Genomic DNA, 230,686 nt, shown 5'->3' on the forward strand with positions numbered 1-230,686 from the left:
TCAGCCACCCAGACCTCATCGTCCGGGCACATCGGGCAACCCTGAGTATTGATGATGCGCTCCGGGCTGTCGTCCAGACGGGTGTAATTCACCAGTCCTTCCGCCATGCCGAATACCTGCTGCAACTGACAGCCGATTTCCGCCGGAATACGCGCGGCAAGCGTCGCTGAAAGCCGCGCGCCGCCTACCTGCAACAGTTTCAACGAGGCCAGTTGCGCGTTGCTGCCCCACTCCTGAATCGCCTGTAACCACAGGCTCACCGCAGGCGGCACCAGCGCCGTTGAATTAATCTGATGCTTTTCAATTAACGGGAAACAGAGCGTAGCGCTTGGGTCAGCCGCCAGCACCACCGTTCCCTGGGCCAGAAAGACGCCCAGCGATCCCGGCGAACTCATGGCGTAGTTATGCGCAGCCGGAATCGCGCATAAGAAACGCGTGGCTTCGGTAAAGTGGCAAATTTCATTGCTGCGGCGCACGCTGTAGTAATAATCATTATGGGTGCGCGGGATCAGCTTCGGCGTTCCGGTTGTCCCGCCGGAAAGCTGGAAATAAGCCACCTCATCGGCAGGTGATGGCGTGGCGGTAAAATCAACCGCAGGCTGGTCAATCGCCGTTTGCAGGTTGTGTTCACCCGCATCGTTGAGCAACAGCACCACACGCACAGAATTGTGTTCGGCAATAAACGTATTGAGGAAGTCGTCCCCGGTGAACAGCGCGTGCTGGCGGTCAGCAATCACCAGCGCCGGTTCAATTTGCTTCGCGTAAGCGTTAAGTTCCGTCCGTTGATGGCTGAACAGCGCCAGAACCGGTGCGACGCCGAGCTTCAGCAGGGCGAAGAAAGTGATATACAGCTCCGCCACGTTGCCCAGTTGCACCAGCGCGGTTTCGCCGGGTTTGATCCCCTGACGACGCAGGCTACAGGCCAGATTATCCGCCGCCTGGTTCAGTTCGCGATAGCTCAGGTGTCGATCGCCATCAATCACCGCCGTTTTATCGCTGTCTGCGTGGCGGGTTAAAATATCGGTCAGCGGCAGATCCTGCCAGTACCCTTTTTCACGGTAGCGGCGGGCAAACTCCTCCGGCCAACGGGTGAAAGGAATGGTCATCATCGCTCCTTAATGCAGTCCAAAAACGTTCAACATGGTAGAAAGCTTCACGCCGGTCTCGCGCCACTCCGCGACCGGAGAGGAAGCAGGCACAATCCCGGCGCCCGCGAACAGGCGAACCTGGTTTTGTCGCAGCTTCGCGCAACGGATCGTCACGACCCACTCGCCGTTTCCTTCGGCGTCACACCAGCCGACGATGCCGCCGAACAGTTCACGATCGAACGGCTCCAGTTCGGCAATTAATTTTTTCGCCACCTGATGCGGGAAACCGCTCAACGCAGGCGTCGGATGCAGCAGACACGCCAGCGTCAGGGCATTTTCTTCCGCATTCGCCTTACCTTCGAACGGCGTACCGAGATGCCATAACGTCGGGGTGGTGATCAATTGTGGAGATGCAGGCAGCTGTAATTCACTGCTGCGGTCGCGCAGCACCGTCTTCATGGCCTGAGTGACCAGCTCATGTTCGTGTCTGTCTTTTTCAGAAGCCAGCAGTCGGTTGCCCGCTTCACGATCCAGCACATCATCAGGCTGGCGACGCGCCGACCCGGCCAACGGCAGCGAACTAAAGCGCTCGCCCTCTTTACGCAGCAGCAATTCCGGGCTGGCGCCAAGCAGCACGCCGCCATCCTCCAGAGGCACATGGAAGTTGTAACTCACCGGGTTCTGCGCCACCAGCCGCTCCAGCAGCGCGCCGCTGTCAATGGTGGCATCGGTCGTAATATCAATCAGGCGTGACAGAACCACTTTGTCGACTTCAGGCGTCGCCGTCAGCGCTGCCGCGCGCGCCACCATCGCTTCAAACGTTTCCTGTTCAGGGATACTTTTACGATCAACAACATTCAGTGCCTGATGCCCGGTAAAGTAACGCGAGGATTGTTGCTTTGCCGGTCGGGAGAAGGTCTGCCAGGACTCAGGAATGAACAGCGAGGATGGCTGGCGGGTATCGAAGGGGATAGCGCCGACCATAACAGGATTTGCGATACCCTGTGCTCTGGCGTCGGCAAAGGCTTGCTGTAATTTTTGTTGGAAGGGGCTGTCTAACGAATCCCCGTCAACCGCTGGTTCAGCGAAACGGGCGAAGCATCCTGACGTCGTAAAGCTGCGATACGGCGACATAAAGAAAAAGCGATCGGGGGTGAGCGTTGCCATTTTCTGCTGAACTTCCTCGGCCAGTGACGTATCCATATCATCCTCCAAAAATGATAAAGGCTTTAATAATGATTATCATTTATATTTTCGGGCGCTAACCTAAAAGTAAACAGACAGCATGTCAACTCTTGGGGTAGCACAATGTGCGACTTAGACTTGCATCCCTTCCCGCTAACAATGAAAATGAGAAGCATTAACTCCATTAATAACAGGACGCTGATTCGTGAGACTTCCCCTGCTTTGCAGAACATCCCTGATACTGGTTGGGCTTTTCATTTCAGGAATTTCTTTAGGTCATGCCGCTGACTGGCCGCGCCAGATCACCGACAGCCGCGGCACACATACGCTGGACCATAAACCTGAACGTATCGTCTCTACCAGCGTGACCCTGACGGGCTCGCTGCTGGCGATTGATGCTCCCGTTGTCGCCAGCGGAGCGACCACCCCTAACAACCGCTTTGCCGACGATCAGGGATTTCTGCGTCAATGGAGCGACGTTGCGAAAGCGCGCAAGCTGGCGCGCCTGTACATCGGCGAACCAAGCGCTGAAGCCGTTGCCGCACAAATGCCGGACCTTATTCTGATTAGCGCAACCGGTGGCGACTCTGCGCTGGCGCTGTACGATCAGCTTTCTACTATTGCCCCTACGCTTATCATCAATTACGACGATAAAAGCTGGCAGTCTCTGCTGACGCAACTGGGCGAGATCACCGGTCAGGAAAAACAGGCCGCTGCGCGCATCGCGGAATTTGATAAACAACTGGCGACTGTTAAACAACAGCTCACATTACCGCCGCAACCGGTCAGCGCGCTGGTCTACACCGCTGCCGCACACAGCGCCAACCTGTGGACGCAGGATTCAGCCCAGGGCAAGCTGATGGAGCAGTTAGGCTTTACGCTGGCGCCCCTCCCTGCCGGACTGCAAACCAGTAAAAGCCAGGGCAAACGTCATGACATCATCCAGCTTGGCGGGGAAAACCTGGCGGCAGGTCTGAACGGCGAAGCGCTGTTCCTGTTTGCCGGTGACAGCAAAGATGCCGACGCTATTTACGCCAACCCACTGCTTGCTCACCTGCCTGCCGTGCAAAATAAGCGCGTTTATGCGCTGGGCACCGAAACGTTCCGTCTGGACTACTACAGCGCAACGTTACTGCTTAACCGTCTCGCCGCGCTGTTTTAATTTATTTGCCGGATAGCGGCCAATGCCCTGTCCGGCCTGCATTTTAAAGCGGTGCGCCATCTGGCACCGGCGGCGGCTGGCGAAAACGACGCAACTCGCCCAGTAGCAGCATTAACAACAACCCAACGATCACCAACCCAAACCCGCTCACGCTCGCTGACGCAACCGGCGTCATCATGGCGCCCAGCCCGCCCAACAGCGCTGCGCCGATGGCGTCGCCGGTCACGTTTTGCGCCGTCCACAGGCCGTTGATTCGCCCGAGCATGGCTTCCGGCGTTTGCGTCTGCAACAGGGTGTATTGCAGTAACGAGCTAATCGCGCTGAGCCAGCCGAACAGCGCCAGACAGATCACCCCGAGCAGCCAGACAGGCATCAGCCCAAACAACCCAATCGCCAGGAACGACCCTACGGTGGAAACCAGCATCAACAGTCCAGGACGAACGCTGTGCGCCAGTTGCCCGCTGGTTAACGCGCCAACAGCCGCCCCCAGCGGAATAGCGGCATAAAGTAAACCGATTTGCGCGGCAGACATGTGCCAGTTAATCGCCAGCGCCGGATAAAGCACGCGCACCGCACTTGCCATCGTCAAAAGTCCGCCAAGCAACGCAATGCCGCCAATGAGCGGGCTGGAGAGCAAGAAACGGAACGCCGCCAACAGCGATTTCAACGGATGCTCACGCGGTTGCGGCGGCGGCGGGAGCGCCGGAAGGCTCAGCAACGGCAGCAGCGTGATAAATGTTCCTGCCGCCGCCAGACCGTAGTTCCAGGCCACGCCGCCGGTAGCCAGCAATACGCCGCCCAGCATCGGTGAAATCACCGATCCCAGACGCACCGTCAGCATCGTAATCGCCCCGGCCTGCATAAGGTTTTCTCGCCCTACCAGCGCAGGCGTCGCCGCCAGTAGCGCCGTGACCCCCAGCGAGGCAAAAAAGCCATCCCACAGACCGAGCAGATAGATTGCCAGCAGCGAAGGTTCCGGCAACAGCGCATTCAGACACAGGCCAATAAAGCCAATACCGCAGGTGCCGCGCGCCAGCAGGATCACCTTTTTACGTTCATAACGATCCGCCAGCACGCCGCCGACCATCAGGCCAACAAACATCGCGCTGCCGGTCAGCGTCACCGACAGACCAACCTGCCACGTCGAGTGGGTCATCATCTGGATCTGTACCGGCACCGCTACGCCCAGCAGACCCAGCGAGACAATAGAGATAAAACGGGCGAGGAAGACAGCGCGAAATGCAGGGTGCGTCTTCAACAGGCTGAGATTCAGCAGCCAGGATTGTCGATTCATTACAACGCCTTAATGCGAACTTTTTTTAAATATCCATTCAATGGCTGCACATGCTAACATAACCGAATAAGATCGATAACGATAATTACTATCATTATCAGGGAAGTTGATATGTCATGCTCTGTTTCCGTGGCACGCGCCATCGCCGTGCCCGGCTTGTTGTTATTACTTATTCTCGCCACGGCATTAAGTCTGGCTATCGGCGCAAAATCACTGCCTGCGTCCGTCGTACTTGAAGCAATTACCGGCACCTGCCAAAGCGCTGACTGCACCATCGTGCTGGACGCGCGATTGCCGCGCACGCTGGCTGGCCTGCTGGCTGGCGGCGCACTGGGGCTCGCCGGGGCGTTAATGCAAACGCTCACCCGCAACCCGCTTGCCGACCCGGGCATTCTCGGCGTCAATTCCGGCGCCAGTTTCGCGATCGTACTCGGCGCGGCGCTGTTTGGTTTTTCCTCTCCGCAGGAACAGTTGCTGATGGCGTTTGCCGGGGCGCTGGTCGCCTCGCTGATTGTCGCCTTTACCGGCAGTCAGGGCGCCGGGCAGTTAAGCCCGGTTCGCCTCACGCTGGCGGGTGTCGCGCTCGGCGCAGTGCTGGAGGGGCTTTCCAACGGTATCGCGTTGCTGAACCCGGATGTGTACGATCAGCTCCGTTTCTGGCAGGCCGGCTCGCTGGACATTCGCAGTCTGCAAACGCTCAAGGTTATTGTCGTGCCGGTGCTGATTGCCGGTGCTACCGCGCTGTTTCTCAGCCGCGCGCTGAACAGCCTGAGTCTCGGTAGCGATACTGCCACCGCGCTGGGCAGCAAAGTGGCGCGTACCCAGCTCATCGGCCTGTTGGTGATTACCGTGTTATGCGGCAGCGCGACGGCGGTTGTTGGCCCCATCGCGTTTATCGGTCTGATGATGCCGCACATGGCCCGCTGGCTGGTGGGGGCGGATCACCGCTGGTCGCTGCCGGTCACGTTGCTGGCGACCCCGACCCTGCTGCTGTTTGCCGATATTATCGGGCGACTCATCGTTCCCGGTGAATTGCGCGTTTCGGTTGTCAGCGCCTTTCTCGGCGCGCCAGTGCTTATTTTCCTCGTGCGGCGCAAGCAGCGCGGAGGTGCCGTATGATGCACCTTTCCCGCCGCCTGATCATAAGCTGTCTGTTGCTGGTGCTCGGCTGTATCGCTGTCGGCTTGTGGAGCCTGCGCAGCGGCGCCGTTACGCTGGAAGTCTCGCAAATTATCAATGCGTTGCTGGGAGACGCCCCGCGCAGCATTACCCTGGTGGTGACCGAATGGCGTCTGCCTCGCGTGCTGATGGCGCTGCTGATTGGCGCCGCGTTGGGCGTCAGCGGCGCGATTTTTCAGTCGTTGATGCGCAACCCGCTGGGTAGCCCGGACGTAATGGGTTTTAACACCGGGGCCTGGAGCGGCGTGCTGGTGGCAATGGTGCTGTTTGGCCAGAACCTGACGGCGATCGCGATGGCGGCGATGGCTGGCGGGATTCTCACCTCGCTGATCGTCTGGCTGCTTGCCTGGCGCAACGGCATTGAGACCTTCCGGCTGATTATTATCGGCATCGGCGTGCGCGCCATGCTGGTGGCGTTCAACACCTGGCTGCTGTTGCAGGCGTCGTTAGAAACGGCCCTCTCCGCCGGATTGTGGAACGCCGGGTCGCTCAACGGACTGACCTGGGCCAAAACGTGGCCCTCGGCACCGCTGATCGTTCTGATGCTGGCGTGTGCCGCATTGCTGGTACGTCGTCTGCGCTTGCTGGAAATGGGTGATGACAGCGCCTGCGCGCTTGGCGTCAGCGTTGAACGTTCCCGGTTAATGATGATGCTGGTCGCCGTGGTGCTGACCGCCGCCGCGACGGCGCTCGCAGGCCCGATCTCTTTCATTGCGCTGGTTGCGCCGCACATCGCGCGGCGCCTTAGCGGCACGGCACGCTGGGGGTTAACCCAGTCCGCATTGTGCGGCGCGCTATTGCTGCTGGCCGCCGACCTGTGCGCCCAACAACTGTTTATGCCTTACCAGCTTCCGGTAGGCGTTGTCACCGTAAGCCTCGGCGGTATTTACCTTATCGTCTTGTTAATTCAGGAGTCCCGCAAAAAATGACCGAATCAGTAGCCCGTTTGCGTGGCGACCAGTTAACGCTGGGTTATGGCAAGTATACCGTCGCGGAGAATCTGAATGTTTCTATCCCGGATGGTCACTTCACTGCCATTATTGGGCCGAATGGCTGCGGCAAATCAACATTATTGCGTACGCTAAGCCGTCTGATGTCGCCCGTACATGGCCACGTCTGGCTCGACGGCGAGCATATTCAGCACTACGCCAGTAAAGAGGTGGCGCGACGAATCGGCCTGCTGGCGCAAAACGCCACCACGCCGGGCGATATCACCGTACAGGAGCTGGTTGCCCGGGGCCGCTATCCGCATCAGCCTTTGTTTACCCGCTGGCGCAAAGAAGACGAAGACGCCGTCGCCGGTGCGATGCGCGCCACGGGGATTACCCACCTGGCGACGCAAAGCGTGGACACGCTTTCCGGCGGGCAGCGGCAGCGAGCATGGATAGCCATGGTGCTGGCGCAGGAAACGTCCATCATGTTGCTGGATGAACCGACGACCTGGCTGGACATCAGTCACCAGATCGATCTGCTGGAGCTGTTGAGCGAGCTGAATCGCGAGAAAGGTTACACCCTCGCTGCGGTTCTGCACGACCTTAACCAGGCCTGCCGGTACGCCACGCATTTAATCGCGTTACGTGAAGGCAAGATCGTCGCAGAGGGAGCGCCAAAGGAGATTGTGACAGCGGATCTTATTGAGAAAATTTATGGATTACGTTGCACGATCATCGACGATCCGATCGCCGGAACGCCGCTGGTTGTGCCGCTGGGTCGCCCGAAGTAATCTCAATGGCGGAGGGGTAACAATACAGGCCCGGTCAGCGACAGCGCCACCGGGCGATTTGCCGGATGGCGCTTAGACTAACCGTTCTTCCAGTTGAATCGCATCATCCAGTTTACGGGACAGCATGGCATGACGCAGCAGAACACCGCCGCACGCGATCATACCGCCCAACAACGCAGCCAGAATCACGATCAACGCTTTGCCCGGGCCGTCTTTTTTCACTGGCAGCGAAGGCGATAGCTGATATTTAAACGGCATAAATTTCACATCATTGATATTCATCGCGGTCAGTTGCTCTACGTAATACTGGCGATTGCGTATTTCAGCGTTAATTTCCGCAACGTCCGTGACGGACTTTTCAATTTGCAATTTTTGCGCAATACCGTCGGCGCCCAGAGAAATAGAGAAATCCGGGTCGTCTTTTACCGCCTGACCATTACTGTAGACCGGCTTCTTAATCCCGGCGGCGTTGGCAATCTCCAGGGAATAATTGAGTCGCTGAATGTTCGCATCAAGCTGGTTGCGCAATCTCACCCGGTCCATCGCCAGTTTTTCTTTCTCAAAATGCGTTCTGGTGTCCAGCTGGTTACGAATATTCTCCAGCGTCTCTTTCACGACGATGTCCGACACATACTGGATATAGCCGGCCAGCACCTTCTGCGCCTCTTCTTTCGTTGGCGCAGTAAAACTCAATGTCCACGAGGTAAATAACGACGTCTCGTTTTTCTTACCGGCGTTGGTATCCACCGCGTTCATCTTTTCACTGAGCGCAACAATCGCCCGATGCAGTTCCATTTCATCAATATCCGCCCCTTTCAATTGATCCATCACATACGGGGAGGCGCGAAGATATTCATCCAGCAGCGATGTTGAGCTGAACTTCTTAATGAAAAGCGTAAAGACGGCGTCTCGCTGCAAATTAATGTCGAGGTTCAGCACACGCAATGTGGTCAGCGTTTTTTCCAGCGCCTGCCACTGTACGGCCTCTGCCGGGGTGACAATCGCCCGACTGGTCCATTTCTGCGGCAGAATAAAGGACAGCAGAATACCTGCCAGCGCAAACGCAAAAACAGTCGCAATAATGCGATTTTTCGCCCGCCATAAAACATCAACAAGGCTTAACAAATCAATTTCATTACTGTTTGACGGCGCTAACGGATAGCCAGTAAATTCCGAATCTTTTTCCTGCTTAACATTGAGTGATGACATGTTGTGTAACCTGACATTGAGTCCAATGAATAAAAACATCCTTTCTAATATTCTAACAGCATCTCAGAATTATCCGAAACGTTCTTTGCCTGTTCCCACAGGTAGCATGCAACTTTCGGAATTTCACTAACCGTCTGATTATGTTTCACTTATGTTAAATCAATGCTGAATACAAATAAAAAGCCCATAATAATTGGTAGCTATTATGGGCATCAGTAGAATTAAATTTTTAAAGGCGTCAGAACGCTTCGCTTACTGGTCGAGCAATGCGCGAATAATCGGCCCGATATTCTCAAACGCGGCAGGTGAAATAATATCGACGTGGGCGCAATCCTGGCGATAGATATCCAGTTCTGCCATCCACGGCGCCCAGCTGCGTTCAGGACTTATTCCTTCCGGCAGGGTGCGCTCCGCGACAAACAGCGTTGCGCGTCCATCGAACGGTACGCTATGCGCGGTTGTCAGAAGCCGCACGGCATCGGCGTAGTTTCCTTCGATGGTGCTGAATAACTCCCCGGAGGCATTTCCCTGTTGCGCAGCAAGGAACGCTTCACGTTCACGCGCGATCTCCGCTAACACTTCAGGGTCCAGACCATTGGCCTCTTTTTCCTGCCAGTTTTGCGTTTCCGGCGGCCAGGTATCCAGCAGCCCGAGGAAGGCAACCGTTTCGCCACGCGCACGCAAGCGCGCCGCAATGCCCTGGGCCAGCGTTCCGCCCAGCGAATACCCCAGCAGGTAGTAAGGCCCGTGCGGCTGCTGCGCCAGCAGCGTTTCCAGATGACGCTCGCACACCTCATCCAGATTCGTGGCCGTTTGCATTGGTCCATCAGGCCTTGGCGACTGAATCCCCGTAATCGACCAGTGTGGGCTGAGATAACGAGCCAGCACGCTAAACTGCCAGGCAAAACCGGACGCCGGATGGAAGCAGAATAACGTTGGTCCACTGCTTTCACGCAGCGGCAGGAGTGTTTCAAAGCCCAGACGCTGAGACTGCTCGTCATCGGCGGAATCCAGCAACGCGCTAAGCTGACCAACGGTTGACGCCACCATCACCTGCCCCGGCGTCACCTGACGCCCGGACGCGCGACTCAACTGCGCGGCGAGTTTCATCGCCAGTAACGAATGCCCGCCCAGCGCAAAGAAGTCGGCCTCCACATCATTGACCTCGCAACCCAGCAGGCCGGCAAAGGCGTCAGCCACCGTTTTTTCCGTCCCTGGCAATGGCGCGCGCCCCGGCGTACGTTGTGTCAGTTGCGGCATCGGCAGCGCTTTACGATCCAGTTTCCCGTTTGCGCTGAGCGGCAGTTCCGCAAGCTGTAGCAGAACCACAGGCACCATATGCGGCGGTAATGTCTCGCGTAACCGTTCCTGAAGCGCCGGAATATCCAGCGGTAAGCCGGATTGTGACACCAGATAGCCTACCAGTTGGCGGGCATCGCCTCCTGTCGCGGCCGCCTGGTTAAACACGCAGGCGTGAGCCACGGCGTGCTCGACGTCCGGCAGCGTTTGCATAACCCGATCAATCTCGCCCAGTTCAATGCGCTGACCACGAATTTTTAGCTGATCGTCGCTGCGGCCAAGGTACTCTACCGCGCCATTTTCCAGCCAGCGCGCCACGTCTCCGGTGCGATACATGCGTTCGCCCGGCATAAACGGATCGGCAATAAAGCGACTCGCCGTCAGATCCGGGCGCCCCAGATACCCCTGCGCCAACTGGATGCCGGTCAGGTATAAATCACCCGCGGTGCCCGGCGGCACCGGGCGCATCATCGCATCAAGAATGCGCAGCCCGGTATTCCAGACCGGATAGCCAATCGGCACGCTGTTTCCGGTGACATCCGCCAGTTCTTTGCCGCAGGCGGGATACCAGCTGACATCCACCGCCGCTTCCGTCGGCCCGTACAGATTGTGCAGCGGCGCGCCGGTCAACTGTTCCCACTCGCGGCACAGCCCGGTGGGCAGCGCCTCGCCGCTACAAAATACGCGCTGTAGCGTAGCGCAGCTTTCATGAGCGGATTCAGGAGTGAGCGAGGCGACGAACGCCGCCAGCATTGACGGGACAAAGTGGGTGGTGGTCACACCATACTTCGCAAAGAAATGCTGCATGGCAATCGGATCGCGGTGCGCGTCCGGCTCCGCCATCACCAGCTTCGCTCCGGCAATAAACGGCCAGAAGAACTCCCACACCGAAACATCGAAACTGCACGGCGTTTTTTGTGCGACCACATCCTCTGCCGTTAACGGATAGTGATCCTGCATCCACAGCAGGCGATTCACGATCGCGGTTTGCCCGACCATTACCCCTTTCGGCCTGCCGGTCGAACCGGATGTAAAGATGATGTATGCCGTGTGGTGCGGCAATGACAACGCCAGCGATTCAGCGCCGCTCGTCGGCAACAGCGCGCTGTAGCACAGGCTTTCTACGCCGGGGATATCGTTAAATCGCGGCAGTTGTTCTGCGGTTGTGATCAGTAATTTCGGCTGCGCGTCTTCGAGCATCATTCGCAGACGATCGTCTGGATACCCCGTATCTAACGGCAGCCAGGCGGCTCCGGCCTCCACAATGCCGTGCAGCGCCAGCGTCAGGAAAACCGAGCGCGTCAACGCCACCGCGACGCTGTCGCCCGGTTTAACGCCACGTTCACGCAGCAGGTGCGCCAGGGCGATCACCTGCTCGCGCATCTCCTGATAACTGAGCTGATGGCGCGCATCAGCCAGCGCGGGCGCGTCCGGCGTTTTGCGTGTCTGTTCGTCAACCAGCGCGCTGAGCGTCGTGAGCGGTATGCTTACCGCCGTATCATTAATCTGCGCCAGTTGCGCATATTCGGCAGGCAGGAGCATTTCGGCATCGCCGCAGCGCAGCGCCGGATTGTCCGCAAACTGGCGTATCAGCGCCGTCAGCCGCGACGCATGGCGGGATAACGTCGCCTCATCATAGCGCTGTTTGTTGGCTAAGATTTCAATGCTCAGGCCGCCCTCTTCATCCGGGAACAGCGCCAGTTCAAGATCGTTAACCGGGCCGGTCGCCAGCGTATGGGTTTGCGCCTGTACACCGGGAATATCCAGTTGATAATCAAAGACCTTCACGTTCAGTACCGGGCCAAACAGCGGCTCTTCACCCGCCGCGCGGCCGCTGTCGCGAACGATCTGTTCGGCGTCATAACGCTGATGGCGACGCATTTTTTTCATCTGCCCGGCAAGACGCGTCGCCAGTTCCGGCAGCGTTTCCGCCGCATTAATGCTTACCCCTAACGGCAGGACGTTCAGTACCGGGCCGGTCGCCGTTAACGCCGCCGAGCCCATACGCCGCATGAATATAAATCCGGCAGCATAGTCCATCCGGCCGCACAGGCGGCCCAGCCATAGCGCCACCAGCGCCAGCGCTAAATCCGCACGTTGAATATCAGACATGCGTGCCGCCAGCTGACGGAAAACACCGTCGGGCACATCCAGTTTCATACGCAAAATATCGGCGCTGGCCGCCCGCCCTGGAAGCGGCGCAGCCGACAGCGAAGCGGGAGGCGGCAACTGGCGACGCTGCTCCGCCCAGAAGGCGCCATCGCGTTGATAAGCCTCGCTCTCACGGTAACGCTGATACTCCTCCACCACGTCAGCAAATGGCGTAAACGGCGAGTCGGGCGTCTGGGCGTTACACTGCCAGGCGCGGTAAATCGCCGCGATCTGACGGGTTATCGCCGGGAAACTGAAGCCATCCACCAGTAGATGGTGATAACGCTGATACCAGTACCAACGGGTATCATCGACCTGAATCAACTGGTGGAACGCCAGCGGTTTGCCGCCATCAACGCGTAGATTTTGTCGCAGATCGGCCTGCATCCGCGCCAGCGCCGCCGCATGCGGATCGGGCTCGTCACGCAGATCGATAAGCTCGGGTTGCGCAAACGTGAATGCCGGGTCCACCCACTGCCAGACCTCGCCGTTATCTTCAGTAAATCGCATACGGAGGGTATCCGCTTGCGCCATACCGGTTACAACCGCCTGCGCCAGCAGAGGGGCATTCAGCGTGCCGTGTAATTCCACATAGTGCGCCACGCTCCAGGCGGAAGGCAGCGTAGAGAGTTTTTCCGCCATCCAGATCCCTGGCTGGGCGGCCACTAACGGTAAACGCGTGGTCATTGAGCCTCCTGCGCAGCGGCGTAATGGGCGGGAGTTAGCGTGGTCCAGTGCGCATCCAGCCACTGCTGGCAAAGCGCCTGCGATTGCGGTTCGCACACCACCTGCCAGCCCGCAGGGAGAGAACACTGCTGTGGCCAGAGGCTAAATTGACGCTGCGGGTTTTGCAGAATGTAAAATTGTCCCTGCGGGTTATCGAAGGGATTACTGAATTCCATACTCAACTCCTGTCGTGGAAAATCGCCAGCTACAGCGTGTCGGTTAACGGTTGCCAGAGGGTCATCAACCCCTGCATTAATCCGCCACGCCAGCAAAGCGCATCATGTCCGCCGTCAACCTGACGCCAGAAAACCGACTGCTGCATAGTGTGTAGTTGGCTGTAAAGCGCCTGATTCGCCCGGAAAATAAGCGGCTCTCTGATACCGGCCTCCAGCACGATGCGCAATCCTCTGGCGGTCAATGTGCCCGCCTTCAGTTGTTCAATAATCTCGCCTTCCCGATCTGCGCCGCGCTGCGGCCACCAGAACGATCCCGACTGGCTCAGTACGCAGCCAAAGCGCTCAGGCCAGTTCAGACCGGCATACAGCGAGGAGAGCCCGCCAAAACTCTGCCCGGCGACGATCGTCCTTTTTGCACAATCGCTGAATGGCGCAACGGTTTTCACCAGCGGCAGGAGTTCTTGTTGTACCGCCAGCCAGAAATCGGCATTGCAGGGCAGTTCACGGCTACGGTGGGGAGTATCAATGGCATCAATCAGCAGGTAGACCGCAGGAGGGAGCTGACGCCGCCGGGTCAGTGAGGTGAGCGCGGGCCAGACGGGCATGCTTTCCGCCCAAAACTGCCCGTCGAGCAGAATCGCTAGCGGACGTTCAGGCCGGGCGTCGCCGGTCGTGAACACCCACACGCGACGCGTATTGCCCAACCGCTCGCTGCGCCATTGCAAACAAACCGGGGGAGCTGACGGATTTTCAGGCTTATCCCAGCCGGGTTGTGCTGGCGCGTCAGGCATTTCCAGCGCGGAAACCGCATGGCCCCGCCCCCCCTTCCAGCTCACCGGGTTAAGAGGATCGGCAATCGCCTGCGGCAATAACTGACGCCAGCCTTCACGCAGCGTGGTTCTGTCAGGCGTTTCATCTACTGCCAGAGAAGCAAAAATATCATCGCGTTCAGAAGGGATGAAACAGTAACTACCACGCCAGTCGGCGCTTAATGTCGTGCTCCATCGCCAGACATCCGTGCCCGCAATACGCTGCATGGATTGCGGAACCGCATTCTGGTGATGGTCGGTGACGCCTGTAATGTAGACCCATACGCGGCGAATTGAAGAGCGGTTTTCCGTTCCCTGCGGATCGCGCCACCAGAAAGTCACCCGATATTTTTCGTCTGTTTCACGCTCCCATTCGGGACCGTGTTTTGACTGCCACCAGGTCTCACTTCCTGTCGTTAACGCCGTCACCGTCATAACCCCATGTTTATTGTGTAATTTTTTATTTAATGATGAAATATATTGATAATATTATTGATAACTATTTTCATTTGCAATAGCGTATTGTCGCGCCGTGGGAAGCGCGAACATTATTTCACCACCCAGGCTGGGTCTCTCATTCGTGCATTGACGCCACGTTCAAATGAGAAACACAACCTGAAACCTGCACTGCGTGCTTTTTCTGGAATGTATGGCTTTCGCAGATGCGGGCGACATCAGGCTAAACACCTCACCACGAGAGTTTGGCGCATGTGGCTAAATAAAGATAAGCAGGAAACACAATGAACAATAAGATTCATTCCCTGGCCTTACTGGTCAATCTGGGAATTTATGGGGTCGCTCTGCCTGTTATGGCGGAGGAGACCACTGATAGCGCAGCGCTTCATGAAGACACCATCGTGGTCACCGCCGCCCAGCAGAACCTCCAGGCACCGGGCGTATCGACCATTACCGCCGACGAAATCCGTAAAAATCCTCCCGCTCGCGACGTTGCCGAAATCATCCGCACCATGCCGGGCGTGAACCTGACCGGTAACTCAACCAGCGGCCAGCGCGGCAACAACCGCCAGATCGACATTCGCGGCATGGGCCCGGAAAACACCCTGATTCTGATCGACGGCAAACCGGTGACCAGCCGCAACTCCATCCGTCTGGGCTGGCGCGGCGAGCGTGACACCCGTGGCGATACCGGTTGGGTGCCGCCAGAGATGATCGAACGCATTGATGTGATTCGTGGCCCTGCGGCGGCACGTTACGGCAACGGCGCAGCGGGCGGCGTGGTAAACATCATCACCAAGAAATTCGACGATCAGTGGCACGGTTCGTGGAACACCTATCTGAATGCGCCGGAACACAAAGACGAAGGTTCCACCAAGCGCACCAACTTTAGCCTGAGCGGCCCGCTGGGCGGCGAATTCAGCTTCCGCATGTACGGCAACCTGGATAAAACTCAGGCCGACGCCTGGGACATCAACCAGGGCCATCAGTCTGAGCGTACCGGCGCCTACGCCAACACCCTGCCAGCAGGTCGCGAAGGGGTTGAAAACAAAGATATTAATGGTGTCGTACGTTGGGATTTCGCGCCAATGCAGGCGCTGGAGTTTGAAGCAGGCTACAGCCGCCAGAACAACCTTTACGCGGGTGACACCCAAAACACCAATAACGACAATGCCCTGGTGAAGAAAAACTACGGTAAAGAGACTAACCGTATTTATCGCCAGAACTTCGCAGTGACCTGGAACGGCGGCTGGGATAACGGTATCACCACCAGCAACTGGGCACAGTACGAACACACCCGCAACTCGCGTCTGGGCGAAGGGCTGGCGGGCGGTCTCGAAGGGTTGTTCAACAGCGACGAATTCACCGACACCGACCTGGCCGACGTGATGTTGCACAGTGAAATTAACCTGCCGCTTGATTTCATCGTTAATCAAAACCTGACGCTGGGTACTGAGTGGAACCAGCAGCGTATGAAGGATTCCGCCTCGAATACTCAGGCTCAACAGGGCGGAGCCATCCCAGGCATGAGCGACGACCGCAGTCCGTACTCATCCGCAGAAATCTTCTCCCTGTTTGCCGAGAACAACATGGAGATAACTGACAGCACCATGCTGACCCCGGCGCTACGCTTTGATCACCACACTATCGTCGGCAACAACTGGAGCCCGTCCCTGAACCTGTCGCAGGCGCTGGGCGATGATTTCACCCTGAAGATGGGTATCGCCCGTGCCTATAAAGCACCGAGCCTCTATCAGACCAACCCGAACTACCTGCTGTACAGCAAAGGCCAGGGTTGCTATGCAAGCTCCGATGGCGTCGGTTGCTACATGATGGGTAACGATGACCTGAAAGCGGAAACCAGCGTCAACAAAGAGATTGGTCTTGAGTGGAAACACGACGGCTGGCAGGCCGGTGTGACCTGGTTCCGTAACGACTACCGCGATAAGATTGAAGCGGGCTATGCGCCAGTCGGCCATACCTCTTCAGGTAAAGTGCAAACCGATATCTACCAGTGGGAAAACGTGCCGAAGGCCGTGGTAGAAGGTCTGGAAGGATCGTTGAATATTCCGGTCAGCGATGCAATAAACTGGACCAACAACATTACCTACATGCTACAGAGCAAGAACAAAACAACCGGCGATCGTCTGTCGATCATCCCGGAGTACACGCTGAACTCAACCCTGAGCTGGCAGGTACATCAGGATGTGTCAGTGCAGTCAACCTTCACCTGGTACGGCAAGCAGCAGCCGAAGAAATACAACTATAAGGGCCAGCCTGCTACCGGCTCTGAGAAAGATGAAGTCAGCCCGTACAGCATTGTCGGCCTGAGCGCGACCTGGGACGTAACCAAAAACGTCAGCCTGACCGGCGGCGTGGATAACGTCTTCGACAAGCGTCAATGGCGTGCGGGGAATGCCCAGACCACGGGTAACGACGCGACCGGCGCTTATATGTACGGTGCAGGTGCTTACACCTACAACGAACCGGGTCGTACATGGTACATGGGCGTTAACACGCGCTTCTGATAACGACCGCCCTCTCCCTGAACGGGGAGAGGGTTTTTATGAGAAACCATGCGAACCACTTACACCGCCCTCTCTTTTTCCCGCCACAAACTTCATCTTATCGGGTTCGATATCGATAGCTTCCACGAACACGATCTGCTCTGGTTGCCGCATCATGCGCAGCTGCTTCCCGCCGGGCGAAAACGTCAGGCTGAACACTTAGCGGGACGTCTCGCCGCGTTTCATGCCCTGACTGAATATGGGCACAAAACCGTACCCGCTATCGGCGATAAACGGCAGCCCTTGTGGCCGGAAGGCCTGTTCGGCAGTATCAGCCACAGCGCCGCCACGGCGCTGGCAGTCGTCTCCCTCACTCCGGTAGGGGTTGATATCGAAGCAATCTTCACGCCTCAAACGGCAGCAGAACTCACCAGCAGTATCGTCGATAACGATGAACAACGCGTTTTACAGCGCAGTTCTCTCCCTTTTCCGCTCGCGTTAACCCTGGCGTTTTCCGCCAAAGAGAGCGTCTATAAAGCGTTCTCCGATCGCGCGGCAACGTTACCGGGTTTTGCCAGCGCCAGGATCGTTTCAGTGACGAAAACACATCTAACCATGCAAATGACGTCGGCGTTTTCGCCGCAGCTTGCTGATTGCACAGTGGATATTTCGTGGCGTGAGTACGACGGTCAGGTCATTACGCTCTGCGCGTCCGCCCTGTAGAATTTGCCCGCAGCCATTGCTGACTGCGGAGCACAAGCATTGCCATAAAAGCGTACTTCGTCAGCATATATCGCCTCCATGCGAAGAAGAGACTAACAAGCCGAATTGTCGTGTTCGGGTTGTTAGCCTCAAGGTTGACGGAACTATTTTCAGAAAACGTGAGATCCGCTTACATTCCCGGGAACAACACCCCGTTGCCAGGCGCTTCACGATCCAGATGAATAAAGTTCAGATGACGTTCATACTGATCGAGAATGTCCGTAATCACCTGCTCTTTGCTGTAGTCCATCAGGTCATTTCCCTGGCTTCCTTCCAGCAGGAACGTTTCCAGCCGGTAATAGCTCGATTTGCCGCTACGCGCCCGGTAGGTAAAGCCGGGGATTGCGTACTGCTGCGGCCAGATCTGATAGATAAAGTTGCGCTCATCGCCCATATGAACCCGCAGATCCAGATGACCAAGGTTTTCCCCTTCCTGCGGCGGCATACTTTTCAGCTCCACCGATGCGCCGCGCAGTTGCAGCTCATGGGCGACCTCTTCCATTGCCGGGAAACATACCTTCTCCATCATTTCGCGGGTATAGCGCGTTCCCGGGTAGTTCATCAGGCGCGACAGTCGTTTTTTCCAGCTCAGCCGGTCCTGCACGCCCATCGGACGCGGCGCGGTATGACGACTGGCGCTTTCCCGACGATAATCTTCAACTTTCAATGATTTATACAATCCCGCCATAATGAAGAAGATCACAAAACTAAACGGCAGCCCCATGATCACCGTCGTGTTTTGCAGCGCTGAAATCCCATTGGTCATCAGCATCCCCAGCGTCAGCAGGCCAATCGCTACCGACCAGAAAACACGCAGCCAGGCTGGCGCATCGCTGTTGATGTCTTTCAGTTTTGAGGTGAAATTGCCCAGCACCAGCGCACCGGAGTCCGCCGATGTCACGTAGAACAACAGACCGGTGATTGTGGCGACAGACGCGCTGAAGGTGAAGGCCGGATACTGTGCCAGCAGGCTATAAAAGCCGCGCTCAGGGTGCGCCATCGCTTCTTCGGCAAAACCGGCATCGCCATGAATGATTTCATACAGCGCGCTATTGCCAAACACCGACAGCCACAGCAGAGTGAAAGTGAACGGGATAATCAACGTACCGAAGACAAACTGGCGAATGGTGCGGCCACGCGAAATACGCGCCAGGAACAGCCCGACAAACGGCGACCAGGCAACCCACCACGCCCAGAAAAAGAGCGTCCAGTTGTTCATCCACTCAACCGGCCTGTCGAACGCAAAGCTGTTCAACGTCATCCCCATAAAGCGGTTAACGTAGTCGCCCACATTCAGCACCAGCGCATTGAGCAGGAATGAGGTGTCCCCCATAAACAGCACAAAGAGGATCAACCCCAGCGCCAGCAGCACATTCAGCTCCGACAGAACCCGAATGCCTTTGTCCACGCCAGAAGTCACCGAGATCGTGGCGATCACCACCGACAGCACAATCAGCGCCGCTTTGGCCGCCATTGAATCCGGGATATCAAACAGTACGCTCAGACCGTAGTTGAGCTGCACCACACCAATCCCCAGCGTCGTGGCGATACCAAAGATGGTGCCGATAACTGCGGCAATATCTACGCTATGCCCAATCGGCCCGTTGATGCGCTTACCGAAGATCGGATAGAGCGCTGAGCGAATGGTCAGCGGCAGGTTATAGCGATAGCTAAAGTAGCCAAGCGCCATCCCCATTAACGCATACATCGACCAACCGGTCAGGCCGTAGTGAAACAGCGTCCAGACCATCGACTGGCGGGCGGCTTCAATGGTCTGCCCTGCGCCTTCCGGCGGCTGCATATATTGGGTGACGGGCTCAGCCACCGAGAAGAACATCAGGTCGATGCCAATCCCGGCGGCGAAAAGCATTGCCGCCCAGCTTAGCAGACTAAATTCCGGCTTTGACTGCTCAGGCCCGAGCTTGACGGAACCGAAACGCGAGCAGGCAATGAATATGACAAAAACGATATAGAGCGTGGCGGCCAGCAGATAGTACCAGCCAAACGTTCTGGAGACCCAGTTCAGCGTGCGGCCGATCCAGACTGCGGAGAAATCACTAAAAAAAATGGTCGTCAGGGAAAACAACAAAATCAGTCCGGCAGACGTATAAAACACGACGGGATTGATTTTGTCCTTTTCTCTGTTCTGAGCAAGGTTCGTCATCGATTACCTCTGATTAAGTAACGGTGACTACTCTGTCGAGCAGCTAACTTTTTGAGATTCTGTAAGGCGATGGCATTTTTAACAGATTTGCAAAAATAGCCTTATTAACAGAAATGATGATATTTTCAATCTATTGTTTTTATTAATTTTATCTAATATCCCATTACATTCCCCTTACCTGTTAACCGCTAAATTGATAACAATTAAGACACATTTTATATTGAACGTCCAATCAAAAAACGGTTTAATACATAACCATAACTGATGACTGGAGCGATAAAAATGCCCAAAGTGGGGATGCAAACCCTTCGTCGCAGGCAACTGATTGACGCCACCCTGGAGGCCATTAATGAAGTCGGGATGCATGACGCGACCATTGCGCAAATAGCCCGACGAGCAGGCGTGTCGACCGGCATCATCAGTCACTATTTCAAGGATAAAAATGGATTGCTGGAAGCGACGATGCGCGACATCACCAGCCAGCTTCGCTATGCCGTCCTGCGTCGGTTGCATGCCCTTCCAGAGGCCAGCGCAGAATTGCGTTTGCGCGCCATCGTAGCGGGCAACTTTGACGACAGTCAGATAAGCCAGGCCGCGATGAAAGCCTGGCTCGCATTCTGGGCAAGCAGCATGCATCAGCCGATGCTCTACCGCCTGCAACAGGTCGCCAGCAAGCGGCTGCTGTCGAACATTGTGTATGAATTCAGGCGCGAACTTCCGCGCCAGCAGGCTCAACAGGCCGGTTATGGCCTGGCGGCGCTTATCGATGGGCTGTGGCTACGCGCCGCGCTGAGCGGAAAACCGTTTAATCTCAGTCTCGCTCAGGCGCTGACCACCCATTTCATCAGTCAGCATTTGCCGAACGCCACTGACTAACCGAGGAGAACCCATGCCCCGAATGGCAGAACAACAGCTTTATATTGACGGCGCATATACTGCCGCCGCCAGCGGTCGCACCTTTGAGACGATCAATCCCGCTAACGGCGAGGTACTGGCTACCGTACAGGCCGCAGGCCACGACGATGTCGATCGCGCCGTGAAAAGCGCGCAGCGCGGGCAAAAAATATGGGCCGCGATGAGCGCAATGGCGCGCTCGCGAATCCTGCGTCGGGCAGTTGATATTCTGCGTGAACGCAATGACGAGCTGGCGCAACTGGAAACGCTCGATACCGGTAAACCACTGAGCGAAACCGCCAGCGTGGACATCGTCACTGGCGCTGACGTGCTTGAGTATTACGCCGGGCTGATCCCTGCCCTGGAAGGCAGCCAGATCCCGCTACGCGAGACGTCATTCGTCTACACCCGTCGCGAGCCGCTGGGCGTGGTGGCCGGGATCGGCGCATGGAACTACCCCATTCAAATCGCCCTGTGGAAATCCGCTCCGGCGCTGGCGGCAGGCAATGCCATGATCTTCAAACCCAGTGAAGTCACGCCGCTAACCGCGTTAAAACTGGCGGAAATCTACAGCGAAGCCGGTCTCCCGGACGGCGTGTTCAACGTGCTGCCAGGCACCGGCGCGGAAACAGGGCAGTTCCTGACGGAACATCCTGATATCGCCAAAATCTCCTTCACCGGCGGCGTCGCCAGCGGCAAGAAAGTGATGGCCAATTCAGCTGCTTCATCGCTGAAAGAGGTGACGATGGAGCTGGGCGGCAAATCACCGCTGATTATCTTTGACGACGCGGACCCCGACCTCGCGGCGGATATCGCCATGATGGCGAACTTCTTCAGCTCCGGCCAGGTCTGCACCAACGGCACGCGCGTATTCATTCCGGCGCACATGAAAAGCGCCTTCGAGCAAAAAATTCTGGCGCGCGTAAGCCGCATTCGCGCAGGCGATCTGTCTGACCCGGCAACCAATTTTGGCCCACTGGTGAGCTTCCCCCATCGCGACAACGTTCTGCGCTATATCGCCAGCGGAAAAGCGGAAGGCGCAACGCTGCTTTGCGGCGGCGACGTATTAAAAGGCGAGGCGTTTGATAACGGCGCCTGGGTCGCCCCCACCGTATTCACCGACTGCCGGGATGAGATGACCATCGTACGCGAAGAAATTTTCGGCCCGGTAATGTCCATTCTGACCTACGAAAACGAAGAAGAGGCGATCCGCCGCGCCAATAACACCGATTACGGACTGGCCGCCGGGGTAGTGACAGCCGATCTCAACCGCGCTCATCGCGCAATCCACCAGCTTGAAGCGGGGATCTGCTGGATCAATACCTGGGGGGAATCTCCTGCTGAAATGCCGGTCGGCGGCTACAAACATTCCGGTATTGGTCGCGAGAACGGCATCATGACGCTGCAAAGCTACACCCAGGTGAAGTCCATCCAGGTTGAGATGGGTCAGTTTCAATCCATATTTTAACCAGGAGGTTTGTTTGCATTTTGACTACATCATTATTGGCGCCGGTTCGGCGGGCAACGTACTGGCAACACGGCTGACCGAAGACAGCGACACCACCGTGTTGCTGCTGGAAGCGGGCGGCCCGGACTACCGTGCGGATTTCCGCACCCAGATGCCTGCTGCGTTGGCGTTTCCGCTACAGGGTAAACGTTATAACTGGGCGTATGAGACCGAACCGGAGCCGCATATGAACTACCGCCGTATGGAGTGCGGCCGTGGTAAAGGGCTGGGCGGCTCATCGCTGATTAACGGCATGTGCTACATTCGCGGCAACGCGATGGATCTCGACAACTGGGCGCAGGAGCCAGGCCTCGAACACTGGAGTTACCTCAACTGCCTGCCCTATTACCGCAAGGCGGAAACCCGTGATATAGGCCCCAACGACTACCACGGCGGCGACGGCCCGGTAAGCGTCGCCACGCCAAAGCACAATAACAACCCACTGTTCCATGCGATGATAGAAGCAGGCGTCCAGGCGGGATATCCACGTACCGACGACCTCAACGGCTATCAGCAGGAGGGGTTTGGGCCGATGGACAGAACCGTGACGCCGCAAGGACGACGCGCCAGTACGGCACGCGGGTATCTCGATCAGGCCAAAGGTCGGCCGAATCTGACCATCATCACCCATGCGTTGACCGACCATATTCTATTCGAAGGTAAAAAAGCGTCAGGCGTTGAGTGGCTGGAAGGCGACAGCACCATCCCGACCCGGGCGATGGCGCGTAAAGAGGTGTTGCTGTGCGCGGGCGCCATTGCGTCGCCGCAAATCCTGCAACGCTCCGGCGTGGGTGACGCATCGCTGCTGAAAGCGTTTGATATTCCGCTGGTGCACCACCTGCCGGGCGTGGGTGAAAACTTGCAGGACCATCTGGAGATGTATCTACAGTATGAGTGCAAAGAACCCGTCTCTCTCTACCCGGCATTGCAATGGTGGAACCAGCCGAAAATTGGTGCTGAGTGGTTATTTGGCGGCACCGGCGTGGGCGCCAGCAACCATTTTGAGGCAGGTGGATTTATCCGCAGCAGCGAAGCGTTTAGCTGGCCGAATATTCAGTATCACTTCCTGCCGGTGGCGATTAATTACAACGGCTCGAATGCGGTGAAAGAACACGGTTTTCAGTGTCATGTCGGTTCGATGCGCTCACCCAGCCGTGGGCATGTGCACATTAAATCGCGCGATCCGCGCGAGCATCCGGCCATTCTGTTTAACTATATGTCTACCGGGCAGGACTGGCAGGAGTTCCGCGATGCCATACGCATCACGCGTGAAATCATCAACCAGCCTGCGCTGGACAAATACCGTGGACGCGAAATCAGCCCCGGCATTACGTGCCAGACCGACGAACAGCTGGATGCGTTTGTGCGCGACCACGCGGAGACCGCGTTTCATCCTTGCGGCACCTGCAAGATGGGTTACGACGAAATGGCGGTAGTCGACGGCGAAGGCCGGGTTCACGGCGTGGAAAATCTGCGCGTGGTGGACGCCTCCATTATGCCGCAAATTATCACCGGCAACCTGAACGCCACCACCATTATGATCGGCGAGAAGATGGCCGATGCGATTCGTGGCCGCGAACCGCTGGCAAAGAGCACCGCGAGCTATTACGTCGCAGGTGATGCGCCCGTGCGTCAGCCGCCGCTGCGTTAATCCCGCCTCTTTTTCCCGCTCTGCTGCTGAGCGGGAAAAGACCACGCCCCCCTCCTCCTCCCTGACATCTATACTCAACGCAACGCCCTGACAAAAGAGAACGTTATGCCGCTACCCGATTTTCACGTTTCCGAACCGTTTACGCTGGGAATTGAACTGGCGGGGGCACGCACCCTTTTCAAAAGTGGCAGCGCCAGGAGGTGTGCGACAATGCGCGCTACCTGCGTACGCTGGAAAACTTCGGTTATCTGATTCAGTAGGCGACGATTTGCGTTACCCGGCGATATCCCGGACAATGGCTTTTTAACTCAAGTTTAACAATGCCATGAAACACCCGCTTGAATCGTTGATGACCGCTGCCGGCATCCTGCTGATGGCTTTTCTCTCCTGCCTGCTGCTGCCTGTGCCCTCGCCTGGCATGGTGCTGGCGCAAAAGCTGGTTGCGACCTTCCATTTAATGGATCTCAACCAGCTTTACACCCTGCTGTTTTGCCTGTGGTTTTTAACGCTTGGCGCTCTCGAATATTTCGTGATCCGTTTTATCTGGCGTCGCTGGTTTTCGCTGGCTGACTAAGCCGGTGAAATCCCGCATACCGTGAACCAGCGCTTCACACCACGCGGCGTAATCATGTCCGCTTGACCACGGATGGAAACTCACCGGATAGCCTTTTTCACGTAGTACCTGCGCAAATTCCAGCGTGTTGCGATAAATACCGCCGTCCGGGCCTTTGGTTTCAAAGCGGCCAGCCTGCAACCAGAAGCGGACAGGATAACGCGGCGAATTCTGGTACTGACGCGTCAGCCAGCTGGCCTCCTCGTCTTTTGGCGCCCACCAGTACGAACCGGATAAACTCAGCACGTTGCCGAACAGACGCGGATAGCGCAACGCGACCCAGGATGACGCCAGCCCGCCATAGCTGGAGCCCGCCAGCACCGTTTTTTGTCGTTGCGTAGTCACCCCCTGCTGACGCAGCCAGGGCAATAATTCATGCGCCATAAAGTCGGCAAAATCAGGGTTCGGCGGCAGCTCTTTCGCCCGTCTGGCGTGATCGAGCGTATCAATAAACACCACGTTTATCGGCGGCAGTTGATGGCGCGCGATCAGCCCATCCAGCACGCGATCGATATGATAATCATCAAGATACGTTTTGCCGTCAAACAGCATCAGCGTCCAGCGTGCCGGTTGCGCGCTGTGTGGGCGATAAATCGCAATTTCACGACTGTTGCCCAGACGTTCGCTGAACAATGTTTTGCGCGTAAGCGAACCGTAACGAACAGGCTGCGCGGTAGCTTGCGCAGAGCAAAAGCGCGCGGGACTCAGATCGAGAAGGGAAAACTGATTCCAGCGATCGGCATACTTCTCGCCAAGCGTCAGCGGGTTAAGCGGATCTCTCTGCGCGCTGACCAGAATCGCCCGCCGCTGATCGCGCGGCGAACCGTTCACCAGCGGAACATCCGGCGCCAGTTTATACTGCATTACCGTATCCGCAGGCACCACATAGCTGCGAAACCAGACGTCGGAATCGCCCAGGCGGAACAGAGGATCGTGATCGCCTGCCGGAGAACCGAGAATAAAAACGTTCTGCTTCGCACCGCGCCACAGAAACGTAACCCGCTTATGGCTGTCGTCAACCGGCTCCACCAGCGGCGTGCCGTTGCGCTGTAGATCCTGCCAGAAATGAGCGGTTCCGGCGCCTGCCGCCAGCGCTTTTTCCAGTTGCTGCAAGGTTGGGCTGACGGGAGCGACGCGCTGTATTTTCGGCAGCGGCGTGGTCTCTTTCATCTGCCATGTAAATCGCCAGCGAGCGCCCTCATTACCGTGCAACACCAGAGAAGTGGCTTGTTGTACCGGCAACGAAAACAACAGTTGATGCTCACCATCGGCCGGGCCGCCTTCCAGTAAAGTACGGATGCGACGGTTCTGACCGTCCAGCAAACGAGCATCGGTAATCCCCGACAGGGTGGCCGAAACATAATTTTCACTCAGCGCGGGAAGCACAAAGCAGATCTCGCCGCTGGCATCAAATTTCCCCTGCTGCTCTCCCTGAACGGAGGGCGTCGAACACGGCATCGCCTGAGCCGACATCGTCCCCAGCCCAATCACCAAACCACTCCATGCCATCTTCATTAACGGTGCTTTCCTGATGAAATTTGTTAACAACGCTAATGCAAATGGTAATGATTTGCAATAACATCTGTCGCGTTTAATGAGGATGGCAGTCCGGCATTTGTCTGACAGGACGACCGGACAATTTCAGGTATGGCATAGAAAAGGATGCTAAATGATATTTAAAAATAACAAGATAATGCAGCTCTGGGTTCTCAGCCTGGCGACCGTCAGTACGACGACGTTTGCCAAAACGCAGGAGGAGACCATTCTGGTGACGCAAGGCGTCAGCCAGGAACCCACTGCGCCGGTGAAGGGAATGGTGGCGACCAAAACCCTGTCGGCAACCAAAACCTCCGCGGAGCTGGTGAAAACGCCGCAGTCCGTCTCCGTCGTTACCCGCGACCAGATGGACGCGCTGGACGCCACCTCCGTCTCCCAGGCGTTGCGCTACACCGCCGGGGCATTTACGGAGTATCGCGGCTCATCCAACCGTAACGATGAAGTGTTTGTACGCGGCTTCAGCTACGTTCCTAAATTCCTTGATGGTCTGAGCTTTGGCGCAACGGCGTCATCGCAAACCGGCACCGTTGATCCGTGGCTGCTGGAGCGGGTAGAGCTGGTGCGCGGCCCGGCTTCGGTTCTGTTTGGCCAGGTGAACCCCGGCGGGCTTATCAGCATGACCAGCAAACGCCCCACCAGCGAACCGATTCATAAGGTTCAGTTCAGCACCGGTAATCGCGATCTGGCGGAAGGCGCATTTGATTTCGGCGGCCCGCTGAGCGATGACGGCCGGGTACTGTATCGCCTGAACGGGATCGCCCGCACTCAGCATAACCAGGTTGAAGACTATAAAGATTCGCGCGTCGCGATTGCTCCGGCTATCACCTGGTATCCAAACGATCAGACCCGTTTCACGCTGCTGACCAGCTATCAGAAAGATCCCGATGCGGGCTACCGTAACTTCCTGCCTGCTTACGGCACCGTCACCAGCGCTAACGGAAAATATATTCCGCTCGATTTTAACGTCAGCGATCCTGATTACGATCAGTCATGGCGTGAGCAGACGATGGTGGGTTATGAGTTTGAACATCAGTTCAATGACATGATGACCTTCCGCCAGAATGCCCGCTATGCCAGCATCAAGCAAAAATACCGCTATCTGGTTTACTTCAACAGCAAACCGGAAAGCACGCTGCTCAGCCGTCGCGCCCAGCATGAGGAGCGCACGACCAATGAGTTTGGCATTGATAACCAACTGGAAGCACAGTTTGCGACCGCGCAGATGAACCATACGCTGCTCGGCGGGCTGGATTACAAGTCCAGCAACGACAAGCAACTGTTAATGCGCGGTTCCGGCTCGCAGTACGATATGGACTGGACGCACCCGGTTTATGGCGTAAACGTCGATGAAAGCACCTTCAGCACCGCCAGCCACGAACAGCAAAACCTCGATCAGATGGGCCTCTATTTGCAGGATCAGATGAGCTGGAACAACTGGGAGCTGCTGCTCTCCGGGCGCTATGACTGGACGGAAGTTCGCACCACCGATTACATCGACAGTGAGAAAACGCAGCAGAACGACAACAAGTTCACCTGGCGTACCGGCTTGCTGTATGCCTTTGATTTCGGCCTCTCGCCATACATCAGCTACAGCACCTCGTATGAGCCTAATCTGCAAACCAACCGCGCGCCGGGCAGCGCGCCGTTTAAACCCACCACCGGTAAACAAACCGAAGTGGGCGTGAAGTATCAGCCGGTGGATAACACGCTGATGTCGCTGGCGTTATACGATCTCAAACAGAGCAATGTGTCCACTTACAACAGCACGCTGGGCTGGTTCGAAAACGCGGGGGAAGTGCGTTCCAAAGGCGTGGAAGCGGAAATTCACTCTTCACTGTGGGATAGCGTCAACCTGATTGGCTCGTATACCTACACGGATGCGGAAACCGTCAACACCACGGTAGCGGGTACGGAAGGGAAAACGCCTGCCCGTATTCCTGCCCACATGGCTTCCGCCTTCGCCAGTTATACCTTCCCTGGCGGCCCGCTGAAAAGCCTGACGACCGGCGTGGGCGTACGCTACATCGGCACCAGCTACGGCGATGCGAAAAACACCTTTAAAGTGCCGGCGGTGGATCTGTATGACGCGATGGTGAGCTACGAACTGGGAGAACTGAACAGCAGCCTGAAAGGCGCAGCCGTACAGTTTAATGTCAATAATATCGCCGATGCGAAATACGTGGCCTCTTGCGCCAGCGACACCGCCTGCTTCTATGGCGTAGGTCGTACGGTTACGGCAACAGTGAGCTATTCCTGGTAAGAAAGATTCCCGGCAGCCAGGCGCTGCCGGGGAAACTCAGTGCGTACGGCTGTGATTCTCTTTACGGTAGGCACCCGGCGGCTGATTAAAGGTTCGGGTGAAGATCCGCGTAAAGGTCTGCTGCGAATCAAAACCGTACTTCAGGCAGATGTCATACACCCTTTGGTCGGTATCGCGTAAATCACGCGCCGCCAGCCGCAGCTTACGCTCCCGGATATAGCGCCCCAGACTCTCCCCTTTGTACTGCATAAACAGGCGTTGCAGATGCCATTTGGAGTACCCGGCGTGGCGGGCAATATCATCAATGCGCAACGGTTGATTTAAATTATCATCAATCCACTCGACAATAGTGTCGATTACCTGAGCGGAAATGGTCATCGTGCTCTCCCCCTCCGAAAAATGGTCGCTTATTCCCACCAGGCCGTAAACTGCTGGGTCGGATCGGCCAACATCACCGGTTCTCCCAGCGTCGGCGTCAGCAGGCGGTAGCGTTTATGACGACTCGCCAGCGCCAGACGTTTATACGGATCGTCCCAGCTGTGTTTCGCCAGGACAAAACGCCCGGCATGACCGGGTAAAATCGCTTTTGCGCGCAGGTCCTGCGCCGCCTGCGCGGTCTCTTCCGGCATCATGTGAATGTATCGCCAGTCCCGGTCGTACTGACCGTTTTCCATGATGGCCAGATCGACTGAGCCGAACTGTTCTCCAATCGCCTTAAAATGCGGCCCGTAACCGGAATCCCCGCTGTAATAAACCTTCTGTTCAGGCGTCTCAAACATAAAACTCGCCCACAGCGTCTGGTTACGTTTGAGCCCCCGGCCAGAAAAATGGCGCGCGGGCAGGACGTGGATCAGCAGCGCGTCATCGATCCTGACGGACTGGTTCCAGTCGCGCTCGTCGATAATCCCGCCATTCATGCCCCAGTAGCGCAAATGCGATCCCACACCCAGCGGCGTAATGACTCGCTTAATCTTCGGCATCAGCGCTTTGATGGTGGCGTAGTCCAGATGGTCATAGTGATCGTGCGAGATGATCAGCAGGTCGATCTCCGGCATATTTTGCGCCGTCCAGGGGTAGTCTCCGGCAAAGGCTTTATTCAGAAACGAAAACGGCGCGGCATAGCTGCTGAATACCGGGTCGATCAGAATGCGTTTTCCCGCCAGTTGCAGATACCAGGAGGAATGGCCCAGCCAGATGAGCGTGTCCCGATCGCGCGGTACGCTGGCGAGATCGGTGTTTACCAGCGGCAACGGTTGGGCAGGCCGCGCGTTTTCACGTTTAGCGACCAGAAACTCCCACCATGCGGCGAGCATCCCCTTATCCCCGGTGTAACCGGGAGTGGGTAATTGATTATGAAACTGTCCATCACGATAGTGTGGAGACTGTTCCACCAGGCTCAGTTGAGCGCCCTGCGGCACCTGACCAAACCCGGCGTTAAGGACAAACGGCAGACTCGCTGTAGAAGCAATAAGCATAATAACAACCACACAAATTGTGAGACGCTTCATATCCTGATCCGAAAACGCGCCCCTTTCCGCTGGTTTGCGCGACTGTCACTTGATTATGAGTGAGTAAGCACTCATTATAGAAAGCGAAGGAATCTCGTCAAGATGATTTTCAATCTTTGACATTCACCGTTGCGGCGCTGCAAAGAGCGTGTTTCAATCGTGTTTTTTACATCATTAAGGGTAAAGTGTAGTGGCTCGTCCGAAGAGTGAAGACAAAAAACTGGCGTTACTGGAAGCCGCAACAAAAGCGATCGCGCAATCCGGCATTGCCGCCTCCACCGCCGTCATTGCTCGCAACGCAGGTGTTGCTGAGGGAACATTATTTCGCTATTTCGCGACAAAAGATGACTTAATCAACGAGCTTTATCTGCATTTGAAGCAGGATCTCTGCCAGTCGATGATGGCGAATCTGGACCGCTCAATCACCGACACCAGAACCATGACGCACTTCATCTGGAACAGCTACATCAACTGGGGCCTGAACAACACTAACGGACACCGCACCATCCGCCAGCTTGCGGTTAGTGAGAAAATCACGAAAGAAACCGAGCAACTGGCGGACGATATGTTCCCGGAACTGCGCGATCTCTGCCATCGTTCGGTTCTGCCCATTTTCATGTCTGACGAATACCGCGCCTTTGGCGATGCCCTGTTCCTCACCCTGGCGGAAACCACGATGGAATTTGCCGCCCGCGATCCGGCCCACGCAAATGAGTACATCTCGCTGGGTTTTGAAGCGATGTGGCGCGCCCTCACCCGCGAGGAAAAATAATGGACGGCCAGACGCTGCATCATTGTGCGAAACGCATCGCGCTCGAACTGCCTTTCACCGAACACTGCTGGCCGTTCGGCCCGGAGTTCGATGTCTTTAAAGTCGGCGGCAAGATATTCATGATCGTTTCTGAACAACGCGGCCGTCGGTTTGTGAACCTGAAGTCCGATCCACAGAATTCCCTGTTAAATCAGCAGATTTACCGCAGTATTGAACCCGGTTACCACATGAACAAAAAACACTGGATTTCCGTTTACGCAGGAGACGATATCACGCCGTCGCTGCTCGCCGACCTGATCGGCGACTCCTGGAATCTGGTGGTGGATGGTCTGGCTAAAAAAGATCAAAAACGTCTGCGCCCCGCCTGATTTATCGTTGATATCGATAAGTGTTTTCGCATTTTTCTCTCTTATCTTTTATGCGCTAACCCTGTACCCTGCTGGCACGAAAACGCACCCGCAGGGTATTAAAAAACATCAGGAGTATTTATGGATATCGTTTCTGTCGCCTTAAAACGCTACTCCACTAAGGCGTTCGATCCCAGCAAACAACTGACCGCAGACGAAGCGGAAAAACTCAAAACATTGCTGCAATATAGCCCTTCCAGCACCAACTCTCAGCCGTGGCATTTCATCGTCGCCAGTACCGAAGAAGGGAAAGCGCGCGTTGCGAAATCCGCCGCCGGTAATTTCGTGTTTAACGAGCGCAAAATGCTGGATGCTTCCCATGTCGTCGTGTTTTGCGCAAAAACCGCAATGGACGACGCCTGGCTGGATCGCGTTGTCGATCAGGAAGATGCCGATGGCCGTTTTGCCACGCCGGAAGCCAAAGCGGCAAATAACAAAGGCCGTCGCTTTTTCGCGGATCTGCACCGCCGCGACCTGAAAGATGACGATCAGTGGATGGCGAAACAGGTATACCTGAACGTTGGCAACTTCCTGCTGGGCGTCGCCGCGATGGGTCTGGACGCCGTACCGATTGAAGGCTTCGACGCCGCGGTTCTTGACGCTGAATTTGGCCTGAAAGAGAAAGGTTATACCAGCCTGGTCGTGGTGCCTGTCGGCCATCACAGCGTAGAAGATTTTAACGCTGCGCTGCCGAAATCCCGCCTGCCGCAGGAAACCACCCTGACGGAAGTCTGATTTCTTGTTATGCCGGATGGCGGCTGCGCCTTATCCGGCCTACGGAGCACGCGTTATTGTAGGCCCGGTAAGCGTAGCGCCACCGGGCATTTTACTGCTTATCCAGCCACGCCAGCGCCTGTTCTCCGGCCTCATCCATCGGTAAATACACCAACAACCGGGAGCCGTTACGCGGGGCGGAATACCAGTACATCTGCTGCAAACTAAAACGCCCTAACCGGGGATGGAGAAAATTCTTCACCTGGTTTTCCACGCCACGCACCTCATAACGCTGATGCCATAACGCTTCAAACTCGGAAGATGCGGCGAAAAAGCGCGCCAGTTTATTTTCCCACCCCGGATCGCCACGGTGTTCCGCCATTGCCGCACGAAAATAAGAGACAAACGTCGGCAGCACGTCGCGGTTTTCTATGCGGCTGCGCCAGGTTTCATTGGTGAGGTAGAGGTAAATACAGTTGCGATCGTCATCCGGGATCGTGGCAAAATCCACGCCCATCAGCCGACAAAAACTCTCATTCCACGCCACAATATCAAAATTAGGTTTCTGAATGCTGGCTGGCTGCAGCATCAGGCTATCAAGCATACGGCGGGTTCCCGCACTGATCCCCTCGCACACGGTGATCTGCGTCGATTCCGGTGGCGTCAGCCCGGCCAGAACAAACAGGTGTCGGGTTTCCAGCGGGCTGCATTGCAGCGCATTCGCAACGCCAACCAGTACCGACTCAGAGGGATTCACCTCCCGCCCCTGTTCCAGCCAGGTGTACCAGGTCACGCCAACTTCCGCCAGCATCGCCACCTCTTCGCGGCGCAGACCGGGCGTTCGCCGCCGACCGACGCGCGGCAGCCCCATACGTTGCGGATCGAGGCTTTCCCGCCGGGCGCGTAAAAATGCGCCGAGCTGCTTCCGGTTGTCTGCGGGTTGCATCACCGTGGGCTCACGTCGCGTCATCACCGTCATATTATCTCCAGCATGGTAGTACCAATACCAGTATAACCAGGAACTGGTACCCGTTTAATTCTTCAGTAATGCTACGTCCATCTGTTGAATGACGCAATGGAGTTACCATGAATACGTCAGTCGTTTCACTCAGTCGCACCGGGCTATCGCTCTTGCTGACAGGCCAAATGCTGCCGCTTATTGATACATCGATTACCAACGTCGCCCTGGAGTCCATTACCCGGTCTTTACAGGCGACAACGACGCAACTGGAGTTAATTGTCGCCCTCTATGGGATTACGTTCGCGGTCTGTCTGGCGCTGGGGAGCAAGCTCGGCGATAACTACGGTCGCCGCCGCCTGTTTATGTGGGGAGTCGCATTCTTTGGCGTCGCCTCCCTGTTTTGCGGTCTGGCGAACTCTATTCACATGCTGCTGGGCGCCCGTATTTTGCAGGGGGCTGGCGCGGCGTTGATCGTACCGCAAATTCTCGCCACGCTTCACGTCACGCTAAAAGGAAGCGCGCACGCAAAGGCCATCAGTTTGTATGGCGGTATTGGCGGCATTGCCTTTATCGTCGGTCAAATGGGCGGCGGCTGGCTGGTCTCGGCGGATATCGCCGGGCTTGGCTGGCGCAACGCATTTTTTATTAATGTCCCGGTCTGCCTTCTGGTACTGGCATTCAGCCGCCGCCACGTTCCCGAAACGGCCAGCGAAACCCGCGCCGACATCGACTGGTTGGGCACCGTCTGTCTGGCCGCCATCCTCTGCTGCCTGCTTTTTCCTATGGCGCTGGGGCCAGAAACCGGCTGGCCCTGGCAGGCTCAGGCGGCGCTATTTGCCATTCTCCCGCTGGGATGGTGGATGCGTAAAAATGCGCTCCGGCAGGAGCTGCGCCACCAGCACCCGCTTCTGCCGCCGCGCCTGTTACGGCTGACCAGCATCCGTTTCGGCATTCTGATCGCATTGCTGTTTTTTAGCGCATGGTCGGGTTTTATGTTCTGTATGGCGCTGACTCTGCAAATGGGTCTGGGGATGGCGCCGTGGGAATCCGGCAACAGCTTTATCGCCCTCGGCGCGGCCTATTTCATCTCGGCCTGCTACGCACCGCGATTGATTGCGCGCTACAGCATGGGGCGTATTCTGTTGATGGGTCTGGCGATTCAGATAGTCGGCTTAGCCGGGTTAATGATGACCTTCTGGCATTCGGGCATGCAAACATCCACCTTCGCGCTGGCGCCGGCAACGGCCCTGATAGGTTATGGACAGGCGCTGATCGTGAACAGCTTTTATCGTATCGGCATGCGCGATATCAGTACGCAGGATGCCGGAGCCGGAAGCGCCATTTTAAGCACGTTGCAGCAAGCCACATTGGGGCTTGGCCCGGCGGTACTGGGGTCGTTATTTTTGCATCTGCAACACAATAGTCACGGCGATTATACGCAGTCGGTGATCGGTTTTCTGGCCGTCGAAGCCGCCATGATGCTCAGTCTGGTTCTGGCGACATTATGGTTTCGCCGCGCATTGAATATCAATGCAACCCGCCCCTGTATGGCGTCAAAATAGCAAACCTGCGCCGCGCAATTTGCATAATATCCGCACAGCGGTCATCATAGACCGCTGTTTATAAAGGAGACGTTATGCAGGAATTAATATCTCAGGTAGAAGAACTCGGGATCGAAATGAATCACACCACTTCGCTGGTGATGATTTTTGGCATTATTTTTCTCACTGCCATCATTGTGCATATTATTTTGCATTGGGTGGTGCTGCGAGCCTTTGAAAAGCGCGCCAGCGCCAGTTCACGCCTGTGGCTGCAAATCATTACCCAGAATAAATTATTTCACCGCCTGGCGTTTACGCTCCAGGGGATTATCGTCAATATTCAGGCTGTGCTCTGGCTACAAAAGGGGACTGAGGCGGCTGAGATATTAACCACCTGCGCACAACTGTGGATCATGATGTATGCCCTGTTGTCCGTCTTTTCGTTACTGGATGTTATTCTCAACCTGTCGCAAAAATTCCCGGCGGCGTCTCAGCTTCCGCTGAAAGGGATATTCCAGGGCATCAAACTCATCGGCGCCATTATCATCGGTATTCTGATGATCTCCCTGCTGATAGGTCAGTCTCCGGCCATTCTCATTAGCGGTCTCGGCGCGATGGCCGCCGTCTTAATGCTGGTGTTTAAAGACCCCATTCTCGGTCTGGTCGCGGGTATACAGCTTTCAGCGAACGATATGTTGAAGCTGGGCGACTGGCTGGAAATGCCGAAATACGGCGCGGACGGCGCGGTGATCGATATCGGCTTAACCACCGTGAAAGTGCGCAACTGGGATAATACCATTACCACCATCCCCACCTGGTCCCTGGTTTCGGACTCTTTCAAAAACTGGAGCGGCATGTCCGCCTCTGGCGGTCGCCGAATTAAACGCAGCATCAGTATCGACGCCACCAGCATTCATTTTCTTGATGAGGATGAGCAGCAGCGTTTATATAAAGCGCATTTGTTAAAGCCCTATTTAACCACCCGCCATCAGGAAATCCAGGAATGGAACCAACAGCAGACTGCGCCGGAATCCGTACTCAATCATCGTCGAATGACCAATATTGGCACTTTCCGCGCCTACCTGAATGAATATTTACGCCACCATCCGCGTATCCGCAAAGATATGACCATGATGGTACGCCAGCTTGCGCCGGACGATCAGGGCTTACCCATTGAGATTTACGCGTTTACCAATACCGTGGTGTGGCTGGAATATGAAAGTATTCAGGCCGATATTTTCGACCACATTTTTGCCGTGGTCGAAGAGTTTGGCTTACGGATTCACCAGTCCCCTACAGGAAACGATATTCGCGCGCTGTCCGGGGCGTTTCAGCGCTAATATCAGGTACTGGCGCGGGAAATATAGCGCCAGTCCATCATCACCCTTTCGGTTGGCGCATCCGGGTGTTCAATCCGGTTCAGCAGCAGCCCGACCGCTTTACGACCAATATCGCGGGAAGGCTGCTCGATAGTGGTCAGTTGCGGGGAGACCATCTCCGCCAGCTCCGTACCGTCAAAACCCACGACGGCGATATCCTGCGGGATGCGCAATCCGGCGTTGGCAATGGCGCGCATGGCGCCTGCCGCCAGGGTATCCGATACCGCAAAAACTGCATCCGGGCGCGTTTCGGCCGCCAGCAAAACGTCCATCGCCGCCATTCCGGCGCTGGAACTCAGTTCGCTGGCATACTCTACCGCCTGATAATCCAGAGACCAGGCATGAAGCGCCGCCTTATACCCCCGCTCCCTCAGACGCGCATATTTATAGCTTAAGTCATGGTTAATCAGCGCAATCCGCTGATACCCCTTTTCGACCAGATGGGAGATGACCGACTGTGCGGCATCAACGTCATTGATCCCCACACAGGAGACCGCGCCTTTATCGGCGTATTCCGCGCACTGCACCCACGGCGCATCGCCGATCATGGTGGTCAGCTCCGGTAATTTTGAAAACGCGTCCATAGTGATAATGCCATCGACAATTTTCCCCGAGAGCAGTTTCAGCGCCGATTTTGAACGCGCCATATCCGAGCCTGAATTACACAGCAGAATGCGATACCCGTTTTTCTCCGCCTCTTCTTCAATGCCCTTCACCACTTCTGCGCAAAAAGGGTTCGCAATATTTGAAACCATCACCAGAATCATTGAGCTGCGCGCGGTGCGAAGCTGGCGCGCCAGCAGGTTGGGCTGATAGTTACTTTCCTTGATGGCTTGCAGCACGCGCTCGCGGTTTTTGGCTTTGACGGTATCACTGTTATTGAGCACGCGTGATACCGTCGCCACCGACACACCGGCGAGCTGGGCGATTTTTTGAATAGACATAACGGCGACACATCCTGCGGTTTGCGCTTTGTGTTGAGGCTACCATAAAATCGCCCTCCGGCGAACCGGGCGAAGGTTTACCGCATCACGCTCACCCACCGCTGGTGTTGATGGCTTTTCACAATGGCGTCAATGATATACATCACGTCAGCACCGTCCGCGAACGAGGCAAAACGACGCACCTCCGGCGCGGGCATTTTTCCTGCCTGCACCGCAAGATAAAACTGCTGCATCATGTTTTTAAAGGCATCCGGCCAGCCCTCAATATGCCCACCGGGAAAGTGCGCGCTGCCAGCCACATCCGCGTTCATTAATCCGGGATCGTCCGTCAGGATCTGATTCGCCTGCTGCCGGTGGCCGATCCACAGCTGCTGCGGCACTTCCTGATCCCAGGCCAGCGAACAGTGACTGCCGTTAATCTCAAATGTCAGCTGGTTTTTCCGCCCGGCGCTCACCTGTGAAACGCTGAAACAGCCTTTGCTGCCGTCATCAAAACGTACCAGCACCGCGCCTCTGTCTTCCGTGCTGACCGGTTTATCTACCCACTGGCGTTCCGTGAGCGGCTGAGTAAACGTCGAGCCCCCTTCCACGCTGGCCTTACGCGTTGGCCAGACCGTGGCAAGATCCGCCATCACCTCCACAATCCGCTTTCCAGTAACAAACTGCACCGTGTCGCACCAGTGTGAACCGATATCCGCCACCGCGCGTGAGCTCCCGCCAAGCGCGGGGTCTACGCGCCAGTTATAGTCGGTTTCCAGCAGCATCCAGTCCTGCAAATAACTGCCCTGCACGGAAAACTGCCGCCCGACGCTCCCGGCGCGTACCATGCTGGCGGCCTGCTGCACCATCGCAAACTGCCGATAGACAAAACTCACGCCATGCACCACCCCCGCCTGCTCCGCCAGTGCGGCCAGTTCACGCGCTTCATCCGGCGTCATGCAGAGCGGTTTTTCGGAGAACACAGACAACCCCGCCCGCAACACCTGGCGATTGATGTCGGCATGAAGGTGGTTTGGCGTGCAGTTGTGTACCACCTGCAATCCCGGATGCGCCAGTAATGCCTCCACGCTGCCGTAAGCGTGCGGAACGTTTAGCGACCGGGCTTTCTCCTGCGCCTTCTCCAGCGAACTGTCGCAAAGCGCAACCACCGATACGTTTCCCGGTCGGCGCAAGGCTTCAATATGCGCAGGGCCAATAAACCCGGTTCCGATAATGCCAACCTGAATCATTTACGTACCTCATCACCCGCAGCGAAATCATCAAACGCATACTCAGAAACCGGAATAATATGACGGCGAATAAATTCACTGCCCTCACGCGCGCCAGTAGCGGCTTCTTTCAGGCAGCACTCCCACTCCAGTACCGCCCAGCCGGGGTAATCATATTGGGCGAACTTGCTGAACAGCGTTTTGAAATCCACCTGTCCGTCGCCCGGCGAACGAAACCGCCCGGCCCGCTCAATCCAGGGTTGATACCCGCCGTATACGCCGCTACGGCTGCTGGCGCGATACTCTGCATCTTTCACATGAAACGCTTTAATGCGCGAGTGGTACACATCCACAAAACCCAGATAATCCATCTGTTGCAGCAGCAGGTGGCTGGGATCGTACAGAATATGGCAACGCGGATGATCGTCGACCAGCGCTAAAAAACGCTCGAACGTGACGCCATCGTGCAAATCTTCGCTGGGGTGAATCTCATAACACACGTCCACGCCATGCTCATCAAAGCAGTCGAGAATCGGTCGCCAGCGGCGCGCCAGTTCGCTGAACGCCTCGTCAAAACGGTGACGATTATGCGGCGGCCAGGGGTAAAAATAGGGCCAGGCGAGCGAACCGGAGAAGGTGGCATGTGCGGTCAGCCCCAGTTTTTGCGAAGCGGCGGCAGCCTGTTGCAACGTCTGCGTCGCCCATGCCTGTCGCGCCTGCGGGTTTCCGCGCACCGACGGCGGCGCAAAACCGGCAAACGCCTCATCATAGGCCGGGTGTACCGCAATCAGTTGACCTTCAAGATGGGTCGATAATTCACTGATGACCAGGCCGTGATCCGCCAGCATCCCGCGAATATCATCACAGTAGGTCTGGCTCACGGCGGCCTGTTCAACATCAAACAACGCTTTATGATTGCAGGGGATCTGCAAGGCCTTATAACCCAGCCCTGCCGCCCAACCGGCCAGCCCTTCCAGCGTATTAAACGGGGGTTGCCTGCCGATAAACTGCGCCAGAAAAATACCCGGTCCCTTAATGGTTCTCATAACCCCTCCTGAAAATTACGCCTGCTCTTTCTCGTCATACTTGAAAGCGAAAAGGAAAATCGCGGCAATCACCGCAGCGGCCACTGCCGGGAGCCACCAGAACGTCACCCAGGCCTGGGGAACCGCCTGCCCCGCCACCAGGCGGTTGTACAGCGCGCCGGAGATCTGCGAGCCGAGCAGCATACCGATGCCATAGGTAAACATGACGATCATACTTTGCGCCTGCCCTTTCACCTTTTCTCCGGCAATGCGGTCGGTATAGATAAAACCCACGACAAAGAAAAAGTCATAGCACACGCCATGAAGCAAAATACCGAGATAGAGCAGGAAGCGCCCCTCTTCGCTGATGCCGAGCGCAAAGAAGGCATAACGGACAAACCAGGCGCACATCCCGATCAGCAGCATGTATTTCACCCCCAGGCGGCGGAACAGGAAGGGGATCACCAGCATAAAGACAATTTCGGACATCTGGCCGAATGACATCGCGGTGCTGACATCGCCCACGCCAGCATCCGCCAGGAACGAGGCGGTATAGGCGTAGTAAGTTCCCAGCGGCACGGAGATTAACGTCGCGCAAAGCGAGAACACAAAGAAGTGGCGGGTCTTGAGTAATGCAAACGCATCAGCGCAAAAAAGATCGCGTGTCTTCACCGGCAACCCCTTCGCTGGCGCAGGGGTGTGCGGCAGCGTCAGGCTGTAGAGCGCCAGAATCACAGAGCAGAGCGCGGCAAGCGTGAAGATCCCGGTGGTGTCGGAAATCCCCGTCACGCCGATAAAAATACCGGCCACAATCCAGCCAATCGTGCCGAACACGCGTACAACCGGGAAGGTTTTATCTTTATCTGACAGGCTATGAAAGGCGATGTTGTTGGTCAGCGCCAGCGTTGGCATGTAGCACAGCGTATAGCCAAACAGCAGCCCGATGAGCAATGCCCCGTTTTGCGCCACCAGCGCCTGCGGTACAAACCACAGAATCGCCGCCCCCGCCACATGCATCACCGCCATCACTTTTTGCGACGCAAAGAAGCGATCCACCAGCATCCCCAGTACAAACGGCGACAGGATGGAGGCGATCGGCCCGGCGGAAAACGCATCGCCAATCAGCAGCGACATGTTGTACTGGGTCATCACCAGCCCCAGCGTCACCGACCAGCTCCCCCAGATGAAGAACTGTAAGAACATCATTAACGACAGTCTCGGCACCAGCAGCCGGTACTGTACGGTCTGTTTTCCACTACTTTCGGTTGTCGACACCATTTTTTTGCCTCACCTTTAAAAAGTAATCGATTACAAATAAACTCAAAATGAAAAGTAATCGATTACAAAACAAAGATCCTGCGGATCAAATAAGAATTGCGAGGAGAGTCACGATAAAGGTGAAGTGTGGCGCGGCGCGCGATATTGCGGGTGGCGGCTGTGCAGGCCCGGTAAGCGCAACGCCACCGGGCAGCAGGATTAACGGGTTTTACGGCGCAGTAATTTAAAGGCAACGAACAGGAACAGTATCCATACCGGCAGCAATATCGCCGACATGCGCATATCGTCAATGGTACACATCAGAACCAGAATCATCGCCAGAAAAGCAATGCACAGGTAGTTCCCGGCAGGGTACAGCAACGCCCTGAACTGCGTGTCGCGACCTTTGCGCCGCATCGCCGCGCGAAAACGCAGGTGCGCCAGGCAGATCATAATCCAGTTCAGCAGCAGCGTGGCGACCACCAGCGCCATCAGTAAGCCAAAGGCTTTCTGCGGCAGCAGATAGTTGATGAGTACCACCAGCGAGGTGATAGCGCCAGAGAGCACCAACGAGTTCACCGGTACGCCACGGCGACTGACGCGGGTTAAAAACTTCGGCGCATTTCCCTGAACGGAAAGACCGAACAGCATACGGCTGTTGGAATAGACGCCGCTGTTATAAACCGACAGCGAGGCCACCAGAATGACAAAGTTCAGCGCAGAAGCCACCACGTTACTGTCGAGATTATGGAAAATCATCACGAACGGGCTGCTGTTGGATTGCACTTCCACCCACGGATAAAGCGCTAACAGCACCACCAGCGAACCGATATAAAACAGCAGAATACGGTAAACCACCTGATTCACCGCTTTTGGAATGCTTTTATGCGGATCGCGCGCTTCAGCGGCGGTGATCCCAATAAGCTCAAGCCCACCAAAAGAGAACATGATCACCGCCAGAGAGAGGATCAGCCCGTTCCAGCCGGTAGCGAAAAAGCCGTTGTAGCGCCAGAGATTCTCGATACTGGCATGTTCTCCCCCGTTACCAGAAAAGAGCATCCACAGGCCAAAGCCGATCATGCCGATAATCGCCAGCACTTTGATTAGCGCAAACCAGAACTCCGTTTCACCGTACAGGCGCACGTTCACGAGGTTAACGGCGTTGATGATAATGAAGAACGCGGCGGCCCAGATCCAGGTTGGAACATCGGGAAGCCAGTATTGCATATAGATACCGGCGGCGGTCAGTTCCGCCATCCCGACCAGTACGAACATGACCCAGTAGTTCCAGCCGGAAAGAAAACCGGCGAAGGGGCCCCAGTATTTGTATGCAAAGTGCGCGAAAGAGCCGGAAACGGGTTCTTCAACCACCATTTCACCCAGTTGGCGCATGATGAGGAAAGCGATAATTCCGGCGACGCCGTAACCCAGCAGAACCGCCGGGCCAGCCATTTGAATGGCGGGGCCAATCCCCAGAAACAGACCTGTACCAATTGCGCCGCCCAGCGCAATCAATTGAATATGGCGGTTTTGCAACCCCCGTTGAAGCGTCGGCTCTCCGTTCGACGCAGCATCAGGCAAACTGTTGCCAGATGCAGTTGACGCGTTTTTCACGCCCTACCCCTGTATCGTTTTTATTGAAGGGGCACCTTTTAACATTTCGCTATAGTTGCCGCAAGGCACAATCCTCAGGGATGCGCCAGGCATCCCTGCCTGACGCCCCGAGGCAACGCTATTTATTATTTGTTCAGATCAATACGCACCACGCTGTCTGGCGCATCAGTCGAGTGATCTTTATTGAATTTCTGTTTCACCGTGACATACAGCGTCTGACCATCGGCGGACAGCAGCAGGCTGTTTGGATTCGGCGGCAGATCCCAGGATTTCTTCACGCTGTAATCCGTCGCGTTGAGGCTGAGCAACTTCCCGGACTCACGCTGAGAAATATAAAGTTCATTGCGTTTCGGGTTGAATTTCACCGATAAGGAATCGCCCACATCCAACTGTTTGATGAGTTTGCCCGTATGGATATCCAGCACCAGCGTGGTTTTCGCTTTGGAGTTGTCGGTAACAAACAGGCGACCGGTTTGCGTATCTTCCGCCATATTCAGCAGCAGCGCCGGTTTATCACCCAGCGGTTTCCAGCGTTTTTCTACGCGCTGCGTGCGAGGATTGATAACCAGAATTTCACCGCCGCCATTCGCGGCATAGATACGCTGCGTGCTGTCAGAGTAGTGCAGACCGGTCATCCATTTACCGGTATTTTTGATGCGGGTTTTCAGCTTCAGGGTGTCGGCATCGACGACCCAGATCACCGCCGGATCGGCAACGGCGCCGATATACAGCAGGCCGTTATGCAGCAGAACCTGACGCGCGCCGTACGGGAATCCTTCCGGGTTACGTTCCGGGAAGAGCACACGGTTTTTCACTTTGCCGTCGGCGGTATTCAGCGCGCTCACGCCGCCATCCAGCGAATTGGTGACATAGACGGTTTTACCGTCTGGCGAAATCGCCATACCGAAGTTTTTCAGGTCAGTGTGGCTGGCGCCAATGGTTTTCAGCGTCTTCGGGTCCAGTTTGTAGACCACCCCGCCCTGCACATCTTTAAAACCTTCGGCGCTGGCAACGTAAAGCGCATCGCCTGACGGGCTTAACGCCATTTCATACAGTCCATCGGCTAAATCACGTTTCTGAACATCGGTCGCAACGGCTGGCGCAGTCGGCGTTGCCTGCGGCGCAACGGGGGTTGAAGAACCGGAAGTGGCCGCACAACCACTTAATGCAACGGCAATCAGCAGAGCCAACGCGGATGTTGTCTTTTTCATTTTGGAAATCCTTACCTGGGTAATGTGAACCATGTGAAAAAAGCCTGATAACGTCCTTTGCACGCGGCAGTGACGTGATGAACCATCCGTGTAGAGAGGGAAAGTCTTACGAACCGTAAGCGCATTCGCCGCCAGGCCATTAAATAATAAAGAGAATGAGAACTATACTTATTCTCTTTAGCGAAGCAAGAATAATTCACCCGAAAGACGAAATTTCAAAACGGTGGTTTGAAGTACAAGCCAGATGGGCATACCAGGGCACGTCGTATAATTTTCATGAATTGTTCTGGACGAAAAGGCTTCACACACCACAGAATATGTTTTAATTTTTTTTCTATATTTTCAAACGCGTGAGTCGGATCTACTATCTGTCACTCGTTTTTGAGTCACGTCGGGCATCGGCTGTCATGAATAAAATCATTAAACGGTTAGAGATCGTCAAAAGCGCCATCGAACTTGAGGATGAGGAGATCATCCATCAGCAACTTGCGCACCTGAAAGACGCCTCTCTGGATGCGGCCATCGGCACCATTGCCCTGGCGATCGAGGAGCGACGTTTCGGCGACGCGATGCGTGAAATTGCCGCCTGGTTACAGTCCCAGCGCGCCGTCTCGACGTGGCAGGACCCCGGCATCGCCGCCAGCAAGCTGGAACTGAAAGCGCTCGAAACGCAGCTACGCGAGCTGATCGACAAACGCAATGCCCGCATCCAGATCCTCGACGACTTCAACGATTTGTATCACTTGCGCCTCGGCCCGCTCATGGGCCGTATTCTGGAGCTGCGCAAACAGCTGGCCGCCAGCGCGCAGCGTAGGCAAGAGGCCGAACTCAGACGACGTGAAAAGGACTATCAGTCCTGCCAGCAGTATATTTCTCAGGCTATCGATCAGTTAGTGAAGCTTAAACAGCACTGGGTAAGCCTTAGCTCAACCTCCCGGGAAGCGGTGGAAACCAGAGAGCGTATTCAGCAGCAGACGGAACTTATCACCTCCCTGCTGGCGGAAATTCGCGAGCTGGAGAATGATTTCTCGCGTCAGGATGACAGCGCAACCCGACAGGCGCGTGAAGAGGCCGATCACGAATATGAGGAATATCAGGAGCAGCATCAGGATGCGCAGTACCGCTATGCGCGCGATCAGCGCCTCTCTGCTGATGAACGTAATGAGCTTAAACGCCTGTGGCGCCAGGCCAGCCGACTCTGCCACCCGGACGTGGTCGCCGATGAGCTGAAAGAAAAAGCGCACCAGATGATGGTTCAACTTAACCAGGCCCGGCAGAATGCCGACCTGGCCACGATCCGTTCGCTACTTACCCAGTTGCAAAGCGGTCTGGAGCCGATGCTGGCGAGCGACAGGCTGAACAATCTTGCCCATCTGCGCAGTAAGATAGAGCAACTCAGAACGCAAATTAACGCCCTGCTCAAAGAGATAAGCGAGCTGGAAACGGAGAACGCCTGGCGTCTTGCCACATCCGTAACCGACAAAGAAGCGTACTTTGCCGAGCAGGAGCGCGCATTAGCGGAAATTCGCGATACGCTGGAAGTTCAGGTAAAACATGCGGAACAAGAGATCCTCGCCGGGTAAGGCGGAGCGTCAGGGAGGCTGCTCACAACATCATCATGACCACCCTTTACCCTTTATAGCCGTCGAACTTTATTGCCCATTAAAAAACTAATGATGATTCTTTCGATCTCTGCTTCTTCACGCGAATTTTTAAAATCAAAACGACAGGAGACCTGATAACAGGAATACAGCTGATTCTCTGCATCAAATTCATTGACCATCACCACATCCACCACTTTTAAGTCGAGTTGCAAATAGCCGAATTGCTCAAAATCCAGAGACGCGCCTTTTATGACGGCATCTTTATAGAGAAAACGCGTATTCGCATCCTGCGCAATTAATGCACATCCCCCCCTGGACATATTTTTAATTTTGAAAGAATAATTCTCTCCATTTTTATATCGTCCAAAGCAGTTGAAACTGTGTCCCTTCAGGAAGGAGAAGCGCTGATGCTGGCGTCGTTGTATAAGAAAGACCATCTCGGGAATGAAATACGCCAGCGCATTCTCCATGCCGTCTGACATTTCCTGATCAATTCTGGCGTTAAATTTTATAATTCCATTTTCACTATGGAGAATAAACGTTTGGATCTTTTTGGTGACAATATCCTTATGGTGAGGGATAACAAAATGTTCAAAATCAACTTTTTCCAGCTGCGTGACCACACTAGTGTTGGCATATTTAAGCTCTAGTTTAGTCTTCTTTAGTAGCTCTTCACGGAAAACAGCGATAATTTCAAACTTGTTATCCTTCATCAATCCAAAACTCATCAGCAAGTCCTTATTTTTTATTCGAGATACATCTCATTCTCGTTTATGTGAAAAACGCAAAATCGTCCCCCATCCCTGGCTTTTGATTACCATAATGGATTCCAGATCAAATAATTCGTGAGAAATTAAGTTTTTAACTATTTTTGCCGTTTTATTGATACATAAAAACATTCATAAATGATTAAAGTTAGCGTAACTTATGTGCTACACAATACAAATTTAACTCAAAATTATAACAATTTGGAATAACATCGCTGCTCGCGCCGCGATTCTGAAATAAAAAAAGAGGGATTGCAATATAAACTAAAGGAGTAGACTGTCGGATTTTTTCATTATGCGTGGAATTTACACGCGGCATCGTCTTTAATATTGAAGAAGATCTGGAGAACAAAAATGTAACGTCAGGGGGAAAAAATAATAATGAACCTGAGCAGAAACACTTAAAATAAATTAACCTGTTAAGGCTTACTTTCTTTGCGGCGATAAAGACAAAATATTCACCACGCAACAGTAATAACTTGATTTTAAAAGATAAACATAATTCACCGTTCAATACGCTATGGCATCTCATCCGGCCCATGAAGCGTACTCCACGGGCCGGACGACGGGCGCAGCAGGTATAACGTTATGAGCGCTTATGTTGATGCGTGCGCAACCACATCAGTTTATACGCCGCCGGAATGATAAATAGCGACAGCAGCGGCGCGGTGATCATACCGCCAATCATCGGCGCGGCAATACGGCTCATCACTTCTGAACCCGCCCCGGTTCCCCATAAAATAGGTAACAGACCGGCGATAATCACCGCCACGGTCATGGCCTTTGGCCGCACGCGGAGAACCGCACCGTGGTACAGCGCCTCATCAAGTTTCTCTGCCGTAAAGGTTTGTGGATTATCCAGAGACGGCTCCGCTTCAATCGCATGACGCAGGTACATCAGCATGACCACGCCAAACTCTGCGGCGACGCCTGCCAGCGCGATGAATCCTGTTCCGGTGGCAACGGACAAATGAAAGCCCATCCAGTACAGGAACCAGATCCCGCCGACCAGGGCGAAAGGAACGCTGGTAATGATCAGCAGCGCTTCCCCCACCCGACGAAACGCCAGATACAGCAGAACGAAAATAATCATCAGCGTCATCGGCACCATCAGCTTCAGCTTATGGCTGGCGCGTTCAAGAAGCTCAAACTGCCCGGAAAACGCCACGCTGGTTCCCGGTTTCAACTGCACCTTTTCCGCGATCGCTTTTTTCAGATCGTTAACTACCGACACCATGTCACGATCGCGCGCATCAATATAGATCCAGCTTGCAGGTCGGGCATTTTCGGTTTTCAACATCGACGGCCCTGCCGCAATCTTCACGTCCGCCACATCCGCCAGGATAATTTGCTGCTGCATTGGCGTCAGAATCGGCAGTTGACGTAAGGTTTCCGGGCTGTCGCGATAGCGTTGCGGGTAGCGCAGGTTAATGGGATAACGCGCAATCCCCTCCACGGTTTCGCTTACCATCGCCCCACCGACTGCGGAGGTAATAAACAGTTGTACATCACCGACGGTCATCCCGTAACGGGCGGCTTTTTCACGATGAATGTCGATATTGAGGTAACGGCCTCCTTCCAGCCGTTCCGCCAGCGCCGACGCAACGCCCGGTACGGTTCTGGCAACCTCTTCGATCTGCTCCGCCGTGGCATCAATATCAGCCAGCACGGTGCCGGACACTTTAATACCGATCGGGCTTTTTATCCCGGTAGACAACATGTCGATTCGGTTACGGATTGGCGGCACCCACAGATTCGCCAGCCCCGGTAAGCGCACCGTTTTATCCAGTTCTTCGATGATTTTGTCCATCGTCATTCCCGGCCGCCACTGATCCTGCGGTTTCAGTTGGATCGTCGTTTCCACCATCTCCAGCGGCGCAGAGTCGGTGGCAGTTTCCGCCTTGCCGGTTTTGCCGAACACGCGCGCCACTTCCGGCACCGTCATGATCAGCTTATCGGTTTTTTGCAGCATATCCGCCGCCTGCGCCGCCGAAATCCCCGGTAGCGTGGAAGGCATATACAGCAGATCGCCCTCGTTAATTTGCGGTAAGAATTCCCCGCCCACTTTATTAAGCGGCCAGATGACCGTCAGGATCGAAAGTACCGCCACCAGCAGCGTGGTCTTCGGCCAGTGCAGCACTTTCAACAGCAGCGGGTGATAAATGCGGATCAAAAAGCGGTTAAGCGGATTACTGCTCTCTGCCGGGATCTTGCCGCGAATCCAGTAGCCCATCAGGATCGGGATCACCACGATCGCCAGGAAGGCCGCCCCTGCCATCGCATAGGTTTTGGTGAATGCCAGCGGGCCGAACAGGCGTCCTTCCTGCCCTTCGAGGGTAAAAATCGGGATGAACGACAGGGTAATAATCAGCAGGCTGATAAACAGCGCCGGGCCCACTTCCACCGAGGCGTTCGTGATAACTCTCCAGCGCGTTTCGTTATCCAGCGGGTCGCCGGGATGCTGGTGCGCCCACTCCTCCAGCCGCTTATGCGCGTTTTCGATCATCACAATCGCGGCATCCACCATTGCCCCTACCGCAATGGCGATCCCGCCGAGCGACATAATATTGGCGTTCAGCCCCTGAAAATGCATCACGATAAAGGCAATACAGAGGCCCAGCGGCAACGAAATGATCGCCACCAGCGCAGAGCGGACATGCCACAGGAACAGCGCGCAGACCAGCGCAACCACAATAAACTCTTCGAGCAATTTGTAGCTGAGGTTATCAATAGCGCGGTCAATCAGCTGGCTGCGATCGTAGGTTGTCACGACGTCAACGCCTTCCGGCAGACTGCTTTTCAGCGTTTCCAGCTTCGTCTTCACGGCGGAAATAACGTCCCGGGCGTTTTTACCGGAACGCAGGATCACCACCCCGCCCGCCACTTCGCCTTCGCCGTTCAGTTCAGCAATGCCCCGGCGCATTTCCGGGCCAATCTGTACGCGGGCGACATCGCGAAGGTACACCGGAACGCCGTTCTCACCAGACTTCAGCACAATGTTGTTGAAGTCATCGAGGGTCTGCAAATAGCCGCTGGCGCGCACCATGTATTCCGCTTCTGACAGTTCGACGGAGGAGCCCCCCGCCTCCTGGTTGGACATGTCCAGAGCCGACTTCACCTGCGCAAGGCTAATGCCATACTGCGTGAGTTTCATCGGGTCGATAACGACCTGGTACTCTTTCACCACGCCGCCGACCGAGGCCACTTCCGCCACATTCGGAATGGTTTTCAGCTCATACTTTAAAAACCAGTCCTGTAAAGAGCGCAGTTCCGCCAGATCGTGTTTACCGCTGCGATCCACCAGCGCATATTCAAATATCCAGCCGACGCCGGTGGCGTCTGGCCCCATTTCCGCGCTGACGCCCGCAGGCAGTTTCCCCTGCACCTGATTGAGGTACTCCAGCACGCGAGAACGCGCCCAGTAGGGATCGGTGCCATCTTCAAAAATGACGTACACGTAAGAATCGCCAAACTGCGAGAAACCGCGCACCGTCTTCGCACCTGGCACCGACAGCATGGTGGTCGTCAATGGATAGGTCACCTGATTTTCAACAATCTGCGGCGCCTGTCCCGGATAGCTGGTTTTCACAATTACCTGCACGTCAGACAGGTCAGGCAGCGCATCAACCGGCGTGTTAATGATGGTCCAGGTTCCCCAGATGCTGAGGAACAGCGCCCCCATCACAACCAGAAAACGGTTCGCTACGGAGCGGCGGATAATCCATTCAATCATTTGTTATTCCCTCAATGTGAATGGGCCGCATGATCGGGCGCAGCAGAGGAAGATTGCGCCCGCATACGATCCAGCGCGCCGGAGATATTGGCTTCGGAGTCAATCAGGAACAGTCCGCTGGAGACCACTTTTTCACCTTCGGCAAGCCCGGCGCGAATCGCCGTCACGCCTTGTGATTCATGGAACACCGAGACCTGTTTCGGCACAAAGCGACCGTCGTTGTCGACGGCGATCACCCGCTGTTCCGTTCCATTATCAATCAATGCCTTAGATGGGATTAGCAGCATCGGTTCGCTTTGCGTTTTCAGCTTCAGGTACGCATTCATTCCAGGCTTGAGCGCTTCATCCGGGTTATCAACCTGTAAGCGCAACTGGAGGGTACGGGTGGTGGCGTCCACGCTTGGCAGAATCGCCCATTTACTGATGGTGAAGCGTTTATCCGGCCACGCGGGCACGGTAATATCGAACTGCGAGGCATCTTTAATCAGCCATGCGATGGATTCAGGAACGGCCGCGCTGATCCACACCGGGTCCATCCCCTGGATTTTCGCCACCACGTTATCTTTGGCGATATTCATCCCGGCGCGCAGATCGAACGCGGTGATCACCCCATCAATAGGCGCTTTCAGGGTAAAACGGGTCTGAATTTTACGGGTTGAGACTAAGCGGCGGATATCCTCTTCCGGCATCCCGGCCAGACGCAGTCGTTCAAGAATGCCTTCCACCTGCGTTGCCGTACCGCCCGTTTCCCGCAGCAGTAAATATTCACTCTGGGCTTCAACCCAGTCAGGAATGGTCAGGTCGATCAGCGGCGTTCCTTTCTTAATTTTATCCCCCACCGTCAGCGGCCAGACTTTATCGATAAAGCCAGCGGAACGCGCCTGCACAATCACAAACTGGTATTCATTGAAACTGACGTTAGCCGGAAAAGTTTGCGCGTAGCGCAGCGGCCCACGGCGGACAGCCTCCGTCTTTAACCCTAAATTCTGCGTCTGTACCGGATCGATACGCACGCCTGGCGCAGAGGTCGTGTCTGACTCTTCGTCAGCGTATTTCGCCACCAGGTCCATATCCATAAACGGCGATTTACCGGGCTTATCAAAGCGCGTATTCGGATACATGGGGTCATACCAGAACAGAACCTTACGGGCCTCTTTTTCGGAGGCAGGCGCAGTATCGACAGGCTGATGCGCAGACGAAAAATAAGCGTAAACGCCGACCGAGATAATCCCTCCGACGATCATACTGCCGAGAATAAGCGCGGTAGTTTTTATTTTTAAAGACGCCATAGTGACTTCCATTCGATCCATTTTCTGGATCAGTTACGCGGGAGAAATGCCCGCGCTTCTGTAAACCCGGGCAAGAACAAAGAGACAGCGAATACGCTTTACTGGCTGACCTGAATATCGCGTAATAAAGAGAGATTGCCCTGCTGAACGAAAGTAAACGCCACTTTGTCGCCGGGTTTAATGTCACCGGAACGGGTTTCCGGGGTCAGGGTAAAGCGCATCGTCATCGCAGGCCAGTTGACCGCCGGAATAGGTTCATGATCGATAGTCACTTTTTTCGTGTCTTTGTCGATGGCTTTAACCACGCCGGTTGAATGAATCACCTGCTCTGGCTGCGCCGCTGATGCGTTATTCATCATCTCGCCGTGGTGGTGTTCATTCGCCTGAACGTTAAATACCACGGCGGAGAACAGACCCAAAATCGCCGCTTTTACTGTATTGTTCATCATGCTTTCTCCTGAAAATAACGATAAATTTTTATTCCACCCAACCGCCGCCCAGCGCGGTGAACAGCGTAATTTCATTAGCCTGTCGGGCGTAATTCAGATCGAGTAACGTTTGCTGGGTTGAAAACAGAGAGCGCTCCGCATCCAGCACTTCGATATAGCTGACCGCGCCATGCTGATAGAGCGCTCTGGCGCGTTGCAGCGTAATACGCAGCGAGCTCAGATAACGCTGTTGCGCGGTTATCTGGTCGGCCAGGCTCTGGCGCAAAGCCAGCGCATCCGCCACCTCTTTAAACGCGGTCTGGATCTTCTGTTCATAATTCACAACCGATTGCTGCTGGCGAATTTCCGCCAGATCGAGGTTGGCCTGATTACGTCCGGCGTTAAAAATCGGCAGTTCCACTTTCGGGATAAAATTCCACATCCCGCTCGCGGCATTAAATAAACGGGAGAGATCGCTGCTGCTGCCGGACACCCCGCTGGTCAGGGTAATGGAGGGAAAAAAGGCTGCGCGCGCCGCGCCAATATTGGCATTCGCCGCCATCAACGTATGTTCAGCTTCCATAATATCCGGGCGCTGCAACAAGATTTGCGAGGAAAGCGACGGCGGGAGCGTCACGTTTTTAATATCTCCGCTATCGCGCGCCCTGTCATCCGGTAGCACAGAATAAGTGCCCAACAGCAATTGCAGCGCATTATTGGCCTGCGCCAGCTCGCCCTGTCGTTTCGCAATATCGCTGCGGGTGCTTTCAATCACGCCCCGCGCCTGTTCCAGCGCCAGCACGGTCGTGCTGCCGGTCAGCAACTGCTTTTCTACAAATGCGTAAGAGCGTGTATAGTTTTCCAGCGTTTCTTGTGCGATTTGCAACTGCGCGTACGCCAGCCGTTGATTAAAATAACTTTGCGCCACGTTTGAGATTAATAAGATATGCACTGCCCGGCGCGCTTCTTCGCTGGCAAAATAGTTCTGTCGGTCAGCCTCACTCATGTTTTTCAGCCGGCCAAAAAAGTCCAGATCAAAACTCAGATTCAGCCCGGCTTCATATTCGCGGGTACTGCTGCTGTCACCCTTTAATTTTCCTTCCCAGCTTCCGCTGGCATCGGAATTAAGCTGCGGATAACGATCGGCATCCGTCACCCGGTATTGCGCTCTGGCTTCCTGCACTTTCAGCGTCGCCATGCGCAAGTCACGGTTATTGCGTAACGCCTCGCCGATCAGCGACTTTACTTGCTCATCAACAAAAAAGGTTCGCCAGCCGGTCTCCTGATACCCCGCAGGCGCAGAAACCAGCGCATTCTGGCTCAGGGAGAATTGTTGCGGCACCGGCAACGCGGGCCGCTGATAGTCCGGCGCCAGCGAACAGCCCGTCAGAACAAGCATCACGCTGAGGGTAAGAAGCTTAAATTTGCGCATAGCGTTTCTCGTCCCAACGGGACTGATAACCATATAGTGAATGTGAATTTATGCCCTGTACCTTAACGAAGTGACTCTGTTCGGCCCGTGACAGGAAAATGACAAAGTTGTCATTTTCCCAATAACCGATTGCTATCCGATCCTGCTCCTCTAGAATTGAAAACCCGCCCAACCTTTGCGTGAAGGAAGACGTGATGAAGATTCTGATAGTCGAAGACGAGAAAAAAACCGGTGAATACCTGACCAAAGGTCTGACGGAAGCGGGCTTCGTGGTGGACCTGGCGGATAACGGGCTTAACGGGTATCACCTGGCGATGACGGGAGATTACGATCTGCTGATCCTCGACATCATGCTGCCGGATGTGAATGGCTGGGATATTGTCCGTATGCTGCGCACCGCCAACAAAGGCATGCCAATCCTTCTTCTTACCGCGCTGGGCACCATTGAACACCGGGTAAAAGGTCTGGAGCTGGGGGCTGACGACTATCTGGTTAAACCGTTCGCTTTCGCTGAATTACTGGCTCGCGTCAGAACGCTGCTGCGTCGCGGCGCGGCGGTGATGGTCGAAAGTCAGTTTCAGGTCGCGGATTTGACGCTCGATCTGGTCAGCAGAAAAGTGACCCGCAACGGCATGCGCATCACGCTCACCAGTAAAGAGTTTACGCTACTGGAGTTTTTCGTCCGCCACCAGGGAGAAGTCTTGCCCCGCTCGCTGATCGCTTCCCAGGTCTGGGATATGAACTTTGACAGCGATACCAACGCGATTGACGTTGCCGTTAAACGGCTGCGCGCGAAAATCGATAACGAGTTCGAACCGAAACTCATCCAGACCGTGCGTGGCGTGGGCTATGTGCTTGAGGTACCGGATGGTGACTAAACGCTTTCAGCGCCCTTTCTCGCTGGCGACGCGCCTGACATTTTTCATCAGCCTCGCCACCATTGCCTCTTTTTTCGCGTTTGCCTGGATCATGATTCACTCCGTAAAAGTGCATTTTGCCGAGCAGGATATCAATGACCTGAAAGAGATCAGCGCGACGCTGGAGCGAATCCTCACGCATCCCGACGAACCGGAAGCGCGTCGGCTGGAAATCCTAAAAAACGTTGCCGCCGGTTACTCGAACGTCATCATTTCGCTGGAAGATGCCAACCAGCGGGCGATTTTTCACTCTCCCGGTTCGCCTGACCTTCGCCAGTTCATCGCCAAAGCCACGCCGGATAGCAGCGCGCGTAACGGCGATGTCTTTTTGTTGTCCAGCCCGGACTTACAAAGCAAGAGGCACGCTAACGGGCACGGTACTCATTCCGCATGGCGCATGATTCGCCTGCCGGTCGGGCAACTCGCAGACGGGCAACCGGCCTACACGCTCTATATGGCGTTATCGATCGACTTCCATCTGCACTATATTAACGATCTGAAAAATAAGCTGATTATGACGGCTTCGCTGATTAGCATGATGATCATTTTTATTGTGCTGTTCGCCGTCTACAAAGGCCATGAACCGATTCGCAGCGTCAGCCGCCGGATTCAAAATATTACGTCGAAAGACCTCGATGTGCGTCTTGACCCGCAGGCCGTTCCGATTGAGCTGGAGCGGCTGGTGCTCTCGTTTAACCATATGCTTGAACGCATTGAGGATGTTTTTACCCGCCAGTCGAATTTCTCTGCGGATATCGCCCATGAAATTCGCACCCCGATTACGAACCTGGTGACGCAAACAGAGATTGCGCTAAGCCAGACCCGCAGCCAAAAAGAGCTGGAAGACGTACTCTACTCCAACCTCGAAGAGTTTGGCCGTATGTCGAAGATGGTAAGCGACATGCTGTTTCTGGCTCAGGCCGACAATAACCAGCTCATCCCGGAGAAAAAGGCGCTCGACCTGGCGGATGAAGTCCACAAGGTGTTCGACTTTTTTGAAGCCTGGGCAGAAGAACGCGAAGTGCGTTTGCATTTTGAAGGACGCGCGTGTTGGGTATCCGGCGATCCCATCATGTTACGCAGAGCGCTCAGCAACTTGCTGTCTAACGCCATGCGCTACACCCCGAAAGGCGAAGCCGTCACCGTGCGGCTCAAAGAAATGGACAGACAGGCGCAGATTACCGTTGAAAACCCCGGCGCCCCCATTGCGCCAGAACATTTACCGCGCCTGTTTGACCGCTTCTACCGGGTTGACCCTTCCCGACAGCGTAAGGGCGAAGGCAGCGGAATTGGGCTGGCGATTGTGAAATCAATCGTCATCGCCCATCAGGGAACCGTGTCCGTAACGTCCGATCTGCGCGCAACGCGCTTTATTCTGACATTGCCGAAACATGACGATTGAAATGCAGTGATAACGACGCAGCGAAATGGAGTCTGACAGAAAGGCGAGAATAAAGACTGGCGCGCCCTGCAGGATTCGAACCTGCGACCCACGGCTTAGAAGGCCGTTGCTCTATCCAACTGAGCTAAGGGCGCACTGTGTGAAGCGATGGCTTCATGCGGATGAAACGCGTGAATTATACGGTGAGCGCCTGCTGAGTCAATGGCTTTTGTTCTGGTTGCTGAGGAAGTGTACGAATATCTTTTTTTCTGGCGCTACGCAACTATCCAGGAAATCACCTGGTAAGAACTCGGCCTGCATAAAGTGGCATTTTAAGGATAAATGTATTTAGAAAATTAATGCGTTTACTTACTATTTCCTCCCCACTTCCCAGCTGTTCAGGATATTTTTTATGCTGAGTGTCGCCATAAAAGAACAAAATAGCCATTTCGAACACGGTCTTAAAATCATCATGACTCGTCTGACTCATCAGTGGCATCAGAAAATTCAATTTCTACCTGCTGATGATATAGACAAAGCGGATATCGCATTTTTATCGCTGGATGAAGACTGGTTTAGTGCCGGATGTTATCAGATACCGGTACATACCCGGCACCAGCAGAGAGTCATTATTTGTAATGAATACGATAAAGACAAACTTATGTTCAGGCCGTGTCTCTATATGCTGCCGCATATTTATCGGGAGGACGATGTTGATGAGATAACCAAAAAGATGGTGCTTATCCTGCATAAACGGGCACTTCGCCGCAGCGTTCCCCCTTCTGTTTGCCATTACTGTACGACTCGCCATTTCTCCATTCTGGAACGCCAGTTTTTAAAGATGGTCGCCCGCGGGCACCGGTTAAGCGAAATTGCCGTACTCCTTTCGCTGAGCGAAGAACAAACCAAATCAATTCGCCGCAGCATCATGAAGAAACTGCACGTAAAAAATGAACAGCAGTTCTTAAATTACATCAGAGTTAACCTGGGTTTTCTGCAAGAATAGACATATTCTCAATTTTCCATCCATCATGTTGAGAAATATCTCACAGATGATTAAGTAACGTCATCTACAGCGATTTTTCACATACTGCCACAATGACACTTATCATATTTCCTGATTGCACAACCGTCAGGAACCGAAAATATTCGGCGGCATTCTTTATGCCTACAGGAGTGTTTTTGTGGCAACTCGCCCGGTATTACAGGGAAATATTCTTGACCCTGCAACATTGCGCACTCAAAAGGAACGTTCTTTTTGTTGGGAATATCCTTTAAAGCTTGAACCGATAGTTCATTTATCTTCTGCCCGTACCTTTGGCTATGAAGTTCTGACTCAGGTTCCTTTTCATGTCAATACTGAGCATTTTTTTCACCACCTTCCGCCAGAAAAAATAGTGGCGTATTTTTATCAACAAGTCGCCACTATTACGCATTATCCCAAAGGCGTACATTATTTTCTTAATTTACCGCTGAAGGTATTTTTACACCTGGATTTTTTTAATTCAGGAGTAACCCCCTGCCCATCCAATCTGATCCTTGAAATCCAGGACCCAGAAACGCTTTTTTCACTTAATAGCCGCCAGCGTTCCCAACTCTATGAAAAAATAAAACAGGTTGAGTCTATCGGAATTCCCGTCTGGCTGGATGATGTCGATGAAAATTTGATCAAAGAAGTGGCTGCCGCCCGCTGGCATTTTAGTGGTCTGAAACTGGATAAAAATGCGTTCTGGGATCTAATTCTGCATCCTCAGAAACTGCGCCAGGTGATTTTTATGGGGTATAACATTGCAGATGTCATACTCATTGAAGGTATTGAAAATCATGCGCAAAAAGAAATTGCTTTTCATTCTGGCGCCCAATTAGGCCAGGGATACTTATGGCCCGCGCTTTTGCAAAACAAAGAGTAGAAAAACGGAAAGGGAAAGGATGCGCAGCGCACTTCGCAAAGAAAGACATCGCCGTTTAAGAAATACTGATTGCACTCACCACTACCATCACCTTGAACCACAGGTATTTGATCGTCTGGAATATCTGACCCAACGTCTCAATTATGCCCTACCGGACAATACAATCTCTCAGGTTATTATCACGACGGATAACTATCTCGGATATACACTGAATCGCTATTTATTTTCTGGAAAACGCACGGCGGTGTTCAGCTCTCTGGAATCACCCTCACGCAGGCTGGAAGAGACGGGCATCAGACAATTGATTGTTGATATGGCTGGACTGGCAGTCTCCTGCTACGAAACGCTTGAGCGATTACGCCTGCTTATCCGAGAGCGAAGCGATATCCAGGTTTACTTACTGGTGCCGGATAAGGATGTTAGTCTGACGCGTTTTATGCAAAAAGCCGGTAAGTTTTATATTCTGCAACGTCGCCAGAATCTCTCATCATTACGTAACGCCTTATTATCTCCCCCCTCCGTTCAAAATACTGATGGCACCTTTAGCCATACTGACTGGAAGATCATTTCCGCGTTATCTCAGGGTATGTCTTTAAAGGAAATCGCGCTTTTACTCAATACGCCTTATCACCGGGTGATCTACCGACTCAATCAACTTATTACTCAGTTGGATCTGCCGCATCGACACAGTTTGCTGTATCTGATACACCGCCTTAGCGTCACTTCTCTTCACTTAATTTAACACGCTAACCTCTTAAGCTATAAGATTTTTTAAGAAATTACTTATTTTAACGCCTGACTAAATGTAAATTTTTTACATAAAATTAATATTTACAACTATTCCTGGTATCATAGGAAAATCCCTCTTTCTCTATAATCCTTCAATTGACGGGCTCTCACGGCCTCATCGTTGAAAATTCGCCCAAAAATCACATAACAGAAACTAAACAATTGGTTTTTTGTGTTGTTTTTATATTTAAAAAAAATACTTTTAGCCACGGAACATTGATTCAACAGAGAATAAAACCAAACGCTATTAAACAGTCTAAAACATGCAGAACATCCTAACAGCCAGCACCGATTTGTGTACCGTAAGCCTTTTCCGAAAAAATAGACCAGGTATAATCCTCCCTATTCTTAGTTAATCAGAATTTTCTTTTTTGTTGGTGCGAAATGGATATTCCCCACGCTTATTGCTCTTACGCAAAATAGTCAGTTAACAAGGATGGTATTACCTTCACCACTTCCCAGGTTCGTGAGGTATATTCTGGCTATTTGATAATTAATAGTGTCTGACGCTTATCCGCAAACGGAAGACGCGCAAACAGTCTGAGGCATACAACAATGAAACCTGCATCCGTTATCATTATGGACGAACACCCTATTGTCAGAATGTCGATAGAAGTGCTTCTCGAAAAGAATAGTAATATCCAGGTTGTCCTGAAAACCGATGACAATCGTACCGCGGTAGATTATCTGCGCACATATCCTGTGGATCTGGTCATCCTGGATATAGAGCTGCCGGGTACAGATGGATTTACACTGCTTAAACGAATCAAATCAATACAAGAAAATACCAAAATTCTTTTCTTGTCGTCTAAATCTGAATCTTTTTATGCCGGGAGAGCTATCCGGGCAGGCGCAAACGGATTTGTCAGTAAAAGAAAGGATCTCAATGATATTTATAACGCAGTGAAAATGATCTTATCAGGATATTCTTTTTTTCCTTCAGAGACGCTAAATTTTATCAGTAATACCAGTTCACGAAAAGGTGAGCACAATGATATGCCGCTCTCAAACAGGGAGGTTACGGTACTGCGCTATCTCGCCAACGGGTTATCGAATAAAGAAATCGCAGAGCAGCTCTTGCTGAGTAACAAAACCATCAGCGCGCATAAAGCGAACATATTTTCGAAACTCGGCCTGCATACCATTGTTGAGCTTATTGATTACGCGAAGGTACACGACTTGCTGTGATCGTGGCTGACTCCCGACGAGAGATCGTTCGGGAGTACGTTATCGGGATCGGGCTTCAGTTGTAATTGATCATAAAAGTCGCATCCGCCTTTGCGACTCCCGGCAGAACGCCATCGGCCAATGCAATGTAATTCGCATAAAACGTCAGCGTAGCATTACCGTTTTCATCAACGCTTACCGCCTGACTGGCTTGCTCAAGCGGTAATCTGCTGCGATCGCTGTCGCGGATCTCAATGGCCACTTTTTGCGCCATGACCGCATCATCCAGCGCCAGCAGCGACGTCCCCGCCGCTGGCGTTCCTGAAAAGGTCATCGACGCCGCGCCCGGCGGGCAGCCCTCAAGTTTGATGCTGAAAGGCACGGGCTGGGTAGTATCGCCGCTGGTTTTCAACTGCTTCGTGGGCCAGGTGCCCAGCTCGACCGTTTTGTTACTGTCACCGGTCACTGCGGTGCAGGTGAAGTCCACAACATTACCGCGCAGTTCAATATTAATCTCGCCCAGAGCGGTGTCAGCCCGGCAAAGCGGGCTCAGCAACACGCTGCAAAAAATAGCCAGCAAAAGTCTCATGGCTGTGCGTTCCCCTTAGTCGTAATCCACACGCAGATACCCACGAGCGGTAAAAGGCCCTTCCGTCGGTTTACTCCCCGTGATGCTTACCGGCCATGCGCGGATCCCCACGCTGGCGGCGGCGCTGTCATCCAGACGGAATGGAATTTTGCTGGCCAGATTGTTAGGCGTCAGCGGCACGCCGCCGCTGTCGGAAACGATAAAGCCTAAGTCGGGATTATCAGAGACCATCGCCTGCCCGGAGATTTTCTCCGCCTCCAGACGCATCGACAAATAGGCCTGCGCCGCGACGTTCGTACATTTTATGGCGACCGTTTTTGTCTGCGGCGTCACCCCTTCCGGGCGATTCCCCGCCCCGGCTTTGCTGAACAGCGCGGCGCCGATATCGCCAAAATCAAATTCCACAACCTGCCCGGCATTCACTTCACAGCTTTGCGGAACCTCGACTTTACCGCTGTAGCTGATGGTATAAACCGGCGTGCTCAGGGCATCGCCGGTGCTAGTGGTGACATACACCGAGAACATGGTCTGGCGGGGAATCGGCACCATGTTGATAAAAGGCCGTATCACTTTGAGTTTAAAGATCAGCTTCGAGTCCATCACGCCGAAGGGCTTTTGTTTCGGTACATTGGGGTGCGTCCCCATGCGAATATAATTACGGGGCGGATAAAATAATCCGGCAGCGCTGTCGGTGATGCTCATCGCCCCCAGCAGGTAGTCATTGAGCTTGAGATACTGGAATCCCCCTTCCGTACTTTGCACGGGAAGTTCGGTCACATAGCTTCGAAAGGTATAATCCACATTCGTACCAGCAGGACACGTCGCCTGTACGCCAACCCAGCCCGATTTCTCCGGCAGCGTCACCACCTGTCCTACCTGATTATTGCTGCTGGTAAAAACATTCGACAGATCGTAAAACACATCGGTCGGCGTACCGTTCGAGTTATGGCAGACCGTCGCCCATGCCGGATTCGCCAGCAATAATGCGATGGCGCCCGGCAACAACCCTGATTTCATTTTCATCTTTTCTTACCTTTCATGACGACGGACGTTTACAGGTTGCATTAAGCAGCGTCACCGCCTGCTTCAGGCTCTCTTCGGGCAGGGAATAATGCGCCACGCAGCGGGCGTTCGCTCCCTCTCCCCACTGAATCAGCAGTTCCCCTTTCAGCGGCAGTCCGCTCAGATAAATTTGCCCGTCGTCGCCCGCCATACTGGTGACGCCGCTGGCGGTTTCGCGCACAATTGAGCCAAACGGCACCGGGCGATCGCCCTGTTTTGCGGTGACAATTGCGCGCACGCCGATTCGCGTGTCAAAGGCAGCGCGTACCAGCGCCCCTTGCGTCGGCACCACGCTGCTGACGTTATTTTCCACATCGGTGTGGTTATCCATTGAGTTGGTATCCAGCGCGACACGGTTATAGCGATATACGGTGGCATAAGGCATGACCGCATATCCGCGCCAGTCGGTTTGCACCCCGGTCTGGTTTTCTATATGCACCCCTTCGGCGCCTGGCGCTTTAATCAGGACGTTGGTATCGCCTAAAGGCTGACTGAGCGTGATGCCGTCCGCATGACCGACCACGCCGCCAGACAGCTGCCAGTTGTAGTCATGCTGGTCTCGATCGTAGTTGTACCCCACGCCGAGCGTCCCGTAAGCCGCCTGCCAGTTCGCGCTGGCGCTGCCGCTGTAGCCATTGGTGCTGCTGTGTCCCTGGTTCACGCTGTAGCTCAGGTTACGCCCGTCTAACAATGTCCCGCCGATGCCGGTCTGCCAGCTGTTCTGCCCATTGCTGTTCCGGTTCGCGTTAAAAGTGGCATAGGTGCGATCCAGGGCATTGTCGCGCGAGTAGCGCCGCCCGGTGAGCACGCTGAACGGAACCGACATGTTGAATGCCAGAATGCGATCGGTGCCGGAAATCCCTACGGATTCATTCCACGACCAGGAAAGGGAGTAGCTGATCCCTTGCCAGCCGCTGGCATACCCCAGTTGATACCAGGTATTGGCATCCGACGTGTTCCAGTATGTTTGCTGACTGCCGGAGATATACAGCGAGCCGTAATCCCCCAGATTCTGCGAAATGTTGACCTGGAATCGGCCTTTTTTGCTGTAGTTCAGGTTGTGATAGCTCTGCACTACCGGCACTTTATGACGCTTACCTTCGCTGTCATATTCATACTCGTACCCTTCCATACTGCGGTACGCCACATCGTCAAGCGTGTAGAATCCGCGCGTGGAATAGCGATAGCCCAGTAACTGGAAGTTAGTGCCGTAGTTGTTCAACGACTTGGCGTACAGGAAACGCAGCGACTGCCCCTGGTGGGTGCTGTCATCCGCCAGTTGGCTGCGGGCGTGGGTGACGTCTACCGAAACCGCGCCCCAGTCGCCCAGGTTCCGTCCGGCCCCCAGCACCACCGAGCTGTAGCGCGAAGCCAGTTGCGTGCCGCCATAAGCGGTATACCCTTCAGGCAGACCGGCGATCAGCGTTCCCTGGAAGAAGAATGGCGAGGATTGCTGGCTATTGCCGCTGCGAAAATCCCCCGCCACCAGGTCGAACTTCATACGTCCTTCGCGCTGCAACAGCGGAACGGTGGAGTACGGCACCGTATAGCGCTGCTGACTGCCGTCTTTCTCATCAACCGTCACGTCCAGGTCGCCGCTTGAAGACGTTGGGTTGAGGTCGGTGATCGCGAAAGCGCCCGGTGAGACATAGCTCTGATAGATCACATAGCCGTTCTGGCGGATAGTCAGTTTTGCGGCGGTACGGGCGATCCCACGCACGGTCGGCGCATAGCCTTGCAGGCTATCAGGGTACATATTGTCAGACGAGTAGAGCCGCGCCCCGCGAAAGCCCACGCTGTCAAACACGTCGTTGCCGGTGTTGCTGTCCCCCATCACCAGTTCGCTTTTCAACGGGATGATGGCGCGTTGTACCCAGGTGCCGATGTTTTTCCAGCTTTGCGAGTGGTATCCGTCGCCTTTGGAATAGCTCCACGCGCCGTTGTTACGCAACCGCCACGGGCCATAGTTCAGGCCGCTCATCAGGCTTAAAAAATAGCTGTCGCTGTTCGTCCCGCGACTGCCGGTAAAACTGTAGTTGATAAGCGCGGCGGGAATCCCTTCATCCCACTCTTCCGGCGGGATATACCCGCGCGCGCTGTTCAGCATTGACGCCTGCGGAAGACTGATATTTAAACGCATTGAGGAAAAATCAAAAGCGATTTCAGCGCCGGGAATCGCCTCTGGCAAATTGATGCAGGTCTCCTCCTGGCTTTGCCCAAGCGCAGGAAAGGCGGTGGTATTTACCCCCAGCCTTTTGATCCACGCCAGATCAAAACAGGGCATTAATCCGCCTGATTTTTCACCGGTTTTCGTCGACGAGGTTTCAAAGCGAATATCCTGGGTCGCGACGAACTCATCGTTGCGCCAGATATCCACCCGATAGATGCCCGGGGGCTGGTGATTGCCTTTCTCAAAACGTGACAAATCTGCCACGGACGCAGCATCTGCCGACAAAAAAGCCGGGTTAAAGTAACTTTCGCCATGACTTATCGCCGGATAGAGCGCCGCCAATATGGACAACGCCACCCCCGTCAGATGTGGCGTATACCCCGGCAGTGAACCGGGAAGATACGTTATCTTCTTCATCGTTTTCTCAGTGTGGCTTCACACATTCCGATCAGCGCAAGCTAACCGTTTTCGCCGGTGTCAGCGCACCGTAATCATTTACCGTCTGGAACGTCACACTTCCCTGCGCGCCTGCCGGAAGCAGAATCTGGGTATTGTTCTTCGGCGCGACCATGACGTTATCAACCTTCTGATTTCCCACTTTGAGATTGACCAGCGTGAGATAGTAAGCAGACGGATTGGTGATTTTCAGGTGGTTCCCGGAACGGGAGAATTGCAGCATTCCTGGCGCGTCTTCCTGCACCTGCGGCAGATTGGCAGGGCGAACAAACAGCTTAATGCGCGACAGGATCGCCAGTTGCAGGACGTTTTTGCCTTCAAGGCTGTTTTTATCCACCGACGGTATCGCCTTCACGTTCATCCAGAACAAAGACTCCCGATCGGCAGGCAGGGGTTGTCCGGCATAAATAATACGCAGCGTGTTTTCACTTTTGGGTTCGCTGACAAACAGCGGCGGTGTAACAACGAACGATTTTTCTTTGACGCCGGCGCTGTTCTCAATCCATGAATTAACCAGATAACGCTCTTTCGATGCGCTGTTGCTAATTGCCAGCGAGGTCTGTTTGGCGTCTGCCGGATAAATAACGCGGGTGGCGCCTAATGCAATTCCCCCGGCCGCCTGCGCACTCATTGAAGTCCATAAGGCAATAAAAATAATAAGGCCTGATTTTATATAATTAAGCATGGCAAAAAATACCTTTTGCGTTTTATCAACGCCCGGAAAACAAATCAGGGGTAAACCAGCGTAAACCACACATCTGAATGAATACTTCCCGGCGTCATATTTTCCGAGATTGCCCGATAGCGAGCCGTGAAATGAAATGTCATTTCTTGCGTTAAAATAGGGGCATAATGAAGCGGCAAGGAATTGGGTATGATTTGCCGTTGCTCCTCATCAAATAATGCCAGACCAATACCGGAGGTCGCCGCCGTGTCGCTGCGCGCCAGGAATACCTGCGGATCTTCTGCGGGAGTCACACCGGAAAAAGCGATCCCAACATGGCTATAAACCTCTGAACTACAATCGGTTAATCGCAGCGCGAAAGGAATGCTGGTCGGGGCGAAACTCCCGGTGCCAGAAAAGACATTGGTGCGGTATTGCCCCATCTGTACACGGAGACCCTGGCTTTCGGAATTCACCGCGCAGGCGCCGTTTACCAGTTGGCCTCGCAGGTGAAGATTACCGCTCTCCAGTATCACCGTATGCGCGAATGCGGGCATCGCGCAAATCAGCCCCACCAGCGCCACGCCTTTGCTAATCATCTGCTGTATCACTTATCGTCCCCGGATAGCGCCTCATCCATTGAGGCTTGCCACATCCCTGAATCCCTGGTGGGTTTATTCGTACTTCATGATGAAGGTTGCGTCGGCGTTAGCCTGACCCGGCGTGGTGTCCGCAGCAGTCGCTTTATAACGCGCGGTGAAACGCAGCGTGTTGCTACCTTCTACCAGCGCCTGAGCCGTAGAGAAGGTCGCGCCGTCTGGCTTCAGCGGAGAAGAGGTGTTATCAAGAATTTCGATCCCTACGCCGCCTGCCGTGGTGCCATTGTCACCAGACACGACTGCCAGCAGGCTGTCGTTTGTACCGTCAGCCTGACCAGAGAACGCAACGGCAGCGGTCGCTGCTACGCTCGGATCGCAGTCATTCAGTACAATGGTGAACGGAATCTGTGCGCTGGTATCGCCAACAGCGGTAAAGCTGGCGGTACGATACTGGCCCAGGGTCACGGTCTGATCGGCAGATTTCGTGCTAACGGCACACGCAGCATTGACCAGCTCACCTTCAAAGTGAACCGTACCGCCGCTAACGCTTACCGGATCGGCATGAGCCGCACCAGCAGCAAACATCAGGCCAGCAATAACGGAAGAGGTCATTAATTTAAGTTTCATGGATTTCCCTTGAATTACGCACATTCGGCTCCAGTTTCCTGCGGGAACCGTTTGAATCAAAATCGACATAATAATGTCAGGCTAATTATCTCTGCATCCTGTAAAGATATATATCGAAAGAGAATTAGCTAACCTTTTTACCCCAACTCTCCTGAGCATTAGATTCACTAATTAATCTTTACGAATATGACAATTCGTCACAGGGATAAATTAAACATTTCAATAAGTGAAAAATACCTTCAATCTCTTTAATTAGCCCAGGTAAATTCTTATTGGGATATAGGACAGGTCTAAGCCTTTTTTATATAAAAGTGTTCAATATCACACTTAACGCCACGTTTTTCGCGGCATTCCCCCTAATTTTAGCAGGGTGATGAATTGTTTCTTTTAGGTTAATTTTGATTAGGTTGCTCATTAATCACCCACAGGATTTTGCCCCTCGCCGCAGCCCGTATCGCAGTGGTCACTGCACCGATCACACGTAAAGACGCAAACGATAACTGACAGCGCGCCCCGCTTCTGACAAAATAGCCACATCCCCTTCGACTTAATGTAACAGACGGAATCCTCTCTCTGATGGCAGCAAAGATTATTGACGGTAAAACGATTGCGCAGCAGGTGCGCTCTGAGGTTGCTCAAAAAGTTCAGGCGCGTGTCGCGGCCGGACTTCGCGCTCCAGGGTTGGCCGTTGTATTGGTAGGCAGCAACCCGGCTTCGCAGATTTATGTGGCGAGTAAGCGCAAAGCCTGTGAAGAGGTGGGATTCGTCTCCCGCTCCTATGACCTGCCCGAAACCACCAGCGAAGCAGAACTGCTGGAGCTGATTGATACGCTTAACGCCGACAACACTATCGACGGTATTCTGGTGCAGTTGCCGCTACCGGCGGGCATCGATAACGTCAAAGTGCTGGAACGCATTGCGCCGGACAAAGACGTAGATGGTTTCCATCCCTACAACGTAGGCCGTCTGTGCCAGCGCGCGCCGCGTCTGCGCCCCTGTACGCCGCGCGGCATCGTCACGCTGCTGGAGCGTTACAACATCGATACCTTCGGACTGAATGCCGTCGTCATCGGCGCCTCGAATATCGTCGGTCGCCCGATGAGCATGGAACTGCTGCTGGCAGGCTGCACAACGACCGTGACTCACCGTTTCACCAAAGATCTGCGTCGCCATGTTGAACACGCCGATCTGCTGATTGTCGCCGTCGGCAAACCCGGATTTATTCCCGGCGAGTGGATTAAAGAAGGCGCCATCGTGATTGATGTCGGAATCAACCGACTGGAAAATGGTAAAGTGGTCGGCGATGTGGTCTTTGAAGACGCTGCCGCGCGCGCATCCTATATCACCCCGGTGCCGGGCGGCGTCGGTCCGATGACGGTCGCAACACTTATCGAAAACACGCTACAGGCGTGCGTTGAATATCACGATCCACAAGGTAAATAACATGGCAACATTCTCTTTAGGCAAGCACCCGCACGTTGAGTTGTGCGACCTGCTCAAACTGGAAGGCTGGAGCGAAAGCGGTGCCCAGGCGAAAATTGCCATTGCAGAAGGTTTAGTGAAGGTTGATGACGCGGTTGAAACCCGCAAACGCTGCAAAATTGTTGCCGGGCAAACCGTCAGCTTCGCAGGGCAAAGCGTTAACGTCGTCGCCTGATTCAGAGTGCCGGATGGCGACGCTATCGCGTCTTATCCGGCCTACTGGTTATGCCAGTGTAGGCCGGATCGCCATCCGGCAATGACGTTATTTACGGCGCCAGGTTGTCCCTTGCGGACCATCTTCCAGCACGATGCCCATCTCATTCAGACGGTTACGCGCCGCATCCGCCGCCGCCCAGTCTTTGGCTTTACGCGCATCCAGACGCTGTTGAATTAACGCTTCAATTTCAGCCACTTCGCCATCATCCGCCTGAGCTCCGCTTTGCAGGAACGCTTCCGGCTCCTGCTCCAGCAGCCCCAGCACGCCGGAAATTTTACGCAGATGTGACGCCATCGCATTCGCGGCAGCCATATCCTCACTCTTCAGACGGTTCACCTCACGCGCCATATCAAACAGCACGGAGTAGGCTTCCGGGGTGTTGAAATCGTCGTTCATCGCCTCCACAAAACGCGCTTCAAACGCTTCACCGCCCGCAGGCGCAACGGTTTTGTCCGTTCCGCGCAGCGCGGTGTACAGACGCTCCAGGGCGGAGCGCGCCTGCTTGAGGTTCTCTTCGCTGTAGTTGAGCTGGCTACGATAGTGGCCGGACATCAGGAAGTAGCGAACGGTTTCCGCGTCGTAGTATTTCAGCACATCACGCACGGTAAAGAAGTTGCCCAGTGATTTCGACATCTTCTCACGATCCACCATCACCATGCCGGAGTGCATCCAGTAATTCACATACTCGCCGTCGTGCGCACAGGTAGACTGGGCGATTTCGTTCTCATGGTGCGGGAACATCAGGTCGGAACCGCCGCCATGAATATCAAAATGGTTGCCCAGTTGTTTGCAGTTCATGGCGGAACATTCAATGTGCCAGCCCGGACGACCCGCGCCCCACGGCGACGGCCAGCTCGGCTCGCCCTCTTTGGACATCTTCCACAGCACGAAGTCCATCGGGTTGTGTTTTACGTCAACGACGTCAACGCGAGCGCCCGCCTGTAGCTGTTCCAGATCCTGGCGCGACAGCTGACCGTAGTTCGGGTCGGTCGGCACGTCGAACATCACGTCGCCATTGTCCGCCACATAAGCGTGACCTTTGGCGATCAGCTGTTCGGTGATCTCAATAATTTCGGCGATATGGTGCGTTGCACGCGGCTCCAGATCCGGGCGCAGAATATTCAGCGCATCAAAATCTTTGTGCATCTCCGCAATCATACGATCGACCAGCGCGACAAAGCTTTCACCGTTTTCGTTCGCCCGTTTAATGATCTTGTCGTCGATATCGGTAATGTTACGCACGTACTTCAGCGTATAACCGAGGAAACGCAAATAGCGCGCAACGACATCGAAGGCGACAAACGTACGCCCGTGACCGATATGACAGAGGTCGTAAACGGTAATACCACACACGTACATGCCGACTTCCCCGGCATGAATAGGTTTGAATTCCTCTTTTTGGCGCGTCAGTGTATTAAAGATTTTTAACATCGAAGATTCCGTATAGACGTGTGTGGGTAATAATATCCGTATGATACATATTATTCGTAATCGAAGCAGCACACTTTGCGAGGTGATCGCAGCGTGCGGTTATGCTATAACACCCCCCTATATGTGACCCTTATCGGGGTCGAAGCACCACTATATCGGAACAGGATGCAAAAATGGTTACTTTCCACACTAATCACGGCGATATCGTAATCAAAACGTTTGATGACAAAGCGCCTGAAACAGTTAAAAACTTCCTGGACTACTGCCGCGAAGGTTTTTACAACAACACCATTTTCCACCGTGTTATTAACGGTTTCATGATTCAGGGCGGCGGTTTTGAACCTGGCATGAAGCAGAAAGCGACCAAAGAAGCGATCAAAAACGAAGCCAACAACGGTCTGAAAAACACCCGTGGCACGCTGGCAATGGCGCGTACTCAGGCTCCACACTCCGCAACGGCGCAGTTCTTCATCAACGTGGCCGACAACGACTTCCTGAACTTCTCTGGCGAAAGCATGCAGGGCTGGGGCTACTGCGTATTCGCTGAAGTCGTGGAAGGCATGGACGTGGTTGATAAAATCAAAGGCGTATCAACGGGCCGCAGCGGTATGCATCAGGACGTGCCAAAAGAAGACGTTATCATCGAAAACGTGACCGTCAGCGAGTAATCGTGGCGACACTGTTTATTGCAGACCTTCACCTCTGCACGGAAGAACCGGCGATCACCGCCGGTTTTCTGCGTTTTTTAGCCGGTGACGCGCGCCAGGCCGATGCGCTGTACATTCTTGGCGACCTTTTCGAAGCCTGGATAGGCGACGACGATCCCAACCTGTTGCACCGCGAAATGGCCGCAGCCATTAAAGCCGTTGTAGATTCCGGCGTTCCCTGCTTCTTTATTCACGGTAACCGTGATTTTTTGATCGGCAAACGCTTTGCCCGTGAAAGCGGAATGACGCTATTGCCGCAGGAAAAGGTGCTCGACCTCTATGGCCGTCGCGTATTGATTATGCACGGCGACACGCTCTGCACCGACGATGCCGGTTACCAGGCGTTTCGCGCCAAAGTTCACAAACCCTGGCTACAGACGCTGTTCCTCGCCCTGCCGCTGTTTATCCGCAATCGTATTGCCGCCAGAATGCGCGCAGGCAGCAAAGCCGCCAACAGCAGCAAGTCACTGGAGATCATGGACGTTAATCCACAGGCCGTGGTGGCCGAAATGGAAAAACACCATGTGCAATGGCTGATTCATGGTCATACTCATCGCCCGGACGTTCACGAACTGAGCGCTAACGGCAAACCCGCGTTCCGCGTTGTTTTAGGCGCCTGGCACAGCGAAGGGTCGATGGTCAAAGTCACGCCGGATGACGTTGAGCTTCTCCATTTCCCGTTTTAACCTCGCCCGTGAATTGACGACGTCATAAGGTACGCAACCGTTTTCCTTGGCGTATTTCCGTGCTATTCTCTGTGCCCTCAAAAGCCGAGAGTTGTGCACCACAGGAGTTTTAAGACGCATGTCTTCCCGCAATAATCCGGCGCGTGTCGCCATCGTGATGGGGTCCAAAAGCGACTGGGCTACCATGCAGTTTGCCGCCGAAATCTTCGATATCCTGAACGTTCCACACCACGTTGAAGTGGTTTCCGCACACCGCACCCCCGATAAGCTGTTCAGTTTCGCCGAAAGCGCCGAAGAGAAGGGTTATCAGGTGATTATTGCCGGTGCTGGCGGCGCGGCGCATCTGCCGGGAATGATTGCGGCAAAAACGCTGGTGCCGGTACTGGGCGTACCGGTGCAAAGCGCTGCGCTGAGCGGCGTGGACAGCCTCTACTCTATCGTCCAGATGCCGCGCGGCATTCCGGTCGGCACGCTGGCGATCGGCAAAGCGGGCGCGGCGAACGCGGCGTTACTGGCAGCGCAAATTCTGGCGACACACGATAAAGACCTGCGCCAACGTCTGGCGGACTGGCGTAAAGCCCAGACCGATGAGGTGCTTGAGAATCCCGACCCACGAGGTGCGGCATGAAGCAGGTCTGCGTACTGGGTAACGGCCAGTTAGGACGGATGCTGCGTCAGGCGGGCGAACCGTTGGGCATCACCGTCTGGCCTGTCGGGCTGGACGCGGAACCTACCGCCGTTCCGGTTCAGCAAAGCGTGATCACAGCGGAAATCGAACGCTGGCCGGAAACCGCGCTGACCCGCGAACTGGCGCGCCACCCGGCTTTCGTCAACCGCGACGTTTTCCCGATTATTGCCGACCGCCTGACGCAAAAGCAGCTTTTTGACAAACTCTCGCTGGCGACGGCGCCCTGGCAGTTGCTGGCAAGCCGGGACGAGTGGCCCGCCGTATTTGCGCGTCTGGGCGAACTGGCTATCGTCAAACGGCGCGTTGGCGGTTACGACGGCCGTGGGCAGTGGCGTTTACGCGCGGATGAAACCGCCCAGTTCCCGGACGACGGTTACGGCGAGTGCATTGTTGAACAGGGCATTAACTTCTCTGGCGAAGTGTCGTTAGTCGGCGCACGCGCCCATGACGGCAGCACCGTGTTCTACCCGCTGACGCACAACCTGCACCAGGACGGGATTCTGCGCACCAGCGTAGCGTTCCCGCAGGCCAACGCGAAACAGCAGGAACAGGCGGAAGCCATGCTCTCCGCCATCATGCATGAACTGGGTTATGTCGGCGTCATGGCGATGGAGTGTTTTATCACGCCGGAGGGACTGCTCATCAACGAACTGGCGCCGCGGGTACACAACAGCGGGCACTGGACGCAAAACGGCGCCAGCATCAGCCAGTTTGAGCTGCATCTGCGCGCGATTACCGGCCTGCCGTTACCGTCACCGGTCGTGGACAGCCCGTCCGTGATGGTGAACCTGATTGGCAGCGCTCTGAATTATGACTGGCTGAAACTGCCGCTGGTGCATCTGCACTGGTACGACAAAGAGGTTCGCGAGGGGCGTAAAGTGGGCCACCTGAACCTGACCGACAGCGATACCGATCGCTTAAGCGCAACGCTGGAAGCCTTAGTTCCCTTGCTGCCGCCGGAATACGCCAGCGGCATCATCTGGGCGCAAAGTAAGCTTAAGTAATACATAAAATGCCGGGAAAGGAATCTTATCCTTTTCCGGCTCCTCCTTCAGCGCGTAAAATCCCCATCATTGCCGTTTGTTTTTTTTCAGGATTCCACAATGAACGATGGGACGGACTATCGCGCCATTCTGGCGGCCGATACGCCTTTAATCGACGTTCGCGCGCCGATAGAATTTACGCAGGGCGCCATGCCCACCGCGATTAACCTGCCCTTAATGAATGATGAAGAACGCGCGGCAGTCGGCACCTGTTACAAACGCCAGGGGCCGGAAGCGGCACTGGCGTTGGGCCATAAACTCGTTGCTGGCGACGAGCGTCAACGGCGGCTGGAGGCCTGGCGAAAAGCCTGTATTCAACATCCCCGGGGTTATCTCTGCTGCGCGCGCGGCGGTCAGCGTTCGCATATCGTACAACAATGGCTACATGAGTCCGGCGTGGATTATCCGCTGATCCAGGGCGGCTACAAAGCGCTCCGCCAGGCGGCCATGCACATCACCGACACGCTGGTACAAAAACCCATGATCTTAATTGGCGGCTGTACCGGCAGCGGAAAAACACAGTTGGTTCGACAGCAGCCGAACGGCGTGGATCTGGAAGGACTGGCGCATCATCGCGGTTCGTCATTCGGCCGCACGCTGAAGCCGCAGCTGAGTCAGGCCAGTTTTGAAAATCATCTCGCCGTGGAGATGTTGAAAACCGACGCCCGTCAGGAGTTGCAGATGTGGGTGCTGGAAGACGAAGGCCGGATGATTGGCGCAAATCATCTGCCCGAATGTCTGCGCGAACGCATGGCGCAGGCACCCATTGCGGTTGTGGACGATCCGTTCGAGCTGCGTCTGGAGCGGCTGCGCGAAGAGTATTTTATCCGCATGCTTCGCGACTTCACCCATGCCTGCGGGGAAGAAGACGGCTGGCTGGCGTACAGCGACTATCTGCATCATGGGCTTTCCGCCATTCAGCGCCGCCTTGGTTTGCAGCGTTTTAAAGAGCTGACGGTAAAACTAGACGCTGCGCTGGCCATGCAGCAGGCCAGCGGCAGTACCGACGGGCATCTGGCCTGGCTGGTGCCGCTCCTAAACGAATACTACGATCCGATGTATCGCTATCAACTGGAAAAGAAAGCCGCGAAAATCGTCTTTCGCGGCATATGGCAGGACGTTGCACAGTGGCTTCAAAACTAGCGATTGCGGGCATTCTGCCGGATGGCGGCTAACGCCTTATCCGGCCTACAAATATTATGCCCTAATGTCTGTCGCGTTTATCGGCGCGTTTCGCCAGCCAGTCGCCGAGCATCTGTACAACCTGCACCAGAATAATCAACGCGACCACGGTGACAATCATCACCTGGGTTTCGTAACGGTAATAGCCGTAGCGAATCGCCAGGTCGCCGACCCCGCCGCCGCCGACAATCCCGGCCATCGCGGAATAGCCAATCAGACTCACCAGCGTGATGGTCAGCCCGCGTAGCAGACCGGCGCTGGCCTCTGGCAGCAGTACGGTGCAGATAATGCGCATCGGGCTGGCGCCGAACGCTTCTGCCGCTTCGATAATCCCTTTATCCACCTCACGCAGCGCGCTATCGACCAGACGCGCATAGAATGCTATCGCCGCAACAGAGAGAGGGACGGAGGCGGCAATCGGCCCGATGGTATTGCCGAGCAAAAATTGCGTGAGCGGCAACAGCAGCACCAGCAAAATCACGAACGGCACCGAGCGGATAATGTTCACCAGAACCGAACTCACCAGATACACGAAGCAATTCTGCCAGAACAGATTCCGGTCGGTGACAAAGATAAGGAAGCCGAGCGGCAGCCCGCCGACAACCGCCAGCACCGTTGAAATGCTCAGCATTTGAAAGGTTTCATTGAACGCCAGCGTTAAATCCGGCAGTAAATCATCCACGGATCACCTCCACCTGCGCAGTACGTTGCCGAATATGTGCTACCGCGGCATCCACCGCTGACGGGTTGTGCGGCGCAGTCAGTTGCACCACTAAAATCCCCAGCGCGCGTTCGCCGATATATTCAATTTTGCCGTGCAGAATGTTCACCGCTACGCCGAACTTTACCGCCACATCAGACAACACCGGCTGCTCCGCCGAATCACCGATAAACAGAATTTTCAGTAACTGACCGGGCAGATGCTGGCGCAGACGTTCCGGTAGCGTCAGATTGAGAGTGTGCGACACCAGCTGCTGCGTGAAGGCGTGCTGCGGATGAGCGAAAACATCAAACACGTCGCCCGACTCCACCACTTTGCCGCCGGACATCACCGCCACGCGATCGCAGATGGACTTGATCACATTCATTTCATGGGTGATCAGCACGATCGTGATCCCCAGCTGTTCGTTAATCTGTTTGAGCAGCGCCAGAATGGTCGCTGACGTTTCCAGATCCAGCGCGGAAGTCGGTTCGTCGCAGAGCAGTACATCTGGATGGTTGGCGATCGCGCGGGCAATCCCCACTCGCTGCTTTTGACCACCGCTAAGCTGTACCGGAAAGCGGTTCGCCTTATCCGCCAGCCCGACCAGCGCCAGAATTTCGGCGACACGCGGGGCGATCTTGCTGCGCTCCCATCCGGCGGATTTCAGGCTGAAAGCGACGTTTTGCGCCACCGTGCGGGTATGCATCAGATTAAAGTGCTGGAAAATCATCCCAATACGCTGGCGGGCTTTACGTAGATTCGCCCCTTCCAGCGCAGAGATCGCCACACCGTTCACTTTCACGCTTCCCTGACTCGGGCGCGTTAAGGCATTAAGGGTACGCAGCAGCGTACTTTTCCCCGCGCCGCTGGTGCCGACAATGCCAAAAATTTCGCCCGCCGCTATCCGCAGGCTGACGTCATCCACCGCGCGGGTCGATGCGCCACGGCCTGCCGTGAAATCCACGCAGACCTTTTCAATCTCAATCATGCTCACCTCAGAAATGCGAAAAGGGCAGTCGCCGCTGCCCCGTTAATTCCCTTGCGCAGCGATTATTTGTCTGCGGTCATCCATTCCGGTTTCTGGAAGGCGCTGTAAATATTCTTCGGATCGTCAATGACCTCACGGTAGGCCGGAGATTTCACCGCATCGACAATATCTTTCGCGAACGGCTTGTCGGCATCCTCACTGCGTACGGCAATGATATTTTTCAGGTTTTCATCCAGTTGCTCTTGTTTTAGCGCGCTGGAAAGATCCAGCCCCGCCGCAACGGCGAAATTACCGTTAACCAGCGCGCCGGTCACGCCATCCAGCGTGCGCGGCAGCTGTGCCGCTTCCAGCGGTTTAAACACCAGCCCTTTCGGGTTGCTGGCGATATCACGCTCAGAGGCTTTCGTCGGGTCGATATTGTCTTTAATGGTGATAAGACCGATTGATTGCAGGAAACGCAGACCGCGCGCCAGATTGGTCGGGTCATTCGACAGGGTGATAATGTCCCCTTTCTTCAGCTCGTCCAGGCTGTTGATTTTACGGGAATAGAACCCCATTCCGGCCGTCGGCACGACGATCAGCTTCGTCAGTTTCAGCCCTTTATCGGCGGTGAATTTTTCAAAATAGAGCGTATGCTGGAACAGGTTAGCGTCAATGCTGCCGTTGGATAACGCCATGTTTGGCTGAACATAGTCGCTAAATTCGCGCACCACGACCTTGTAGCCTTTCTCTTTCAGCGTTGGCGCGATGGCCTGTTTAACCATATCGCCATACGGACCCGGCGCAACGCCGAATACAATAGTCTGTGGATCGCTATTAGCATGAGCAAATTGCAGGCCGCAGGCCAGCAAAAGCGCCCCGGCGGCAACGCGTAAACTCTGACGCAGTCCCATAACTTCTCCCTTTTAAATGTTGTGATGCAGTGCAGTACGCCGTGCGATGCGACGTTGTTCATTTGGGCCTGAATACAAGGCTATTTGTTAACATGACACAGTTCACAACCTGTTGTCCTTGAAATTATTTCATGATGTTGCAGAGTATGTCGTTGAAAGGGGATGGGCAGAAATGAAAAAGCCGGATAGCGGCATAAGTGCCTTATCCGGCCTGGACGCTCTATTATTGCGCTGCACTCGTAGGCCCGATTAGCGCAAGCGCCATCGGGCATTCGGTTTGGCAGGCGTCAATTAGAAGTCGTAACGCAGACGAACCAGGTTCATATCGCCCAGATCGTCGGTGCTGGAGGTGAATACGTGTTCGTAATCCACGCGGAAACCATAATCCAGCTGGAAGCTAATACCGACGCCATTATCAATACGCTGGTAGTTACGGCCGTTCACATATTCAATACGGTCACCCATAAAGTACGGCTGGATAGATTTCACCGCATACTGGTTGATCGGGAATTTATAACCGGCAAAGTATTCAATACCCCATGCGTCGCCCGCAAAGTAGTCATGCGCGTCTACGCGTTTGGTGGTCATGAAGTTCTGATACCAGCCGCCGCCCAGCGCGAAAGTCCAGTTATCCGGCGTCCAGCTAAGCGCAGTACCAACGATATTTTGATCGTAGTCTTTACCGTCGCCGCCGTTACCTGGGCGCATTTCCGCACGCGTATAGTTCCACGCCGTACCCCAGGTCAGATCGTCCGTGATGTGGTAATCCGCACCCAGAGAACCGCCGCCTTTACGCTTGTAGCGCAGGCCGTTGTTCGGGTTGTAATCATCGCTGAACAGATAAGACGCGTAGAGATCGACGTCGCCAACTGTTTTCTTATACTTCAGGGATTTACGGGTACGGTAAGAACCGTCGTAGTCGCCGTTGATACCGTTGCCTGGCGCCTGACCAATCATGTCATAGTCCCAGATATCGGTTTTCACGCCAACCACATCATAATAAACGCTGTTCTGTTGACCGAAAGTCAGCGTACCCCAGGTATCGCTTTTCAGACCGGTGTACAGCATACGGCGAGTGGTGTCGTTCGCGCCGTCTGCGTAGTGATTATCCCAGTTGAACATCGCCGGGAAGTTAACGCCCAGCTCGTAGTAGCTGACCCAGCTAATGTCATCAAACAGATAGTAATCAGCCGCGAAACGGAAACGGGTGCCGCCATCGAAGCCATTACGTTTGTAACCATTTTTACCGTCGTCGCCAGCCATATTCTGGAACTGAGGACGAATACTGCCGCCAACGGTGAAGTTAAGACGGCTCAGCGGATTACCCGCCTGTGGATCTTGTTTCAGAACAGTGATTTCCGCCTGAGATGCGAAAGACGTTAATGCCACTGCCGCGCCGATCGATGCCGCCAGCGCTGTTTTTTTTATTGTCATTATATTTTCCTTGATAGATTTACCCGTCATTATTCGCACTGCCGGCAAAATACCGGCAACGTAAAAAACAACGGGCATAGCCCGCTAACTATTTAGCAATTAAATATTAACTGGTATTAATCCTGTCGTGTTGGCGGGTTTTTAATGTTTTGTGCTACTAAAAATCGAGGGGTTAACAATTCGTGCCACATAGGGAGTACACACCAGTATAAACACCGGTGCGTAATCATCACGTATATAAATTATATTATTAAAACTACACACCGGTATAAAAACCGGTGTGTGATCATCACATCTATAAATTAATTATTAAATTGGCGAAATAACGCTTTGCCTTTTAACAGACGCGCGCCGAGCCATCCGCCGCATAATGAAAGTAATAATGCGCCGCAGACGGGCAAAATAATCCACACGCGCCAGTCCGGTTCCCACGGAAAATCGAACACCTGACTTTGCAGCACCGCCAGCGCAGTTTCCGCGCCGATCGCCGCCACCAGCCCGGAGACCATACCCAGCATGGCAAATTCACACCAGAGCGTGGTGCGCAGCAGTTTTTTGCCCGCGCCTAAGGTGCGCCAGACCACCAGTTCCTGATGACGTTGACGCATTCCGACCTGAACCTGCGCCAGTAACAACAGCATGCCGCAGGCCGTGACCAGCACCACCATCACCTCCAGCGCCCGACTGACCTGCTCCAGCACCTGACCGACCTGTTTCAGGATCGCGCCGATATCCAGCAGGCTGATGGTCGGGAACTCGCGATTAAGCTGCGTCAGCATGCCGTTGCCATTTTCCCAACGGAAGCTGGTAAGCCAGCTCTGCGGCTGCCCGTCCAGCGCGCCGGAGGGGAAGATAAAGAAGAAGTTAGGCCGCAGACTTTCCCAGTCTACTTTGCGCAGGCTGCTGACCGTCGCGCTAAAGTCCTGGGTATCGCCCATAAAGGTCACGCGATCGCCGAGTTGTATATTCAGCCGCTTCGCCAGCCCTTCCTCTATCGAGACCTCTCCCGCTTTTGGCGGCCAGCTTCCGGCGGTAATCGGGTTATGATCCGGGCGCGTATCCTGCCACGTCAGGTTCAGCTCACGGTTAAGCGCTTCGTCCTGATTTCCTTCGGTCGGCAGACCATTAATCTCCGTCAGTCGCGCCCGCACGATCGGGAAGAATGCCTCCGGGATCACCTGATGCTCAGACAGGAAGGCTTTCAGCGGCACCACCTGTTCAGAAGCGATATTGATGAGGAAATAGTTCGGACTTTCCGGCGGCAGTTGTTGTTGCCAGCGATCCAGCAGATCGCCGCGCAGCACCAGCAGAAGCGCCAGCAGCATAAAAGAGAGCGAAAAAGCCGAGAGCTGGCTTAACGTGGACCACGGCTGGCGCAGCAGTCGGCTTACGGCCAGGCGCAGAGGCAGCGATGTCAACGTCATACCACGCAGCACGTTCAACAGCATCCAGCCCAGCACACCGCAAAGTAGCGCCAGCACCACCGCGCCGGCCAGCACCGCCCACAGCAACATGCTGCCGCCCATCAACCCCGCGAGCAGCGCGACGACGACAACCGTGACCACCGGAAGATACACCTTCAGCGGCCAGACACGCGCAACCACATCACGCCGCAGCACACGCAACGGCTGCGTCGCCAGCAGCAAACGATACGGACGCAGTCCAACCAGCAAAGAAATGATGATCATCGTTCCCAGCGCCCACAGCCACGGCCAGAGGCTGGCTGGCGGCAGAACGGCGGGTAACACCGGTTTAAGAAGCACCATTAGCACGTTCTCGAACAATAACCCAATGGCGCCTCCCGTCACGGCGGAAAGAGCCAGCAGCATCCCCCACTGCCCGACGATCAGCTTGCGCAGCTGCGCCCTGCCCGCCCCCAGCGTTTTGAGGATCGCAATCAGATCGTAGCGGCTGCGGCAGTAGTGGCTCATCGCCACCGCCACCGCCGCGACTGCTAACAGCAACGTTAACAGCGCCGACAGCAGCAGGAACTGCTGCGAGCGTTCAAGCGATTTGCCCAGCGCGCCTTCATCTTGTTCCAGCCCATACCAGCGATGTTCAGGCTTAAGCTGCGGCAATAGCCACTTTTCATAGCCGTCCAACTGCTGCGGCGTACCGCCAAACTTATAACGCCACGTCACGCGGCTTCCCGGCTGTACTGCGCCCGTTTTTTCAACATCCGCAATGTGCATCATCAGGCGTGGAGCCATCTGGAAAGGGTTAAACCCGGAATCCGGCTCCTGTACCACCTCGCCAGCAATACGCAGCGTGGCGTCACCGACGTCGATGCTGTCACCCGTTTTCAGGTTGAGGAGCGCCATCAGTCTTGGCGCCAGCAACACGGAACCCGGCTGCGGTTTTAACCCCGGCGGATTCGTTTGCAGCTCACCGTACATCGGATAAACGTCATCCACCGCTTTGACGCTGGCCAACTGCGGCGTATCGTCCGCGAAGGTCATGGTGGCGAAGGTCATCTGTTCGCCCACTTTCAGACCGCGTTTGCGCGCCTCATCGATCCACGCCAGCGGTACCTCGCGCGAACTGCGCAGCGCCCGGTCTCCGGCCATAAAATCACGGCTTTGCTGACTTAAACCCTTTTCCATGCGATCGCTGATATTGCCCAGCGCCAGCACGCAGGCCACCGCCAGACTCAGCGCCAGCCAGACAATCAGTAAGGAAGGTGAGCGCCATTCGCGCCAGAACCAGCGTGCAATCATGCCTCCTCCTGCAACTGCCCATCCACCAGGCGTAATCGTCGGTCGCAACGCGCCGCCAGCTGCGGGTCGTGCGTCACCAGAATCAGGGTGGTGCCATGTTCGCGATTAAGCGAAAACAGCAGGTCGGCGATTTTATCCCCGGTCTGCCGGTCAAGGTTTCCCGTCGGTTCATCGGCAAACAGCACGTCTGGCCGCCCGTTGAACGCTCTCGCCAGCGCCACACGCTGCTGCTCGCCGCCGGAAAGCTGGGCCGGAAGATGATCAAGACGTTTCCCCAGGCCTAACTGTTCCAGCAACGCTTTCGCGCCATCGCGACTTTTCCCGCTGTTCTCTCCCCGCAGCAAGGCGGGCAGTTCAACGTTTTCCAGGGCATTCAGCGTGGGAATCAACATAAAAGACTGGAAAACAAAGCCGACATGCTGCGCGCGCAGCTGCGCCCGCGCCTCTTCATCCATCGTGTGCAGAGACTGCCCGACCAGATTCACCTCGCCGCTGCTGCCATCATCCAGCCCGGCCAGAATCGCCAGCAGCGTCGATTTCCCCGATCCTGACTCGCCGATCAGCGCAATGGTCTCGGCGCGTTTGACAACCAGTTCAACTCCGGTAAGGATGGAAAGCTCATGCTCACCCTGACCGACGGACTTCTTAAGACGATGAACTTCAACAATGTTTTCCGCTGGCATTTGCCCTTCCTGTTTCTGGTCCTGTTAACGTTCCGCGCCGCCGCAGCGGACACGTTATTAATTCTGGGTGACAGCCTGAGCGCCGGATACCGCATGTCCGCCAGCGCGGCCTGGCCTGCGCTGCTTAACGACAAGTGGCAGGATAAAACGCCGGTCATCAATGCCAGCATTAGCGGCGACACCTCGCAACAAGGCCTGGCGCGTCTGCCTGCGCTGCTGAAGCAGCATCAGCCCCGCTGGGTTCTGGTCGAGCTTGGCGGCAATGACGGCCTGCGCGGTTTTCAACCTCAGCAAACCGAGCAAACCCTGCGTAAAATCCTGCTGGATGTGAAGGCCGCAAACGCCGAGCCGTTGCTCATGCAAATTCGTCTGCCCGCAAACTATGGTCGCCGTTATAATGAAACCTTTAGCGCCATCTACCCACGGCTTGCCAAAGAGTTTGATATTCCGCTTCTGCCCTTTTTTATGGAAGAGGTTTATCTGAAACCACAATGGATGCAGGACGACGGTATTCATCCTAATCGCGACGCCCAGCCGTTTATTGCTGACTGGATGGCGCAACAACTAACCCCATTAGTTAACCACGACTCGTAAATCAACGGAGATCCTGACAGGTAAAGTTATGCAAAAATCGGTCTTAATTACAGGATGTTCCAGCGGAATCGGTCTGGAAAGCGCTCTTGAACTGAAACGTCAGGGTTTTCAAATTCTGGCAGGTTGCCGTAAACCCGATGACGTCACGCGGATGAACAGCATGGGATTCACCGGCGTGCTGATCGACCTCGACTCGCCGGAAAGCGTGGATCGCGCCGCAGACGACGTGATCGCCCTGACCGATAATCGTTTATATGGGATCTTTAACAATGCCGGATACGGCGTGTATGGCCCGCTTACCACTATCAGCCGCGCGCAGATGGAGCAGCAGTTTTCCGCCAATTTCTTTGGCGCGCACCAGCTCACTATGCGCCTGCTCCCTGCTATGCTGCCGTACGGCGAAGGGCGTATTGTGATGACCTCATCCGTAATGGGGCTGATCTCCACGCCAGGGCGCGGCGCCTATGCCGCCAGCAAATATGCGCTGGAAGCCTGGTCTGATGCGCTGCGCATGGAGCTGCGTCACACGGGTATTAAGGTCAGCCTGATCGAACCCGGCCCGATTCGTACCCGGTTTACCGATAACGTCAGCCAGACCCAGAGCGACAAACCGGTAGAAAATCCGGGGATTGCCGCGCGTTTTACGCTCGGGCCAGAAGCCGTTGTCGCTAAAGTCCGCCATGCTTTTGAGAGCGACAAACCGAAATTACGCTACCCGGTTACGATGGTGACGTGGGCGGTCACGCTGCTGAAGCGCGTGCTGCCGGGACGCGCGATGGACAAAATTTTGCAGGGTTGAGTTGAAGCGCGCGCGTCAGCCCCCATGTAAAAGAGAACCAGACATAAAGAGAGTGACTCCATGTCCGTACAAAATATTGTCAATATTAACGAATCTAACCTGCAACAGACCCTCGAACAGTCGATGACCACCCCGGTTCTGTTCTATTTTTGGTCTGAACGCAGCCAGCATTGCCTGCAACTGACGCCAGTGCTGGAAAGCCTTGCCGCACAGTACAATGGCCAGTTTATCCTCGCGAAGCTCGACTGCGACGCCGAGCAGATGATCGCCTCCCAGTTTGGCTTGCGCGCTATTCCTACCGTGTATCTGTTCCAGAACGGTCAGCCGGTCGACGGCTTCCAGGGGCCGCAGCCGGAAGAAGCGATTCGCGCGCTGCTCGACAAAGTGCTGCCGCGTGAAGAAGAGCTGAAAGCGCAGCAGGCGATGCAACTGATGCAGGAGGGCAACTACATTGAAGCGCTGCCGCTGCTGAAAGACGCCTGGCAGCTCTCTCATCAGAACGGCGAGATCGGCCTGCTGCTGGCGGAAACCCAGATTGCCCTCAACCGTACGGAAGACGCCGAAGCCGTGCTGAAAACCATTCCGTTACAGGATCAGGACACCCGCTATCAGGGTCTGGTCGCGCAGATTGATTTACTGAAACAGGCGGCCGACACCCCGGAAATCCAGCAACTGCAACAGCAGGTTGCGGACAATCCAGAAGATGCGGCGCTGGCGGCGCAACTGGCGCTGCAACTGCATCAGGTCGGGCGTAACGAAGAGGCGCTGGAGTTATTGTTCAGCCATTTGAAGAAAGATCTCGCCGCCGCAGACGGTCAGGCACGAAAAACGTTCCAGGAAATCCTCGCCGCGTTAGGCACCGGCGATGCGCTGGCGTCGAAATTCCGCCGCCAGCTGTACGCGCTGTTGTACTAATCCGCTGCATTTTGCCCGATGGCGCTACGCTTATCGGGCCTACAAACGCTAAAAATACCGATCCCCCTGGCATCACATCTTCTTTAAATGCGTAACCACCAGTTGGTGGCGCGAATTATAGAATTTCCGGTAGGTTAAATAGCAGGCGATAATGGTCGACAGGCTTGCTGTGGATAGCAGCATAAAAGTCACCATTATCTGATACTTAATCGCTTTTACCGGATCGATACCGGCAAAAATCAACCCGGACATCATCCCCGGTAAGCTCACCAGCCCAACCGTTTTTGCCGAATCAATGGTCGGGATCAGCGACGCGCGAATACTGTCGCGAATAAGCCCCGCAGACGCCGTTTTCGGCGTTGCGCCCAGACTGAGCTTCTCCTGAATTTGCTGCTGCTCGCTGCTGAATCGCTGGCCCAGATTGTTGTAGCACAGCCCTACCGCCACCATCGCGTTACCCGCAATCATGCCGGAAATCGGGATCACCTGCATCGGCGTAAACTCGATAGATCCTGACAATACCAGTACCGCCAGCGTCAGCCCCGCTCCGGTCGTAATCGCAATAAACGACGAGGTAAACGCTTTATCAATATATTTACTGCGTTTTTGCGCGTTATACGCCGCGTTAAAACAGATAAACAGCACCATCAATAATGTCAGGATGGCGTGATTGACGCCAAAAATGTATTTCAGAACATAGCCGACGATAACAAGCTGGATTACCGCCCGGGCAACGCTCCAGAGAATATCTTTTTCCAGTGCCAGTTTCTCTTTGTGGCTAATCAGAATAGCCACAACCACCAGCATCATCGATAACGCCAGCGACTCATTCGTTATATTATGCTCGTTCATAGGTAGCTTCCTGCATTTCTCCGGCATGAGGCTGAAGCGTAATCACATTATCCGCATGATTAATTTCATCTTTATCATGTGTTACCCACAGCACGGCAATATTTTTATCGCGAACATAGCGATGAATAATGTCATTCACATTCTCTTTATTACGCTCATCCAGCGCACTGGTGATCTCATCCAGCAGCAGAACCTGCGGCAGAAACTGTAAATTACGGATCAATGAGATACGTTGTTTTTCCCCGCCGGAAAGCGCCGTAATGTTTTTCTGTAAAATGGTTTCCGGTAGCTCAAACTGCGCCAGATCGGCAAGAAAAGCCTTCGGTTCCGGCGTTTTGTTGCGGATCTGCCAGGGGAAAATCAGGTTGTCATACACCGTATCGCCAAACAGCACTGGCGTCTGGGCGCAATAAGAGACCTGCTGGCGGTAAGTTTCGGGCTTAAGCGTGGCAATCTCTTCGCCTTCAAACAGGATATCCCCGGTATCCGGGCTGATTAATGACGCCACAATCTTTAGCAATGTGCTTTTACCGCACCCGGATGGGCCGGTAATCAGTTTAAATTCCCCGGCATTCAGCATGAAACTGATGTTATTGAGAATTTTCGTGGCGCCAGCCTGGTATCCCACCTTTCTTAGCTGGAGCAAAGGGCTGCTCTCTTTCATCTCACATCCATTTTTCACATCTTTAAAGTAAACAGTGTATCCCTGTAATTTATAAGAGGGGAACTCACTTTGATTAATCGGGTATAATTTGATTAAACAGACCGCAAAGACCGTTTTTTTACATGGACAGCACGACAGGAGGTTTATCAATGCTTATTTTTATCCCTATTCTCATTTTCGTGGCGTTGGTGATAGTCGGCGCAGGCGTCAAAATTGTCCCACAGGGATACCAGTGGACCGTGGAGCGTTTTGGCCGTTACACCAAAACCCTGCAACCAGGCCTGAGCCTGGTGGTGCCGTTTATGGACAGAATTGGTCGCAAGATCAACATGATGGAACAGGTACTCGATATCCCGTCGCAGGAGGTTATCTCAAAAGATAACGCCAACGTCACCATTGACGCAGTGTGCTTTATTCAGGTTATCGACGCTCCGCGCGCGGCCTATGAAGTCAGCAATCTTGAGCTGGCCATTATCAACCTCACCATGACCAACATCCGTACCGTACTGGGGTCAATGGAGCTGGATGAAATGCTTTCCCAGCGCGACAGCATCAACACGCGCCTGCTGCACATTGTCGATGAGGCCACCAATCCCTGGGGCGTCAAGGTTACGCGTATCGAGATCCGCGATGTTCGTCCACCGGCGGAATTGATTTCATCCATGAACGCCCAGATGAAAGCGGAACGTACCAAACGCGCCTACATTCTGGAGGCGGAAGGGGTGCGCCAGGCTGAAATTCTGAAAGCTGAGGGTGAAAAACAGTCGCAGATCCTGAAAGCGGAAGGCGAACGCCAGTCTGCCTTCTTACAGGCTGAAGCGCGTGAACGTTCCGCCGAAGCGGAAGCCCGCGCCACCCAGATGGTCTCTGAAGCGATCGCCGCCGGGGATATTCAGGCGGTGAACTACTTCGTGGCGCAGAAATACACCGAAGCGTTGCAGCAGATTGGTTCGTCAGGCAACAGTAAGGTTGTCATGATGCCGCTGGACGCCAGCAGTCTGATGGGCTCCATTGCCGGGATCACCGAACTTATCAAGGACAGCACCAGCGAACGGAACAAATCATGATAGCGATGATTCTGGTTCACCCGCATATTTTCTGGCTGAGTCTTGGTGGGCTACTGCTGGCCGCCGAGATGCTGGGAGGGAACGGCTACCTGCTGTGGAGCGGTGTCGCCGCCGTGATTACTGGCCTGGTGGTCTGGCTGGTGCCGCTCGGCTGGGAGTGGCAAGGCGTTATGTTCGCCGTATTGACGCTGCTGGCGGCCTGGCTGTGGTGGAAGTGGCTGGCACGGCGCGTGCGTGAGCAAAAACCGGCTGACAGTCACCTTAATCAACGCGGGAAACAGCTGGTAGGCCACCGCTTTATTCTGGAAACCGCGCTGGTCAACGGACGCGGCCACATGCGCGTCGGCGACAGCTCCTGGCCCGTCAGCGCCGACGCGGATCTGAGCGCCGGAACGCAGGTGGAGGTGATTGCCATCGAAGGGATAACGTTGCGCATTAAGGCCGTGTGATCAACGGCGGGCTTTACCTTTGTGATGACAGCAGCCGGAAAGATTATCAATGATCGGGCAATCGGCGCTGTCATCACCCGGGCATGACTCCGCCAGGGTCAGTAATTGCGTGCGCATAGCCTGCAATTCGCTGATGTGGCGTTCAATCTCAGCGACCTTTTCCAGCGTACGTTTTTTCACATCTGCGCTATGGCGCCCCGGATCGTTAAACAAATTCACCAGTTCACCGCACTCTTCCAGGTTAAAACCGACCTGACGCGCCTGACGCAACAGCGTTAACTCGTTTAAATGCTGCTGGCTGTAAGTGCGGTATCCGTTTTCACTGCGCAGCGGCGGCGTCACCAGCCCTTTCTCTTCATAAAATCGAATAGCCTTGCTGGTTAAGCCTGTTTTTTTCGCAACATCGCTAATATTCACATCTCCCCCCCCGCAGAGCATGTTGATGCCGAAGCTCATTATAACCCACATCGCCCCCATGCTATCACGGGGTGGAATGCCCCTGGCGCCTGTGCAATAAATCCTTAGCAATCCTACTGTTATGTGCGATCTCGCTCACACTTATGGCTGTCTTGCTTGCAACATATTGATACAGATCAAAGGTGCATTAATTATACATCTTTAAACCTTGAACTTGTGGATACATCTTCTATATAAACGCGAATGATAATGATGATCATTTACATACTCATAAAGGTTCTCACATGTTGCCACGGATTAGCCAACGGCCATTTATTCTTTCGGCCCTGACATTATGCGTTTCAGGTGCTGTTTCAGCAGCCACGACAACTACAGCACAACATCATAAAGTATCGGATGACGACACGTTAATCGTCACCGCTAACCGCTCAGAAAGTAGCCTTTGGGAAAGCCCGGCTACGATTCAGGTTATCGACCGCCAGGCCATACAGAATTCCACCAGCGTGTCGATTGCGGACGATCTACAGGACATCCCCGGCGTTGAGGTTACTGATAACTCTCTGGCAGGACGCAAACAGATCCGCATTCGCGGCGAAGCCTCTTCACGCGTATTAATTTTGATTGACGGCCAGGTCGTCAGCTATCAGCGCGCCGGGCAAAACTACGGCGCCGGCTTGCTCATTGATGAATCGTCGCTTGAGCGTATTGAAATCGTTAAAGGCCCCTACTCGGTGCTCTATGGCTCGCAGGCCATCGGCGGCGTGGTGAACTTTATTACGAAAAAAGGCGGCGATAAGCCGCTCGGCGGAAGCGTCAAAGCCGTTTACAACTCCGCGACCGCAGGCTGGGAGGAGTCGGCCGCCGCCTGGGGCAGCATCGGCAACTTCGACTACCGCATTAACGGCAGTTATTCCGATCAGGGCAACCGCGACACGCCTGACGGCAGATTGCCCAACACCAATTTCCGCAACAACAGCCAGGGCGTCTGGCTTGGCTACAATCTCGATCGCCATAAATTTGGACTATCACTCGATCGCTACAAAACGTCTACCCAAACCTGGATTAGCGATGCGGATAACCAGTATGACGAATTCAGCGTCCGTATTCCGAAACTGGAACGCGAAAAGGTTGGCGTTTTCTATGACTATGATGCCGATGGCGATTACCTGAAAAAAATCCACCTCGACGCTTACAGCCAGACCATTGAGCGTAAATTTGAGAATCGGGTAAAAACCACCCAGGTAATCCCAAGCCCGATGATTCAGGCGCTGACAGTCAGCAATCAGACCAACACCAATGATAAACAGTACACGCAGGGTGTGACGTTACAGAGCAACTTCTCACTGCCAGCGAACAACGAGCTGGTTATCGGGACGCAGTATCAGCACGACAAAGTGAAGCAGGACACCAATAGCAGCACGCGTCAGACAGCGGCAACCGGCGTCTTCGATATCCAGACCAATACCCTGTCACATATTGAGGCTGAACAAGGTAACGCCTCAATATTTGCGCAAAACGACTGGCGTTTTGCCGATGACTGGACCTGGACCGTCGGCGCACGTCAGTACTGGCTCTCTTCTAAACTGAACCGTAGCGACAGTCTGAGCGGCACAACCTGGCAGTCATCCGGTGGAAAGTCAGCGCATGACGATGAGTTAGTCACCTCAACCAGCCTGCGTTACTCCGGTTTTGATAATCTTGAGCTACGCGCAGCCTATGCTCAGGGATATGTCTTCCCGACGCTGGTTCAGTTGTTTATGCAAACGTCTGCGGGCGGCAGAATCACCTATGGCAATCCTGACCTGAAGGCTGAGCACTCCAATAACTATGAACTGGGTGCGCGTTACAAAGGCAATATGTGGCTGATTGACGGGGCGATTTACTACTCCGAAGCCAAAGACTATATCGCCAGTCTCGCCTGTTCAGGGCAAGCGATTTGTAATGGCAGCAGCACCTCATCCTACTACTACGACAACATTGACCGCGCCAAAACCTGGGGGATGGAGCTGACGGCGGAATACAACGCCTGGGCCGTATCACCTTATCTGAGCGGCAACCTGATTCGTCGTCAGTATGAAGGTGACGTGCAGAAAACCTGGGATACCGGCGAACCGATGCTGACAGGCCGCGCAGGTCTGAAACACACGCTGCTGCTCAATGCCGCGAATATCACTTCCGATCTCTTCATCCGTGCGGCATCCAGCGCCAAAGACAACACGGGAGAGACTGAAATTCGCTATCCGGGCTGGGCGACGCTTAACCTCGCCTTTAATACCGAGTTTGGTCCGCAGGATCAGTATCAGGTCAATCTGGCGCTGAACAACCTGACCGATAAACGTTACCAGACCGCTCATGAATCCATTCCAGCGGCGGGCTTTAACGCAGCGATTGGTTTTGCGTGGAATTTCTGACGATGAAGAGACTTGTCATTGGCTTACTGGCGCTGGTTAGCGCCTTCAGCGTGCAGGCGGCCGAACGACTGGTGGTGGCGGGCGGTTCTCTCAGCGAGCTTATTTTTGCGATGGGCATCGGCGATCGCGTTGTCGGGGTGGATGAAACCACCTCTTATCCCCCCGAAACCGCTGCACTGCCGCATATTGGCTACTGGAAGCAACTGAACAGTGAAGGCATTTTATCGCTGCGCCCGGACAGCTTTATTACCTGGCAGGACGCGGGCCCGCATATTGTGCTGGAGCAGTTGCGCACCCAAAAAGTCAACGTTGTCACCCTGCCGCGCGTTCCGGCCACCGTTGACCAGATGTATGCCAATATTCATGCCCTGGCGAACACACTCCAGGTTCCTGAGCAGGGCGACGCGCTGGTTAACCACATTCGCCAGCGGCTGGATCGTGTGCAGGACAGCGTGAAGGCGAAAGGCGCGCCGGTTAAGGCGATGTTTATTCTTTCTGCGGGGGGCAGCGCCCCGCAGATCGCCGGTAAGGGCAGCGTCGCTGACGCGATTCTGACCCTCGCAGGCGCGCAGAATGTCGCCCAGCATGCGCAATATAAAAGTTACAGCGCGGAATCGCTGATTGCGGCAAACCCGCAGGTGATTGTTGTGACATCACAGATGGTCGAGGGCGACATCAATCGCCTGCGCGCCATTGCCGGTATCACCCATACCTCCGCCTGGAAAAATCAGCGGATCATCGCCATTGATCAGGCGTTGATTCTGGGGATGGGTCCCCGCGTCGCTGACGCCGTTGAAACTCTGCACCAGCAACTCTGGCCTCATTAAATGGATTTGGCATTACAATTATGAATACTCAACACACGCTGGATCTCACTCCACATTTCGCGCTGGAGGGGAACCAGCCCTTTAAGGATCGTCGGGCCACGATGCCGTGGCGTGGTGCAATTCCTGTTGCAAAAGAGCAATTGTCACAAACCTGGCAGAACGTCATCAGCCAGACCGTTCCACCGCGCAAAAGACTGGTGTATTTACATATCCCTTTTTGCGCAACCCACTGTACTTTCTGCGGTTTTTATCAGAACCGCTTTGAAGAGGATCATTGCGCACGCTATACCGACGCCCTGCTACGTGAAATAGAGATGGAAGCCGACAGCACGCTGCACCAGTCAGCGCCCATTCATGCGGTGTATTTCGGCGGTGGAACGCCGTCTGCGCTGTCGGCCAGGGATCTGGCCAGGATCATCACCACGCTGCGTGAAAAACTGCCGCTGGCGCCAGATTGCGAAATCACCATCGAAGGTCGGGTGCTCAACTTTGATGATGCCCGCGTTGATGCCTGTCTTGATGCGGGCGCCAATCGGTTTTCTATCGGCATTCAGTCTTTCAACAGCAAGATCCGCAAGAAAATGGCGCGCACCTCGGACGGCCCAACCGCCATCGCCTTTATGAACGGTCTGGTGCGGCGGGATCGCGCCGCCGTGGTGTGCGATCTGCTGTTCGGCCTGCCCGGTCAGGATGCCGCCCTGTGGGGCGAAGATCTGGCGATAGCCCGCGATATCGGGCTGGATGGGATCGATCTGTATGCGCTGAATTTGCTTCCCAATACGCCGCTCGGTAAAGCGGTTGAAAGTGGCCGGACGACCGTTCCTTCCCCCTCAGCGCGTCGCGACCTCTACCTTCAGGGCTGCGATTTTATGGATAGCGCGGGCTGGCGCTGCATCAGCAACAGCCACTGGGCGCGTACCACCCGAGAACGCAACCTGTACAACCTGCTGATCAAGCAAGGCGCTGACTGCCTCGCCTTCGGCTCCGGCGCAGGCGGTTCGGTCAACGGCTACTCCTGGATGGTGGAGAGAAACCTTTCCACCTGGCATGAAACTATCGCCGCCGGGAAAAAGCCGTTAATGATGATGATGCGTACCGCCGAACGCGGCTTTCAGTGGCGCCATACGTTACAGGCGGGGATTGAAACAGCGCGCGTACCGCTTGATGAGCTGACGCCTCACGCGGAGCAACTGATTCCGTTACTGACCCAATGGCACAACGCGGGGCTGACCCGCGATGCGTCAACCTGCCTGCGTCTGACCAACGAAGGACGCTTCTGGGCAAGCAATATTTTGCAGTCTCTTGACGAGCTGATTCAGGAACTTAACGCACCGCGCATCGCGGTAGATAAACCATAAAAGGAGTAACTTATGAGCCATGTCTCTTTACAGGATTTTTTGCGCACTGAGCCGGACGGAACGCTGGAAGCGATCGCCGCACAGTACAACACCACGCTTTTAGACGTAGTCAAAAACCTGCCCTCTCATACCCTGGTCAGCGGCGATAAATTCGATACCGTCTGGGACACCGTCAGCGAATGGGGCAAAGTCACAACCCTGGTGCACACCGCCGATGTCATTCTCGAATTTACCGGTGAACTGCCCTCCGGCTTCCATCGTCACGGTTATTTCAATCTGCGCGGTAAAAAAGGCATGACCGGCCATATCAAAGCGGAAAACTGCACGCACATCGCCTTAGTGGAACGCAAATTTATGGGCATGGACACTGCGTCTATTCTGTTCCTCAACCAGGCGGGCAGCGCCATGTTTAAAGTCTTCCTCGGTCGCGACGAGCATCGTCAGCTACTGGGCGAACAGGTTGACGCCTTCCGCACACTGGCCTCCTCTCTGAAGGAAAACGCCTGATGACGCCGTGGTTACTTTTCGGTGCCGGCGGTACGGGCGTGGGTGCCAGAACGCTTGAACTCGCGCTGACGCAACAGCGCCCGGTCGTTGCCGTGATTCGTCACCCGGAAACCGCGGCCCTTTTGCAAAGCAAAGGCGTTCAGGTATTTATTGGCGATGCCTGCGACGCAAGCGTCGTGTCCTGCGCCTGCCATGCCGCAGGGCCGCAGGCGCTTGTCATTTCATCAATGGGGGGAAACCAGGATTATCTGGCGCACAGAACCGTTATTGATGAAGCGGAAAAAGTGGGCATCAAACGCATGATTCTGGTGACGTCGCTGGGATGCGGCGACAGTTGGGCATTTTTATCCCCTCGCGCGAAAGCCGCATTCGGCCAGGCCGTGCGGGAAAAAACGCTGGCGGAAAGTTGGCTGCAAACCAGTCAGCTGGATTATGCCATCCTGCGGCCTGGCGGTTTACTGAATGGCGATGCAACAGGTAAAGCGCAGCGCTACCAGGGACAGGAGTGCCACGGGTTTGTGATGCGTGCGGATGTCGCCGCCCATATTCATGAACTGGCCTGCGCGCCTGCGCTTAACAATCAGATCTACAGTCTGGTTGAGCCTGAACTAAAGCCGGTGTGATCCCCTCGCGGCGCGGACATCCGCGCCGCAATGACGTTATGGAGATTCGAGTGTTCAAGGATTCACTCTCTTCCCTCAGTGTATTGACGGGGCTTTCACTCTTGCTGATCGCACTGGTGCTGTTCGGCGCCAGCCAGGGGGCGTTGAACATCAGCTTCAGCGCGCTGTTTAACCAAGAGTACCGGGATATCTGGCTGAACATCCGTTTGCCCCGCGTTCTGTTGGCCGTGCTGGTTGGCGGCGCGCTGGCGACGGCGGGCGTGATCATGCAGGGACTTTTTCGCAACCCGATGGCCGATCCGGGGTTGCTCGGCGTCAGCAGCGGCTCTGCGTTAATGGTCGGCGTCGCGATCGTTTTCCCTCTTTCGTTGCCCGTCGTTCTGGCGCTCTATGAACAGATGATCTTTGCCGTCGCCGGCAGCGTGGTGGTCTGCGCGGTTATTTTTCTGATCAGCCTGCGCCACGCTCACGGCGGTATGATGCAACTGCTGCTGGCCGGGATTGCGATTAATGCGCTGTGCGGGGCGGCTATCGGCATACTGAGCTATGTTGGCGACGAACAGCAATTACGTCAGTTGACGCTATGGATGATGGGCAGCCTCGGCCAGGCGCAGTGGCCGACGCTACTGGTGGCCAGTTCGTTCGCGCTGCCCGCCATCGCCGCCACCGCCTGTCTTTCCGGGACGCTAAACCTGCTGCAATTAGGGGATGAAGAGGCGCACTATTTGGGGGTAAACGTAAAGCGTAAACGTCAGCAGCTGTTGTTGCTCAGCTCCCTGCTGGTGGGCACAGCCGTTTCGGTAAGCGGCGTGATTGGCTTTATCGGTCTGGTGGTTCCCCATTTAATTCGCATGATCATCGGCGCAGACCATCGCTGGCTCATTCCCTGCTCTACACTTGCAGGGGCATGTTTGCTCCTGGTTGCCGACACGCTGGCACGCACGCTGGTACAGCCTGCGGAGATGCCGGTCGGCCTTCTGACCAGCCTGATTGGCGGCCCCTGGTTCCTGTGGCTCATTCTGAACAGCCGGAGGGTGGTATGATTGATGCCCAAAATCTGGTTTACAGCATTCATGGACGCCGTTTAACGGACAATGTTTCGCTGACTCTGCCTGGTGGTGAAATCGTCGCTATTCTAGGGCCGAATGGCGCCGGGAAATCCACGCTGCTGCGCCAGCTTACCGGGTATCTGAAACCCGACTCTGGTCGCTGTACGCTTCTGGGCAAGCCGCTGACCGAATGGCCGCTGACGGAACTGGCGAAGACCCGCGCGGTGATGCGCCAGAATAGCCACATGGCGTTCCCGTTCAGCGTTCGGGAAGTCATTCGCATGGGCAGGCATCCTCATCGGACGCATAATCCACGCGATGAAACCGAGCACATCATGGCGTTGTGCGATTGCAGCCAGCTGGCCTCGCGTGATTACCGGCAGTTGTCGGGCGGCGAACAGCAGCGGGTACAGCTGGCGCGCCTGCTGGTTCAGCTCTGGGAATCCGAGCCCTCGCCCAAATGGCTGTTTCTGGATGAACCCACCTCCGCGCTGGATATTCACCACCAGCAGCATCTTTTCCGTCTGCTGCGCCAACTGGTGCGTGAACGGCAGTTCAACGTCTGCTGCGTGCTGCACGATCTCAATCTTGCCGCACGCTATGCCGACCGGGTGGTGCTGATGGCAAACAGCCGCCTTATTGATAACGGCAGGCCGCAGGAGGTGCTGAAACAACAGGCGCTGAAAACGCTTTACGGCGCGGATATCACGGTTTTAAACGATCCATCAAATCTCTCACCGCTGATCGTCCTCGATCGGTAAAACTTGCGGAGCATCGAATGCTGATGCTCCATTTTCTGTAACAATTGCCTGTTATAAGTGATCGCTTTCTCAATTCTGACTCTTTCAACTGGTCATTCTACGCGGGTAGATTTATTAATCTGCGGTAAAAATATAATATCTACGCGAGTAGAACGTGAAGAGTATAAACCTGCGACTTATGTCGACAGCTAACTTCAAGGAGTTCTTATGAACACGCATTCATCCTCTGTTCCCCTGACGGACGGCCAACAGGCAGCTCAGGAACGACTGGAAACCCCCGAGGGGCGCCGCGAATTCTGGCGAGCGACATTTTCCTGCTGGTTAGGCACGACAATGGAATATGCCGATTTTGCGCTGTATGGCCTCGCCGCAGGCATTATCTTTGGCGACGTCTTTTTTCCTGAAGCCACACCAGTTATGGCGCTACTTTCCAGCTTCGCCGCCTATTCCGTCGGGTTTATAGCACGCCCCATCGGCGCGCTGTTGTTCGGCTGGATAGGCGACCGTCATGGCCGGAAGACTGTCATGGTTATCACTATCGGGTTAATGGGCATGTCGACCATGTTGATCGGTTTAATTCCCAGCTACGCCCAGATTGGCGTTTGGGCGCCGGTATGCCTGGTCATCTTACGATTTTCCCAAGGGCTGGGCGCCGGGGCAGAGCTTTCAGGCGGCACCGTCATGCTCGGTGAATATGCCCCAGTTAAGCATCGCGGACTGGTCTCCTCGATTATCGCTCTGGGCTCAAATAGCGGAACATTGCTGGCTTCTTTAGTCTGGCTCATCGTACTGCAAATGGATAAAGACGCCTTGCTAAGCTGGGGATGGCGCATCCCTTTTCTTTGCAGCTTCCTCATCGCCGCCACAGCACTGTTTATTCGCCGCCATATGCGTGAAACGCCCGTCTTTGAGCGTCAAAAAGCACTCCTGCAAGCCGAGCGAGAGAACGCGCTTCGCCAGGGTCAGGAGATGCAACAGTATGACACCCGTAGCTTCTGGCAACGCACCAGAGCGTTCTGGACCATGGTCGGATTACGCATCGGCGAAAATGGCCCCTCCTATCTGGCCCAGGGATTCATCATTGGCTATGTTGCCAAAGTGCTGATGGTTGATAAATCTGTCCCCACTGTTGCGGTATTTATCGCCTCTATTCTGGGATTTGCCATTATTCCGCTGGCGGGTTGGCTTTCTGACCGATTTGGCAGACGTATCACTTACCGTTGGTTCTGTCTGCTACTGATTCTGTACGCATTTCCGGCATTCATGCTGCTGGATTCTCGTGAACCGTGGATTGTTATCCCGACGATCATTACCGGAATGGGGCTCGCTTCACTGGGCATTTTCGGTGTTCAGGCTGCATGGGGCGTTGAGCTTTTCGGTGTGACCAACCGTTATACTAAAATGGCTTTCGCAAAAGAGCTGGGGTCCATTATGTCTGGCGGTACGGCACCACTTGTCGCCTCGGCGCTGCTCTCATTTTACGGACACTGGTGGCCTATCGCCGTCTATTTCACCCTGATGGCCGCAATTGGGCTGGTGACGACTTTCTTCGCGCCAGAGACTCGTGGGCGGGATCTCAACTTGCCCGAGGATGCAATTTGAGGCCAGAGAACGTGAGTTGCGCGTTCTTTACCAAAGATTTTTGGGTCATAACGCCTTATGCTGTCAGGAAAAAAGATCACTCTGAACTCAATCAGGTAGGTGCCTTGTGACCCAATCACATTCACAACGCGTAACACGTTCTGATGTTGCAAAAGAAGCGGGAACATCTGTCGCTGTTGTCAGTTACGTTATTAATAACGGTCCGCGCCCCGTCGCCGAAGCAACCCGACAGCGCGTATTGCAGGCCATAAAAAAAACTGGTTATCGACCTAATGGTATAGCGCGCGCCCTGGCTTCAGGCAGCACGCAAACCTATGGACTCATTGCGCCAGACATCTCTAACCCGTTTATCGCCTCAATGGCGCATGCCCTGCAACGTGAAGCATTTTCTGATGGGAAAGTGCTCCTGCTGGGCGATGCGGGCGACAACAGCGGACGTGAGCGTGAACTGATCAACAATATGCTACACCGTCAGGTCGACGGGCTTATCTATACCAGTGTTGACCGGCATCCCTATATTGAGCTGATTCAGGAGAGCGGAACCCCCTGCGTCATGCTGGATCGCGTGGACCCTGGGTTGAATGTCAGTGTTATTCAGGTAGATGAACAACTGGCGGCCTGGCAGGTGACGAAGCATCTGATTGATCACGGTTACCGCGATATTGGCATTATTTGTGGTCCGCGTGAAATGTTGAACACCCAGGATCGTATCCGGGGATGGCAGCTAGCGCTGGAAGAGTCATCGCTAATTATCAACCCTTCCTGGATCTTTTCGACTAACTATACCCGCGCCGGAGGTTACGAGGCGACAAAACGCATGTTGCAAGGTAAACCACCGCGCGCGCTGTTCGCAACCAACGAACAGCAGGCGCTTGGCTGTTTACGCGCTCTGGCAGAACAAGGATTACGCGTTCCACAGGATGTGGCGCTGGTCTGCTTTAACGCAACACAAGAATCGGCTTACAACGTACCTTCCCTGACCGCCGTCCGACAGCCTGTCGACAAAATGGCTCGTGCGGCAATTGATATGTTGAAAAACTGGGATGGAGAAGTTCGCCGCGTTGAATTTGAGTTTTTTTTACGAGTGGGAGAGTCGTGTGGCTGCCAGGGACATGAAGTACAACCTGAAACCAGATAAAAATAAATCTATGCGCGTGATTATCGACTGCGATCCGGGTAATGGCATTCCCGGCGCCAATATCGATGACGGCCTCGCGCTGGCACTCGCCATTGCCGCGCCGCAAATCTCTCTGGAGATGATCACAACGGTGGCTGGTAATACACCGGTAGAAATCGGATATGCAGTAGCCAAAGACTTCGTCCAACAATTAGGTGTACCCGTTTCTGTCTACCGTGGCGCCGCACGCGCGCTCAGAGAAGATCCGCAGCCCTGGCGGGAAAAGCTTGATCATGGTGTAGACCAATATGGCTTACGCCAACTCTGGGCTGATGTCCCCGTTCCGCAGGCATACCAGGCCACGAAGCCTCTTGCGCCTGAGGCGATAGGTGAGCTGATATGCAATAACCCCGGTGAGATAACGCTGGTTGCAACAGGCCCACTCACCAACGTCGCCATTGCTCTACAGCTCTATCCGCAGCTCGTTCATGCGGTGAAAAATATCGTGATCATGGGCGGAGTATTCAATGTTCCTGGCTATCTGAAAGACACTAATTTTGGCCTTGATCCAGAAGCAGCTCATGCCGTACTCACCAGCGGTGCGCCGGTCACATTGGTTCCGATGGATGTCACGACAAAAACCCAAATGCTTCATACCGATTTGGATCGTCTGGCTGCGGCAGAAAACGTTCTTGGTCGCTATCTGGAGAAAACCATTCGCCCGTGGATCACCTACTCTATGCAGACCCGCAATCTGCCTGGCTGCTGGATCCACGATGTTCTGACGATCGCCTGGTTGCTTGATCCCTCGCTCGCCGCAACGACAGAAGACTTTCTGGACGTCTCGCTTGAAGGCCTTACTCGTGGTATGACCTGTCGTTATGGACGTGACACATTACGCCTGGACGTGGGAATACCCGAGCCCAAAGGCGCGATGATAAAAATTCTACAGACTATCGATAACCATCAACTTCTTTCGCTGATTGAACACTACATCCATCGCTACGGCGCATAGCGATGCTGCACAGAAAAAGAAGGTAGCCGCGCAGTATGTAAGGTTATGTTTTTCTGGAGGAAAAATGAATACGTTAGCACCCATCCTCTCTGGTGAAGGAGAATCAATTTTAATTACATTATGCAAAATTTGCGTCGCTTTTTTCCTGGGAGGAATCATCGGGCTTGAAAGAGAATCAAAGGGAAAGCCTGTCGGGTTTAAAACATGTGTGATTATTTCAGTAGCCAGTTGTGCCCTGACCATTGTTTCGATTCAATCTGCGGAGTATTACGCTGAGATTTCAATGAATATCCGTAGCGATCCTATGCGCCTGGCCGCACAAATCATCAGTGGCGTGGGTTTTCTCGGTGCCGGGGTTATCCTCCATCGCCATGATGATGCGATATCCGGGCTAACAACCGCAGCTATCGTCTGGGCTTCTGCTGGCATAGGAATTACCAGCGGAGCCGGTTTTTATCTTCATGCCCTGCTTGCCACAGGGTTATTTCTGCTGGCTATAAAGCTCAGTTATTTTGTGATCTTTTTACAAACAAAAAACCAGCTCCCCGGCAAAGTAAAAATCCGCATTATTCTTGACGAAAAATCAGGGCTACAAACGCTGGTAGAAAGTATTAATCAGCAAAAAAGCATTATTGAGACCATTACTATCCGCGATGTAAAAAAGGGAAAAATAGAGGTCAACCTTAAGGTTGTGATCAGAAAAAAAATAACCTTGCCCGAACTGTACAGCAACCTTTCTACGCTCGAACACGTCTGCGCTATCGCGCTGGAACACTGAAAAACACGAGTATAAAACAAACTTCTTGACCTTCCCCTTGATGGAAGGTTTACCCTTTATCACAGTCAGTTAATCCTGTCATAAAGGAGTGTGTTATGTCTCAAACTATCGACCTGACCCTGGACGGTCTGTCTTGTGGTCACTGCGTCAAACGCGTGAAAGAAAGTCTTGAACAACGTCCTGACGTTGAACAGGCGGACGTCACGGTAACCGAAGCGCACGTTACCGGCAGCGCCAGCGCCGAAGCGCTTATTGAAACCATTAAACAAGCCGGTTACGGCGCGGAGTTAAGCCACCCAAAGGCTAAACCGCTGGCGGAGTCATCAATCCCGTCGGAAGCACTGACAGCGGTTCCCCCTGAGCTTCCGGCAGCGACGGCCGATGATGAAAGCCAACAGCTGCTGTTAAGCGGCATGAGCTGCGCCAGCTGTGTTTCCCGGGTGCAAAACGCGTTGCAAAGCGTACCGGGCGTCACACAGGCACGGGTAAACCTGGCGGAACGCACTGCGCTGGTAATGGGCAGCGCGTCCGCCGCAGATTTAGTGCAGGCGGTAGAGAAAGCAGGCTACGGCGCAGAAGCGATCGAAGATGACGTTAAACGCCGCGAACGCCAGCAGGAAACCGCACTCGCTACCATGAAACGCTTCCGCTGGCAGGCGATTGTCGCGCTGCTGGTCGGCGTGCCGGTGATGGTCTGGGGGATGCTCGGCGACAACATGATGGTCACCGCCGATAACCGCAGCCTGTGGCTGGCAATCGGCCTGGCGACCCTTGCCGTGATGGTTTTTGCGGGTGGACACTTCTACCGCAGCGCATGGAAAAGCCTGATGAACGGCACCGCCACGATGGATACGCTGGTGGCGCTCGGCACCGGGGTGGCCTGGCTCTATTCGATGAGCGTCAACCTGTGGCCGCAGTGGTTCCCGATGGAAGCGCGCCATCTCTATTATGAAGCCAGTGCGATGATCATCGGTCTGATCAACCTCGGACACATGCTGGAAGCCCGCGCGCGTCAGCGCTCTTCTAAAGCGCTGGAAAAATTGCTCGACTTAACCCCGCCGACGGCGCGCGTGGTCACTGATGACGGTGAAAAAAGCGTACCTCTGGCGGATGTACAGCCGGGCATGTTGCTGCGTCTGACCACCGGCGACCGTGTACCGGTAGACGGTGAAATCACTCAGGGTGAAGCCTGGCTGGATGAAGCGATGCTCACTGGCGAACCCATCCCGCAGCAGAAAGGCGAAGGCGACAGCGTTCACGCCGGAACCGTGGTGCAGGACGGCAGCGTGCTGTTTCGCGCAAGCGCAGTCGGCAGCCATACCACCCTGTCGCGCATTATTCGCATGGTGCGCCAGGCACAGAGCAGCAAACCGGAAATCGGTCAGCTTGCCGATAAAATCTCCTCGGTGTTCGTGCCAGTCGTGGTGGTGATTGCCCTGGTGAGCGCAGGTATCTGGTATATCTTTGGGCCGGCGCCGCAAATTGTTTACACGCTGGTGATCGCCACCACCGTCCTGATTATCGCCTGTCCGTGTGCGCTGGGTCTGGCGACACCGATGTCGATTATCTCGGGCGTCGGACGCGCCGCTGAATTTGGCGTCCTGGTACGCGACGCCGACGCGCTGCAACGCGCCAGCACGCTGGACACCGTGATATTTGATAAAACAGGTACGTTGACGGAAGGTAAACCGCAGGTCGTCGCCATCAGGACATTTGGCGATACCGATGAGACGAGCGCCTTACGTCTGGCGGCCGCGCTGGAACAAGGCTCCAGCCACCCGCTGGCGCACGCTATCCTGGAAAAAGCCGCCGACGCCGCCCTGCCTCAGGTGAATAACTTTCGGACGTTACGTGGCTTAGGCGTTAGCGGCGAAGCGGACGGGCATACGTTGCTGTTAGGCAATCAGGCGCTGCTGAATGAACAACAGGTTGTCACGACCGCAATGGACGCTGAAATTTCAGCACAGGCTTCTCAGGGGGCAACGCCCGTATTGCTGGCGATTGACGGAAAAGCCGCGGCGCTGCTGGCGATCCGCGATCCGCTGCGTAACGACAGCGTCGCAGCGCTTCAGCGCCTGCACCGCGCCGGGTATCGTCTGGTGATGTTAACCGGGGATAACCCGACCACCGCCAACGCCATTGCCAAAGAGGCCGGGATTGATGAGGTGATCGCGGGCGTGCTGCCGGACGGTAAAGCCGATGCGATTAAGCGTCTGCAAAGTCAGGGACGTCAGGTCGCAATGGTCGGCGATGGCATCAACGACGCACCGGCGCTGGCGCAGGCGGATGTCGGCATCGCGATGGGCGGCGGCAGCGACGTGGCGATTGAAACTGCGGCGATAACCCTGATGCGCCATAGCCTGATGGGCGTAGCTGACGCGCTGGCCATCTCACGGGCGACCCTGCGAAACATGAAGCAGAACCTGCTCGGCGCGTTTATCTATAACAGCATCGGCATCCCCGTTGCCGCCGGGATTCTGTGGCCGTTCACCGGCACGCTGCTTAACCCGGTTGTGGCAGGCGCGGCAATGGCGCTTTCCTCAATTACCGTGGTGAGCAACGCCAACCGGTTGTTGCGCTTTAAACCAAAAGAATAAGGCGCCTGCGCTAACGCTTATCCGGCCTACGCAGCACTCTCATCGTAGGCCGGATAAGACGCTTTTGCGTCGCCATCCGGCATTTCACGCATTGCACCTTCCAGAGCCACACGCTAGCATGGTTTTCCACTAAGGGAGGGCGTATGGATCTGTTATACCGGGTAAAAGCGTTATGGGCTGCACTGCGCGGCAACCATTATACCTGGCCTGCCATCGACATCATGTTACCCGGCGATCGCTGTTTTCATCTTGTGGGCAGTATTCACATGGGAACGCGCGATATGGCCCCCCTTCCGGCAAAACTGCTTAAAAAGCTCAGGCAGGCGGACGCGCTGATTGTTGAAGCCGATGTTTCAGGCAACGATTCGCCTTTTACCGACCTGCCTGCCTTTGCCGACCTGGATGAGCGAATTAGCGACGAGTTACGTCAGCGCCTGCATAAAATCACCCATGAACTGGGCATTTCCCCTTCTCTCTTTTCGACCCAGCCGTTATGGCAAATCGCCATGATATTGCAGGCGACTCAGGCGCAACAACTGGGGCTGCGACCGGAATACGGTATTGATTACCAGTTGCTGAAAACGGCAAAACAGGCGCAAAAACCGATCATCGAACTGGAAGGCGCTTCCAGCCAGATCGATCTGCTGTGCCAGCTCCCTGATAACGGACTGGCGCTACTGGATGATACCCTGACGCACTGGCATACCAACGCCAGACTGCTGCAACAGATGATGAGCTGGTGGCTGAAATCGCCCCCGCAGAATAATGCTATTTCGTTGCCGAATACCTTCAGTCAGTCGCTGTATGATGTGCTGATGCATCAGCGAAATGTCGCCTGGCGGGAGCGTCTGCATGCCATGCCGCCAGGGCGGTACGTCGTGGCAGTCGGCGCGCTTCATCTTTACGGGGAAGGCAATTTGCCTGCGCTAATGCGTTAAAAAAATGGCCAATATTTCTATTGGCCCGTCAAAGAGGAATTTCATCGTTATTATTATGCCAGGACGTAGCGCCCTGGTTATGTCGATTGTCGCTCAAAGTCACCATCCTGCCAATACTATTGCGCAAGATGGTACTATTTTTTAGACCACCATCAGGCGTATGCTTTAAGGGTATTTTGTCTGGGCCAGGAATAATTGCTATGACACCCGCCGTAAAATTACTCGAAAAAAACAACATTACTTTTCAGATCCACGCCTACGATCACGATCCGTCAGAAACCAATTTTGGCGATGAAGTGGTGCGCAAATTAGGCCTGAATCCTGATCAGGTTTACAAGACGCTGCTGGTTGCCGTAAACGGCGATATGAAGCACCTGGCGGTCGCGGTAACGCCCGTTGCCGGACAGCTGGATCTGAAAAAAGTAGCGAAAGCGCTGGGGGCTAAAAAGGTCGATATGGCCGATCCGATGGTCGCCCAACGGACGACAGGTTATCTGGTCGGCGGCATCAGCCCGCTGGGGCAGAAAAAACGGCTGCCGACGCTGATTGACGCGCCGGCCCAAACGTTCGCCACCATTTATGTTTCCGGCGGCAAACGCGGGCTGGACATCGAGCTGGCGGCGGGCGATTTAGCCAAAATTCTGGATGCGAAATTCGCCGATATCGCTCGCCGGGATTAAGCGATTTTAGAATGATTGCCTGATGGCTCTACGCTTATCAGGCCTACAAACCGCATTGACCCGTACCGGCACTACGCCCTGTTACTGCCAGCTGACTTCGCCCTTCGGCTCATACGCGCTGGCATCCAGCGGTGAGTTCTTCTGCACGTACTCTTTCAGCACTTCCGCATCAATAAACCCGGTATTCACGTATCCCGGTTTATTATCAATTTGCGGATACCCGTCGCCGCCCGTCGCATTGAAGCTCAGCGTCGCCATCCGGTAGGTTTTCGCCGGGTCAACAGGCTCGCCTTTAATTTTCAGGTCATGAAGTTTGCCGTCTTTCGCCACAAAACTGACGTTCGCAAACTGCGGATACGCCCCGGAATCCGGCTTCATCTGTGCGACGGCGGTCAGGTAATCAATCACCTCTTTACCGCTCATGTCGACATAGACCACTACGTTGCCAAACGGCTGCACCTTGAGCACGCTTTTATAGGTAATGTTGCCGCCTTCAATGGAGTCGCGAATCCCCCCGCCGCTCATCACGCCGAAATCGGCGCTGGTGCGCGCGATTTGCGCGGCCAGAATCAGATGGCCCATATTAGTCTGCACAAAGCGAACTTTGTTGCGATCACCTTCAAGACGACCATTGACGCTGCCAATTCTCACGTCCAGTTGCGCTTTACCTTTGTTCTGGAATGGCGTCAGAAGCGAGAGCATTTGCTGATTTTCTGAAATTTCCGGGGTGTAAAGTACGCGCTCACTTTTCCCGTTATCCCAGGTGACTTTCTTCTTCAGGTTTACCGGAATGAGCTGATAGTTGACCATTTTCATCTCGCCGTTACGGAACTCAAAGTCCGCGCGGCCAACGTATTTCCCCCACTCATGCGCCTGCACAATCCAGATGCCGTTCTGCTTATCCGGCGCGCAAGGCGTACCCGGCACATAATCAACCTGCTTTTTGTTTTCGGACGCCATGCACACCGGGTCCTGTGAGTGACCACCCACAATCATCGCCAGCGAGCCTTTTGGCAGACTACGCGCCATTTCAACATCGCCCGGCGCGTTCGAACCGTGATCGCCGTTGTCATAGTGCCCCATGTGGGTAGTGGCGATAATGATGTCCGGCTTTTCATTCACTTGCAGTTCCTGAATCACCACCTTCGCCTCTTCGGCCGGTTTACGGAACTCGATATCGGTGAAGAATTCCGGGTTACCGATCTTCGCGGTGTCGTCCGTCGTCAATCCGAGGACGGCGATTTTCAGATCCTGGCGTTTAAAAATAGCCCAGGGCTTGAACAGGCGTTCTCCGGTACTCTTTTGGTAGATATTGGCAGAGAGGAAGGGGAATTTGGCCCACTTTTCCTGCTGACGCAGCACGCTGAGCGGATTATCAAACTCATGATTACCGACGGCCATCGCATCGTAGCCAATCAGGTTCATACCACGAAAGTCAGGTTCCGCGTCCTGCAAGTCGGATTCCGGTACGCCAGTGTTAATGTCGCCGCCGGAAAGCAGCAGCACGCTGCCGCCTTCAGCCGCAACCTCTTTGCGAATGCCGTCCACCAGCGTTTTTTGCGCCGATAAACCGTACTCGCCGTATTCGCTGCGCCAGAAATGGCCGTGGTGATCGTTAGTATGCAGGATGGTGATTTTATAGGTTTTATCTTTTTCATAAGCCTGAACAGGCTGGCTTGCCAGCGTAAACGCGGCAAACAATGCCAGCGCCACACCCCGTTTCAAAAATTTCATGCTTCTCTCCCTGACTCAATATCAACCGCTGAAATTACAATGATCTGAAATAATAGTCGAAAATGTTTTCAGAATTGAGACTTCCTTCAAACACCGTCCACAGGTATGTTAGTCGAGTAATAATTACAAATTCGATTATCCCCAACATCGCAAACAAAACAGAAGTGACATTCTATGGCAATGAGTGAACCAACCCAGCCGTTAGCGGGCGCCTCTGCTGCGGCGACTAAAGCACGCACCTCGTTTGGCATCTTAGGCGCGATCAGCCTGTCTCATTTGTTGAACGATATGATCCAGTCGCTAATTTTAGCGATTTACCCGCTGCTGCAATCAGAGTTTTCCCTGACCTTTATGCAGATAGGGATGATTACCCTGACCTTCCAGCTCGCCTCCTCCCTGCTCCAGCCGGTCGTCGGATACTGGACGGATAAATATCCCATGCCGTGGTCGCTCCCCATTGGGATGTGCTTTACGCTGAGCGGTCTGGTACTGCTGGCGCTGGCGGGCAGTTTTGGCGCCGTACTGCTGGCGGCGGCGCTGGTCGGCACCGGTTCTTCGGTATTTCATCCAGAATCTTCCCGCGTGGCGCGTATGGCCTCCGGCGGGCGCCACGGGCTGGCGCAATCCATCTTCCAGGTTGGCGGCAACTTCGGCAGTTCGCTGGGGCCGCTACTGGCTGCTGTCATCATCGCGCCATATGGCAAAGGTAATGTGGCCTGGTTTGTATTGGCCGCGTTGCTGGCCATTATTGTGCTGGCGCAGATCAGCCGCTGGTATGCCGCGCAACACCGGATAAGTAAAGGAAAACCGAAGGCGACCATCGTCAATCCGCTGCCGCGCAATAAAGTGATACTTGCCGTCAGCGTGCTGTTAGTCCTGATTTTCTCCAAATACTTCTATATGGCGAGCATCAGCAGCTATTACACCTTTTATCTGATGCAAAAATTCGGATTATCGGTACAAAACGCACAGTTTCATCTGTTTGCCTTCCTGTTTGCCGTTGCGGCTGGAACGGTAATCGGCGGGCCTCTGGGTGATAAAATAGGCCGAAAATATGTTATTTGGGGCTCAATTCTGGGTGTAGCGCCGTTTACTCTCGTTTTACCCTATGCAACCCTGCACTGGACGGGGATTTTAACCGTGATAATTGGTTTTATCCTCGCATCGGCCTTTTCTGCCATCCTGGTGTATGCGCAGGAACTGCTTCCGGGGCGTATCGGTATGGTTTCTGGGCTCTTTTTCGGTTTCGCGTTCGGTATGGGAGGCCTTGGCGCTGCGGTATTAGGCCTGCTCGCCGACCACACCAGTATTGATTTGGTCTACAAAATATGTGCTTTCCTGCCACTTCTGGGGATACTGACCATATTCTTGCCTGACAACCGACATAAAGCCTGATTTTCCTGCGGCCAAAGGTAAACTTTGGTCGCACTCTCTTCCAGTCACCGTAAGCCTTTAGCTCACAGACACCCCGCCAGTTTTCCAATCCGTGCCTTTTTTATTCTAAATTCCACTTTTCATCAAATTTCAACAATTATTCATAAACATAAACATCGAAATTGTCATAAACTATTACCTGGAATTTTGGTTTCTCTGGCGCCATCGTTTGTGAGGCTGTGCGAGCGATGACGCCAGGGCGACCAAAAATGGATCAACATAACGACCAAAGGAGACGGAATGCATCACGCCACCCCGCTTATTACCACCATTGTTGGCGGCCTCGTGCTCGCTTTTATACTCGGCATGCTTGCCAATAAACTGCGTATTTCTCCTCTGGTGGGATATCTGTTAGCGGGCGTTCTTGCGGGGCCATTTACTCCGGGTTTTGTCGCGGATACCAAACTTGCGCCTGAACTGGCGGAGCTTGGCGTAATCCTGCTGATGTTCGGCGTCGGGTTGCACTTTTCATTGAAGGATCTGATGGCGGTAAAGGCCATCGCCATTCCCGGCGCGATCGCCCAGATAGCCGTGGCGACGTTGCTGGGTATGGCGCTTTCAGCGGTGTTGGGCTGGTCGCTCATGACCGGTATCGTCTTCGGGTTATGTCTTTCAACCGCCAGTACCGTGGTGCTGCTGCGCGCGCTTGAAGAGAGACAGCTTATTGACAGTCAGCGCGGGCAAATCGCCATCGGCTGGCTGATTGTGGAAGATCTGGTGATGGTTCTGACGCTGGTTCTTCTGCCCGCCGTGGCGGGAATGCTGGAAAAAGGCGATGTCGGCTTCGCGTCGCTGGCAGTTGATATGGGAATCACCATTGGTAAAGTGGTGGCGTTTATCGCCATTATGATGCTGGTTGGGCGCCGTCTGGTGCCGTGGATTATGGCGCGCAGCGCCGCTACCGGCTCCCGTGAACTGTTTACCCTTTCCGTGCTGGCGCTGGCGCTGGGCATCGCCTTTGGCGCCGTCGAGCTGTTCGATGTCTCCTTTGCGCTGGGCGCTTTCTTTGCCGGGATGGTGTTAAACGAATCAGAATTGAGCCACCGCGCCGCGCACGATACGCTGCCGCTTCGCGACGCCTTTGCGGTCCTGTTCTTTGTCTCCGTCGGGATGCTGTTTGACCCGTTAATCCTGATTCAACAGCCGATGGCGGTACTGGCTACGCTGGCCATTATTATCTTCGGTAAATCGGTTGCCGCTTTCTTCCTGGTTCGCCTGTTCGGGCACTCGCCGCGCACCGCGCTGACCATCGCCGCCAGCCTGGCGCAGATTGGTGAATTTGCCTTTATTCTGGCAGGTCTGGGCATGGCGTTGGATCTGCTGCCGCAGGCAGGGCAGAACCTGGTGCTGGCGGGCGCGATTCTGTCGATTATGCTCAACCCGGTGCTGTTTGCGTTGTTAGAGAAATACCTCGCCAAAACGGAAACGCTGGAAGAGCAGACGCTGGAAGAAGCGATCGAAGAAGAGAAGCAGATTCCGGTGGATATCTGCAACCACGCGCTGCTGGTCGGTTTTGGCCGCGTCGGTAGTCTGCTGGGCGAAAAACTGATGGCGGCAGGCATTCCGCTGGTGGTCATTGAAACCTCACGTACCCGCGTGGATGAGTTGCGTGAACGCGGTATTCGCGCCGTACTGGGGAATGCCGCTAACGAAGAGATCATGAACCTGGCGCATCTGGACTGCGCTCGCTGGCTGTTGCTGACCATTCCAAACGGTTACGAAGCCGGTGAAATCGTGGCCTCCGCCCGCGAGAAATGCCCGCATATTGAGATTATCGCGCGCGCGCATTATGACGATGAGGTGGAATACATCACCGAGCGCGGGGCGAATCAGGTGGTAATGGGCGAGCGTGAAATTGCCCGCACCATGCTGGAGCTGCTGGAAACCCCACCCGCAGGCGAAGTGGTAACGGGTTAAACGGCGTGATGCCGGATGGCGGTGTAATCTTATCCGGCCTACGATTTTCTTGTAGGCCCGATAAGCGCTGCGCCATCCGGCAATAACTCAGCGATCCCAGTAAGACTCTTCGAGGCTGTCTTCCCGTTCCGGCAGACCGCGCGTCAACCGTGGGGAATGCTGGTTCAATACCTGATAACTCACACGGTTCGCATACTTACACACCTGCGCCAAAGACGAATAGGTCAGCCAGGTGAATTTATGCTTGCTGGAGTTAGGCACATTGGTGCGGTGATAATTATTGGCGGTAATATCATGTAACAGCGCCGCCAGCGCGCCGTCTCCCGCGCCATTGGTATTCATGATTTTTTCCGGCCCGCCCATGTACGGGGCGATGTGAGAGTAGACCCGCAGCGGATGGAGACAATCTTTATGCCGCATCGCACGGCTGAACTCATACTGATTAAACTCGGCAATCGCCCCCGGCAGCAGCGGGTGCTGGGTTTTGCGTTTCGCTTCATCTTCGGTAAAGCCCGCCATATACAACCCAATTGGCCCGGCGGTACACAGCACCAAATCCACCCAGTCCAGCGCCTTATCAGACGCCAGCAGCGGATCGTTCTCGCCGGTTAGCGCTTCCGCCTCTTCTTCATTCATCGCCAGAATGGAGACATGCTCTTTGAGGAACGCCTGCCACCACTGCGGATTATCGGCGATAACAAACTTCGTCCCCAGGGTCAGCACCACCGGCACATTATGCTTTTTCGCGTACTCAATGGCTTTCATGGTCGCTTCCGGCATCGGCTCGCCCGGTTTACAGCGCACCAGATAGGAGGTCAGCACCAGCGCAGATGCGCCCGCAATCACCGATTCCGGGATGCTCTCCGCCCGAAGCTGGTTCATGTGGCCGGGACTGATGGCGAAGGTACGCTCGCCGGATTCGCCAATCAGCGTAAAGCAGCGGCCAATGGGGCCATCAACCCCTTGCAGGTGGTTGAGGTCGGTACGGCTCGATGTGTTACATAAATAGCGGTAGGCGTAGCTGCCAATCTCAATGTTGCTGCACATCACGCCCAGCAGAACGGAGCGATCGTCCGCCAGCACCGAGTAGTTGTGCATAGTGTTACCAATGGTGCCACCGGCAAACTGGTGGGTGATCAGGTTTTCACGCACCAGCTCCTGATACAACGCTTCTGCGACATCATCCTCAATCACCAGAGAATGCCCGGCGCTCAATCCATAACGTGTCACAAAGTCATCATCGACTTTCGCTTCAATATCCACCAGCGTCTGATCGATACCGACCACCCATGACGCGCTGGTTTCATTTTCAGCCTGAATTTGTTGCAACAGCGGGTCACGGGCATTAACGGGGAAATAGTGTTTGGATTTACGTTTACCGGGAAATTTCATGATTGTGTTTACAGGTGGATAACTGAGCGGTGCATGGTAGCACATTCCCCCCTGCCCGCGCGACGAGGCGCGGAGTTTCAATATCGGACGGTGAGATCGCAGTTTATTGGCGATCGCTTTCTACAATGGAGGCATTTCACAAGGAGCGCGTTATGAAGCCAGAAAACAAAATTCCCGTTATCGATCTTATTTCTGCGCAGATGAGGGCCGTCATCAACGTTCATCAGGCGGAGCTGCCGCCGTGGCCTGCGGATGACATTGCGGCGCAGCGCCAGCACTACACCCGCGAGCGCCGGTTCTGGAACGCCGGAGCGCCGCAGATGGCAACGCGGACGGCGGCGGTTCCCACACCCTACGGCGAGGTCGCCACGCGTCTGTATTATCCACAGCACAACAGCAGGGCAACGCTGTTTTATCTGCACGGCGGCGGATTTATTCTCGGCAATCTGGATACCCACGACCGCATTATGCGGCTGCTGGCGAGCTATACGCGGTGTACGGTCGTCGGCATCGACTATACGCTCTCTCCCGAGGCGCGTTTCCCACAGGCGATTGAGGAGACCGTCGCGGCATGTCGGTTCTTTCATCAACGCGCCGATGAATACGCATTGAACATGGCGCAAATCGGTTTTGCCGGGGATTCCGCAGGCGCTATGCTGGCGCTCGCCAGCGCACTGTGGCTGCGCGATAAGCAGATTGTATGCGGGAACGTGGTCGCCACGCTGCTGTGGTATGGTCTCTACGGGTTACAGGATTCGCCCAGCCGCCGTTTATTTGGCGGAGAATGGGACGGCTTAACCCGTCAGGATCTGGAGAGATATGAAAACGCCTATCTGCGTGACGAGCAGGATCGCGAATCCCCCTGGTATTGCCTGTTCAATAACGATCTGACCCGCAATGTGCCGCCCTGCTTTATTGCCAGCGCGGAGTTCGATCCGTTACTTGATGACAGCCGTCTACTGCACCAGACGCTCCAGGCGCATAATCAGCCCAGTGAGTACCGGATGTACCCCGGCACGCTGCACGCCTTCCTGCACTATTCACGCATGATGAAAACCGCTGACGATGCGCTACAGGATGGCGCGCGTTTCTTTATGGCGCAGTTAAAATAGCCTCAGAGGTACGGCGCGGTCAGCTTCAGCATCATATCGATGTGTTCCGGCGCGGCATTGAGCGCCGGAATGTATTCGTATTTTTTACCACCCGCCTCAAGGAAGATTTCCCGGTTTTGCAACGCGATCTCCTCCAGCGTTTCCAGACAATCCGCCGCAAAACCCGGACACATCACCTGAATATGCCCGGTGCCTTTTTCGCCCAGCATTTTCAGCGTTTCGTCAGTATACGGCGTCAGCCACGGCTCGCGGCCAAAGCGAGACTGGAAGGTCATCATCACTTTTTCTGGCGCCAGACCAAGCGCGGAGACCAGTTCACGGGTAGTATCGCGACAGCGTTGCGGGTAGTCGTCGCCTTCGTCAGCGTAACGCTGCGGGATGCCGTGATACGAGAGCAGCAGCAAGTCCGGCTCGCCATGTTGAGCAAACGAGGCACGGGCGCTATTTGCCAGGGCGGTGATATAGCTATTGTCATCAGCGTAGTCACGAATAAACGAGACGCCTGGAATACTGCGTTTACGCGCCAGAATACGCGCCAGTTCGTCCCAGACGGCCGCCACCGTCGAACAGGAGTATTGCGGGTAGAGCGGCAGCACCACGATGTGATCGACGTGGTTCGCCAGCAGTTCATCGACCGCGCTTTCCAGCGACGGCGAACCGTAGCTCATCCCCAGCGCAACGGGCGTATCCGGGAGACGCTCTGCCAGCGCCTGCTGTTGCTCCCTGCTGTAAACCAGCAACGGCGATCCGCCTTCCTGCCAGATAGACTGGTACAGTTTTGCGACACGCGGCGCGCGCAGCGGCAAAATCACACCACGTAAAAGCGGCCACCACAGCAGGCGGGAAGTATCCACCACGCGCTCATCGCTTAAAAATTGCTTCAGATAGCGTTTAACCGCTTCAGGAGTTGGGGCATCGGGAGTGCCGAGGTTAGCCAGCAGGATACCGGTTTTCGTCTGACGCATTACCGCCTCTTATTGATTCAAATTGTTGATAATTGTAGCGGAAAAGCGAGGAAGAAGAACTAATTGCTGCGAGAGGTAAGATGAGAATTTGCCTGATGGCGCTACGCTTATCAGGCCTACAAGAAAATCGTAGGCCGTAGGCCCGATAAGCGTAGCGCCATCGGGCAATTTACGGATTAACCGAGGATTTTTTCAAGGTCGGCACGCACATCGGCAACGGCCTGAGTACCGTCCACTTTCGCGTATTTAGTGTTACCCGCTTCCGCTTCTTTCTGGTAGTAACCAATCAGCGGCGCAGTCATCTGATGGTATTCCACCAGACGCTTACGAACGGTCTCTTCCTGATCGTCTTTACGGGTGGTCAGCTCTTCGCCGGTCACATCGTCCTTGCCTTCCACTTTCGGCGGATTGAATTTGATGTGATAAACACGGCCAGACGCCGCATGCACGCGACGGCCCACGATGCGGTCAACGATCAGCTCGTCCGGTACGTCGAATTCGAGAACATAGTCAACCGCAATGCCCGCTTCTTTCATGGCGTCGGCCTGCGGAATTGTACGCGGGAAGCCGTCCAGCAGGAAACCGTTGCGGCAATCGTCCTGCGCGATACGCTCTTTTACCAGCGCAATCACCAGCTCATCGGTCACCAGCTTGCCGGCGTCCATGATGTCTTTCGCTTGTTTACCCAGCTCGGAGCCAGATTTCACGGCGGCACGCAGCATGTCGCCAGTGGAGATTTGCACAATACCATATTTCTCCATGATGAACTGAGCCTGAGTTCCTTTACCCGCGCCCGGAGCGCCAAGCAGAATGATACGCATTACGAAAATCCCCTTAAAGGTTGTCGATATTTTTTAAAAAAGCGCTAAACGATACCACCATCACGCAATTCGCTCAAGGAAGGCGCCCTGCGCTGAAACGGTTAACGGCGGGAAAATGAAGAAAAAGAGAGGATAAAATAAAAAATGCCCAATGGCGCTGCGCTTATCGGGCCTACATAAGCAACCTGCTCGTAGGCCGGATAAGCATTAGCGCCATCCGGCATGACGCGGTGCCGATTAAGACACCAGCAACTGGTTCATACGACGGATAAACTGGTTCGGATCTTCCAGCGTACCGCGTTCGGCAAACAGCGCCTGATCCAACAGCAGCTCTACCCACTCGTTAAACTGCGCTTCGTCCTGGGTATCCGCCGTGCGTTTCACCAGTACGTGATCCGGGTTGAGTTCAAAGATGTATTTCACTTCCGGCACGGCCTGACCGGCAGCGGCAAACAGCTTCGCCATCTGGGTACTCATCTCATCAGCGTCGGTGGTGACAATGGCCGGAGTATCGGTCAGACGATGCGTCAGACGCACCTCTTTCACACGATCGCCCAGCAGGGTTTTCACGCGCTCAACGAACGGCGTCAGCGCTTTTTCCGCTTCTTTTGCGCTTTCATCGACTTCATCCGCCAGTTTTTCCAGCGATTCGTCAACTTTAGACACGGACTGGAACGCCTTACCGTCGAACTCGGTCAGGTAATTCATCATCCACTCATCAATGCGATCGGAAAGCAGCAGCACTTCGATGCCTTTCTTACGCAGCAGCTCCAGGTGCGGGCTGCTCTTCGCCGCCGCGTAGCTGTCTGCCGTGATGTAGTAGATCTTCTCCTGCCCTTCTTTCATGCGGGAGATATAGTCTTCCAGAGAGACGGTTTGTGCGGAAGAGTCCGTATGCGTTGAGGCAAAGCGCATCAGTTTCGCGATGGCTTCCTGGTTGGCATGATCTTCCGCCGGGCCTTCTTTCAGCACCAGACCAAACTGTTTCCAGAAGGTCTGGTATTTTTCCGCATCGTCTTTCGCCAGTTTTTCCAGCATTTGCAGAACACGTTTGGTCAACGCGCTGCGCAGGTTGCGGGTAACGGTGCTGTCCTGAAGGATTTCGCGGGAAACGTTCAGCGGCAGATCGTTGGAATCAATCAGACCACGCACGAAGCGCAGATAGTTCGGCATAAACTGCTCGGCGTCGTCCATGATAAAGACGCGCTGTACGTACAGTTTCAGCCCATGTTTGTGATCGCGGTTCCACATATCCCACGGCGCCTGAGACGGGATGTACAGCAGGCTGGTGTACTCCTGCTTACCTTCCACGCGGTTGTGGCTCCAGGTCAGCGGGTCGGTGAAGTCGTGAGCAATGTGCTTGTAGAACTCGTTGTACTCGTCGTCTTTGATTTCTGACTTGTTACGCGTCCACAGCGCCTGCGCTTTGTTGATTTTCTCCCAGGAGACGATCGTTTCACCGTCTTTTTCTTCCTGTTTTTCAATCTCTACCGGCAGTGCGATATGGTCGGAATATTTGCTGATGATGGAGCGTACGCGCCAGTCATCAAGGAACTCGTCTTCGCCTTCACGCAGGTGCAGGGTTATTTCCGTACCGCGATCGTCTTTAGTGATATCCGCAACGGTGTACTCACCTTCGCCCGCCGATTCCCAGAACACGCCGTTTTCCGGCTTATCGCCCGCCGCGCGGGTACGCACGGTCACTTTATCCGCGACGATAAACGCAGAGTAGAAGCCGACCCCGAACTGGCCGATCAACTGGCTGTCTTTCGCCTGATCGGAACCCATGGATTCAAGGAAAGATTTAGTGCCGGACTTCGCAATGGTCCCCAGATGATCGATAACGTCATCACGGTTCATCCCCACGCCATTATCGGCGATGGTCAGCGTACGCTTATCTTTATCGAAGGAGACACGCACGCGCAGCTCGCCGTCGCCTTCATACAGATCCGGGTTCGACAGCGCGCGAAAACGCAGCTTGTCCGCCGCATCTGAGGCGTTAGAGATAAGCTCACGCAGGAAAATTTCTTTATTGGAGTACAGAGAATGGATCATCAGGTGCAGAAGCTGTTTTACTTCTGACTGAAAACCACGAGTTTCTTGTCCTTTCATTGGATAAATACCTCAACAATGCCATTTACAAGGTCAAAATGCGTTGAGGGAGAAATGGGGACGGGAAATGAGTTTTCAAGCGGGAGAACGCGAATGTTCTCCCGATTGATTAAAAACGAATCTTATGACGCCCGGCAAGCGAGTGGGACAGCGTGGTGCCGTCGACCATTTCCAGTTCGCCGCCCACCGGTACGCCGTGGGCGATACGGCTGGCTTCAACGCCATATTGCGCGCAAAGTTCGGCAATATAGTTCGCGGTAGCCTCCCCTTCGACCGTCGGGTTGGTCGCGAGGATCACTTCGCTGAGCTGTTCTGACGCCAGACGCTGCTCCAGACGATCGAGACCGATATCGTCCGGCCCGATGCCGTCGAGCGGCGACAGATGCCCCATCAGCACGAAGTAGCGGCCAGAGAATTGCCCGGTCTGCTCAATGGCGTAGATGTCCGCCGGACTCTCCACCACGCAGATTTGACCGTTTTCCTGACGACGCGGATTCGAACAGATATTGCACACGTCCTGCTCAGTGAAGGTGCGGCAATCGGCGCAGTGGCCGATTTCCGACATCGCCCGGGTGAGCGCTTGCGCCAGACGCATCCCGCCGCTGCGGTCACGCTGAAGCAGCGTAAACGCCATGCGCTGCGCTGACTTCGGGCCAACGCCCGGCAGACAGCGCAGTGCTTCCATAAGCTGAGTTAACAGCGGGCTGGTTTGCATCAGAACGGCATCTTAAAGCCAGGCGGCAGTTGCATACCGGAGGAGACAGACGCCATCTTCTCTTTCTGGGTCTCTTCAATGCGACGCGCCGCATCGTTGAACGCCGCAGCGACCAGATCTTCCAGCATCTCTTTGTCGTCTTCCAGCAGGCTTGGGTCGATTTCCACGCGACGGCAGTTGTGCGCACCGTTAATGGTCACTTTCACCAGACCTGCGCCAGACTCGCCGGTGACTTCCAGTTTGGCGATTTCTTCCTGCATCTGCTGCATTTTTTCTTGCATCTGCTGGGCTTGCTTCATCAGGTTGCCCAGACCGCCTTTTCCAAACATAAGCTCTCTCTCTTGATGGTTTACAATCGCAAGCCGGGCTTACGATCAAATGGGGCGAATACTCTCTTCATCCAGATCCGCGTCAAAGAATCGACGCAGCGTCTGAATGTTGTTATCCGCAATAATCGACTCACGCGCCTGCGCAAGTTTTTCTTCATAAATCGCCTGACGCCACTCCAGCGGCGTTCGCACCGCCGGATTATCATCTTCAACGATGGTCAGTTCAACCGTCGTTCCCGTCAGGGCGCTCAATGCTTCCGCCAGCTTTTGCTGCGCGCCAGTGGAGTTAAGGTGTCGCTGCGTGGAGCGCAGATGCAGGCAAATGGTATTGCCGTTCTCCTCTTTCCAGGCGTTTAACGCCACCTGTTCCACCAGCTTCGGCAGGGATAGCTGGCTAATTTGTGCCGCCCACGGATCGCGTTCAGTCGCTTCCGCGGCCAGTTTGGTCGCCAGTTCCGGTGTTTTTTCATGCTCCAGCGCCTTTTTCAGCGCTTTCGGCGTGGCCACAACCTCTTTTACTTCCACCACCGGATTGGTCGCCTTCCAGCGGTAGGCTTCTTTCTTCGTCGGCGTCTGTTCCAGCGCAGACGGCGCCGGACGCGCCTGAACGCGTTCAGAGACAGAGGCTAATCTTTCCAGCGCAGCGTTATTTACCGGCCGCGCGCGGGAAGCGGCTGCCGGTTCACTCTTTTTTGTTTTGGTTGCTCCCTGAGCACGCTGAAGCTGGTTGCGCGCCGCCAGCACCTGGCTGGTGGCATCTGGCAACGGCACCTCCTGGCGTACCGGAGCGGATTGTTGCGAAGGCACCTGCGTCGGCGTCATCACCGCCGTTGGCGCGACCGGCGCAAAAGATTGCTGCGGTCTTTCCGGTTCCGGCAGCGGCATACGTGGGTGGAATGCCAGCGCGCGTAATAGCGTCATTTCAACGCCCATCCGTCTGTCCGGCGCGTAAGGCAGCTCTTTGCGGCCAATCAACAGCGTCTGGTAATAGAGCTGTATGTCCGCTGGCGGCACGGTTCGCGCCAGTTCACGCATGCGCTGCTCAATCGCCGCCATATCGTTACCCAGCGCGGCAGGCGACAGCTGCACCATCGCAATGCGGTGCAACAGCCCCAGCATTTCGACCAGCAGCGCTTCCCACTCAATACCGCGCGCGGCGGCATCGTTCACCAGCGACATCACGCGCTCGCCATTGGCGGCAACCACCGCCTCGACCAGCGAAAGCGCCTGGTCATCATCCAGCGTACCGAGCATCGCACTCACCGCCAGGGTGGAGACCTGCCCGTCACCGCTGGCGATCGCCTGGTCGGTCAGGCTTAACGCATCGCGCAGGCTGCCGTCCGCTGCGCGGGAGAGCAGTTGCAGCGCGCGCGGCTCATGCGCGATATGTTCTTCGTTAAGGATATGCTCAAGCTGATGGCGAATTTGTTCGACATCCAGCGCCTTGAGATGGAATTGCAGGCAGCGCGACAAAATCGTCACCGGCAGCTTCTGCGGATCGGTGGTCGCCAGCAGGAATTTGACGTGCGCAGGCGGTTCTTCGAGCGTTTTAAGCAACGCGTTGAAGCTGTGCCGCGAGAGCATATGCACTTCGTCGATCAGATAGACCTTAAAGCGGCCGCGCGCGGGCGCGTACTGGACGTTGTCCAGCAGGTCGCGGGTATCTTCCACTTTGGTGCGCGACGCGGCGTCGATCTCAATCAGATCGACAAAACGCCCCTGCTCGATTTCCCGGCAGTTGTCACATACGCCGCACGGCGTGGCGGTGATACCGGTTTCACAGTTCAGTCCCTTCGCCAGCAGACGGGCGATGGAGGTTTTACCGACGCCACGGGTGCCGGAAAAAAGATATGCGTGATGAATACGCCCTAACGACAAGCCGTTCGCCAGTGCGGTCAGCACATGTTCCTGGCCGACGACGTCAGCAAAGGTTTGTGGGCGCCATTTTCGGGCTAAGACCTGATAACTCATTGGCTGGCTCTGAAACGCTGGAAGGTGGATTCATGGGGGGAATGCTAACACAACCTCGCAAATACAGCGAGGTTGTGAGGCTTTATTCGCGACGCTCACCCTTTTGAGCCGCCGCAAGCGGCGTTCAAAACGCAAATGCGTTTTGTCGGGCACTGGCCGGAACCAAAGTGGCGAATAAGATAGCCTGAATCAGTGCCCCGGGAAGGGAACCAAGCTATAACAGGTAATCCCCTGTTTTGCCAGACGCTGCTCACCACCCAGATCGAACAAATTGATGATGAAAGCGGCATCGGTCACTTCCCCACCCAGACGACGGATCAGCTTCACAGTCGCTTCAATTGTGCCGCCGGTCGCCAGGAGATCGTCCACCACCAGCACTTTATCGCCCGGTTTGATGGCATCAACGTGGATTTCCAGTTGATCGGTGCCGTACTCCAGCTCATAGCTTTCAGCGATCGTTTCACGCGGCAGTTTGCGCGGTTTACGCACCGGAACAAACCCGACGCCCAGGCCCAGCGCGACCGGCGCGCCAAACAGGAAGCCACGCGCTTCGGTGCCGACAACTTTGGTGATGCCTGCATTTTTGTATCGTTCAACCAGCAATTCAATGCTGAGCGCATAGGCTTTCGGGTCTTCCAGCAAGCTGGTGACATCACGGAAAAGAATGCCCGGTTTCGGGTAATCGTGAATGCTTTTAATGCTATTTTTGAGAAACTCAAGCTGCTGTGCAGTCGCGGTCATGGATATATGCCTGCTATTACGGTGTTACTCACGGCGCGAATTAAGGGGGTCAAAGTAACGATTGTTTAACCTTTAACCGTCTGCGCCTGTGCTCGAAAACGGTCGAATTTACTGGCTGCGTAAGACAATTGCAACAGCGATTATTGCGCTTCAGTGCTTTTGTTGCTTTTCATCAATCACCGGTATCCGCCACATAAAAATCAACAGGCAGGCCAGGATCGCCAGCAGCAGTATTCGTACCCACATCATATGCACCAGCCAAAGCGAGATACCGAATGTAATCAATATCAACGCAATAGCGCGCGGTTTCGCCCCCGGCGGCATCGCGCGATGCTTTTGCCAGTGACGCAAATAGCCGCCAAACCAGGAGCGGTAAAGCAGCCAGTCATGAAAGCGCGGCGACGAACGGGCAAAACACCAGGCCGCCAGTAAAATAAACGGCGTAGTAGGCAATAGCGGCAACACGACGCCCAGCGTCCCTAACACTACCGCCAGCCAGCCAATGATGATTAAAATAGTACGTTTCATAATGACAGTACGTAGCACACAAGGCTGCTACTGTAGCATAACAGTTATCATTTTCATCGGAGTGTTACATTGAAAACCGCCATGCTGTTACACAGGCTGGAAAGCCAGCTCGCCAGTCTGCGCCAGCAGAGCGCGCCGCTGGCACAGCATGCGACGCTCAGCGCACGCTTTGACAGGCATCTTTTTCGCACCCGCAGCACGCTATTGAAGGCGTATCTGGATGAAGCCGGAACCAACCTTGACGCGTTGCGCCATGCGGTTGAACAACAGACGCTGCCGCAGATTGCCTGGCTGGCGGAACGCCTGGTTTCACAGATTGAGGCGATAACACGAGAAACCGCGACCTGGTCGCTCAGGGAGTGGGACAGCGCCTCCCCGGGGCTGGCGCGCTGGCAACGTAAACGCGTAAAGCATCAGGAGTTTGAGCGTCGTCTGCTGGAAATGACCGAGGAGCGTAAAGCCCGTCTGGCGCAGGTCACCGGCTTCACCGAGCAGCAGGCGCTGCACCGGGAAATCGAGGCGTTTGAAGGCCGTCTGGCGCGCTGTCGTCATGCGCTGGAAAAAATAGAGCGCGTACTGGCGCGCCTGACCCGTTAACCACTGGAGAAAATATGTCGCTTGAGAATGCCCCGGACGACGTCAAACTGGCCGTCGATCTGATCGTCCTGCTTGAAGAGAATCAGTTGCCCGCGCAAACCGTGCTACGCGCGCTGGAAATTGTGAAGCGTGATTATGAAAATAAACTAAAAAACGCGGAAGACGCCTCGCAAAGCGATTAAAAGGGAGCTGGTGCGTCCCCACCGTCAATGTCAGAGTCTGCGTCGGGACACAATGACGACGGACAGTTCATGGAACGACTTTCAACCACGCCGCATGATGCGGTATTTCGGCAACTGCTGACGCAAAAAGCGATCGCGCGGGATTTTTTACAGATCCATTTACCTGACACCTTTCTTCGCATCTGCAATCTGGATTCCCTGACGCTGGAGTCAGGAAGTTTTGTCGAAGAGAACTTACGGGCCAGCTATTCAGATATCCTCTATTCCCTGCAAACTACGCATGGACCAGGCTACGTTTATGCGCTGATTGAGCATCAAAGCAAACCCGATAAATTCATGGCGTTTCGCCTGATGCGTTATGCCATCGCCGCCATGCAGCGGCATCTTGATGCCGGGCACGACACGCTGCCGTTAGTGGTTCCCTTACTGTTCTACCACGGGTCAATTAGCCCGTGGCCCTACAGCCTGAACTGGCAGAATATGTTTTGTGAGCCCGCGCTTGCCAATAGCCTTTACAGCAATGAATTTGCGCTGGTGGACCTGACCGTAATGCCGGATAATCAGATCATGCGGCATCGGCGAATGGCGATGCTGGAGCTACTGCAAAAGCATATACGCCGACGCGATCTGGCCGAATTACAGGATCAATTAATCACGCTATTAACGCAGGAACACCTTACCCGTAGCCAAATCAGCGTGCTGATACACTATATGTTGCAGGTTGGGAATACCACGGACCCCGGCGCGTTGATCCGCAAACTGGCCAGCCGCGCCCCCCAGTATAAGGAGCAACTGATGAGCATTGCCGAATGGCTGGAAGAGAAAGGCAGAGCAGACGGACTGCAAAAAGGAATGCAACAAGGACGGCAGAAGGGTTTAGAAGAAGGTCGTCAGGCCGAAGCGCGCAGCATCGCTCTCAAAATGCTCGACAGCGGTCTGGCCCCCGATCTGATCACCCACCTAACCGGACTCTCGCCAGAAGAGCTGTCTGCGCTCTCCCATTAGAGGCACTCAGGGCGGCCTGGCCGCCCTGAACAGAACTTAGCCCACCGACGGCGTCGGATCGTCGCCTTTGATTTCGCGTTTAACTTCCGTCACTTCGTCACCTTTCTCATTGCGCAGATGCACTTCAAGCTGGTTAAAAGCGATGTCGATGTTATTTTCACGACACAAACGATCGATGGTCCGGTTCAGCTCATCCACCGTATGGCTGCGATCGCGCAGTTCACGCACGTACAGACGCAGTTCATGATCGAGCGTACTGGCGCCAAACGTGGTAAAGAACACCGCAGGTTCTGGCTCACGCATCACTTTCGGGTGCTCCGTCGCCGCCTGCAACAGCACTTTTTTCACTTTGTCCAGATCCGAGCCATAGGCGACGCCAAGGCGGATCACCAGCCGGGTGGTGGTGTCGGACAGCGACCAGTTGATCAATCGTTCGGTCACGAAGGCTTTGTTCGGAATGATCACCTCTTTACGATCGAAGTCGGTAATGGTGGTCGCACGAATACGGATCTTGCTGACCGTCCCGGAGAAGGTGCCGATAGTCACCGTATCGCCAATGCGTACCGGGCGTTCAAACAGGATAATAATGCCAGAGACGAAGTTACCGAAAATCTCCTGCAAGCCGAAACCAAGACCGACCGATAACGCCGCCGCCAGCCACTGTAGTTTGTCCCACGATACGCCAAGCGATCCGAATACCGTCATCGCGCCAACGGCAATGATGATGTAGTTGAGGATCGTGGTGATCGCATACGAAGCCCCCTGGCGCATTTTCAGTCTGGAAAGTACCAGAACTTCCAGCAGGCCAGGTAAGTTACGGATCAGCGCCCAGGCCACCATTGACACAATAATGGCAAACAGCAGGCTGCCCATCGTAACGTTTTTAACCACCGCGGCGCCCGCTTCCGTGCCGTTGTAGTGCCAGAGCGTGATGCTGTCGAGATAGCTGAACACGGTGATCAGATCGGACCAAATCGCCCAGAACATCACCCCGAACAGGGCAATCATCAGCAGCATGGTGATGCGCAGCGTTTGCTGGTTAACCTGTTCCAGCGCAATGGTCGGTTCTTCCTGCGGCTCCGCGCCTTCTGCCCCCTCTTTCACCAGATTCTGACGACGCGCCAGCGCACGGCGCCAGGCAATACGACGCGCCGCGACGCTCAGGCCGCGTAACACGGTCTGATACAGCAGGTTCCAGATAATCACCAGATAGACGGTTTCAATCCAGCGCCCGGACAGGCGTAGCGTGGTATAGAAATAGCCCGTCGCGGTCAACACCATCAACGCGACGGGAATGATGGAGAGCACGGTAATCGTGATCAGACGTAAACCATGCGACTCCTTATCACGCCAGCTATCGCGGCACATTGGCCACACCAGCAGAGTAATAAGCAGAAGGTTGAGGAAAATCACCACCTGCCCCAGGACATCATCCATCAGATGCAGCGGAGAAAGTTCAGCGACCACCGACCAGAAATGCAGCGGCAGTAGCGCCAGACTGATGCGCACAATCTGGCGGCGCCAGTGGCTGGTCAATTTCGCCGGCATGCCGAAGTGCCGAATGGCAACGCCCTCTTTCTCCAGCACCTTCCAGCACAGACCGAATACCAGCCAGAACAACGCCAGCTTTTTACTGAACGCCCATAACAGGTCGCTAATATTCAACTGCATGGTGAGGAGGATCAGCCCCACCGCAAGGATTATCAGACAAACCGGCAAGGCGCGAATCAGATCGATGAAAATCGCTTTCGGCGTATTGAGCTGGCTGTCGTTACGCAATGATCCCACAGCGGCCGCCAGCTTCTCCTGGTACGCTTTAAGCCATTTCAGTCGCCAGCGAATCACCCCGGCGATCAGCAGCAAAGGCAGTCCCGCGAGGAATGCGATGAATACCGCAGGCCAGGCCTTTTCCCAGTTCACCGTAATTTTCATCGACCTGAACTGATCTTTCAGCGTTTGCGGGAAGGCTTTAATCCAGTCCCAGTCCATCGGGCGGTTACTGTTAACCCAAAAGATTTGCTGAGTCAGGATCTCTTTAAGGTTTTTCGAGACGCTCATCAGCTGCTGTTGATTGATTTGCAGGTTAATGGCCATCATCAGCTGATTGCCCAGTTGCTTATTCAACTGATCCAGCAATTCCCTGCGCATATCAACCACTTGCAGCAGCGCATCATGCACTTCGTCATTAACCTCGTCAGTGTGCCCTTCTTCCAGTTTGGCCACAAAGGCGTCGTTCTGGAACAAAGCGTCACGCTGCTGGTTAACTTCAAACTGCTCCAGACGCAAATCCGCAATCCGGTTGGTCATATCGACAAGTTCATCTGCCGACGGCAGCGTTTGCTGCTGCTGATACAAGATACGCGACAACAGCAAACTGCCTCTCAGCACCGCAATCTGCTCTTTGATATTGCGCTCTGATTGCAGCGCGCGATCAAGCCAGTTTTTGACTTTGATGTTCTGCTGCATGAGCGCGTTGCCGTTTTCGGTTGCCGTGATCAGGCGCTGGCTCAGTTGATGATTGACATCCAGCTCCTGCTTCACAAGAGGGTTAGCCTGAATACGCGCCGTTTCATCCGGCGAGATCGCCTCCTGCGCCGTCTTCTCGGTTAGCGTCAGACGTTTGCTGTTGACCGCTTCCTGCAAAAGCTGGAGCTGGTGTTCCAGTCGATTGGTGTTCGCCGTGACGTAATCGCGTTGCTTTTGCAGGGTATCCTGCAAAACCGTATTGCCTTCCAGACTTTTGCGCTGCTGATCGATTTGCGCGTTAAGCAACGCCTGTTGCGCCTGTAGCAGAGCCTGTTGACTCGGGCGCAATGCGCCGTCCCCGACACTGGTGCCGTCCAGTCGATTACGGATTTGCTGCATTTGCTGCGACGCGGTATACATCGCGTTTTGTACACGCTCAGGCTGCGTCTGGAGCGAAACCAGCTGACTATTGTAAGTCGCCAGATCGTTTTGCGAGTTCTGCAAATCGTCCAGCACCTGCGCAACCCGAAGTTCCAGCTGGCGCAGCGAAAGCGTGCTCAACGTTTTTCGCGTTTCGTCGTCATTATCCACATCGCTGAGGGCATTCAGCGCGTCCGTCGCCTGACGCATTTTTTCCGGCGCCTGCGCGACTTTCTGACGTAATTGCGTGGTCTCCTCTTTTACCCGATCGATTTTATCAAGCGTGGCGAGCGTATCGATGAGATCCTGCTGAACCAGTTTATCCAGCGCCGAGAGGTCTTTCTGTTTACCCAGCGCATCCAGCTGGCTTTGCACGTCCGCTTTCGACGGCAGATCGCTATTCGTTTGCGCACGGGCAAACGCCGACGACTGACCACACAGCAATAACACAAAGAAAATGATTGAGATAAAAACAAGATGCGATGAACGTTTATAGAGCTGCAACATAGTCATGGGAGTGAAGGTTTCTGAACCGGAAGAATGACCGGAAATAGTCAAGCCGCAAGAATATCACGGCGGTGACGGACAGAATAGCGGAACGGAAAATGTCCAGGATAATTCCTGGAATGATATCAGGGGCTTTCGAGGGCAGGCGCCGATCTCAGCGTCGGGCAAAGCAGATACATTTCCAACAAGATGGCGACGTAATCTCGCGCTTCTTTTTTCAGATCAAAGGATTGCGGCGCAAAGAGCCAGTTTTCCATGATGCCGGAAATATAGCCGCGCATTAATATTGCCGCACGGCGCGTCATCAGGTTTCCCGGGAGCATTTTTGCTTTAATACAATGTGTTAGCGTTTGTTCAATGCGATCATAGCTTTCCACGCAGATGCTTCGCTGCGCCTGTTGCACTACCGCCATTTCACCCACGAATTCGCATTTGTGGAATATAATTTCCATCAATAAACGTCGACGCTCTTCCGTCACGGTTGCTTCAAGAAGATGGACTAAAATTTCTCTTAATACTGATAGTGGATCGTCGGGGAATTTTGCCTGATACTCAATCTCAAGCTCACCAATATTGGATTCTGATAGCTCCCAGATTTCACTGAATAAATCCGACTTGTTTTTGAAGTGCCAATAGATTGCACCGCGTGTGACGCCAGCGGCTTTTGCAATCTCCGCGAGCGAAGTGGATGATACCCCTTGTCGCGAGAACAAACGCAGAGCTACATCCAGGATGTGTTGCCGAGTTTCCTGTGCTTGTTGTTTGGTTTTTCGTGCCATATGTCGGTGAATTTACAGGCGTTAGATTTACATACATTTGTGGATGTATGTACCATAGCACGACGATAATATAAACGCAGCAATGGGTTTGTGGACTTTTGACCATTGATCAATTTGAAATCGGACACTCGAGGTTTACATATGAACAAAAACAGAGGGTTTACGCCTCTGGCGGTCGTTCTGATGCTCTCAGGCAGCTTAGCGCTAACAGGATGTGACGACAAACAGGCCCAACAAGGTGGTCAGCAGATGCCAGAAGTTGGGGTTGTGACGCTCAAAACTGAACCTCTACAGATCACTACTGAACTCCCGGGTCGCACCAATGCATACCGTATTGCGGAAGTTCGTCCTCAGGTAAGCGGAATTATCCTGAAACGTAACTTTACGGAAGGCGGCGACATTGAAGCGGGTGTGTCTCTCTATCAGATTGATCCTGCGACTTACCAGGCGGCTTACGAAAGCGCCAAAGGCGATCTCGCTAAAGCGCAGGCGGCTGCAAATATCACTCAGTTAACGGTTAAACGTTATCAGAAACTGTTGGGTACGAAATACATCAGCCAACAAGACTACGATAGCGCGCTGGCAGATGCGCAACAGGCGAATGCGTCCGTTGTGGCGGCAAAAGCGGCCGTTGAAACCGCACGCATTAATCTGGCGTATACCAAAGTGACCTCCCCGATTAACGGCCGGATCGGTAAATCATCCGTAACGGAAGGCGCGCTGGTACAAAACGGCCAGGCTACCGCCCTCGCGACAGTACAGCAACTCGACCCGATCTATGTGGATGTAACGCAGTCAAGCAACGACTTCCTGCGCCTGAAACAGGAGCTGGCGAGCGGCAAACTGAAGCAAGAGAACGGCAAAGCGAAAGTCGAGCTGGTCACCAGCGACGGCATTACCTATCCGCAATCCGGTACGCTTGAGTTTTCTGACGTCACCGTCGACCAAACCACCGGTTCTATTACGTTACGCGCAATCTTCCCTAACCCGGACCATACCTTACTGCCTGGTATGTTTGTTCGCGCACGTCTGGAAGAAGGCACCAATCCTGATGCATTGCTGGTTCCCCAGCAGGGCGTTACCCGTACGCCACGCGGTGATGCCAGTGCATTGGTTGTCGGCGCCGATGACAAAGTGGAAACCCGTCAGATCGTCGCAAACCAGGCGATTGGCGATAAGTGGTTAGTCACTGATGGACTCAAATCGGGCGATCGCGTGATTGTTACCGGGCTGCAAAAAGTGCGTCCTGGCGCGCAGGTTAAAGCGCAGGAAGTCACCGCGGATAATGAACAGCAAGCCGCAAGCGCTAACCCGTCTGAACAGTCTAAGTCTTAACTTAAACAGGAGCCGTTAAGACATGCCTAATTTCTTTATCGATCGCCCTATATTTGCGTGGGTGATCGCCATTATCATCATGTTGGCAGGGGGCCTCGCGATCCTCAAACTGCCGGTAGCGCAATATCCAACGATTGCGCCGCCCGCAGTGACGATCTCCGCGACTTACCCTGGCGCTGATGCGAAAACCGTGCAGGACACGGTGACGCAGGTTATCGAACAGAACATGAACGGTATCGATAACCTGATGTACATGTCCTCAAACAGTGACTCCACGGGTACCGTGCAGATCACCCTGACCTTCGAATCCGGTACGGATGCAGATATCGCGCAGGTTCAGGTGCAGAACAAACTGCAACTGGCCATGCCGCTGCTTCCTCAGGAGGTTCAACAGCAGGGTGTGAGCGTTGAGAAATCATCCAGCAGCTTCCTGATGGTTGTGGGCGTCATTAACACCGACGGCACCATGACCCAGGAGGATATCTCTGACTACGTTGCGGCGAACATGAAAGACGCCATCAGCCGTACGTCAGGTGTGGGTGACGTGCAGCTGTTTGGTTCGCAGTACGCGATGCGTATCTGGATGGACCCAACGAAGCTGAACAACTTCCAGCTCACGCCAGTGGATGTGATTAACGCGATCAAAGCGCAGAACGCCCAGGTTGCGGCCGGTCAGCTTGGCGGTACGCCGCCGGTGAAAGGCCAGCAACTGAACGCCTCCATCATCGCACAAACGCGTCTGACCTCTACGGAAGAGTTCGGTAAAATTCTGCTGAAAGTGAACCAGGACGGCTCCCAGGTTCGCCTGCGCGATGTAGCAAGAATTGAACTGGGCGGTGAGAACTACGACATCATTGCGAAGTTCAACGGACAGCCTGCGTCTGGTCTGGGGATCAAGCTGGCGACCGGTGCGAACGCGCTGGATACCGCAAACGCCATCCGTGCAGAACTGAAGAAGATGGAACCGTTCTTCCCGTCAGGGATGAAGATCGTTTACCCGTATGACACCACCCCGTTCGTGACGATCTCCATTCACGAAGTGGTGAAAACGCTGGTAGAAGCCATCATCCTCGTGTTCCTGGTCATGTACCTGTTCCTGCAAAACTTCCGCGCGACGTTGATTCCGACAATCGCGGTGCCGGTGGTGCTGTTGGGGACATTCGCCGTGCTTTCGGCATTCGGTTTCTCGATAAACACGCTAACAATGTTCGGGATGGTGCTCGCCATCGGCCTGTTGGTGGATGACGCCATCGTGGTGGTAGAGAACGTCGAGCGTGTAATGTCCGAAGAAGGATTGCCGCCGAAAGAAGCCACGCGAAAATCAATGGGTCAGATTCAGGGCGCGCTGGTGGGGATCGCGATGGTGCTGTCAGCGGTATTTATCCCGATGGCCTTCTTCGGCGGGTCTACAGGGGCTATTTATCGTCAGTTCTCCATCACCATTGTGTCCGCAATGGCGCTGTCAGTGCTGGTGGCACTAATCCTGACGCCAGCCCTGTGCGCCACCATGCTTAAGCCAGTTGCCAAAGGCAGCCACGGGTCAACCAAAGGTTTCTTTGGCTGGTTCAACAACATGTTCGAGAAGAGCACGCACCACTACACCGACAGCGTAGGCAACATCCTGCGCAGCACCGGTCGTTATCTGCTGCTCTATCTGATCATCGTTGTCGGCATGGCTTACCTGTTCGTTCGTCTGCCAAGCTCCTTCTTGCCGGACGAGGACCAGGGGGTCTTCCTGAGCATGGCGCAGCTGCCAGCGGGCGCAACCCAGGAGCGTACGCAGAAAGTTCTCGATGAGATGACCGACTATTATCTCACCAAAGAGAAAGATAACGTTGAATCCGTCTTTGCGGTTAACGGCTTTGGTTTTGCTGGTCGTGGTCAGAACACCGGTATCGCGTTCGTCTCGTTGAAAGACTGGGCCGACCGTCCGGGGGATGAGAATAAAGTCGATGCGATCACCGGTCGCGCGATGGGCGCATTCTCCCAGATTAAAGATGCGATGGTGTTCGCCTTTAACCTGCCAGCGATTGTCGAACTGGGTACGGCAACGGGCTTCGACTTCCAGTTGATTGACCAGGGCGGCCTCGGTCATGAAAAACTGACGCAGGCGCGTAACCAGCTGTTTGGCGAAGTTGCAAAACACCCGGATCTGCTGGTCGGCGTTCGTCCGAACGGTCTGGAAGATACGCCGCAGTTCAAGGTCGATATCGATCAGGAAAAAGCGCAGGCGCTGGGTGTTTCCATTAGCGATATTAACACGACGCTGGGCGCAGCATGGGGCGGCAGCTATGTGAACGACTTCATCGACCGTGGTCGTGTGAAGAAAGTTTACGTCATGTCTGAAGCGAAATACCGTATGTTGCCGGAAGATATCGGAAACTGGTATGTGCGCGGTAGCGATGGTCAGATGGTGCCGTTCTCGGCCTTCTCCTCCTCGCGCTGGGAATACGGTTCACCGCGTCTGGAACGCTATAACGGTCTGCCTTCAATGGAAATCCTCGGCCAGGCGGCACCAGGTAAGAGTACCGGTGAAGCAATGGCGATGATGGAAGAGCTGGCAAGCAAACTGCCATCCGGCATCGGCTACGACTGGACCGGGATGTCTTATCAGGAACGACTGTCCGGCAACCAGGCGCCTGCCCTGTACGCCATTTCACTGATCGTGGTCTTCCTGTGTCTGGCGGCGCTGTATGAGAGCTGGTCTATTCCGTTCTCCGTTATGCTGGTGGTGCCGCTCGGGGTTATCGGCGCGCTGCTGGCGGCAACCTTCCGTGGCCTGACCAACGACGTTTACTTCCAGGTGGGCCTGCTCACAACCATTGGGTTGTCGGCGAAGAACGCGATACTTATCGTCGAATTCGCCAAAGACTTGATGGATAAAGAAGGCAAAGGTCTGATAGAAGCAACGCTGGAAGCGGTACGTATGCGTTTACGCCCGATCCTGATGACGTCTCTGGCGTTTATCCTCGGTGTTATGCCGCTGGTTATCAGCTCTGGCGCAGGTTCCGGCGCGCAGAATGCTGTGGGTACCGGCGTAATGGGCGGGATGGTCACCGCAACGGTTCTGGCTATCTTCTTCGTTCCGGTCTTCTTTGTGGTGGTACGCCGCCGCTTTAGCCGCAAGAGCGAAGACATTGAGCACAGCCATTCGGTAGAGCATCATTGATTCATCTCCTGTGAAAAGGCCGCGCAAGCGGCCTTTTTTCTGGATAAAAATCATAAAAAGCGCTTATTGTTAGTTTGTTTATTCACCGTAGAATAAATAAGACATATAATCCCCAGCGTGCTAAAGGCTATTCTTAGAGAGTCTGGTCATTTCTTATTTTTTCCGTTAATTAAGAAATCATTAAGATTATTCCTGGTATATCGTGAGTGTAACAGCCTTCTTAACAATCGTTGTTAGCACAAATGACGATAACTCAATGATTGCAAAAACAATAAAAAGATCGCCTCATTTCAGGCATCGTCTTTTACGGTTAAAATGTAAAATTGCGTTGGGGCAACATACTTTTACCTAATTGTAATTTTTCGTAATAGGACGATGAAATCTTTTTTAGAGTGGATTATAGTTAAAACATCAGGAGAAGAGCGCAAGTTCCAGGTCAGTTAGTTGTATCCATCCCGAAAGGTGTTCGGTTAGTTCAAGCCACTAAGAAGGGGATGCGTTATGGATGAGTACTCACCCAAAAGACATGATATCGCACAGCTTAAATTTCTCTGTGAAACCCTGTATCATGACTGTCTTGCAAACCTTGAAGAAAGCAACCACGGTTGGGTTAATGACCCTACTTCGGCAATCAATCTTCAGCTCAATGAACTGATAGAGCATATTGCAACCTTCGCACTTAATTATAAAATTAAGTATAATGAGGACAATAAGCTGATTGCACAGATAGATGAATATCTGGATGACACCTTTATGTTGTTCAGCAGTTACGGCATTAATGCGCAGGATCTGCAAAAATGGCGAAAATCAGGAAACCGCCTGTTTCGCTGCTTCGTCAATGCCACCAGGGCGAATCCTGTTAGCTTGTCATGTTAAAAATTATTACAATCATAGGTAAGATTTATGTCCGATAAACCATTAACGAAAACAGATTATTTGATGCGTTTACGACGCTGCCAGACAATAGACACGCTGGAACGTGTAATAGAGAAAAATAAATATGAATTGTCTGACAATGAATTGGCTGTATTTTACTCAGCAGCAGATCACCGTCTTGCAGAATTGACGATGAATAAGCTCTACGACAAGATTCCCACCTCCGTGTGGAAATTCATTCGCTAATTTTTGCATAACGCTATGGAGAATACGTTCGTTCTGCCTGACCGAGGGCTTCCCTGTATTTACCGTTAATTCCTATTTTACGTCTCGTGATTTAGATCACATCAAGGTAACGGGAACGTTCCCTTAAAAGGCGTTGCGCTTTACTGTACTGCGGCAGTTAATCCACAAACAGAAGAGTGCATAATGAGCGAAGAAAAGCAGAAGATGATTGCCGGTGAGTTATATTGCCCGGCCGATGAGACATTGCGCAACGACCGCCTGCGGGCGCGCCAGTTGCTTCATCGATACAACCACTCCGCACCGGACGAGAAGAATGCGCGACAGGCTATTCTGAGCGACCTGCTAGGCCAGAGCGACGGTGCGTATATTGAGCCCTCCTTCCGCTGTGATTACGGTTACAATATTTACCTCGGCAAAGCATTTTACGCTAACTTCGACTGTGTGATGCTGGATGTCTGCCCGATTCATATCGGCGACAATTGTATGCTCGCGCCTGGCGTGCATATCTATACGGCGACGCACCCGCTGGATGCCACAGAACGCAATAGCGGTAAGGAACTGGGTAAACCTGTAACCATCGGGAATAATGTCTGGATCGGCGGTCGCGCCGTGATTAACCCTGGCGTCACCATTGGCGATAACGCCGTTATCGCATCAGGCGCCGTCGTGACCAAAAGCGTTCCGGCCAACGTTGTGGTCGGTGGAAATCCCGCGCGAATCATTAAAACGCTGTAAAGCAAATTGTAACTGTTATGATAAATTGTGGTTAATCTGTTACTTTTTTCATGAAGTTCGCCCTTCTAAAATGGGCTGTTCCCTGAATGTTACAGAAATCACAAAGGCAAATGATGACAGAAATACAGCGCCTGCTGACGGAAACGATTGACGATCTCAATGCTCGCGAGAAACGCGACAACAGACCGCGTTTCAGTATTAGTTTTATTCGCAAACATCCGGGGCTGTTTATTGGCATGTATATCGCCTGGTTTGCCACGCTGGCCGTCATGCTGCAATCAGACACGCTGGTGGATTCAGTGTGGCTGCTGGTCGTATTATTCGTCCTGTTGAATGGTTTTTTCTTTTTTGATGTCGCCCCGCGTTATCGCTACGAGGATATCGACGTGCTGGATTTCAGGGTTTGCTATAACGGAGAATGGTATAACACGCGCTTCGTTCCCCCTACGCTGATCCACGCTATTCTTCAGTCACCGCATGTTGGCAGCGACCAGAAAGCACAATTACAGAAGATGATAACGCGTAAAGGCGAACTCTCTTTCTACGATGTTTTCACGCTCACTCGCACAGAAACAAGCCACTAGTTTTCTCACTGTTGCAGATGTAAAAAGTGCGTACCGTCCCTGGCACGCACTGTAGTCCCTGCAATGTTGGCAAATCATTAACGTCTTTTTTTACGACCCTGCACCGCTTTAAAACGTGGATTGGATTTGCAGATCACATATAAACGCCCTTTGCGTTTAACTATCTGGCAGTCCGGGTGCCGCTGCTTTGCGCTACGCAATGAATTCAGTACCTGCATCTTATCCTCGCTTAGCGCCAATAAAATTTCCGAAACGTTTCTGGAAACGTGCTGCGCTGCCTTCGTTATCAAAGGTTTTTTGTTTTCCGGTGTAATAAGGGTGTGATTTAGAAGACACCTCAATGGTGACATACGGATAGGTCACGCCCTCAAGCTCAATCTCACGCTCGGTTTTGATCGTTGACCCCACCTTAAAGTATTCATTCGCACTGGTATCGTGGAACACCACGGTGCGATAGGCAGGATGGATATTCGGTTTCATGACAGCCTCAATATTATGTTATAACGTAACAATAAAATACGCCGCAAATTGCCGCTTTTCAACCCTCATAATGATGTGGTTATCCTTCAACATTGTACGTTTTAAGTCGAAACAAGCCCTTATTGAGCCAGAAAGAGCAAAAGCAGTTAGAATAACGTGATTAAACGAAGGGCTTTTTTACGTTCAGATATACTCGCCATATGCTGCATCAATAAGGATATCACCGTGACAACACGACATTTGGTCAGCCTGGTCGCAGGGGTGCTCATTCTGTCTGTCCTTGCCCCTGTGGGATTAAGCCTCTGGCTCGCTCATCGCCAGGTTGAAAAGAAATTTATTGAGGAACTTAACGTCTATTCATCACGCGTAGCCTTACGCGCTGACAAAGTTGCCTCCCAGAGCAAACTGGCGTTAGGCCAGCTAAACGCCTTTCGCGGTACGCCTTGTAGTAATGCGCATTTACTGACAATGCGACGAATATCTTACAGTCTGCGCTACATTCAGGAAGTGCTATACCTCGACCAAAATATGCCTGTTTGCTCATCGCTGGAGCAAAAAAGCGCCCCCTTCGTTTTCCCCAAACCGGAAAAGATCACCCTGGACGGCTACCGCATATGGCTTACCTCGCAAAATGATTTAGGGCTCAAGCGCTTTATGGTCGCAGTGGGTAAAGGACACTATGTGGTCATGATGGACCCCGCCTCCTTCATTGATGTGATCCCATTTAGTTCATGGCATATTGATGCCGCTATTATTGGCGAAGCAAATAACATCGTGGCCGCCAGTAGCAATCGGCTCGATCCCGACATTATTCGACAATTGCAGCAGTCGCCCGGTCAATACCGGGAAGATCGCAACAGTGTCTACACGATTCAGCGCTCTCCTGAAATGAACATCGCCATCGTGACCTGGGCCTCCACGCTGCCGCTACAAAAGAACTGGTATCGCCAGGCTTTTATCTGGCTACCGCTGGGGATGATGGCGAGCCTGCTGGCGGCGGCGTTTATTCTGCGCATTCTTCGCCGCTTACAATCACCACGCCACCGTTTACTGGACGCCATCCATAACCGTGATATTAAGGTGCATTATCAGCCGATTATTTCGCTGAGTAGCGGGAAGATAGCAGGCGCGGAAGCGCTGGCTCGCTGGCCACAAACCGACGGCAGCTACCTTTCGCCGGAAATGTTTATTCCCCTCGCAGAACAAACGGGGCTTTCCGAACCGCTCACCCACCTGATTTTAGAGACCGTTTTTGAGGAGATGGGAACATGGCTGCGACAACACCCTGAGCAGCACATTTCTATCAATATTGAGGCAACGACCCTTGCGTCAGAGAAACTTCCGGTACATCTCAGCCAGTTGCTTAACCGGAGTCAGATTTCACCGTCGCAAATCGCGCTGGAGTTGACCGAGCGTGAGTTTGCCGATCCCAAAACCAGCGCGCCAGTCATTGCCAGATACCGCAAAGCCGGTCACGCGATTTATCTTGATGACTTTGGCACCGGCTATTCCAGTCTTTGCTACTTACAGAATCTGGACGTGGATATTCTGAAGATCGACAAGTCCTTTGTTGATGCGCTGGCCTACAAAAATGTGACGCCGCATATTATTGAAATGGCGAAAACGCTGAAGCTGAAAATGGTGGCGGAAGGTATTGAAACGACGCATCAGGAGGACTGGTTACGCCAGCACGGCGTGCAGTATGGTCAGGGATGGCTTTACAGCAAAGCGCTGCCCGCCGCAGAATTTATTTTGTGGGCGGAAAAACGGATTTAGAATGGGGACGGCTGGCGGCACGCCGCACAGCCTGTCGCTTCAGTCATCCAGAATGGGAGAGAATCCGCCGTAAATCATGCGCTTGCCATCAAAAGGCATGGCATCGCCAAACTCTTTCATTCGTGGGTCTGACATCATTTTCTGATTCGCCGCGTCGCGAACCTCTTTCGAAGGGTATTCAATCCAGCTAAACACCACCTCTTCGTGATCTTCCGCTTTCACCGCCATGCGAAAGTCGGTCAATTTGCCGTCCGGCACATCATCAGCCCAACACTCAACGACGCGTAATGCCCCAAACTCTTTAAAGAGAGGAGCCGCTTTTGCCGCCATTTCCCGATACGCCTCCTTGTTTTCAGCAGGTACGGCAACCACAAAACCATCAACATACTTCATGAGAAAAACCTCCGAAGCGTACTGCGCGGCAAGCCAGTTCTGGCCGCGTCAGTCGTTGTTAAGTCTAGTCGCCATCGCGTTACTCTGCTGTGGGCGAATGACGAACCCGAATGCGTGCCCGGGGTTGATAGCGAAACCACGGCAAGCAGATCTGAATCAGCGGCCCGATAGCCAGCGCATACAATACCGTACCGACGCCCAGCGTCCCCCCCAGCAACCAGCCGCTCAGCAATACCGAAACTTCAATCGCCGTACGGATGGCGCGTATCGACCAACCGGTGCGCGCGTGAATCCCGGTCATCAGGCCATCTCGCGGGCCTGCGCCGAAACCGGCCCCAATATACATGCTGGTCGCCAGCGCGTTGACCACTACAGCGGAGATCAACAGAACACTGCGGACAAGCAACGACTCAAAAGCGGGCAATACGGCCAGCGCAACATCCGCCGCCAGTCCAATAACGATCACGTTGCTGATGGTGCCAAGGCCCGGGCGTTGACGCAGCGGAATCCACAGTAATAACACCAGCACGCCAACGGCGATAATCACCATGCCAATGTTCATTGACAGTAAATTCGCCACGCCAAGGTGGAAAACGTTCCACGGATCGGCCCCTAAGTCCGCACGCACAAACATTGCGGTCGATACGCCATAAAGAGCCAGACCGGTATACAGTTGAATCAGACGACGCAGCATTCTTCCATTCTCCCCGTTCAGATACCTTTCATCTTCACCGCAATTGGCACTATGATTAATGTCCAGTTTTAAAAAAGTGGACTGCTATGTCATCACGCCGCTATGGAAGTCAGTCTCTTCAGCGCCTGCTTGGGCACTGGCAGGAGACCCCCTCACGTACTCCTGTCTGGCGTCAGCTGGCGGAGGCCCTGCGTCTGCTGATTCTTGATGGCCGACTGGCGCTCGATAGCCGACTGCCCGGCGAACGCGAACTGGCCGCCGTATTGAAGATCAGCCGAACCACCGTCGCCAGCGCAATGGCGCAACTTCGGGAAGAAGGCTATCTGGAAAGCCGTCAGGGTAGCGGCTCGCGGGTGATCTTACCGGATGCCATCCACCCTGTGCCCACGCGCGGCGGAGCCAATATGGCATTGGATCTCTCTACCGCCGCGCTCAGCGCAGGCCCTGAAATTCACCAGGCTTACCAGCAGGCGCTTTGCGCAATGCCGCAGCATCTGCTGAGTTCCGGGTATCTGCCGCAAGGTCTGCTCTCTTTACGTGAATCTATCGCCCGGCACTATTGCGAGCGCGGCTTGCCAACCCGCCCTGATGAAATCATGGTGGTCAATGGCGCCGTGAGCGGGCTGGCGCTGCTCCTGCGACTCCTGACGGGCCCGGGCGATCGCGTGGTGGTGGATCACCCGACCTACCCGCTCGCAATCGCCGCGATTCAGGGAGCCTCCTGTCGCCCCGTTGGCGTCTCATTGCCCGAACAGGGTTGGGACACCGCCGGTCTGATGGCGACCATTGCGCAGACCGCGCCGAGAATGGCTTATCTGATGCCGGATTTCCATAATCCCACCGGACGCTGTATGGATGCCGCCACGCGGCAAGCGGTCGCGGATATTGCCGCCAGAACGCATACCACGCTGGTTGTGGACGAGACGATGGTTAATTTGTGGTACAACGCCCCGCCGCCGCCCCCACTCGCGCATTACAATGCCGACGCGCCGATTATTATGCTGGGATCGGCAGGAAAAAGTTTCTGGGGCGGGTTGCGTCTGGGGTGGGTTCGCGCCTCATCACGGACAATCGCCGCGCTGGTACAAACCCGGGATACGTTTGATTTAGGATCGCCGGTACTGGAGCAGCTAGCGACCAGCTGGCTGCTTGATAATGCCGCCAGTTTTCTTCCTGACAGACGGCAGTTGCTGTCCCAACGACGCAACTTGTGTTGTGAACTGATGCACGCGCATTTTCCTGAATGGCGCTTCAGGCAGCCGCAGGGCGGACTCTCTTTTTGGGTGGAGTTACCCGACACGCTGGCCACGCTCTTTGCAACGCGCGCCGAAAGCGAAGGGATTCAACTGGGCACCGGTACGCGTTTTGGTCTCGCGGGTGCGTTTGATCGTTTCTTACGTATGCCGTTCACCCTGCCGGATGAAACACTGCGATCGGCTTTTCAGACATTACAGCCGATATGGGACAACCTGCGCTCACAAAACAGCGCAGGGAAAATACGCAAAATTATCTAATATGGCCTGTCATCGTCGTTTTATTGCTGGCGTGGGACGGGGAAACCTTTCAGGGAAATAATGAAGTTCTCGCCGTCTTTCTTTATTTTTGCCCCGGCATCGCACCAGTCGGAGGCAATACGAAAGAATTCATCGCTACCAACATTCCAGTTAAGACGAACATGCTTCACATAGCCGGAACGCAGTAATTCGCAGGCTTCGCCATAATTACTGGCGATTGAGAGTTGTTGTTTCATTTTTTCTTCTTGAGTAATCTGCGTAATGCTTTGATTTCTTTAGGAGTAAGCGGCTCATCTACGGATTCTTCCGTATGCTGACTGTCGATATCACTCGCCGAGACTCCCGCCTCTTCTGCGGCCTCAAATGCAATCAGCAGCAGTTTTTCTGTGGTGATACTTAAGTTCTCATTATTTGCTTCGGCATAATGGCGAAGCTTCTCTTTTAACGTCTCATCGATTTTGACATTTAGTACAGCAGTAGCCATCGTAAAGAGTCCTTGTAAACAGGCAAAACACGTCGTGTGCGACACAGCTATCGTCACCGCGTGAATATCAGGGCACAAACTGATTAATAACGTCCCGATAACACTCTGCCAGCATTTGATGACAAAATAATGACGTTAATATGACAAGAGGAGGAAAATGAAGAGGTTGCCGGACGGCAGAATTGGGTGGGGGCCCTGCCAGCTACATCCCGGCACACACGTCATCTGCTCTGGCTGCTTCCTTCCGGACCTGACCTGGTAAACAGAGTAGCGTTGCGGGAGAACCAACAGAGCCCCCATTGAGAGCGTTGTTAACCAACGCGCAGGCGCATTATCACTGCTGGCCCCTGTAAATGCAACCCATCCAACATCGGATGCTGTTTTCTTGCGCAATGAGACTTCACTCCCCGGCGGTTCACGATTATGCTGGGAGATTATCGCAGGAATGAATGATGGACAGACAAGACACTTTCCCCCAACGCGTCTGGCAAATCGTGGCCTCAATCCCCGAAGGGTTTGTCACGACTTATGGCGACGTCGCCCGCCTCGCCGGTTCACCTCGTGCCGCGCGTCAGGTCGGCGGCGTATTAAAACGATTGCCGGAAGGCAGCACCCTCCCCTGGCATCGGGTCGTGAATCGTCATGGCGCCATCTCCCTGACCGGGCCAGACCTGCAACGCCAACGTCAGGCGTTACTGTCAGAAGGCGTGGTGGTCTCGGGGAGTGGGCAAATCGATATGCAACGATATCGCTGGATTTATTAACCCTCTCCAGCCGGAGAGGGTTGTCCTGTGAGAGCTTAGTACTGTGTCGGCGCCGGTACGGCGGAAGACGGGTTCACCTGCGTCGGTGACGTTGACGGTACGGTTGTCGCTGCGCCGCCGCTGGCCTGAACAGGCACTGCCGTTTGCTGAACCGGCACCAGCGTCAGATCCGCTTTCGTGCCGCCCTGATTAATGACTGGCTGTACGGTATCGGTGATAAAGACCAGTTTGTCATTAATCGTCACGGCGGCGCTCAACAGAATCCGCGCATTTGGCTGGATGTCAGCCGGGTTAAACGGCAGTACAAAGCTAAATGGCGACTGTTTCCCCTCGGTGCGCACCGCTTTCTGCGACAGCACTTTCGACGGCGCATCCGCCAGTGAGGCATCAGACAGCGTCACGGTCAGTACGGCATCCGGTGGCAGAGCCACTTTCTGACGGATCCAGACGGTACCGGAGACATTAGGTTGCTGAATAGTTGACTGTGTAGCCACGCCAGAAGTATTCGGGTCAGGCGCAGGCGTCTGGATATCTGCGCTTCTGTCTGCGCAGGCTGCCAGAGCAACCGCAACCGCTAAACCACTTACCATGTGCACGAGTTTCATTAAATTCTCCTTATCATCAATGCATCAGCGGGAGGTGCTTTACCCGCCGGAAGAGTGGTTAACAAAGACATAACGTGACTAAGTGTGGCATATCTCACTTATTTTTGCCTGGAATTAGTCCGTAATTCAGACTATTGCACCCATCGGACCACTTTCAAAATTGCGTTATACTCTGCCTACCTCGCTTCGGCGCCGTTGTTACCTGGAGAGCACGTATGAGTCAGGCACTGAATAATTTGCTGTCATTGTTAGATCTGGAAAAAATTGAAGAAGGACTCTTTCGGGGCCAAAGTGAAGACTTAGGATTACGTCAGGTTTTTGGTGGTCAGGTGGTCGGTCAGGCGCTGTATGCCGCCAAAGAGACCGTACCTGAACAACGTCTGGTTCACTCTTTTCACAGCTACTTTCTGCGCCCCGGCGACAGCCTGAAGCCCATTATTTACGATGTGGAAGTTCTGCGCGACGGCAACAGTTTCAGCGCGCGTCGCGTCGCCGCCATCCAGAACGGGAAGCCTATTTTCTATATGACAGCCTCCTTCCAGGCGCCGGAAGAGGGATTTGAGCATCAGAAAACCATGCCGGACGCCCCTGCGCCGGAAACGCTGCAATCGGAGACGGAGATCGCCCGCTCATTGGCGCATCTGCTACCGCCCGTGCTGAAAGAGAAATTTATCAGCGACCGCCCGCTGGAGATCCGCCCGGTGGAGTTCCACAACCCGTTAAAAGGCCACGTTGCGAACCCGACTCGCCAGGTCTGGATCCGCGCCAACGGTACGATACCGGATGATATCCGCATTCATCAGTATCTGCTGGGTTATGCTTCCGATCTGAATTTCCTGCCCGTCGCGCTGCAACCCTACGGCATCGGCTTCCTGGAGAAAGGTCTGCAAATTGCCACGATCGACCATTCAATGTGGTTCCATCGTCCTTTCAACATGAACGAATGGTTGCTGTACAGCGTAGAGAGCACCTCGGCTTCCAGCGCCCGTGGTTTTGTTCGTGGAGAGTTTTACACGCGGGATGGCGTGATGGTCGCATCAACCGTTCAGGAAGGCGTGATGCGCAATCGCAATTGAAAATGGCCGAATGGCGACGCAAAAGCGTCGCCTCCGGCCTGTTGATGATCAGGCGTTATACGCATTCTCGCCGTGGCTGTTGACGTCCAGACCTTCGCGCTCCTGCTCTTCCGGTACGCGCAGCCCAACGGTGATATCCGCCAGTTTGTAGCCGATAAACGCCACTACGCCAGACCAGACGATGGTGATAGCGATACTCTCCAGCTGCACCAGCAGCTGATGCCCCATCGTTACGCCTTCGGCAAACCCTACACCGCCGAGCGTGGTGGATGCAAAGATCCCGGTCAGGATACACCCAACGATGCCGCAAACGCCGTGGATGCCAAACACATCGCAAGGATCGTCCACACGCAGCAGACGTTTAAGCATCGTCACGCCCCACAGACCCGCCAGCCCCGCAACGACACCGAGAATCAACGCGCCGCCAACGCCAATGTAACCACAGGCTGGCGTTATGCCGACCAGTCCCGCGATAGCGCCGGAGCAGGCGCCCAGCAGAGACGGTTTACCGCGCAGCGCCCACTCGCCGAAAATCCACCCCAGAATAGCGGCAGCCGTTGCCACCACGGTATTAACAAAGGCCAGTGCAGCAATCTCGTTCGCCATGCCCGCCGACCCGGCGTTAAAGCCAAACCAGCCGATATAGAGGATCGCGGTGCCGGTGAAAACCATCGGCAGGTTATGGGGTTTGAACGCCTCTTTACCAAAGCCGACACGCTTGCCAATCAGATAAGCGCCCACAAGACCAGCAATCGCCGCATTGATATGCACGACCGTACCGCCCGCAAAATCCAGCGCGCCGTGAGAAGCCAGCAAACCGCCGCCCCAGACCATATGCGCAATCGGGATATAGGAGAGCGTCAGCCACACCACCACGAAAATCAGTACCGCAGAGAAGCGGATACGTTCAGCCAGCGCCCCCACGATCAGCCCGACGGTAATGCAGGCGAAAGAGCCCTGGAAAGCAACGTGAATATACTGGTAGAAACTGCCCATCACTGCCGTGAGCTCAATATTTTTCAGCATCACCCAGTTGAAGTCGCCAAAGAAGTTGTTCCCCTCGCCAAAGGCCAGCGAATAACCGTAAACAACCCATAAAATACAGACCAGCGCGAAGGTGACGGCAACCTGCGTCAACATCGACAGCACGTTCTTTCCACGGATCAATCCGCCATAGAACAGAGCAATGCCCGGAATGGTCATGAACAGCACCAGCGCGGTGCAAATCATCATAAAGGCATTGTCGGCTTTATCCACAACCGCCGGAGCCGCCATTGCCAGACCTGGAAGCAAAGCCAGTGAAGCAAGGCCAGTTTTCATCGTTGCTATCTTCATCTTTTCGTTCCCTATCACTGTGTGCCAGGAGTTACAGTGCCGCTTCGTCGGCTTCGCCGGTACGAATACGAATGACACGTTGCAGCTCAGCGACAAAAATTTTGCCGTCGCCAATTTTTCCGGTGTAGGCCGCCTTGCTGATGACCTCAATGACTTCATCAAGCTGGTCGTCGGCAATCGCCACATCAATCTTCACTTTGGGCAGGAAGTTGACGCTGTATTCCGCACCGCGGTACAGCTCGGCATGACCTTTCTGACGCCCGAAGCCTTTCACTTCGGTGACTGTCAGCCCTTGAATACCAATCGAAGACAGTGCTTCACGGACGTCTTCCAGTTTGAACGGTTTGATTACCACGGTAACCAGCTTCATAGATCCCCTCCTGTCAGAATTCGATAATGTCTGCCGCTTCACGACAGGGATATTGCAAGGGGTGTGCCAGAAATGAAAAACGCGGGATAATTCAGGCTTGTAGGGTGCGGCAGGGGAAGGAAAAGAAAAAACGCACTATAACGGTGCATGGTACGTTACATTTTTGCACCAGATTGTTGATTGCCGGTTGGCGGCGTAAGCACCTTATTCGGCCTACAAGAGCGCATTGTCCGTAGGCCTGATAAGCGCAGCGCCATCATGCGCTGAGCGATTCCTCACGCGCGCTGGCCGCCAGCTCTTCACCGGCAAGCTGTAGTTGGTACATCTGCCAGTAACGCCCTTGCGCTTCGAGCAGTTGTTGATGCGTACCGCGCTCGACCGCCTGCCCGCGATGCAGCACCAGAATGGTGTCCGCATCAACAATGGTTGACAGGCGGTGTGCAATCACCACCAGCGTGGTGTGTTCACGCACTGCCGCCAGCGCTTGCTGAATCGCCTGCTCAGTACCGGAGTCAATGCTGGCGGTTGCTTCATCCAGAATCAGAACCTGCGGCGTATCAACCAGCACCCGCGCCAGCGCCAGCAGTTGTTTCTGCCCGACGGACAGATTATTACCCTGCTCGCCCAGCCGGGTGTGGATACCCTCGCTCAGACTACGCGCCAGCTCCGCCAGTTGCACGGTTTCCAGCGCCTGCCAGACCTGTTCCTCCGAAATATCGCGCCCCAGCGTGACGTTTGCCAGGAACGTATCCGCCATCACCACCGGGTCCTGTTGCACCATCGCAACTCCCTGACGTAAAACCCCGTGGCTCAGCGTTGACAGCGAACGACCGTCAAGGCGAATGTCTCCCTGTGTAAGCGGGTAATATCCCATCAGCAGGCTGGCGAGGGTACTCTTGCCGCTGCCGGTATGCCCGACCAGCGCCACAAAGCTGCGCGACGGAACGGAGAGCGTAATGTTTTGCAGCACCAGATTGTCGTCACGGTAGGCGAAGGAGACATCATCAACGTCAATCCTGCCCGACTGCAACGGGCGCTCATCCCGACCATAATCCTGGCGTGGGCCGTCCATCAGTTCGAATACGCGCTCCCCCGCCACCGCAGCCTGTTGCAACATCGACTGTTGGGTCGTCAGTTCAATCAATGGCTCGTTCAGACGCCCCAGATAGCTGATAAAGGCGTACAACACCCCGACTTCAATGGTGCCGCGCGAGGTAAAGCTAAACAGCATCAGTAATCCGCAGAGGATCAGCGCGGAAAAAAGACTGAGCAGCGGGCGCAATAAAAAGCCGTCCAGTCGCAGGGTCTGCATCCGCGCCATATAGTGCGAGCGGCTGGCCTCCCCCATTCTCTCGCCGAACCGCGCCTGCTGGCGGAACTGCTGAATGACGCTCATGCCGTTAATGACTTCATTGAAGCCATCATTGATGTCCGCCAGATATGCCCGCACGCGGCGCACAATCGGCGTACTATAGCGCTGGTAAATCACCATCACCACCAGCACCGCCGGGAAAATCGCCATCGCGACCAGTGCCATCCGCCAGTCGAGGCTGAACATGGCGACCAGCATCGCGCCAATTAACGCCGCGCTACGCAGCACCGTCGCCACGACCGTGACGTAAAGGTCGCGGATGACTTCCGTATCATTGGTCACGCGAGAGATCAGTTGCCCCACCGGCTGCGTGTCAAAGGCGCTCAGTGGCTGGCGCAAAGCGGCATCCATCACATCGGTACGCAGCTGTTGCACTACGCCGACGGCCGCCTGATTAAACAACAGCGACTGCGCATAATGCAGCCCCGCCGCCAGAAACTGTAAGCCAATGTACGCCGCCACCAGACCCGCGACCATGCCCAGCGGCAGGTGGCTCTTCGCGACCATATTGTCGATAAAGTAGCTGATAAGTAACGGGCCGCTGACTTCCGCCGCCGCCGCGATCCACAGCATCACCACGGCGATGGCAAGCGGTTTACGCCACGGCGAACCATACGCCAGCAGCCTTTTCAGGGTCGGCCATAACTGTCCAAAACTACGCATCTGCCGTCTCCTCGTTGATTTCAGGAGCGTCAGTCAGCGCCGCCTCCAGTTGCTGATAGCGATACATATCGCGATACCAGCCCGTTTGCAGCACTAATTCATCGTGATCGCCACGCTGGGCGATATGGCCATGCTGCATCACGATAATCTCGTTGGCTTCCGTCAGAGCGGATAAGCGGTGCGCGCTAATAATCACGGTGCGCCCCTCTCCCCACTGGCGTAAATTATGCAGAATCTGGTGTTCGGTACGGCCATCCACCGCCGACAGCGCATCATCCAGAATCAGGATTTCCGCATTGAGCAGTAACGCGCGCGCAATAGAAATGCGCTGTTTTTGCCCGCCGGACAGCATGACGCCGCGTTCGCCCACTTCGGTGTCATATCCTTGAGGCAGACGCAAAATATCCTCATGCACGCTGGCCAGCCGCGCCACCTGTTCAATCTCTTCCTGCGTCGCGTTTGGGCGCCCCAGCGCGATGTTATTGCCGACCGTGTCGGAGAACAGGAACGGCGTCTGGCTGACGACCGCCAGGCGACTGCGCCAGCTATCAAGCTGCAAGCGCGTCAGCGGAATATCATGAAAACGGATATCCCCCTGCGTAATATCGAAATGGCGCTGAATAAGCGAAAGAAGAGTGCTTTTCCCCGCGCCCGTCGGCCCGCAGATCCCCAGCATCTGCCCTGGCTCAAGCTGGAATTGTACATTTTCCAGCGCCGGATGCGCGGTTTGCGGGTAGCTGAATTCACGAATGGAGACCGTCAGCGCTCCCCGACCTTCCGGCACCGTCTCCGTTCCGTCGTTGACGACCGGCGCTTCCGCCAGCATCGCGCGGATACGGCTGTACGCTGCGCTACCGCGTTCCACAATGTTAAACATCCAGGCCAGCGCTAACATAGGCCAGATCATCAGCCCGAGGTACATCATAAAGCTGGTCAGTTCCCCAAGCGTCAGCGTACCGTGCACTACCATCCAGCTTCCGCCGCCGATGGCGAGCAGATTAGCCATGCCGATGGCAATATAAATCGTGGGATCAAAACGGGCGTCGATACGCGCTACCCGCATGTTTTTCTTCCCGGTGTCTTCCGCGTCCGCCGCAAACAGCGACGACTGTCGATCTTCAAGGCCAAAAGCTTTGATCATGCGGATGCTGGTCAGGCTCTCCTGGGTACGATCGTTCAGGCTGGAAAACGCCGCCTGCGCCAGTTTGAAGCGGTTATGCAGACGGTCGCCGTAGCGCTTGATCATCAGCGCCATAATCGGCATAGGCAGCAGCGCGAACAGCGTCAGTTGCCAACTGAGCTGCGTTGACATCACGATCAGCACAGCGCAGCCCATCACCAGCGAATCCACCAGCGTGAGCACCCCTTCCCCGGCGGCAAAGACGACACGATCGACGTCGTTAGTCGCGCGCGCCATTAAGTCGCCGGTGCGGTGTCGCAGATAAAATTCCGGGTGCTGACGACTGAGCTGGCGGTAGTAATCTTCACGCAGTTCAACCGCCAGTTGATAAGAGGCGCCGAACAGCAGCACGCGCCAGACATAGCGCAACAAATAGACGATTACCGCAATCATGGCCATCGTGCCCACCCACATCAATACCTGACCGGTAGTGAAATGTTGCGCAGTGACGCCATCCACAACGATCCCGACCACTTTGGGCGGGATCAGCTGAAGGACAGCGATAATGATAAGCAAGGCCACGGCGCCGAGATAGCGACGCCACTCCCGACGGAAGTACCAGCTTAATTGAGCAAATAATCGCACGCGTTATATCCTGACATGATTTCCGGCAATATTTTCCGGGAGAATTATTCAATAGGCAGAGCGGTTGTGTACTTAATCTGTTCCATCGCAAAGCTCGACGTTACGTCTGACAATCCCGGAACACTGTTCACCAGACGTTTGTAGAAGTCGTCATAACGCTTCATATCTGCTACCTGAACCCGCATCAGATAGTCGTATTCCCCGGCCATACGCCAGAACCCCAGCACTTCCGGCATTTCGGTGACCACCGTCACGAAGCGGCTGTACCATTCACTGCTGTGATGCTGGGTTTTGATCAGTACGAACGCCGTTAACCCCAGACCCAATTTCTCTGGGTCCAGCAGCGCGACTTTACCGAGGAGAATGCCGTCGTCTTCCAGACGTTTCAGCCGTTTCCAGCAGGGTGTGGTGGTCAGATTAACGGCATCGGCCAGCGCCTGCAAAGAGAGGGTGCAGTCCTGCTGCAACAAAAGCAGCAGCTTACGGTCAATTTTATCTAACATACCCACCCCACAGAGAAGATTTTTCTCCCTACATTCTATTTTAAAGGTGAAATGGCAACAATTTTTTCCGTGCTTTTCGCTAATCTGGGCACAAAATGACAAATGGAAATTAATGATGAATAGCACCTGGGTTAAAAACGCCATTAATGAAATTAACGCTGACTATCAGCGTTCAGCCGACACGCATCTGATCCGGTTGTCGCTACCGGCGTTTCCGGGCATCCAGATCTACCTGAAGGATGAAAGCACCCATCCGACCGGCAGCCTGAAGCACCGTCTGGCGCGTTCATTGTTCCTGTATGGGTTGTGTAACGGCTGGATTAAAGAAAACACGACCATTATTGAATCCTCCTCCGGTTCAACGGCGGTTTCCGAAGCCTGGTTCGCCCGACTGCTCGGCCTGCCGTTTATCGCGGTAATGCCTTCCTGCACGGCAAAACGCAAAATTGAACAAATTGCGTTTTATGGCGGTCGCTGCCACTTTGTCGAAAGCGCCAGCGAGATTTACGCCGCCTCTGAGCAGCTGGCGCACGAACTGAACGGTCACTATATGGATCAGTTCACCTATGCCGAACGCGCCACCGACTGGCGCGGCAATAATAATATCGCCGACAGTATTTTCCATCAGATGCAGCGTGAGCCTAATCCGGTGCCGAAGCATATCGTGATGAGCGCGGGGACAGGCGGCACGTCAGCGACAATTGGCCGCTATATTCGCTGTCATGGGTATGACACGCGCCTGATGGTGGTTGACCCGGAAAACTCGGTCTTCCTGCCCTACTGGCAGGATCGCGACGCCACATTGCGCAGCCCGGTGGGCAGCAAAATTGAGGGGATTGGCCGTCCGCGCGTGGAACCTTCCTTCATCCCGGATGTGGTGGACGAAATGCTGCGCGTACCCGACGCCGCCAGCGTCGCGACCGCGCACTGGCTGGAAACGCAGTTGGGCCGTAAAGTGGGCGCCTCCACCGGCACTAATATGTGGGGAACGTTGCAGATCGCAGCCAGAATGCGCGACGCCGGAGAGACAGGTTCTCTCGTCACGCTGCTGTGTGACAGCGGCGAACGCTATCTCGACACCTATTACAATCCCCAGTGGGTTAACGATCACATTGGCGATTTAGCGCCGTGGCAGGCGGAAATTGCCCAACTGCTGAACGTCCGTTAAGCGGCATAAAAAAAGCCAGGCTTTACGGGCCTGGCTTGCTGGAAAGGATCGCTCATTCGGGGGAATAAGGTAGATGCGGATTATCCAGCCAATGCGTTAAAAAGTGAGAGACCGCCTGATTACGACAATGGCCAATCACTGAAAGATGCGGCAGTTCAGCGATCAGTTGCGGCATCGCGTTGCCCATAATCAAACCACGTCCCACGCTCTCCAGCATTTCGCGATCGTTCATCGCATCGCCAAACGCCATGCATTCCGTCAGCGACAGCCCCAAATGGTCGCTTAATACCGCCAGCGCGGAACCTTTATTACAGCCGAGCGGCAGCACTTCCAGGCAATCCACAGCGGAAAAGCAGAGATTCGCCCGCTCGCCCAGCGCCTCATTCAGTTGAATACGCAGCCGGATCAGATCGTCGTGATCGCCACAAAAACAGATCTTAGTGACCTGGTGGGCCGGGATACGTTTGACATCCACGATCTGATAGTGGAACCCGCTGTAGACATGCGCCTGTAATAGCGCGGGGATCGCACTCCCCGTAAACCAGCCGTTATCGTTGAATACGTGCATACTGGCCCGGGTATCCCACGCCTGGTGCAATACGCGATCCGCAATGGCGGGGTCCAGATCCTGGCGATGCAGCATATCGCCTTCCTGCGAATGAATGCGCGTCCCGTTGCCGGTTATCAAAAACGCATCCATTGAGATGGCCCCCAGAATATGCCGCATTTCCAGCACATGCCGACCGGTCGCAAACGTCAAAGTGATATCGCGTTCACGCAGGCGCGCCAGCGTTGCAAGGGTCTCATGACCCAGATGGTGGTTTGGCATCAAAAGCGTGCCATCCATATCAAATGCAGCCAGACGAGCCATCTCTTTCTCCACACCGTGACGCAATTAACTTGTGATTGAGTATCACCTGAGATATACGGAAGTAATAGTGAATAGATAAAATGAATTGTTCCGGGTTTTAATGCGACTTCTCAACCGTTTAAAACAATATCAACGTCTCTGGCAGCCCTCGGCCGGAGAACCTCAGTCGGTCACCGTTGGGGAACTGGCGGAGCGCTGTTTTTGTAGCGAACGCCACGTCCGTACGCTACTACGTCAGGCGCAGGAAGCTGGCTGGTTAACATGGGAGGCGCAATCCGGGCGGGGTAAGCGCGGTAAACTGCAATTTCTGGTCACGCCGGAGTCACTGCGCAATACCATGATGGAACAAGCGCTGGAAAAAGGTCAGCAGCTTAATGTGCTGGAGCTGGCACAGCTGGCGCCAGGCGAACTGCGTACCATGCTGCAACCGTTTATGGGCGGGCAGTGGCAAAACGACACGCCGACCCTGCGTATTCCCTACTATCGTCCGCTGGACCCGTTGCATCCGGGATTTCTGCCCGGTCGCGCAGAACAGCATCTTGCAGGACAAATTTTCTCCGGCCTCACCCGCTTTGACAACGCCAGCCAGCGCCCATGCGGGGATTTAGCACATCACTGGGATATCTCCGCCGACGGTATGCGCTGGGATTTTTATATTCGCTCTACCCTGCACTGGCATAATGGCGATACGGTAGAAACTGCGCAGCTGCACGCGCGCCTGCTGATGCTGCTTGACCTGCCAGCCCTCAATAAATTGTTTATCAGCGTCAAGCGTATTGAAGTCACCCATCCGCAATGCCTGACGTTCATTCTCCATCGCCCTGATTACTGGCTGGCGCACCGTCTGGCAAGCTACTGTAGCCACCTGGCGCACCCGCATCAGCCGCTGTCAGGCACCGGACCTTTTCGGCTGACGTTATTTACGCCGGAGCTGGTACGCCTGGAAAGCCACGACAATTACCACCTTTGCCATCCGCTGCTAAAGGCGATTGAATACTGGATCACGCCTCAGCTTTTTGACCAGGATTTAGGCACCAGCTGCCGTCATCCGGTACAGATTGCCATTGGCAACCCTGAAGAACTGGCCTCACTTAGCCAGGTGAGCAGCGGTATTAGCCTGGGATTTTGCTACCTGACGCTTAAAAAAGGCTCGAAACTCAGCCTGCAACAGGCGCGTCGCCTGGTAGACATCATTCATCATACGTCGTTATTACAGACGCTGCCGGTAGATGAAAATCTGATCACGCCCAGCAACGCGCTGCTGCCAGGCTGGGTAATGCCGCAATGGAAGGGGCTGGAATCCGTTGAATTACCGAAAAAACTGACGCTGGTCTATCACCTTCCCGTTGAATTGCACACCATGGCGGAGCAACTCCAGCAATATCTGGCAACGCTCGGCTGTGAATTAACGTTGATTTTCCACAACGCGAAAAACTGGGATAACTGCCCTTCGCTGGCAAAAGCGGATCTCATGATGGGCGACAGGCTGATTGGCGAAGCGCCGGAATATACGCTTGAGCAGTGGCTACGCTGCGATCAACTCTGGCCGCATGTGCTGGATGCCCCTGCTTTCGCCCATCTTCAGGCCACGCTGGATGCCTTACAAACGCAGCCCGGTGAAGACGACCGCTATACTGCGTTACAACAAGTATTCACGAGTCTGATGAATGACGCCACGCTTACGCCGCTTTTTAACTATCACTACCGTATTAGCGCGCCGCCGGGCGTCAATGGCGTTCAACTCAATCCACGCGGCTGGTTTGAGTTTGAGAAAGCATGGCTTCCGCCGCCACGCGGTGAAGAAGCTGGTCGCGGCCATCCGCAGGCGCTACCATAGCGTTTTTCATTTTTGTCAGGATAAGTTATGAAACGTGCCGTCGTTGTATTCAGTGGAGGCCAGGACTCCACAACCTGTCTGGCGCAAGCGCTGCATCAGTATGATGAAGTGCACTGCGTCACCTTTGATTATGGTCAGCGCCATCGCGCTGAGATTGATGTTGCACGTAATCTGGCCTTAAAACTCGGCGCGCGTGCGCATAAGGTGCTGGACGTAACGCTGCTGAGCGAACTGGCGGTCAGTAGCCTGACGCGCGATAACATTCCCGTACCGGACTATGAACCGGATGCCGACGGTATTCCGAATACGTTTGTCCCTGGGCGTAATATTCTGTTTCTGACTCTGGCGGCGATTTACGCTTATCAGGTGAAAGCCGAAGCGGTGATCACCGGCGTTTGCGAGACGGATTTCTCCGGCTACCCGGACTGCCGCGATGAGTTTGTCAAAGCGCTGAATCATGCCGTCACCCTGGGTATGGCGAAGGATATTCGCTTTGAAACCCCGCTGATGTGGATTGATAAAGCCGAAACCTGGGCACTCGCCGATTACTGGGGCAAGCTGGATCTGGTGCGCGAAGAGACGCTGACCTGTTATAACGGCATCAAAGGTGACGGTTGCGGGCAGTGCGCCGCCTGTAATCTGCGCGCCAACGGCCTGAAGCATTATCTGACGGATAAACCGGCAGTGATGGCGGCAATGAAGCAGAAAACAGGGTTAAAGTGATCGTTTTGCCGGATGGCGACATTCACCGTGGTCAATGTCGCCCGTAGGCCTGATAAGCGAAGCGCCATCAGGCAACTTTCCGTTACTTCACCATCTGCTCCAGTTTCTCGCGTAACTCACCTTCCAGCGGCAATGCTTTCTGCGTTTTCAAATCAATACAGACAAAAGTAATCTGCGCGTCCACCACAACTTGCCCTTCCGGCTCAAGCGTAATGACCTGGCTTAAAATGCCGCTCTTCCCGTTTAACTGCTGCACCTGACTGGTGACGGTCAGCAGATCGCTCAGCACGGCGGGGCGACGGTAGTTAATATTAATATTCACCACCACAAAAGCGATGTTGCGGGCCGTCATCCATTGAAAGCTGTCACTGTTTTCCAGCCCATCCCAGCGTGCTTCTTCAAGAAACTCAAGATAGCGGGCATTATTAACGTGCTGATAAACATCAAGGTGATAACCACGGACTTTGATTTGTGTTTGCATAGCGCAATAACCTTACGTTGTTGTTATAGGAACAGAGGCCATAACTGGTATGACCTCATTATCCTGGCAAACTTTTGCCACAGTGCAAGTTATTACAGCGTCAACACCGCCAGATTGCGCTCCACCAGCGAACTCCCCATCCCCGGAACCTGCTTTAAATCATCCACCGTTTTAAACGGCCCATACTCTTCCCGATAGTTGACTATCGCCTGCGCTTTTTTCAGCCCGACGCCATTCATCACCCGCGCCAGATCTTCCGCTGAAGCCGTGTTGATACTGACCCTCGCGCCTTCATCATCGCTGGCCTTTGCAGGCACGGAGGCTTTAGTCTGCGCGGACGCAGACGAATCCGCCTTTGTTTGTACCACCTGATTTTTCTCTACCGTTCCGGCAGCCAGCGCGTTGTGCGTCATGCCTGCGCAGGCCAGAGTCATCGTGACCAGCAGTGCATTGATTCCATGTTTCATACTGTTTTCTCCTTGTGTGTTAACAGTGGCATCACGATAGCGGGGCGGAGAAAGGCAAACAAATAGCAAATATCAGAAATGGAAAAGGCCGCGAAGGCGGCCTTTGAGGGTTACAACTTTTTGCAGTTTTTTGCGAAGCGTCTCGGTGATTACTGCTGTTCCAGCGCATCGCCGACTTTGATTTTCGCCGCTTTACGCAGGTTACTCATCAGCGCTTCAAAGGTAATCTGCGCGTTATTCTGGGTAATACCTTGAACCATCGCTTTTTTCTGCTCTTCCGGCATAGAGCCCGCTTTCACGTCGTCCAGCGCCAGCAGCACAACGTTGCCCTGCATATCGTTAGCGACGCCATAGCTCGGCTTATCTTTCTCTGGCAGACCCAGCGCAAACGCAGCCTGGCTTACCGGGTCCTGCCCGGTACGGCTCAGCGTTTTCGCTTCGCCAAAGCTCAGACCGGCCGCTTTCATCGCTTCTGCGCCTTTACCCGCTTTCAGCTCAACCAGCAGTTTGTCAGCATCCAGTTTTGCCTGCTGCTCTGCTTTGTTGTGCTTAACGAGCGCAGCCACCTGCTCTTTCACGTCAGCCAGAGGCTTAACCGCTTCAGGTTTATGCTCGCTGATGCGCAGCACGAATGCGCGGTCGCCATCCACGGTGATGATATCGGAGTTGCTGCCCGGCGTACCGTTCTCGCCAACCAGACCACCGTTGAAGATAGCATCGGCAACCGGTTTAAAATTCAGCTCTTCTGGCAGGTTGTCATGGCTGAACCAGCCGGTTTCAACCGCTTTCACGCCAGCGGCCTGTTCAGCGCCCGCCAGAGATTCGGTATCGTTGCTCGCCGCATCGCTGACTTTTTGTTGCAGCGCGTAATAGGCATCCAGCGCTTTTTCCTGCTTCACTTTCGCGGCAATGTCATCACGCGCTTCGCTCAGCGGTTTCACTTTCGCAGGCTGAACATCATCCAGACGCGCGACCAGGAAGCCAACAGAGGATTTAATCACGCCAGACAGCTGGCCTTTTTCTTTCAGGCCGGCATTTTTCAGTTCGTCCGGCGTGGTGGCGTCTTCCAGCCAGCCCATATCGCCGCCGTTGCGCGCAGAGATAATATCTGCGGATTTCTCTTTCGCCAGCGCGGCAAAATCACCGCCTTTGTTCAGCGCGTCCAGCACCGCTTTCGCTTCATCTTCCGTTTTGGTCTGAATGACGCTGTAACGGTTACGCTGCGGCTGGGTGAACTGATCCTGATGCTGGTCATAGTAAGACTGGATATCTGCATCGTTGACCGTTTCCTGCATGGCAGCCGCATCCAGCTTGATGTAGCTCACGCGGAACTGCTCCGGGGTCATAAAGCGGTTCTTGTTCTGCTCGTAGTAGCTGGACACTTCCTGATCGGTAGCCTGCTGCTTCGCAGCCAGTGCGTTCACGTCAATCGTCGCTTCACGCACCACACGCTGCTGCGCGACTAACGCCGCCAGCTCGTCCGTTTCACCTTTCAGCATGAAATCAGTACCGGCAACGCCAGCAATCAGTTGCTGGGTGGTGAGCTGGTTACGCAATGCCTGAGCATACTGATCGGCGGTCATCCCCATCTGATTCACAATCGCGTTGTAGCGGTTGTTATCAAATTTGCCGTCAACCTGGAAAGCCGCCGTTGAAAAGATGGCCTGCTTAACCTGTTCGTCGCTGATGCTGAGTTTAAGCTCATGCGCGTATTGATCCAGCAAGGCTTCATCGATAAGACGATTCAGTACCTGCTGACGCAGCGTTTTCATGTAGCCTTCATTCGCCGCCAGTTCAGAATACTGATCGCCCAGTTGCTGCTGCATACGATTACGTTCGCTGTTAAACGCATTCTCAAACTGCGAGCGGCTGATTTCCTGGTCATTCACTTTTGCGGCGTAGTTATTGCTTCCGCCAATCAGGTAACCACTCACGCCGGTCAAAATGAACGACACGATAATGATACCGAAAATAATCTTGAGCACGAGACTGTTAGCAGCCGTGCGTAAGCTGTCCATCATGGTGTAACCACACTCCGCTGTAGGTGACTGTTTTGCGTATTCATACTTCACGCAGCATAGCGTTTTCTGAACGCTGCGCGGAAAGCTGTATTGTGACAAGAAACCGGGGTAATTGTCAGCCCACAACCAGCATAAACTCAAATAAAGTAGTACTGGACAAATAAAAAAGGCACATCAGATGATGCGCCCTTGTACTTTGTCACATCCCCAGGGGGAGAAGCTCTTAGTTTACCGCGTCTTTCAGCGCTTTACCTGCACGGAAACCCGGCACTTTAGCGGCGGCGATGGTGATCTCTTTACCTGTTTGCGGGTTGCGACCAGTACGGGCAGCACGCTCTTTAACAGCAAAAGTACCAAAACCTACCAGCGCTACATCATCACCTTCTTTCAGTGATTCAGTGACAGAAGCAATAATTGCATCTAACGCACGTCCAGCCGCAGCCTTAGAGATATCAGCCCCTGCAGCAATTTTGTCGATCAGTTGAGATTTATTCACTCTTCTCTTCCTCTTTTATAATTTATATCGCACCGGAATCCTTCAAAGTGCGACCGCGCAGCAGTTATATCAGGCCTGCCATGCCCTTACAACACCCGTTAATGATGGCAAGCCCGATCCGTCATCTAAATTAGCTATACAAAAAAAGGCTGGCAAGCACGAAATGCCCTGCCAGCCCTGTTTTTCTTAGCGCTATTTGCGCGAGGTCACTATTTTGCGGTGACAACCTGTATGCCGGACGGCTCATTTTGCAACGCAAGAGTCAGAACTTCCTCAATGCGTTTCACCGGATGAATGTCCAGATCGGCAATAACGTTGTCTGGAATCTCTTCCAGATCGCGTTTATTCTCAAACGGAATTAACACGGTTTTGATCCCGCCACGGTGCGCCGCCAGCAGTTTCTCTTTCAGGCCGCCGATAGGCAGTACCTGGCCTCGCAGGGTAATTTCCCCGGTCATCGCCACATCAGCGCGAACAGGATTACCCGTCAGGCAGGAGACCAGCGCGGTACACATCGCAATACCGGCGCTCGGGCCGTCTTTCGGCGTCGCCCCTTCCGGTACGTGAACGTGGATGTCACGTTTTTCGTAAAAGTCTGGATTAATACCCAGTTTTTCCGCACGCGCACGCACCACGGTCAGCGCAGCCTGAATAGATTCCTGCATAACCTCACCGAGAGAACCGGTGTAAGTCAGTTTGCCTTTACCCGGCACACAGGCGGTTTCGATGGTCAGCAGGTCGCCGCCCACTTCCGTCCATGCCAGACCCGTTACCTGACCCACACGGTTTTCGTTGTCCGCACGGCCATAGTCAAAGCGCTGTACGCCGAGGTAGTCATGCAGGTTATCGCCATCGATCACAATGTGTTTCAGCGACTTATCCAGCAGCAGCTGTTTCACGGCTTTGCGGCACAGTTTGGAGATTTCACGCTCCAGGCTACGCACGCCCGCTTCACGGGTGTAGTAACGGATAATGCCGATAATGGCGCTATCCTCAACCGTCAGCTCGCCTTTCTTCAGTGCGTTACGCTCGATCTGTTTCGGCAGCAGGTGCTGTTTAGCAATGTTCAGCTTCTCGTCTTCGGTATAACCGGACAGACGAATCACTTCCATACGATCCAGCAGAGGCGCCGGAATGTTCATGGAGTTGGAGGTGGCAACGAACATCACGTCGCTGAGATCGTAATCCACTTCCAGGTAGTGATCGCTGAACGCCACGTTCTGCTCAGGGTCCAGCACCTCAAGCAGCGCAGAGGCAGGATCGCCACGCATGTCGGAAGACATTTTGTCGATCTCATCGAGCAGGAACAGTGGGTTTTTAACGCCCACTTTAGCCATTTTCTGGATCAGTTTACCCGGCATAGAGCCGATGTATGTCCGGCGGTGGCCGCGGATTTCTGCTTCATCACGCACGCCGCCGAGCGCCATACGGATATATTTACGCCCGGTCGCCTTGGCGATGGACTGGCCCAGAGACGTTTTACCTACCCCCGGTGGCCCAACCAGACACAGGATCGGCCCTTTGATTTTGTTTACACGGCTTTGTACCGCGAGATATTCAAGGATGCGATCTTTCACACGCTCCAGACCGTAATGGTCTGTGTCGAGAATTTCCTGCGCCTGACGCAGGTCTTTTTTGACCTTGCTACGCGCGTTCCACGGCACCTGCACCATCCAGTCGATGTAGCCGCGTACAACCGTCGCTTCCGCCGACATCGGAGACATCATTTTCAGCTTCTGCAATTCTGCTTCCGCTTTCTCTTTTGCTTCTTTCGGCATTTTCGCCGCGTCGATTTTACGCTTCAGCGCTTCGTTTTCATCCGGCGCGTCGTCCATCTCGCCCAGTTCTTTCTGAATGGCTTTCATTTGTTCATTCAGATAGTACTCACGCTGAGATTTCTCCATCTGCTTTTTAACGCGGTTGCGAATACGCTTCTCAACCTGCAACAGATCGATTTCAGATTCCATCATCGCCATCAGATATTCCAGACGTTCGTTAACGTCGGACATCTCCAGCACGGACTGCTTATCCGCCAGTTTCAGCGGCATATGGGCTGCGATGGTGTCCGCCAGACGCGCAGGATCGTCAATGCTATTGAGCGACGTCAGCACTTCCGGTGGGATTTTTTTGTTCAGCTTGATGTAGCCTTCGAACTGACTGATGGCAGTGCGCACCAGCACTTCCTGCTCGCGCTCATCAATCGCCGGCGATTCAAGGTATTCCGCCTTAGCGGAAAAGTGTTCGCCGTTATCTGACAGCGCAGAAATACGCGCGCGCTGCAACCCCTCAACCAGCACTTTGACAGTACCGTCAGGCAGTTTCAGCATTTGCAAAATTGAGGCCACGGTCCCGACGGTGAAAAGATCGTTTACACCCGGCTCATCCGTTGATGCTTCTTTCTGGGCGACCAGCATGATTTTTTTATCATGGTCCATAGCCGCTTCCAGACAACGGATAGATTTTTCCCGCCCTACAAATAAGGGTATGACCATGTGCGGATAAACCACCACATCGCGCAACGGCAATACGGGGATTTCAATGCGTTCAGAACGCTCAGGATTCATAGAGCTCTCTCTTAGTTTAGTGTCCGCCAGGTAATCAGACTGCGCGACTGTGCTTCACGCAGCCATTAACATGTATGTCAGTATATGGGGATGTTTCCCACACATTCAACGCCATGTTTACGGAAAAATAAAAGGGGGGATAAAATCCCCCCTTTTTCGTTAACTGATTGTATGAGTTGGTTAATTATTCACCAGATGCCTGCTGCGCTTCCGGCTTGCCGTAAATCAGCAACGGCTTGCTCTGACCGCCGATGACGGACTCGTCGATAACCACTTTTTCGACGTCTTCCATAGAAGGCAGATCGTACATGGTATCAAGCAGCGCCGCTTCAACGATGGAACGCAGACCACGGGCGCCGGTTTTACGCGCCATCGCTTTCTTCGCGATAGCATCCAGCGCTTCGTCACGAAATTCCAGATCGACGCCTTCCAGGTTAAACAGCGCCTGATACTGTTTGGTCAGGGCGTTTTTCGGCTCTTTCAGGATCTGGATCAGCGCTTCTTCACTCAGCTCATTCAGCGTCGCCACAACCGGCAGACGACCAATAAACTCAGGAATCAGACCAAATTTGATCAGATCTTCCGGCTCAACCTGCGCCAGCAGTTCGCCTTCGCTGGCCTTGTCGGATTTCGCTTTGACCGTTGCGCCAAAACCAATGCCGGAGCCGGTTTCAACACGGTTAGCAATCACTTTATCCAGACCAGCGAACGCGCCGCCGCAGATAAACAGGATCTTAGAGGTATCAACCTGCAAGAACTCCTGCTGCGGATGCTTGCGTCCTCCCTGCGGCGGAACGGCGGCAACCGTCCCTTCGATCAGTTTCAACAGCGCCTGCTGTACGCCTTCACCGGAAACGTCACGGGTAATGGACGGGTTGTCAGACTTACGGGAAATCTTGTCGATTTCATCGATGTAGACAATACCGCGCTGCGCTTTCTGCACATCATAATCGCATTTTTGCAACAGCTTCTGAATGATGTTCTCAACATCTTCGCCCACATAACCGGCTTCGGTCAGGGTGGTGGCATCCGCCATGGTGAACGGTACGTCCAGCAGGCGCGCCAGCGTTTCGGCCAGCAGCGTTTTACCGGAACCGGTCGGCCCGATCAGCAGAATGTTACTTTTGCCCAACTCAACACCATTGCTGGTGTCGCCGTTGCGCAGACGTTTGTAGTGGTTGTATACCGCGACCGCCAGCACTTTTTTCGCCTGCTCCTGGCCGATAACATAATCGTCCAGATGGTTGCGAATTTCATGTGGCGTCGGCAGCGCACTGCGTTCACGGTGCGGTGCTACTTCCTTAATCTCTTCGCGAATGATGTCGTTACATAGATCAACACATTCGTCGCAGATATACACGGATGGACCGGCAATCAGCTTGCGCACTTCATGCTGGCTTTTGCCGCAAAAAGAGCAGTACAACAATTTGCCCGAGCCATCTTTGCGTTTATCTGTCATGAGTCAAAACCTCTTCTTTGTTCTTTGTGCCGCACACGACGACGCAAATGCCATTCTCAGGCGCAAGTCGCTTGTCAGCGTTGTGCCGCCCCTGGATAGTATTATAGCGGCACACCTGCGCCCTGGGCATCAATTACGATGGGTCAAAATCGAGTCGACCAGACCGTACTCCACCGCTTCAGACGCGGAGAGGAAGCGGTCGCGCTCGGTATCACGTTCAATCTGCTCAAGAGACTGACCCGTATGGTGCGCCATAAGTTCATTCATGCGCCCTTTCACCTTCAGGATTTCACGGGCATGAATTTCAATATCTGTCGCCTGGCCCTGATAACCGCCGAGAGGCTGGTGAATCATGACGCGAGAGTTAGGCAGGCAGAAACGTTTGCCTTTTGCGCCAGCAGTCAGCAGGAACGCGCCCATAGAAGCCGCCTGGCCCATACAAATCGTGCTAACGTCCGGCTTAATAAACTGCATGGTGTCGTAGATAGACATCCCTGCGGTAATAACTCCGCCTGGGGAGTTAATGTACAGGTAGATATCTTTTTCCGGGTTTTCCGCTTCCAGGAACAGCATCTGCGCCACAATCAGGTTAGCCATATGGTCTTCGACCTGGCCGGTCAGAAAAATGACACGTTCCTTAAGTAGACGAGAATAGATATCAAAAGAGCGCTCACCACGTGAGGTCTGTTCAATGACCATCGGCACCAGCGCCATATGGGGTGCAAAGTTATCTCGTTCGCCGCTGTATGACATTTCCGTCTCCTGGATAAAAATTGAAAAAACCTGCTGTACCGATTGTAACCTTATGGACGGATTATCAGCTAGTCCCTCTGTTATGGGTACGGCATCGCCATAATTCAAGCATAACAATCTTTTGTTGTAACGCTAACACTGAAACGCTGTTTTCGCACTCTTCCATGCAAAATGCGTGACAAAAAAAAGCCCGCCACCTGGAGGTGACGGGCTCTTGTGCGAATTTCGTGCTAATTAAGCGACGAATTACGCCTGCTGGTTCATCAGTTCGTTGAAGGAAGTGGCTTTTTCAGTCACTTTCGCTTTCGCCAGAACGGCTTCAACGGCCTGCTCTTCCAGAGCGACGTTACGCATGTTGTCCATCAGCTCTTTGTTTTTGCTGTAGAACTCGATAACTTCTTTCGGATCTTCGTACGCAGAAGCCATCTCTTCGATCAGACCTTTAACGCGCTCTTCGTCAGCTTTCAGCTCCTGAGTGCGAATCACTTCGCCCAGCAGCAGGCCGACAACAACGCGACGCTTAGCCTGTTCTTCGAACAGTTCACGCGGCAGTTCCAGCGCTTGCTTCTCGTTGCCGCCGAAACGCTGTGCAGCCTGACGACGCAGAACGTCAACTTCGCTGTCGATCAGCGCAGATGGAACGTCGATGTCGTTCGCTTTCACCAGGCCTTCAATCGCCTGAGACTTCACGCGGTTACGCACAGCGCCTTTCAGTTCGCGTTCCATGTTTTTACGCACTTCAGTACGCAGACCGGCAACAGAACCATCTTCAACGCCGAAACGTTTGATGAATTCTTCGGTCAGTTCCGGCAGCTCGCGCTCTTCAACTTTCTTCAGGTTGATAGCGAATTTAGCGGCTTTACCTTTCAGGTTTTCAGCGTGATATTCTTCCGGGAAGGTCACGTCGATAGTGAACTCTTCGCCTGCTTTGTGACCTTTGATACCGTCTTCAAAGCCCGGGATCATACGACCCTGGCCCATCGCCAGTACGAAGTCAGACGCTTTGCCGCCTTCGAACTCTTCACCGTCAACAGAACCGGTGAAGTCGATGGTTACACGATCTTCTGCATCAGCAGCGCCGTCTTTGTCTTTCCAGGTTGCCTGCTGTTTACGCAGGGTGTCCAGCATCACGTCAACATCGGCGTCGGTCACTTCAACAACCGGTTTTTCAACTTCGATGGATTCCAGACCGGTCAGTTCAACTTCCGGGTAGACTTCAAATTCTACAGCGTAGGTGAAGTCTTCGCCCAGTTTGTATTCGCCCGGAACATAGTTCGGTGCGCCAGCCGGGTTGATTTTTTCTTTGATGATCGCGTCAACGAAGTTACGGCTCATCAGGTCACCCAGAACGTCCTGGCGAACAGAAGCGCCATAACGCTGAGCAACAACATTCATCGGTACTTTGCCCTTGCGGAAGCCGTCAATACGCACTTTCTTCGCTACGTTGACCAGCTCGCTTTTCACAGCGGTCTCGATGCTGTCAGCAGCGATAGTAATCGTTACACGGCGGCCAAGGCCTTGAGTGGTTTCAACTGAAACTTGCATCTTGTTACCTCAAAAAATCACAGTGCTCGGTCAACTCTACTCCGCAAGCACAGGTTGTTGGCTTCGCGGAACCGGGATGTTCTCATAATCAATCACATTCCCTGTCGTCAGAATCATCCCGAAGACATTCCGAAAAATAAGACGCCGCATTATAGCGGCATCACTTTTATGAGTCGAGAACGGTTATCGCGCGTTGCTGCGGCTTTTTTCACAATTCCCGGCTAATTTTGGTCTGAATACTGTACATCTCGCTCAAAATTCAGACAAAACAAAACGGCCCGCAGGCCGTTTTCACATAATCTGTAGCAACATACTGGAAAAGCGCCAACAGTTGCAAATGCGTTTTTCTACGCGATGCTTCCTGCGCCACGGCAAGGAGGCGATGCGAAGATCGTATCCTGCAATCCTTCCCACTCCTTAATGGTATAGGTATGCAGGGCCAGCGCATGTACGGTTGTGGAGAGTTCTGCCGTTAACGTACCGTAAATCATCCGGTGGCGATTAAGAAAACGTTCGCCAGTGAAGCGATCGCTGACCAGCACAACCTTAAAGTGGCTCTCAGAGCCTGCCGGAACATTGTGACGATAGCTTTCATCCACAACTTCGAGGAACACGGGTTCGAACGCTGCCCTTAATTTTTCTTCTATTTGCTCACGTATCATCATGAAATATCTCCTCCGACAACGCTGAGATGTCACCCATCCCTTTAAATACTAGCCGCTTTTACCGTTTACATTACATCATGACAACAAAAATTTAGCGTTCGTCTGATATTTTCATTCAAACGTATGAAGTTTACTGACTTATCCATTCATTTGGTTGCGAAAACCCGAAGTAAGGTGTACCGAGGGTCAGAAAACAGACAACGCGATGAATTTACATGCGTTGACCACTTCCCCTCGCCGTTGGCAATGTTATGATGGCGGGAATTTTTATCTATCACGCTTAAGAGTCACTGAGAGCCCGAACATGTTAAAGAAAATCCTCTTTCCATTAATTGCTCTGGTTATGCTGGCAGGGTGCGCAACACCGCCGACAACCATTGACGTATCGCCGAAAATCACACTGCCGCAACAAGATCCAAGCCTGATGGGCGTTACTGTGAGCATCAACGGCGCCGACCAGCGTCAGGATCAGGCGCTGGCGAAAGTTACGCGTAATAACCAACTGGTTACTCTGACCGCCTCCCGCGATCTGCGCTTCCTGCTGCAAGAAGTGCTGGAAAAACAGATGACCGCACGCGGTTATATGGTGGGGCCGAACGGCGCTGTTAACCTGCAAATCATCGTAAATCAGCTGTATGCCGATGTATCTCAGGGTAACGTTCGCTACAACATCGCCACCAAAGCGGATATCGCCATCATCGCGACGGCGGCAAACGGCAACAAGATGACGAAAAACTACCGTGCGAGCTACTCTGTTGAAGGCGCATTCCAGGCGTCCAACCAGAATATCGCCAACGCGGTTAACAGCGTCCTGACCGACACCATCGCTGATATGTCTCAGGACACCAGCATTCACGAATTCATTAAGCAGAACGCACGTTAATTTCTGTCCAGATGGCCCGGCGCTTGTCGGGCCTGTAGATGCCCATGCCCAACCAATATTTACGTATTTTTCAGCAACCGCGTTCAGCTATCCTGTTGATTCTGGGGTTTGCATCAGGTTTACCCCTCGCGCTCACCTCCGGCACGCTACAGGCCTGGATGACCGTTGAGAATATCGATCTCAAAACCATTGGTTTCTTCTCTCTGGTGGGCCAGGCCTACGTCTTTAAATTCCTCTGGTCTCCAGTCATGGACCGTTACACGCCGCCTTTTTTAGGTCGTCGTCGCGGCTGGCTGGTCACCACGCAGATTCTGCTGCTGCTCGCCATTGCGGCGATGGGTTTTCTGGAACCCGGCACGCAGCTGCGCTGGATGGCGGCGCTGGCGGTTATCATCGCCTTCTGTTCCGCATCTCAGGACATTGTCTTTGACGCGTGGAAAACGGATGTTCTGCCTGCGGAAGAACGCGGCACCGGAGCGGCGATTAGCGTACTGGGCTATCGGCTAGGGATGCTGGTCTCCGGTGGGCTGGCGCTGTGGCTGGCGGATCGCTGGCTCGGCTGGCAGGGGATGTACTGGCTGATGGCGGCGCTGCTTGTGCCCTGTATTATCGCCACGCTCCTGGCCCCTGAACCTGAAGATTCCATTCCAGTGCCTAAAACGCTGGAACAGGCGGTCGCCGCTCCGCTGCGCGACTTTTTTGGCCGCAACAACGCCTGGCTGATCTTGTTGTTAATCGTGCTGTATAAGCTGGGCGACGCGTTCGCCATGAGTCTGACCACCACCTTTTTGATTCGCGGCGTTGGTTTTGATGCCGGTGAAGTCGGCGTGGTCAATAAAACGCTGGGACTGCTGGCGACGATTGTCGGCGCGCTGTACGGTGGCATCCTGATGCAGCGCCTTTCCCTTTTCCGCGCGCTGCTAATTTTCGGCATTCTGCAAGGCGTTTCCAACGCCGGTTACTGGCTGCTTTCCGTGACGGACAAGCATATGTTCAGCATGGCCGCAGCGGTCTTCTTCGAGAACCTGTGCGGCGGGATGGGAACGGCGGCCTTTGTCGCATTGTTAATGACGCTGTGCAACAAATCGTTTTCCGCCACCCAGTTTGCCCTGCTCTCCGCGCTCTCTGCGGTGGGACGCGTGTATGTCGGCCCCGTTGCCGGATGGTTTGTCGAAGCGCATGGCTGGCCCACGTTTTATCTCTTTTCTGTTGCAGCGGCCGTGCCTGGCCTTCTGCTTCTGCTGGTTTGTCGTCAAACCCTTGAACACAGTTGGGAAAGCGAAAGCTTCATCCCCCGTACGGAATTTCGCGGGGCGTATGGTCTGGCGCTGCTGACGCTAATGATCGGTTGCGGCCTGCTGGCGGTATGGCTGTTGCTGCTGACGATGAACGCCGTGGACTACACTCGCTTCTCCTTCCTGCCCGAACTGCTTGAGGCGGGGGTCATGGTGGCGATATGCGGCATTTTGTTCGGCGGGGTGCTGGATTATCTGGCGCTACGCAAAACACGTCTTGTGTAAGCGGGCAACGTTATTTGCCGTTGTAATAACAGAGCGAAATTATAACGGCTAAATAAGCAGCAGTTGCGAAAAATAATATTTGTTGTTTTGTGCGCAATAGCATCTGGAAATTATTGACGCCTTTTATAGATTTTATTTTCCTTACTCGATTCAGCCAATATGGTTTTATTTTTTGTTTTCCACTTGTCTCTTTATTGATAATTAATTGTTAAACAATTGTTTTAATTTCGCATTGGTTATACCAATTACCCTGTAAGCCCTGCCTTCCTGCCCTCTTTCGTTATAACGTGATGTTGCAACAGGTTCTTAAAGTCAACGCGACATATCCTGCAACATATGTGACATGCCCGGCAGAACCCAGTAACACAGATCCAATCATGTTTACAGTAATGTAACCTTCCCGTAAAATGCCCACACACTTTAAACGCCACCAGGTCCCGTGGAATTGAGGTCGTTAAATGAGACTCAGGAAATACAATAAAAGTTTGGGATGGTTGTCATTAATTGCAGGCACTGCATTACTCAGTGGCTGTAATTCTGCACTTCTTGACCCCAAAGGACAGATTGGACTGGAACAACGTTCACTGATACTGACGGCTTTTGGCCTGATGTTGATTGTCGTGATTCCCGCCATCTTGATGGCTGTTGGTTTCGCCTGGAAGTACCGTGCGAGCAATAAAGATGCGAAGTACAGCCCGAACTGGTCACACTCCAATAAAGTGGAAGCTGTGGTCTGGACGGTGCCGATTCTGATCATCATTTTCCTTGCTGTACTTACCTGGAAAACCACTCACGCTCTTGAGCCAAGCAAGCCGCTGGCGCATGACGAGAAGCCCATTACCATCGAAGTGGTTTCCATGGACTGGAAATGGTTCTTCATCTACCCGGAACAGGGCATTGCAACCGTGAATGAAATCGCCTTCCCGGCGAACACTCCGGTTTATTTCAAAGTGACCTCCAACTCCGTGATGAACTCCTTCTTTATCCCGCGTCTGGGTAGCCAGATTTATGCCATGGCCGGTATGCAGACTCGACTGCATCTGATCGCCAACGAAGCCGGTACCTATGATGGTATTTCCGCAAGCTATAGCGGCCCAGGTTTCTCCGGTATGAAGTTCAAAGCTATCGCCACGCCGGACCGCGCCACATTCGACCAGTGGGTTGCTAAAGCTAAACAGTCACCGAACACCATGAGCGACATGGCTGCGTTCGAGAAAGTGGCTGCGCCAAGCGAATACAACCAGGTGGAATATTTCTCCAACGTGAAACCGGATTTGTTTAAAGACGTCATTAACAAATTTATGGCTCACGGTAAGAGCATGGACATGACCCAACCGGAAGGTGAGCACAGCTCGCATGAAGGCATGGAAGGCATGGACATGAGCCACGCGGAATCCGCTCACTAAGGGGCCGAGGAAGAAAACGATGTTCGGAAAATTGACACTGGATGCAGTCCCGTTCCATGAACCTATCGTCATGGTTACGATCGCTGCCATTATCGTCGGGGGTCTGGCGCTTTTAGCCTTGATCACTTACTTCGGTAAGTGGACCTACCTATGGAAAGAGTGGCTTACTTCGGTTGACCACAAGCGTCTTGGCATCATGTATGTCATCGTCGCAATTGTTATGTTGATACGCGGCTTTGCCGACGCCATCATGATGCGTAGCCAGCAGGCGCTGGCTTCTGCGGGTGAAGCGGGCTTCCTGCCGCCGCATCACTACGATCAGATCTTCACCGCTCACGGCGTGATCATGATCTTCTTCGTGGCAATGCCATTCGTTATCGGTCTGATGAACCTGGTGGTTCCGTTGCAGATCGGCGCGCGTGACGTTGCGTTCCCGTTCCTGAACAACCTGAGCTTCTGGTTCACCGTTGTCGGCGTTATCCTGGTTAACCTGTCTCTGGGCGTTGGTGAGTTCGCACAGACCGGCTGGCTGGCTTATCCACCGCTCTCGGGAATAGAGTACAGTCCGAGTGTCGGGGTCGATTACTGGATCTGGAGTCTCCAGCTATCCGGTATCGGTACGACGCTGACAGGTATCAACTTCTTCGTGACGATTCTGAAGATGCGTGCGCCGGGCATGACCATGTTCAAGATGCCGGTATTTACCTGGGCATCGCTGTGCGCGAACATCCTGATTATCGCCTCCTTCCCAATTCTGACTGTCACCATCGCGCTGCTGACCCTGGATCGCTATCTGGGCACCCATTTCTTTACCAACGATATGGGCGGCAACATGATGATGTACATCAACCTGATTTGGGCCTGGGGCCACCCGGAAGTGTACATCCTGGTTCTGCCGGTCTTCGGGGTGTTCTCCGAAATCGCCGCAACCTTCTCGCGTAAACGCCTGTTTGGTTACACCTCGCTGGTTTGGGCGACCGTGTGTATCACCGTTCTGTCGTTCATCGTTTGGCTGCACCACTTCTTCACCATGGGTGCGGGCGCGAACGTAAACGCCTTCTTCGGTATTACCACGATGATTATCGCAATCCCGACCGGGGTTAAGATCTTCAACTGGCTGTTCACCATGTACCAGGGGCGTATCGTCTTCCACTCAGCGATGCTGTGGACGATCGGCTTTATCGTGACCTTCTCGGTCGGCGGTATGACTGGCGTTCTGCTGGCAGTTCCGGGCGCGGACTTCGTTCTGCACAACAGCCTGTTCCTGATTGCGCACTTCCATAACGTTATCATCGGCGGTGTGGTCTTCGGGTGCTTCGCCGGTATGACCTACTGGTGGCCAAAAGCGTTCGGCTTCACGCTGAACGAGACCTGGGGTAAACGCGCATTCTGGTTCTGGATCATCGGCTTCTTCGTGGCGTTTATGCCGCTGTACGTGCTGGGCTTCATGGGGATGACCCGTCGTCTCAGCCAGCAGATTGACCCGCAGTTCCATCCAATGCTGCTGATTGCCGCCTGTGGCGCCGCGCTGATTGCACTGGGCATCCTGTGCCAGCTGATTCAGATCTTCGTTTCTATTCGCGACCGCGAGCAGAACCGCGACCTGACCGGTGACCCGTGGGGCGCACGTACGCTGGAGTGGGCAACCTCTTCTCCGCCTCCGTTCTATAACTTTGCCGTTGTGCCGCACGTTCACGAGCGTGATGCCTTCTGGGAAATGAAAGAAAAAGGCGAAGCGTACAAACAGCCTGCGCATTATGAAGAAATTCATATGCCGAAAAACAGCGGTGCGGGCATCGTTATCGCTGCCTTCTCCACTATTTTTGGTTTCGCCATGATCTGGCATATCTGGTGGCTGGCGATTGCAAGCTTCGCAGGCATGATCATCAGCTGGATTGTTAAGAGCTTTGACGAGGACGTGGACTACTACGTACCAGTCCCGGAAGTCGAAAAACTGGAAAACCAGCATTTCGATGAGATTTCTAAGGCAGGGCTGAAAAATGGCAACTGATACTTTAGCGCAAACGCACGCGACTGCCCACGCGCACGAACACGGGCACCACGATGCAGGCCAGACCAAAATCTTCGGATTTTGGATCTACCTGATGAGCGACTGCATTCTGTTCTCTATTCTGTTCGCAACCTATGCCGTTCTGGTGAACGGCACCGCAGGCGGCCCGACAGGTAAGGACATTTTTGAACTGCCGTTCGTTCTGGTTGAAACTTTCCTGCTGTTGTTCAGCTCCATCACCTACGGCATGGCGGCTATCGCCATGCACAAGAACAACAAGAGCCAGGTTGTCTCCTGGCTGGCGTTGACCTTCTTGTTCGGTGCCGGATTTATCGGGATGGAAATCTACGAATTCCATCACCTGATTGTTGAAGGCATGGGCCCGGATCGCAGCGGCTTCCTGTCTGCGTTCTTCGCGCTGGTCGGTACGCACGGTCTGCACGTCACCTCCGGTCTTATCTGGATGGCGGTGCTGATGGTGCAGATCGCCCGTCGCGGCCTGACCAGCACTAACCGTACCCGCATCATGTGCCTGAGCCTGTTCTGGCACTTCCTGGATGTGGTGTGGATCTGTGTGTTCACTGTTGTTTATCTGATGGGGGCGATGTAATGAGTCATTCTACCGATCACAGCGGCGCGTCCCACGGCAGCGTAAAAACTTACATGACAGGTTTTATTCTGTCGATCATCCTGACGGTCATTCCGTTCTGGATGGTGATGACGGGTACAGGTTCCCCGGCCGTGATTCTGGGGACTATCCTGGCGATGGCAGTGGTGCAGATTCTGGTGCATCTGGTGTGCTTCCTGCACATGAATACGAAATCTGACGAAGGCTGGAACATGACGGCCTTTGTCTTTACCGTGCTGATCATTGCCATTCTGGTGGTGGGCTCCATCTGGATTATGTGGAACCTGAACTACAATATGATGATGCACTAAGAGCGGCGGTTATGATGTTTAAGCAATACCTGCAAGTAACGAAACCAGGCATCATCTTTGGCAACCTGATCTCGGTGATTGGGGGATTCCTGCTGGCTTCTAAAGGCAGCATCGACTATCCCCTGTTTATCTATACGCTGGTCGGGGTGTCACTGGTTGTGGCGTCGGGTTGTGTATTTAACAACTACATCGACAGGGATATCGACAGGAAGATGGAAAGGACCAAGAATCGGGTGCTGGTCAAAGGCCTGATTTCTCCTGCTGTCTCGCTGGTGTACGCCACCTTGCTGGGTATTGCTGGCTTTATGCTGCTGTGGTTTGGCGCGAATCCTCTGGCCTGCTGGCTGGGGGTGATGGGCTTCGTGGTGTATGTCGGCATTTATAGTCTGTACATGAAACGCCACTCCGTTTACGGCACGCTGATTGGTTCTCTCTCCGGCGCTGCGCCGCCGGTGATTGGCTACTGCGCCGTAACGGGCGAATTCGACAGCGGCGCGCTGATTCTGCTGGCGATCTTTAGCCTGTGGCAGATGCCGCACTCTTACGCCATCGCGATTTTCCGCTTCAAGGATTATCAGGCTGCCAACATTCCGGTTCTGCCGGTGGTGAAAGGCATCTCGGTGGCGAAGAACCATATCACGCTGTACATCATCGCCTTTGCCGTTGCGACGCTGATGCTCTCCCTGGGCGGCTATGCCGGATATAAATATCTGGTGGTCGCGGCAGCCGTGAGCGTCTGGTGGCTCGGAATGGCCCTGCGCGGTTACAAAGTGGAAGATGACAAAGTCTGGGCGCGTAAGCTGTTCGGCTTTTCCATCATCGCCATCACTGCGTTAAGCGTGATGATGTCCGTCGACTTTATGGTGCCGGACTCGCACAGCCTGCTGACCTGGGTCGGGTAAAATCAGCGAATGCTACAAGGGTGCTTCGGCACCCTTTTTTATCTGAGGGATGTTATTCAGTCATAAAGCCATTTACCCGCCTTTGCTGACTCTATAATCATCTCTACTGTCAAAGGCTTTAACTCTATTTCAGGCAGCTTTTTTTGCCAGAATGGATATTCATATTCAATATAATTCCGCGCATCAAAGTTTGAATACTCAATATCAAAATGTTCAAATAAATCGACTAAAAAATCATCGGCATCTTCTGGTACAAACTGAAAATCATCTTCCAGGGTCCACTCTTTAGTAACCTGTTTAAGGCCAGGCCTAAACCAACGTTCCCTGATTGGGTAGTTCTTCATGATGTATTCAATTACTTCAGCTTCATAATTTCTCATCAGAAAGATGTCCACTGTATGCGATCTTTGGGTCGTGCGATAAGGTTGTATTTATCACGCGTATGTTTTGTAACCATGAACAGCAGCATGATTAGCTGAGCATGACCGATAAAAGGAATCCATCGACCTATATAAGTTGCAATTTGGTTTGTGGGAACCATCTTCAATTTAGAAAATTTCCCCATAGGCGCATGCGGTCTTAATCCAAATGGGAAACGAGCCCCTTTCAGAAGTTTTCTGCATAAGATAGATGCAATGCTGGTACCCGGTGTGTTCATGGCTGCTGATAATTTTCCTTTTACGGGAATCAATGGTTGACCTATCAACACTAACGTAGCGGCTTCAGTGGTTATCCCTAATGAATCAGCTAACTGCTCAATAAATATCAAATCAAATAGTTCACCAGGCGTTACATTAGCGTGCCCATGATACCAATAAGTTCCATTCGCTTCTTCCGTCGTATCCATTGACGCCTCCCTCAGACGGACTGCCGATCATTCCATGCATCACTGTAGATAATATTGCCATCACAGTGCTTCCAGGTGATTTTCTCGTAACGTAATTCTATGGTTTCAAGATGGTTGTTGTTCTTGTCTTCTGGCCCTGCCATCGTTGGAGAGACAGAAACAATCCGCACACCTTCGAGCAACATATTAAAATACTCGACCTCCTGACCCGCATCGTTAATTTTGTACCAGCGTATCTCTGCTGATTTAAGATTTTGGCCTGTTGCAACAGCTTTGTATAAATACGGGCTGGAGTAATCGAACTCTTTGACGATCATCATCGGTGAGTGCTGGCGTGTGCCCGTCGGCTTACCTGTTGCGTTATCAGTTGGAATAGATAAATTGTGGTGAAAGCCTTTAAATTCAATACTGTATTCCCTATCTTTTACATCGCAGCCACCCTTAATCAGCGCGCCGCCATCGTCATAAATCCACATATTGCCTGGAATCGCCATTTTCCTTTTCCCGCTTTCCATTAGAAATAACCACAAAAATACTACGACTGTAATTATCGCAAGTAAATTAGTTGCACTGGTAACTATTTCTTTTAAGTCTCAACACAATTCTACATACCGTAGTGGTTTACCCTGTTACCTCGCCGCTTTACACTAGTCGCGGATTTTATACAGAGGTGGGAATGAACGATTACAAAATGACGCCGGGTGAGTTGCGCGCCACCTGGGGTTTAGGGACTGTATTTTCTTTGCGCATGCTTGGCATGTTTATGGTCCTGCCGGTTCTGACCACCTATGGTATGGCGCTTCAGGGCGCCAGCGAAGCCTTGATCGGAATTGCTATCGGTATTTACGGCCTGGCGCAAGCCGTTTTCCAGATCCCCTTTGGGTTACTCTCAGACCGTGTCGGGCGTAAGCCGTTGATTATCGGCGGTCTGGCCGTGTTCGTGCTGGGTAGCGTGATCGCCGCGCTGTCTGACTCCATCTGGGGGATTATTCTTGGCCGCGCGCTGCAAGGCTCCGGCGCAATCGCCGCCGCCGTCATGGCGCTGCTGTCTGACTTAACCCGCGAGCAAAACCGAACCAAAGCGATGGCGTTTATCGGCGTCAGTTTTGGTATTACCTTCGCCATTGCGATGGTGCTTGGGCCGATCGTCACCCACAAACTGGGGCTGAACGCCCTGTTCTGGATGATTGCCGCACTCGCCGCGCTCGGCATCGCCCTGACCGTTTGGGTTGTCCCCAACAGCACAACCCACGTATTGAACCGTGAATCCGGCATGGTGAAAGGCAGTTTCAGCAAAGTGCTGGCCGAACCTAAGCTGTTGAAGCTTAACTTCGGCATCATGTGTCTGCATATTCTGCTGATGTCGACCTTCGTCGCCCTCCCCGGCCAGCTTGCCGCTGCCGGTTTCCCCGCCGCCGAGCACTGGAAAATTTATCTGGTCACAATGCTGATCTCATTTGGCTCCGTAGTCCCGTTCATTATCTACGCCGAAGTCAAACGCCGGATGAAGCGGGTCTTTCTGCTGTGCGTCGCGTTGATATTGATTGCCGAAGTCGTGCTGTGGGGCGCAGGCGTGCACTTCTGGGGATTAATTGCCGGGGTACAGCTGTTCTTCCTCGCTTTTAACCTGATGGAAGCCCTCCTCCCCTCGCTGATCAGCAAAGAGTCTCCTGCCGGTTATAAGGGCACCGCGATGGGCGTTTACTCCACCAGCCAGTTCCTCGGCGTCGCGATTGGCGGCTCGCTGGGCGGCTGGGTGAATGGTCTGTTCGGCGGTCAGGCGGTATTTCTGGCTGGCGCATTGCTGACCGTCGTCTGGCTGGCGGTAGCAAGTACGATGAAAGAACCGCCGTATGTCAGCAGCTTACGCGTGGAAATTCCGCCGGAGATTGCCGCCGATGACGCGCTGAAACAGCGTTTGCTGGCGACTGAAGGTGTGAGTGAGGTACTGATCGCAGAGAAAGAGCATTCCGCCTATGTGAAGATCGACAGCAAAGTGACCAACCGTTTTGAGGTTGAGCAGGCGATCAGGCTGGCGTGAGAAGTGCCGGATGGCGGCTACCGCCTTATCCGGCCTACAAGACCGCATTGTCCGTAGGCCGGATAAGCGCAGCGCCATCAGGCATCACAACTTAATCGCGGAAGTTTTTGAACTGGAACGGCTGTCCCAAATCCCCGCCGCGCACCAGCGCCATGACGGATTGCAGATCGTCACGGGATTTTCCGGTCACACGGATCTCTTCCCCCTGAATTTGCGCCTGCACTTTCAGCTTGCTGTCTTTAATCAGCTTCACGATCTTCTTCTGAACCGCGCTTTCAATGCCCTGCTTCAGCTTTGCTTCCACAAACCAGGTTTTACCGCTGTGGACAAATGCTTCCGGCACATCCAGCGAACTGCCTTCAATGCCGCGCTTGAGCAGCTTCGCGCGCAGAATATCCAGCAGCTGATTCACCTGGAAATCCGATTCGCTCAGTACTTTGATGGTTTTGTTCGCGTCGTTTAATTCAAACGTGGCCTCAACGCCACGAAAATCAAAGCGTGATTCAACTTCGCGAGTCGCATTATCTACTGCGTTACGCGCTTCCTGAAGATCGACTTCAGAGACAATATCGAAAGATGGCATCTTTTCCTCTCCCTTCGTTTTTGATGCGAAGCATAATACCCGTAACGAGACATAACGAGAAGCTTAGCTGATGGCGCTATACTTAGGCCATAACACCTGGCGCTGTTGCAGGTGAGGAGGAACAATGAAAATTACCGTACTGGGATGCGGAGCCTTAGGGCAACTTTGGCTTACAGCGCTGTGCAAACATGGACATGAAGTACAGGGTTGGCTGCGCGTACCGCAACCCTATTGCAGCGTGAATCTGATAGAGACGGACGGTTCAATATTTAACGAATCCCTGACGGCGAACGATCCTGATTTTCTGGCCAACAGCGATCTGCTGCTGGTCACGCTGAAAGCCTGGCAGGTCTACGATGCCGTAAGAGGTCTGGTCGCCATTCTGCCTGAAACCACGCCGATCCTGCTGATTCACAACGGGATGGGCACAATCGAAGAGTTGCAAAACATCCCGCAGCCGTTACTGATGGGTACCACGACGCATGCCGCCAGACGCGACGGGAATGTCATCATTCATGTCGCCAACGGCACTACCCATATTGGCCCGGCGCGTGAGCAGGACGGGGACTACAGCTATCTGGCCGATATTTTGCAGGGAGTGCTGCCTGACGTCGCCTGGCACAACAACATTCGCGCAGAGATGTGGCGCAAACTGGCGGTAAACTGTGTGATTAATCCCCTTACCGCGCTATGGGACTGCCCCAACGGCGAATTACGCCACCACCCGGAAGCGGTAATGGCGATATGCCAGGAGGTCGCTGCGGTTATCGAGCGCGAAGGACACCATACGTCGGCGGACGATTTACGTTATTATGTCGATCAAGTGATTGAGAGTACGGCAGAAAATATCTCGTCTATGTTGCAGGACATGCGTGCCCTGCGTCATACCGAGATCGACTATATTACGGGTTATTTATTAAAACGCGCCCGCGCGCATGGCATCGCCGTCCCGGAAAATGCCCGTCTGTTTGAAATGGTAAAGCGAAAGGAGAGTGAGTATGAGCGCATCGGCACTGGTATGCCTCGCCCCTGGTAGTGAAGAGACCGAAGCAGTCACCACTATCGATCTGCTGGTTCGTGGCGGTATTCAGGTCACGACCGCGAGCGTCGCCAGCGACGGAAATCTCACCATAGTCTGTTCGCGTGGCGTAAAACTGCTGGCGGATGCGCCGCTGGTCGAGGTGGCCGACGGCGATTACGACATCATTGTATTGCCTGGCGGCATTAAGGGCGCGGAGTGTTTTCGCGACAGCCCGTTGCTGGTCGAAACCGTTAAGCAGTTCCACCGTTCCGGGCGTATTGTCGCCGCGATTTGCGCAGCGGCCGCCACGGTTCTCGTTCCGCACGATATCTTTCCCATCGGCAACATGACCGGCTTCCCGGCGTTGAAAGACAACATTCCCGCCGAACAGTGGCAGGATAAACGTGTGGTGTGGGACCCGCGCGTGAAGCTGCTGACCAGCCAGGCGCCAGGGACGTCGATTGACTTCGGACTGAAAATTATCGATCTGCTGGTTGGCCGTGAAAAAGCCCATGAAGTGGCGTCACAGCTGGTGATGGCGGCGGGAATTTATAATTACTACGAATAGCGCCGGATGGCGGTGCGTAGGCCGGATAAGGCGGTTACGCCGTCATCCGGCAATACGTTGCGCCTGATAGCGCGATGCTTATCAGGCCTGCAATCGTGCTAACAATTACGGACGATACACCTTCACATTCTGGAAGCCCTGCTCACGCAGATAGAGCGCCTGCAAACGGCTCATCACGCCGCGCTCACACCACAGCAGCCAGGTTTTGCTCTGGTCGAGATCGCCAAACTTCGTGCTCAGCTTGTAGAACGGCAGAGAAACCACATCCACGCCTTCGATTTTCAGCGGTTTGTCATCCTGCTCATCAACGGAGCGAATATCCAGAATCACGTCGTTCGGGCCAAAGCCGCTGACGGTTTCCACTTCCACCACGTCCTGCCCGGTCTGTTGGGCGATTTCGCGAATATCGACATTGCTCGCTTCCTCAACCACTTTATCGAGAATGCTAAAGTCGAAGTGCTCTTCTTCCGCTTCAATCTTCGCCTTGATCGCTTTCACCGTCGGGCTTTTCGAGATAACGCCGCAGTATTCCGGCATCGTGCGGGCAAAATCTTCCGTACCAATCTGGCGCGCCAGGTTGATGATGTGCTCTTTGTCGTAAGAGATCAGCGGGCGCAGGATCAGCGTATCGGAAACGTTGTCGATAAGACGCAGGTTAGTCAGCGTCTGGCTGGAAACCTGCCCCAGCGCTTCACCCGTCACCAGCGCCTGTACGCCGTAGCGCTCCGCCACTTTCGACGCCGCGCGCACCATCATGCGCTTCAGCACCACGCCCATCTGACCGTCATCGACTTTTTCGAGGATCTCGCCGACCACCGGTTCAAAGTTGATGGCGACAAAACGCACGCGATGCGAACTGCCAAAGCGGTTCCACAGGTAATGCGCCACCTGACGAACGCCGATTTCATGCGCCGCGCCGCCGAGGTTAAAGAAGCAGTAGTGTACGCGGCAGCCGCGACGCATCAGCATATAGCTGGAAACGCCGGAGTCAAAACCGCCGGAGATCAGCGACAGGACATCTTCCTGGGTGCCGATCGGGAAACCGCCGATACCTTCGTAACGGCCTTTAATCAGCAGCAGACGATCGTCTTCCACTTCCAGATGTACCGTCACATCCGGGTTGGTCAGCTTCACGCGCGCCGATTCAATATGCTGATTTAAACCGCCGCCGACGTAACGTTCCACCTCAATGGAGCTAAACTCATGCTTACCACGACGTTTAACGCGCACACAGAAGGTTTTGCCCTCAAGCCGATCGCGATACTGCACCAGCGCTTTCTCAAAGATATCGTGCATATCAGTGAACGGCACATCTTCGACTTCGAGAATATGGTGGATGCCCGGAATACGGGTCAGCGCGTCGCGAATCGCCAGGCGTTGATTTTCATCTCTGGCGCGAACTTCAATGTTATCCCAGTGGCGAACAACGGCGAGGGTCTCATCGTAGTGCTTTAACACGTTACGGATGTTCCCGGTCAGAATTTTTATAAAGCGCAAACGCACAGATTGGCTTTTGATAGTGATTTCCGGGAACAATTTAATGATAAACTTCATGGCGGCAATGGTTCTTAAGCAAGCATCAAGGCTTGTCGTGGAGAAAAGAGTACAGCAGCCCATACATGGAGCTGCATCCAGGCGCGGAAGTATACCACCATCATGGTCGTCCTGTGCACATTGCGCGTTATTTGATAATTGCTCTGAGTCCGTTACCATATCAGAGCTGAAAATATTGAGAGTCAGATATTCATTATGCCGAAGAAAAATGAGGCGCCCGCCAGCTTTGAAACAGCGCTGAGCGAGCTGGAACAGATTGTTACCCGTCTGGAAAGCGGCGACCTGCCGCTGGAAGAGGCGCTGAACGAATTTGAACGTGGCGTGCAGCTGGCGCGTCAGGGGCAGGCAAAGTTGCAACAGGCCGAGCAGCGTGTGCAGATTCTGCTGTCTGACAATGAAGATGCATCTCCTGAGCCTTTTACACCGGATAATGAGTAAATGGATTTTTCGCAGCAGCTACAGGCCTGCGTCGAGCAGGCCAACCAGGCGCTGAGCCGTTTTATCGCACCACTGCCCTTTCAGAACACTCCCGTGGTCGAAACCATGCAGTATGGCGCATTATTAGGCGGTAAACGTCTGCGCCCGTTCCTGGTTTACGCAACGGGCAGGATGTTTGGCGTAAGCCTGTCCACGCTGGATGCTCCGGCAGCCGCCGTTGAATGCATTCACGCTTATTCGTTGATTCATGACGATTTACCCGCGATGGACGACGACGACCTGCGTCGCGGTCTGCCGACCTGCCACGTCAAATTTGGCGAAGCGAATGCCATTCTGGCCGGAGATGCCCTGCAAACGCTGGCGTTTTCTATCATCAGTGATGCCCCGATGCCGGAAGTGGCCGACCGCGACCGCATTGCTATGATTTCTGAACTGGCGAACGCCAGCGGCATCGCCGGAATGTGCGGTGGCCAGGCGTTGGATCTTGCTGCCGAAGGGAAACAGGTGCCGCTGGAGGCGCTGGAGCGTATCCATCGTCATAAAACGGGCGCGCTGATTCGCGCTGCGGTTCGTCTTGGCGCGCTAAGTGCCGGAGAAAACGGACGAAACGCCTTGCCGATACTCGATAAGTACGCAGAAAGTATCGGCCTTGCCTTCCAGGTCCAGGATGACATTCTGGATGTGGTGGGCGATACTGCAACGTTGGGTAAACGTCAGGGTGCTGACCAGCAACTTGGCAAAAGTACCTACCCTGCACTTCTGGGCCTTGAGCAAGCCCGGAATAAAGCCCGGGATCTGATCGAAGACGCCCGTCAGTCGTTAACGCAGCTGGCAGACCTCTCACTCGATACCTCGGCACTGGAAGCGCTAGCGGACTACATAATCCAGCGTGATAAATAAACAAACAACAAGTCTTACTTAATAGGCCTCTGATGAGTTTTGATATAGCCAAATACCCGACCCTGGCACTGGTCGACTCCACTTCGGAGTTACGCCTGCTACCAAAAGAGAGTCTGCCGAAACTCTGCGACGAACTGCGCCGCTATTTACTCGACAGCGTCAGTCGTTCCAGCGGACATTTCGCCTCCGGGCTGGGCACGGTGGAGCTCACCGTGGCGCTGCACTATGTCTATAACACCCCGTTTGACCAGTTAATCTGGGACGTGGGGCATCAGGCTTATCCGCACAAAATTCTCACCGGGCGTCGGGATAAAATAGGCACCATTCGTCAGAAAGGCGGTTTGCACCCCTTCCCGTGGCGCGGTGAAAGCGAATACGACGTACTGAGCGTCGGCCACTCCTCTACCTCCATTAGCGCAGGTATTGGCATTGCGGTCGCCGCAGAAAAAGAAGGCAAAGACCGTCGCACCGTTTGCGTCATTGGCGACGGGGCGATCACCGCCGGGATGGCGTTCGAAGCGATGAACCACGCGGGCGATATCAAGCCGGACATGCTGGTCATTCTCAACGACAACGAAATGTCGATCTCGGAAAACGTCGGCGCGCTGAACAACCACCTGGCGCAGCTGCTTTCCGGCAAGCTCTACTCGTCCCTGCGTGAAGGCGGGAAGAAAGTGTTCTCCGGCGTGCCGCCAATCAAAGAGCTGCTCAAACGCACCGAAGAACATATCAAAGGCATGGTCGTGCCAGGCACGCTGTTTGAAGAGCTGGGCTTTAATTATATCGGCCCGGTCGATGGTCACGACGTGCTGGGGCTGATTACCACGCTGAAGAACATGCGCGATCTGAAAGGCCCGCAGTTCCTGCATATCATGACCAAAAAAGGTCGTGGCTATGAACCGGCGGAAAAAGATCCAATCACCTTCCACGCGGTGCCAAAATTCGACCCGTCCAGCGGCTGCCTGCCAAAAAGCAGCGGCGGCCTGCCGAGCTATTCAAAGATCTTTGGCGACTGGCTGTGCGAAACCGCCGCCAAAGACAGCAAGCTGATGGCGATCACCCCGGCAATGCGCGAAGGTTCCGGCATGGTGGAGTTTTCACGTAAATTCCCCGACCGCTACTTTGACGTGGCGATTGCCGAGCAGCATGCAGTGACCTTTGCCGCCGGTCTGGCGATCGGTGGTTATAAGCCGATCGTGGCGATCTACTCCACCTTCCTGCAACGCGCCTACGATCAGGTGCTGCATGACGTCGCGATCCAAAAACTGCCGGTAATGTTTGCTATCGACCGCGCCGGTATCGTCGGCGCTGACGGGCAGACGCACCAGGGCGCGTTCGATCTCTCTTACCTGCGCTGCATCCCGGAAATGGTCATTATGACGCCGGGCGATGAAAACGAGTGCCGCCAGATGCTGTACACCGGCTATCACTATAACGATGGCCCAACGGCAGTGCGTTATCCGCGTGGCAACGCCGTTGGCGTGGAACTGACGCCGCTGGAAAAACTGCCGATCGGCAAAGGACTCGTCAAACGTCAGGGTGAAAAACTGGCAATTCTGAACTTCGGTACGCTACTGCCGGAAGCGGCAAAAGTCGCCGAGTCCCTGAACGCGACCTTAGTCGACATGCGCTTTGTGAAGCCGCTGGATGAAACGTTGATTCTGGAGATGGCTGAACGTCACGAAGTGCTGATCACGCTTGAAGAGAACGCCATTATGGGCGGCGCGGGCAGCGGCGTTAACGAAGTGCTGATGGCGCATCGTAAAGTCGTTCCGGTACTGAATATCGGCCTGCCGGACTTCTTTATCCCGCAGGGTACACAGGACGAGGCTCGCGCGGAACTCGGTCTGGATGCCGCCGGAATTGAGGCCAAAATCAAGGACTGGCTGGCATAATCCCCTCCTCGCTCCTGCTATGCTTAATCAATAACGGGTATAACAGGAGCGGAACAATGCAATACAACACCTTAGGAAAAACAGATCTACGGGTTTCTCGCCTTTGTCTGGGCTGCATGACGTTCGGTGAACCGGATCGCGGCAATCACGCCTGGACGCTACCGGAAGAAAGCAGCCGCCCCATCATTAAGCGCGCGCTTGAAGGCGGTATTAACTTTTTCGATACCGCCAATAGCTATTCCGCAGGCAGCAGCGAAGAGATTGTGGGTCGCGCGCTGCGTGATTTCGCCCGCCGCGAAGAGGTGGTGGTCGCCACCAAAGTTTTTCATCGCGTCGGCGACCTGCCAGAAGGATTATCCCGCGCGCAAATCCTGCGTTCCATTGATGACAGCCTGAAACGTCTGGGTATGGACTATGTGGATATCCTGCAAATTCACCGCTGGGATTACAACACGCCGATAGAAGAGACGCTGGAAGCGCTGAATGATGTGGTGAAGGCCGGTAAGGCGCGCTATATCGGCGCCTCCTCCATGCACGCCGCGCAGTTTGCCCAGGCGCTGGCGCTGCAAAAACAGCACGGCTGGGCGCAGTTTGTCAGTATGCAGGATCATTACAATCTCATCTATCGCGAAGAAGAGCGCGAAATGCTGCCGCTGTGCTATCACGAAGGGATCGCGGTGATTCCGTGGAGCCCGCTGGCACGAGGACGACTGACGCGCCCGTGGGGAGAAACCACCGCACGTTCGGTATCCGATGAGTTCGGCAAGACGCTGTACAGCGAGAGCGATGAGAATGACGCACGGATTGCAGAGCGTCTGACGGGCGTCAGTGAGGATCTTGGCGCAACGCGTGCGCAGGTGGCGCTGGCATGGCTATTGAGTAAACCAGGCATCGCTGCGCCGATTATCGGTACATCGCGGGAAGAACAGCTGGATGAGTTGCTCGGAGCGGTGGATTTGACGTTGAAGCCAGAGCAGATTGCCGAGCTGGAAACGCCATATAAACAGCACCCGGTGGTCGGATTTAAATAATATTGCCCGATGAGCATGTAGGCCGGATAAGGCATGTATGTCGCCATCCGGCCATACCACGCTCGATGGCGCTACGCTTATCGGGCGGGCCTACAGGTTTAAAACAACCCGATGGGCCAATGGTGCCCAATGAAATAAAGCAGACCGGCGGAAATAACCCCTGCGACGATATCGTCAACCATTATCCCCATTCCGCCGTGTACGTTACGGTCGAACCAGCGAATCGGCCAGGGTTTCCACATATCCAGAATACGGAAAATCACAAATCCGGCGGCAACCCACTGCCAGTCCATCGTAGGGAGCGCCATCAGAGTGATCCACATCCCGATAAACTCATCCCAGACAATACTGCCGTGATCGTGAACGCCCATATCCTTCGCCGTTCGGTGGCAAAGATAAACGCCAATACAGATCCCCAACATCACCACCAGCGAGTAGAGCTGCCAGGGCAGAAATGTCATCAGATACCAGAATGGGATCGCCGCTAACGACCCCATTGTTCCCGGAATAATCGGGCTGAGGCCGCTGCCAAACCCGGTAGCCAGTAAGTGCCACGGATTACGCAGGCTCAGCCGACTTTTGGCAACATCTTTATGGCGTGGCAAAATGGTCATATCCTTTCCAGTCAAAAGTGACAGGCTTTCCGTCACGCATGAAGCTGATGCCTTCCACATCCGCACTCATTTGTCCGATGCAGGTAAACGGTACGCCAAGATTCCCCAGCGCCACATCCAGCGCGCCACGGTTCAACTCCGGTACAGTGAAGCATAATTCATAATCTTCACCGCCGGAAAGCGCCCAGCGCAGCGCCTGCCCGGGATCAACATGACGGGTAACCGCCTCAGAATACCGCAGCGCATCCACATCCACCCGCGCACCACAGCCGCTGGCGTTAACGATATGCCGCAAATCAGAAATCAGGCCATCGGAAAGATCGATCGCCGCATTCGCCAGGTCGCGCAGAGCTTGCCCCTGCAAAATACGCGGCGTCGGGCGCAGGTGCCGCTTAATCAAGTAGTCTGCGTCTTTCGCATCCGCCACCTGTAAGCGATGTTGTAAAATCGCCAGCCCAGCGGCGCTGTCCCCCGGCGTGCCGGTGATGTAAATCCTGTCGCCAGGTTTTGCCCCGGAACGCTTGAGCGCGCGTCCCACGGGCACATAGCCATGAATGCCCAGCGTCATTGACAGCGGCCCACGCGTGGTGTCGCCGCCAATCAGCTGCATATCGTAGTAATTCAGCAGGTCAAACAGGCTGTCGCTAAACGCTTCCAGCCACGCTTCGTCAACGTCCGGCAACGTCAGGGCCAGCGTCAGCCAGGCCGGATCGGCCCCCATCGCCGCCAGATCGCTTAAGTTAACCGCCAGCGCTTTCCAGGCCAGATCGGCAGGATCGATATCAGTCAGGAAATGGTTGCCCGCCACCAGCGTATCGGTACTGATCGCCAGCGTCTGTTTTTCAGGAATATTCAGGAGAGCGCAATCGTCACCGATACCGGTTTCGACGTCGAGACGAGAGCTTCTAACACGGTCAAAATAACGGGCAATCAGGGAGAACTCGCCGCATGCCATACGTTATGCCTCAGCAGAAAAAAAGAAAAGGCCGGAGATAGCGGGAATACATCCCGCCACCAGCCGACCTGGAGATTACTTTTTGTTGGGGCGAATCACAGGTGCTGCTTTGTCCAGTACGCCGTTGACGAACTTGTGGCTGTCTTCGGCGCCGAAGGTCTTCGCCAGTTCAATCGCTTCGTTGATGGCCACTTTATATGGCACATCGCTACGTTTAGACAGTTCAAACAGCGCAATACGCAGCACAGCTTTTTCTACCTGACCCAGCTCTTCCAGCAGACGAGACAGGTACGGTTTCATCAATCCGTCCAGGTACGCGCTGTTAGTCGCCACCCCGGACAGCAGTTCACGGAAATACAGAACGTCGACATCTTTTACGTCCTGTTCCGCCAGGAACTGGTATTCAACATCAGCGATGTCGTTCTGGGACAACTGCCAGGAGTAGAGCGCCTGAACGGCACACTCACGAGCGCGGCGACGAGCAGCAGGTTTCACGGATTTCCCCTTACAAAAATCAGGCCTTGATGGCTTTCAATACATTAATCATTTCAAGCGCGGTCAGTGCGGCTTCCGCACCTTTGTTGCCAGCTTTAGTGCCAGCACGTTCGATGGCTTGTTCAATACTTTCAGTGGTCAGAACACCAAAGGCTACCGGGATTTCGCTGTCCTGGGCGACGTGCGCCAGGCCGTTGCTTGCACCGCCAGCCACATATTCAAAGTGCGCGGTACCGCCACGAATCACTGTACCCAGCGCAATCACCGCGTCATATTTACCGGTTTTTGCCAATGCGCCAGCCGCCAGCGGCAGTTCATACGCGCCAGGAACCCAAACCACGGTAATATTTTCATCTTTTACCTGACCAATACGCTTCAGGGCGTCAATCGCGCCTTCCAGCAGACTGTCATTGATAAAATTGTTGAAACGCGCAATGGTGATGGCGACGCGAGCGTCCGGGGTAGCAACGTTAGCTTCAATAATGTTCATATTCTTCCTTCGGGTTCGATATGGCCCCGCAGGGGGGCGGATTTTATCATAATACTCGACGCGCCGCTTCTCTATTTCGAAGCCTTTACGCGGGAATCAAATGCAGGCAAACATCCGGGCCTACATGGCGTATCTCGTTGAATTTAAAATGGGGTGCCTCGCTCAGTTTCTCAAGCCCCGGCAGCACACATAATCCTCGCGCATCACTTCCTAACAGTTTAGGCGCAACATAGACGATAAGCTCGTCCACCACGCCCGCCTGCAACAGCGCGCCCGCAAGCACCGGCCCGGCCTCCACCCAGATGCTGTTAATCTGCTGTTTACCCAACAGCATCATCAGCACCACCAGATCCAGATGACCGTTATGCTCCGGCACCCGCAGGCTGCGAACCGTCTCAGGCCAGATGCGGGAATCGTCCTGTGTACGGGCAAACCAGGTATCTCCCGGCTGCTGCACAATACGGTGCTCCGGCGTCACGCGGTTTTGGCTGTCGAGGACAATGCGAATCGGCTGACGCAGGTTTTCCTGCGGATAGAGAGTCTGGGTTGAGGCATCCAGTTCAGGCCAGCGAACCGTTAACGCCGGGTCGTCGGCCAGCACCGTCGCGCTGCTGGTCAGAATCGCATGGCTTTGCGCCCGTAAACGCTGCACATCGCGCCGCGCCTGCGGGGAGGTAATCCACTGGCTTTCACCGCTGGCCATCGCCGTGCGGCCATCCAGCGATGCGCCGAGCTTGAGCTGCACATACGGGAAGCCAGTGCGCATCCGCTTGAGGAAACCTTTGTTCAGCTGTTCCGTTTCGCTCATCATGAGCCCGTGGCTGACGTCGATCCCCGCCTGCTGCAAACGGTACAGCCCACGTCCCGCGACCTGCGGATTGGGGTCCTGCATCGCCGCAACGACCCGCGCCACGCCAGCGGCAATCAACGCATCGCAGCACGGCGGCGTACGGCCATGATGGCTGCACGGTTCAAGCGTGACATACGCGGTCGCGCCTTTGGCTTTGTCTCCCGCCATACGCAGCGCATGGACTTCAGCATGCGATTCACCCGCGCGATGATGGTAGCCTTCGCCAACGATTTCGCCATCTTTGACGATCACACAGCCTACATTCGGGTTCGGGTGCGTGGTGAAACGCCCGCGCTGCGCCAGCTTCAGCGCACGCGCCATGTAAAACTCATCCAGCATGGCTTAATCCTGTAGGCGAGCAATCTCTTCGCCGAATTCTTTGATGTCTTCGAAACTCCGATAGACGGAGGCAAAGCGGATGTAAGCCACTTTATCGAGCTTTTTCAGTTGCTCCATCACCAGGTTGCCAATCATTTTGCTGGGAACTTCGCGTTCCCCGGTGGCTCGCAATTGTGATTTGATGTGATTCAACGCCATTTCGACGTCATCAGAGCTGACAGGGCGTTTTTCCAGCGCTCTTAGCATACCGCTGCGCAACTTCTCTTCGTTGAAAGGTTCACGCACATCGTTACTTTTCACTACGCGCGGCATAACAAGCTCTGCCACTTCAAAGGTAGTGAAACGTTCATTACAGACCAGACACTGCCGACGGCGGCGTACGGAAGAGCCCTCACCCACGAGACGAGAGTCAATAACCTTAGTGTCTACGGCGAAACAGAATGGGCAATGCATACGGCGTCCTGACCAGGTGGTTAACAGAAATCTATTTTACCCTGAACTGGCGCGACAACAAAGGCGGAGCACTTTTGAGACAAAGGATCGATACCTTACACCCCTTTGCGATCTACCATTAGGGTATCGCGACCATGAAGGAAATAATCTACATGACAAGACGTTACCTAAGAATTCTCCTGGTGGGAAGCCTCTTTAGCCTGAGCGCCTGCGCGCAGCAGAGCGAAGTTCGCCAGATGAACCAAAGCGTCAGCACGCTGAATACGGAAATGGCGCAGTTAAACCAGGAAACCGTGAAGATTACTCAGCAAAATATGTTGAATGCGAAATCCACCAGCGGGGTCTATCTGCTGCCGGGTTCAAAAACGCCTGCCCGCCTGAACAGCCAGATCGGTACGCTGCGTATGTCCCTGGTGAATATTGCGCCCAATGCCGACGGCACACGCGTGACGCTGCGCATTCAGGGTGAGTCCAACGATCCGTTACCGGCGTTTAGCGGTACTGTCGAATACGGGCAGATTCAGGGCACCACGGATAACTATCAGGAAGTGAATGTCCAGAATCAACTGATTAACGCTCCGGCCAGCATCCTGGCGCCGAGCGATGTGGACATCCCGTTACAATTAAACGGATTGACGCCCGACCAGTTAGGTTTTGTCCGCGTTCACGATATCCAGCCTGTTAATCAATAAACCTCCGGCGGAGCGTTTTGTGCGTTCCGCAACATCCCTCCCCGGCTTTTTGTTACTCCTCTGACATCACCGCAATTTTTGCTAAAAGTTGGCAACATTCATGAAAGTCAGTACAATCGCCGCGCTTAAAGTACGCAAACGTGAACGCAATCGATTACGTAGATGATAGATCTGTGAAACAAGACATATTTTTGTGAGCAATGATTTCTATAATAGGCTCCGCAGAAACACGAAATATTTAGAAACGCAAATTGCGCCTTTTTCATTCCCTTCAAGGGATTTCAAACAGTGGCATACAATATGAAAAAAACATTACTTGCAGCCGGTGCAGTGCTGGCGCTCTCATCGTCCTTTACTGTTAACGCAGCAGAAAATGACAAACCGCAATACCTTTCAGACTGGTGGCACCAGAGCGTTAACGTCGTAGGCAGCTACCATACCCGTTTCGGGCCGCAGCTCCGTAACGATACCTATCTGGAATATGAAGCATTCGCGAAAAAAGACTGGTTCGATTTCTACGGCTATATGGATGCGCCGGTATTCTTCGGCGGTAACACCAACGCGAAGGGTATCTGGAACCACGGTTCCCCGCTGTTCATGGAAATTGAACCGCGTTTCTCTATCGACAAACTGACCGGAGCCGACCTGAGCTTTGGCCCGTTCAAAGAGTGGTATTTCGCTAACAACTACATCTATGACATGGGTCGTAACAAGTCTGGCCGTCAGAGCACCTGGTACATGGGTCTGGGTACTGACATCGAAACCGGTCTGCCGATGAGCCTGTCCCTGAACGTCTATGCGAAGTACCAGTGGCAGAACTACCTGGCTGATAACGAAAACGAGTGGGATGGCTACCGTTTCAAAGTGAAATACTTCGTGCCACTCACCGAGCTGTGGGGCGGTAACCTGAGCTACATCGGTTTCACTAACTTTGACTGGGGCTCCGATCTGGGCGACTCTCAGTACCGTACCAGCAACTCTATCGCATCCAGCCACATCCTGGCGCTGAATTACGATCACTGGCACTACTCTGTGGTGGCTCGTTACTTCCATAACGGCGGACAGTGGGAAAACGGCGCTCAGCCGGTATGGCAATCCGAAACGGTTAAAGCTACCGGTTGGGGTGGCTACCTGGTTGTCGGTTACAACTTCTAAGCTGTTTATTTGCCGCCCGGCCAGTACAACGCCGGGCACAGAAAGAGCACCGAACGCGCAACGCGCCGGTGCTTTTTTATTTCTTCTGATCCATCATCGCTTTCAAATTAGCGAAAGGGTTATGCATCGCAGCACCGACATCTTTCTGCGCATCCTCCCCGGCAATAACGGTTGAGCCATACTGATCGGCTTCGGTATATTTCGAATGCTCATGATCGTGACAGTACAGACACAGCAACTCCCAGTTACTGCCGTCTTCCGGGTTATTGGTGTGGTCGTGATCGATATGATGGACGGTTAATTCGCGCAGGTTAGAATAAACAAATTCGCGAGAGCATCGCCCGCATACCCACGGAAATAATTTGAGCGCCTTTTCACGATAGCCGTTTTCCAGCCGCGTATAGTTTTTAGGGATAATCGCCATAGTGACTCTGTATCTGCGTTGAATGTAGGGTTATGAGCAAGTTTAACACTCTGCGTACCCCATTGCCCGTGAAGGATGCAGAAGCCCGCTTAACCGCAGGCTTTTTTAGCGATAAAAAAATCCCGGCCATACGACCGGGATTCCAGTAATAACGTGACTGCGTGATTAAGGCAGAATAGACGGCTGATCCGCCCCTTCTTTCTCAACTTTCTGCTGCAACATATGCTCGCGCTTCATGCCCAGCTTCAGCGCCAACGCCGAGGCCACGTAGATCGACGATGCCGTACCGATAGAAACACCGATCAGCATGGTCAGAGAGAAGCCTTCCAGTACCGGACCACCGAAGAGGTACAGCATCAGAATCACCACTAACGTCGTCCCGGAGGTGATCAACGTACGGTGCAGCGTCTGGGTCAACGACACGTTAAAGATTTCGTAAGGCGTCCCGCGACGAATTTTGCGGAAGTTTTCACGAATACGGTCAGATACCACGATACTGTCGTTCAGCGAGTAACCGATAACCGACATCAACGATGCAACGATCGTCAGGTCGATCTCAATATGGAACAACGACAGAATCCCTAAGGTGATAATCACGTCGTGCGCCAGCGCGATAACCACCCCCGCAGCCAGTCGCCACTCAAAGCGGAAACCGACATAAATGAGGATAGAGATCAGCGCGACAATCAGCGCCATCGCACCGGTTTGCGCCAGATCGGCGCCCACGCTCGGCCCGACAAACTCAATACGCTTCACGGCGGCGTTCTGGCTGGTGGCTTCGTTAATAACACTCAGCACCTTGCTACCCAGCACCTGACCGCCGTCTTCACCTTCCGTCGGCGGCATACGCACCATAATGTCGTGGCTGCTACCGAAGTTCTGCAACAGCGGCTCGGCAAAGCCCGCTTTTTCCAGCGCATCGCGCATCACGTCCATTTCGGCCGGTTTTTCCAGCGTGATTTCGATAACCGTACCACCGGTAAAATCGAGACCCCAGTTAAAACCGCGCACGCCCATCACCACGATGGCCGCAATCAGCAGGAAGCCAGAGATGCCGAAAGCCCAGTAGTCCCAGCGCATAAAGTCATAGACTTTACGGCCGTGGTTCAATTGTTCAACAGTATATTCCTGTGCCACATCGCACTCCTCAGATTGACAGCTTGTTGATGCGTTTGCCGCCATACAACAGGTTTACGATGGCACGCGTACCGACAATCGCGGTAAACATCGACGTCGCCACACCGATACCGGTAGTAATCGCGAACCCTTTAATTGCCCCGGTGCCGACTGCGTACAGGATGATGACTTTAATCAGCGTGGTGATGTTCGCATCGAAGATGGAACTAAACGCGCCTTTATAACCTTCATCAATCGCCTGCTGAACCGTACGCCCGTTGCTCAACTCTTCTTTAATACGTTCGTTGATCAGTACGTTGGCGTCGACCGCCACCGCAAGGGTTAGCACGATACCGGCAATCCCCGGCATACTCAGCGTGGCCCCCGGCAGCAGCGACATGATACCGACAATCAATACCAGGTTGGCCACCAGCGCGCTTGTCGCAATCAGACCGAACTTCTTGTAGAAGAAGATCATGAACAGGATGGAGACCACCAGACCGGCCAGACACGCTTCCAGGCCCTGTTTGATGTTCTGCATACCCAGCGTCGGGCCGATAGTCCGTTCTTCAACAATCTGAATCGGCGCAATCAGCGCACCGGCGCGCAGCAGCAGAGAGAGCTGGCGGGCTTCGTTCGGGTTGTTGATACCGGTAATACGGAAGCTGTTGCCCAGGCGAGACTGGATGTTGGCGATGTTAATCACCTCTTCCTGCTTCACCAGTACCGCACGACCATTGGCATCTTTCTTACCGCTGTCTTTGTACTCCACAAACAAGGTCGCCATCGGCTTGCCGATATTGTCTTTGGTGAAGTTAGACATGATGTTGCCACCTGCGCTATCCAGCGAGATGTTAACCTGCGGTTGGTTGTATTCGTCCTGGCTGGAAGTGGAGTCGGTGATATGGTCACCGGTCAGGATCACGCGTTTGTACAGCACAACCGGCTGGCCTTCGCGCGTCTGTTTCACTTCCGAGTCACCCGGTACGCGCCCGGATGCCGCCGCAGACTGGTCAACGTTGGTGTTTACCAGACGGAATTCGAGGGTCGCGGTAGCGCCCAGAATCTCTTTCGCACGCGCGGTATCCTGAATACCCGGCAGCTCAACGACGATGCGATCCGCACCCTGACGCTGGACAACCGGCTCAGCCACGCCCAATTGGTTTACACGGTTACGCAGAATGTTGATGTTCTGCTGAACGGCATATTCACGCGCTTCGCTCAGACGCGCATCAGACATGACCGCACGCAGCACCGTATTGCCCTGGCTGGTAATCACCAGATCGCGGTGACGCCCGCTCAGATAAGAGATCGCTTCATCACGCGCTTTGTTATCGCGGAACGTGATGCTCAGACCGTAGTTATCTTCTTTGCGAACAGTGGTATAAGGAATGCCTTTTTCACGCAGGTCGCTGCGCAGGCTATCGATATTTTGCTCCTGAAGCTTACCTAACGCGGTGTCCATATCCACTTCCATCAGGAAGTGAACGCCGCCACGCAGGTCAAGGCCAAGTTTCATCGGCTCGGCTTTAATGGCCGCCAGCCAACGAGGCGTTGCCGGAGCAAGGTTAAGCGCCACGACGTATTTATCACCCAGCACGCCAACCAGCGCTTCACGGGCGCGCAGCTGGATGTCGGTGGTGTCGAAGCGCGCAAGAATAGCGCCCTCTTCCAGAGCCACAGACTTAGCGGTAATTTTTTCTTCTTGTAACGTTTTCTGGACCTGGATCAGCGTTTGCTCACTGGCGGCGACGCCGCGCGCGCCAGTGATTTGAACAGCCGGATCCTCACCATACAGGTTGGGAAGTGCGTAAAGCAGGCCGACGACAATCACGACGACCAGCATGATGTACTTCCACAAAGGATAACGGTTTAACACGGCAGTTCCCTTTGGGAAAACAATAGATTACAGCGCCTTCATAGTGCCTTTCGGCAGAACGGCAGCTACGAAGTCACGTTTGATAACCACTTCAGTGGTGTCATTCAGCGCGATAACGATGTAGCCGGATTCCGCTACTTTCGTTACGCGACCCACCAGGCCACCGTTAGTCAGCACTTCATCGCCTTTTGCGATGGAGCTCATCAGGTTTTTGTGTTCTTTGGTGCGCTTCTGCTGTGGACGCAGGATCATGAAGTAGAAAATCAGACCAAACACCACCAGCATCAAAATCAGAGACATCGGGCTGCCCTGCGCCGGAGCACCTGTTGCCGCTACCGCATCAGAAATAAAAAAGCTCATTAAATTTCCCTCATTATTAAAATTAATCAACGTTCAAAGGTGGAACAGGTCGACCCTGACGTTGGTAAAAATCGGTCACGAAGCTCTCTAATTTACCCTCTTCAATAGCCTTGCGTAAACCCGCCATCAAACGCTGGTAGTAACGCAGGTTATGAATCGTGTTGAGTCGCGCGCCCAATATTTCGTTGCAACGGTCGAGATGATGCAAGTAGGCACGCGAATAATTGCGACAGGTGTAGCAATCACACTCGGCATCGAGCGGGCTGGTGTCGCTTTTATGCTTCGCATTACGAATTTTCACCACGCCGTCAGTCACGAACAGGTGACCATTACGGGCATTGCGTGTTGGCATAACACAGTCAAACATATCGATACCGCGACGCACGCCTTCCACCAGATCTTCCGGTTTGCCGACGCCCATCAGGTAACGAGGTTTGTCCGCCGGGATTTGCGGGCAGACATGCTCCAGAATGCGGTGCATGTCTTCCTTCGGCTCACCCACAGCCAGACCGCCGACAGCGTAGCCATCAAAGCCAATCTCTACCAGACCTTTGACGGAGATATCGCGTAAATCTTCGTAAACGCTGCCCTGAATGATGCCAAAAAGCGCATTTTTGTTGCCCAAACCATCAAAACGGTCGCGGCTACGCTTCGCCCAGCGTAAAGACATCTCCATAGAGCGTTTAGCATAGTCCCAGTCCGCCGGATACGGCGTACATTCGTCGAAAATCATGACGATATCGGAACCGAGATCGTACTGAATCTCCATAGATTTTTCAGGATCGAGGAAAATCGGATCGCCGTTGATCGGGTTGCGGAAATGCACGCCCTGCTCGGTGATCTTGCGAATATCGCCGAGGCTGAACACCTGGAAACCGCCGGAGTCCGTCAGGATCGGGCCTTTCCACTGCATGAAATCATGCAGATCGCCATGCAGTTTCATGATTTCCTGACCCGGACGCAGCCACAGGTGGAAGGTGTTGCCGAGAATAATTTGTGCGCCGGTAGCTTCAACTTCTTCCGGCGTCATGCCTTTAACGGTGCCATACGTACCGACGGGCATAAAAGCAGGCGTTTCCACTACGCCACGATCAAACACCAGGCGGCCACGGCGAGCGCGTCCGTCGGTAGTATCCAGTTCGAATTTCATTTTCTCTCCATACGCCAGAAAAACAGTCTGACGTTTAAACCTGTGCCGCGAACCTACTTCCCGACACGCTCATTCAAAGCCTGCGGATTGTACGTGATAAACATCGCGTCCCCGTAGCTAAAAAAGCGATAATTTTGTTCTACCGCAGCCTTGTACGCATTCATCGTGTGCTGATAACCCGCAAAAGCGGACACCAGCATAATCAGCGTCGATTCCGGCAGATGGAAATTGGTCACCAGCGCATCAATCACTTTGTATTGATAACCTGGGTAGATGAAGATTTGCGTATCGCCGAAGAACGGTTCGATCAGGTCGTTTTTCGCCGCCTGCGCCGCACTCTCCAGCGAGCGTACCGAGGTGGTGCCTACCGCGATGATCCGATTGCCCCGCGCTTTTGCCGCCAGCACCGCATCAACCACCTCCTGCGGGACTTCGGCGTACTCCGAGTGCATGATGTGATCTTCAATGGTCTCCACACGCACCGGCTGGAACGTCCCCGCGCCGACGTGCAGCGTCACAAACGCCATCTCAATGCCTTTTTCGCGCAGCGCGGCCAGCAGCGGATCGTCAAAGTGCAAACCTGCGGTTGGCGCGGCAACGGCTCCCGGTTTTTCACTGTAGACCGTCTGATACAACTCACGGTCGGCATCTTCATCCGGGCGGTCGATGTATGGCGGCAGCGGCATATGGCCGATCGCGTTGAGGATCTCCAGAACCGGGCGCGCGTCGTTGAACTCAACTTCAAACAGCGCGCCATGACGTGCGGTCATGGTGGCGTTAATGCTTTCGTCATCGCCCAACAGCAGTTCCGCGCCCGGTTTCGGCGCTTTGGAAGCGCGAATATGCGCCAGAATGCGTTTGTCATCCAGCATCCGCTCAACCAGCACTTCAATCTTGCCGCCGCTGGCTTTACGGCCAAACAGACGCGCCGGGATGACGCGGGTATTATTAAAGACCAGCAGATCGCCAGGGTTGAGCTTATCGAGCAGATCGGTGAAAGTACCGTGCGTCAGCGCGCCCGTCGGCCCGTCCAGTGACAGCAAGCGGCAACGACTGCGCTCAGGCTGCGGATAGTGGGCAATCAGGGATTCGGGTAATTCAAAGGAAAAATCGGTAACGCGCATGACACTGACTCAGACTAAAATAAGAGGCGGGTAGTCTAGTGCCGGGGCGCGCTCCCTGCAACCGTTACCCCTCAAGTTAAGAGATATAAGCTATAGACAAAATCATTCAGGATGCATCGAGGCGGCAACTGAATAAGTCCCCAGGCGCTTACTCAAGTAAGTCGCTGGGGTGAGGCCCGGGGATGGGCCGAGTAACTCGCAGCCAACAAAGAGGCAGTTTGAAGGATGAAGTGGATATGAATTTTCTTGCACACCTGCACTTAGCGCATCTCGCCGACAGCTCGCTTTCCGGCAATTTACTGGCCGATTTTGTTCGGGGAAACCCGGAGGCGAATTTTCCCCCTGACGTGGTGGAAGGGATTTATATGCATCGACGGATTGACGTCATGACCGATAATCTGCCGGAAGTGCGTGAAGCGCGGGAATGGTTTCGCAGCGAAACCCGTCGTGTAGCCCCCATCACTCTGGATGTGATGTGGGACCACTTCCTGTCGCGCCACTGGGCGACAATATCTCCCGATTTCCCGTTGCAGGCGTTCGTGGGCTACGCCCATGCGCAGGTCAGCACTATTTTGCCCGACTCGCCGCCGCGTTTTGTGAATCTGAACGATTATCTGTGGTCGGAAAAGTGGCTGGAGCGTTATCGCGATATGGATTTTATCCAGAATGTCCTCAACGGGATGGCGAATCGCCGCCCACGCCTCGATGCCCTGCGCGACTCCTGGTATGATCTGGATGCGCACTACGATGCGTTAGAAGCGCGCTTCTGGCGCTTCTACCCGCGCATGATGGCACAGGCGCGTCAGAAATCGCTTTAGTTGCCTGATAAGCGTAACGCCATCAGGCAAAAAATTGATAGGTGAAACCTGTCTCATTGATTGTCAGCACCGCGTTGAGTTGCCCTCTTCCCCTCCCTATACTTGCCCGCGTTGCGTTCCAAACCCCTTAACTTTGCAGGAGTATTTATATGGTACTGGTTACTCGTCAGGCCCCGGACTTCACAGCAGCCGCCGTACTGGGTAGCGGTGAGATCGTTGAAAACTTCAACTTCAAACAGCACACCAACGGCAAAGCAACCGTTCTGTTCTTCTGGCCGATGGACTTCACCTTCGTTTGCCCGTCTGAACTGATTGCTTTCGACAAACGTTATGAAGAGTTCCAGGCGCGTGGCGTAGAAGTTGTCGGCGTTTCTTTTGACTCTGAATTCGTCCACAACGCATGGCGTAACACCCCTGTCGATAAAGGCGGCATCGGTGCAGTGAAATACGCAATGGTTGCTGACGTGAAGCGTGAAATCCAGAAAGCCTACGGTATCGAACACCCGGAAGCGGGCGTTGCCCTGCGCGGTTCTTTCCTGATCGACGCCAACGGCGTGGTTCGTCACCAGGTGGTTAACGACCTGCCGCTGGGCCGTAACATCGACGAAATGCTGCGTATGGTTGACGCGTTGCAGTTCCACGAAGAGCACGGCGAAGTGTGCCCGGCACAGTGGGAAAAAGGCAAAGAAGGGATGAACGCTTCTCCAGACGGCGTGGCAAAATACCTGACTGAAAACGTCGCCAGCCTGTAATCGGCTCGAATTGAAAAAAAGCTCGCTATGGCGAGCTTTTTTATTGCGCTTCTCAGGCCTACAAACATGTCGCGTTTACGCCGCGCCGTCCTTTTTCACCTCGCGCCAGATTCGCCACGCCATCACCAACAGTACCGCGACGCCAGCAATCAACGCTCCCCACACCAGTAACGTTTTCCAGCGGCTTTGCTGCTCCGCAGCCGACGTTGCCGTCAGCCGCGCCTCACCGCCCAGCGTTACGCGCTGCTGCGTCATCGCCCAGGGCAGATCGTTAACATCCTGCGTTTTGCGCAGCGACGCCGGGATCAGCATATCCAGCTCAACATCGGCTTTTTCCGCCGCCCGGTTTCCCCAGGCCAGCATATACGGGCCTTTCCCTTGCGTATTGAACACCAGTTGATAACTGTCCCGCGCGCCGCTCAGCGCAGGCAACGTTTCCGGCAATCGGGCGTTGATGGTGGTCATACGGATAGCTTCAACCTGTTGACCTGAAAGAAGAATATCCTCCGAACGCTTCCCGTCGAGGCGGTACAGGATCGTTTTCGTCAGTGGACGCCACGCCTCCTTTTCCCCGCCGCGCCATGCCAGCTCAACCGGTAAAACGCCCTCGTTTTCCAGCGCAATTCTGAGCGACGTCAGCGGCTGCGGCTGATTCCAGCGCCATACGGCTTCTGTTTCTGACACTTTCTTTGCGTGGGCCTCCAGCGCAATACGCTCCGATGCCGGTTCTCCGCTGTCCGCAATGGCGCTTACGCTATTTAAGGTCAGCGGCGGACTTTGCGAATCGAGAATCACCAGCAGGTAGCGACGGCCTTCCGCAGAGAGCGTCAGGCTGGCGCTGATGGTGTCCATTTTCAGCCGATCGTTATCGCGCGTCAGATCCATCAGCGGCGCGTCTTCTTGCACGAGTTGCCAGTAACGTAAATCACGGCTGGCATAAACGGACGCCTTCCCCTGCCAGTTGCCCGCAGGCGTGTTCCAGTTCAGGCGCAGTTGCGCCAGCGAAAAGGCCGCCGTCATCTCTTCCGGCAGAGTCAGTAAATAGCTCTGCCCAATCGCGTTAACATCATCGCTTTCCAGATGAATTTCCACGCCGGTCTTTGAACGCAAGACAAAGGATTCGCTTCCACGGCGCTCCCCTTCCCGCGGTGATACTGGCGACATATCCAGAGGAAAAAGCCGCAGCGCCACCGTCTCTGGCGTGACAGACGGCGTTTTTTGCGCCGTCAGCGCAAAGGGCACCGTATCGCCCTGGCGGTTAAAAACCCGCACATCGCGTAAATCCGGCCAGGCGCTTTGTTGGTAAAGCGCCAGCGGCAGCGAAACGCGATACCACGGCGATGAACCCGTCGCTTCCAGCATCATGCCGGTGGCGTAATCCTGCGGCGTTTCCGGGGCTTCATCACGGCTGAACGCCGGCCACGCCGTACTCAGCAACGCGCTCCAGACTACCGCTTTCATCCATTTCATTTTTCTTCTCCTGCTTTGGGCGGTAACGGTGAGAAATACCCGACGATAAGTACCAGGATCGCCACGCCGATAAAAGCGATGGCACGCGCCAGCCCGCCGCCGCGCGCGCTATCCACCAGCATCAGCTTAACAATGACGGTCCCCAAAAGCACCGCGCCGCATAACCATTCCCGCCGCGAACGGCGACGGGTCGCGAGCAACATCATAATTAACGCCGTCAGCATCCAGAACAGGGCGAAGCAGGTCTGGATCAACCGCGAATGCCACAATGTCTCCATGCTCCACGCCACCTCGCCATACCACGCCAGCGCCCGCATCAGCCCTCCGTTCAACCACCAGAATGCGAGCGCCGCGAGCACCACAGGCGCCCATGCGCGATATTTCGCTAACGGCGACGGCAGAAAACGACGAGAGAAACGCGCAAGGAGGAACAATCCCAGCAAGGCGAAAGCGGCTCCCTCCTCAAGCGGGTTCACCACTGGCAGATAGCGCTGTTGGAAAACCACGCCATCCTGTAAATTCGCCAGCACCAGAAGCAACAGCAGGATCGCTGCCACGGGCGCCAGCGCCAGCGCGCCGTACAACGCAGGCCAGCATTTGAACGGCCACAAATCGCGGCGCAGCGCGGCGTGTACCAGCAGTATGACGATTCCTCCCGCCGCCATCATCAACCCGCTGCGCCAGGCGTCCATTCCCCACGGCAACGACTGCACAAACCAGAACAGCTCCATCCCGAGCGCTAAAAGCACCATCCAGAACAAGGATAAATGCAGCGTCCGGGAGATGCGCGGCGGCAGATGCGCATCATCACGATAAAGCATGAGCACCGCACAAGGCAGCGCCACGCACCACGCCAGATTTTGCCAGCCTGCGGCGAAAATCTGCCGTTCTTCAATCTGGTACAGCAATGCCAGCAGCATCGCAGGCCACAGCAGCCAGGGGCTGTAACCTAACGCCCGCCAGGCAAGCCGCCCGCTCAGATAACGCCAGAGCCAGGCGGACGCGGCGAGTAGCGCCAGCACGCCAGACCATTCGGCAGCATAACGCGCCAGCGCCAGTTGCGAGGCGCCCGTCAGCGCGACTATCCAGAAGGCGATGCCGCCCGCCAGCAGCGCCCAACTGACCTCCTTCTTCTCGCTGCGCCACAGCCACGCGCCGCCCAGCCAGCACAAACTCAGCACGGCGAAGATCATCATCACCGTCAGCGGCGCGGCGTCATCGGCCAGCGCCCACAGCGCGCTGCCCACAGCCAGTAGCATTAGCGCAGTGCCGCTATAGCTCATCCGCCGCTGCTGTTGCTGCATACCCAGCCACAATACGCCAAGCCCCTCCAGCGCCCAGGCCATTGCCGTCCAGCGCGCCGAAAGCGCCAGCGGGATGGCGAGGGTGGTAAACGCGCCGCCCAACGCGAGCGCCGCCAGCACCAGCGGCCTTCCCATCGACGGGTAGCGGCGCAGCGCCAGCCACGCCAGCGCCATATAGAACGCGCCGTAGCCCAGCGCACTGAGCGCCGGACCATAATCCATATGTTGGGTAATGGCGTACTGCATGCCAAACCCAACCAGCGGCGGCGCAAACAACAGCACGCCATCAACAATATGTTTGCCTTTTTCCTGCGCCCGCAGCGACAGCGCCACGCTCAGCACGCCGAAAATAATGATATTGGCAATCAGGAAAAGCTGGCAGTTGAGCCAGTATTCAGGCCGGTAGTCACTGACGCCCCACAGGCCGCCGACCCCGAAAGTGAATAATAACCCCAGCAGATTAAGCTCACGCCAGTGCTGCCAGACGCTTATGGCAAGAATGCCTGCCGACAGCAGGAGATAGAACGAGAACAGCGCCACATAGTTCCCGCCGCCCGTCGACAGCAGCAGCGGCGCAAGATAGCCGCCCAGGCTGGCCAGCATCGCCAGGCTAAGCGCTTTTTGCAAAATAGCCAGCCCTACGCTTGCGGCGCAAATCAGCACCAGCAGCGCAAACGCCAGCGTCATCGGCAGCATTTGCCACAGCCGGAATGCGCCAAAGACGGTCAGATAGAGCGCGCCTGTCGCGCCGCCTTGCAGGATCAACGCATAGACCGGCTGTTTGCGTCGCAAACGCCAGCCTGTCGCGAGCAGCACTACGGCACACAGCGCCGCAGTGACAAGACGCAGTTCAAGCGGAAACAGCGCGTGTTCAACCGTATAACGCAACAGGAAGGATAAACCGAAAAAGAGGAGCAGAATGCCCAGCTTCGCCAGCGGATTTCCCTGCATAAACCAGCGCGCCAGCGAGGTGAAAACGCCGCCGAACGCGGAAGGTTTCGCCGTTTTCGCAGGCGCCGGGAGCGGTTTTGCGAGGGTTTCCTGCGCAGCCCAGGGATTTTCCGGCTCAGGTATGGCCGCTTCGATGGCATCAGGCGGCGATGGCGCGACACGCTCTTTCGCAGGTAGCGAAGGTTCCGCCGTCACCTGTACCGCAGGCGCTTCTCCCGCACGCTGCTGTTCAAGTTGCTCAACCCGTCGGCGCAACACCGCCAGCTCAAAGCGAACCGCCGCGCTGCGGTTGAGCGCGACAATCGCGAGAATGGGAACCACCACCAGCGCGAAGAATAAAACAATGCAGCCAAGGATTAAAAGCTCATCCATGTTTCCACCTTCACTGTACAAGGACAGACCAGAATGACATAGATTATTACATTTTTGCCATCCCTGAAGGTGAAAATGCCGGATCGCAGCGTAAACCAGAACGCGGCTTCGGGGCGAATAGAGCCGACCATTTTTAATGCATTATTGAGGAAATGAACCATGCTAATAACGTGGTTATTTCATCTTATTTTGCATAACAGACACCCTCAAAAAAATGCCATGCTTTGGTCTAAATTATTCACTGGCATTGTTTTTCGACAGTCTGTACAACGTACTTATTTCATTTTCAGGATATTTTCAGATCATGCGAATCAATCTGGACGTTCTGCTCATTCTTGATGCTATCGACAAACACGGCTCGTTTGCCGCTGCGGCCGGGTCGCTGTTTAAAACCCCCGCGGCGCTTAGCTATATGATTCAGAAACTGGAAAACGATCTCGATATTGAGCTTCTCGATCGCTCTGGCCACCGGGCGAAATTTACCGATACCGGACGGATGATGCTGGAAAAAGGGCGTCTGCTGCTCAACGCCGCAAAAGACCTGGAGAAACAAGCCGTGCAGTTAAGCTCTGGCTGGGAAAAAGAGCTGGCGATAGCGCTGGATGATTCCTTCCCTTTCGAGACGCTGCTGCCCGTTATTGATGCGTTTTATGCGCTGAATAAGCAAACGCGCCTCAATTTTACACACCATACGCTGGCGGGATCGTGGGAAGAGCTGACGCACAACGGCGCGGACATCATTCTCGGCGCAATTAACGAGCCTCCGACCTCCGCCGCCTGGTCATATAAAATGCTCGGCACCCTGGACAACGTATTTGTGGTCGCGCCTTCGCACCCGCTGGCCGCCGCCACGGACGGCCTGACCAATGAGCAACTCTGTCTGCACCGGGCGGTGGTGATCAGCGACAGCGCCCGCTTCTGCCATCCCCTGCAATCCAATTTAATGGATGAGCAGCCGCAAATTCGCGTGGATGACTTCGACAGCAAAGTGACGCTGCTGCGCGCCGGTTTAGGGTGCGGATTCCTCCCCCGCCATATTGTCAGACCGTGGCTTGCCACCGGCGAGCTGGTGGAAAAATCCGTCATCTCTTTTCGGCAGAAAGATGTCGCCTATATGGCATGGCGCAACCACAGCGACGGTCTGGCGCAGCGCTGGTGGCGAGAAGCCCTGCTCGCCAGCCCGGAAGTCGCGCAGCTCTATCAGTGATTCACCCAGACCGTAGCGGAAATGGCGGGCAGGCTGAGAACGCCCTCAGCCAGTTGGCCTTTCCCCTCTTTGCCTCGCCACTCGCTGACGTTAAGCAACGGTGAGGCAGGCAATACGACCTCACAGGCCTCGCCCCGGTTGATCGCCACCAGTACGCGCTGCTGGTGATAGACTCGCACAAAGACCACCACATCTTCTTCGGCATAAATCACCTGGCAACCGCCGTGACGTAGCGCCTGCGTGCGCTGGCGAAGTTTCCCCAGACGCTGGTACAGCGCCAACAGCGTGGCATCCTGTTTTTCAACCTGCCACGGGAACGGCTTACGACAGAACGGATCGTTATTGCCGTCCAGCCCCACTTCATCGCCGTAATAGATGCAGGGAACGCCTGGCCAGGTAAACAGCCAGACGACCGCCAGCGGCAAACGAGCCACGTCTTTGCCCAGCAGCGATTTAAAACGGGCGGTATCGTGGCTGTCCAGTTGGTTAAACATCCGTAACTGCTGCTGATGCGACAGGCCGGCGCGGTAGTTATCCATCCAGGCGATGCAGGTTTGCGCGTCAATGTGCTGCGGATCGTAAGAGATATCGGTATTGGCGAGAAATCCCCACAGCGGGAAAGTGAAGCCGCGATAGTTCATAGCGGCGTCTTCCGCATCCGCCTGGAGCCATTGCCGCGCATCGCCAAAATGCTCGCCAACGATATAGGCGTCAGGCTGCGTCTCTTTTGCCGCCTGCGTAATACCGGCAACGTGTTGCAGGTTATTGCGCGCACCTCCGGCCTCGCCCAGCATATGCACCACATCAAGCCGCCAGCCGTCCATATGCCACGGCGCTTTCAGCCAGTGACGCACAATGCTGTCTTCACCGCGGTAGATTTCATTGACCAGGCTTTCCGACTGGAAATCCAGCTTGGGCAGACTCGGATACCCCAGCCAGTCCAGCGCCACGCCCTCCGGGGAGAAAGAGTACCAGTCACGCCAGGGCGAATCCGGGTTGTGGCATGCGCCGCCGCTTCCCCGATTGTGCCTGTCAAACCAGGCGTGCGAGTCGCCGCTATGGTTAAAGACGCCGTCCAGCACCAGGCGCATTCCCTGCTGCTGCGTATGCTGCCGCAGGCGCAACAGCGCCCGATCGCCGCCAAACTGCGGATCAACGTGACGATAATCTTCCGTATCGTATTTATGGACGCTTGGCGCGCTAAAGACCGGGTTCAGGTACAGCGCCGTCACCCCCAGTTTTTTCAGGTACGGCAGTTTCTCGCTGATCCCGTCCAGATCGCCGCCGTAGAACGTCGATCCCCCGGCCTGCGCAGTCACCGGTTCGTCCCAGTCGTGCAAGACGATATCCTGACCGGCGGCATGATGGTAATAGACATTATCCTGTTCCGCTTCGCGCGGCTGGCTGCGGGCAAAGCGATCCGGGAAGATTTGATAGAAAATCTGATCGGCGACCCATTGCGGGCCATTGTCCGGCACATCGACGGCAAACTGCTCCAGCCGCGCGGGCGGGAAACGGCTAAATCCCTGCGGCGTGAACCACAGCTGGCGATCGTGCCAGAGCAGCTTAAAGCTGTAGCGACGGCGCGGCTGTCCGCTGGCGAGATCGATCGCCGCCCGCCACGCCGTGACGCCCGGTTGCGGTTGACTGCGCAGCCGATGCATCGCCAGCGAGATTTCTTCATTATCGTTCTCAGCGCGTAGCGTCACACGCTGGGGCAGGATTTCCCCGCTCAGCCATAACGTAATGGTCAGTTGTTCTTTGTTTTGCTTAACAAATGGGGCAACCGGAAGGTGCCAGGCGTTCAACATCACGTATCCCCTTTGATGAAAATGAAGCCACCTTGCCATAGCGACATCAAGGATAACTCATCATCTTAATGTTTATTGGGGGAGGAGTCCGGGGGAGGATATTGTTTGATACTGCCGGGCGGCGACTTCGCCTGACCCGGCCTACGGTTGCCTGTAGGCCGGATAAGCGTTAGCGCCATCCGGCGGGGAATCACCCCACTTCAGCCAGTTGGCGGTCGCGGCGGCGTTTAAACATCCAGCCGACCAGCAGCAGTGCGATCCAGGCGAAACCGACGTACAGCGAAATACGGGTATCTGGATGGTAGCCGATAAGCGCGATAATAAAGACCAGGAAGATCAGGCCCGTAACGGTTGTCGCCACGCCGCCCGGCACTTTAAATTTCAGCGCCTTCACCTCATCCGGCGGCAGACGGCGGCGGAACGCAATCTGCGACAGCAGGATCATAATCCATACCCATACCGTGGCAAAGGTCGCCAGCGAAGCAATCACCAGGAAGACGTTTTCCGGCATGATGTAGTTCAGGTAAACCGCGAACAGCAGCGCAATGGTCATCACCATAACCGTCACCCACGGAATACCGCGACGCGACGTTTTAGCGAACACTTTCGGCGCACTGCCCTGCTCCGCCATACCGTGCAGCATACGCCCCACGCCGAACACATCGGAGTTAATCGCCGACAGCGAAGCGGTCAGCACCACAAAATTCAGGATGCTGGCGGCAAACGTAATGCCAAGATGCTGGAAGGTCAGGACGAACGGGCTGCCGTTAGTGCCCACCTGGTTCCACGGGTAGATAGACATGATGACGAACAGCGTGCCCACGTAGAACACCAGAATACGCATCGGCACGGAATTGATGGCGCGCGGAATAGATTTTTCCGGGTCTTTCGCTTCTCCGGCGGTGATGCCGATAATTTCAATCCCGCCGTAAGCGAACATCACCATTTGCAGCGACATCACCATCCCCAGCCAGCCGTTGCTGAAGAACCCACCGTTGCTCCACAGGTTGTGGACCCCGGTCGGCTGCCCGCCGTTGCCAATCCCCCAGATAATGATGCCGAAGCCGGCGACAATCATGATGATGATAGTGGCGACTTTAAAGAACGAGAACCAGAATTCCAGCTCGCCGAATACCTTCACGCTCATCAGGTTGATGGCGCAGATAAGCAGCACCACGCTCAGCACCCAGATCCAGTGCGGCACCGCAGGGAACCAGACTCCCATATAGATACCGAAGGCGGTCACGTCGGCAATGGCGACAATCAGAATTTCAAAACAGTAAGTCCAGCCGGTAATGTAACCCGCGAGCGGGCCGAGGTTTTCCTGCGCATAGCGCGAGAACGAGCTGGCGGCGGGGTTATGCACGGACATTTCGCCCAGCGCGCGCATAATAATGTACGCCGCGACCCCGCCGATAATGTAGGCCAGCAACACGCTTGGCCCGGCCATTTTGATGGCGTCTGCCGAGCCATAAAATAATCCGGTGCCAATTGCCGAACCCAATGCCATAAAGCGAATGTGCCGGGTGCTCAGCCCACGCTTTAGCTTGTTATTGCTTTCCATCAATTCCGAACCCATCAAAATAATAAAAAAACCACGGGGCCTGTAGCCCCGTGGTTAAAACATACTGTCAGTGATCTTAGTGAGCGCTGGAGGTCACTTGTCGACCTGCGGCGCGATCCCAGATAATTGCCAGAACAACCATCACCACTGTTGGCATCAACCACGCCAGCCCCTGTTCCGCCAGCGGTAAACGCTGGGTCCAGGCCGGTAAGATGTCACCAATCGCAGAGGCTTTAATCCCGTCAAGGATACCAAAAACCAGGCTGATAAACATCGCCGGAGCAATGACGCGGGAAGAATTATGCCACCATGAGCGGGTAAAGCTTAATACAACCAGTGCGATACACGGCGGATAGATGGCTGTCAGCACCGGAATAGAAATCTGAATCAGATGGCTCAGACCCAGATTCGATACCACCATTGAGAAGCCGCCCAGAATAAACACCAGCGTGCGATAAGAGAGTGGGACGTACTGCGCAAAGAACTCCGCACATGCGCAGGTCAGGCCAACCGCCGTCACCAGACAGGCGATGAAAATCAGCGCCGCCAGCAGCAGGCTACCCGCGCCGCCGAAGGTATGCTGAACGTAAGCGTGCAGGATTGCCGCGCCGTTAGCAGATTGATCGACCAGCGTCGCGCTATCCGATCCCAGACGGAACAGCGCAAGGTACAGCAGCGTCAAACCCACACCCGCCATCAGGCCCGCCCAGACGGTATAACGGGTCAGCAGACGCGCTTCTTTAACGCCGCGCGCGCGCGCCGCATTGACGATAACGATACCAAACACCATTGCGCCCAGCGTATCCATCGTCAGATAGCCATTCACAAAGCCATTAGAGAACGCCGCGTTCTGGTAGGCGTCCATCGCGTCGCTAATCGGACCGGCAGGCCAGATGATTGCCGCAACGGAGAGAATAATCAGCGCGATGATTTTCAGCGGCGCCAGGAAGTTACCCACCGTGTCCAGCAGTTTGCCCGGATAGAGCGATACCAGAATCACAATGGCGAAATACACCAGGCTGTAGATAAACAGCGGCAGTGCGGAATCGCCGGTCAGCGGCGCAATCCCGACTTCAAAGGAGACGGTCGCCGTACGCGGCGTTGCGAATAACGGCCCCACCGCCAGATAACAGACGGTCGCCAGCAGAACGCCAGCTACTTTACCAATCGGGGTGCTCAGGCTATCAACGCCGCCGCCGACTTTCGCCAGCGCCACAACGGTAAGTACCGGAAGACCAACGGCAGTAATCAGAAAGCCGAACGCCGCCGTCCAGACGTGTTCGCCTGCCTGCAAACCGACCATCGGCGGAAAGATAATATTGCCTGCGCCAACGAACAGCGCAAATGTCATAAAGCCCAGAGCGATAATATCGCGCGATTTTAACTGATGGGTCATAAAGTTTTACTGCCTGTGGATGTGGTGTTGAAAACGTTAAATTTTCTGCCCTTCCCTGCGGGACGATACAGCGGCATTTTTAAGCAATTCCAGCGGGATATGCTCCTGGGCTGGCGCGGCGAAGAATAGTTTTTCGATTTACCGCGTAAATGCAGTCGGTATGACAGCATCTGGAGCGCAATTTAAACGCTTATAACGTTTTAAAGCAAGGTGAGATCCAAAAACCAGAAGAATATAGCGATATGAAATTAGCAACCAGTACAAAACGCTATCCATAAGAAAAAGTCATGGCTAATCATGCGAACAAAAAAGCATCAGACGTTGAAAAATTCAGCAGAGTCTTCTTTACTGCAAAGAAAATAAGCCAGCATCCGCTGGCTTATGGAAAGCTAACCTTACGAACCACAATTAAGCGCAATTTTTGGCAATTAATCGTTCCGGCAGCACAAAGCTGAAGCGCGTCCCTTTACCCGGCGAACTGTCGATAATCAATCGACTCTCGTGATGATTCAGCGCATGTTTCACAATCGCCAGACCTAATCCGCTTCCCCCGGTTTGCCGCGACCGCGCTTTGTCCACACGGTAGAAACGCTCCGTCAGACGCGGAATATGCTCAGGCGCAATCCCCGGCCCGTTATCTTCCACGCTGAACTCCGCACCGTGGGTCACATGCTGCCAGCGCACGGTAATATGCGTTCCCGCAGGCGTATGATTTACCGCGTTATAGACCAGGTTCGAAATCGCGCTGCGCAACTGTTCTTCGTTGCCCAATACGCTCAGCCGGGCATCCACTTCAAACGTAAAGGTGTGTTTCTGCTGGCTGAGCGCCTGCGCCTCACGCTCAACAACGCGCAGCATCATCGGCACGTCCACCCTTTCGTTCAACAGCAGCGCGGGCGCCGCCTCAATTTTCGACAGCGTCAGCAGTTGTTTCACCAGCCCTTCCATCCGGTGCGTTTGCTCACGCATCGTATGCAGCGCCTTCTCCCGCGTCGCGCCTTCCAGAGGCTGCTCCTGCATCATCTCCAGATAGCCCTGCAAGACGGTGAGCGGCGTGCGTAGTTCATGGCTGACGTTCGCGAAGAAATTGCGCCGCGCGCCTTCAAGCTGGTGCATCTGCGTCACGTCGCGCGCGACCATCAACAGTTGCTGATCGGTATAGGGCATCACGCGGATCTCCAGATGCCGCCCGGTGTTGAGTACCAGGTTGAGCGGCCGGATAAAATCGCGTGTTTTGAGATACTGCGTAAATTCCGGGTAGCGCAGCAGGTTCAGAATGTTTTGCCCGTTGTCGTCCGGCCAGCGCAGCCCAAGCACCTGTTGTGCCAGTCCGTTACACCAGAAAATCCCGCCGTCTTCGGTTGTCAGCACCACCGCGTCGGGGAGGGATTCCGCCCCACTGCGAAAGCGTTTAATCAGGTTTCCCAGTTCGCGACGCCGCTTTTTATTACGCAACTGCATCTGGTGCAGACCGTACAGCAGCGGCTCCCAGCTCCCGCGTCCCGGCGGCGGCGTCATACTCATATCGACCCACAGCCACCAGGAGAGGCGCAATAAATTCCAGAAATGCCAGATCAGCAATCCCGTTACCGACGCCAGTAAAAACCAGGGCAGATAACCAAAAAAAGCACTGAGGATAAAAGCGGGGATGCAGCAGAGGATCAGCTCCAGCACCAGCCTTTTCCATGACAGCCGTTCCAGCACGCGTCACACTCCCTTCAGAATAGTAAACCCGCCCGCCACACCGAGATGCCGGTCTGGCGGCAAGGTATTAAAAACGGGTCGAAAAGCGATACCCGGTTCCGCGTACCGTTTGCACCATACGATCGTGACCGCTGTGCTCCAGCGCTTTACGCAAACGACGAATATGCACATCGACCGTACGGTCTTCAACATACACATTCGTTCCCCAGACATGGTTGAGGAGCTGCTCGCGACTGTAGACGCGCTCAGGGTGCGTCATAAAGAAGTGTAACAATTTAAATTCGGTCGGCCCCATATCGAGCGGATTTTCCCCGGTCATCACGCGGTGCGAAGTTGGATCGAGGCTAAGCCCCTGCATCTCAATCACCTCTTCTACCGCCATCGGCGAAATGCGGCGCATCACAGCTTTGATACGCGCCACCAGCTCTTTAGGGGAAAACGGCTTGGTGACATAGTCATCCGCCCCGGTTTCCAGCCCGCGCACGCGGTCTTCCTCTTCGCCTCTTGCCGTCAGCATAACCACAGGGATATCCCGGGTCATCGCTTCACGCTTGAGGTGTTTAATAAACTGAAGGCCCGACCCGCCGGGCAACATCCAGTCAAGGAGGATTAAATCCGGCCAGGGTTCATTCAGTTGGTTCACAGCACTGTCATAATCTTCGGCTTCTACTGGCTGAAAGCCATTTTGCTCGAGCACGAAGCAGACCATTTCACGAATTGGAGCTTCATCTTCTACGACCAGAATACGTCTCGCCATGATTTGCCCTGTTTAAATAAGTCGTTGTCATCAATGCGGCGCCATTATGCGTCAGATTTATGACAGATTTATGAAAAAGATAGTCGACATTCGGCTCAGGTTATTGATTTATGACAGTCACGAAACAAGATATTACCGTTCCCGACGGGTTATAATCCTGCCCACGCTTTTTCGTCATGGAACCGTTATGCGCATCCTTCACACCTCTGACTGGCATCTGGGACAAAACTTCTACAGCAAAAGCCGCGCCGCCGAGCACCAGGCGTTTCTCGACTGGCTGCTGGAAACCGCGCAATCTCACCAGGTGGATGCGATTATTGTCGCGGGTGACATTTTTGATACAGGATCACCGCCAAGCTATGCCCGCGAGTTGTATAACCGGTTTGTTGTCAATTTACAGCAAACCGGCTGTCATCTGGTGGTGCTGGCCGGAAACCATGATTCCGTCGCCACGCTCAACGAATCCCGCGATATTCTGGCGTTTCTCAACACCACCGTGGTCGCCAGCGCAGGCCACGCGCCGCAGTACCTTTACCGTCGCGACGGCACGCCGGGCGCCGTGCTTTGCCCGATTCCGTTTTTACGCCCGCGCGACATCATCACCAGCCAGGCGGGGCTTTCGGGCAATGAAAAACAGCAGCATCTGCTCGGGGCGATCACTGATTATTACCAACAACAGTATCAGGAAGCCTGTAAGCTGCGCGGCGACGGCGATCAAACTCTGCCGGTTATCGCCACCGGGCACCTGACCACCGTCGGCGCCAGTAAAAGTGACGCGGTACGTGACATCTATATCGGCACGCTGGACGCCTTCCCGGCGCAAAACTTCCCTCCTGCCGATTATATCGCGCTGGGACACATTCACCGGGCGCAGATCATTGGCGGCACGGAACACATCCGCTACTGTGGCTCTCCGATCGCGCTGAGCTTTGATGAGTGCGGCAAAAGCAAATGCGTCCATCTGGTCAGTTTTGCAAACGGCAAATTACATCAAGTAGAGAACCTCACCGTTCCCGTCACTCAACCGCTGGCGGTGCTGAAAGGCGATCTGGCCTCCATCACCGAACAACTTGAGCAATGGCGAGATGCTCACCAGGAGCCCCCCGTCTGGCTGGATATTGAAATCACCACCGACGAATACCTTCACGATATGCAGCGCAAAATTCAGGCATTAACGGAGTCGCTGCCCGTTGAGGTTTTACTGGTGCGCCGCAGTCGGGAAAATCGCGAACGCATTATGGCTAACGAACGACGTGAAACCCTGAGCGAACTGCGCGTGGAAGACGTTTTTACCCGCCGTCTGGCGCTGGAAGAGCTGGATGAGCCCCAGCGTGAACGTCTGACGCAGCTTTTTACCACCACCCTACATTCGCTGTCCGGGGAGCATGACGCATGAAGATTCTCAGCCTGCGCCTGAAAAACCTCAACTCCCTGAAGGGAGAATGGAAAGTCGATTTCACGGCAGAACCTTTTGCCAGCAACGGGCTGTTTGCCATCACCGGGCCGACCGGCGCGGGGAAAACCACGCTGCTCGACGCCATCTGTCTTGCGCTCTATCACGAGACGCCGCGCCTGAGCACCGTTTCGCAATCGCAAAACGATCTGATGACCCGCGATACGGCCGAATGCCTTGCCGAAGTGGAGTTCGAGGTTAAAGGCGAGTCTTACCGCGCTTTCTGGAGCCAGAACCGCGCCCGCAATCAGCCGGACGGAAACCTGCAAGTGCCGCGCGTGGAGCTGGCGCGCTGCGCCGACGGAAAAATCCTCGCCGATAAGGTCAAAGATAAGCTGGAGATGACGGCATCGCTCACCGGGCTGGATTACGGACGCTTTACCCGCTCCATGCTGCTGTCGCAGGGGCAGTTCGCTGCGTTTCTCAATGCGAAGCCGAAAGAACGCGCCGAGCTTCTGGAAGAGCTGACCGGAACAGAAATCTACGGGCAGATCTCCGCGCTGGTGTTTGAAAAGCACAAGACCGCCCGTACCGACCTGGAAAAGCTTCAGGCGCAGGCCAGCGGCGTCTCGCTGTTAGCGCCGGAGCAGCAGCATTCCCTCAATGAAAGTTTGCAGGCGCTCACTGACGAAGAAAAACAGCTGCTCGCCCGCCAGCAGCTTCACCAGCAACATCTGCACTGGCTGACCCGTCAGAATGAGTTGCAGGCTGAAATGAATCGCCGCCAGCAGGCGCTGCGGGTCGCCCAGGAAGAACAGGAAAACGCGCAGCCGCAGCTGGCCGCGCTGAAGCTGGCGCATCCTGCCCGGCAGTTACGCCCACACTGGGAACGCATTGAGGAACAAACCGCTGCCGCCGGGCGCACACGCCAGCAAATTCAGGAAGTGAATACTCGCTTACAAAGCGTATTACACCTGCGCAGCCGCATTCGACACAGCGCTCAACAACAATCCGCCGAACTGCATGCCACCATGCAGACGCTGACCGGGTGGCTCACCGAACATGAACGCTTCCGCTTGTGGAGCAGTGAACTGGCAGGCTGGCGTGCGCTGTTTGCTCAACAGTCCAGCGATAAAGCGCAGTTGCTTAAATGGCAGCAGCAGTGTGCAAGCGATATCCGCAAGCGTGACGCGCTTCCACCGAATCCTCTGACGCTTACGCCAGAAGAGGCCACGGCAGCGCTGGCGCAGCATACGCAGCAGCAGCCGCTGCGTCAGCGTCTCGCCAGCCTGCATGGGCAGATAGCGCCTAAGCAAAAACGACGGGAACAACTGCAAACCGCTATCCAGAATAGTCAGCAGGAGTTGGCCCGACGCAATGCGGCGCTGGAGGATAAGCGGCAGAAATATAAAGAAAAAAATCAGCAGTTCATGGATGTGAAAACGATTTGCGAGCAGGAGGCGCGCATCAAAGATCTGGAAAGCCAGCGAGCGCTGCTGCAATCCGGTCAGCCATGCCCGCTCTGCGGATCGACCTCGCATCCGGCGATTGCATCCTATCAGGCACTCGAACCCGGCGTGAATCAGGCGCGGCGCGATGCACTGGAAAAAGAGGTCAAGACGCTGGCGGAAGAAGGCGCCGCCTTACGCGGGCAACTGGAAACATTAACGCAGCAGCTACACCGCGACGAAAGCGAAGCGCAGGCACTGGTAAAAGAGGAGCAAGCGCTCACTCAAGAATGGCAGACGCTGTGTGACGCGCTGAACGTTACGCTGCACCCTCAGGACGATATTTCACCGTGGCTTACCGCCCGGCAGGACTATGAACAACAGCTGTATCAGCTCAGCCAGCGCCATATGTGGCAGGCACAGATCGCCGCCCATACCGGGCAGGTTACGCAATTTCAGCAGCAAATCGACCAGCGTCAAACTACGCTGCTGTCTGAACTGCGCCGCTACGGGTTATCCCTGCCCGCCGACGGAGAAGAAGCGTCGTGGTTAAACGCCCGCGCGGATGACGCGCAAACATGGCAACAGCGCCAGACGGAACTGGGCGAGCTACAAACGCGCATCGCGCAGTTGGTTCCCCTGCTGGAAACACTACCGGAAACAGATATTCTCCCGGAGAGCGATGAGCGCGTGGCGCTGAATAACTGGCGGCAGGTACATGATGATTGCGTTTCGCTACAGAGCCAGTGGCAGACCTTGCAGCAGCAGGAAGCGCAGGAAATGCAGCGGGTAGCACAGGCGCAGGCGCACTTTGAGGCCGCGCTCAAGGCCAGCGTATTTGACGATCGCGCCGCCTTCCTTGCCGCGCTACTGGATGATGAGGCCATCGCCCACCTCGAACAACATCGCCAGGCGCTGGAAAACCAGTTACAGCAGGCGCAGGCCTTAGTCGCTCAGGCGAACCAGGTACTGGCAGAACATCAACAACATCCGCCCGAAGGGCTGGATCTCACGCTCACGCCTGAACACGTTCAGCAGGCCGTGGCGCAATTAACCGGACAACTGCGGGACAATACGACGCGTCAGGGGGAGATCCGCCAGCAGCTCAAACAGGATGCGGATAACCGCCAACAGCAGCAGTCTCTGATGCTGGAGATTGAAAACGCCTCGCAGCAGTTGGAGGACTGGGGTTATCTGAACGCGTTAATCGGTTCTAAAGAGGGCGATAAATTCCGCAAATTTGCTCAGGGACTGACGCTGGATAACCTGGTCTGGCTGGCGAACAATCAGCTGACTCGCCTGCATGGTCGTTACCTGCTCCAGCGCAAGGCCAGCGAAGCGCTGGAACTGGAGGTGGTCGATACCTGGCAAGCGGATGCCGTTCGCGATACCCGCACGCTGTCCGGCGGCGAAAGTTTCCTAGTCAGTCTGGCGCTGGCGCTGGCGTTGTCCGATCTGGTCAGCCACAAAACGCGCATCGACTCTCTGTTCCTTGATGAAGGGTTCGGCACGCTGGACAGCGAGACGCTGGATACCGCGCTGGATGCCCTGGACGCGCTGAATGCCACCGGTAAGACGATTGGCGTAATAAGCCATGTGGAAGCGATGAAAGAACGCATTCCTGTGCAAATTAAGGTGAAGAAAATCAACGGGCTGGGTTACAGCAAACTGGATAAGATGTTTGCTGTGGAATGACGGTTGTTTTGCCGGATGGCGGCGTAACCGCCTTATCCGGCCTACAGGGAGCACATTGTAGGCCCGGTAAGCGTAGCGCCACCGGGCATTACGCCTTATCCGGCAAAAAACGATTTACTCCTGCGGCCACAACCATGCCGCGCCGCGAACGCCGCTGGAATCGCCATGTAACGCCTTACGAACCGGCGTTTCGCATTCGCCGCCAAAAACAAACGGTTTAATCAACGATGGCACGGTGTTGTACAACCGATCGACATTGCTCATCCCGCCGCCTAACACGATAACGTCCGGGTCGAGGATGTTGACCACATGGGCTAACGATTTCGCCAGACGCAGTTCATAACGGCTAAGCGCCCGTTCCGCCAGCGCGTCCTGCTCGTTAACCAGACGGATAATGTCATTCCCTTTCAGCGGATGACCACTCAGACGATGGTAATCCGTGGCAAACCCGGTTCCTGAGATAAAGGTTTCAATGCAGCCTTGTTTGCCGCAGTAGCAGGGCACTTCTTCACGGTAGCGCAGTTCATCTTCATCCATCCACGGCAAGGGATTGTGTCCCCACTCGCCTGCTGTACCGTTGCCGCCGGTATGCGCCCGACCGTTCAGCGCCACGCCAGCCCCGCACCCGGTGCCGATGATCACCGCAAAAACAGTCTGCGCTCCGGCCGCCGCGCCATCCACCGCTTCGGACACCGCCAGACAGTTAGCGTCGTTCGCCAGGCGCACTTCCCGCTGCAAACGCGCACTCAAATCTTTATCGAACGGCTGACCGTTAAGCCAGGTTGAGTTGGCGTTCTTTACCACGCCGGTATAAGGCGAGATCGAACCGGGAATACCCATCCCTACCGTACCCGTCTGGCCCGTCGCCTTTTCCGCCATTTCGACCAGCGAAGCGATGGTCTCTATCGTTTGTCGATAATCATCCCGCGGCGTAGGCAGACGATGGCGAAACAGCTGTTCCCCCGCATCGCCGAGCGCAATCACTTCCGTTTTCGTGCCGCCTAAATCGATACCTATACGCACACATCGCTCCTCATTTTTAGGGAATATCAACAGAGTAGAGGCGGGTGTTCTGGTTGGCAATGCAAGCCCGCCGACAATTCGTTATTATACCCGCTGGATTTAACGACAAGGCCGTGGAAATTATCATGCTGTGGTTCAAAAATTTAATGGTTTACCGTCTTAGCCGCGATATTTCGTTGCGCGCCGAGGAGATGGAAAAACAGCTAGCCTCGATGACGTTTACCCCTTGTGGCAGCCAGGATATGGCAAAAATGGGCTGGGTTCCGCCAATGGGATCGCACAGCGATGCGTTAACGCATACCGCCAATGGCCAAATTATTATCTGCGCGCGCAAAGAAGAGAAGATTCTGCCGTCGCCGGTGATCAAGCAAGCGCTGGAAGCGAAAATCGCCAAACTGGAAGCTGACCAGGGGCGCAAGCTAAAAAAAACGGAAAAAGACTCGCTGAAAGATGAAGTGCTGCACTCACTGCTGCCGCGCGCCTTTAGCCGTTTTAGTCAGACAATGATGTGGATCGACACCGTTAACGGTCTGATCATGGTCGATTGCGCAAGCGCTAAAAAAGCGGAGGATACGCTGGCGTTGCTGCGTAAAAGCCTCGGCTCGCTGCCGGTGGTTCCGCTGGCGCTGGAAAATCCTATCGAGCTGACGCTCACCGAATGGGTGCGTTCCGGTACGGTGGCGCAGGGATTCCAGTTGCTGGACGAAGCAGAGCTGAAAGCAATGCTGGAAGACGGCGGCGTGATCCGCGCGAAGAAACAGGATCTGGTCAGCGACGAGATCGCCGTGCACATTGAAGCGGGTAAAGTGGTCACGAAACTGGCGCTCGACTGGCAGCAGCGCATTCAGTTTTTGATCTGCGATGACGGTTCGATCAAACGCCTGAAGTTCAGCGATGAACTGCGCGATCAAAACGAAGATATCGATCGCGAAGACTACGCTCAGCGTTTTGATGCCGATTTCATTCTGATGACGGGTGAGTTGGCGGCGTTAATTCAAAGCCTGGTTGAAGGTCTGGGCGGCGAAGCGCAACGCTAAGTGAATATTCCCTCTCCGCCGGGAGAGGGAAGCGCCATTATAAATAGCGGCAAAGATAGGACGTCGGTTCAGCCACCTGCAAATGGAACTCACTTTGGCCGGGGACGTTAAACACCTCGCCCGCTGCGTAGACTTTCCACTCGGTTTCCCCCGGAAGCAGTACGTTCAACGCGCCACTGACCACCGTCATCTCCTCCGGCGCGGCAGTGCTAAAGGCATATTCGCCTTCCGCCATCACGCCGACACTGGCGCGACCAGTACTGCTGCTGGTAAAGCCGATCGATTTCACTTTGCCGGAAAAGTATTCGTTACTTTGTAGCATAAACTGGCCCTTTCTCATGGTTACGTTAAGCACCAATATAGGGTCGCGACCTTCTGCCTGTCACGCAAAATTAACCGAGTAATTCCGAAGCCAGCCGTGCAATCAATACATTAGAGAGCAAGACCGGAACATCCAGCGCTCTTTGCAATAAATCACGATGACGCTGATTAAATCCAATGGAATCCAGCATGATCACATCCGCGCCCTGTTCCAGCAAATCTTTACCGGCATCAATCAGTTGTTGTTCCGATCCCTGCACGGGATTCGCCAAAGAAAAGACCGGAGGACGTTGTAAGACCTGCCATTTTCTCGCCTGTACATCCAGTAACTCTTCAACCGGCACAATCACGCCCACCTGGTGGCCATCAACAATCGACGCCACTAACGGCGGGATAATACGCAACGGCTCCAGCAGGATCGTGTTACGCGCGGTCATACTGTTAATCGCGGCGGTATTCATCAATAAAATGACATCGTAGCCCTGGTTATCCAGCACTTCGATAATACTTTGCAGGTCGCGCTCCACTTTCTGGCGCGAAACATGGACGATTTGGTTATCACTGAGCAACGTTAATAGCGGATCGTCTCCGGCCTCGACGGCGTACTCCGCCAACACCTCTTCACGGCTGATCTCACCCAACAGACTATGATGGGTAATATGTTGCTCATCGATATACTCCGTCAGAAGCGGCAGCACTTCGCTCATTGGCACAACGCCGATCGTGAGGATAGCCAACGACGCACTCATTTTCTGTTCCACCTTCTTTTTACTTCGTCGTTAATTCCCGGGTAAATGCCTGAACACTTACCTGCCCTGCGCTACAAATGCAGAAAAGCGTAGCAGGAGATCGGCAATGCATTGTGTAAAGATTCCAAATCACTCCAGTAGTATATTGTTATCGCTTAATTTTCAGTTTTAGCAGAATGCGGCAATGAGTGAAAAGTGTGATGCAAGTACGTTGTGACGTGACTCAGGCGCCTTGCCGGGCGTTCCACACGTCAGGATTTATCAGCTTTTATCAGGATCTTCATAGCGCGTTTTGGCATCCATCGCTTCCTGCGCGGAAGGATGCTCGCTGATCAGTGCGTTAGGTTCGGGATAGTCGGCGCGAAGCTGATACCAGGTCACCGTCTGACCTGGCGTTCCTTTCTCAACGGTGACGATATACGCTTCCCGGGGATAAGGCGGTTTTGTTGGCATAGTTCTTCCTTTTTACTGGATGAACTTTAATTATAGACGCCGCCCTGCAATCGTTGCGCCGCCTGCGACAACGCGGCAAGAATTTCAGAAACAACCTGGTCAGGGGCATGGCTCGCATCGATGATGTAATGCGCGGCTTCACGATACAGCGCGTCGCGCTGTTCGAGCACTTCCTGTACCTCTTCACTTAAGGGCTTGCCGGTTAGCGTCGGGCGCAGTCCCTCTTCTGGCGCGGCCTCCAGCCGGTTCACCAGCGTGGACACTGGCGCGCTTAAATAAATCACAATGCCATTTTCTCGCATATAGCGACGATTGTATTCGGTGAGGATGATCCCTCCCCCCGTCGCAACCACCGTTGACGGCGCGGTAACCGCCTTCAGCGCTGCTGTTTCTCTGGCGCGAAAGCTGTCCCACCCTTCCCGGTCAACAATTTCCGCAACCGTCATCTGGACGTGCGATTGCAACCACCGATCGGTATCGACAAACTGGAAATCCACTGCCTGCGCAAGCGCCATACCGGTTGTTGTTTTACCACAGCCGCGAGGGCCAACAAGAAAGAGAGGTTGCGTCATAGCGGGCTTTCCCCAGAGAGCCGCAAAGGTGCGGGATCTGATGTCATCAAAGTAATAATCATACCACCAAACTAGTACATCGTTAAATGTAAATAAATCATTCCACAAAAACCGTGAAAGATTGTACGCGCTTACTATAACAAGAAATCATCAGCAGCAAAGTGTAAAAATAACATTACATTTAGCGCGTTCTGCGCTGGACTTCCAGCCACCACTTATCCAGCTCGGCGGCGAAATGCTGACGATCGCGCGGAGAAAGGCTGTCCGGCCCGCCCGTCTGAATCCCGCTGGCGCGCAGGGTATCCATAAAGTCACGCATTGTCAGGCGTTCGCGGATCGTTGACTCCGTATAGCGTTCGCCGCGTGGATTCAGCGCCGCCGCCCCTTTTTCCAGCACTTCAGAGGCCAGCGGGATATCCGCCGTAATGACCAAATCTCCGGCTTCGCACTGACGCACAATCTCGTTGTCAGCGACATCAAATCCGGCGGGTACGCGCAGTGTGCGGATAAAACGCGAAGGCGGTACGCGTAAATTCTGGTTTGCCACCAGAATAAGCGGCATCTGCATACGTTCAGACGCACGGTACAGAATCTCTTTAATCACATTCGGACACGCATCCGCATCCACCCATATTGTCATAACCGCTCCAGGCTCATGTGCAATCGTCTATTGTCTCGTGCTTTTGTCTTCCGTCAAAGTGCTGTTTCTCCTTCATGAGACTTTCAATCCACGTTAAGCTAATAACCCCAACTAAAAATACGCATAGGGAGTGACGAAATGGAGAAGAAAATCGGTTTTATCGGTTGCGGTAATATGGGAAAAGCCATTCTGGGCGGCCTGATTGCCAGCGGTCAGGTTCTCCCCGGGCAAATCTGGGTCTATACCCCTTCCCCGGATAACGTCGCCGCGCTGCACGATCGGTACGGCATCAATGCGGCGCAGAGTGCGCAGGACGTCGCGCAGGTTGCGGATATCGTTTTCGGCGCCGTGAAGCCGGGCATCATGATTAAAGTGCTGAGCGAAATCAGCTCCAGCCTGAACAAGGACTCATTAGTCGTCTCTATCGCTGCGGGGGTCACGCTCGATCAGCTGGCGCGCGCGCTGGGGCACGATCGCAAAATTGTTCGCGCGATGCCAAACACGCCGTCTTTAGTCAACGCGGGCATGACCTCCATAACGCCAAATGCGCTGGTCACGCCGGAAGATACCGCTGACGTGCTGAACATTTTCCGCTGCTTTGGCGAAGCGGAAGTGATTGCCGAGTCGATGATCCACCCCGTCGTTGGAGTCAGTGGTTCCGCTCCGGCTTACGTCTTCATGTTTATTGAGGCGATGGCCGATGCCGCAGTGCTGGGTGGAATGCCGCGCGCGCAGGCCTATAAATTCGCCGCGCAGGCCGTAATGGGCTCCGCCAAAATGGTGCTCGAAACGGGTAAACATCCGGGTGAACTGAAAGATATGGTGTGCTCGCCTGGCGGGACGACCATTGAAGCCGTTCGCGTGCTGGAGGAGCGAGGGTTCCGGGCGTCGATTATCGAAGCGATGGCGAAGTGTATGGAAAAATCAGAGAAACTCAGTAAGTCCTGAGCCAGTTGCCGGACGTCAGGCCGCCACTTCGGTACGGTTACGTCCGGCGTTCTTTGCTTTATAAAGCGCCATATCCGCCGATTTCAGCCATTCCCGGTAGTGTCCGATTTGCGTGGTCAATGGCGCAACGCCCACGCTGATGCGCAAAATAACCTGTGGCGCGCACGGCAGGCGTAACGCGTTTAATCGCTCATGAACCCGCGACATCGCGGCAATCGCGTTATCCGCTGGCGTACCGCACATGATCACCGCAAACTCGTCGCCGCCAAAACGTCCTATCACATCGCTGCCGCGCAGCGTCATCTGCAACTGGCGCGTCAGGGCAATGATCGCCTCATCTCCGACATCGTGCCCCCAGGTATCGTTTATGCTCTTAAAGTGATCGATATCGATGATGAGCAACGTGGCGTCCCGGTGGTAGCGGCGACAGTTATCAAATTCATTACGCAACAATATTTCCCAGTGACGCCGGTTATAGACGCCGGTCATGCCATCCCGCATGCTCATCACCTGTAGCCTGCGTTTATGTTCCGCCAGTTTGGTCGCCGTCTGGTAACTCACCCAGGCAAACAGCAAGGGATAAATCACAATCACCGGCAGGGAGAACCACCACTCCAGCGGCGCGCTGCGAAAAGCCACGGTAATTCCGGTCAGCTGTAACGTCACCAGACATGACACAACCATTAACACCATACCGGCAATAAAGAGCCGCAGCCCTCCCGCGCCCATCAAATTCATACACATCATCATCAGCAGAGCCGTGGAGGGCAGCACGTTGACGCCCATCACCCCAACCCAGACGCCAGCAAGAATGGCGTCCGCCTTTAAGTTGTATATTTCCCGGCTTAAGGGATCGATGGCTTTACTCGCCAGTTGCCACGCCAGGTGCGGCCAGACGAAAGACCAGCCGACCAGAAACAACCACCATCCTCCTGCAATCGGTTGTGAAGCCAGTACGGCGGCGATCGGGAGAAACATCCATCCCAGTCCTACCGCACGCGGCAGTCTCACCCGCCTGGCGAATCGCAGCCCGGAGCGTTGATGGTCATTTTGAGGAGAGTGAGGTGGCTCACTCTGTGCGACCGCTTTTTTGTAAAAGTTTTCATCATTCATTATTTTTTGGGAACATTCTGAAACAATTTTCCCAAATTATAGAGAGGGGGATTGTGAAGGAAGTATGAAATTTCGGGTGAGTGATTTTCTCAGCTCACCCGTTAGCACTATGCGGATTTTTTCAGACAGGCACTCATAAACTTGCTGCGATCGTCGCCTTTCAGCGACTGATCCGTCGCCTGCTGGTTGCACTCACGCATTCTCTGTTGCTGCGGCGTCAGGCTTTTCTCACCAGGGGCGGATTTACTGTTTTTCAGGCAATCGCTCATGTAGGTCTTACGCGCATCCCCTTTTAACGCCTGCGCCGTCGCCTGCTGATTGCAGCTCGTCATACGCTGTTGTTGCGGGGTTAATGTCTTCTCGGCAGCGCCGACGGCGGTTAAAAAAACCAGCCCAAACAGCAGGGTAACCAGTAATGTTATTTTCATAGCACCATCCTTCTGTGAGTGTTGACACTACACGTCATCCTTCTGGTTACGTGCGCCGTAACCGAAGGAGGCTAACTCTAAGTCTGGCTGCTGACGACGAAAATACCACCTGACGGCAAAAGTATTGCCGTCAGGAGTCCGTTTACTTCAGTCCCAACGCCGCTTTCATGGTGTAGAACAGATCGGTCTGGTCCGTTAATCCGACGACATTCGCCGCATGCGGGCCGTATGCGGCAATGCGCAACTGGCTGCCGGTATGTTCCTGCGACTCCTCTTCCGAGTTGCCGTAGCTGATGACCATCACCGCGCCATCTTTGGTATTTAACGCCTGCGTCAGTCCCGGCGCTTTGCTTTCCGGTGCGATAATCTGGCTGGAATGCGCATGATCGGCAGTCACCACAACCAGGGTATTGCCCTCTTTTTTAGCGAATGCGAGCGCACGCTGTACGGCTTCGTCCAGATCGACCGTTTCACCAATCTGCCCGCATGGGTTGGCGGCGTGATCCTGTTTATCGATGGACGCGCCTTCAACCTGCAAGAAGAAACCTTTTTCATTCTTACTCAACAGCTCAATCGCTTTATCCGTCATTTGCGCCAGCGTAGGCACGGTATCATCGCGCTGCGGGTTTGCCTTGCAGGTCACCGCAGGTTGTTCAAGGTTGCCGTGATAAGAGGCTTTCGGGCCTTCCCAGCGAACCGGCATGTTGCCGTCGGAGAACAAGCCCAGCAGCGGCTTATCCTGATTTGCCGCCGTTACCGCCTTCAGCGAGGCGGCATCATTCACCAGCTGATATCCACGCGCCAGCGCCTGCTCACGCAGCGTTTTCCCCTGCCATTCGCCTGCTGTCGCCATTTCAGCAAAGGTGGCCGCACCGCCGCCAAGCGTAACGTCCGCCCGCGCATTCAGCAATTGCTCGGTGATCGACCCTTTTCCACCCTTCTCCAGCGCGTTTGTCGGGCAAAGAGTGCTGGTAAGGCTGGGGCCGTAGCATTTGCGTGAGGTTACATGGGAGACTAACGCGGCGGGTGTCGCATCCTGTAATTCTGCGGTCGAGACGTTGCCCGTCGCCAGACCTGCCGCTTTGGCCATCTCCAGGATCGTGGTGTGATCTTTTTCGTGGATATCGACGCCTAACGCGCCGTTATAGGTTTTTACTCCCGTAGACCACGCTGTTGCCGACGCGGCGGAGTCTGTGACGTAATCCGGTTTGCCCGTTTCTTTATCCAGCGCGTAATGGGTGTATTGCCCGGTCAACGGTAAAGCATCAATTCCTTTAAAAAAGCCGCCGGCCCCTTGCGCATAATTTCGCGCCGCAGTGATTTCAGAGTCACCCATACCGTCGCCGATCAGCAGGATAATATTTTTGGCCGGTTTATCGCTCAACGAATCTCGCAGCGCCGCCGTTTGATCGCCCGCTAATCGGCGCGCCCCGCCCGGCGTGGTAATATCTCCCTGTGCAGCACGATTATCCAGCACCGTCATCGCGGACGTCCTGGCATGTGTAATGGGGGTAAACAGCAGAGGTAACAGGGCAATAGCAATAGCGCTTTGTTTCACTTTATTTTCTCCATGTGCCTACCCTAAATAATTCGGGTTACAGAAAGCCAATACATATGCAACCTGAAGTACAACGGGTATAAATACAGTAAAATAAAAACAAAGCGACTATAGGTAACTGACGTGACAAGGTTATGACAGTGTTTACTCTGAATACGATCAGCTACGAGGATGCCTCAGTAACTTTTTTACATACTGGCGCAGCAATTCCGTATCGTAATCTGGAACGCTGGCATCCGGCTTTACGCCATCGAGCGCATCCTCAACCTGATGAATGAGCTTCTGCTGCTCATTTTGCGCCATATTACGCAGCATCGCCGTGACAATAATCTCTAACGCTTCTACCTGAGCAACCAGTTCTTTCGACTCTTCTTCTTTTTGGGCGAGCCTCAGCAACAACTCTGAAATGAGATTTTTCATGACCGTATTTCCTTATCCGAGGAATGCTGACGTTATCATTATGGTTCACGACTGCCTAGAGGGTAAAAGTAGTATTTTTATGATAAAGGAAAGACTTTCTGTAAATAATGCGCTGACAAAATGGAGCGAAACGTTTCTCGCAAGAAAATAATTCAACCGTAAAAAATCAGGGTATAAATAGTCACGCCATTGCATAAATTAAAGTTATAGTAAATACGCCAGAATTTAACTTAAAGCGTATCGCCATAATATATTTGATATCCCAGATTGACCCTGTCCAGCGTCTCTTTTCCGCCCAGACGTTTAATCAGCATATCTGCGGCTACGCTTCCCATATCGTAGCGGGGGGTAATCACGCTCGCTATTTTTTGCAAACGTGCGCGGCCGATTTCCAGGCCATGAAATCCGGCAATAGCAACCTGTTGCGGAACGGGGATCTGCTGCGACTGACACTCCAGCAGCGCGCCAACGGCTAAGTCGTCATTGGTGCAAAAAATCGCGTTAATATCCGGTCTGTCGTGCATCGTCTGCAAAAACAACTGACGACCTAAGGCCAGTGACGAAATGGCTTTTGGCACCACATGGTAAGGCTGTAACCCCTGCTCGCTCAGCGCACGCTCAACGCCGCGATAGCGACTGACATCACGCGGGTCGTCCATAGAGCCGAAAAACGCCACGGCGCGTTTTCCCGCCTCCAGAAACGCCTGAGTCATATCCCATGCGGCTTTTTCGTTATCAATACCAACCTGCATATCCAGACAATGCTCGGTGATATCCATTAACTCCGCCACGGGGATACCGCTGGCGCGCACATACTGCACCATACGTTCAGTATGTTGTTTTCCGGTCAGAATCAGCGCATCAATGTTGTAGGAGAGCAGGTTAAGCACTTCGCGCTCTTCCCGCTCCGGGTCATATTCATAGTTAGCGATCAGCGTCTGGTATTGATGAGCGGAAGTCACCGACTCAATCCCCGCCAGGACATCGGCAAAAATCTGGTTGCGAAAGGAGGGAATCAGCACCCCGATCGTTTTACTGCGCGCATTAAGCAAAATCTCGGGGGCGCGATTGGGAATATAATTATTCTCCTCCATGATCTTCGAAATCAGCTCGCGGCTACGCTGCGAGACCTGACTGGGATCGCGAAGATAACGGCTTACCGTCATCTTATTTAGCCCAGCCAGCGTGGCGATATCCTGCAAGGTCATCCGATTGTTTTTCATGAAGTTCTCTGCGAAAGACAGCGTGATCAATTCGCAGAGAACCTTAACACAGCCAGCGAGGGACTGCATCTTATCCGACCGGATTAGCCCACCGCTTTCCCGGTTTGTAAGGATGTGGACGACGGCGCCTGGTTAGCGCGCACGTTATACATCAATACCACCGAGGCCAGCAGGGAAATCGCCATAAAGGTGTACGAAACGCCCGGCCCGCCCGTCAGGCCATTGAGATACCCCACCAGCCATGCGCCGAGGAATGCCCCTAACGCGCCGAAACTGTTGATTAAGCCCATCGACACGCCCGCCACATTACGCGGCAACAGTTCAGGAATTAAGGCAAAAAACGGGCCGTAAGGCGCATACATGCAGGCTGCGGCAATCACCAGCAATCCATAAGAGAGCCAGAAAGCGTTGCTCCCCAACAGCCAGGAACATAAGAAAGCGATGGCGGCAATCAGCAGCAACGGCCAGATAAACAGCTTACGGTTCTGAAACTTATCCGATAACCACGATACGGTAAGCATCAGACAGATCGCCGCCAGATAAGGCACGGCGGCCAGCCAGCCGACGGATACGATATCCATTTGGGCCGCTGATTTCAGGATGGATGGCATCCACATCATGAATCCGTACACGCCGATACTCCACAAAGCATGTACCGCGCACAGCATGACAACGTTACGCGAGCGCATGGCTTCCCCGTAGTTACGTACCGGTTTAATATGGGTTTGCTCACGATCCATCGCCTGTTGCAGCGTCTCTTTTTCCTCCGCCGTCAGCCAGCTGGCATCGGCCGGTTTATCACGAACCAGCACCCACCAACAAAATGCCCACAGTACCGCCGGGATGCCCTCAATAATGAACATCTCGCGCCATCCCCAGGCCTGAATCAGATAACCGGAGACAATCGACATCCACAACACGGTGACCGGATTACCCAGAATCAAAAAGGTATTCGCCCGCGAGCGCTCGGTTTTCGTAAACCAGTTGCTGATATAAATCAGCATGGCTGGCATCACCGCCGCCTCAACCACGCCAAGAGTAAAACGGATCGCCATCAGCATGGGAATATTACTGACAAACCCCGTCGCGGCGGCACATATTCCCCACAGGATCAGGCTGAAAAAGATCATTTTCCGTACGCTGCGTTTAACGGCGTACAAAGCTCCCGGCACCTGAAAAAAGAAATACCCGAGGAAAAAAAGCGCGCCAATTAAGGATGCGGTTCCTTTCGTAATACCCAGATCGGTTTCAATACCTGCCGCGGCGGCAAAACCATAATTGGCGCGATCGAGATACGCTAAGCTGTAAGTAATAAAAATAATCGGCATTAAATACCACCAGCGCCGGGCTGGTAATTTAGCAAGAGCGTTCATACACATTCCTTTTGATAATGAGTCTATACCGCAGCTAACATTCCGCCGTCGACGAAGAGAATATGACCGTTAACAAAATTCGAGGCCGGGGCCGCAAGATAAACCGCCGCGCCAATCAACTCCTCCGGCTTTCCCCAACGCGCGGCGGGCGTACGCTGGTACAGCCAGGCGGAAAAGGCGTCGTCGTTCACCAGCGCTTCCGTCATCTCTGTGGCAAAATAGCCCGGCGCAATACCGTTAACCTGAATATTATATTCCGCCAGTTCCACGCACATTCCTCGCGTCAACATTTTCACCGCGCCTTTTGAAGCAGCGTAGGGTGTAATTGTTTTCCGGCCTAATTCACTCTGCATGGAACAAATATTAATAATCTTCCCTTCCCGGCGCGCCATCATATATTTGGCCACCTGTTGAGAAACAAGGAAGACGGATTTCTGATTGACATCAATAACGCGATCCCACTCTGCTTCAGGAAATTCCGTCAGGGGGTAACGACGCTGGATACCGGCATTATTGATGAGAATATCAATCGCCCCAATTTCCTGCTCAATATGCGCAATCGCTTTTTCCACCTCCGCCGCGTGAGTGACATCAAACCCATAACCCACGGCGTCATAACCCAGAGCCGTCAGTGTGCTCGCGGCCTGTTCCGCCCGCTGCTGCGTAATGTCGTTAATCACCAGGCTGGCGCCATGCTCTGCCAGCCCCCTTGCCAGCAAATTACCGATTCCCTGCGCTGACCCCGTAATCAATGCGCGTTTACCTGCAAGACTAAAAATACTTTTCATCAAAAACCTCTTTTTCGATAACTGTTACGCGTAACTGTATACGCGTAACAGCAGAAAAAAGAAGTTCTCTTACACAACTAATGGTCAATTTGTGATCTACATTGGATTTGGCAGCAAAGAAAGGATCATGTACAGAATGCTTTCTGCACATGATCACGATTAACAGCGGATCTCAGGCTGCGTGACGGCGGCGCAACGCAATCGCCAGTTGCCAGATATTCACCAGCACAATGAGCGCCGTCGCGACAAATACCCAGCGAAAGCCCGCCATCGCCGATACGGATGCCCCCATCAGCGGCCCGGCCACATTTCCGAGATACATAAACGACTGGTTATAACCAAAGATACGGCCGGTTATTCGATCGCTGGAATACTTCACCAATAAGGTCTGTACGGCAGGCAGCATCGCGCCATCGGCAAAACCTAACAGAAAACGCAGAACCCCCAACTGGAACGGCGTCGTCACCCACGACATGGCGAAAAACAGCACCACGGCACAGACCAGCGTCGCCATCAGAATCCTTTCCGTCCCGATCCTGTCGCCAAGTTTGCCAAGGCGGGGGGCGGAAATGAGCGCTGAAACGCCGGGCACCGACGCAATTAATCCGCTCAAAAAGGCAATGTTCGTGCTGTCCGGCAGCATGGATTTGATAAACAGCGCCAGGATGGGGCTGATCGAACCGTTACAGAGCTGTATCACCATCGTCGTGAAAAACAGGCTAATCACCAGACCCGGATAGGGCAATGAGGCAAAAACCGCTTTGCCGCTCAGTCGTTCACTCTTTTTGAGAGTCGGACGAACGCCCTCTTTAATTAAAAACAGCGTTACCAGAAAGCTCACCATCAACAGCGTGGCGGTAATAAAAAAGACCGCCCGCAGCCCGATATGATCGGCAATAACTCCGCCCATTAACGGCCCGCCGATCACCCCGCTGATCTGGGCGGTGGAAAGCGTGCTGAGCGCCCAGCCGCTACGCTCTCTCGGCACCTGCGAAGCCACCAGCGCCATCGCGTTAGGAATGTACCCGGAGGTGAGCCCCATGACGCCGCGCAAAAGAAACAGTTGCCAGACATTGGTCGCAAACGCCTGAAGTAAAATCGCGATCGCCATGCCGAGCGATGCGCGCAGTAGCATCAGTTTGCGGCCTTTACGGTCAGCCAGACTGCCCCACATGGGCGAAACAATCGCGGAGATGAGAAAGGTAATACTGAAGGTTAAGCCAGACCACATGGAGAGCGCTTCATGCGAAGTGACGCCCATTTGCGAGATATACAGCGGTAAAAATGGCAGGATCTGACTGATCGCCAGCCCGGTAAAAAAGCAGCCGAACCAGACGGAGATAAGATTAACCTTCCAGGATTCCATAAGTGCTCATAACGATAAATAGCTGAAAACGCTCACCAGCTTAGCAAGTTGCGTCAGCAGAAGCGGTTCCAGAGATGCGGTAACCTCTATTTTGCTATTTTATCTCCCCGTTCATCAGATTTGTGAAATATGTCACATTATATATCCGTTCAGAACAGGGATTTATGCTTCAACGACAAAGCCCGTATCCGCGCATACCGAGATGGAAATGGTTGGCGTGCGCGGCGTTGTACTCCGGCCCCAGTCCATTGCCATAATAAGTGCAACTGGCGTTAAGCATCGCGCGCAGCCAGGGGGCGGTTTTCTCATCCTTCCATCCCCGCAGAACCGTAACTTTTCGACCGTCCGCCAGTTGAAAACCGCTGATATCCCACGCCTGTGCGCTGGCATGTTCACTGCGACGCGCATCCGCCCGGTGATAGATATTGCGACAGGCATAGCTGCCAAGGTGCTCAATACGGGTCAGTTGACTGCCCATAAACGACTGGGTTAGCGGTTTCGCCTGGCGCGCCACAAACAGCGCAGAACTCAGCGCCAGCGGGCAAGAGGCCAGGAAACTGCTGCTCAACGCCACGGAGCCAAAATGCCTGACCCGTACCACGTCTGACAGCGGACATTCGCCCGCGCTGTCGGCAACGGGTTGCGACGAGATCATTCCCTGGCGATTGGCCTGCTCAAGTAATCCCTGGCACTGTTGCGGCGTCAGACGCTGTAGTTTGAATTTGGTGAGCCAGCCCGGAGGGTCGGACAGTCGCAGAGGAACAAAAGGATTGTAATGCGACGGAAGAGAGCGGTAACCCACCACACCCACGGCCCCCAGCAGCACAATCGCAAGCCAACCCTTACCTTTCACGCCCCCTCCTCTCTGATTCCCTTAAACATTATGGCAGAAGCCCGCGAATCCGACGTTTTGTCGTGGTAATGTATACGCTTTGCGTTCGATGGAATGGGTTTTTAAGATGGCAAAATTGCGGGTAGGTATCGTATTTGGTGGTAAATCAGCGGAACATGAAGTGTCTTTGCAATCGGCAAAAAATATTGTCGATGCCATCGACAAAGCCCGCTTTGACGTTGTGCTGTTAGGCATTGATAAACAAGGGCAATGGCATGTCAGCGATGCCGAAAACTATCTGCTGAATGCAAACGACCCCGCGCACATTACGCTGCGCCCCTCTTCTACCAGCCTGGCGCAGGTTCCGGGCAAACACGAACACCAGTTAATTGACGCACAGAACGGCCAGCCGTTGCCGACGGTGGACGTCATTTTCCCGATCGTACACGGCACGCTGGGGGAAGACGGCTCGCTGCAAGGGATGCTGCGCGTAGCGAATTTACCGTTTGTCGGCTCCGATGTGCTGGGTTCCGCCGCCTGCATGGATAAAGACGTCACCAAACGTCTGCTGCGCGATGCCGGGCTGAACATCGCGCCGTTTATTACGCTGACTCGCGCGAATCGCGATGCGATCCGTTTTGCGGAAGTGGCGTCCCGGCTGGGTCTGCCGCTGTTTGTGAAACCCGCAAATCAGGGCTCCTCTGTGGGCGTCAGCAAAGTCACCAGCGAAGCGCAATATGAACAGGCCGTTGCGCTGGCGTTCGAATTCGATCACAAAGTGGTTGTTGAGCAAGGGATCAAAGGCCGTGAGATCGAGTGCGCCGTGCTGGGCAACGATCACCCGCAGGCCAGCACCTGCGGCGAGATCGTCCTGAACAGTGATTTTTACGCTTACGACACCAAATATATCGACGACAACGGGGCGCAGGTCGTGGTTCCCGCCCAAATCCCGCAAGAGGTGAACGACAAGATCCGCCAGATCGCCATTCAGGCGTACCAGACGTTAGGTTGTGCGGGAATGGCGCGCGTGGACGTCTTCTTAACGGCGGAAAACGAGGTGGTGATTAACGAGATCAATACGCTGCCGGGATTCACCAACATCAGCATGTACCCGAAACTCTGGCAGGCAAGTGGCTTAGGGTATACCGATTTGATTACCCGTCTGATTGAACTGGCGCTGGAACGTCATGCGGCGGATAACGCCCTGAAAACCAGCATGTCATGATGACGATGCGCCATCTGGTGTTGATCGCCTGATGGCGCTGTGGCTTATCAGGCCTACGACGTTTTACGCCCGTAGGCCGATACCGCTATCCGGCACACTACCGCATTAAGCTTCTTCGGTTTTATCATCCTCACGGCGACGAATAATCAGTCCGGCAAGCCAGAAACTGAATACCCACGTCACCAGGCCTACCGCGTAGGTTTGCCATCCTTTTGCTTCAAAGCCCAACAACCCCACCACGCCATTCAAAATAAAGATCAGCCCAATGGCGAAAGCATAATAGTGCCAGTCACGGCGAATTTTTACAGGCAGGTTCATGACAGCTCCGACGCTAAAACAATAAAAAATCATCCTCGCACATTTCTGCCTGAGCGTCTGTGGCCTGTGCGGAATTTCTCAAATGTTAATCAATTTAGATTAAGGTAACAAAATTGTGACATAAGACAAAAAATCCGCAATCCTGGAGTCATCCCTGAGTGAAATTACCATCATTCTGATATTGACAAACACGATGACCTGTCAGACTTCACGATAAGCCGCTGGCATGACGCCAGATTCGTGCAGAAGACTATCCCGGAGGTCTTTATGGCTGACTTTACCCTCTCAAAATCCCTGTTTAGCGGGAAACATCGAGATACCTCCTCCACGCCAGGTAATATCGCCTATGCCGTGTTTGTGCTGTTTTGCTTTTGGGCAGGGGCGCAGATCCTGAACCTTCTGGTTCACGCGCCTGGCGTTTATGAACATCTGATGCAGATGCAAGAGACCGGACGCCCCCGCGTGGAAATTGGATTAGGCGTCGGCACCATTTTCGGACTGGTGCCTTTCCTGACAGGTTGCCTGATTTTTGGCGTCATTGCCGTAATTTTGCGCTGGCGTCACCGTCATCAGTAACCCTCCCTGTGCCGGATGACGCCAGGTTTATCCGGCCTACAAATTCATACAACGCGCCCGACGCTCATCCACACGTTTAGCAAACCACGCGGTAGTGAGATTACGGGTGATCTTCGGACTTTCCAGTTGAATACCTGGCAACATCTCGCGCGGTAATGCCTTACCGGTTTTGGCTTCCGCCAGCTTATACACTTTCTCGTACAACGCCGTCTCCTCAAAAGCGAGGCTGTCTCCCTTTTCCAGTTGACGTCGAATCGCGCTGTCGCTCATGTCCAGTTTGCCCGCCAGCTTACGGATTGCCTGTTCCGTTTTCCCGGCCTCTTTGCTGTCATAACGAATCAAGTCGCCGTCCAGCGCCAGCTTAACGCCGCTGGCTTTACTGACCGCATTCTGAAATGCCGCATTACGACTGGCGTACCAACCGGCATTAAAATCAGCAAAACGGAATACAGGCGCGCTGTAATTCGCCGGATAGTTCAACAGATGCCAGGTTCCAAACCACAGTCCGCCACGGCGGCTAAAGACCTCCTGGCGAACCGTCCCGTTCATGGTCCACGGATAACCTTTTGTGTGCTGTTCAGCAAAGGCGATGCTGACCTGCATCGGCCCGCCGGTATGCACCGGATTAAGCGAACCGAACAGCGTCTGCCCCATCGGCACCATATTAATAAAATCATCAAAAATCGCGCTGAGCTGTTTTTCCGTTTTCACCGCGTCCAGACGTTCGCTGTAGCTTTTTCCGTTCGGGGAGTTAATTTTCAGCGCGGTATGCACCAGAAAAACAGGGATATGCATCCGCTCAGCACGCCTGTCAATCTCCTGCCAGGCGATTTTGCTCAACCCCGGCACCACCGGGTCCGCCTGATAGTTAGACTCCTGCTGCGCCACCGCCAGAACCGAGCAGACATTCTCAACCGTTGGCGCCAGCCCCTGGCTTTCGAAGGCCTTTGCGATGTCCTGCGCCCACGCGTCCCTGTCTTTTACGCTGGCGGGCATTTTCTGGCGCACCACGCTTGCCACATCGACAGGTTTTTCCCCTTTTTTCAGCGGTTGCGAAGGCTGGCTACTACACCCTGCCAGCACCAATGCAGCCAGGAATGACAAAGGGTAAAGACGGGACGCCGCCGACATAACGTTTCCTTTTGTTTGTTAGCTAAATGTATTCGTCACTTCCTGGATATCCTGTCCATCCAGTTCGCGCTCAAAGCTGCGCAGACGTTTATAGATGGACATCAGTTCCACCAGCGTGGTCCAGGAGTTAATCAGATACTGGAAGGAACCGCGCACCTGACCAAACACGTTGGTAATCTGCGTCATCAGGCCCAGCGTAATCGTACCGGCAACAATCGACGGAAACAGCAGGAACAGACCGAAAACGTTATCCACCTGTAGATAGAGAATGCGCGCAATGTTGAAGTACATATAGTGGAAGTAGAGGCGGAAATAGTTCCGGCGCACCGCGCTGAACAACTCACGTACTGTGGGCGGCGTAGCGCGGCTGGCGTCGTCTTCACCGTAGACCAGCTCTTTACGGTAAGCGGCCTCAACCCGCTGGTTTTTAAACTCCAGCCCCGGCAGTTTGATCCCCACCACGGCCAGCAATCCTGTTCCCATCAGCGACCAGATGATAGCCGCGATAACCAGCCCATAAGGAATATGCCCGACGATCGGCAGGTCCGGTACGTGCGCAGACAGCGTAACCAGTACGGGTAAAAAGGCGATCAACGTCATGATGGCATTGATAAAGCTTACGCCCATATTCTCCAGCGTAGAGGCAAAACGCATCGTATCTTCCTGCACACGCTGCGCGGCGCCTTCAATATGGCGCAAATGCTGCCAGTGCGCCATGTAGTGCTCGTTCATCGCGGTACGCCAGCGAAACACATAATGGCTGACGAAGAAATTGTTCATCACGCCAATCACTACGGCAATCAGCGCTATTCCGAGGAACACGCCGACTTCACGGTAAAACTGTTCGATAGTGACCTTATGCGGCGAGCTCAGCGCCGTCTGGATCAGGTCGTAAAACGGCGCGTACCAGGCGTTGACCGCCACGCCCACTTCCACCAAAAACCAGGTCACAAAAATGATCAACGAAGTGCCCAGAATCGACCAGTATTGCCAGCGATGCGGGCTATAAATAAACCAGAACATCGCAAACAATCCGACGCAAAGGACGTAATACGCGTAGAAAATCAGGTAGTCCAGCGACCAGAAGCGTGCGGCACTGATGGGAACATCACCGGAAGCGCCAGTAAGATGCGCAACCCAGGCGCCTCCGCCCGCTTGCCAGAAAATGACGGCGACAAGCGCCCAAAAAAACGCCGAGATAAAAAACGGCCCCGGCTTTGGGAAAAAAGACTTAAACATGATGCTCTCCTGCTAACTTCTTATCGTTATGACGACTGCTGTGCTTTTGCCGCAGCGCTGAGCGCGACAAGACGGGCCTGACCCAACAAAACCGCGACGGAAACCGAGCATTGTGACCCGTATTCGCCAGCTTAGTTCGCACATCGTTTTTTCAGAATTGTTTCAGCGAGTTTCGGCTCCCTTCAACGGCAACAGGAAGGCGAAACCCAAAAACCGACCAAGGTTACCACAAGCGCGGGATCACAAAAGCGGACATTCGCGATTGGGAAAAAATGCCCTGTTTACTCGTCGTTACGTTTTTCACACTATTATTGTCTTTTTAGCGCTTTGCAACGCGCCGCCAGGTAGTATAAATACGCATAGTTTTTTCATTTAACTGATGGACACAACCGTTGAAACGTAGTCTGCTTTTTTCTGCCGTGCTGTGCGCGGCGTCATTGACATCTGTCCAGGCGGCACAGCCAATCACCGATCCGGTTTTCGCTTCCGATATCGTTGATCGTTATGCCAACCATATCTTTTACGGCAGCGGCGCGACGGGAATGGCGCTGGTGGTGATTGATGGTAATCAACGCGTGTTCCGCAGTTTCGGGGAGACTCGCCCCGGCAATAACGTACATCCTCAACTGGACTCCGTTATTCGCATTGCGTCTATCACGAAACTCATGACCAGCGAGATGCTGGTCAAACTGCTCGATCAGGGGACGGTGAAATTACACGACCCGCTGAGCAAGTATGCCCCGCCCGGTGCGCGTGTACCGACCTACAACGGAACGCCTATCACCCTGGTGAATCTGGCGACCCATACCAGCGCCCTGCCGCGTGAGCAACCCGGCGGCGCGCCGCATCGCCCGGTATTTGTCTGGCCAACCCGCGAACAGCGCTGGAGCTACCTCTCTACCGCAACGCTAAAAGCGGCTCCTGGCTCGCAGGCGTCTTATTCCAACCTTGCGTTTGACCTGCTGGCTGACGCGCTGGCAACCGCATCCGGCAAACCCTACACGCAGTTATTTGAAGAACAGATTACGCGCCCATTGGGGATGAAAGACACAACCTTTACCCCCTCCCCCGATCAGTGCAAGCGCCTGATGGTGGCGGAGAAAGGGGCCAGTCCCTGTAACAACACGCTGGCAGCAATTGGCAGCGGCGGCGTCTATTCCACGCCGGGAGATATGATGCGCTGGATGCAGCAATATCTCTCATCCGACTTTTATCATCGCAGTAATCAGGCCGATCGTATGCAGACGCTGATTTATCAGCGAACTCAGCTCACACGGGTGACAGGTATGGACGTGCCGGGCAAAGCCGATGCGCTGGGCTTAGGCTGGGTCTATATGGCGCCTAAAAACGGACGTCCGGGGATTATTCAAAAAACCGGCGGCGGCGGTGGTTTCATCACCTATATGGCGATGATTCCGCAACACAACGTTGGCGCTTTTGTGGTCGTCACTCGCTCACCGCTTACGCGATTTACTAATATGAGCGATGGCATCAACGACCTGGTAACAGAATTGAGCGGAAATAAACCGCTGATCGTGCCCGCATCCTGATCAATACTCTGAAGGCAAATGGTTGATATTGACCAGTTTGCCTTTTTTCATTTCGATGTAGTTCCCTTTGCGTAACGCGGCGAGCACTTCAGCCACTACGGAACGGGAAATTCGCGTTCTCTGATGAATGTAGTTCATCACGCCAATACGCGCTCGCAGGCCCTCATCCCAGTCAACCATCGCGATCAACGTCGCCCGAATTTGATCATACGAGTTGTTGCCAATTAATTGCAGATCGCGCAGTTCCAGAGTTCTGTTTTCCCATGCCAGCCAGCAAAAGGCTTCACGCCATAACTGGTGTTGCTCAAGGATTTTTATCGCGTGGGAAGAAGGAAGAAAATAACCGGTACAACGACTTTCCGTGACTAATTTATATTCGATATCATTTTTCATCACGCCATCAGCAATACCCATAATAAAGGGAGCCTGCGTTATCCCCATAAGCACGTTCTCCCCTCTGCGCAAAGAGATGAGACCGTCTAAAATGACAAACGTATCGCCTTGATTGGCATCATTCGAATAGACAACCTGCTTTTCATCGGCGTATTCAAAGTACGTGCCGTATTTAGACAGGCACTTATCGAGCTTACTAAATTCCTGAAGTGGTTTATTCAGAGACAGCATATGCGCATCCTTGCATTAATGCCCGCCATATCCATGACGGGCATTTCCTTTGATTAAATCACCTGTGTTTTCATCATGAAAAACAATTACCAGGTGTATTTAACGCCCACATTCGCGGACCAGTCTTGATCGACATCACCACCACCGAGGTAGTTGGCATCGGTATAAGCGCTGAAGTTTTTGGTGAAGCTGAACTGAGTGCCCAGACCAACACGTACCGCAGAACCTTCTACGCCGTTATCGATGGAATCGCCATTTACGTCGGCGTCGTTATTCGCGTCGTCATAAACATAGGCCAGCTTGAAGTAAGGCGTCAGCGCCTGATCTTCGCTGTAGGTGAAGGTATAACCTGCATCAACACCCAGTTCATAACGCATGCTGTCATAAGACTGACCGTCAACTTTCATGTCGTTGCTGAGCTGATAATCGTCGCCGGACTGGAACAGGCCGGATACGCTACCGTACGGCGTGACATAGCCAGCGTCGCCCAGTTTCCAGTCATAACCCAGTTTCAGACCAAAGCCCCACGCATCCGCAGAGGTGTTGCCATCAACGTACTGGCCGTTGCTCATGTTGGCAGACAGATCGTTGTTGAAGTGAGAATAGCTCAGGCTACCATCAACAAAGACATTGTTGGCAAAGCGAGCAGAAGAGTAGATATAGGCAGACTGGCTGTCCTGATCCACCTGACCGGTACGGTCGCTCACGTCACCTTTCGCAAAGCCAGCCGCCGCACCGACAATCCATTTAGCATTGTTACCGTCAATTTTGGTATCAACACCGACCATGATGCCGTTCACATCCTGATCGTAGTTAATGGTGCCGTTGTCGCCATCGAAGCTACCGCCAAAGTAGCTCACCCATGCGCCGCCGTTATCAGCCAGACCATGACGAGAGTTGGTCAGACGAGTACCAACGGTGTCTTGTTCCAGGTTCCAGATATTGGTGTTTGCAGACGGGATGCTCAGCGCCATGTTCGCGTAGTCGGTCAGTTCCATCTGTTGCATAACAACAG

The 230,686-nt window shown here is 54.5% G+C and carries 210 protein-coding genes, 1 tRNA gene, 1 other RNA gene, 2 pseudogenes and 1 other annotated feature (2 of these 215 cut by a window edge); of the genes and pseudogenes, 95 read left to right on the forward strand and 119 right to left on the reverse strand.

The features are described 5' to 3' along the window. Both entE and entC read right to left on the reverse strand, forming a co-directional pair. Positions 1-1,106, reverse strand: the 5' portion of a protein-coding gene (gene entE / locus OGV79_RS09330; protein WP_071259787.1) for a (2,3-dihydroxybenzoyl)adenylate synthase EntE. The gene continues 505 nt to the left of window position 1, outside the view; the window shows 1,106 of its 1,611 coding nt (coding positions 1-1,106); its start codon is at positions 1,104-1,106; the stop codon falls past the left edge of the window. Positions 1,107-1,115: 9 nt separating this feature from the next. Then, positions 1,116-2,291, reverse strand: coding sequence for an isochorismate synthase EntC (entC, locus tag OGV79_RS09335; RefSeq protein ID WP_060815865.1), 1,176 nt, complete (start codon positions 2,289-2,291; stop codon positions 1,116-1,118). Between the two features lie 187 nt (positions 2,292-2,478). Between entC and fepB the strand changes: the two genes are divergently transcribed. Then, the gene (gene fepB / locus OGV79_RS09340) at positions 2,479-3,435 is read left to right on the forward strand and encodes a Fe2+-enterobactin ABC transporter substrate-binding protein (RefSeq protein ID WP_198448378.1); all 957 of its coding nucleotides are present in this window, start codon (positions 2,479-2,481) and stop codon (positions 3,433-3,435) included. Between the two features lie 43 nt (positions 3,436-3,478). Here fepB and entS read toward each other — a convergent pair whose 3' ends face one another. Next, positions 3,479-4,729: an enterobactin transporter EntS gene (gene entS / locus OGV79_RS09345; RefSeq protein ID WP_104868940.1), complete on the reverse strand. Its 1,251-nt coding sequence runs from the start codon at positions 4,727-4,729 to the stop codon at positions 3,479-3,481. Positions 4,730-4,840: 111 nt separating this feature from the next. Between entS and fepD the strand changes: the two genes are divergently transcribed. From fepD to fepC, 3 genes are read left to right on the forward strand one after another with little or no spacing between them, the layout of a single operon-like run. Next, positions 4,841-5,848 carry a Fe(3+)-siderophore ABC transporter permease gene (gene fepD / locus OGV79_RS09350; protein ID WP_012133399.1) on the forward strand — a complete coding sequence of 336 codons (1,008 nt, stop codon included), beginning with the start codon at positions 4,841-4,843 and terminating at the stop codon, positions 5,846-5,848. Next, positions 5,845-6,837, forward strand: coding sequence for an iron-enterobactin ABC transporter permease (gene fepG / locus OGV79_RS09355; RefSeq protein ID WP_012133400.1), 993 nt, complete (start codon positions 5,845-5,847; stop codon positions 6,835-6,837). Before fepD ends, fepG begins: the two co-directional genes overlap by 4 nt. After that, entirely contained in the window at positions 6,834-7,631 is a 798-nt protein-coding gene (fepC, locus tag OGV79_RS09360) for an iron-enterobactin ABC transporter ATP-binding protein (protein ID WP_047458235.1), read from the forward strand. Before fepG ends, fepC begins: the two co-directional genes overlap by 4 nt. A gap of 72 nt (positions 7,632-7,703) precedes the next feature. Here the strand turns inward: fepC and wzz(fepE) are convergent, their stop codons facing one another. The 4 genes from wzz(fepE) to fes form a co-directional block, all read right to left on the reverse strand. Further along, positions 7,704-8,840 carry an LPS O-antigen length regulator Wzz(fepE) gene (wzz(fepE), locus tag OGV79_RS09365; protein WP_071259795.1) on the reverse strand — a complete coding sequence of 379 codons (1,137 nt, stop codon included), beginning with the start codon at positions 8,838-8,840 and terminating at the stop codon, positions 7,704-7,706. A 252-nt stretch (positions 8,841-9,092) separates the two neighbouring features. Further along, complete coding sequence (gene entF, locus OGV79_RS09370) at positions 9,093-12,977, reverse strand: enterobactin non-ribosomal peptide synthetase EntF (RefSeq protein WP_286468260.1); 3,885 nt, start codon at positions 12,975-12,977, stop codon at positions 9,093-9,095. Beyond that, positions 12,974-13,192 carry an MbtH family protein gene (locus tag OGV79_RS09375; protein WP_058668745.1) on the reverse strand — a complete coding sequence of 73 codons (219 nt, stop codon included), beginning with the start codon at positions 13,190-13,192 and terminating at the stop codon, positions 12,974-12,976. The genes entF and OGV79_RS09375 overlap by 4 nt, the downstream gene beginning before the upstream one ends. 29 nt (positions 13,193-13,221) lie before the next feature. Then, positions 13,222-14,436 carry an enterochelin esterase gene (fes, locus tag OGV79_RS09380; protein WP_286468261.1) on the reverse strand — a complete coding sequence of 405 codons (1,215 nt, stop codon included), beginning with the start codon at positions 14,434-14,436 and terminating at the stop codon, positions 13,222-13,224. A gap of 305 nt (positions 14,437-14,741) precedes the next feature. Here fes and OGV79_RS09385 point away from each other — a divergent pair, with 305 nt between their 5' ends. Further along, entirely contained in the window at positions 14,742-16,985 is a 2,244-nt protein-coding gene (locus OGV79_RS09385) for a TonB-dependent siderophore receptor (RefSeq protein WP_012133407.1), read from the forward strand. A 48-nt stretch (positions 16,986-17,033) separates the two neighbouring features. Continuing rightward, complete coding sequence (gene entD / locus OGV79_RS09390) at positions 17,034-17,687, forward strand: enterobactin synthase subunit EntD (protein ID WP_286459469.1); 654 nt, start codon at positions 17,034-17,036, stop codon at positions 17,685-17,687. A 169-nt stretch (positions 17,688-17,856) separates the two neighbouring features. Here entD and OGV79_RS09395 read toward each other — a convergent pair whose 3' ends face one another. Beyond that, on the reverse strand, positions 17,857-19,890 hold the full coding sequence (locus OGV79_RS09395) for a choline transporter (protein WP_047458253.1): 2,034 nt from the start codon (positions 19,888-19,890) through the stop codon (positions 17,857-17,859). Positions 19,891-20,172: 282 nt separating this feature from the next. Between OGV79_RS09395 and betI the strand changes: the two genes are divergently transcribed. The 5 genes and pseudogenes from betI (at position 20,173) to OGV79_RS09420 (ending at position 24,516) form a co-directional block, all read left to right on the forward strand. Then, entirely contained in the window at positions 20,173-20,766 is a 594-nt protein-coding gene (gene betI, locus OGV79_RS09400) for a transcriptional regulator BetI (protein WP_024130562.1), read from the forward strand. A gap of 13 nt (positions 20,767-20,779) precedes the next feature. Then, positions 20,780-22,252: a betaine-aldehyde dehydrogenase gene (gene betB, locus OGV79_RS09405; protein WP_286468262.1), complete on the forward strand. Its 1,473-nt coding sequence runs from the start codon at positions 20,780-20,782 to the stop codon at positions 22,250-22,252. Positions 22,253-22,265: 13 nt separating this feature from the next. Next, positions 22,266-23,942 (forward strand): choline dehydrogenase, encoded by a 1,677-nt coding sequence (betA, locus tag OGV79_RS09410; protein WP_012133412.1) that lies wholly within the window; start codon positions 22,266-22,268, stop codon positions 23,940-23,942. Between the two features lie 158 nt (positions 23,943-24,100). Beyond that, positions 24,101-24,199 (forward strand): annotated as a pseudogene (locus OGV79_RS09415) (glutamate-cysteine ligase family protein); the annotation flags it as partial. A 68-nt stretch (positions 24,200-24,267) separates the two neighbouring features. Beyond that, positions 24,268-24,516 carry a DUF1158 domain-containing protein gene (locus OGV79_RS09420; RefSeq protein WP_012133415.1) on the forward strand — a complete coding sequence of 83 codons (249 nt, stop codon included), beginning with the start codon at positions 24,268-24,270 and terminating at the stop codon, positions 24,514-24,516. Here the strand turns inward: OGV79_RS09420 and OGV79_RS09425 are convergent. Continuing rightward, positions 24,445-26,070 carry an alpha/beta hydrolase-fold protein gene (locus OGV79_RS09425; RefSeq protein WP_112002148.1) on the reverse strand — a complete coding sequence of 542 codons (1,626 nt, stop codon included), beginning with the start codon at positions 26,068-26,070 and terminating at the stop codon, positions 24,445-24,447. The genes OGV79_RS09420 and OGV79_RS09425 overlap by 72 nt on opposite strands. A gap of 157 nt (positions 26,071-26,227) precedes the next feature. On the opposite strand from OGV79_RS09425, the gene OGV79_RS09430 reads away from it, so the two are divergent. Next, positions 26,228-28,372, forward strand: coding sequence for a TonB-dependent siderophore receptor (locus tag OGV79_RS09430; protein ID WP_286468329.1), 2,145 nt, complete (start codon positions 26,228-26,230; stop codon positions 28,370-28,372). Between the two features lie 36 nt (positions 28,373-28,408). Here OGV79_RS09430 and OGV79_RS09435 read toward each other — a convergent pair whose 3' ends face one another. After that, entirely contained in the window at positions 28,409-28,750 is a 342-nt protein-coding gene (locus tag OGV79_RS09435) for a RamA family antibiotic efflux transcriptional regulator (protein WP_024130566.1), read from the reverse strand. Between the two features lie 29 nt (positions 28,751-28,779). Then, on the reverse strand, positions 28,780-29,880 hold the full coding sequence (locus tag OGV79_RS09440; protein ID WP_012133420.1) for an MBL fold metallo-hydrolase: 1,101 nt from the start codon (positions 29,878-29,880) through the stop codon (positions 28,780-28,782). A 190-nt stretch (positions 29,881-30,070) separates the two neighbouring features. Between OGV79_RS09440 and OGV79_RS09445 the strand changes: the two genes are divergently transcribed. From OGV79_RS09445 to nfsB, 3 genes are all read left to right on the forward strand, one after another. Beyond that, complete coding sequence (locus OGV79_RS09445) at positions 30,071-30,652, forward strand: TetR/AcrR family transcriptional regulator (RefSeq protein WP_012133421.1); 582 nt, start codon at positions 30,071-30,073, stop codon at positions 30,650-30,652. Further along, entirely contained in the window at positions 30,652-31,020 is a 369-nt protein-coding gene (locus OGV79_RS09450; protein ID WP_286468263.1) for an MmcQ/YjbR family DNA-binding protein, read from the forward strand. The genes OGV79_RS09445 and OGV79_RS09450 overlap by 1 nt, the downstream gene beginning before the upstream one ends. A gap of 120 nt (positions 31,021-31,140) precedes the next feature. Further along, the gene (nfsB, locus tag OGV79_RS09455) at positions 31,141-31,794 is read left to right on the forward strand and encodes an oxygen-insensitive NAD(P)H nitroreductase (RefSeq protein ID WP_047458272.1); all 654 of its coding nucleotides are present in this window, start codon (positions 31,141-31,143) and stop codon (positions 31,792-31,794) included. 91 nt (positions 31,795-31,885) lie between these two features. Here nfsB and OGV79_RS09460 read toward each other — a convergent pair whose 3' ends face one another. Further along, positions 31,886-32,752 carry a helix-turn-helix transcriptional regulator gene (locus tag OGV79_RS09460; protein WP_286468264.1) on the reverse strand — a complete coding sequence of 289 codons (867 nt, stop codon included), beginning with the start codon at positions 32,750-32,752 and terminating at the stop codon, positions 31,886-31,888. A 107-nt stretch (positions 32,753-32,859) separates the two neighbouring features. On the opposite strand from OGV79_RS09460, the gene OGV79_RS09465 reads away from it, so the two are divergent. Together OGV79_RS09465 and OGV79_RS09470 are read left to right on the forward strand one after the other, a co-directional pair. Continuing rightward, positions 32,860-34,296 (forward strand): MFS transporter, encoded by a 1,437-nt coding sequence (locus tag OGV79_RS09465; protein ID WP_286468265.1) that lies wholly within the window; start codon positions 32,860-32,862, stop codon positions 34,294-34,296. 74 nt (positions 34,297-34,370) lie between these two features. After that, positions 34,371-35,615: a mechanosensitive ion channel family protein gene (locus OGV79_RS09470; RefSeq protein WP_012133427.1), complete on the forward strand. Its 1,245-nt coding sequence runs from the start codon at positions 34,371-34,373 to the stop codon at positions 35,613-35,615. A 2-nt stretch (positions 35,616-35,617) separates the two neighbouring features. Here the strand turns inward: OGV79_RS09470 and OGV79_RS09475 are convergent, their stop codons facing one another. From OGV79_RS09475 to OGV79_RS09500, 6 genes are all read right to left on the reverse strand, one after another. Next, positions 35,618-36,598, reverse strand: coding sequence for a LacI family DNA-binding transcriptional regulator (locus OGV79_RS09475; protein ID WP_049010295.1), 981 nt, complete (start codon positions 36,596-36,598; stop codon positions 35,618-35,620). Between the two features lie 77 nt (positions 36,599-36,675). Continuing rightward, positions 36,676-37,827 (reverse strand): Gfo/Idh/MocA family protein, encoded by a 1,152-nt coding sequence (locus tag OGV79_RS09480; protein WP_200096191.1) that lies wholly within the window; start codon positions 37,825-37,827, stop codon positions 36,676-36,678. Next, on the reverse strand, positions 37,824-38,852 hold the full coding sequence (locus tag OGV79_RS09485; RefSeq protein ID WP_286468266.1) for a sugar phosphate isomerase/epimerase family protein: 1,029 nt from the start codon (positions 38,850-38,852) through the stop codon (positions 37,824-37,826). The genes OGV79_RS09480 and OGV79_RS09485 overlap by 4 nt, the downstream gene beginning before the upstream one ends. A 15-nt stretch (positions 38,853-38,867) precedes the next feature. Beyond that, positions 38,868-40,109: an MFS transporter gene (locus OGV79_RS09490; RefSeq protein ID WP_199971345.1), complete on the reverse strand. Its 1,242-nt coding sequence runs from the start codon at positions 40,107-40,109 to the stop codon at positions 38,868-38,870. Between the two features lie 198 nt (positions 40,110-40,307). Next, positions 40,308-41,702: a phenylalanine transporter gene (gene pheP, locus OGV79_RS09495; protein WP_049010305.1), complete on the reverse strand. Its 1,395-nt coding sequence runs from the start codon at positions 41,700-41,702 to the stop codon at positions 40,308-40,310. 125 nt (positions 41,703-41,827) lie between these two features. Then, positions 41,828-42,913, reverse strand: a complete 1,086-nt coding sequence (locus tag OGV79_RS09500) for a YncE family protein (protein ID WP_024130569.1) — start codon at positions 42,911-42,913, stop codon at positions 41,828-41,830. 407 nt (positions 42,914-43,320) lie between these two features. Between OGV79_RS09500 and OGV79_RS09505 the strand changes: the two genes are divergently transcribed. Further along, positions 43,321-44,496: a coiled-coil domain-containing protein gene (locus tag OGV79_RS09505; protein ID WP_200075492.1), complete on the forward strand. Its 1,176-nt coding sequence runs from the start codon at positions 43,321-43,323 to the stop codon at positions 44,494-44,496. Between the two features lie 53 nt (positions 44,497-44,549). On the opposite strand, the gene OGV79_RS09510 is transcribed toward OGV79_RS09505, so the two are convergent. The 5 genes from OGV79_RS09510 to OGV79_RS09530 all read right to left on the reverse strand — a co-directional run bounded on the left by OGV79_RS09510 (position 44,550) and on the right by OGV79_RS09530 (position 52,166). Then, complete coding sequence (locus OGV79_RS09510; RefSeq protein ID WP_012133436.1) at positions 44,550-45,245, reverse strand: flagellar brake protein; 696 nt, start codon at positions 45,243-45,245, stop codon at positions 44,550-44,552. Positions 45,246-45,870: 625 nt separating this feature from the next. Then, a complete protein-coding gene (locus OGV79_RS09515; RefSeq protein ID WP_286468267.1) occupies positions 45,871-49,017 on the reverse strand; it encodes a CusA/CzcA family heavy metal efflux RND transporter in 3,147 nt (1,048 codons plus the stop codon). An 11-nt stretch (positions 49,018-49,028) separates the two neighbouring features. Beyond that, positions 49,029-50,306: an efflux RND transporter periplasmic adaptor subunit gene (locus OGV79_RS09520; RefSeq protein ID WP_024130570.1), complete on the reverse strand. Its 1,278-nt coding sequence runs from the start codon at positions 50,304-50,306 to the stop codon at positions 49,029-49,031. Between the two features lie 98 nt (positions 50,307-50,404). After that, positions 50,405-50,752 carry a cation efflux system protein CusF gene (cusF, locus tag OGV79_RS09525; protein ID WP_049011847.1) on the reverse strand — a complete coding sequence of 116 codons (348 nt, stop codon included), beginning with the start codon at positions 50,750-50,752 and terminating at the stop codon, positions 50,405-50,407. 31 nt (positions 50,753-50,783) lie between these two features. Then, positions 50,784-52,166 carry an efflux transporter outer membrane subunit gene (locus OGV79_RS09530; RefSeq protein WP_200096197.1) on the reverse strand — a complete coding sequence of 461 codons (1,383 nt, stop codon included), beginning with the start codon at positions 52,164-52,166 and terminating at the stop codon, positions 50,784-50,786. Between the two features lie 194 nt (positions 52,167-52,360). Here OGV79_RS09530 and cusR point away from each other — a divergent pair, with 194 nt between their 5' ends. Together cusR and OGV79_RS09540 are read left to right on the forward strand one after the other, a co-directional pair. After that, the gene (gene cusR, locus OGV79_RS09535; RefSeq protein WP_024130574.1) at positions 52,361-53,044 is read left to right on the forward strand and encodes a copper response regulator transcription factor CusR; all 684 of its coding nucleotides are present in this window, start codon (positions 52,361-52,363) and stop codon (positions 53,042-53,044) included. Then, positions 53,034-54,485 carry a Cu(+)/Ag(+) sensor histidine kinase gene (locus OGV79_RS09540; protein WP_286468268.1) on the forward strand — a complete coding sequence of 484 codons (1,452 nt, stop codon included), beginning with the start codon at positions 53,034-53,036 and terminating at the stop codon, positions 54,483-54,485. Before cusR ends, OGV79_RS09540 begins: the two co-directional genes overlap by 11 nt. A 57-nt stretch (positions 54,486-54,542) precedes the next feature. On the opposite strand, the gene OGV79_RS09545 is transcribed toward OGV79_RS09540, so the two are convergent. Then, positions 54,543-54,619 (reverse strand) — tRNA-Arg (locus OGV79_RS09545). 257 nt (positions 54,620-54,876) lie between these two features. Here OGV79_RS09545 and fimW point away from each other — a divergent pair. The 4 genes from fimW to fimZ all read left to right on the forward strand — a co-directional run bounded on the left by fimW (position 54,877) and on the right by fimZ (position 58,351). Then, the gene (gene fimW / locus OGV79_RS09550; protein WP_047458307.1) at positions 54,877-55,470 is read left to right on the forward strand and encodes a fimbria biosynthesis transcriptional regulator FimW; all 594 of its coding nucleotides are present in this window, start codon (positions 54,877-54,879) and stop codon (positions 55,468-55,470) included. A gap of 178 nt (positions 55,471-55,648) precedes the next feature. Next, a complete protein-coding gene (locus OGV79_RS09555) occupies positions 55,649-56,374 on the forward strand; it encodes an EAL domain-containing protein (protein ID WP_286468269.1) in 726 nt (241 codons plus the stop codon). A 19-nt stretch (positions 56,375-56,393) separates the two neighbouring features. Next, positions 56,394-57,116 carry a fimbria biosynthesis regulator FimY gene (gene fimY, locus OGV79_RS09560; RefSeq protein ID WP_047458315.1) on the forward strand — a complete coding sequence of 241 codons (723 nt, stop codon included), beginning with the start codon at positions 56,394-56,396 and terminating at the stop codon, positions 57,114-57,116. A gap of 602 nt (positions 57,117-57,718) precedes the next feature. Beyond that, positions 57,719-58,351, forward strand: coding sequence for a fimbria biosynthesis transcriptional regulator FimZ (fimZ, locus tag OGV79_RS09565; protein ID WP_012133449.1), 633 nt, complete (start codon positions 57,719-57,721; stop codon positions 58,349-58,351). A gap of 55 nt (positions 58,352-58,406) precedes the next feature. Here fimZ and sfmF read toward each other — a convergent pair whose 3' ends face one another. The 6 genes from sfmF to fimA all read right to left on the reverse strand — a co-directional run bounded on the left by sfmF (position 58,407) and on the right by fimA (position 64,497). Further along, complete coding sequence (gene sfmF, locus OGV79_RS09570; RefSeq protein ID WP_286468270.1) at positions 58,407-58,919, reverse strand: fimbria assembly protein; 513 nt, start codon at positions 58,917-58,919, stop codon at positions 58,407-58,409. A 15-nt stretch (positions 58,920-58,934) separates the two neighbouring features. Next, positions 58,935-59,942 carry a type 1 fimbria D-mannose specific adhesin FimH gene (gene fimH / locus OGV79_RS09575; protein ID WP_104868971.1) on the reverse strand — a complete coding sequence of 336 codons (1,008 nt, stop codon included), beginning with the start codon at positions 59,940-59,942 and terminating at the stop codon, positions 58,935-58,937. Positions 59,943-59,955: 13 nt separating this feature from the next. Next, a complete protein-coding gene (locus OGV79_RS09580) occupies positions 59,956-62,568 on the reverse strand; it encodes a fimbrial biogenesis usher protein (RefSeq protein WP_049011839.1) in 2,613 nt (870 codons plus the stop codon). A gap of 31 nt (positions 62,569-62,599) precedes the next feature. Then, positions 62,600-63,292 carry a type 1 fimbria chaperone FimC gene (fimC, locus tag OGV79_RS09585; protein WP_012133453.1) on the reverse strand — a complete coding sequence of 231 codons (693 nt, stop codon included), beginning with the start codon at positions 63,290-63,292 and terminating at the stop codon, positions 62,600-62,602. Between the two features lie 44 nt (positions 63,293-63,336). Further along, complete coding sequence (fimI, locus tag OGV79_RS09590) at positions 63,337-63,870, reverse strand: type 1 fimbrial protein subunit FimI (RefSeq protein WP_286468330.1); 534 nt, start codon at positions 63,868-63,870, stop codon at positions 63,337-63,339. A 75-nt stretch (positions 63,871-63,945) separates the two neighbouring features. Continuing rightward, positions 63,946-64,497 carry a type 1 fimbrial major subunit FimA gene (gene fimA, locus OGV79_RS09595; protein ID WP_024130577.1) on the reverse strand — a complete coding sequence of 184 codons (552 nt, stop codon included), beginning with the start codon at positions 64,495-64,497 and terminating at the stop codon, positions 63,946-63,948. A gap of 576 nt (positions 64,498-65,073) precedes the next feature. Between fimA and folD the strand changes: the two genes are divergently transcribed. Continuing rightward, the gene (gene folD / locus OGV79_RS09600; RefSeq protein ID WP_012133456.1) at positions 65,074-65,940 is read left to right on the forward strand and encodes a bifunctional methylenetetrahydrofolate dehydrogenase/methenyltetrahydrofolate cyclohydrolase FolD; all 867 of its coding nucleotides are present in this window, start codon (positions 65,074-65,076) and stop codon (positions 65,938-65,940) included. 1 nt (position 65,941) lies between these two features. Continuing rightward, positions 65,942-66,154 (forward strand): ribosome-associated protein YbcJ, encoded by a 213-nt coding sequence (gene ybcJ, locus OGV79_RS09605; protein WP_200030760.1) that lies wholly within the window; start codon positions 65,942-65,944, stop codon positions 66,152-66,154. Between the two features lie 87 nt (positions 66,155-66,241). Here ybcJ and cysS read toward each other — a convergent pair whose 3' ends face one another. Next, positions 66,242-67,627, reverse strand: coding sequence for a cysteine--tRNA ligase (gene cysS, locus OGV79_RS09610; protein ID WP_286468271.1), 1,386 nt, complete (start codon positions 67,625-67,627; stop codon positions 66,242-66,244). 173 nt (positions 67,628-67,800) lie between these two features. Between cysS and ppiB the strand changes: the two genes are divergently transcribed. The 5 genes from ppiB to mnmH all read left to right on the forward strand — a co-directional run bounded on the left by ppiB (position 67,801) and on the right by mnmH (position 71,894). Beyond that, positions 67,801-68,295, forward strand: coding sequence for a peptidylprolyl isomerase B (ppiB, locus tag OGV79_RS09615; protein ID WP_003021875.1), 495 nt, complete (start codon positions 67,801-67,803; stop codon positions 68,293-68,295). A gap of 2 nt (positions 68,296-68,297) precedes the next feature. Continuing rightward, positions 68,298-69,020 (forward strand): UDP-2,3-diacylglucosamine diphosphatase, encoded by a 723-nt coding sequence (gene lpxH, locus OGV79_RS09620; protein WP_058668725.1) that lies wholly within the window; start codon positions 68,298-68,300, stop codon positions 69,018-69,020. A gap of 118 nt (positions 69,021-69,138) precedes the next feature. Beyond that, positions 69,139-69,648, forward strand: a complete 510-nt coding sequence (gene purE / locus OGV79_RS09625) for a 5-(carboxyamino)imidazole ribonucleotide mutase (protein ID WP_049011469.1) — start codon at positions 69,139-69,141, stop codon at positions 69,646-69,648. Beyond that, positions 69,645-70,712: a 5-(carboxyamino)imidazole ribonucleotide synthase gene (gene purK, locus OGV79_RS09630; protein ID WP_012133462.1), complete on the forward strand. Its 1,068-nt coding sequence runs from the start codon at positions 69,645-69,647 to the stop codon at positions 70,710-70,712. The genes purE and purK overlap by 4 nt, the downstream gene beginning before the upstream one ends. A gap of 99 nt (positions 70,713-70,811) precedes the next feature. Continuing rightward, the gene (gene mnmH, locus OGV79_RS09635; protein WP_200091647.1) at positions 70,812-71,894 is read left to right on the forward strand and encodes a tRNA 2-selenouridine(34) synthase MnmH; all 1,083 of its coding nucleotides are present in this window, start codon (positions 70,812-70,814) and stop codon (positions 71,892-71,894) included. A 61-nt stretch (positions 71,895-71,955) separates the two neighbouring features. Here the strand turns inward: mnmH and OGV79_RS09640 are convergent, their stop codons facing one another. The 6 genes from OGV79_RS09640 to ybbA all read right to left on the reverse strand — a co-directional run bounded on the left by OGV79_RS09640 (position 71,956) and on the right by ybbA (position 79,351). Continuing rightward, a complete protein-coding gene (locus OGV79_RS09640; RefSeq protein WP_286468272.1) occupies positions 71,956-72,615 on the reverse strand; it encodes a methionine ABC transporter permease in 660 nt (219 codons plus the stop codon). Continuing rightward, the gene (gene sfbB, locus OGV79_RS09645) at positions 72,608-73,624 is read right to left on the reverse strand and encodes a virulence-associated ABC transporter ATP-binding protein SfbB (RefSeq protein ID WP_012133465.1); all 1,017 of its coding nucleotides are present in this window, start codon (positions 73,622-73,624) and stop codon (positions 72,608-72,610) included. The genes OGV79_RS09640 and sfbB overlap by 8 nt, the downstream gene beginning before the upstream one ends. A 62-nt stretch (positions 73,625-73,686) precedes the next feature. Further along, positions 73,687-74,517, reverse strand: coding sequence for a MetQ/NlpA family ABC transporter substrate-binding protein (locus tag OGV79_RS09650; protein ID WP_058668722.1), 831 nt, complete (start codon positions 74,515-74,517; stop codon positions 73,687-73,689). Between the two features lie 291 nt (positions 74,518-74,808). Next, positions 74,809-75,951, reverse strand: a complete 1,143-nt coding sequence (locus OGV79_RS09655) for a porin (protein WP_024130578.1) — start codon at positions 75,949-75,951, stop codon at positions 74,809-74,811. A gap of 302 nt (positions 75,952-76,253) precedes the next feature. Then, positions 76,254-78,668 (reverse strand): putative ABC transporter permease subunit YbbP, encoded by a 2,415-nt coding sequence (ybbP, locus tag OGV79_RS09660; protein ID WP_110494573.1) that lies wholly within the window; start codon positions 78,666-78,668, stop codon positions 76,254-76,256. After that, positions 78,665-79,351 (reverse strand): putative ABC transporter ATP-binding protein YbbA, encoded by a 687-nt coding sequence (gene ybbA / locus OGV79_RS09665; protein ID WP_012133471.1) that lies wholly within the window; start codon positions 79,349-79,351, stop codon positions 78,665-78,667. Before ybbA ends, ybbP begins: the two co-directional genes overlap by 4 nt. Here ybbA and tesA point away from each other — a divergent pair. The 3 genes from tesA to OGV79_RS09680 are packed head-to-tail and all read left to right on the forward strand — an operon-like array spanning position 79,322 to position 81,659. Then, the gene (gene tesA, locus OGV79_RS09670; RefSeq protein WP_024130579.1) at positions 79,322-79,945 is read left to right on the forward strand and encodes a multifunctional acyl-CoA thioesterase I/protease I/lysophospholipase L1; all 624 of its coding nucleotides are present in this window, start codon (positions 79,322-79,324) and stop codon (positions 79,943-79,945) included. The two genes, ybbA and tesA, sit on opposite strands and share 30 nt — an antisense overlap. Positions 79,946-79,973: 28 nt before the next feature. Further along, on the forward strand, positions 79,974-80,744 hold the full coding sequence (locus OGV79_RS09675) for an SDR family oxidoreductase (protein ID WP_049009020.1): 771 nt from the start codon (positions 79,974-79,976) through the stop codon (positions 80,742-80,744). Positions 80,745-80,804: 60 nt separating this feature from the next. Continuing rightward, complete coding sequence (locus OGV79_RS09680) at positions 80,805-81,659, forward strand: co-chaperone YbbN (RefSeq protein ID WP_058668720.1); 855 nt, start codon at positions 80,805-80,807, stop codon at positions 81,657-81,659. Positions 81,660-81,731: 72 nt separating this feature from the next. Here OGV79_RS09680 and fetB read toward each other — a convergent pair whose 3' ends face one another. Further along, positions 81,732-82,511, reverse strand: coding sequence for an iron efflux ABC transporter permease subunit FetB (gene fetB, locus OGV79_RS09685; RefSeq protein ID WP_047458353.1), 780 nt, complete (start codon positions 82,509-82,511; stop codon positions 81,732-81,734). Continuing rightward, positions 82,498-83,175 carry an iron efflux ABC transporter ATP-binding subunit FetA gene (gene fetA / locus OGV79_RS09690; protein ID WP_047458355.1) on the reverse strand — a complete coding sequence of 226 codons (678 nt, stop codon included), beginning with the start codon at positions 83,173-83,175 and terminating at the stop codon, positions 82,498-82,500. The genes fetB and fetA overlap by 14 nt, the downstream gene beginning before the upstream one ends. A 149-nt stretch (positions 83,176-83,324) precedes the next feature. On the opposite strand from fetA, the gene OGV79_RS09695 reads away from it, so the two are divergent. Together OGV79_RS09695 and OGV79_RS09700 are read left to right on the forward strand one after the other, a co-directional pair. Next, positions 83,325-84,242 carry an SPFH domain-containing protein gene (locus OGV79_RS09695; protein ID WP_012133477.1) on the forward strand — a complete coding sequence of 306 codons (918 nt, stop codon included), beginning with the start codon at positions 83,325-83,327 and terminating at the stop codon, positions 84,240-84,242. After that, positions 84,239-84,691 (forward strand): NfeD family protein, encoded by a 453-nt coding sequence (locus OGV79_RS09700; RefSeq protein ID WP_047458358.1) that lies wholly within the window; start codon positions 84,239-84,241, stop codon positions 84,689-84,691. The genes OGV79_RS09695 and OGV79_RS09700 overlap by 4 nt, the downstream gene beginning before the upstream one ends. On the opposite strand, the gene cueR is transcribed toward OGV79_RS09700, so the two are convergent. Beyond that, entirely contained in the window at positions 84,692-85,108 is a 417-nt protein-coding gene (gene cueR, locus OGV79_RS09705; RefSeq protein ID WP_012133479.1) for a Cu(I)-responsive transcriptional regulator, read from the reverse strand. Between the two features lie 284 nt (positions 85,109-85,392). Between cueR and OGV79_RS09710 the strand changes: the two genes are divergently transcribed. The 14 genes from OGV79_RS09710 to ybaK all read left to right on the forward strand — a co-directional run bounded on the left by OGV79_RS09710 (position 85,393) and on the right by ybaK (position 101,371). Then, positions 85,393-87,519: a TonB-dependent receptor gene (locus OGV79_RS09710; RefSeq protein WP_012133480.1), complete on the forward strand. Its 2,127-nt coding sequence runs from the start codon at positions 85,393-85,395 to the stop codon at positions 87,517-87,519. A 2-nt stretch (positions 87,520-87,521) separates the two neighbouring features. Next, positions 87,522-88,346 (forward strand): heme/hemin ABC transporter substrate-binding protein, encoded by an 825-nt coding sequence (locus OGV79_RS09715; RefSeq protein WP_286468273.1) that lies wholly within the window; start codon positions 87,522-87,524, stop codon positions 88,344-88,346. Between the two features lie 20 nt (positions 88,347-88,366). Further along, positions 88,367-89,704 (forward strand): heme anaerobic degradation radical SAM methyltransferase ChuW/HutW, encoded by a 1,338-nt coding sequence (gene hutW, locus OGV79_RS09720; RefSeq protein WP_047458361.1) that lies wholly within the window; start codon positions 88,367-88,369, stop codon positions 89,702-89,704. Between the two features lie 12 nt (positions 89,705-89,716). Beyond that, a complete protein-coding gene (gene hutX / locus OGV79_RS09725) occupies positions 89,717-90,211 on the forward strand; it encodes a heme utilization cystosolic carrier protein HutX (protein WP_012133483.1) in 495 nt (164 codons plus the stop codon). Then, entirely contained in the window at positions 90,211-90,834 is a 624-nt protein-coding gene (chuY, locus tag OGV79_RS09730; protein WP_286468274.1) for an anaerobilin reductase, read from the forward strand. Before hutX ends, chuY begins: the two co-directional genes overlap by 1 nt. Positions 90,835-90,884: 50 nt before the next feature. Next, positions 90,885-91,877 carry a FecCD family ABC transporter permease gene (locus OGV79_RS09735; protein WP_286468275.1) on the forward strand — a complete coding sequence of 331 codons (993 nt, stop codon included), beginning with the start codon at positions 90,885-90,887 and terminating at the stop codon, positions 91,875-91,877. Continuing rightward, positions 91,874-92,644: a heme ABC transporter ATP-binding protein gene (locus tag OGV79_RS09740; protein ID WP_286468276.1), complete on the forward strand. Its 771-nt coding sequence runs from the start codon at positions 91,874-91,876 to the stop codon at positions 92,642-92,644. Before OGV79_RS09735 ends, OGV79_RS09740 begins: the two co-directional genes overlap by 4 nt. Positions 92,645-92,851: 207 nt before the next feature. After that, positions 92,852-94,246, forward strand: coding sequence for an MFS transporter (locus OGV79_RS09745; protein WP_286468277.1), 1,395 nt, complete (start codon positions 92,852-92,854; stop codon positions 94,244-94,246). 106 nt (positions 94,247-94,352) lie between these two features. Further along, positions 94,353-95,384: a LacI family DNA-binding transcriptional regulator gene (locus OGV79_RS09750; RefSeq protein ID WP_024130582.1), complete on the forward strand. Its 1,032-nt coding sequence runs from the start codon at positions 94,353-94,355 to the stop codon at positions 95,382-95,384. A gap of 10 nt (positions 95,385-95,394) precedes the next feature. After that, the gene (locus OGV79_RS09755) at positions 95,395-96,378 is read left to right on the forward strand and encodes a nucleoside hydrolase (protein WP_370906247.1); all 984 of its coding nucleotides are present in this window, start codon (positions 95,395-95,397) and stop codon (positions 96,376-96,378) included. Between the two features lie 64 nt (positions 96,379-96,442). Continuing rightward, positions 96,443-97,156 carry an MgtC/SapB family protein gene (locus OGV79_RS09760; RefSeq protein ID WP_286468278.1) on the forward strand — a complete coding sequence of 238 codons (714 nt, stop codon included), beginning with the start codon at positions 96,443-96,445 and terminating at the stop codon, positions 97,154-97,156. A 95-nt stretch (positions 97,157-97,251) separates the two neighbouring features. Next, on the forward strand, positions 97,252-99,753 hold the full coding sequence (gene copA, locus OGV79_RS09765) for a copper-exporting P-type ATPase CopA (RefSeq protein ID WP_286468280.1): 2,502 nt from the start codon (positions 97,252-97,254) through the stop codon (positions 99,751-99,753). A 143-nt stretch (positions 99,754-99,896) separates the two neighbouring features. Beyond that, positions 99,897-100,691 carry a TraB/GumN family protein gene (locus OGV79_RS09770; RefSeq protein ID WP_047458383.1) on the forward strand — a complete coding sequence of 265 codons (795 nt, stop codon included), beginning with the start codon at positions 99,897-99,899 and terminating at the stop codon, positions 100,689-100,691. A gap of 200 nt (positions 100,692-100,891) precedes the next feature. Further along, positions 100,892-101,371, forward strand: a complete 480-nt coding sequence (gene ybaK, locus OGV79_RS09775) for a Cys-tRNA(Pro)/Cys-tRNA(Cys) deacylase YbaK (protein ID WP_012133493.1) — start codon at positions 100,892-100,894, stop codon at positions 101,369-101,371. A gap of 81 nt (positions 101,372-101,452) precedes the next feature. Here ybaK and ushA read toward each other — a convergent pair whose 3' ends face one another. Further along, entirely contained in the window at positions 101,453-103,105 is a 1,653-nt protein-coding gene (ushA, locus tag OGV79_RS09780; protein WP_286468282.1) for a bifunctional UDP-sugar hydrolase/5'-nucleotidase UshA, read from the reverse strand. 174 nt (positions 103,106-103,279) lie between these two features. Between ushA and fsr the strand changes: the two genes are divergently transcribed. Next, a complete protein-coding gene (gene fsr / locus OGV79_RS09785) occupies positions 103,280-104,500 on the forward strand; it encodes a fosmidomycin MFS transporter (protein WP_012133495.1) in 1,221 nt (406 codons plus the stop codon). A 279-nt stretch (positions 104,501-104,779) separates the two neighbouring features. Then, entirely contained in the window at positions 104,780-106,456 is a 1,677-nt protein-coding gene (ybaL, locus tag OGV79_RS09790; protein WP_012133496.1) for a YbaL family putative K(+) efflux transporter, read from the forward strand. 87 nt (positions 106,457-106,543) lie between these two features. Here the strand turns inward: ybaL and gsk are convergent, their stop codons facing one another. Then, the gene (gene gsk, locus OGV79_RS09795) at positions 106,544-107,848 is read right to left on the reverse strand and encodes an inosine/guanosine kinase (RefSeq protein WP_012133497.1); all 1,305 of its coding nucleotides are present in this window, start codon (positions 107,846-107,848) and stop codon (positions 106,544-106,546) included. A 152-nt stretch (positions 107,849-108,000) separates the two neighbouring features. On the opposite strand from gsk, the gene aes reads away from it, so the two are divergent. Beyond that, complete coding sequence (aes, locus tag OGV79_RS09800; protein WP_286468283.1) at positions 108,001-108,960, forward strand: acetyl esterase; 960 nt, start codon at positions 108,001-108,003, stop codon at positions 108,958-108,960. A gap of 2 nt (positions 108,961-108,962) precedes the next feature. Here the strand turns inward: aes and hemH are convergent, their stop codons facing one another. The 8 genes from hemH to OGV79_RS09840 all read right to left on the reverse strand — a co-directional run bounded on the left by hemH (position 108,963) and on the right by OGV79_RS09840 (position 117,142). Then, positions 108,963-109,925, reverse strand: coding sequence for a ferrochelatase (gene hemH, locus OGV79_RS09805; RefSeq protein ID WP_047458399.1), 963 nt, complete (start codon positions 109,923-109,925; stop codon positions 108,963-108,965). Between the two features lie 176 nt (positions 109,926-110,101). Continuing rightward, on the reverse strand, positions 110,102-110,746 hold the full coding sequence (gene adk / locus OGV79_RS09810) for an adenylate kinase (RefSeq protein ID WP_012133500.1): 645 nt from the start codon (positions 110,744-110,746) through the stop codon (positions 110,102-110,104). 237 nt (positions 110,747-110,983) lie between these two features. Continuing rightward, on the reverse strand, positions 110,984-112,858 hold the full coding sequence (gene htpG / locus OGV79_RS09815) for a molecular chaperone HtpG (RefSeq protein ID WP_012133501.1): 1,875 nt from the start codon (positions 112,856-112,858) through the stop codon (positions 110,984-110,986). A gap of 109 nt (positions 112,859-112,967) precedes the next feature. Next, entirely contained in the window at positions 112,968-113,573 is a 606-nt protein-coding gene (recR, locus tag OGV79_RS09820; protein WP_012133502.1) for a recombination mediator RecR, read from the reverse strand. Then, complete coding sequence (locus tag OGV79_RS09825) at positions 113,573-113,902, reverse strand: YbaB/EbfC family nucleoid-associated protein (protein WP_001515903.1); 330 nt, start codon at positions 113,900-113,902, stop codon at positions 113,573-113,575. Before OGV79_RS09825 ends, recR begins: the two co-directional genes overlap by 1 nt. A gap of 45 nt (positions 113,903-113,947) precedes the next feature. Further along, positions 113,948-115,873, reverse strand: a complete 1,926-nt coding sequence (gene dnaX / locus OGV79_RS09830) for a DNA polymerase III subunit gamma/tau (protein WP_012133503.1) — start codon at positions 115,871-115,873, stop codon at positions 113,948-113,950. Next, positions 114,551-114,615: a sequence feature (DnaX frameshifting element), on the reverse strand. It overlaps the preceding gene by 65 nt. Positions 115,874-116,062: 189 nt before the next feature. After that, complete coding sequence (gene apt, locus OGV79_RS09835) at positions 116,063-116,614, reverse strand: adenine phosphoribosyltransferase (RefSeq protein WP_012133504.1); 552 nt, start codon at positions 116,612-116,614, stop codon at positions 116,063-116,065. 150 nt (positions 116,615-116,764) lie between these two features. Then, positions 116,765-117,142 (reverse strand): DUF454 family protein, encoded by a 378-nt coding sequence (locus OGV79_RS09840; RefSeq protein WP_012133505.1) that lies wholly within the window; start codon positions 117,140-117,142, stop codon positions 116,765-116,767. A 69-nt stretch (positions 117,143-117,211) separates the two neighbouring features. Between OGV79_RS09840 and priC the strand changes: the two genes are divergently transcribed. The 3 genes from priC to OGV79_RS09855 all read left to right on the forward strand — a co-directional run bounded on the left by priC (position 117,212) and on the right by OGV79_RS09855 (position 118,926). Beyond that, entirely contained in the window at positions 117,212-117,739 is a 528-nt protein-coding gene (gene priC, locus OGV79_RS09845; protein WP_024130585.1) for a primosomal replication protein N'', read from the forward strand. A 14-nt stretch (positions 117,740-117,753) separates the two neighbouring features. Further along, positions 117,754-117,921 carry a pleiotropic regulatory protein RsmS gene (rsmS, locus tag OGV79_RS09850; protein WP_012133507.1) on the forward strand — a complete coding sequence of 56 codons (168 nt, stop codon included), beginning with the start codon at positions 117,754-117,756 and terminating at the stop codon, positions 117,919-117,921. Between the two features lie 69 nt (positions 117,922-117,990). Beyond that, the gene (locus tag OGV79_RS09855) at positions 117,991-118,926 is read left to right on the forward strand and encodes an Rpn family recombination-promoting nuclease/putative transposase (RefSeq protein ID WP_286468285.1); all 936 of its coding nucleotides are present in this window, start codon (positions 117,991-117,993) and stop codon (positions 118,924-118,926) included. 36 nt (positions 118,927-118,962) lie between these two features. Here OGV79_RS09855 and mscK read toward each other — a convergent pair whose 3' ends face one another. Next, positions 118,963-122,325, reverse strand: a complete 3,363-nt coding sequence (gene mscK / locus OGV79_RS09860) for a mechanosensitive channel MscK (RefSeq protein ID WP_286468287.1) — start codon at positions 122,323-122,325, stop codon at positions 118,963-118,965. Positions 122,326-122,444: 119 nt separating this feature from the next. Next, entirely contained in the window at positions 122,445-123,098 is a 654-nt protein-coding gene (gene acrR, locus OGV79_RS09865) for a multidrug efflux transporter transcriptional repressor AcrR (RefSeq protein WP_286468290.1), read from the reverse strand. Between the two features lie 141 nt (positions 123,099-123,239). Here acrR and acrA point away from each other — a divergent pair, with 141 nt between their 5' ends. The 6 genes from acrA (at position 123,240) to OGV79_RS09895 (ending at position 130,043) form a co-directional block, all read left to right on the forward strand. Further along, positions 123,240-124,433 carry a multidrug efflux RND transporter periplasmic adaptor subunit AcrA gene (acrA, locus tag OGV79_RS09870; protein ID WP_286468291.1) on the forward strand — a complete coding sequence of 398 codons (1,194 nt, stop codon included), beginning with the start codon at positions 123,240-123,242 and terminating at the stop codon, positions 124,431-124,433. Positions 124,434-124,455: 22 nt separating this feature from the next. Beyond that, a complete protein-coding gene (acrB, locus tag OGV79_RS09875; RefSeq protein WP_012133513.1) occupies positions 124,456-127,602 on the forward strand; it encodes an efflux RND transporter permease AcrB in 3,147 nt (1,048 codons plus the stop codon). Between the two features lie 501 nt (positions 127,603-128,103). Beyond that, positions 128,104-128,478 carry an Hha toxicity modulator TomB gene (gene tomB / locus OGV79_RS09880; protein WP_012133514.1) on the forward strand — a complete coding sequence of 125 codons (375 nt, stop codon included), beginning with the start codon at positions 128,104-128,106 and terminating at the stop codon, positions 128,476-128,478. 27 nt (positions 128,479-128,505) lie between these two features. Beyond that, positions 128,506-128,724 (forward strand): hemolysin expression-modulating protein Hha, encoded by a 219-nt coding sequence (gene hha, locus OGV79_RS09885; RefSeq protein WP_002892050.1) that lies wholly within the window; start codon positions 128,506-128,508, stop codon positions 128,722-128,724. A gap of 183 nt (positions 128,725-128,907) precedes the next feature. Beyond that, positions 128,908-129,459, forward strand: coding sequence for a maltose O-acetyltransferase (maa, locus tag OGV79_RS09890; protein WP_012133515.1), 552 nt, complete (start codon positions 128,908-128,910; stop codon positions 129,457-129,459). Between the two features lie 113 nt (positions 129,460-129,572). Then, positions 129,573-130,043 (forward strand): YlaC family protein, encoded by a 471-nt coding sequence (locus OGV79_RS09895; protein WP_286468333.1) that lies wholly within the window; start codon positions 129,573-129,575, stop codon positions 130,041-130,043. 77 nt (positions 130,044-130,120) lie between these two features. Here the strand turns inward: OGV79_RS09895 and ykgO are convergent, their stop codons facing one another. Beyond that, on the reverse strand, positions 130,121-130,261 hold the full coding sequence (ykgO, locus tag OGV79_RS09900; protein WP_003859006.1) for a type B 50S ribosomal protein L36: 141 nt from the start codon (positions 130,259-130,261) through the stop codon (positions 130,121-130,123). A gap of 1 nt (position 130,262) precedes the next feature. Further along, a complete protein-coding gene (locus OGV79_RS09905; RefSeq protein ID WP_012133519.1) occupies positions 130,263-130,523 on the reverse strand; it encodes a type B 50S ribosomal protein L31 in 261 nt (86 codons plus the stop codon). A gap of 225 nt (positions 130,524-130,748) precedes the next feature. Between OGV79_RS09905 and pdeB the strand changes: the two genes are divergently transcribed. Next, complete coding sequence (gene pdeB / locus OGV79_RS09910; protein ID WP_286468292.1) at positions 130,749-132,299, forward strand: cyclic di-3',5'-guanosine monophosphate phosphodiesterase PdeB; 1,551 nt, start codon at positions 130,749-130,751, stop codon at positions 132,297-132,299. 39 nt (positions 132,300-132,338) lie between these two features. Here the strand turns inward: pdeB and OGV79_RS09915 are convergent, their stop codons facing one another. Further along, positions 132,339-132,692: a DUF1428 domain-containing protein gene (locus OGV79_RS09915; protein ID WP_012133521.1), complete on the reverse strand. Its 354-nt coding sequence runs from the start codon at positions 132,690-132,692 to the stop codon at positions 132,339-132,341. Positions 132,693-132,771: 79 nt separating this feature from the next. After that, on the reverse strand, positions 132,772-133,386 hold the full coding sequence (gene yczE, locus OGV79_RS09920) for a membrane protein YczE (RefSeq protein WP_012133522.1): 615 nt from the start codon (positions 133,384-133,386) through the stop codon (positions 132,772-132,774). 86 nt (positions 133,387-133,472) lie between these two features. Here yczE and yczR point away from each other — a divergent pair, with 86 nt between their 5' ends. Beyond that, positions 133,473-134,900 (forward strand): MocR-like transcription factor YczR, encoded by a 1,428-nt coding sequence (gene yczR, locus OGV79_RS09925; RefSeq protein ID WP_200030783.1) that lies wholly within the window; start codon positions 133,473-133,475, stop codon positions 134,898-134,900. Between the two features lie 20 nt (positions 134,901-134,920). Here the strand turns inward: yczR and OGV79_RS09930 are convergent, their stop codons facing one another. From OGV79_RS09930 to ffs, 3 genes are all read right to left on the reverse strand, one after another. Continuing rightward, a complete protein-coding gene (locus tag OGV79_RS09930) occupies positions 134,921-135,136 on the reverse strand; it encodes a hypothetical protein (protein WP_012133524.1) in 216 nt (71 codons plus the stop codon). Then, positions 135,133-135,384, reverse strand: a complete 252-nt coding sequence (locus OGV79_RS09935; protein ID WP_012133525.1) for a hypothetical protein — start codon at positions 135,382-135,384, stop codon at positions 135,133-135,135. Before OGV79_RS09935 ends, OGV79_RS09930 begins: the two co-directional genes overlap by 4 nt. Positions 135,385-135,577: 193 nt before the next feature. Then, an RNA gene (gene ffs / locus OGV79_RS09940) (signal recognition particle sRNA small type) lies at positions 135,578-135,674 on the reverse strand. An 84-nt stretch (positions 135,675-135,758) separates the two neighbouring features. Between ffs and OGV79_RS09945 the strand changes: the two are divergent. Beyond that, positions 135,759-136,148, forward strand: a pseudogene (locus tag OGV79_RS09945) (MGMT family protein). 35 nt (positions 136,149-136,183) lie between these two features. Here OGV79_RS09945 and OGV79_RS09950 read toward each other — a convergent pair. Beyond that, complete coding sequence (locus OGV79_RS09950; RefSeq protein WP_012133527.1) at positions 136,184-136,753, reverse strand: YbaY family lipoprotein; 570 nt, start codon at positions 136,751-136,753, stop codon at positions 136,184-136,186. 215 nt (positions 136,754-136,968) lie between these two features. Here OGV79_RS09950 and tesB point away from each other — a divergent pair, with 215 nt between their 5' ends. Beyond that, entirely contained in the window at positions 136,969-137,829 is an 861-nt protein-coding gene (gene tesB, locus OGV79_RS09955) for an acyl-CoA thioesterase II (RefSeq protein ID WP_012133528.1), read from the forward strand. 48 nt (positions 137,830-137,877) lie between these two features. On the opposite strand, the gene amtB is transcribed toward tesB, so the two are convergent. The 5 genes from amtB to decR form a co-directional block, all read right to left on the reverse strand. Further along, positions 137,878-139,164 (reverse strand): ammonium transporter AmtB, encoded by a 1,287-nt coding sequence (amtB, locus tag OGV79_RS09960; protein WP_024130590.1) that lies wholly within the window; start codon positions 139,162-139,164, stop codon positions 137,878-137,880. Between the two features lie 31 nt (positions 139,165-139,195). Next, positions 139,196-139,534, reverse strand: a complete 339-nt coding sequence (gene glnK / locus OGV79_RS09965) for a P-II family nitrogen regulator (protein ID WP_012133530.1) — start codon at positions 139,532-139,534, stop codon at positions 139,196-139,198. A 256-nt stretch (positions 139,535-139,790) separates the two neighbouring features. Continuing rightward, on the reverse strand, positions 139,791-141,569 hold the full coding sequence (locus OGV79_RS09970; protein ID WP_104868986.1) for a SmdB family multidrug efflux ABC transporter permease/ATP-binding protein: 1,779 nt from the start codon (positions 141,567-141,569) through the stop codon (positions 139,791-139,793). Continuing rightward, positions 141,562-143,334, reverse strand: a complete 1,773-nt coding sequence (locus tag OGV79_RS09975; RefSeq protein WP_112002128.1) for a SmdA family multidrug ABC transporter permease/ATP-binding protein — start codon at positions 143,332-143,334, stop codon at positions 141,562-141,564. The genes OGV79_RS09970 and OGV79_RS09975 overlap by 8 nt, the downstream gene beginning before the upstream one ends. A gap of 44 nt (positions 143,335-143,378) precedes the next feature. Further along, positions 143,379-143,837, reverse strand: a complete 459-nt coding sequence (gene decR / locus OGV79_RS09980; protein ID WP_012133534.1) for a DNA-binding transcriptional regulator DecR — start codon at positions 143,835-143,837, stop codon at positions 143,379-143,381. A gap of 112 nt (positions 143,838-143,949) precedes the next feature. Between decR and OGV79_RS09985 the strand changes: the two genes are divergently transcribed. Continuing rightward, positions 143,950-145,005: a PLP-dependent cysteine synthase family protein gene (locus OGV79_RS09985; protein ID WP_286468293.1), complete on the forward strand. Its 1,056-nt coding sequence runs from the start codon at positions 143,950-143,952 to the stop codon at positions 145,003-145,005. A gap of 52 nt (positions 145,006-145,057) precedes the next feature. Here the strand turns inward: OGV79_RS09985 and cof are convergent, their stop codons facing one another. After that, on the reverse strand, positions 145,058-145,876 hold the full coding sequence (gene cof, locus OGV79_RS09990; RefSeq protein WP_024130593.1) for an HMP-PP phosphatase: 819 nt from the start codon (positions 145,874-145,876) through the stop codon (positions 145,058-145,060). A gap of 100 nt (positions 145,877-145,976) precedes the next feature. On the opposite strand from cof, the gene OGV79_RS09995 reads away from it, so the two are divergent. Together OGV79_RS09995 and queC are read left to right on the forward strand one after the other, a co-directional pair. Next, positions 145,977-147,713 carry an SgrR family transcriptional regulator gene (locus tag OGV79_RS09995; RefSeq protein WP_104868990.1) on the forward strand — a complete coding sequence of 579 codons (1,737 nt, stop codon included), beginning with the start codon at positions 145,977-145,979 and terminating at the stop codon, positions 147,711-147,713. A 27-nt stretch (positions 147,714-147,740) separates the two neighbouring features. Further along, entirely contained in the window at positions 147,741-148,436 is a 696-nt protein-coding gene (gene queC, locus OGV79_RS10000) for a 7-cyano-7-deazaguanine synthase QueC (RefSeq protein ID WP_047458463.1), read from the forward strand. 82 nt (positions 148,437-148,518) lie between these two features. On the opposite strand, the gene fadM is transcribed toward queC, so the two are convergent. The 9 genes from fadM to bolA all read right to left on the reverse strand — a co-directional run bounded on the left by fadM (position 148,519) and on the right by bolA (position 158,887). Continuing rightward, entirely contained in the window at positions 148,519-148,917 is a 399-nt protein-coding gene (fadM, locus tag OGV79_RS10005) for a long-chain acyl-CoA thioesterase FadM (RefSeq protein ID WP_012133539.1), read from the reverse strand. Between the two features lie 92 nt (positions 148,918-149,009). Continuing rightward, positions 149,010-149,384 carry a helix-hairpin-helix domain-containing protein gene (locus OGV79_RS10010; RefSeq protein WP_012133540.1) on the reverse strand — a complete coding sequence of 125 codons (375 nt, stop codon included), beginning with the start codon at positions 149,382-149,384 and terminating at the stop codon, positions 149,010-149,012. 149 nt (positions 149,385-149,533) lie between these two features. Further along, positions 149,534-151,405: a peptidylprolyl isomerase gene (gene ppiD, locus OGV79_RS10015; protein WP_012133541.1), complete on the reverse strand. Its 1,872-nt coding sequence runs from the start codon at positions 151,403-151,405 to the stop codon at positions 149,534-149,536. Positions 151,406-151,628: 223 nt separating this feature from the next. Then, positions 151,629-151,901 (reverse strand): nucleoid-associated protein HU-beta, encoded by a 273-nt coding sequence (gene hupB / locus OGV79_RS10020; RefSeq protein WP_003021629.1) that lies wholly within the window; start codon positions 151,899-151,901, stop codon positions 151,629-151,631. A gap of 209 nt (positions 151,902-152,110) precedes the next feature. After that, the gene (gene lon / locus OGV79_RS10025; RefSeq protein WP_012133542.1) at positions 152,111-154,465 is read right to left on the reverse strand and encodes an endopeptidase La; all 2,355 of its coding nucleotides are present in this window, start codon (positions 154,463-154,465) and stop codon (positions 152,111-152,113) included. Between the two features lie 184 nt (positions 154,466-154,649). Next, complete coding sequence (gene clpX, locus OGV79_RS10030; protein ID WP_012133543.1) at positions 154,650-155,924, reverse strand: ATP-dependent protease ATP-binding subunit ClpX; 1,275 nt, start codon at positions 155,922-155,924, stop codon at positions 154,650-154,652. Positions 155,925-156,053: 129 nt separating this feature from the next. Then, positions 156,054-156,677, reverse strand: a complete 624-nt coding sequence (gene clpP, locus OGV79_RS10035) for an ATP-dependent Clp endopeptidase proteolytic subunit ClpP (RefSeq protein ID WP_003021624.1) — start codon at positions 156,675-156,677, stop codon at positions 156,054-156,056. Positions 156,678-156,923: 246 nt separating this feature from the next. Beyond that, the gene (gene tig, locus OGV79_RS10040; RefSeq protein ID WP_012133545.1) at positions 156,924-158,222 is read right to left on the reverse strand and encodes a trigger factor; all 1,299 of its coding nucleotides are present in this window, start codon (positions 158,220-158,222) and stop codon (positions 156,924-156,926) included. A gap of 347 nt (positions 158,223-158,569) precedes the next feature. Beyond that, positions 158,570-158,887, reverse strand: coding sequence for a transcriptional regulator BolA (bolA, locus tag OGV79_RS10045; protein WP_012133546.1), 318 nt, complete (start codon positions 158,885-158,887; stop codon positions 158,570-158,572). Between the two features lie 304 nt (positions 158,888-159,191). Between bolA and OGV79_RS10050 the strand changes: the two genes are divergently transcribed. The 7 genes from OGV79_RS10050 to cyoE all read left to right on the forward strand — a co-directional run bounded on the left by OGV79_RS10050 (position 159,192) and on the right by cyoE (position 166,548). Then, complete coding sequence (locus tag OGV79_RS10050) at positions 159,192-159,770, forward strand: lipoprotein (RefSeq protein ID WP_012133548.1); 579 nt, start codon at positions 159,192-159,194, stop codon at positions 159,768-159,770. Between the two features lie 44 nt (positions 159,771-159,814). Beyond that, complete coding sequence (gene ampG / locus OGV79_RS10055; RefSeq protein ID WP_049008406.1) at positions 159,815-161,290, forward strand: muropeptide MFS transporter AmpG; 1,476 nt, start codon at positions 159,815-159,817, stop codon at positions 161,288-161,290. A gap of 458 nt (positions 161,291-161,748) precedes the next feature. Next, the gene (cyoA, locus tag OGV79_RS10060) at positions 161,749-162,696 is read left to right on the forward strand and encodes a cytochrome o ubiquinol oxidase subunit II (RefSeq protein WP_012133550.1); all 948 of its coding nucleotides are present in this window, start codon (positions 161,749-161,751) and stop codon (positions 162,694-162,696) included. Between the two features lie 19 nt (positions 162,697-162,715). Further along, positions 162,716-164,707, forward strand: a complete 1,992-nt coding sequence (gene cyoB, locus OGV79_RS10065) for a cytochrome o ubiquinol oxidase subunit I (RefSeq protein ID WP_012133551.1) — start codon at positions 162,716-162,718, stop codon at positions 164,705-164,707. After that, on the forward strand, positions 164,697-165,317 hold the full coding sequence (locus OGV79_RS10070; RefSeq protein ID WP_115609541.1) for a cytochrome o ubiquinol oxidase subunit III: 621 nt from the start codon (positions 164,697-164,699) through the stop codon (positions 165,315-165,317). Before cyoB ends, OGV79_RS10070 begins: the two co-directional genes overlap by 11 nt. Next, positions 165,317-165,646 carry a cytochrome o ubiquinol oxidase subunit IV gene (locus OGV79_RS10075; RefSeq protein WP_012133553.1) on the forward strand — a complete coding sequence of 110 codons (330 nt, stop codon included), beginning with the start codon at positions 165,317-165,319 and terminating at the stop codon, positions 165,644-165,646. The genes OGV79_RS10070 and OGV79_RS10075 overlap by 1 nt, the downstream gene beginning before the upstream one ends. Positions 165,647-165,657: 11 nt before the next feature. Beyond that, positions 165,658-166,548, forward strand: coding sequence for a heme o synthase (gene cyoE, locus OGV79_RS10080; RefSeq protein ID WP_081353222.1), 891 nt, complete (start codon positions 165,658-165,660; stop codon positions 166,546-166,548). A 56-nt stretch (positions 166,549-166,604) separates the two neighbouring features. Here cyoE and OGV79_RS10085 read toward each other — a convergent pair whose 3' ends face one another. From OGV79_RS10085 to OGV79_RS10095, 3 genes are read right to left on the reverse strand one after another with little or no spacing between them, the layout of a single operon-like run. Beyond that, entirely contained in the window at positions 166,605-166,928 is a 324-nt protein-coding gene (locus OGV79_RS10085; RefSeq protein WP_071259899.1) for a DUF1493 family protein, read from the reverse strand. Next, the gene (locus OGV79_RS10090) at positions 166,928-167,395 is read right to left on the reverse strand and encodes an STM2901 family protein (RefSeq protein WP_199971321.1); all 468 of its coding nucleotides are present in this window, start codon (positions 167,393-167,395) and stop codon (positions 166,928-166,930) included. The genes OGV79_RS10085 and OGV79_RS10090 overlap by 1 nt, the downstream gene beginning before the upstream one ends. 11 nt (positions 167,396-167,406) lie before the next feature. After that, positions 167,407-167,889: an Hcp family type VI secretion system effector gene (locus OGV79_RS10095; RefSeq protein WP_115182354.1), complete on the reverse strand. Its 483-nt coding sequence runs from the start codon at positions 167,887-167,889 to the stop codon at positions 167,407-167,409. Positions 167,890-168,071: 182 nt separating this feature from the next. On the opposite strand from OGV79_RS10095, the gene OGV79_RS10100 reads away from it, so the two are divergent. Beyond that, complete coding sequence (locus OGV79_RS10100; protein WP_012133555.1) at positions 168,072-169,436, forward strand: MFS transporter; 1,365 nt, start codon at positions 168,072-168,074, stop codon at positions 169,434-169,436. Positions 169,437-169,527: 91 nt separating this feature from the next. On the opposite strand, the gene OGV79_RS10105 is transcribed toward OGV79_RS10100, so the two are convergent. Further along, the gene (locus OGV79_RS10105; RefSeq protein ID WP_012133556.1) at positions 169,528-170,019 is read right to left on the reverse strand and encodes a YajQ family cyclic di-GMP-binding protein; all 492 of its coding nucleotides are present in this window, start codon (positions 170,017-170,019) and stop codon (positions 169,528-169,530) included. Between the two features lie 124 nt (positions 170,020-170,143). Between OGV79_RS10105 and panE the strand changes: the two genes are divergently transcribed. Together panE and yajL are read left to right on the forward strand one after the other, a co-directional pair. Continuing rightward, positions 170,144-171,055 carry a 2-dehydropantoate 2-reductase gene (gene panE / locus OGV79_RS10110; protein ID WP_012133557.1) on the forward strand — a complete coding sequence of 304 codons (912 nt, stop codon included), beginning with the start codon at positions 170,144-170,146 and terminating at the stop codon, positions 171,053-171,055. Continuing rightward, positions 171,018-171,608 carry a protein deglycase YajL gene (gene yajL / locus OGV79_RS10115; RefSeq protein ID WP_012133558.1) on the forward strand — a complete coding sequence of 197 codons (591 nt, stop codon included), beginning with the start codon at positions 171,018-171,020 and terminating at the stop codon, positions 171,606-171,608. The genes panE and yajL overlap by 38 nt, the downstream gene beginning before the upstream one ends. 105 nt (positions 171,609-171,713) lie before the next feature. On the opposite strand, the gene thiI is transcribed toward yajL, so the two are convergent. Next, the gene (thiI, locus tag OGV79_RS10120) at positions 171,714-173,162 is read right to left on the reverse strand and encodes a tRNA uracil 4-sulfurtransferase ThiI (RefSeq protein WP_012133559.1); all 1,449 of its coding nucleotides are present in this window, start codon (positions 173,160-173,162) and stop codon (positions 171,714-171,716) included. Positions 173,163-173,357: 195 nt separating this feature from the next. Between thiI and xseB the strand changes: the two genes are divergently transcribed. The 4 genes from xseB to yajO are packed head-to-tail and all read left to right on the forward strand — an operon-like array spanning position 173,358 to position 177,426. Continuing rightward, the gene (gene xseB, locus OGV79_RS10125; RefSeq protein WP_012133560.1) at positions 173,358-173,600 is read left to right on the forward strand and encodes an exodeoxyribonuclease VII small subunit; all 243 of its coding nucleotides are present in this window, start codon (positions 173,358-173,360) and stop codon (positions 173,598-173,600) included. Continuing rightward, complete coding sequence (gene ispA / locus OGV79_RS10130) at positions 173,601-174,500, forward strand: (2E,6E)-farnesyl diphosphate synthase (protein ID WP_012133561.1); 900 nt, start codon at positions 173,601-173,603, stop codon at positions 174,498-174,500. A gap of 32 nt (positions 174,501-174,532) precedes the next feature. Next, entirely contained in the window at positions 174,533-176,395 is a 1,863-nt protein-coding gene (dxs, locus tag OGV79_RS10135) for a 1-deoxy-D-xylulose-5-phosphate synthase (protein ID WP_012133562.1), read from the forward strand. 56 nt (positions 176,396-176,451) lie between these two features. Then, on the forward strand, positions 176,452-177,426 hold the full coding sequence (yajO, locus tag OGV79_RS10140; protein WP_024130596.1) for a 1-deoxyxylulose-5-phosphate synthase YajO: 975 nt from the start codon (positions 176,452-176,454) through the stop codon (positions 177,424-177,426). A 98-nt stretch (positions 177,427-177,524) separates the two neighbouring features. Here the strand turns inward: yajO and pgpA are convergent, their stop codons facing one another. The 6 genes from pgpA to nrdR form a co-directional block, all read right to left on the reverse strand. Further along, complete coding sequence (pgpA, locus tag OGV79_RS10145; RefSeq protein WP_012133564.1) at positions 177,525-178,040, reverse strand: phosphatidylglycerophosphatase A; 516 nt, start codon at positions 178,038-178,040, stop codon at positions 177,525-177,527. Continuing rightward, on the reverse strand, positions 178,018-178,995 hold the full coding sequence (thiL, locus tag OGV79_RS10150) for a thiamine-phosphate kinase (RefSeq protein ID WP_012133565.1): 978 nt from the start codon (positions 178,993-178,995) through the stop codon (positions 178,018-178,020). The genes pgpA and thiL overlap by 23 nt, the downstream gene beginning before the upstream one ends. A 75-nt stretch (positions 178,996-179,070) precedes the next feature. Continuing rightward, on the reverse strand, positions 179,071-179,490 hold the full coding sequence (gene nusB, locus OGV79_RS10155; RefSeq protein ID WP_000801129.1) for a transcription antitermination factor NusB: 420 nt from the start codon (positions 179,488-179,490) through the stop codon (positions 179,071-179,073). Between the two features lie 19 nt (positions 179,491-179,509). Then, positions 179,510-179,980: a 6,7-dimethyl-8-ribityllumazine synthase gene (ribH, locus tag OGV79_RS10160; protein ID WP_001021161.1), complete on the reverse strand. Its 471-nt coding sequence runs from the start codon at positions 179,978-179,980 to the stop codon at positions 179,510-179,512. 85 nt (positions 179,981-180,065) lie between these two features. After that, positions 180,066-181,169, reverse strand: a complete 1,104-nt coding sequence (ribD, locus tag OGV79_RS10165; RefSeq protein WP_286468294.1) for a bifunctional diaminohydroxyphosphoribosylaminopyrimidine deaminase/5-amino-6-(5-phosphoribosylamino)uracil reductase RibD — start codon at positions 181,167-181,169, stop codon at positions 180,066-180,068. 3 nt (positions 181,170-181,172) lie between these two features. After that, positions 181,173-181,622, reverse strand: coding sequence for a transcriptional regulator NrdR (nrdR, locus tag OGV79_RS10170; protein WP_012904816.1), 450 nt, complete (start codon positions 181,620-181,622; stop codon positions 181,173-181,175). A 152-nt stretch (positions 181,623-181,774) separates the two neighbouring features. Between nrdR and OGV79_RS10175 the strand changes: the two genes are divergently transcribed. After that, on the forward strand, positions 181,775-182,314 hold the full coding sequence (locus OGV79_RS10175) for a SadB/YajI family lipoprotein (RefSeq protein ID WP_024130597.1): 540 nt from the start codon (positions 181,775-181,777) through the stop codon (positions 182,312-182,314). Between the two features lie 300 nt (positions 182,315-182,614). Then, the gene (locus OGV79_RS10180) at positions 182,615-183,469 is read left to right on the forward strand and encodes a nucleoside-specific channel-forming protein Tsx (RefSeq protein ID WP_012133569.1); all 855 of its coding nucleotides are present in this window, start codon (positions 182,615-182,617) and stop codon (positions 183,467-183,469) included. 76 nt (positions 183,470-183,545) lie between these two features. Here the strand turns inward: OGV79_RS10180 and yajD are convergent, their stop codons facing one another. The 6 genes from yajD to queA form a co-directional block, all read right to left on the reverse strand. Further along, positions 183,546-183,893: an HNH nuclease YajD gene (yajD, locus tag OGV79_RS10185; RefSeq protein WP_047458501.1), complete on the reverse strand. Its 348-nt coding sequence runs from the start codon at positions 183,891-183,893 to the stop codon at positions 183,546-183,548. 165 nt (positions 183,894-184,058) lie between these two features. Continuing rightward, the gene (secF, locus tag OGV79_RS10190) at positions 184,059-185,030 is read right to left on the reverse strand and encodes a protein translocase subunit SecF (RefSeq protein ID WP_024130598.1); all 972 of its coding nucleotides are present in this window, start codon (positions 185,028-185,030) and stop codon (positions 184,059-184,061) included. A 10-nt stretch (positions 185,031-185,040) separates the two neighbouring features. Beyond that, the gene (gene secD / locus OGV79_RS10195) at positions 185,041-186,888 is read right to left on the reverse strand and encodes a protein translocase subunit SecD (RefSeq protein WP_048902403.1); all 1,848 of its coding nucleotides are present in this window, start codon (positions 186,886-186,888) and stop codon (positions 185,041-185,043) included. A gap of 27 nt (positions 186,889-186,915) precedes the next feature. Continuing rightward, positions 186,916-187,248 (reverse strand): preprotein translocase subunit YajC, encoded by a 333-nt coding sequence (gene yajC, locus OGV79_RS10200; RefSeq protein ID WP_012133573.1) that lies wholly within the window; start codon positions 187,246-187,248, stop codon positions 186,916-186,918. Between the two features lie 22 nt (positions 187,249-187,270). Further along, a complete protein-coding gene (gene tgt / locus OGV79_RS10205; RefSeq protein WP_012133574.1) occupies positions 187,271-188,398 on the reverse strand; it encodes a tRNA guanosine(34) transglycosylase Tgt in 1,128 nt (375 codons plus the stop codon). A 53-nt stretch (positions 188,399-188,451) separates the two neighbouring features. Then, a complete protein-coding gene (gene queA / locus OGV79_RS10210) occupies positions 188,452-189,522 on the reverse strand; it encodes a tRNA preQ1(34) S-adenosylmethionine ribosyltransferase-isomerase QueA (protein WP_012133575.1) in 1,071 nt (356 codons plus the stop codon). 236 nt (positions 189,523-189,758) lie between these two features. Here queA and acpH point away from each other — a divergent pair, with 236 nt between their 5' ends. Together acpH and OGV79_RS10220 are read left to right on the forward strand one after the other, a co-directional pair. Further along, positions 189,759-190,340, forward strand: coding sequence for an ACP phosphodiesterase (gene acpH, locus OGV79_RS10215; RefSeq protein WP_049009713.1), 582 nt, complete (start codon positions 189,759-189,761; stop codon positions 190,338-190,340). Positions 190,341-190,489: 149 nt separating this feature from the next. Then, a complete protein-coding gene (locus OGV79_RS10220) occupies positions 190,490-191,092 on the forward strand; it encodes a peroxiredoxin (RefSeq protein WP_012133577.1) in 603 nt (200 codons plus the stop codon). Positions 191,093-191,167: 75 nt separating this feature from the next. On the opposite strand, the gene OGV79_RS10225 is transcribed toward OGV79_RS10220, so the two are convergent. Both OGV79_RS10225 and OGV79_RS10230 read right to left on the reverse strand, forming a co-directional pair. Further along, complete coding sequence (locus tag OGV79_RS10225) at positions 191,168-192,562, reverse strand: DUF3999 domain-containing protein (RefSeq protein WP_286468295.1); 1,395 nt, start codon at positions 192,560-192,562, stop codon at positions 191,168-191,170. Further along, positions 192,559-195,189 carry a DUF2339 domain-containing protein gene (locus OGV79_RS10230; RefSeq protein WP_286468296.1) on the reverse strand — a complete coding sequence of 877 codons (2,631 nt, stop codon included), beginning with the start codon at positions 195,187-195,189 and terminating at the stop codon, positions 192,559-192,561. The genes OGV79_RS10225 and OGV79_RS10230 overlap by 4 nt, the downstream gene beginning before the upstream one ends. Positions 195,190-195,493: 304 nt before the next feature. On the opposite strand from OGV79_RS10230, the gene OGV79_RS10235 reads away from it, so the two are divergent. Then, entirely contained in the window at positions 195,494-196,396 is a 903-nt protein-coding gene (locus OGV79_RS10235) for a LysR family transcriptional regulator (protein ID WP_024130600.1), read from the forward strand. Here OGV79_RS10235 and malZ read toward each other — a convergent pair. The 5 genes from malZ to phoB all read right to left on the reverse strand — a co-directional run bounded on the left by malZ (position 196,390) and on the right by phoB (position 203,628). Then, positions 196,390-198,207 carry a maltodextrin glucosidase gene (gene malZ, locus OGV79_RS10240; protein WP_286468297.1) on the reverse strand — a complete coding sequence of 606 codons (1,818 nt, stop codon included), beginning with the start codon at positions 198,205-198,207 and terminating at the stop codon, positions 196,390-196,392. The genes OGV79_RS10235 and malZ overlap by 7 nt on opposite strands. A 190-nt stretch (positions 198,208-198,397) precedes the next feature. Continuing rightward, positions 198,398-199,771 (reverse strand): proline-specific permease ProY, encoded by a 1,374-nt coding sequence (gene proY, locus OGV79_RS10245; protein WP_049009677.1) that lies wholly within the window; start codon positions 199,769-199,771, stop codon positions 198,398-198,400. A 76-nt stretch (positions 199,772-199,847) separates the two neighbouring features. Next, positions 199,848-201,167, reverse strand: a complete 1,320-nt coding sequence (gene brnQ, locus OGV79_RS10250; protein WP_286468298.1) for a branched-chain amino acid transporter carrier protein BrnQ — start codon at positions 201,165-201,167, stop codon at positions 199,848-199,850. Between the two features lie 408 nt (positions 201,168-201,575). Beyond that, positions 201,576-202,871 carry a phosphate regulon sensor histidine kinase PhoR gene (phoR, locus tag OGV79_RS10255; protein WP_012133590.1) on the reverse strand — a complete coding sequence of 432 codons (1,296 nt, stop codon included), beginning with the start codon at positions 202,869-202,871 and terminating at the stop codon, positions 201,576-201,578. A 67-nt stretch (positions 202,872-202,938) separates the two neighbouring features. Further along, the gene (gene phoB, locus OGV79_RS10260; RefSeq protein WP_012133591.1) at positions 202,939-203,628 is read right to left on the reverse strand and encodes a phosphate response regulator transcription factor PhoB; all 690 of its coding nucleotides are present in this window, start codon (positions 203,626-203,628) and stop codon (positions 202,939-202,941) included. Between the two features lie 187 nt (positions 203,629-203,815). Between phoB and sbcD the strand changes: the two genes are divergently transcribed. Then, positions 203,816-205,024 (forward strand): exonuclease subunit SbcD, encoded by a 1,209-nt coding sequence (sbcD, locus tag OGV79_RS10265; protein ID WP_047463739.1) that lies wholly within the window; start codon positions 203,816-203,818, stop codon positions 205,022-205,024. Further along, entirely contained in the window at positions 205,021-208,164 is a 3,144-nt protein-coding gene (sbcC, locus tag OGV79_RS10270; protein WP_286468299.1) for an exonuclease subunit SbcC, read from the forward strand. Before sbcD ends, sbcC begins: the two co-directional genes overlap by 4 nt. A gap of 114 nt (positions 208,165-208,278) precedes the next feature. Here the strand turns inward: sbcC and mak are convergent, their stop codons facing one another. Further along, positions 208,279-209,187, reverse strand: a complete 909-nt coding sequence (gene mak / locus OGV79_RS10275) for a fructokinase (RefSeq protein WP_047458524.1) — start codon at positions 209,185-209,187, stop codon at positions 208,279-208,281. A 125-nt stretch (positions 209,188-209,312) separates the two neighbouring features. Between mak and rdgC the strand changes: the two genes are divergently transcribed. Next, positions 209,313-210,224, forward strand: coding sequence for a recombination-associated protein RdgC (gene rdgC, locus OGV79_RS10280; RefSeq protein WP_024130604.1), 912 nt, complete (start codon positions 209,313-209,315; stop codon positions 210,222-210,224). 37 nt (positions 210,225-210,261) lie between these two features. Here rdgC and ppnP read toward each other — a convergent pair whose 3' ends face one another. The 5 genes from ppnP to OGV79_RS10305 form a co-directional block, all read right to left on the reverse strand. Beyond that, complete coding sequence (gene ppnP / locus OGV79_RS10285) at positions 210,262-210,546, reverse strand: pyrimidine/purine nucleoside phosphorylase (RefSeq protein ID WP_024130605.1); 285 nt, start codon at positions 210,544-210,546, stop codon at positions 210,262-210,264. Positions 210,547-210,616: 70 nt separating this feature from the next. Next, positions 210,617-211,294, reverse strand: coding sequence for an AroM family protein (locus OGV79_RS10290; protein ID WP_012133600.1), 678 nt, complete (start codon positions 211,292-211,294; stop codon positions 210,617-210,619). A 261-nt stretch (positions 211,295-211,555) separates the two neighbouring features. Continuing rightward, positions 211,556-211,747, reverse strand: a complete 192-nt coding sequence (gene yaiA, locus OGV79_RS10295; protein WP_012133601.1) for a protein YaiA — start codon at positions 211,745-211,747, stop codon at positions 211,556-211,558. 26 nt (positions 211,748-211,773) lie between these two features. Beyond that, on the reverse strand, positions 211,774-212,319 hold the full coding sequence (aroL, locus tag OGV79_RS10300) for a shikimate kinase AroL (protein ID WP_047458531.1): 546 nt from the start codon (positions 212,317-212,319) through the stop codon (positions 211,774-211,776). A 181-nt stretch (positions 212,320-212,500) separates the two neighbouring features. Then, a complete protein-coding gene (locus OGV79_RS10305; protein ID WP_012133603.1) occupies positions 212,501-212,959 on the reverse strand; it encodes a YaiI/YqxD family protein in 459 nt (152 codons plus the stop codon). Positions 212,960-213,097: 138 nt separating this feature from the next. On the opposite strand from OGV79_RS10305, the gene proC reads away from it, so the two are divergent. After that, complete coding sequence (gene proC / locus OGV79_RS10310) at positions 213,098-213,907, forward strand: pyrroline-5-carboxylate reductase (protein WP_047458533.1); 810 nt, start codon at positions 213,098-213,100, stop codon at positions 213,905-213,907. Between the two features lie 15 nt (positions 213,908-213,922). Here proC and adrA read toward each other — a convergent pair whose 3' ends face one another. From adrA to OGV79_RS10355, 9 genes are all read right to left on the reverse strand, one after another. Continuing rightward, the gene (gene adrA / locus OGV79_RS10315) at positions 213,923-215,020 is read right to left on the reverse strand and encodes a diguanylate cyclase AdrA (protein WP_012133605.1); all 1,098 of its coding nucleotides are present in this window, start codon (positions 215,018-215,020) and stop codon (positions 213,923-213,925) included. Positions 215,021-215,127: 107 nt separating this feature from the next. Beyond that, a complete protein-coding gene (gene psiF / locus OGV79_RS10320; RefSeq protein WP_012133606.1) occupies positions 215,128-215,448 on the reverse strand; it encodes a phosphate starvation-inducible protein PsiF in 321 nt (106 codons plus the stop codon). A 142-nt stretch (positions 215,449-215,590) separates the two neighbouring features. Then, on the reverse strand, positions 215,591-217,006 hold the full coding sequence (phoA, locus tag OGV79_RS10325; RefSeq protein ID WP_104869008.1) for an alkaline phosphatase: 1,416 nt from the start codon (positions 217,004-217,006) through the stop codon (positions 215,591-215,593). Positions 217,007-217,165: 159 nt separating this feature from the next. After that, positions 217,166-217,426, reverse strand: a complete 261-nt coding sequence (gene iraP / locus OGV79_RS10330) for an anti-adapter protein IraP (RefSeq protein WP_012133608.1) — start codon at positions 217,424-217,426, stop codon at positions 217,166-217,168. A gap of 230 nt (positions 217,427-217,656) precedes the next feature. Continuing rightward, positions 217,657-218,649, reverse strand: a complete 993-nt coding sequence (idnR, locus tag OGV79_RS10335) for a DNA-binding transcriptional regulator IdnR (RefSeq protein ID WP_286468300.1) — start codon at positions 218,647-218,649, stop codon at positions 217,657-217,659. Positions 218,650-218,732: 83 nt separating this feature from the next. After that, positions 218,733-220,022, reverse strand: coding sequence for an MFS transporter (locus OGV79_RS10340; RefSeq protein ID WP_219935871.1), 1,290 nt, complete (start codon positions 220,020-220,022; stop codon positions 218,733-218,735). A gap of 23 nt (positions 220,023-220,045) precedes the next feature. After that, positions 220,046-220,810, reverse strand: a complete 765-nt coding sequence (gene idnO, locus OGV79_RS10345) for a gluconate 5-dehydrogenase (RefSeq protein WP_012133612.1) — start codon at positions 220,808-220,810, stop codon at positions 220,046-220,048. A 172-nt stretch (positions 220,811-220,982) separates the two neighbouring features. Further along, positions 220,983-222,176: a multidrug efflux MFS transporter gene (locus OGV79_RS10350; RefSeq protein ID WP_012133614.1), complete on the reverse strand. Its 1,194-nt coding sequence runs from the start codon at positions 222,174-222,176 to the stop codon at positions 220,983-220,985. Between the two features lie 169 nt (positions 222,177-222,345). Next, the gene (locus OGV79_RS10355) at positions 222,346-223,029 is read right to left on the reverse strand and encodes an extensin-like domain-containing protein (protein WP_110494603.1); all 684 of its coding nucleotides are present in this window, start codon (positions 223,027-223,029) and stop codon (positions 222,346-222,348) included. 106 nt (positions 223,030-223,135) lie between these two features. On the opposite strand from OGV79_RS10355, the gene ddlA reads away from it, so the two are divergent. Next, positions 223,136-224,233 carry a D-alanine--D-alanine ligase gene (ddlA, locus tag OGV79_RS10360; RefSeq protein ID WP_047458545.1) on the forward strand — a complete coding sequence of 366 codons (1,098 nt, stop codon included), beginning with the start codon at positions 223,136-223,138 and terminating at the stop codon, positions 224,231-224,233. A gap of 105 nt (positions 224,234-224,338) precedes the next feature. Here ddlA and OGV79_RS10365 read toward each other — a convergent pair whose 3' ends face one another. Continuing rightward, positions 224,339-224,551 carry a DUF2754 family protein gene (locus OGV79_RS10365; protein ID WP_024130610.1) on the reverse strand — a complete coding sequence of 71 codons (213 nt, stop codon included), beginning with the start codon at positions 224,549-224,551 and terminating at the stop codon, positions 224,339-224,341. Between the two features lie 267 nt (positions 224,552-224,818). On the opposite strand from OGV79_RS10365, the gene OGV79_RS10370 reads away from it, so the two are divergent. Further along, positions 224,819-225,127 carry a YaiY family protein gene (locus OGV79_RS10370; RefSeq protein ID WP_024130611.1) on the forward strand — a complete coding sequence of 103 codons (309 nt, stop codon included), beginning with the start codon at positions 224,819-224,821 and terminating at the stop codon, positions 225,125-225,127. A 36-nt stretch (positions 225,128-225,163) separates the two neighbouring features. On the opposite strand, the gene OGV79_RS10375 is transcribed toward OGV79_RS10370, so the two are convergent. Both OGV79_RS10375 and sbmA read right to left on the reverse strand, forming a co-directional pair. Then, on the reverse strand, positions 225,164-226,258 hold the full coding sequence (locus OGV79_RS10375; protein ID WP_110494604.1) for a DUF1615 domain-containing protein: 1,095 nt from the start codon (positions 226,256-226,258) through the stop codon (positions 225,164-225,166). Between the two features lie 18 nt (positions 226,259-226,276). Continuing rightward, complete coding sequence (sbmA, locus tag OGV79_RS10380; protein ID WP_049011958.1) at positions 226,277-227,497, reverse strand: peptide antibiotic transporter SbmA; 1,221 nt, start codon at positions 227,495-227,497, stop codon at positions 226,277-226,279. A gap of 392 nt (positions 227,498-227,889) precedes the next feature. On the opposite strand from sbmA, the gene ampH reads away from it, so the two are divergent. After that, the gene (gene ampH / locus OGV79_RS10385) at positions 227,890-229,047 is read left to right on the forward strand and encodes a D-alanyl-D-alanine-carboxypeptidase/endopeptidase AmpH (protein WP_049011959.1); all 1,158 of its coding nucleotides are present in this window, start codon (positions 227,890-227,892) and stop codon (positions 229,045-229,047) included. Here ampH and iprA read toward each other — a convergent pair whose 3' ends face one another. Beyond that, complete coding sequence (gene iprA / locus OGV79_RS10390) at positions 229,048-229,671, reverse strand: hydrogen peroxide resistance inhibitor IprA (RefSeq protein WP_047458555.1); 624 nt, start codon at positions 229,669-229,671, stop codon at positions 229,048-229,050. It lies immediately after the preceding gene. Positions 229,672-229,757: 86 nt separating this feature from the next. Then, a protein-coding gene (gene ehaB / locus OGV79_RS10395; protein WP_214319084.1) for an autotransporter adhesin EhaB crosses the window boundary here: on the reverse strand, positions 229,758-230,686 show its end. 1,993 nt of this gene lie beyond the right edge of the window; only the last 929 of its 2,922 coding nucleotides appear in the window; its start codon lies off the right edge, out of view; its stop codon occupies positions 229,758-229,760.

It is taken from the genome of Citrobacter sp. CK185, assembly GCF_030333565.1.
Classification (GTDB): domain Bacteria; phylum Pseudomonadota; class Gammaproteobacteria; order Enterobacterales; family Enterobacteriaceae; genus Citrobacter_B; species Citrobacter_B koseri.

Coding starts and splice junctions, on each gene's coding strand:
- entC (WP_060815865.1), bottom strand. CDS start 2,291: ATGGATACGTCACTGGCCGAGGAAGTTCAGCAGAAAATGGCAACGCTC.
- entS (WP_104868940.1), bottom strand. CDS start 4,729: ATGAATCGACAATCCTGGCTGCTGAATCTCAGCCTGTTGAAGACGCAC.
- fepD (WP_012133399.1), top strand. CDS start 4,841: ATGTCATGCTCTGTTTCCGTGGCACGCGCCATCGCCGTGCCCGGCTTG.
- fepG (WP_012133400.1), top strand. CDS start 5,845: ATGATGCACCTTTCCCGCCGCCTGATCATAAGCTGTCTGTTGCTGGTG.
- fepC (WP_047458235.1), top strand. CDS start 6,834: ATGACCGAATCAGTAGCCCGTTTGCGTGGCGACCAGTTAACGCTGGGT.
- entF (WP_286468260.1), bottom strand. CDS start 12,977: ATGACCACGCGTTTACCGTTAGTGGCCGCCCAGCCAGGGATCTGGATG.
- OGV79_RS09375 (WP_058668745.1), bottom strand. CDS start 13,192: ATGGAATTCAGTAATCCCTTCGATAACCCGCAGGGACAATTTTACATT.
- fes (WP_286468261.1), bottom strand. CDS start 14,436: ATGACGGTGACGGCGTTAACGACAGGAAGTGAGACCTGGTGGCAGTCA.
- OGV79_RS09385 (WP_012133407.1), top strand. CDS start 14,742: ATGAACAATAAGATTCATTCCCTGGCCTTACTGGTCAATCTGGGAATT.
- entD (WP_286459469.1), top strand. CDS start 17,034: ATGCGAACCACTTACACCGCCCTCTCTTTTTCCCGCCACAAACTTCAT.
- OGV79_RS09395 (WP_047458253.1), bottom strand. CDS start 19,890: ATGACGAACCTTGCTCAGAACAGAGAAAAGGACAAAATCAATCCCGTC.
- betI (WP_024130562.1), top strand. CDS start 20,173: ATGCCCAAAGTGGGGATGCAAACCCTTCGTCGCAGGCAACTGATTGAC.
- betB (WP_286468262.1), top strand. CDS start 20,780: ATGCCCCGAATGGCAGAACAACAGCTTTATATTGACGGCGCATATACT.
- OGV79_RS09420 (WP_012133415.1), top strand. CDS start 24,268: ATGAAACACCCGCTTGAATCGTTGATGACCGCTGCCGGCATCCTGCTG.
- OGV79_RS09425 (WP_112002148.1), bottom strand. CDS start 26,070: ATGAAGATGGCATGGAGTGGTTTGGTGATTGGGCTGGGGACGATGTCG.
- OGV79_RS09435 (WP_024130566.1), bottom strand. CDS start 28,750: ATGACCATTTCCGCTCAGGTAATCGACACTATTGTCGAGTGGATTGAT.
- OGV79_RS09440 (WP_012133420.1), bottom strand. CDS start 29,880: ATGAAGCGTCTCACAATTTGTGTGGTTGTTATTATGCTTATTGCTTCT.
- OGV79_RS09450 (WP_286468263.1), top strand. CDS start 30,652: ATGGACGGCCAGACGCTGCATCATTGTGCGAAACGCATCGCGCTCGAA.
- nfsB (WP_047458272.1), top strand. CDS start 31,141: ATGGATATCGTTTCTGTCGCCTTAAAACGCTACTCCACTAAGGCGTTC.
- OGV79_RS09460 (WP_286468264.1), bottom strand. CDS start 32,752: ATGACGGTGATGACGCGACGTGAGCCCACGGTGATGCAACCCGCAGAC.
- OGV79_RS09465 (WP_286468265.1), top strand. CDS start 32,860: ATGAATACGTCAGTCGTTTCACTCAGTCGCACCGGGCTATCGCTCTTG.
- OGV79_RS09470 (WP_012133427.1), top strand. CDS start 34,371: ATGCAGGAATTAATATCTCAGGTAGAAGAACTCGGGATCGAAATGAAT.
- OGV79_RS09475 (WP_049010295.1), bottom strand. CDS start 36,598: ATGTCTATTCAAAAAATCGCCCAGCTCGCCGGTGTGTCGGTGGCGACG.
- OGV79_RS09480 (WP_200096191.1), bottom strand. CDS start 37,827: ATGATTCAGGTTGGCATTATCGGAACCGGGTTTATTGGCCCTGCGCAT.
- OGV79_RS09485 (WP_286468266.1), bottom strand. CDS start 38,852: ATGAGAACCATTAAGGGACCGGGTATTTTTCTGGCGCAGTTTATCGGC.
- OGV79_RS09490 (WP_199971345.1), bottom strand. CDS start 40,109: ATGGTGTCGACAACCGAAAGTAGTGGAAAACAGACCGTACAGTACCGG.
- OGV79_RS09500 (WP_024130569.1), bottom strand. CDS start 42,913: ATGAAAAAGACAACATCCGCGTTGGCTCTGCTGATTGCCGTTGCATTA.
- OGV79_RS09505 (WP_200075492.1), top strand. CDS start 43,321: ATGAATAAAATCATTAAACGGTTAGAGATCGTCAAAAGCGCCATCGAA.
- OGV79_RS09510 (WP_012133436.1), bottom strand. CDS start 45,245: ATGAGTTTTGGATTGATGAAGGATAACAAGTTTGAAATTATCGCTGTT.
- OGV79_RS09515 (WP_286468267.1), bottom strand. CDS start 49,017: ATGATTGAATGGATTATCCGCCGCTCCGTAGCGAACCGTTTTCTGGTT.
- OGV79_RS09520 (WP_024130570.1), bottom strand. CDS start 50,306: ATGGCGTCTTTAAAAATAAAAACTACCGCGCTTATTCTCGGCAGTATG.
- cusF (WP_049011847.1), bottom strand. CDS start 50,752: ATGAACAATACAGTAAAAGCGGCGATTTTGGGTCTGTTCTCCGCCGTG.
- OGV79_RS09530 (WP_200096197.1), bottom strand. CDS start 52,166: ATGCGCAAATTTAAGCTTCTTACCCTCAGCGTGATGCTTGTTCTGACG.
- cusR (WP_024130574.1), top strand. CDS start 52,361: ATGAAGATTCTGATAGTCGAAGACGAGAAAAAAACCGGTGAATACCTG.
- OGV79_RS09540 (WP_286468268.1), top strand. CDS start 53,034: ATGGTGACTAAACGCTTTCAGCGCCCTTTCTCGCTGGCGACGCGCCTG.
- fimW (WP_047458307.1), top strand. CDS start 54,877: ATGCTGAGTGTCGCCATAAAAGAACAAAATAGCCATTTCGAACACGGT.
- fimY (WP_047458315.1), top strand. CDS start 56,394: ATGCGCAGCGCACTTCGCAAAGAAAGACATCGCCGTTTAAGAAATACT.
- fimZ (WP_012133449.1), top strand. CDS start 57,719: ATGAAACCTGCATCCGTTATCATTATGGACGAACACCCTATTGTCAGA.
- sfmF (WP_286468270.1), bottom strand. CDS start 58,919: ATGAGACTTTTGCTGGCTATTTTTTGCAGCGTGTTGCTGAGCCCGCTT.
- fimH (WP_104868971.1), bottom strand. CDS start 59,942: ATGAAAATGAAATCAGGGTTGTTGCCGGGCGCCATCGCATTATTGCTG.
- OGV79_RS09580 (WP_049011839.1), bottom strand. CDS start 62,568: ATGAAGAAGATAACGTATCTTCCCGGTTCACTGCCGGGGTATACGCCA.
- fimC (WP_012133453.1), bottom strand. CDS start 63,292: ATGCTTAATTATATAAAATCAGGCCTTATTATTTTTATTGCCTTATGG.
- fimI (WP_286468330.1), bottom strand. CDS start 63,870: ATGATTAGCAAAGGCGTGGCGCTGGTGGGGCTGATTTGCGCGATGCCC.
- fimA (WP_024130577.1), bottom strand. CDS start 64,497: ATGAAACTTAAATTAATGACCTCTTCCGTTATTGCTGGCCTGATGTTT.
- folD (WP_012133456.1), top strand. CDS start 65,074: ATGGCAGCAAAGATTATTGACGGTAAAACGATTGCGCAGCAGGTGCGC.
- ybcJ (WP_200030760.1), top strand. CDS start 65,942: ATGGCAACATTCTCTTTAGGCAAGCACCCGCACGTTGAGTTGTGCGAC.
- cysS (WP_286468271.1), bottom strand. CDS start 67,627: ATGTTAAAAATCTTTAATACACTGACGCGCCAAAAAGAGGAATTCAAA.
- ppiB (WP_003021875.1), top strand. CDS start 67,801: ATGGTTACTTTCCACACTAATCACGGCGATATCGTAATCAAAACGTTT.
- purE (WP_049011469.1), top strand. CDS start 69,139: ATGTCTTCCCGCAATAATCCGGCGCGTGTCGCCATCGTGATGGGGTCC.
- purK (WP_012133462.1), top strand. CDS start 69,645: ATGAAGCAGGTCTGCGTACTGGGTAACGGCCAGTTAGGACGGATGCTG.
- mnmH (WP_200091647.1), top strand. CDS start 70,812: ATGAACGATGGGACGGACTATCGCGCCATTCTGGCGGCCGATACGCCT.
- sfbB (WP_012133465.1), bottom strand. CDS start 73,624: ATGATTGAGATTGAAAAGGTCTGCGTGGATTTCACGGCAGGCCGTGGC.
- OGV79_RS09650 (WP_058668722.1), bottom strand. CDS start 74,517: ATGGGACTGCGTCAGAGTTTACGCGTTGCCGCCGGGGCGCTTTTGCTG.
- OGV79_RS09655 (WP_024130578.1), bottom strand. CDS start 75,951: ATGACAATAAAAAAAACAGCGCTGGCGGCATCGATCGGCGCGGCAGTG.
- ybbP (WP_110494573.1), bottom strand. CDS start 78,668: ATGATTGCACGCTGGTTCTGGCGCGAATGGCGCTCACCTTCCTTACTG.
- tesA (WP_024130579.1), top strand. CDS start 79,322: ATGAACTTCAACAATGTTTTCCGCTGGCATTTGCCCTTCCTGTTTCTG.
- ybbA (WP_012133471.1), bottom strand. CDS start 79,351: ATGCCAGCGGAAAACATTGTTGAAGTTCATCGTCTTAAGAAGTCCGTC.
- OGV79_RS09675 (WP_049009020.1), top strand. CDS start 79,974: ATGCAAAAATCGGTCTTAATTACAGGATGTTCCAGCGGAATCGGTCTG.
- OGV79_RS09680 (WP_058668720.1), top strand. CDS start 80,805: ATGTCCGTACAAAATATTGTCAATATTAACGAATCTAACCTGCAACAG.
- fetB (WP_047458353.1), bottom strand. CDS start 82,511: ATGAACGAGCATAATATAACGAATGAGTCGCTGGCGTTATCGATGATG.
- fetA (WP_047458355.1), bottom strand. CDS start 83,175: ATGAAAGAGAGCAGCCCTTTGCTCCAGCTAAGAAAGGTGGGATACCAG.
- OGV79_RS09695 (WP_012133477.1), top strand. CDS start 83,325: ATGCTTATTTTTATCCCTATTCTCATTTTCGTGGCGTTGGTGATAGTC.
- OGV79_RS09700 (WP_047458358.1), top strand. CDS start 84,239: ATGATAGCGATGATTCTGGTTCACCCGCATATTTTCTGGCTGAGTCTT.
- OGV79_RS09710 (WP_012133480.1), top strand. CDS start 85,393: ATGTTGCCACGGATTAGCCAACGGCCATTTATTCTTTCGGCCCTGACA.
- OGV79_RS09715 (WP_286468273.1), top strand. CDS start 87,522: ATGAAGAGACTTGTCATTGGCTTACTGGCGCTGGTTAGCGCCTTCAGC.
- hutW (WP_047458361.1), top strand. CDS start 88,367: ATGAATACTCAACACACGCTGGATCTCACTCCACATTTCGCGCTGGAG.
- hutX (WP_012133483.1), top strand. CDS start 89,717: ATGAGCCATGTCTCTTTACAGGATTTTTTGCGCACTGAGCCGGACGGA.
- chuY (WP_286468274.1), top strand. CDS start 90,211: ATGACGCCGTGGTTACTTTTCGGTGCCGGCGGTACGGGCGTGGGTGCC.
- OGV79_RS09740 (WP_286468276.1), top strand. CDS start 91,874: ATGATTGATGCCCAAAATCTGGTTTACAGCATTCATGGACGCCGTTTA.
- OGV79_RS09745 (WP_286468277.1), top strand. CDS start 92,852: ATGAACACGCATTCATCCTCTGTTCCCCTGACGGACGGCCAACAGGCA.
- OGV79_RS09755 (WP_370906247.1), top strand. CDS start 95,395: ATGCGCGTGATTATCGACTGCGATCCGGGTAATGGCATTCCCGGCGCC.
- OGV79_RS09760 (WP_286468278.1), top strand. CDS start 96,443: ATGAATACGTTAGCACCCATCCTCTCTGGTGAAGGAGAATCAATTTTA.
- copA (WP_286468280.1), top strand. CDS start 97,252: ATGTCTCAAACTATCGACCTGACCCTGGACGGTCTGTCTTGTGGTCAC.
- OGV79_RS09770 (WP_047458383.1), top strand. CDS start 99,897: ATGGATCTGTTATACCGGGTAAAAGCGTTATGGGCTGCACTGCGCGGC.
- ybaK (WP_012133493.1), top strand. CDS start 100,892: ATGACACCCGCCGTAAAATTACTCGAAAAAAACAACATTACTTTTCAG.
- ushA (WP_286468282.1), bottom strand. CDS start 103,105: ATGAAATTTTTGAAACGGGGTGTGGCGCTGGCATTGTTTGCCGCGTTT.
- fsr (WP_012133495.1), top strand. CDS start 103,280: ATGGCAATGAGTGAACCAACCCAGCCGTTAGCGGGCGCCTCTGCTGCG.
- ybaL (WP_012133496.1), top strand. CDS start 104,780: ATGCATCACGCCACCCCGCTTATTACCACCATTGTTGGCGGCCTCGTG.
- gsk (WP_012133497.1), bottom strand. CDS start 107,848: ATGAAATTTCCCGGTAAACGTAAATCCAAACACTATTTCCCCGTTAAT.
- aes (WP_286468283.1), top strand. CDS start 108,001: ATGAAGCCAGAAAACAAAATTCCCGTTATCGATCTTATTTCTGCGCAG.
- hemH (WP_047458399.1), bottom strand. CDS start 109,925: ATGCGTCAGACGAAAACCGGTATCCTGCTGGCTAACCTCGGCACTCCC.
- adk (WP_012133500.1), bottom strand. CDS start 110,746: ATGCGTATCATTCTGCTTGGCGCTCCGGGCGCGGGTAAAGGAACTCAG.
- htpG (WP_012133501.1), bottom strand. CDS start 112,858: ATGAAAGGACAAGAAACTCGTGGTTTTCAGTCAGAAGTAAAACAGCTT.
- recR (WP_012133502.1), bottom strand. CDS start 113,573: ATGCAAACCAGCCCGCTGTTAACTCAGCTTATGGAAGCACTGCGCTGT.
- OGV79_RS09825 (WP_001515903.1), bottom strand. CDS start 113,902: ATGTTTGGAAAAGGCGGTCTGGGCAACCTGATGAAGCAAGCCCAGCAG.
- dnaX (WP_012133503.1), bottom strand. CDS start 115,873: ATGAGTTATCAGGTCTTAGCCCGAAAATGGCGCCCACAAACCTTTGCT.
- apt (WP_012133504.1), bottom strand. CDS start 116,614: ATGACCGCGACTGCACAGCAGCTTGAGTTTCTCAAAAATAGCATTAAA.
- OGV79_RS09840 (WP_012133505.1), bottom strand. CDS start 117,142: ATGAAACGTACTATTTTAATCATCATTGGCTGGCTGGCGGTAGTGTTA.
- rsmS (WP_012133507.1), top strand. CDS start 117,754: ATGTCGCTTGAGAATGCCCCGGACGACGTCAAACTGGCCGTCGATCTG.
- OGV79_RS09855 (WP_286468285.1), top strand. CDS start 117,991: ATGGAACGACTTTCAACCACGCCGCATGATGCGGTATTTCGGCAACTG.
- mscK (WP_286468287.1), bottom strand. CDS start 122,325: ATGACTATGTTGCAGCTCTATAAACGTTCATCGCATCTTGTTTTTATC.
- acrR (WP_286468290.1), bottom strand. CDS start 123,098: ATGGCACGAAAAACCAAACAACAAGCACAGGAAACTCGGCAACACATC.
- acrA (WP_286468291.1), top strand. CDS start 123,240: ATGAACAAAAACAGAGGGTTTACGCCTCTGGCGGTCGTTCTGATGCTC.
- acrB (WP_012133513.1), top strand. CDS start 124,456: ATGCCTAATTTCTTTATCGATCGCCCTATATTTGCGTGGGTGATCGCC.
- tomB (WP_012133514.1), top strand. CDS start 128,104: ATGGATGAGTACTCACCCAAAAGACATGATATCGCACAGCTTAAATTT.
- hha (WP_002892050.1), top strand. CDS start 128,506: ATGTCCGATAAACCATTAACGAAAACAGATTATTTGATGCGTTTACGA.
- maa (WP_012133515.1), top strand. CDS start 128,908: ATGAGCGAAGAAAAGCAGAAGATGATTGCCGGTGAGTTATATTGCCCG.
- OGV79_RS09895 (WP_286468333.1), top strand. CDS start 129,573: ATGACAGAAATACAGCGCCTGCTGACGGAAACGATTGACGATCTCAAT.
- ykgO (WP_003859006.1), bottom strand. CDS start 130,261: ATGCAGGTACTGAATTCATTGCGTAGCGCAAAGCAGCGGCACCCGGAC.
- OGV79_RS09905 (WP_012133519.1), bottom strand. CDS start 130,523: ATGAAACCGAATATCCATCCTGCCTATCGCACCGTGGTGTTCCACGAT.
- OGV79_RS09915 (WP_012133521.1), bottom strand. CDS start 132,692: ATGAAGTATGTTGATGGTTTTGTGGTTGCCGTACCTGCTGAAAACAAG.
- yczE (WP_012133522.1), bottom strand. CDS start 133,386: ATGCTGCGTCGTCTGATTCAACTGTATACCGGTCTGGCTCTTTATGGC.
- yczR (WP_200030783.1), top strand. CDS start 133,473: ATGTCATCACGCCGCTATGGAAGTCAGTCTCTTCAGCGCCTGCTTGGG.
- OGV79_RS09930 (WP_012133524.1), bottom strand. CDS start 135,136: ATGAAACAACAACTCTCAATCGCCAGTAATTATGGCGAAGCCTGCGAA.
- OGV79_RS09935 (WP_012133525.1), bottom strand. CDS start 135,384: ATGGCTACTGCTGTACTAAATGTCAAAATCGATGAGACGTTAAAAGAG.
- OGV79_RS09950 (WP_012133527.1), bottom strand. CDS start 136,753: ATGAAACTCGTGCACATGGTAAGTGGTTTAGCGGTTGCGGTTGCTCTG.
- tesB (WP_012133528.1), top strand. CDS start 136,969: ATGAGTCAGGCACTGAATAATTTGCTGTCATTGTTAGATCTGGAAAAA.
- amtB (WP_024130590.1), bottom strand. CDS start 139,164: ATGAAGATAGCAACGATGAAAACTGGCCTTGCTTCACTGGCTTTGCTT.
- glnK (WP_012133530.1), bottom strand. CDS start 139,534: ATGAAGCTGGTTACCGTGGTAATCAAACCGTTCAAACTGGAAGACGTC.
- OGV79_RS09970 (WP_104868986.1), bottom strand. CDS start 141,569: ATGCGTAGTTTTGGACAGTTATGGCCGACCCTGAAAAGGCTGCTGGCG.
- decR (WP_012133534.1), bottom strand. CDS start 143,837: ATGTTAGATAAAATTGACCGTAAGCTGCTGCTTTTGTTGCAGCAGGAC.
- OGV79_RS09985 (WP_286468293.1), top strand. CDS start 143,950: ATGATGAATAGCACCTGGGTTAAAAACGCCATTAATGAAATTAACGCT.
- cof (WP_024130593.1), bottom strand. CDS start 145,876: ATGGCTCGTCTGGCTGCATTTGATATGGATGGCACGCTTTTGATGCCA.
- OGV79_RS09995 (WP_104868990.1), top strand. CDS start 145,977: ATGCGACTTCTCAACCGTTTAAAACAATATCAACGTCTCTGGCAGCCC.
- queC (WP_047458463.1), top strand. CDS start 147,741: ATGAAACGTGCCGTCGTTGTATTCAGTGGAGGCCAGGACTCCACAACC.
- fadM (WP_012133539.1), bottom strand. CDS start 148,917: ATGCAAACACAAATCAAAGTCCGTGGTTATCACCTTGATGTTTATCAG.
- OGV79_RS10010 (WP_012133540.1), bottom strand. CDS start 149,384: ATGAAACATGGAATCAATGCACTGCTGGTCACGATGACTCTGGCCTGC.
- ppiD (WP_012133541.1), bottom strand. CDS start 151,405: ATGATGGACAGCTTACGCACGGCTGCTAACAGTCTCGTGCTCAAGATT.
- lon (WP_012133542.1), bottom strand. CDS start 154,465: ATGAATCCTGAGCGTTCTGAACGCATTGAAATCCCCGTATTGCCGTTG.
- clpX (WP_012133543.1), bottom strand. CDS start 155,924: ATGACAGATAAACGCAAAGATGGCTCGGGCAAATTGTTGTACTGCTCT.
- clpP (WP_003021624.1), bottom strand. CDS start 156,677: ATGTCATACAGCGGCGAACGAGATAACTTTGCACCCCATATGGCGCTG.
- tig (WP_012133545.1), bottom strand. CDS start 158,222: ATGCAAGTTTCAGTTGAAACCACTCAAGGCCTTGGCCGCCGTGTAACG.
- bolA (WP_012133546.1), bottom strand. CDS start 158,887: ATGATGATACGTGAGCAAATAGAAGAAAAATTAAGGGCAGCGTTCGAA.
- OGV79_RS10050 (WP_012133548.1), top strand. CDS start 159,192: ATGTTAAAGAAAATCCTCTTTCCATTAATTGCTCTGGTTATGCTGGCA.
- ampG (WP_049008406.1), top strand. CDS start 159,815: ATGCCCAACCAATATTTACGTATTTTTCAGCAACCGCGTTCAGCTATC.
- cyoA (WP_012133550.1), top strand. CDS start 161,749: ATGAGACTCAGGAAATACAATAAAAGTTTGGGATGGTTGTCATTAATT.
- cyoB (WP_012133551.1), top strand. CDS start 162,716: ATGTTCGGAAAATTGACACTGGATGCAGTCCCGTTCCATGAACCTATC.
- OGV79_RS10070 (WP_115609541.1), top strand. CDS start 164,697: ATGGCAACTGATACTTTAGCGCAAACGCACGCGACTGCCCACGCGCAC.
- OGV79_RS10075 (WP_012133553.1), top strand. CDS start 165,317: ATGAGTCATTCTACCGATCACAGCGGCGCGTCCCACGGCAGCGTAAAA.
- cyoE (WP_081353222.1), top strand. CDS start 165,658: ATGATGTTTAAGCAATACCTGCAAGTAACGAAACCAGGCATCATCTTT.
- OGV79_RS10085 (WP_071259899.1), bottom strand. CDS start 166,928: ATGAGAAATTATGAAGCTGAAGTAATTGAATACATCATGAAGAACTAC.
- OGV79_RS10090 (WP_199971321.1), bottom strand. CDS start 167,395: ATGGATACGACGGAAGAAGCGAATGGAACTTATTGGTATCATGGGCAC.
- OGV79_RS10095 (WP_115182354.1), bottom strand. CDS start 167,889: ATGGCGATTCCAGGCAATATGTGGATTTATGACGATGGCGGCGCGCTG.
- OGV79_RS10100 (WP_012133555.1), top strand. CDS start 168,072: ATGAACGATTACAAAATGACGCCGGGTGAGTTGCGCGCCACCTGGGGT.
- OGV79_RS10105 (WP_012133556.1), bottom strand. CDS start 170,019: ATGCCATCTTTCGATATTGTCTCTGAAGTCGATCTTCAGGAAGCGCGT.
- panE (WP_012133557.1), top strand. CDS start 170,144: ATGAAAATTACCGTACTGGGATGCGGAGCCTTAGGGCAACTTTGGCTT.
- yajL (WP_012133558.1), top strand. CDS start 171,018: ATGAGCGCATCGGCACTGGTATGCCTCGCCCCTGGTAGTGAAGAGACC.
- thiI (WP_012133559.1), bottom strand. CDS start 173,162: ATGAAGTTTATCATTAAATTGTTCCCGGAAATCACTATCAAAAGCCAA.
- xseB (WP_012133560.1), top strand. CDS start 173,358: ATGCCGAAGAAAAATGAGGCGCCCGCCAGCTTTGAAACAGCGCTGAGC.
- ispA (WP_012133561.1), top strand. CDS start 173,601: ATGGATTTTTCGCAGCAGCTACAGGCCTGCGTCGAGCAGGCCAACCAG.
- dxs (WP_012133562.1), top strand. CDS start 174,533: ATGAGTTTTGATATAGCCAAATACCCGACCCTGGCACTGGTCGACTCC.
- yajO (WP_024130596.1), top strand. CDS start 176,452: ATGCAATACAACACCTTAGGAAAAACAGATCTACGGGTTTCTCGCCTT.
- pgpA (WP_012133564.1), bottom strand. CDS start 178,040: ATGACCATTTTGCCACGCCATAAAGATGTTGCCAAAAGTCGGCTGAGC.
- thiL (WP_012133565.1), bottom strand. CDS start 178,995: ATGGCATGCGGCGAGTTCTCCCTGATTGCCCGTTATTTTGACCGTGTT.
- ribH (WP_001021161.1), bottom strand. CDS start 179,980: ATGAACATTATTGAAGCTAACGTTGCTACCCCGGACGCTCGCGTCGCC.
- ribD (WP_286468294.1), bottom strand. CDS start 181,169: ATGCTGGATGAGTTTTACATGGCGCGTGCGCTGAAGCTGGCGCAGCGC.
- nrdR (WP_012904816.1), bottom strand. CDS start 181,622: ATGCATTGCCCATTCTGTTTCGCCGTAGACACTAAGGTTATTGACTCT.
- OGV79_RS10175 (WP_024130597.1), top strand. CDS start 181,775: ATGACAAGACGTTACCTAAGAATTCTCCTGGTGGGAAGCCTCTTTAGC.
- OGV79_RS10180 (WP_012133569.1), top strand. CDS start 182,615: ATGAAAAAAACATTACTTGCAGCCGGTGCAGTGCTGGCGCTCTCATCG.
- yajD (WP_047458501.1), bottom strand. CDS start 183,893: ATGGCGATTATCCCTAAAAACTATACGCGGCTGGAAAACGGCTATCGT.
- yajC (WP_012133573.1), bottom strand. CDS start 187,248: ATGAGCTTTTTTATTTCTGATGCGGTAGCGGCAACAGGTGCTCCGGCG.
- tgt (WP_012133574.1), bottom strand. CDS start 188,398: ATGAAATTCGAACTGGATACTACCGACGGACGCGCTCGCCGTGGCCGC.
- queA (WP_012133575.1), bottom strand. CDS start 189,522: ATGCGCGTTACCGATTTTTCCTTTGAATTACCCGAATCCCTGATTGCC.
- acpH (WP_049009713.1), top strand. CDS start 189,759: ATGAATTTTCTTGCACACCTGCACTTAGCGCATCTCGCCGACAGCTCG.
- OGV79_RS10220 (WP_012133577.1), top strand. CDS start 190,490: ATGGTACTGGTTACTCGTCAGGCCCCGGACTTCACAGCAGCCGCCGTA.
- OGV79_RS10225 (WP_286468295.1), bottom strand. CDS start 192,562: ATGAAATGGATGAAAGCGGTAGTCTGGAGCGCGTTGCTGAGTACGGCG.
- OGV79_RS10230 (WP_286468296.1), bottom strand. CDS start 195,189: ATGGATGAGCTTTTAATCCTTGGCTGCATTGTTTTATTCTTCGCGCTG.
- OGV79_RS10235 (WP_024130600.1), top strand. CDS start 195,494: ATGCGAATCAATCTGGACGTTCTGCTCATTCTTGATGCTATCGACAAA.
- malZ (WP_286468297.1), bottom strand. CDS start 198,207: ATGTTGAACGCCTGGCACCTTCCGGTTGCCCCATTTGTTAAGCAAAAC.
- proY (WP_049009677.1), bottom strand. CDS start 199,771: ATGGAAAGCAATAACAAGCTAAAGCGTGGGCTGAGCACCCGGCACATT.
- brnQ (WP_286468298.1), bottom strand. CDS start 201,167: ATGACCCATCAGTTAAAATCGCGCGATATTATCGCTCTGGGCTTTATG.
- phoB (WP_012133591.1), bottom strand. CDS start 203,628: ATGGCGAGACGTATTCTGGTCGTAGAAGATGAAGCTCCAATTCGTGAA.
- sbcD (WP_047463739.1), top strand. CDS start 203,816: ATGCGCATCCTTCACACCTCTGACTGGCATCTGGGACAAAACTTCTAC.
- sbcC (WP_286468299.1), top strand. CDS start 205,021: ATGAAGATTCTCAGCCTGCGCCTGAAAAACCTCAACTCCCTGAAGGGA.
- rdgC (WP_024130604.1), top strand. CDS start 209,313: ATGCTGTGGTTCAAAAATTTAATGGTTTACCGTCTTAGCCGCGATATT.
- ppnP (WP_024130605.1), bottom strand. CDS start 210,546: ATGCTACAAAGTAACGAATACTTTTCCGGCAAAGTGAAATCGATCGGC.
- OGV79_RS10290 (WP_012133600.1), bottom strand. CDS start 211,294: ATGAGTGCGTCGTTGGCTATCCTCACGATCGGCGTTGTGCCAATGAGC.
- yaiA (WP_012133601.1), bottom strand. CDS start 211,747: ATGCCAACAAAACCGCCTTATCCCCGGGAAGCGTATATCGTCACCGTT.
- aroL (WP_047458531.1), bottom strand. CDS start 212,319: ATGACGCAACCTCTCTTTCTTGTTGGCCCTCGCGGCTGTGGTAAAACA.
- OGV79_RS10305 (WP_012133603.1), bottom strand. CDS start 212,959: ATGACAATATGGGTGGATGCGGATGCGTGTCCGAATGTGATTAAAGAG.
- proC (WP_047458533.1), top strand. CDS start 213,098: ATGGAGAAGAAAATCGGTTTTATCGGTTGCGGTAATATGGGAAAAGCC.
- adrA (WP_012133605.1), bottom strand. CDS start 215,020: ATGAATGATGAAAACTTTTACAAAAAAGCGGTCGCACAGAGTGAGCCA.
- psiF (WP_012133606.1), bottom strand. CDS start 215,448: ATGAAAATAACATTACTGGTTACCCTGCTGTTTGGGCTGGTTTTTTTA.
- iraP (WP_012133608.1), bottom strand. CDS start 217,426: ATGAAAAATCTCATTTCAGAGTTGTTGCTGAGGCTCGCCCAAAAAGAA.
- idnR (WP_286468300.1), bottom strand. CDS start 218,649: ATGAAAAACAATCGGATGACCTTGCAGGATATCGCCACGCTGGCTGGG.
- OGV79_RS10340 (WP_219935871.1), bottom strand. CDS start 220,022: ATGAACGCTCTTGCTAAATTACCAGCCCGGCGCTGGTGGTATTTAATG.
- idnO (WP_012133612.1), bottom strand. CDS start 220,810: ATGAAAAGTATTTTTAGTCTTGCAGGTAAACGCGCATTGATTACGGGG.
- OGV79_RS10350 (WP_012133614.1), bottom strand. CDS start 222,176: ATGGAATCCTGGAAGGTTAATCTTATCTCCGTCTGGTTCGGCTGCTTT.
- ddlA (WP_047458545.1), top strand. CDS start 223,136: ATGGCAAAATTGCGGGTAGGTATCGTATTTGGTGGTAAATCAGCGGAA.
- OGV79_RS10365 (WP_024130610.1), bottom strand. CDS start 224,551: ATGAACCTGCCTGTAAAAATTCGCCGTGACTGGCACTATTATGCTTTC.
- OGV79_RS10370 (WP_024130611.1), top strand. CDS start 224,819: ATGGCTGACTTTACCCTCTCAAAATCCCTGTTTAGCGGGAAACATCGA.
- OGV79_RS10375 (WP_110494604.1), bottom strand. CDS start 226,258: ATGTCGGCGGCGTCCCGTCTTTACCCTTTGTCATTCCTGGCTGCATTG.
- sbmA (WP_049011958.1), bottom strand. CDS start 227,497: ATGTTTAAGTCTTTTTTCCCAAAGCCGGGGCCGTTTTTTATCTCGGCG.
- iprA (WP_047458555.1), bottom strand. CDS start 229,671: ATGCTGTCTCTGAATAAACCACTTCAGGAATTTAGTAAGCTCGATAAG.